Genomic DNA, 230,686 nt, shown 5'->3' on the forward strand with positions numbered 1-230,686 from the left:
CCGCCAGGTTACCAAATACATAAATAAAGCAGAGTAGAATAAAAGATAAGAACCCCAGTTGAAAAGCTGGGGTTTTTGTTTTCTCTATAGAATATTAATTCGAATATTTCGTATTTTAAGGTATTATATCTATCATCTAATTTTCTATTTTGTATGAATATTTTTAATGAAACCAACCTTTCTAGAATTTAGACATCTTAAAACTTTGTTAGCTTTAAAAGAGACTGGTAGTGTTTCTTTAGCAGCAAAGCGAGTATATCTAACTCAATCAGCCCTTTCTCACCAAATTAAATTAATAGAAGAACAGTTTGGTTTACCTTTGTTTGAGCGTAAAAGTAATCCACTTCGTTTTACTTCGGCAGGAGAGCGTTTAATTCGTCTTGCTAATGAGGTAATGCCAAAAGTTGTTGATGCTGAACGTGATCTTGCACGGGTTAAACATGGTGATGCGGGTCAGCTGAGAATAGCTGTGGAATGTCATACTTGTTTTGATTGGTTAATGCCAGCTATGGATGAATTTCGTCGGCATTGGGGGCTAGTTGAGTTGGATATTGTATCTGGTTTTCATACGGATCCTGTTGGTTTATTGCTGTCTCACCGAGCCGATTGGGCGATAGTATCAGAAGTAGAGCATAATGATGATGTCATTTTTAAACCGCTCTTTTCTTATGAGATGGTTGGGATTTGCTCAAAAGATCACCCTTTAGCAGAAAAAGACATTTGGGATGCGGAAGATTTTGCAGATGAAACCTGGGTTACTTATCCAGTTCCTGATGATATGTTAGATCTATTGCGTAAAGTGCTTAAACCAAAAGGCATTAATCCTACTCGCCGCACAACTGAATTGACTATTGCTATGATTCAATTAGTGGCGAGTCGTCGTGGCATTGCGACTATCCCTTATTGGGCTGCGTTGCCTTATTTGGAAAAGGGTTATGTCGTGGCAAGAAAAGTCACAAAAGAAGGTTTATATAGCAATCTATATGCGGCGATTCGCAAAGAAGATGAATCCCTTTCTTATTTAGAAGATTTTTATCAAACCGTAAAAGCCCAAAGTTTTTCAACTTTACCTGGGCTATCTGTTTTAGATTTATAGAAGTAATAAATGAATTTTTCTCAACAAAATCAGCGGTCTCACCCTATTAGTGCGGCGGCTAAAGCAGCTTTTCCTTATAGTGCGCCAATGATTGCAGGATTTTTATTTCTTGGTGTGGCGTATGGTATTTATATGAAGGCACTAGGTTTCGGATTTTTATATCCTACTTTAATGGCTTTATTTATTTATGCCGGTTCTGTTGAGTTTATTGCTGCTGGAGCACTTATCGCGCCTTTTTCTCCCATCAGTGTGTTATTAATTACCTTGATGATCAGTACTCGTCAGATTTTCTATGGCGTATCAATGTTAGAAAAATATGGCGTACACATTGGTCATAAACGTTGGTATTTAATTACCACCCTTGTAGATGAATCTTTTTCTTTAAATTATATGGCTAAAATTCCACCGCACTTAGATAAAGGTTGGTATATGTTTTTTGTAAGCTTATATTTGCATATTTATTGGGTGGTTGGCGCTGCAATTGGTAACTTATTTGGCTCTGTCTTACCTTTTGATTTAAAAGGTGTGGAATTCTCGATGACAGCTCTTTTCTTAGTCATTTTTGCAGAAAATTGGATAAAGGAAAAATCTCATGAAAGCTCTCTCTTAGGTTTAGGGATTGCATTAGCTTTTTTACTGATTGTAGGCAAAGAATATTTCTTAATTCCAACATTAATTGGTATCTGGTTAATTCTAACTATGCGTGGACCTAAATTAGACACAAAATTGGAGTCGCTAAAATGACACTTACAGAACAGATTATGACGATTGGAATTTGTGTGCTTACGGTGCAATTTACACGCTTATTGCCATTTTTTGTTTTTCCAGCTAATCGTCCTATTCCACAATATATTCGCTATCTTGGGAAAGTTTTACCTCCAGCTATGTTTGGTATGCTTGTAGTTTATTGCTATAAGAATATTGATGTTTTAACTGGTTATCATGGTATTCCTGATTTTCTTGCAGGCATAGTGGTGCTAGGGTTGCATTTTTGGAAGAAAAATATGTTTCTATCTATTGCTGTTGGTACGCTTTTCTATATGCTTTTAGTTCAACTTGTCTTTATTTAAAATAAAATCATAACTTTCATTTATCTATAATCCTCTTGAATCTAAAGTTACTTCATAGTTTATAATCAATCCAATTTCTAGAATGATAGAAATTGGAATTGTAGTCATTACAAAAGATAGACCCTTGTTTTATTAAATTTCTTTATTGTTCATTGTTCGATCATCTAGATTACTAAAAGAATTTAGCCGGTGACAAAGTGCGGGTTGAGCGAGCTAATGTTATCTAATTCCCCCAAATTGGATAAGCTTCCCAAGATTTTAGATGTGCGCACTCGTCCCGGCTTTTTATGCGCTAATGATGATAAAAATACCTTTATTCTTTGTAAGATAAAATAATTTCCTCTTGCAATCGGTTGCTTTTTTTTCTGATCTTTTCCTTGTTTTAAAAATCTTTTATTATGACGCCCGTTTTTATTTTTAATCGAAGATAATAGAATTATGGAATTGAATTTAGTTGAATTATTGGGCTATATCGCAACCTTTTTTGTTGCTGTATCATTTTTGTTTAAATCTATCGTACATCTACGCATAGTGAACAGCATTGGCGCAATTTTATTTGTTATCTATAGCGTAATTATCGCCGCCTATCCTGTGGCATTATTAAATGCATTTTTAGCCGTTGTGAATGTTTATCAACTTTGGAGATTAAGACAAGAAAAAGTCTCTAAATAAAAGAAAAGCGTTGAATTAAATTTCAACGCTTTTTTTCTGGAAAAGTGCGGTGAAATTTCACCGCATTTTGTCATTTTAATGTTCACGAGTTTTGTAAAAAACGACATCAGGATAACGTTCTTGAGCTAAATTCAGATTTACCATTGTTGGCGCAATATAGGTTAAGTTATCTCCACCATCTAAAGCTAAATTTTGCTCATTTTTGCGCTTAAATTCTTCGAATTTTTTCGCATCGGCACATTCCACCCAGCGTGCGGTTGCAACGTTCACATTTTCATAAATCGCTTCTACGTTATATTCAGTTTTTAGACGAGAAACTACCACATCAAACTGCAAGACACCCACGGCACCAACGATTAAATCGTTATTCATTAATGGGCGAAATACCTGAACAGCACCTTCTTCTGAAAGTTGTACTAAACCTTTAAGTAATTGTTTTTGTTTGAGTGGATCTCTCAAGCGAATACGGCGGAATAGTTCTGGAGCAAAGTTTGGAATCCCCGTAAATTTCAAGGTTTCACCTTGCGTAAAGGTATCGCCAATTTGGATCGTACCGTGATTATGTAAACCAATAATATCGCCAGCGTAAGCTTCTTCGGCGTGAGCTCGGTCGCCAGCCATAAAGGTGAGTGCGTCAGAAATCACTACATCTTTACCAATTCGAACATGTTTTAGTTTCATGCCTTTTTCATATTTGCCTGAAACGACGCGCATAAAGGCAACACGGTCGCGGTGTTTTGGATCCATATTAGCTTGAATTTTAAATACGAAACCACTGAATTTTTCTTCTGAACTTTCGACTGTTCTTGTATCAGCTTGACGAGATTGTGGTTTTGGCGCCCATTGTGTTAAACCATCAAGGAAATGATCCACACCGAAGTTACCTAATGCTGTTCCGAAAAATACAGGCGTAAGTTCACCTTTAATGAAGGCATCATGTTCAAATTCGTTACTTGCGCCTTGCACTAATTCCAATTCATCACGAAGTTGTTGTGCTAAATCATCGCCAACAGCAGCATCTAATTCTGGGCTATTTAAACCTTTCACAATACGAACTTCTTGAATGGTTGAGCCTTGACCAGATTGATAAAGATAGGTTTCATCTTTAGCGATATGATAAACGCCTTTAAATAATTTTCCGCAACCAATCGGCCATGTAATTGGCGCACAACGAATTTTCAGAATATTTTCTACTTCATCTAATAATTCCATCGGATCGCGAATATCGCGGTCGAGTTTGTTCATGAAGGTGATGATTGGCGTATCACGTAAGCGAGTTACTTCCATTAGTTTAATTGTACGTTCTTCAACCCCTTTTGCTGAGTCGATAACCATTAAACAGCTATCCACAGCGGTTAAAGTGCGGTAAGTATCTTCAGAGAAATCTTCGTGCCCCGGAGTATCAAGTAAGTTCACCAAGCAATCATTATAAGGAAATTGCATCACGGAAGTGGTAATCGAAATCCCACGTTGTTTTTCCATTTCCATCCAGTCGGATTTGGCATGCGCAGTCGAGCCTTTGCCTTTTACAGAACCAGCTGTTTGAATTGCATTTCCGTATAAAAGTACTTTTTCGGTGATGGTTGTTTTACCTGCATCGGGGTGGGAAATAATCGCAAAAGTGCGACGTTTATTAACTTCTTCTAATGGATAACTCATTGTTTCTTCTTCGTTCAATTAAAAATGTGGGCTATTTTCGCTGATTTTAGGTTTTTGCTCAAACGAATTTGTAAATAAAGTGCGGTTGGTTTTCTTAGAAAAATTGGTCTGCTTTGTATAAAGACAAATTTTCGCTTATACTACTCAAGTTTTTTACGCTAACAATATAGGAAAAATTATGGGTTTCTTAACAGGTAAACGCATTTTAGTAACCGGTCTTGCAAGCAATCGTTCTATCGCTTACGGGATCGCAAAATCAATGAAAGAACAAGGTGCAGAACTTGCTTTCACTTATTTAAACGATAAATTACAACCGCGCGTAGAAGAATTTGCCAAAGAATTTGGTTCTGATATCGTGCTTCCTTTAGATGTGGCAACCGATGAAAGCATCCAAAACTGCTTTGCAGAATTAAGCAAACGTTGGGACAAATTTGATGGTTTCGTACACGCTATCGCATTCGCACCAGGCGATCAATTAGATGGCGATTATGTCAATGCGGCAACACGTGAAGGTTACCGTATTGCTCACGATATTAGCGCATACAGCTTCGTTGCAATGGCACAAGCAGCTCGCCCTTACTTAAATCCAAATGCTGCATTATTAACGTTATCTTACTTAGGTGCAGAACGTGCAATTCCTAACTACAATGTTATGTGTTTAGCGAAAGCGTCTCTTGAAGCAGCAACTCGCGTGATGGCTGCTGATTTAGGTAAAGAAGGTATTCGTGTGAATGCGATCTCTGCTGGTCCAATCCGCACTTTAGCAGCATCAGGTATTAAAAACTTCAAGAAAATGCTTTCTACCTTTGAGAAAACCGCTGCATTACGTCGTACAGTTACTATCGAAGATGTGGGTAACTCAGCGGCATTTTTATGCTCTGATTTAGCATCGGGTATTACTGGTGAAATCGTTCATGTTGATGCAGGTTTCAGCATCACCGCAATGGGCGAATTAGGCGAAGAATAATTTTTCTTACATTCTTTTTTAGGCAGGCTTTTCAGTCTGCCTTTTCTCTTTTTTAAAATATAACTATGTTTCAAGATAATCCTTTACTCGCACAGCTTAAACAACAAATCCACGACAGCAAAGAGTATGTAGAAGGCGTGGTAAAAAGCACAGATAAAGCCTATGGTTTTTTAGAGTGCGATAAGAAAACCTATTTCATCGCGCCGCCTTCAATGAAAAAGGTGATGCACGGTGACAAAATCAAAGCCACTATTGAAAAGCAAGGTGATAAAGAACAAGCTGAGCCGGAATCCTTAATTGAGCCAATGTTGACACGTTTCATTGCAAAAGTGCGGTTTAATAAAGACAAGAAATTGCAAGTTTTGGTTGATCATCCAAGTATTAACCAACCCATTGGCGCACAACAAGCTAAATCCATAAAAGAAGAATTACAAGAAGGCGATTGGGTGGTTGCTAATTTAAAAACTCACCCATTACGTGATGATCGCTTTTTCTATGCCACTATTAATCAGTTTATTTGCCGAGCTGATGATGAATTTGCCCCTTGGTGGGTAACATTGGCACGTCATGAGCAATCTCGTTATCCTGTGCAAGGCGCTGAAAGTTATGAAATGTTAGATCAACAAACCCGTGAAGATCTGACCGCACTTCATTTTGTGACGATTGACTCTGAAAGCACAATGGATATGGACGATGCCTTATATATTGAGCCTATCGAACAAAATGGTGAACAAACAGGTTGGAAATTAGTTGTCGCGATTGCGGATCCAACCGCTTATATTGCATTAGATTCTCAAATTGAAAAAGATGCGAAACAGCGTTGTTTCACCAATTATTTGCCAGGCTTTAACATCCCAATGTTGCCACGCGAATTATCTGATGAATTATGTTCGTTAATCGCAAATGAAATGCGTCCAGCCCTTGTTTGTTATATCGAAACGGATCTTGAAGGCAATATCACGGCTAAACCGTATTTTGTTTCGGCTTATGTTCAATCTAAAGCGAAATTAGTCTATAACAAGATCTCAGATTATTTAGAACAAGTGCCTGATGCATGGCAGCCGGAAACACCAAAAATCGCACAGCAAATTGATTGGTTACATCAATTTACCAAAGCGCGTATTCAATGGCGTAAAACGCATTCTCTTTTATTTAAAGAGAAACCGGATTACTCCTTTATTCTCGCTGAAAATGGCAAAGTGAAAGAAATTAAAGCGGAATATCGTCGTATTGCAAATCAAATCGTGGAAGAATCCATGATTATCGCCAATATCTGTGCTGCACAATTCTTAGCTGAGCAAGCGCAAACTGGTATTTTTAATACACACTCTGGGTTTGATAAGAAATTCTTAGAAAACGCGCATAATTTCTTAATGGCAAATTTAGCTAATGAAGAAAATCAAGCCGAGCTTGCTGAGCGTTATTCGGTAGAAAATTTGGCAACCTTAAAAGGCTATTGCCAAATGCGTCATGATATTGAACCAATTGAAGGTGACTATTTAGAATTCCGTTTACGTCGTTATTTAACCTTTGCGGAATTTAAATCGGAACTTGCTCCACATTTTGGTCTTGGATTAGAAGGTTATGCAACTTGGACATCGCCTATCCGTAAATATTCCGATATGGTGAACCATCGCTTAATTAAAGCTGTGCTCACACAACAAGCTTGTGAAAAACCACAAGATGAAGTCCTTGCTCGCTTACAAGAAGCGCGTCGTCAAAATCGCTTGGTTGAGCGTGATATCGCAGACTGGTTATATTGTCGCTATCTTGCTGATAAAGTCGCAGAAAATGCTGAATTTGATGCAGAAGTGCAAGATGTGATGCGTGGTGGTTTACGGGTTCAATTATTAGAAAATGGGGCATCCATGTTCGTACCAGCTTCTACATTACATCCGAATAAAGATGAAATGCAAGTGAATGCTGATGAATTGGCACTGTATATTCAAGGGGAACGCCGTTACAAAATCGGGGATTTAGTGAAAGTAAAACTCACCGAAGTTCTAGAGGAAACTCGTAGTATTATCGGTCAGTTAATCATTTAATGACCACTTCCCTTCTAATACTACAAATACCGCTCGTTACACAACGGGCGGTATTTTTTTATAGTACAGAAATTATGGAAATGTTTTCTACGTTGATAGTATTTGTGGATAGATTAAAGATGAGCAATATCGATATAAGGTATTAATATGATATCCCCGCCTTAAAAAGCGGGGATAAAATGAATGTTTAGGCTAAATTACATTTTAGGAATTTCTACGCCCGATGAAAGCACGTCTTGAATATCAGATTTTAAGACATCTGCTTTTGGTCCATAAATCGCTTGGATACCAGAGCCTTTCACAATAAAGCCCATTGCACCTGCTTGTTTCCAACTTGCTTCATCACCCACTAACTCTGGATTATGTACGGTGATACGTAAACGTGTCATACAAGCATCAACATCTGCAATATTATTACGTCCACCAAGTAAGTTGATGATTTGAATAACTTGCGTGCTAGCATTCGCCACTTTTGGCTCATCGCTAGAAGCTTCATCTGAACCTTTTGCATCATAGTTACCGTTACGGCCTGCTGTTGCAAGATTAAATTTCTTAATCATAAAGTTCGCGATAAAGAACATAGCCACTGCAAAGAGGATAGATACCCAAATAAAGTTGATCACATCCATACCGATACCGGCTTTAATCGCCATTGGTGTACGTGTTAAGAACTCAATGTTACCGAATGAATGCACACGTAAGTCAACAATATCTGCCATGGCGAAAGCACAACCTTGTACTAACGCATAAACAATATAAAGCGGTAAGGCGACAAACATAAACATGTATTCAATTGGTTCAGTCACACCAGTTAAGAACACCGCAAGTGCAGAAGAAAGGAAAATACCTTTATAGAGTTTTTTCTTGTCTTCATCCACATTGATATACATTGCGAGAGTCAAACCCATTAAGATACCAGTTGAACCAATCATTTGTCCTACTTTGAAGCGAGCAGGTGTCACAGTTGAAAGAAGTTCGTTATATTGCGTTAAATTACCTGCATCTTTAAGGTTAATTAAGTCAGAAATCCATGCAAGCCATAGTGGGTCTTGACCAAATACTTGTTTACCTTGTTGTACACCTGTTAAGAATTCATAAGTACCACCTAATGAAGTGTAGTTCATTGGGATAGTTAACATATGGTGTAAACCAAATGGAAGTAATAGACGCTCTAAGGTACCATAAATAAATGGTGCTAAAATTGGCGCTGAGTTTTGTGAGTTAGCAATCCATTGACCGAAATGATTAATTCCTGTCTGAACTAAAGGCCAGAATAATGATAGGAAGATCGCCACTAATACAGAACGATAAATAACAACGAAAGGAACGAAGCGTTTACCATTAAAGAACGTCAGTACTTCAGGTAATTTACGGAAATTGTAGTAACGGTTAAAAGTTGTTGCACCCACAAAACCAGCGATAATACCAACGAACACCCCCATATTTAACGCAGGTTGCCCAAGCACATTCACAAAGTAATTCGCCACAGGAATTTCACCGGCCAATACTGTACTTACATGTGCATTTGGATCCGCTAGCATTTCAAGTTTCACACCGAAAAAGTTACCGGTAATTAAGTTAATTAAAATGAAAGCCAGGCCTGCTGCAAATGCCCCACCCGCACGCTCATTTGCCCAGCTACCACCAATCGCTAAAGCAAATAATAAATGAAGGTTACCAATAATCCCCCAACCAATTTGAGCGATAATGTTTCCGACAAGCACTAGCCATTTCGCATCGCTAATCAAAGGCAGTGAGTTACCAATACTCACCATTAAACCCGCGGCTGGCATCACAGCAATCACAACCATTAGGCACTTACCGAATTTTTGCCAAAATTCAAAACTGAGCATTTTTTTCATATTGATTCTCCTACAAGATGAGAGCTACTTCTACGCCAAAATGGTCGGAAACAATCGGTTTATTTTTACCATTAAAAATAACCTGACTGGATAAAACCCTTTTTGCTTGGTTTAAAAAAATATAATCTAATCGCTTTTCTTCACTATGGCTTTTCCAACCGTCAATCGCTTTCTCCACAGTGATACCACTATCCTTTTGCTCTGCCATTTCAAATGTATCGAATAAGCCTAAGGATTTAATCTGCTGGTAAGCTTGCTGATCGCTTATTGCATCAGTATTGAAATCCCCCATCAGGATTTTAAGATTCACACTTTGAGTTCGCTCTACAATATAACGAATATTATCAAGTTGGTTTTCACCATCACAATGTGGCAAATTGATATGGCAAGAATAACATTCAATTAACTGGCCTTGATATTCTACCGTCAAGCCAATGATTTTACGCGAGAGAATCGAGTCAAGACGTTGATGTTGGCTACAATAAAACGCATCAACATCATAAACGGGCAAGCGCGTTAAAAACGCAATGCCCTCATCATATTTATCGTAACCAATATGCGAATTGCTCCAAAAAAGTGAGTATTTCTGTGCAACGCGTTGATTGATTTTATTTAACAGAATGACACCATAGTTATCTTGCTTTAACGTTGGCGAAATAGCAGGAGACGACATCAATTGATTAACCTCTTGTAAGGCGATAATGTCATAGCCCTTTTCCACAATAGTCTCAGCAAGAATCTCTATTTTTTCCGCTTGGTTAGCTTCTAACCAAGCGTGTACATTCAGGGTAAGTAGTTTCATTGCTTCCCCTTAGTCCTCACAATGCCAGATGTCTGCATTATATTGAGCAATAGTGCGATCTGATGAGAAGAAGCCCGCTTTTGCGATATTGTGAACGACTTTCTCATTCCATCTATCTTGATCTTCATAATCGGCTAAGATTTGTTCTTTCGCTTCAACATAAGCATTAAAATCAATTAACGTCATAAACCAGTCTTTATTCAATAATTCGTTATAAAGACGTTCTAAACGTGTTTTATTGCCTAATTTCACCACGGCTGGATTCAGAATAAAATCGACCGCTCTTTTAATCTCTTTGTCGTTTTCATAATATTCTTTTGAAACATAACCTGCTGTTTCATAAAGTTTAATAATGCTTTCTGAATCTTTACCGAATGTATAGATATTTTCAGCACCGGCTAATTCTGCAATTTCAACATTAGCGCCGTCCATTGTGCCTAAGGTTAATGCTCCATTCAGCATAAATTTCATATTACCAGTACCGGAAGCTTCTTTAGAGGCAAGTGAAATTTGTTCTGAAATATCGGTTGCTGGAATCAGTTTTTCCGCCACGCTCACATTATAGTTTTCCACTAAATGCACGTTTAAATACTTATTCACTTTAGGATCATTATTGATTAACTCAGATAAACAAAGAATTAAATGAATAATATCCTGTGCAATCACATAAGCGGGTGCCGCTTTTCCGCCGAAAATCACCGTAATTTTACGTTTTGGTAATTTACCTGCTTTAATTTCCAAGTATTTATGAATCACATAAAGCGCATTCATTTGTTGGCGTTTATATTCATGGAAACGCTTAATTTGCGTATCAATGATTGAATTTTCATCTAAATCAATACCTTTATTTTCTTTAAGGTACGCTTTTAATGCTAATTTGTTTTCAAACTTAATTTTCGCTAATTGTTGATGAACCTTTTTATCACCTTTAAAGGCTAACAATTTCTCTAATTTCGTTGCATCATACAAATATTCATCACCAATCAATTCTTTAATGTAAGCGGCTAATGCTTGGTTAGAAAACTCTAACCAACGGCGGAAGGTAATGCCGTTTGTCTTATTATTGAATTTTTCAGGATATAACGCATAGAACGCTTTAAGCTCTGAATTTTTCAAAATCTCCGTATGTAACGCGGCCACACCATTCACAGAATTCGAAAAGTGAATATCCATATGCGCCATATGCACACGTTTTTGTTTATCGATAATTTGTACGGCAGGATCTTTATACTCGGCACGCACTAATTTATCTAATTTTTTAATGATCACCACTAAATGCGGCACCACTTCATCTAGATAATCTAACGGCCATTTTTCTAGCGCTTCAGCCAAAATCGTATGGTTAGTATAGCCCACCATATTACGTACAATTTCAACCACTTCTGCAAATTTAATCTGATGTTTTTCCGTTAATAAGCGAATTAATTCAGGAATCACCATTGAAGGGTGAGTATCATTGATTTGAACATACGCATAATCGGCTAAATCATGTAAATTACTGCCACGAGCAATCGCTTCATCAATTAATAACTGTGCCGCATTTGATACCATAAAGTATTGTTGATAAATACGCAGTAATTCCCCATTTTTATCTGAATCATCTGGATAAAGGAATAATGTTAGATTTTCTTCAATCGCAGTTTTATCAAACTCAATACCTTTTTTAATCAGTTTAGGATTCACTGATTTAATATCAAATAAATTGAGATAGTTTTTCGTGTCTTTCTTATAACCTAGAATATCAATACGATCTAGTTTAGAGGTTAACGTAAATTTCTTAAATGGCACCTCATAGCTAATATCCGTTGGAATTAACCAAGAGTTCTCTTCAATCCAATCATTAGGATCCGCATGTTGTTCATTCTTTTTGAAGACCTGTTTGAACAATCCATAATGATAGTTTAAACCTACCCCCTCAGCATTTAAGCCAAGTGTAGACATGGAATCAATAAAACAAGAAGCCAAACGACCTAAACCACCATTTCCTAAAGACGGTTCTGGCTCAATATCTTCAATATGGCTTAATGATTTACCCGCACTTTCTAATTCCGTTTTGATGTCCTGATACACACCAAGGTTAATCAAGTTATTAGAAAGTAATTTACCGATTAAAAACTCTGCTGAGATATAGTAAACCTTACGTTTACCCGTGTTTTTAGGTTTATCTGCAGAAAGTGCTTTTACGTAATTTAATAATTGAATATAAGTTTCTTTATCACTTAATTGCTCAAGCGATTTATTAGTTTCGTTTTTTACAAATGTACTAAATTTAATCATTGGGTTTTCCTGATTAGCACGTTGATATAACGTGGTCATTTTTGCTAAAAAGTCTTTTTTATCTTGTGTTAAATCTGATTGCTGCATTCTCCATTGCCAGTTTCCACCAATTGTTGAAGGAACATTCATTCTTGAACTCGCAGGCAAATCTAAAACATCTTGCATTGTGGCAATCGCTGTATTGCTGACCGTTGCAAAGAGCTGACGAATCATTGCTTGGCAAATCGACTCATCATTATGACGGTTCGTATAATCATTAATATATTGTTGCTGTTGATCGGTAAGACCGTTATACCAACCATTAGTCACATCGTTATCATGTGTACCGGTATAAACAATAGAATGCGGGATGCAATAATGCGGACTGTCTAAGCTTTTTCCACTGACATCTTCAAAGCCAAATTGCAAAATCTTCATACCTGGATAATTACAATCTGCAAGCAGTTTTCTGGCTTTATCATCAATATTACCTAAGTCTTCGGCAATAATCGGTAAATCGCCCAATTGCTCTTTAACAGCTTTGAATAAATCATAGCCTGGACCTGGCTGCCAACTACCATATTTGGCAATATCGGCTTTTCCATCCACTTGCCAATAATCGGAAAAACCTTTGAAATGGTCGATGCGAAGTACATCATAAATTTTGAAGCTTTCTTCAATACGGTGAATCCACCAAGTATAGCCTTGTTTTTTATGCTCTTCCCAATCGTAAAGCGGGTTGCCCCAAAGTTGCCCCGTTGCACTGAATTGATCGGCAGGAACCCCCGCCACAAAAAGAGGATTACGTTCTTTATCTAATTGGAAGAGTTCTGGTTTTGTCCAAACTTCTACGCTATCTGCCGCTACATAAATCGGCATATCACCGATAATCTTAATGCCCCTTTGATTCGCGTAATCTTTTAATTCGCTCCATTGTTTGAAGAAGAAATATTGCGTTACTTTAAAGTACTGAATTTGATCTGCTAACATAGTGCGATATTTTTCTAATGTTTTTGGAGCACGCGCTACCGCTTTTTTATCATCCCATTTCTGCAATGCTTGATTGCCGAAATGCTCTTTAATTGCCATAAACTCAGCAAAATCGTCTAGCCACAAGCGGTTGTTTTTCTCAAAATTCTTGAAATCTGCTTGGAATGCTTGATTCGCTAAAAAATTTTTCACGGCTGTTTCTAAAATCGGGCGGCGCGCATAGAAGACGCGTTCATAATCCACGTTAGTTGGATCTTCACCAAAATTGACCGATGCATAATCCGCTTCTTTCAACAAGCCCATTTGGGTTAATAAGTCAAAATCAATAAGGTGAGTATTGCCTGCAATCGCAGAGAAAGATTGATAAGGAGAATCACCATAACTGGTAGTGGTAAGTGGAAGAATTTGCCAATAAGTTTGTTTGGTTTCAACTAAAAAATCAACAAACTCATAAGCTGATTGCCCAAAACTACCAATACCGAATGCATTTGGTAGCGAGGTAATGTGCATGAGAACACCACTTGAACGAGTAAGCATAATATTTCCTCTAGGAAGTCATGATTTTGGCTCATTCTAACCTAAACATATTTTAACGCAATAACTTTTACGTAAAAGCTTAAAACATTTTCGTAAAAGAGTGATACTCATCACACTTTATACGTATAACATTTTGGATTTTATGATATGCTATAGCTATACCTATGGAACGAATGGTAGATAAAAGGATTAAAAATGAGTAAGTACAAGAAGGTTTATAACGATATAAAAACCCAAATTAACAGTGGTAATTTTGCGCCATTGCAAGAACTTCCTAGTGAAAATGAACTCATGCAAAGCTACGGTTTTTCCAAAGATACTATTCGAAAAGCGCTTTCTCTACTTGAAATTGATGGCTATATTCAAAAGCAACAAGGTCGAAATTCGATTGTTTTAGAACATGACTTATCTAAACCACAAATGCTTTCTGAAATTAAAACCGTCAGCGAATTAAACAGTGCCTCAACACATCAAGTGAAAACCACATTAACCAGCTTGTATATTGTGCAAGGCGAAGAAGAATTGATGGATATCTTTAATGTCAATGATCAGATCGATTTCTACCGCATTGCTCGTCTCCGTGAAATTGATGGTGAAGCGGTTGAGCATGAAGTGTCTTATTTTGATCGCCGCATCGTGCCTTTTATTAGCCGAGAAATCGCTGAACACTCTATTTATCACTATTTAGAAAACGAATTAAAATTAAGAATTAGCCACTCACAACGAAAAATTGTCTTTCGTTATGCAAATGAAGAAGAAAAAAATGCGATCGATCTTGGTGAATATGACATGGTTGTGAATGTGACGAGTACCACTTATTTGGCTGATGGTCGACCGTTTCAATATGGGAGTATTAGTTATCGACCAGATAAGATTGCGTTTACATCAACAGCAAAACGACATGTCTAGTTTTTTTGTAAATGATAAGTTGTGATTAAAAAATTCATAAAAAAGTGCGGTCATTTTGATCTGCACTCCAAAAGTTGGACTCAACAAACCAACAATTGAGGTGCAGATTTTTTTATGGGTAAACACTACACAATTGAATTTAAATTACAGGTTCTTTAACCGATTTTCAGTGATTGAAAATCGGTTTTTCTTTTTTAAAAACTTTCTTAGTTTATACCGCACTTTTTATCCAAAAATTCTGAAGTGTAATTAAGCCTAATGCACGCCAAATTATTCCGTTTACAATACCTTTTTGTGTTCTAAAAAATTGATGTATGTCAATTTTAATGGTACAAGCACTTATAATTATCTTGAGTTACGCAACCGTTTACTCTATGCTTTTGACGATTTATTTCAACCTTAGGAGTATCCAATGATTCAAGTAATCGTTGCAGCTCACGGCAAGCTTGCTGCTGAGTTGGTCAATTCTTCTGAAATGGTATTCGGTGAGGTGGAAGGACTTCACGGTGTAACATTCGTTCCAGGAGAAGGGCAAGACACCTTGGTGGAAAAGTATGAGGCTATTATTGCTGAATGCTCGCCATCAGATAGCGTGTTATTTTTGGTAGATTTATTTGGTGGTAGCCCCTATAACGCGGCGGCCCGAGTAGCGGCAAAACGTCCTCAAGATGATATTGTCACTGGTGTAAGTTTACCAATGTTATTAGAAGTATTAGATGCCAAGGATGATGCAAAATCAGCGGAAGCACTTGCTGATGTCGCCAAGGAAGTTGGGGTAATGGCAGTGAAAAGTTATCGGAAACCAGATGACGTTGCCTCTTTCGCTCAACCTGAAACTCCAAAAGAGGAAGCAAAAGAAGAACAAGAAAGCGAAGAAGATAATACTCAATACGATCCTAATGGACGTATGAGTGTCAATTTACTGCGTATTGATGATCGTTTAATTCATGGCCAAGTTGCTACTTCTTGGGCAAAAGCAGTGAAATGCGAAGCCATTTTTGCTATTAGTGATGAAGTGGCAAATGATGAATTACGTAAGGAATTGCTTCTTCAAATTGCGCCGCCACATTTGAAAGCCTATGTAATTCCTGTGGATAAAGCGATTAAGGTTTACAACAATCCAAAATATGCGAGCCGTAATATTTTAATGCTTGTGACCAAGCCTGAAGATGCAGTGCGTTTAATCGAAGGTGGTTTGCGTATTGATACCATTAACGTGGGCGGAATGACGCATAAAGAAGGAAATAAACAGCTTTCTGATGCAGTCACAGTGAATCCATCTAATGTCGCTGCATTCAAAAAATTACTTGATATGGGCGTGAAACTTTCCCTTCAAAAAGTGGCAGCGAATAAGCCTGTTGAACTTACTCGCGAAAAACTTGATTCAATTAAATTCTAGGAGCGCATTTTATGTCAACAATGGAACTCATTTTAGTCGTGCTTGTCGCGGCAATTTGCGGTATGGGGAGCGTATTAGATGAACGTCAAACCCACCGTCCACTTTTTGCTTGTACTATGATTGGCTTGGTATTAGGCGATCTTGAAACCGGTATTATCCTTGGCGGTACATTAGAAATGATCGCACTAGGTTGGATGAACGTTGGGGCAGCAATGGCGCCAGATGCGGCACTTGCTAGTGTGATCTCTGCGATTCTTGTTATTAAGGGTGGTCAATCAGTGGGGACGGCGATTGCTATCGCGGTGCCAGTTGCTGCTGCAGGTCAAGTGCTTACTATTTTCGTACGTACACTAACAATCTTCTTACAACATAAAGCGGATAAATTTGCTGAACAAGCTAATTTCCGTGGGATTGAACTTTGCCATTTTGCAGGGCTTTCTTTACAAGCATTGCGTGTTGCAATTCCTGCATTAGCGGTTGGTTTAGTCGCAGGTACTGATGCCGTAACTAGCGCATTAGATGCAATTCCTGAAGTGATTACTCGTGGCTTACAAATTGCCGGTGGATTTATCGTCGTAGTGGGTTATGCAATGGTGATTAATATGATGCGCGCGGGTGCATTAATGCCATTTTTCTTCCTTGGTTTTGTTATTGCTTCCTTTACTAATTATAACTTAGTTGGATTGGGTATTCTTGGTACTTGTTTAGCCATGCTTTATATCCAATTAAACCCGCGTTTTAACCAAGTCGCAATGCCAGTGGCAAGCAAAAGAAAACTTGCTGATAACGAATTAGAAGGTCTATAAGGAGCGTATTATGTCAGAACAAAAAGTAACTCTTACAAAGGGTGATATTTTAAGTACTTATTTCCGTTCAACGTTCCTTTTAGGATCATTTAACTTTGAACGTATGCAATCAATGGGATTCTGTGTTTCGATGATCCCAACAATCAAACGCTTATATAGCAAAAAAGAAGATCAAGCTGAGGCACTCAAACGCCATCTTGAATTTTTTAATACTCAACCTTGGGTGGGATCTGCAATTATGGGCGTGACTGCCGCAATGGAACAAGAGCGCGCGAATGGTGCAAAAGATGTGGATGATGCGGCAATTAGTGGTGTAAAAGTCGGACTTATGGGGCCATTAGCTGGTGTGGGCGATCCTATTTTCTGGGGAACTTTGCGCCCAGTTTTAGCCGCACTTGGTGCTGGAATTGCCTTAACAGGAAGCATTTTAGGTCCATTATTGTTTTTTATCTTAATCAATGTGATCCGTGCTGTTACTCGCTGGTATGGTTTCAAATATGGTTATGAAAAAGGCACAGAAATCGTTTCTGATATGGGTGGTGGACGTTTGCAAAAAATCACTCAAGGAGCTTCTATTCTTGGTCTCTTTGTCATGGGCTCGTTGGTTTCTAAATGGACAAGTATTAATGTCCCATTAGAACTTACTCGTTATAAAAACCAATTAGGTGAAGAAGTTGTTGTAACATTGCAAGGCGTATTAAATGATCTACTTCCAGGTTTATTAGCCTTATTACTGACTTTCTTATGTATGTATTTATTACGTAAAAAAGTGAATGCAATGGTGATTATCTTCGGTTTATTTGGCGTGGGGATTTTAGGTTACTGGGCTGGTATTCTTGCATAATCCTTGCGAAAGTTAATAATAAGGGCGATGATAACGCCCTTATTTTTTATGGTGAATTTGAATGAAATTATCTGAACTTATCCAAGCGCCACCCAGTGAAACTTATATTAAAAACAGCTCTCGACTGGTTTCAGGCTTATTTGTTATAGGTGGGTTGCTTTATTATCTGACAAACGGTTATGGCACTGTCATTGCATTGGCATTAGCACTAATTGTTTTAGTTGGGCAAAAAATGTTGCTTACCCAAGCAAATAAGGATTTTACTGATATGTATCAAGCACAAGCTTTATTTGAAAAAACACAAAACTATGATTATTTACGTTTTATTATGGCGCGTTCAGAGCAGATGCTAAAGGATAATAAAGTGCTTTCTGACAAAGCAAAAAATGAAATCCATAAGCTGCAGGAATTTTCTCAAGGTGAATTAGAAAAGATGGAGGAATAAAAAATGGCTACATGAAGTAGCCATTTTTATAAGCGGAAAAGTGCGGTCAGTTTTCACCGCTCTTTTATCTTATTTCTTGCCTAATTGTGGCAATACTGAATCTTTAATTGCGCTTAATAAACCTGTTTGTGCATAGATACCAAGTTTACCTCGGGTGTCAGATACATCTAAATTACGCATTGTTAATTGACCGATACGATCAATTGGATCAAATGGCGCATCTTCGACTTTTTCCATACTTAAACGCTCTGCTTCGTAGGTTAAGTTTGGTGATTCGGTATTTAAGATAGTGAAGTCGTTACCACGACGAAGCTCAAGTGTTACCGTACCCGTAATTGCTTTTGCCACCCAACGTTGTGCTGTTTCACGCAGCATTAAGGCTTGTGGATCAAACCAACGACCTTGATATAACAAACGGCCTAAACGGATACCATTAATACGATATTGTTCGATGGTATCTTCATTGTGAATACCAGTTACTAAACGTTCGTAAGCGATATGCAATAATGCCATCCCTGGCGCTTCATAAATACCACGAGATTTTGCTTCAATAATACGATTTTCGATTTGGTCAGACATCCCTAAACCATGACGGCCACCGATACGATTGGCTTCTAGAATAATATCAACTGCATTATCAAAACGTTTACCATTTAATGCGACAGGGACGCCTTCTTCAAAAGTGACGGTTACTGTTTCTGGTTTAATTTCTACATTCTCGTCCCAAAATGCTACACCCATAATTGGTTTAACAATTTTCATGCCAGTGCTTAATTGCTCTAAGTCTTTTGCTTCATGGGTTGCACCTAGCATATTGGAATCGGTCGAGTAGGCTTTTTCAACGGACATTTTGTAGTCAAAACCATGTTCGATAAGAAATTGAGACATTTCAAAGCGGCCACCAAGTTCTTCAATAAATTGCGCATCTAGCCAAGGTTTATAGATTTTTAAATTTGGGTTTGTTAATAAACCATAACGATAGAAGCGTTCGATGTCATTCCCTTTGAATGTAGAGCCATCCCCCCAAATATTTACATCGTCTTCTTTCATTGCCGCAACGAGCATAGTTCCGGTTACGGCACGACCAAGTGGAGTCGTATTGAAGTAAGGAATTCCGCCTGTAGAAATATGGAATGCACCGCATTGAATTGCAGCAATGCCTTCATGAGCAAGCTGAGCACGACAATCAATTAAGCGAGCATTTTCTGCACCATACGCCATCGCTTTTTTCGGGATTACGCTGTAATCATCTTCATCAGGTTGACCTAAATTGGCGGTGTATGCATAAGGCACCGCGCCTTTTTGACGCATCCAGAGTAATGCTGCGCTGGTGTCTAAGCCTCCAGAGAACGCGATACCGACTTTTTGCCCTTCAGGTAAATGTTGTAGAATTGTATTTGACATATCTTTTCCTTGTTTATAATTCAGATTGAATAATTAATCATTTTAATTGAATAAAAAGTCATTTAAATATAACCTCACTTTTTATGTTTGTCTAGCCTTTTATGTATTAAGACTAAAAATCTTTAGTTGTCATCATGCATAAAAATCCCCGCTGTAAATAGCAGGGATTTTGATCTCTATTTTGTTAATAAATCCAGCGCTTCCTGATATTTATCAACAGTTTTCTGAATAATATTTTCTGGTACTTTCGGTGCGGGAGCTTGTTTATTCCAGCCGCTATTTTCTAACCAATCGCGTACAAATTGTTTATCGAATGATGGAGGATTAATCCCTTCTTGATAAGTATCGACAGACCAAAAACGACTAGAATCTGGTGTTAATACTTCATCCATTAAGGTGAGCGTGCCATTTTCATCTAAACCAAATTCAAATTTTGTGTCGCAAATAATAATGCCTTTAGTCAGTGCATATTCTGCAGCAGCAGTATAAAGTGCGATAGCTTTTTCTTTTACTTGTGCGGCTAAATCAGTCCCGATGAGTTTTTCACATTCTGCATAGCTGATATTTATATCGTGATTGCCGACGGCTTCTTTACTTGATGGGGTGAAAATAGGTTCTGGTAATTTACTGGCTTCAACTAAGCCTTCAGGTAATTTTAATCCGCAGATTGTACCAGTTTGTTTGTAATCTTTTAAACCACTGCCAGTTAAATAGCCACGTACGATAGATTCAATTTTAATGGGATTCAAACGTTTACACACTACAGCGCGATCTTTGATTAAATCAGCTTCTTCTTTTGGCAACACATCATAAACACTCTCACCAGTGAAATGATTAGGCATAATGTGAGCAAGTTTGTTAAACCAAAAGTTGGAAATTTGAGTCAGGATTTCGCCTTTTCGTGGAATGGGATCATCTAAAATAACATCAAACGCAGACAAGCGGTCAGAAGCAACCATTAGCATGCGTTTATCATCGATTTCATAGAGATCACGTACTTTACCTGAATAGATTTTTTTTAGACTTAAAGTGGGGAGTTGTTGTGTCATCGTTTTGCACCTGTATGAAAGTAAAAACTGGCGCGTATTGTACCGCACTTTTAAAGCAAACGTTTGCTATTTTTTAAAGAAATAAAAAAATCCCCTGAAATTTCAGGGGAAGTGTAGTTTTTTCGCTTCAAAATATTTGCTTATTATAAGAAATATACCGCGATGAATTATTGAGCGGGTGGATTTGGGTTATCTAATACATCCCAGACGCTTTCTTGTCGAGGAGCAATTTCTGTTTCAGCTGGTGGAGTAGCTGGTGATGGAGAAGCATTTGGTGTGCCTCCACAGAAATTTTGCCCATTATTCACCCAAACTGGGATCACTCGATTGCTGTCACAATCCCAGCTACCATGTTGGGTAATACCAACCCATTTCATATTCGCTGGTTTATTTAGCTTCAATTTTTCAATATAAGTGTGGCTTAAATAATCTTTATAAATTTGTAATGCACCCGATGCACCGGTAAGTTTTGTTTCGCCATTATCATCGCGACCAAGCCAAACTGTGCTGATATTTTTTCCATCGATCCCCACAAACCAAGTATCACGCGCATCATTTGTTGTCCCTGTTTTACCAGCTAAACGTAAATCCGCATAATCATTTTGCAAGCTACGAGCTGTACCACGTTCAACAGTTTGTTGCATCGCAAATAACGTTTGGAATGCTGCTTCTTGTGGGACCACTTGTTTTGCGGTTTTATCATGTTGGTAAATGATATTTCCTTGACGATCCGCAATGGTATCGACGGTTGTGAGGTCAATCCGTCCACCTTGATTCGCAATAGTTTGATAAAGTTTAGTTACATCATAAGGTGAGATGGTATAAGCGCCGAGTAACATAGCGGGCACTTTTGGAATTTCTACATTATCCCATCCCATCGCTTTTTGTGTATCAATGACTTTACTCAAGCCGACTTTCATCCCAATATTCACAGTCGGAATATTTAAAGAACGTGCTAAGGCATCCATTAACATCACTGAACCACTATATTTTTTGTCATAGTTGCGCGGCTGCCACGGCGGACTACCTTTGACATTAATTGTAATTGGCTGATTATTAATTGGGGTATTTAAACGGAACTGTTCTGGATTCGAAAGTGCGGTCAAATAAATTGATGGTTTTACTAAAGAACCAATCTGACGTTTTGCCATTAATGCACGATTAAAGCCTGCATATTGCGTTTGCAAACCACCCACTACCGCACGAATTTCACCCACGCGGTAATCCGCAACAATCATGGCGCCTTCTAAATATGGATTTTTAGTTTTCAGTTGTAGTTGTGAAACTGTATTCACCACTGCATTTTCTGCTTGGGCTTGTTGTTTTAAATCCATTGTGGTGAAAATCCGTGCGCCAAGTAAACTGGAGATTTTATGTTCGCCTAGTTCACGACGTAAATCCGCCTGTAAAGTCTGAATAAATGACGGATATTTACGGGATATTTGTCCTTTTTGTTGAACACCTAAAGGTCGTTGGCTTAATAATTGGTAAAGTTCATCACCGATCATTTTATGTTCAAGCATGAGCTTTAAAACAACATTACGACGTTCTAAGGCATTTTGAGGATTACGCCAAGGATTATAAAGTGAAGGACCTTTGACCATCCCGACTAAAAGTGCAATTTGATCTAAGCTAATTTCACGAATCGAACGACCAAAATAGAATTGGCTGGCTAATTCAAAACCGTGAATTTGCGTATCACCATTTTGTCCGAGATAAATTTCATTAAGATAGGTTTCGAGAATACGATTTTTATCATAACGCCAATCTAACACCAATGACATCAAGGCTTCATTCGCTTTACGGGTAATCGTACGCTCGCTTGATAAAAATAAATTTTTCACAAGTTGTTGAGTGAGCGTACTCCCACCTTGTACCGTTTGCCCCGCACGGATATTGGTAATTAATGCTCGTATAATCCCCACTGGGTTTATACCATGATGATCATAAAAACGGCGATCTTCCGTTAAAATTAAGGCGTCAATCAATAAGCGCGGGTAATTTTGTAAAGGAATTGCAAGGCGATCTTCATTATCAGATTCCAACATTGCAATTAATTTTGGCGCAAGGCGAAACTCATCTATTGCTTTTACGGCAACGAGATCTTCAATTCGATTAAGTTTGTTATCGACAAAGCGTAAACGTAAAACTCGTTGTGGTTCTGGTTTATCAGGGAAAGGGAAAGCGCGGCGAAGAACCACAATGGTATCATCTTCCAATTTGAAATCACCTGGTGCGGCAACCATGGTCGTTTGGCGATATTCGTTATCTAATAAAATTTGAATTACTTCATCAAAAGCGAGATTATCTGAAATTTTCACACTTTCAATGCGGCTATACACTTCAGCAGGCAGACGCCAAATTTGCCCGTCCATTTTCGAACGGATTTGCCAATCTAAATATCCGCCATAAAATACAGTTAATACCGCACCAGTAAACGCGACTTTTAATAGAAAGCTTTTGAAAGAACTGCGTTTTTTAGGTGTTTTTTCTTCGGGATTTTTTTGAACGTTTTCGGTGGTCATAGTCGGTTAAGAGATAAAATCAACATAAGCTTCGAGGAAATGGATAAAATCTTGCGTGCCACAAAAAGCAATGCTTTCTTCATCATAATAATGAAAATCGTCTTCCAAAATTTCATCTGTCTCAATGGCGAGATTATTCGCTCGCACCATTACTTCATCAGCATCTAAAAACAAAGTATATTCTGCGCCGATTAAGATCTCTTCTTGATTTTCAGAGAGTGATTGTGCAGTAGAAAGTGCGGTCAAAATCGCCTTTGGATTTGACCGCACTTCTGTATTGAACCAGTTAGCAAGGGCAATGTGTTCCATCGAACACTTTACGGATACATTGCCTTGATAATGTGTAAATTGAAAATCCATTTTAGATACTAAAGGACGAACCGCAGCCACAAGTGCTGGTAGCATTTGGATTATTTACAGTAAAGCGTGAACCTTCTAAACCTTCTGTGTAATCGACGGTACCACCGATTAAATACTGTAAACTCATTGGGTCAATCACAAGTTGAACCCCTGATTTTTCAATCGTTAAATCGCCTTCATTCACTTTTTCATCAAAAGTAAAACCATATTGGAAACCGCTACAGCCACCACCCGTGATATACACGCGTAATTTTAAATTAGTATTTTCTTCTTCGCTGATTAAACTTTTTACTTTATTCGCTGCTGCATCAGTAAATGTCAATGGTACTGCAATGTTATCTGTCATAATTATTTCCTGCTTCCCGAAAATTTGAATTCCGTTATTATCTAATAACCATTTACTCCATTCAAGTGTAATCCAGTTTTTTCCTAGAAATCGTGCTATAATCTGGCAAAATTTTTTTCAAAAAAGGTGAAATAAAATGGCTATTCCAATTAGAACAGAAAAAGAAATTGTAAAACTACGTGAGGCCTGCAAATTGGCTTCGGATGTTCTGGTGATGATTGAACCTTACGTAAAAGCAGGTGTAACTACAGGTGAACTTGATCGAATTTGCCATGAATATATGGTGAATGAACAAAAGGTTATCCCTGCGTGTTTGAATTATCATGGTTTCCCAAAGGCTACCTGTATTTCCATTAACGAAGTTGTATGTCACGGTATTCCAAGTGACGATAAAGTGCTTAAAAATGGCGATATTGTGAATATTGATGTCACGGTGATTAAAGACGGTTATTTTGGTGATAACTCAAAAATGTATATCGTGGGGGGCGAAACGAATATTCGTAGTAAAAAATTAGTGGAAGCGGCACAAGAAGCCTTATACGTGGGATTGCGCACAGTAAAACCAGGTATTCGTTTAAATGAAATAGGTAAAGCTGTGCAAAAATATACAGAAAGCCAAACTTTCAGCGTTGTGCGTGAATATTGCGGACATGGTGTTGGTACAGAATTTCACTGCGAACCTCAAGTATTGCATTATTACGCAGATGATGGAGGGGTGATTTTAAAACCAGGCATGGTATTCACGATTGAGCCAATGATTAATGCGGGCAAAAAAGAAGTGCGCGTTATGGGTGATGGTTGGACAGTAAAAACCAAAGATCGTAGCCATTCAGCACAATACGAACATCAACTTGTTGTCACAGAAACTGGTTGTGAAGTGATGACTATCCGCGATGAAGAAATTGCAGAAGGTCGAATTTCGCGGATTATGGTGAATGTGTAATTGACATTAAATTATAGGATAAGGGCGTAGATATACGCCCTTTTTGTTTTTCTTTATAATAAAGCGACTTCGATTTAACAAAAGGCAATTAATATGCTGTTTTTTCCGACACTATCTTTTCCTTTAACGCCAAGTGCGGTCAAAATTGAGCGAGAAAATCTTAAGCAATTTGAGCTTGAGAATTTTTCTCATTATTCCATTTTTGAGCTTATTGAAAATCGCAGTGATTTTTATGATGCCTTATTGATTCAACTTTGGCAGGAAATGGGATTAAGTGAACTACAGGGGATTGCTTTAATTGCGGTGGGCGGTTATGGACGGCGTGAGATGTTTCCTTTGTCGGATCTCGATTTTTTAATTTTGGTAAAGCAAACACCTAGCCTAGAAATTGAAGAAAAGATCACCCAATTTATCCAATTTTTATGGGATTGTGGCTTTGAGGTAGGAAATAGTGTTAGAACTTTAGAACAATGCGAATCGGAAGGAAAACAAGATATTACGATTGCCACCAATTTATTAGAAGCAAGATTTCTTGCTGGAAATCGACCGCACTTTGATGCGCTAAATGAATTGGTAATACATGCTAATTTTTGGTCGAAAGAAGATTTTTTTAATGCTAAAGTGCAAGAGCAAATAGAACGTTATCAGCGTTATCACAATACAGCTTATAACCTTGAGCCAGATATTAAGTACAGCCCTGGTGGTTTGCGTGATTTGCATTTGTTGTATTGGGTGGCGTTGCGCCATTCGGGAGCGCTGACCCTTGAGGCCATTTTACAAAGTGGTTTTATTTATCCTCAAGAATATCAGCAACTACAAGAAAGTCGTGCATTTTTATTTAAAGTGCGGTTCGCTTTGCATTTGATTTTAAAACGTTACGATAATCGTCTGTTGTTTGATCGTCAAATTAAAGTCAGTGAATTGTTGGGGTTTCGAGGGGAAGGCAATCAAGCTGTGGAAAAAATGATGAAATGTTTTTTCCAAGCATTACACCGAATTTCGCTTATTAGTAATTTGCTGATTCAGCATTATCGAGAAAATGTGCTTTCATCAAATCAGGATAGCGTGATTCATCAGTTAGACGATGATTTCCAACTGATTAATCAATGCTTATGTTTGCGTAATAGCCGTGTTTTTCAAGAAAAACCAGCGCGAATTTTAGATCTATTCTTTTATTTAACGCAGTACGAACAGGCCAATATTCATTCTGATACTTTGCGCCAATTACAAATTTCCTTAGATCAATTATCACAAAAATTATGCGAAATTCCTGCAGCTCGAGAAAAATTTCTACGTTTGTTTAATCAACCTAATGCGATTAAGCGTGCGTTTATTCCGATGCACCAATATGGCGTATTAACGGCGTATCTTCCGCAATGGCAAGCCATTGAGGGCTTAATGCAATTTGATTTATTTCATATTTATACGGTGGATGAGCATACATTGCGAGTGATGTTGAAATTAGAAAGTTTTCTATCACAGGAAAGTGCGCAAGAACATCCCATTGCTCATCGAATTTTTAGCCAACTTTCTGACCGCACTTTACTTTATATTGCGGTGTTATTCCACGATATTGCAAAAGGGCGGGGCGGTGATCACGCAGAGCTTGGCGCAGAAGATGTGGCAGACTTTGCGCAATTACATGGTTTAGATCGTCGAGAAATTGATACCCTTGCTTGGCTCGTAAAATCCCATTTGCTGATGTCAATTACGGCGCAACGCCGTGATATTCATGATCCTGAAGTCGTCATGAATTTTGCGGAAGCCGTGCAAAATCAAGTTCGATTAGATTATCTGACCTGTTTAACGGTGGCGGATATTTGCGCAACTAACAGCAATTTATGGAATAGCTGGAAACGTTCGCTTTTTGCCTCTTTATATGAATTTACTGAACAGCAATTTGCACAAGGCATGAAAGAATTGCTTAATTATTCAGAAAAATCGGCAGAAAACCGAAAACTTGCACAACAAATTTTAACGCATGATTATTCAGATATTGCACCAATCTTTATTGAGCAATTATGGGCTCGTTGTCCTGAAGATTATTTTGTGCGTAATACGCCAAAACAAATCGCGTGGCATACAAGTTTGTTGGTGGATTTCGCTGAGGCATTATTAGTGAAAATTAGTAATCGCTTTTCACTTGGCGGCACGGAAGTGTTTATTTATTGCCAAGATCAACCGCACTTATTTAATAAAGTGGTGAGTACCATTGGAGCAAAAAAATTCAGTATCCATGATGCACAGATTATTACAGCACAAGATGGTTATGTTTTTGATAGCTTTATCATCACGGAACTTAACGGTGAATTAGTGGAATTTGATCGTCGCCGAGAACTAGAGCAAGCTCTAACATTAGCCCTTCAAAGTGAAAAATTACCCGCACTTTCTATTACGCCTAATCGCCAGCTTCAACATTTTACTGTACAAACCGACGTGCGTTTTTTACACGAAAACAAAAAAGAGCATACTGAAATGGAACTGGTTGCGTTAGATAAACCAGGTTTATTAGCACAAGTGAGCCAGATTTTTAGTGAGCTAAATCTCAATTTATTGAATGCGAAAATTACCACAGTGGGCGAGAAAGCAGAAGACTTTTTTATTTTGACGAACCAATTTGGACAAGCTCTGGATTCTCAACAAAGAGAAATATTACGTAACGTGCTGTATCGAAATATTGGATAGTCCTTTTTATAAAAATATATTTCTAGGTAAATTTGCCTTATGTTATCCTTTACAAAAAAATTTTAGGGTCACACTATGCTGAGTATTTTTGTTACTTTTCTTGGCGCATTTTTAACATTGATTGTGATGCGACCAGTTGCCAATTGGATTGGATTAGTTGATAAGCCAAACTATCGGAAACGTCATCAAGGCGCAATTCCGCTAATCGGTGGCGTATCGCTTTTTGTTGGAAATCTTTGCTATTACCTGATGGAATGGGATCAACTTCGATTGCCGTATCTCTATTTGTTCAGTATTTTTGTTTTATTGGCGATTGGGATTTTAGATGATCGATTTGATATCAGTCCTTTCTTAAGAGCAGGGATTCAAGCAATACTGGCGATTTTAATGATCGATCTTGGGAATGTTTATCTTGATCATCTAGGTCAAATTTTAGGGCCTTTCCAGTTAACGCTTGGTTCAATTGGTTTGATTATTACCGTCTTTGCCACTATTGCGATTATTAATGCCTTTAATATGATTGATGGTATTGATGGATTGCTCGGTGGGCTTTCTTGCGTTTCTTTTGCCGCGATTGGTTTCTTGATGTATCGAGATGGGCAAATGGATATGGCGCATTGGAGTTTTGCTTTAATCGTATCAATTTTACCTTATTTGATGCTAAATCTAGGGATTCCATTTGGACCGAAATATAAGGTGTTTATGGGGGATGCGGGGAGTACATTAATTGGTTTTACCATTATTTGGATTTTGTTATTGAGTACGCAAGGAAAAGGGCATCCGATGAATCCAGTAACCGCACTTTGGATTATTGCGATTCCTTTGATTGATATGGTTGCGATTATTTATCGCCGTGTACGTAAAGGTAAAAGCCCATTCCGCCCAGATCGTTTACATGTTCATCATTTAATGGTGAGAGCGGGTTTGACATCAAGACAAGCCTTTTTATTGATTACGTTTGTTTCTGCAGTTTGTGCAACTATCGGTATTTTAGGGGAAGTTTATTATGTGAATGAGTGGGCGATGTTTGTCGGCTTTTTCATTTTATTTTTCCTTTATGTATATTCAATTACGCGTGCATGGCGAATTACTCGTTGGGTAAGAAGAATGAAACGTCGCGCAAAACGGTTGAAGAAAGCATAAAAATAAAGGCTTGTGTTATTAAATCACAAGCCTTTATTTTTTGAGAAAATTCACCGCACTTTTAACATTTTGGTAATCTATTTTTGTAGATAGAAAAAATCCCCAACCTTTTGGTTAGGGATTGAAATTTGGAGCGGGAAACGAGGCTCGAACTCGCGACCCCGACCTTGGCAAGGTCGTGCTCTACCAACTGAGCTATTCCCGCAATAATACTTTTATAATGTGAAATTGGAGCGGGAAACGAGGCTCGAACTCGCGACCCCAACCTTGGCAAGGTTGTGCTCTACCAACTGAGCTATTCCCGCAGTTCACATCAGTGAATGAGCCCGCATTATACAAATATTTTTAGGGCTTGCAAGGGCAATTTCATAAAAAGAAATTTTTTGTTGAAGTTTTCGTCAATCTAATTTCATGAAATGTTCGCGATAATAAGCCAGCTCTTTAATCGATTCTCGAATGTCATCTAGCGCCAAATGTGTATTCTCTTTTTTAAAGCCTTCTAAAATTTCAGGTTTCCAACGTGCTGCAAGTTCTTTTAATGTGCTCACGTCTAAATGACGATAATGAAAATAATCGGCTAAATCAGGCATATATTTCACTAAGAAGCGCTTATCTTGGGCAATGCTGTTACCGCAAATTGGCGACGCACCTTTTGGAACCCATTTTTTTAAAAAGTCTAAGGTTTGTAATTCTGCTGCACGTTCGGTGAGTTTGCTGGTTTTTACGCGTTCAATTAAACCATTTTCACTATGTGTTTTTTGGCACCAATAATTCATTTTATTGAGTAATTCATCAGATTGATGAACAGCTAATACCGGGCCCTCTGCCAAAATATTCAAATTTTTATCTGTCACAATAGTCGCAATTTCAATAATACGTTCTTTTTCCGGATCTAAACCGGTCATTTCTAAATCAATCCAAATAAGATTTTGTTTATCGAATGGCATAATATCAGGTATCCTATGCAAAAATTTTTTTCATTTTACCAAAAACAAGGGAAAAAACGACCGCACTTTTATGGCTAAACGTAAATTAACTCAAAACCAAACCAGAAGAATTCAATCGAATAATGCGAAAACATTACATCGTCATAAGAAAAAAGAGATTGAATGGTCAGATGAAATGCTTGGCGAATCACAAGAAGGTGTTGTGGTCACGCGTTATTCGATTCATGCTGATGTCGAAAATGAACAAGGCGAAATTTATCGTTGTAATTTGCGTCGTGCCTTGTCGAGTTTGGTGGTAGGAGATAAAGTTGTTTGGCGTAAAGGCAATGAACAATTACAAGGTGTGAGCGGCGTGATTGAGGCTATCCATCCCCGAGAAAATGAAATTTCCCGTCCAGATTATTATGATGGTTTGAAACCCATTGCGGCGAATGTTGATCGTATTATTATTGTATCAGCAGTATTGCCAACGCTTTCCTTAAATATTATCGATCGTTATCTTGTTGTGTGTGAGATTGCGGGAATCACGCCTCTCATCGTTTTGAATAAAGTGGATTTATTGGCGCAAGAACAGCGTCAAGAAATTGAAGAACAACTTAAAATTTACCAAGATATTGGGTATGAAATTTTAATGATTTCAGCAAAGAGCGGTGAAAATATGGAAAAATTAACCGCACTTTTGGCACAAGGCACGGCGATTTTTGTTGGGCAATCTGGTGTCGGTAAATCGAGTTTAATTAATCATATTTTGCCTAGCGTAAACGCTCAAGTAGGGGATGTGAGCGAAACATCAGGGCTAGGGCAACATACGACGACATCATCGCGTCTTTATCATTTGCCACAAGGCGGTAATTTAATTGATTCGCCAGGAATTAGAGAATTTGGGCTTTGGCATTTAGATGCCGAGCAAATCACAAAAGGGTATCGAGAATTTCAATATGTTTTGGGAACCTGTAAATTCCGTGATTGTAAACATTTGAGCGATCCTGGGTGTGCGTTGCGTGAAGCCGTCGAGCAAGGAAAAATTTCGCCTGTTCGTTATGATAATTATCATCGATTAATTGAAAGTTTAAGTGAAACAAAATCACAGCGTCATTTTTCAGCAGTTTAACGATTGCGCACTATGTGTAATAAATAAACTATTTATCTTTTTTTTATGATTTAATTCAAGCTTTTTAGTGTTTATTCTTGATTATTTTGCTTTGAAAAAGGATACTAGGGCAACTTCCTAGTTTTTTATTTTTTAACCATTAATTAGTAGAGGTAGCATTATGTACTCAAAAGATGTTGAAATCACCGCGCCAAACGGTTTACACACTCGTCCAGCAGCACAATTTGTGAAAGAAGCGAAAGCATTTTCTTCTGATATCACAGTAACGTCTGCTGGTAAGAGCGCAAGTGCAAAAAGTTTGTTTAAGCTACAAACATTAGGGTTAACACAGGGAACAGTGATTACCATTTCTGCAGAAGGTGAAGATGAGCAACAGGCTGTAGACCATTTAGTTGCTTTAATTCCAACCTTAGAATAATACTGACTTAGCCATAAAATTGAGAAATTTTATGGCTATTGTTTATCTATCCTTTTTTAATTATTTCGGAAGGTATCTATGATTTCTGGCATTCTCGCATCCCCAGGTATTGCCTTTGGTAAGGCACTTGTTCTTAAAGAAGAAAAGATTGTTCTTGATACGCAAAAAATTACTGATGATCAAATTGACGAAGAAATTGCTCGATTTTATGAAGGTCGTGCATTGGCGGTGGAACAACTTAATTCAATCAGAGAGCGTGCATTAATTTCTTTAGGCGAAGAAAAAGCCGCAATCTTTGAAGGCCACTTGATGATTCTTGAGGATGAAGAATTAGAAGAAGAAATTCTTGATTATCTTCGTTCAAATAAAGTCAATGCCGCAGTTGCAGCGAGCAAAATTATTGATCAACAAGTCACAATGTTGTCGGAGATCGATGATGAATATTTGAAAGAGCGTGCGGGTGATATTCGTGATATTGGTAACCGTTTAATTAAAAATATTTTGGGCATGTACATAGTCGATCTTGGCGATATTCAAGAAGAATCAATTCTTGTCGCTTATGATCTGACTCCATCAGAAACTGCTCAACTTAATCTTGAAAAAGTATTAGGGGTTGTCACTGATATTGGTGGTAGAACCTCTCATACTTCTATTATGGCGCGTTCTTTAGAATTACCGGCGATTGTAGGCACAAATAATGTGACTGAATTAGTTAATACAGGTGATTACTTAATTTTAGATGCGATAAATAATCAAGTTTATATTAATCCAGCACAATCTCAGATTGATGAATTAAAAACACTTGAAGCTAAAATTTCTCAGGAAAAAGCAGAGTTAGCTAAATTAAAAGATCTTCCCGCAATCACATTGGATGGGCATAAGGTTGATGTTGTTGCGAATATCGGGACAATCCGTGATTGTGAAGGGGCAGATCGCAATGGCGCAGAAGGTATTGGTTTATACCGAACTGAATTCTTATTTATGGATCGTGAACAGCTTCCGACAGAAGAAGAGCAATTCATCGCCTACAAAGAAGTCGTAGAATCAATGAACGGGCGTTTAACCGTGCTTCGTACTATGGATATTGGTGGTGATAAAGAGCTTCCATATTTAGATTTACCAAAAGAAATGAATCCATTCTTGGGATGGCGTGCGATTCGCATTGCGTTAGATCGTCGTGAAATTCTAAATGCACAATTACGCGCAGTGTTGCGTGCTTCAGCATTTGGTAAATTGGCGGTGATGTTCCCGATGATTATTTCCGTAGAAGAAGTTCGAGAATTAAAAGCGGTTATTGAAACATTAAAAGCGGAGTTACGTGCAGAAGGCAAAGCTTTTGATGAGCATATCCAAGTGGGGGTAATGGTTGAAACGCCATCCGCCGCTGTAAATGCAAAATTCTTAGCAAAAGAAGTAGATTTCTTCAGTATCGGTACTAACGATTTAACTCAATATACTTTGGCTGTGGATCGAGGCAATGAGTTAATTTCACATCTTTATAATCCGATGCAGCCATCTGTGCTTGGTTTAATCAAACAAGTAATTGACGCTTCTCATGCAGAGGGCAAATGGACGGGAATGTGCGGTGAATTAGCCGGTGATGAACGTGCAACCTTATTGTTACTTGGTATGGGATTAGATGAATTTAGTATGAGTGCTATTTCCGTACCTCGAATTAAAAAATTAATCCGTAATGTGAATTTTCAAGATGCAAAAGCCCTTGCTAATGCCGCATTACAAAAACCGACCGCTTCGGAAATTGAGCAGTTAATCGAAGAATTTTTGGCGGAAAATGCATTAAATTAAACAAAATTGTTTGATTTTACGTTAAAATAACAGCCATCTATGAATTGATAGGAGATTAAAATGGGCTTATTTGACAAGTTATTCGGTTCAAAAGAAAACAAATCTGTGGAAGTTGAAATTTATGCACCTATCTCTGGTGAGATTGTAAATATTGAAGATGTTCCTGATGTAGTTTTCTCTGAAAAAATCGTGGGTGATGGTGTTGCTATTCGTCCTACCGGTAACAAAATCGTTGCGCCAGTGGATGGTGTGATTGGTAAAATTTTTGAAACCAATCATGCTTTCTCAATGGAATCAAAAGAAGGTGTAGAATTATTTGTACACTTTGGTATTGATACCGTTGAGCTAAAAGGTGAAGGCTTTACTCGTATTGCGCAAGAAGGTCAATCTGTTAAACGCGGTGACACCGTGATTGAATTTGATCTTCCTTTATTAGAATCAAAAGCAAAATCTGTGTTAACGCCAGTTGTTATTTCTAATATGGATGAAATTTCTTGCATCGTGAAAAAATCAGGTGAAGTCGTTGCTGGAGAGTCAGTGGTATTAAGCTTAACTAAATAATTTCTTTACGATAAAAAAGTCCGCCTTTGTGCGGATTTTTTATTTATGTAAATAAAACTGTGGTGTAGATAGGATTCAACGGAAAAATTAAAAATGATCTATAAACTTACAGGCTCACTCCAAAATTACGTATGGGGAGGGCATCAATATATTCCTCAATTACTGAATATTCCTGCAGAAGAAAATCAATATTATGCTGAATGGTGGTTAGGCGCACATCATTCTGCGCCTTCAAGCATTGAAGTCGATGGTAAAAATGTATTACTTACTGAATTTTTACAGAAAAATCCTACCGCACTTGGCGCACAAAGCCGAGCAAGTTTTGGTGATGAATTACCCTATTTATTAAAAATTCTTGATGTCGCCCAACCTCTTTCCATTCAACTTCATCCAACAAAAACGCAAGCTGAAATAGGCTTTGCGGAAGAAAATGCGAAAGGCATTGATTTAAAAGCATCAACACGAACTTATAAAGATAACAATCATAAACCTGAAATGATGATTGCTTTATCTGATTTCTGGTTGTTGCATGGTTTTAAAAATAAATCGGACATTATCGAAACTTTAGAGGCACGATCATCTTTAGTCCCGCTTGCAAAAAAATTGCATGAACAAGATTTACATGCTTTCTATGCCGATATTATGCAAGCAGAACAAGCTCAGCTACACCAATGGCTTTCCCCAATTCTGTTGGAAAATCAAACTGCTTATGAGGCTAATAATCTGGATTTAACTAATCCAGATTATTGGGTGCTTTATACCATTGATGCAATGAATATTTCTTTAGATAAATTAGATGCAGGTTTAATTTGTTTCTATTTGTTTAATATTGTGCACCTCAAAAAAGGCGAGGGAATTTACCAATATGCTGGCATTCCGCACGCTTATTTACGCGGGCAAAATATTGAACTGATGGCTTGTTCAGATAATGTGATTCGCGGTGGTTTAACGCCTAAATATGTGAATATTCCAGAATTGCTTAAAATTGTCGATTGTCGTGAAGTGGAGCCTAAAATTATCCCGTCAGCACCTCAAGACGCACGCATATTTACTTATGCTACGCCTGCACAAGATTTCGCTTTGCAAAATATTCAATATGAATGTGGTGAAACGCATCATTTAAAAGCACAAAGTGCGAGTATTTTATTGGTGATGAAGGGCCAGTTAAATTTACGTTCAGAAACGACCGCACTTTCTTTGAAACAAGGTGAGTCAGCTTTCATTACCGCAGGTGCTTCTTATGAAGTGGAAGGCTTAATTGAAGGCTATGCAGTAGTGGCAAAATTGCCTTAATATTATATAAAATAGGCTATAAAAGTATGGGTGGATTTGATAGACTTTTTTCATTAAATCTACCCTAATAAAGGAGAAAAATATGCTTGATGGATTCGCTATTTCTACATTAATTTTTGTGATATTAGTCGCATTAATTTTGTTTTCTACAGTGAAAACCGTACCACAAGGCTATAACTGGACAATCGAACGTTTCGGTCGTTACACAAGAACGTTAATGCCTGGGCTAAATTTAGTGGTGCCTTTTGTTGATCGTATTGGCCGTAAAATTAATATGATGGAACAAGTTTTAGACATTCCTTCCCAAGAAGTGATTTCTAAAGATAACGCCAATGTTTCTATTGACGCGGTTTGTTTTGTCCAAGTGATTGATGCCCGAAGTGCGGCTTATGAAGTAAACCATTTGGAACAAGCTATCATCAATTTAACCATGACAAATATTCGAACCGTGCTTGGCTCGATGGAGCTTGATGAAATGCTTTCCCAACGTGATTCTATTAATAGTCGATTATTGGCTATTGTGGATGAAGCGACAAATCCATGGGGGATTAAAGTAACGCGTATTGAAATTCGTGATGTTCGTCCGCCTCGTGAATTGATTGATTCTATGAATGCTCAAATGAAAGCGGAACGAAATAAACGTGCTGAAGTATTAGAGGCTGAGGGGATTCGTCAAGCTCAGATTCTTCGTGCTGAAGGTGAAAAACAAGCTAGAATTCTAAAAGCAGAAGGGGAGCGACAAGAAGCCTTTTTACAAGCTGAAGCTCGAGAACGTGCCGCGGAAGCTGAAGCAAAAGCAACGCAGATGGTATCAGAAGCAATTACCAGCGGTGATACCAAAGCGATTAACTACTTTATTGCACAAAAATACACAGAAGCATTGAAAGAAATCGGTAGTTCAGGAAACAGTAAAGTCGTGCTTATGCCATTAGAAGCTGGCAATTTAATTGGTTCTGTTGCAGGTATTGCGGAGTTATTAAAGGGCGATAAAAAATCTTAATTTAGATAAAGTGCGGTGATTTTTTTAATCGTTTATCGCCGTACTTTTGTAATAAAAAGCCCTTACAATGAATAGGAGAATCTATGGCGGATTGGTTAATAAATTGGACGCTTTGGCATTGGCTGATTTTAGGCTTTATTTTGCTTATTGGTGAAGTGCTTACACCTGGGATATTTTTGCTATGGTGGGGATTAGCGGCTTTAGTGACGGCATTTGTACAATTTCTTTTTCCAAACCTTTCCCTTGCCTCACTTGCTATTTTTTACGCGCTATTAGCTTGTATACTTTCTGTGATTTGGTGGAAATATCAACATGGTAAAGATCGTCATGATCAATCTCATTCAACATTAAATCAACGCGATCATGCTTTACTTGGTAAACAAGGCATTGTTCAGGAAGTTGGAGCGAATGGAATTGGTCGAGGCGCTTTTGGAGATACAACTTGGCGTATTCAGGGCGATAATCTCACGGTTGGTGCATTGATTGAAGTTGAACGTGTGGATGGCATTACGCTGATTGTAAAAAATCTTTCTAATTAGTTTTGGGTTTTATTTGATAAGAAAAAACAGGCATCAAGCCTGTTTTTTTATGAGATTAAAATGTTCTTCCAATATTTACCGCACTTTGGGATTAACCTAGCGTTGCTAAAATAATTTGCTCTTGATCAATGTGAATCCAAACCTGTTGCCCGATTTGCCATTGATTCGGCTGGTGGACTGTGGCACAAAATTCAATATCGTTTTCAGCAAATTGAAGGATAGCTTCTTCTTCATTTAGTGATTTGATATTTACAGGGAACTGATTAGATTGATTATCCAGTGGTTTTTCACTAATTTTTACCCACGGCGCTTTGAACATCAGCATCACTTCTTTTTCCGTAATGAGTTTCAAACGAGCCGAGCTTTTTGTGGTAATAGAAACTTGCAACGGCGTTGGTAATCCTTGCACATTCACATCCACAACACAACGAGAGTCAATGATTCTTTGTTGTGCCACTCGTCCAAAAAATTGATTGCGTGCGCTACTTTGTAAAGAAAAACGTGCGGTTGCCGTTAGCAAACTATCTAACGGAACGGATTCATCTTGTAGGATATGAAAAGCGTGTTCTTGCGTACGTTCTAATAAATCATAAAGCTGTAATAAGCGCTCGGCATAAGTGGTCAGCGCCGTACCTCCGCCATTTTTTCCACCTGTATTTCGTTCAAGCAATGGGCGAGGACTGATTTTATTCATGGCTTCTAAATGATCCCACGCACTTTTATAGCTCACTTTTGCATTTTTCGCTGCTTGATTAATCGAACCGCATTGTTGAATTTCTTTGAGTAAACGCACTCGTTTTGGATCGATAAAAAGTGCTTGTTGAAGTTTAATGGTGAGTAAAATTTCGGTGTTTTTCATTTTGGTTCTCCCCAGTGATGATTCGAGTATTCTACTGGAAAAATAGAATGAGATAAAATTTCTTCTGGAACTAATCTTAAGATTTGTTATAACGATCTTTTAAAAGCAAAATCATCCTATTGTTTAATAGGTTTTTTACTAAAAATGGGTAGTTCTTTTTTGTGTTTCACACTTTCTTTATATACTTTCATTGATATATAATAAAGTAAATAACGTTCTACCATAGGAGATGATTCATGAAAAAATTAACTAAAATTTCAACCGCACTTTTAATCGCAGGATTAGGCTTTTCTTTTGCAGCATCCGCTAAAGTGACTGTATTTGCAGCTGCTTCAATGACAGATGCTTTACAACAAGTTGCAAAAGATTACGCAAAACAAAATCCGAAAAATGAAGTGGTATTTTCTTTCGCTTCTTCTTCAACTTTAGCAAAACAAGTTGAAGAAGGCGCGCCAGCAGATATTTTTGTTTCTGCAAGCAATAAATGGATGAAATATCTTTCTGAAAAAGATTTAACCGTAAAAGAAACCGAAAAAGTTTTAGTGGGCAATGATTTAGTATTAATCGCACCAGCAAAAAGTGCGGTAAATTCTGTGGATATTGCTAAAGGTGAATGGATCAATGCATTAAAAGATAGCTATTTATCTGTTGGCGATCCTGCGCACGTACCAGCAGGTCAATATGCAGAAGAAGCATTAACCAAATTAAATTTATGGGATAAAGTGCAAGATCGTTTAGCGCGTGCTAAAGATGTTCGTGGCGCATTAGCTTTAGTTGAACGTGCAGAAGCACCTTACGGTATTGTGTACAGCACTGATGCAAAAGTTAGCCAACAAGTTAAAACTGTTGCAGTGTTCCCTGCGGATAGCCATAAACCAGTTGTTTATCCTGTTTCTATTGTAAAAGGTCATGATAATGCGGATTCTCGCGATTTCTTGAAATATTTAGAATCAGATGCTGCGAAGAAAGTGCTTGTAGGGTATGGTTTCTCTGCAAAATAAGATAGAATCTTAATAGTCATGAAGGGCGGATATTTCTGCCCTTTTGTTATTATAGAGCATCTTACCTCTCATCAATGTGGGATATTCCCATAAACAAGGGATTTAAAGAGAGGCTATTTAGATAAGGATTCATTTTGCTTACCCAATTTTTTTCATTTTTCAATCTGACTCCAATGGAAATCTCAGCGATTAATTTAAGCCTGAGTGTTGCAGTCAGTTCTATGCTTTGGAGTTTGCCGTTAGCCATTTTTGTGGCGTGGCTCTTAGCGCGTAAAAACTTCTATGGAAAATCCCTGATTACTGGCGTAATTCATTTGCCTTTAGTGTTGCCACCTGTGGTTATCGGTTATCTATTGCTTGTGGCAATGGGACGTAATGGTTTCATTGGTAAGTATTTATATCAGTGGTTTGGCTTATCTTTTGGTTTTAGTTGGAAAGGGGCGGTGCTTTCCTCTGCCGTGGTTGCTTTTCCATTGGTTGTTCGGGCGATTCGACTTTCTTTAGAAAATATTGATATTAAATTGGAGCAAGCGGCGCAAACACTCGGTGCTTCCGCTTGGCGTGTATTTTTTACAATAACCTTGCCGCTTTCTTTACCGGGGGTTTTAGCTGGGCTTGTTCTTGGTTTTGCGCGATCATTAGGGGAATTTGGCGCGACCATTACGTTTGTATCGAACATTGCAGGCGAAACTCAAACGATTCCACTTGCGATGTATTCTTTTATTCAAACACCGGGAGCAGAAGAACAAACCGCTCGCTTATGTTTATTTGCTATCATTCTTTCATTGATTTCTTTGCTATTGTCAGAGTGGTTGAGCAAGCGAATGCAGAAAAAATTAGGACAAGGACATGTTGCAGATTAATGTGAAAAAACAGCTCGGGCAACTTGCCTTGCAAGCGAATATACAAGTGCCAGATCAAGGTGTGACAGCTATTTTCGGTTTGTCTGGCTCAGGCAAAACATCGCTGATTAATCTTGTCAGTGGCTTGATACAACCAGACGAAGGATTCATCCGTTTAAATGACCGCACTTTAGTGGATATGGAAACGCAGGAATCATTGCCGACCCACTTGCGTAAAATTGGCTATGTATTCCAAGATGCGCGTTTATTTCCTCACTATACCGTGAAAGGTAATTTGCGCTATGGCATGAAAAATGTCTCGCAAGATGATTTTAACTATATTGTGGATCTTCTCGGTATTACTCATTTATTAAAGCGTTATCCGCTCACGCTTTCTGGTGGTGAGAAGCAGCGTGTCGCAATCGGTCGAGCATTGTTGGCTGAGCCTGACATTTTACTGATGGACGAACCACTTTCAGCCCTTGATGTTCCCCGCAAACGCGAGCTAATGCAATATTTGGAACGTCTTTCTAAAGAAATTAATATCCCGATTTTATATGTTACACATAGCTTGGACGAATTGTTACGTTTAGCTGATCGCGTTGTGCTGATGGAAAACGGCATTGTGAAAGCCTATGACAGCGTAGAAAAAATTTGGAATAGTGCTATTTTTGTCCCTTGGAAAGGAGAAAGCGAACAGAGTAGTGTGCTTGCCTTGCCCGTTCATTTGCATAATCCACCTTATAAAATGACCGCACTTTCGTTAGGCGAACAAGCGCTTTGGATTCATCAAGTGCCCGCGAATGTAGGCGAGCGAGTGCGAGTTTGTATTTATAGTTCAGATGTTTCTATCACATTGCAAAAGCCAGAACAAACAAGCATTCGTAATATTTTACGTGGCCAAGTTGCACAAATTGAGATACAAGATTCTCGAGTGGATCTTGCTGTATTAGTGGAAGGGCATAAGATTTGGGCAAGCATCAGTAAATGGGCCCAAAATGAACTGCGTTTTGCTGTTGGGCAAGATGTCTATGTTCAAATTAAAGCGGTGTCGGTGATGTGAATATCACGTCCTATTGACTGTTAAATGTTATTGATAACGGTGAATAATCTATATATCCACCGTTTTTCAAACTAATACGCTCCTCGGTATTCCCGAATATCCACAGTGGTATCATAAAGGCCGATTTGTTCTGGATGATGTTTCACAATACCAGTATATTCAAGACTGCTATCTTCATAGCGTTTGAATTTAAACACCGCATCGTTCATCAAACCTTTGTTAAACAAATTAAGGCTGACTAACAAATCAAAATCGGCTTGCGTTAAGCCCGTCACCTTTTTAAATAATTCGCTATCTAGTTGGCGGATCACATCTTCTAACATATATTCGCGGTAATCGGTCAAATACATAAAAATCGGAATACGGGTGGCGAACTTCATCAATTTTTCTTGAATCTGTTTACGCAAATTTTTCTCCGCTTTTTCTTCCTCCGAAATATCTTTTTTCTGTTGTGATGTTGGATTATCTCCAGCCTCTTTTTTCGCTTTTTTAACTGCTTCTGATTTATTGATGATGGTTTCTAAATCTAAATTTAACTGACGGAAGCCTTCAATATTCATCAATGCTTTCATTGCCTGATCGTTATTTTTCAGTTTTCTAAGTGTGTCATTGTCCACGTTCACCAACAACGCACTTTCCCAACGACGTGCCAAAAGTGTTGCCGTTGTGCCACTCATCGCCATATCTAAAATGCCCGATGCATCAATTGGTCGCATTGAACTTCCATCATATGCCAACACAGGCAAGAACTGAATAAACTCTGCCACTTTACGCTCAGGGTTAATGCTCTCCGTATTCAGTTGGCAGCTGTAATAGGCAAGCTGTCGCAATGCTCGGTCTGGTGCGAAATCAAACACATAGCAATTCTCTTTTAGAATACATTGTGCATTGGGATTATTCGGATCTTGTCCACGTAATACCCAAGGAGTTTGCACACGGAAAGCTGCTTGGAAATAGGTTTCAGGGCTGGTAAGGTTTCGCAACATAAAAATCCCTGCCCAAGGTGCAACGGATACACCTGTCGTTAATTTGCCACAGCTAAGCGTAATACTTTTGGTTTTAAGCGGATCTTGCATCGCCTTTTTCACGGGAATTAATGCATCAGCCCCCATGCCTGCTTCATTACCTGCCGCCACAATAATTTGATAATTGTGATAAAACGTATTTTGCGGTTGAGTTAATAAATTCCGCATTGCATAACAGCTTGCCACATTTGGTAAGAACCAAAGTGTGTGTAACAAACTGCCTAATAAATTGGCATCACTAAATGGCATTGGTGGGCGTTCTGCGCCCATTTTGAGATTATCTACCGTAGTAGAAAGTAGCTGCCCACGAATGAGATCTAACCATTTTTGCACTTCATTTTGGTATTTAAATTTCGCTTTTTCTCCTTCATCTGTAGCAGAGAAAAATACGTTTAAATCAAACTCAGCAAACTCTCCTTTTAAGGCAACTTCACGAATTTCATCGGGTAATTGGTAAGTCAGCATCACCATTTTCGGCAAGGCTAAATAAGGGTTATTTTCACCCTCCCACGCATTTTTGGCTTTTTGTTCATCGGAATACGTCCAGTTGAAAATTTGCTCTTCAATAAACTCGCCCGAATTGATGGCACGGAATGGCGTACCCGATAAATAAAGGTAATGATCTGTGGTAATTGGCAACAATTCCTCATCAAAGTAGTTGAGCGAATCAAGCTCCATTTCGAGCGCTTCGGCTTGCTGTTGCTTGGATTGCTCTTTTTCCCAATCGTTATCGGCAAAGAGATCTTTCGCCTTGTCTCGCCACGCCCCATAGTGATATTCATCAAAAATCACACAGTCCCAATTGATAGCGTGTACCCATTCATTTTTGAGCTTAATCCCACCCGCTTTGCTTTTGCCCAAATAATCTTGGAACGAACCAAAACAAACCTGCGGAAAATTCGCATTCATTTGCCAATCTTTTTCTACCGTCACGAACGCCCAATCTTGGAAATCAAGGTGATTTTGTAAATCTTCTTGCCACGCGTTTTGTACTGCAGGTTTAAACGTTAGTACTAACACTTTCTTCCACCCCATTCTTTTTGCTAATTGGTACGCTGCAAAGGTTTTCCCAAAACGCATTTTGGCATTCCAAAGAAAATGGGGAATTTTATCTTGATTAAGTGGGTCGTTTGCAAAATTTTGGAAATAATCAACCGCTTTTTCTACCGCACTTTGCTGTTCAGGTCGCATGCCGAAGTTAAAAATCGTTTGGCGTTTCTGCACTACGCCCGTTTTTACTTCCAATAATGCCGCTTGTACTGCTTTTAAATCACATTTAAACCATTCTCCATCAAGACGTTCTACGCCATGTTTCAGCAAAACCTGATGCACTTCGTGATCAGTAAAAAATGAGCCATCTTCGCGAATTGCCTCTTCGTCTAGTTCAACTCGGTAGCTTTGAGAAGGTAACGCAACAGGATATTGTTCTTTTAAGCGTTCCGTTACGGTTCTTGTGGTGTAACCAACTTTTAGGCAATCGGGATAACGGGTGTCAGCGTAGGCATAAATTCTCGGGCGACGTAGCGGTGAAAGATAGCTCATTGTTTTTCCTTTGTGATATTATAGGCATATAAAATATAAATTTTGCTCAAAAACTTCCCTCTTTAGCAAAGAGGGGCAGGGGGAGATTTGGCAGGAGTGAAAACGAAGCTCATGAGAAATTAAGATCGCAATCAAATCTCCCCTAACCCCTCTTTTCTAAAGAGGGGGATCTTGAGTGTTATTCATTTGTCATCGGGCGAACCATTGATTCAATATATTCAATTTCTGCTTGCGTTAATTGATATTTTTCATAGAGTTCTTTGTCTGTCCATGGTTTAGAGAAGTCTTGCATTGGAACAAGTTCATAGACTTTTTTAGTGGTATGTTGGGTATTTTTCTTGAGCGTAAGCATAAAATGGAAAAAACGCGTATTAATGTAACTCATTACATTTTCACAAGTTTGCTTATCTTCAAATGGTCCCATAACAAGATAAGTTTCCGTGCAAGCGGTATTGGGTTCGGCATAAATCGGTTTTACCCAATCAGTTTTACTATCTCCAGAGCCCACGGCATAAGGTGCTATAACTTTATGAGCATGAATCCATTGCTTATTAACAGGGATATCTTCTTGTTTTACATAACCAGTACCTTTATTTTGATAAAGTTTTACATTATGAGCTGATGATTTATAAGGTACAGAATTTCCTTTAAAATTTGTTGCTAACCCAAATGGTTTTCTTCCGCTAATTAAATCACTAAAACTTTTTTCTTCTTTTTCTTTTACTTTCCTTAAAATGTGAACCGCACTGTTATAACGAATTAAAAAATCTAATCCCTCTTCTTTAAGCGGTCGTTTCATTTCAGAAATTTGCGAATTTTTTTCGTGGGTCGCAATTAAGCAATCATCGTTGTGTTGTTCTTCCCAAAGGAAATAACAAACCCCTCCTTTAATTTCTACACCAGTGAAGCAATCACTTGAATTTGGAAAATCATGAATTTCTGAAATTCGTCGGTCGTTGAGCATTTGATCACGAAAATCATCTAAACCTTTCCCACCGGTAAACCATCTTGCCGGAATAATCATCGAAAGGTATTTCGGCTGTAATTTAATGGCTTGTTGCACAAATTGATCATAAATCGGTTTGGCACTGGCTTGTGCACCACCATCACTCAACTGATACGGCGGATTGCCGATAATGACATCAAATTTCACGGGTAATTTCTCATTGATATTGGCTAAATCTTGATGAATAAAGGAATAGGCGTGGTTTTCTAATTCATCACTACGGTCATAAACTTTTTCGCTTGCACCGCACTTCACGCAACGTCCATTTTCCCATTGGTGTTTTAGCGGAGAATAAAAAATATTGCCTTGCGGGTCGTTAAATCCCTCACAAACAGAAAATTTTCCATTGGCCTCACGGCTGCAATAAAGCGTGCGACGGGCAAGTAAAGCAGTGAGTTCGGTGATACCCAAGCCAAAAATTTGTTTGGTTAGAATATGGTTGATTCGGTTTTGTAAATCGGGAATTTCGTCTTTCAGTCCTTCCAATAATCGTTTGGCAATTTCTCGTAAAAACACGCCTGATTTAGTGGAAGGATCGAGAAATGTTGTTTTTGATGAACGGAATAATTCTTGCGGCAATAAATCCAACATTTGATTGGCAAGTGCAGGCGAAGTGAACACTTCATCATTTGATAAATTCGCCAAGCAAGAAAGCACGTCAGGGTTATAGTTTATCGATGAGTTTTGCATTTTGAATGTCCAGAAAATAGCAGCTTTTAAATTCTTGTTTTGAAAGTGATTGATAGGGTTGAACACGCTGATCTACTAAATTTTTGAAAGTAAAATCATGGCGTTTAATTTTCCACTTCAAGTAGCCAGAGCCCATTTCTTGTGCAGTCCAATGAGGAAACGTTAGCATTTCATATTCACCATCCTCATTAGGTTTGACATAAGTCATTGAAAGTGCATCACCGTGAACAATATTAAGTTCTAAAATATGCTTTAACACGACATAGTATTTTTCGTTTATTTCTGAATAAAGTAGTTCATATTGCTGTTGCATATAGTGAAATAAACGCATTCGACAAGCATCTACGTTATCTTCTAGGCATTCAATGCCATAAAGACAATACAGGGCACGAATAGCATAAAATTCATATTTACGTTGATGCTTTTTGTATAATTTTTCTACCTTTGCCAACTTTCTTTTCAAAATGGCAATTAAGAAATTCCCATCACCACAAGCCGGTTCTAGATAAGTTGCTTCATCTTGCAACGGTCTTTGTTCAATAAGATCTAACATCGCATTGACTTCTTGCTCACGAGTAAACACTTCCCCGTGATCCGAAACACGCTGTTTTGATTTAATTTGTTTGGTCATAACGTAATTAACGTAACTTTAAACGTAATTTAATGCGTAATTATAATAATTGTTACGTAATTTTTGATCAAGATTTTCGTAAATCAAAAAGATCTGTTTAAAGTTGCAGATATGAATGAAAAAGAAAAATTTGCAACAAATTTACGTCGGATCTTGATTGAGAAGGGCTATGAACCAAAAGCCTCGGTAATTGAGCGTGAATTTAACTTACGTCATTATGGTAAGCCGATTGGTTTGCACGCTGTCGCACGCTGGTTAAGAGGAGAGGGATTGCCTTCGCTTGCTCGCTTACAAACCTTAGCGAAATGGTTAGAAATTGATATTCAAGAATTAGTATCAGATGAAAAGGCCTATCAAGTTGCAAAATTAGAAAAGAAAAAAGAACCGAATAAGCATATTTGGGAAAGTGCGGCAAGTTATCAGGATCAGACGCTTTTTCAAATGTTCTTGAATTTGCCACAAGAGCAGAAAAAAGTGGTACGAGAGGTGATTATGGCGATGGATAAGGCGTATCGTTCGGGGAAATAATATGAATAATAACCGCACTTTTCAAAAGTGCGGTTATTTTCATGTCTATTTTATTTAACCTGATTAATCAAAAATTGTGTTAATAAAGAAACAGGGCGGCCAGTTGCGCCTTTATTTGCGCCTTGTAGCCAAGCCGTACCTGCAATGTCTAAATGTGCCCAGCGATATTTTTTCGTGAAATTAGACAAAAATGCACCAGCAGTAATTGCGCCACCCCAGCGCCCGCCAATGTTGGCAAGATCGGCGAAAGGTGATTTCAGTTGCTCTTGATATTCTTCGCTTAATGGTAAACGCCACGCTTTGTCTGTGGTTTCTGTTGCCGCTTGGAGCAGTGCATTGGCAAGCTCGTTATCTGTAGAAACTAAGCCGCTATTGTGTTGACCAAGGGCAACCACACAAGCACCTGTCAAGGTGGCAACATCAATAACGAGTTCTGGTTCAAAACGTTCAACATAAGTGAGGGCATCACAAAGGACTAAGCGACCTTCCGCATCGGTGTTGAGCACTTCTACGGTTAAACCGTTCATGGTAGTGAGAATATCGCCTGGGCGATAAGCATTGCCATCAGGCAGATTTTCACAACCTGCTAAAACACCAATAACGTTTAATGGCAAGTTCAACTGTGCAATGGCTTTCATTGTGCCGAAGACAGAAGCTGCACCACACATGTCATATTTCATTTCATCCATGTCAGCAGCAGGTTTAAGTGAAATACCGCCTGCATCAAAGGTTAATCCTTTGCCGACAAGTACAATGGGTTTGGCATTTTTATCTGGTGCATTATTGAATGTCAAAATAGACATATAAGCACGGTTTTCAGAGCCTTTTGAGACGGCAAGATAAGCATTCATTCCAAGTTTTGACATTTCTTCTTCATCCACAACTTTCAACGAAAGTGCGGTAGAATTTTCTGCTAAATTTTTTGCTTGTTCAGCAAGATAAGCAGGATTACAAATATTTGGTGGCATATTTGCGATGTCGCGTGCTGCTTTTATGCCTGAGCTAATCGCATTGGCGTGAGAAATAGCTTGTTGGGCTTGATCACAATCCGTATTGAAGATGAAAGATTCTAAAACAGAGGTTTCTGGTTTTTGAGATTTGAAATGATCAAATTGATAATTGGTGTGTTCAATCGTTTCAATGGCAAAGCGAATATTCCAATAAAGATCGCGATCTTTTAATTCAATTTCAGTTAAATAAGAAACGACTTCACGTGTGTTGGTTTCTTTTAGCGTTTTTAATACAGCTTGGATGATTTGTTTATATTGACGTTCCGTGAGTTCTCCTTTTTTGCCACAGCCAACGATTAATACGCGTTTAGCAGATAAACCTTGAAGATCTCGAAGTAAAACGGTTTGGGATAATTTGCCTGTTAGCTCACCTGATTTCACTAAGTCGTTTAAATAGCCTTGGGTTAATTGATCGATTTCATGGAAACTTTTTGAAAATTCATTGTTCTCATATACGCCTAAAACAATGCAATCACCAGCTTGAGAAAGTGCGGTGTTTTTTGCTTGATATTTCATTTGATGTCCTTAAATTTCTGTTTAATTCAGCGAAAATAAGGTATCATACGCGACCGATTTTATCCAGTTTTCCCCCGTTTTAGATTTAGAAAAATAAACGAAATAAGATGATTTTAATTCGATATTTAACGAAAGAAGTATTTAAGAGCCAAGTCGCCATTTTGTTCATTTTATTGCTGATATTTTTCTCTCAGCAGTTAGTGCGCGTACTGGGATCTGCGGCTAATGGTAAAGTGCCGGCTGACTTGGTATTTTCCTTGCTAGGGCTAGGCATGCCTGCTATGGCGCAATTAATGTTGCCATTATGTTTGTTTATTGCGATTTTACTCACTTTTGGGCGTCTTTATGCGGAAAGTGAAATAACGGTGATGCGTGCTTGTGGTGTCGGACAGCGTGTTTTAGTGCGTGTGGCGTTAATGCTTTCATTGATTACTGCGGGACTTGCTGCTTATAACGTCTTGTGGCTTTCGCCTTGGTCAATTCAAAAACAAGCGGCAATCGTAGAAGATGCCAAAGCGAATCCAACAATGGGGGCACTTTCTTCTGGTCAGTTTATGTCAACAAATAACAACAATTTTGTTTTATTTATTGATAGTATCAAAGGAAATCAAATTAATGACGTGTATTTGTTCCAAACTGCGCCAAAAGGACAAACGAAACCATCCGTCGTAACTGCTGAAAAAGGCGAATTAAAAGCGCTGCCAAATGGCGATCAAATTCTGAATTTACAAAATACGCAACGAGTTGAAGGCACGTCTCTTTTTCCTGATTTCCGCATTACGCATTTTGATGAATATCAAGCCTATTTAGGGCATCAGGAAACAGAAAATACGAATGATGAAGTCGCGGAATTAACATTGTCTCAACTTATCGGTTTAGATTCTCCTTCTGCGAAATCTGAATTGCATTGGCGTATTACATTAATCCTTGCGGTTCCACTCATGGCGTTAATTGCTGTGCCGTTAAGTCGTGTAAATCCTCGACAAGGTAGATTTGCCAAAATTTTACCCGCACTTTTACTCTATTTAATTTATTTTTTATTACAAAGTTCCTTTAAATCTGCGGGGGCAGCAGGAAAATTAGATGCTGCTATTTTTATGCCTCTTGTTAATATTGGCTTTTTGTTGCTTGGTATCGTGTTAAACGGTTGGGATAGCGCTGCGATGTATAAATTCCGTCATTTATTCAGTAGAAAAGGATAAGCAAATGATGAATACCCTCGATCGTTATATTGGAAAAAGTATTCTCGGCTCAATTTTTGCCACTTTGCTTACATTGGTTGGACTCTCTGCCATTATCAAATTTGTAGAACAATTTCGTAGCGTAGGTAAAGGCACTTATGATATTTGGCAAGCGGTGGCTTTTACTGGCTTAACCATTCCAAAAGACATTGAAACTTTCTTTCCTATGGCTGCATTGCTTGGTGCGCTAATGGCTTTGGGCAACCTTGCGAGTCGAAGCGAACTCGTTGTTATGCAAGCTGCTGGATTTTCTCGTTTTAAAATTGGTATGGCAGTGATGAAAACTGCATTACCGTTAGTTTTATTAACCATGGTGATTGGTGAGTGGGGAATTCCGCAAACAGAACAGTTCGCACGTGATATGCGTGCTCGAGCGCTTTCTGGTGGTTCAATGCTTTCCATGAAAAATGGCGTTTGGGCAAAAGATGGTAATAATTTTGTGTTTGTTAGACGTGTTACCGATGACGCAAAATTAAACGATATTTATATTTATACTTTTGATCAGCATCGTAATTTGACGGAGTTGAAACATGCTAACCAAGCAAGTTATTCGGAAGATGAAAGTAAATGGACTTTACGTCAAGTAAACCATTCTATGATTACCAAAGATGAAATCACGACAAGTAATCGCTTATCGGAAAAATGGGAAACAAATTTAACGCCAGATAAATTAGGCGCTGTTTCTTTACGTCCTACATCACTGTCTATTTCAGGTTTGTATAATTACATTTCATTTTTACGTGAAACAGGTCAAGATGTGAGTCGTTTTGAACTCACATTCTGGCGAAAAATTTTCCAACCTGTATCTGTTGGCGTAATGATGTTATTGGCATTATCTTTTATTTTTGGATCACTACGCAGTGTGACGGCGGGGGCAAGAATTGTAACGGGCATCTGTTTTGGCTTTTTGTTCTATGTAGTAAATGAAATTTTCGGGCAAATGAGCGTTGTTTATAACATGCCTGCTGTTTTCGGTGCGCTAATGCCAAGTTTGCTATTTATCGTGATGATTTGGTGGTTGCTGAGTCGGAAACGGGATTAATCCAGATTGTTCAAATAATTGCGTGTTCAGAAATGGCACGCAATATTTTTATGTGTTGTTTTCAAATGGAAGAAGTTAAAAAATCAATGAAAATTGGCTTAGTGTTAGAGGGTGGAGCGATGCGAGGCATGTACACCGCGGGAGTACTAGATACCTTCTTAGATAAAGATTTTTGGGTTGATGGTATCATTTCTGTTTCTGCAGGTGCATTGTTTGGTGTTAATTATCCTTCTAGGCAAAAAGGGCGGGCAATTCGTTATAACAAGAAATTTATATCAGATAAGCGTTATATCAGTTTTAAAAGTTTGGTGAGCACTGGAAATATCGTGAATAAAGACTTTGCTTTTTATGAAGTACCTTTCAAATATGATGTGTTTGATAATAAAACGTTTAAAGAATCAGATATCGATTTTTATGTAGCTGTGACTAATTTACAAACCGCTCAAGCGGAATATGTCAAATTAACAGATCCTTTGGCGCAAATGGAAGTGTTGCGTGCCACTTCCGCTATGCCTTATGTTTCTAGGCCAGTTGAGATAGACGGCATTCCTTATTTGGATGGTGCCATTGCGGATTCTATTCCTGTCGAACAAATACAGAAGCTAGGATACGATAAAATCATTGTTATTCTTACCCGCACTTTAGATTATCGAAAATCTAAGTCAATGACTTCTTGGATTGCTAAATGGTTTTATCGACGTTATCCACATTTTGCAGATGCCGTAAATCAGCGTTATGCCATGTATAATCGACAAGTTGAAAATGTGATTAAGCTAGCAGAAAAAGGCGATATTTTTGTTATTCGACCTTCTGTTGATTTGAAGATTAAGCGTATTGAAAAAGATCCCAATAAATTGCAGGCAATGTATGAACTTGGTGTGAAAGATATGCAATTACAGTGGAAAAATTTATTGGATTATTTAAATCGATAATAAAAATGGATTAAACCTTTTACCGTTTAATCCATTTTTATTTATTGTGGTAACGCGCCGCTTCCCCAAGTTTGTACTTCTTCTGGGCGTTTTATCTGGAGCAAGAAACGTTTGTTTGGCTGCGCCTGTGGTTGAATTTCTTTTTCTGATGGTGTAGAGAAAGAAATACCACCTTTTAGCAACTGTTGAACACTTCCCGTATTAAATACCGCACCTTTCCAGCCTAAGGTAAAGTCATAGCCTGATGCAATCCAAAATTCTGTATTTTGTCGAACAAGATGGCTATATTTCGTCATGATTGCGATATGCACTAAGACGCGATCACCAAGACTGTTAAGCTCAAATTTTTTCACTGTACCCACTTCTACGCCTCGATAAAGAATTGGTGATCCTTCACTTAAATTCATTGCATCGCGTGTTTCTAAAATAAATGGCGTACCATTACTAAATTTATTACGTTGTGGAGCTGTTTGAGATAAATTAAATTGCGTTTTTGGTTTACCATTCCCAATTTCAATATCGATATAAGGTTGTAATAAGCTATCAAGGTTATCTACTCCACCTGCTGAAATTTGTGGTGAGATAATCGTAAAGTTAGAACCTTCTTTTGCAATCATATTCATATAATTAGGGTTGATTAATGCTTTTGCAGTGATGCGTTTAGATTTTTCATCAAGCTGAATACTGTCAATTTGCCCCACATCTAGACCCAAATAGCGCAGACTCATCCCTTTGCTAAGATTGGTTGCATCATCTGCCGTTAAGGTGATGGCAAGCCCGATGGATTTTGCATAACTTTCATTTGCGTAAAGTGTTCGATTATTGCCCGAACCACTATTATCAAAGCTAATCGCACCTTTTAATGAACGCGCAAGTGGCGTAGCTTGAATGCTAATTCCTTTCGGTGTGATATCAATTTTCGCCGCACTTTCTACCCAAAATCGGCTTTTATCGGTCAACAAATGTTGATAGGCAGGATAAATATAAACCTCCACATCAAAGCTATTAGTTTTAGGTTTAATATTTAAAATCTTTCCCACCTCAAATTGACGATATAGTACGAGAGAACCTTTATCAATGCTTGGTAACGTTTGGGTGTGTAAGGTTATCGTTGGCGTAAGAATATTTCCTATGATGCCATGTTCAGCGTTGCTGATATTTTGATAAAGCGGATAGCTATCTTTAGCTTTTCCCTGACCTTGTTTCGTTAGTACTCGTACGCCACCTTGTAACCATTTTTCTGGTGTCGCGGATTCAAAACGCAATCCGTCTAATCCAACGCTGATATCAAAGTTGGTTGCTGCGACAAATTGTGTGTTTTCGTGAATTAAATTGCGATATTCAGATGCAATTGCTGCCTTAAATTGCACACCATTTATATCCACTTTTTGTGAAACAATTTGTCCGATTGGCATGTTGTTATAAAACACATTTTGACCTTCACTTACACCATAATTTTCTGGTGCGGTGAGTGTTAAAACTAATGTATTAGGTGCATTGAGTAATAACTCATTTTCTTTAATGACATCAAATTGATGCTTAGTTTCACCATCTCCAGCAATGACATCAAAATATTCGCCACGAAAGAATTTTTTTGGATCTGCTAAATTACCAAGATCCGTTTTTTTATTGCGAAGTACAATTTTGCTATTCGCTTTAAATAAAGAGGCTTGGTTTGGATCTATCAATAAACTGCCTTCTAAAATTTCATCGTTATTTTCAACCGCACTTATTTTAGAAAGAATCCCGATAGGATTATCTTGAGAATAAACCTCGGTCTGTCCTGCAACGAGACCAGCAGATGCAGGTATATTTACGTTGACTTCAATGCCACGTTTTGCGGCTTTTAAATTGGTATAGAGCGTGAAATGACTATTTTCATCTGCTTTTGGGCTATCAGCTGGAGAGTCAAAAGAAACAGCACCTTGTACAACCGCATTTAAACTTTCTACATTTAGATTTAAGCCTGATGGGCTAATGTTAGCGTTAATGCCACTGATGTTCCAAAAACGTGAATCTTTTTTCACAAACTGTGCATAGGCTTTATCAATCACCACATCTATTTGCACTTTATTGTCTTTATTAATGCGGTAATCGTAAATTTTTCCTACAGGTAGTTTTTTAAAATAGACGGATGCACCGATGGAAATTGAGCCTAAGTCATCAGAAATTAAGTGAATCAATAAATCTCCAGGCGAAACTTGGGCAATGGGGCCTTGTTCTTCCGCAATAAATTCGTCTTCGTGATCGCCATCACCCGGTTGAAGAGTGATGTAATTGCCTGATACGAGAGAATCTAAACCTGAAATTCCTGCAAGTGAAACATTTGGTTGAACAAGCCAGAATTTTGTATTTTCACGTAAAATACTTGACGCTTCAGGATTGATATTGGCAACAACTTCCACTTTTTGCATGTTATCTGTGAAATTTACTTTTTTCACCACACCAATTTGCAAACCTTGGTAGCGAACTTGTGTTTTATCCGCAACGATACCAGAGCCATTGGTAAAGGTAATCGTGATGCTTGTGCCACGTTCCTTAACAATTTGGAAGAATAAAATTGCCCCAATACATAATGCAATAAAGGGAAGTAACCAAAATGGAGAAATACGACGAGTTTTTCGTACTGCCGCTGTAATTTCTGTATGTTGATCTTTCATTGAAGAACTATTTTTCTCTGTCATAAATTTTCCAAATTAATCGACTATCAAATTGTGAGGTTGAAATCATGCTGCAAAATACGGCAGCGCCGAAGTAAAATGCGCCAGGACCAACGGTAAAATTAATAATTTCACCCCTAGTTACTAGTGACATCATTAAGGCTAATACAAATAAATCTAGCATCGACCAGCGCCCAACGAAATGCACAATATGCAATAAACGTATTTGCCATTTTATAGAATGTTGCCATTTAAAATGAACACAACTTAGTAAGTAAAGTAAGATTGCCGCTTTACTGATTGGGACAAAAATACTCGCAAAGAATACCACGAAAGCAACAAAATAACTGCCCATGTTAACAAAAGAAATTACACCAGATATTAATGTATCTTCAGAGAGTGCTCCTGTTAAATAAATGCCTGATATGGGTAATAAATTTGCTGGGAAAAGCATAATAATCCCTGCAATTAAACTTGCCCAAGTGCGTTGTAACTTAATATTATCTGAAATATGAACAGGCGATAAACAGCGCGGACATCGTGGGTTGTTCTTTTTATCGTAATGAATACCGTTTTTTGAAAATGTATAGTTACAAGCATTACATAATTCAATGTTGTTTGCATCATAAGCGGGTTCATTTTCGGGATAAAACTCTTTCCATAATGCTTTAAGGTTTAATTTGATAAAAAGTAAGGTTGTCAAAAGTGCGGTGAAAATAAAGGGAATTAAATAAACATTAATTTCCAGTGTTGCATATTCACGCACCTTGAACATCGTCACGCCTAGCGCAACTAAATAAACATCAAACATAACCCAAGGTTTTATATAACCTAAAAAAAGCAAAACACTACGTGGTTTAATATGCAAAATTTTTGCAATCCAGAGCATGATGACTAAAATTGCAAAGGTAATTGGCATCACAACGGCACAGATAAACACCATAAAGGCAGTGTATTCATAGCCTGCCACTGACATTTTCCAAATACCTTCCCAAATAGATGCATCAATTTTTACACCTAACAAATGAAGACTTAATAGGGGATAACCCAAGGCAAATGGCATCAAAATAAGGATCGATAAAGCAACCATAGCACAACGATGAACAGACCAACGCCCACCTGTCGCTAAATGGTGATGACAACGTGGACATTCAGCTTGTTCATCTTTATTTAATATTAAAGGTGTTTCTACGCTAACATCACATTCTTCGCATTTTATAATTTGAAATGATTTTTGTGTGAGGTTTGATTCTTGCACGAAAGATTATCTTTTATTCGGTTGTTAAAAACGGGTCATTTTAGCCTTGTTTAAGTATATATGGGAAGTGTTCTTGACTATTTTTGTGCAAAATTTATTCACAATGTTTTGATTCATTGTAAATTTTGTAAAAAGTGCGATAAACTAGGTCGGTTTATATTTACCCTAGGATAACTAACATGACTGATTCTCAATCTGGCGTTCAGACCACTGATGCGCAAGTAAATTCACAAAAACTAACCAATACAAAAGATATTATTGCGTATTTGGCTGAAAAATTCCCACTTTGCTTTATTTTAGAAGGCGAAGCAAAACCATTAAAAATTGGTCTGTTCCAAGATTTAGCGGAAGCATTACAAGATGATGAGCGTGTAAGCAAAACTCAGTTGCGTCAGGCTCTTCGTCAATACACATCAAATTGGCGTTATTTACATGGCTGTCGCGAAGGCGCAGTGCGCGTAGATTTACAAGGTAATCCAGCCGGCGTGTTAGAAGCTGAACATGTAGCCCATGCAGCTCAACAGCTTGCAGATGCTAAAGCGCGTGTTGCCGAAAAACGTAAAGCTGAGGCTGTAGCGAAAAAAGCACAACAAAAACAACGCCCACGTAAACCTGCAAATAAAAATGCTAAACATTTCAATAAGCCCTCATTAAGTGCGGTTGATTTTTCACAAATTTCTGTTGGTTCTGTGGTGAAAGTGAAAGCTGGTGATCATGCGAAAAAAGCAACAGTAGTGGAAGTGCTAAAAGACTCAGCACGTGTTGAACTTGAAAACGGTTTGGTTATGAGCGTAGCTGCAGATCGTTTATTTGCATAATGATTTAATTCTACTCGGGAAAGGTTATGAGATCTAATATTTCAAAAAATGTGATTACTAGCGCATTGTTATCGGTATTGTTAATCGGCTCTGTGCCTGCTTTGGCTGTGCAGCCTAAATTAAAACTGAGCGATATCACTATTCCAACAGCAAGCGAAGAGAATCAGTTGGCGACTAAGCGTGCAACGACTCGATTAACCCAATCGCATTATCGAAAGATCTCATTGGATGATGCTTTTTCTGAGAAGATTTTTGATCGTTATATCAAAAATATTGATTTTAGCCATAACACCTTTTTGCAATCTGATGTAGATGAACTTCGTCAAAAATATGGCGCTAAGTTGGATGACCAGTTAAATCAAGGTGATCTTTCTGCTGCTTTTGATATTTATGATGTAATGATGAAGCGTCGTTATGAACGTTATGCTTATGCGTTGTCTTTATTAGATAAAGAGCCTAATTTGAATGGCCAGGATCAAATTGAAATTGATCGTGAAAAAGCAGCATTTCCGAAAACCGAAGAGGAAGCTAACAAACTTTGGGAAGAGCGAGTAAAAAATGACGTTATTAATCTTAAATTAAAAGATAAAAAATGGTCAGAAATTAAAACAAAACTCACCAAACGTTATAATTTGGCAATTCGCCGTTTAACTCAAACGAAGGCTGATGATATTCTTCAAACTTATTTGAATGCATTTGCTCGTGAAATTGACCCTCATACCAGCTATCTTGCACCAAGAACCGCGAAAAGTTTTAACGAAAGTATGAATCTTTCTCTTGAGGGGATTGGGGCAACGTTACAATCAGAAGATGATGAAACAAGTATTAAATCACTTGTTCCTGGCGCACCTGCGGAGAAAAGTAAAAAATTACATCCTGGAGATAAAATTATTGGTGTGGGCCAATCAACAGGTGAAATTGAAGATATCGTTGGCTGGCGTTTAGAAGATATCGTTGAGAAAATCAAAGGTAAAAAAGGCACAAAAGTGCGGTTAGAAATTGAGCCGTCTAAAGGTGGAAAATCCCGTATTATTACTTTAGTGCGCGATAAAGTGCGCATTGAAGATCAAGCCGCAAAATTAACCATGGATAAAGCCGATGGTAAAAATATTGCGGTAATCAAGGTGCCAAGTTTCTATATTGGTTTAACTGATGATGTTAAAAAATTATTGGTTAAAGCAGAAAAACAAAAAGCCGATGCGTTAATTATTGATTTGCGTGAGAACGGTGGTGGTGCATTAACAGAAGCGGTTGCTTTAAGTGGTTTGTTTATTACGAATGGTCCTGTTGTGCAAGTACGTGATGCCTATCAACGAATTCGTGTACATGAAGACGATGATGCCGAGCAACAATATAAAGGCCCTTTGTTGGTCATGATTAACCGTTACAGTGCTTCTGCATCAGAAATTTTTGCAGCGGCAATGCAGGATTACAACCGCGGTATTGTTATTGGACAAAATACTTATGGTAAAGGTACCGTTCAGCAAAGTCGCCCTTTGAATTTTGTGTATGATTTGGATCAGACGCCGTTAGGTTTATTGCAATATACCATCCAAAAATTCTATCGAATTAATGGTGGATCAACTCAGTTAAAAGGTGTGGCGGCAGATATTAATTTCCCTGAAATTATCGATGCGAAAGAGTACGGCGAAGATAAAGAAGATAATGCATTGCCGTGGGATAAAATTCCATCTGCAACTTATAAAGAAGTTGGCAATGCGCGTAAAGATGTTGATGTATTAAATCAAAAACATCTTGATCGTATTGCTAAAGATCCTGAGTTTATCGCATTAAACGAAGATTTAAAAATTCGTAATGAGCGCCGTGATCGTAAATTCTTATCGTTGAATTATCAAACGCGTAAAGCTGAAAACGATAAAGATGATGCAAGACGTTTAAAAGATATTAATGATCGTTTTAAACGAGAAGGTAAAAAAGCATTAAATGATATTGATGATTTACCGAAAGATTATGAAGCGCCAGATTTCTTCTTAAAAGAAGCAGAAAAAATGGCTGCGGATTTTGTTATGTTGAATTCAAGTGAGCAAGATGTTGGCAAAGAAATTCAAAAATCAACAGAGACAATAGAAGAGAAAAAATAAAATTATTTTAACCGCACTTTATTTTAGAATTAAATAAAGTGCGGTTGTTTTAGGGAATATTTAAGGAATGGCTATGTTTAAAAGCTCTGCAAGGCTATCAGTATTTGCGTTGTCATTGTCAATGATGACATCAGGATGCGCTTTAGCAGATTTTGTAAAGAATGGACAATCGGCGCAACTTCATGGCGTTGATGTTTCGCATTTATCTCCAGAAGAAAAACAAAAGCTTGAAGAGGAAATTAAATTAGATCAAGCCCGCTTAGCACAGGAAAAGCAAGCGATTTTAGAAATGTCGCTAACCCATGAAATAGGCGAGCATGCTTTACAGTTTAAGCCTTTGTTAGCTCGTTTATATGCAGAACGTAAATATGCACCATTATGGAAAGATAATGTTGCGGCTCGTCAATTATTACAGGGGTATGCAGCCATGGTGGCTAGCGGTATTTCTAAACGTTCAGCAAAATCCTTAGAATCCTTTGAATTGATCGAGCAACAAGGCGGGTTAGCTTATGATGTTTTATTGAGCGATATATTGCTAGATTATTTGTATTATACTCAAAATGTAGGTGCGCAAGCTCAACGTTGGTTATATTCATCTAGCGCTTATCAAGTTCAACAACCTGCAGATGAACATATTCAACGTTGGTTAAGTGCGGTAGAAAATGGTCAACTTTTAGGTTTTGTACAAAGTTTATCGGGTGATAATCACTTATATCATCAAACTGTTAAAGAGCTGTCATCAATGGTATCTGCCTCAGGATTATCAGAAGTTGGCAAAAAACTTGCTATTAATGCGCAACGTTTACGGGTTATTCCTGATTTTCATAACGGTATTTTCGTGAATATTCCAAGTTATAAATTGCAGTATTATCGCGATGGTAATTTGACTTTGGAATCCCGTGTTATTGTTGGTAAGGATGAACGCCGTACGCCTGTGATGTATAGTAAATTAAGTAGTGTTGTTGTTAATCCACCTTGGAATGCGCCCACTCGCTTAATTAATGAAGATTTATTGCCAAAAATGAAAGCAGATCCAAGTTATATTGCAGCTCATAATTATTCTATTTTGGATAGTGCTGGCAATGTGATTGATCCTTACTCGATAAATTGGGCGTCTATTGGTAATAAATTCCCTTATCGAGTTCGACAAGCCGCTGGCGATAGTGCACTGGGGAATTATAAATTTAATATGCCAAGCTCAGATGCCATTTATTTGCATGATACGCCAAATCATGGGCTGTTTAGCCGTAAAGATCGCGCATTAAGTTCTGGTTGCGTACGTGTGGAAAAATCCGATCAACTTGCTAGTATCTTATTGAAAGAAGCAGGGTGGTCAGATGAACGTAAAAAGAATGTTTTAGAAAGTAAAAAAACGGTTTCTGCCCCAATTCGTTCAGAAAACCCCGTATTTATATACTATGTGACATCTTGGGTTGAGAATGGAAAGATTCAGGCATTGCCAGATATTTATAAATATGATGGATTGATGAATTTCAGTGGAATTAATTGGAATGTCGTCAAAAAATATCTCTAATAATCCATCAAAAAATAGAAAGGAGAGATGATGAACAAGGTTGATAAACAGAAACGTAAATGGCTGTCGCTCGGTGGCATTGTTTTAGGCGCATCAGTTTTACCAAATTCTGTATTAGCAATGGTTTCAACACCTAAGCCTCGAATTTTGACGTTCCGTAATATTAATACGGGAGAGCGATTAAGTGGAGAGTTTTATGCTCAAAAAGGTTTCGCAAGTACCACATTAAAAAAATTAGACCATTTTATGCGCGATAAACGAACAAACCAAGTTTGTAAAATGGATCCAAATCTGTTCCACAAGTTTTATAACATTCAAAGCAATTTGGGGTTAAGCAATGCTGAAATTGAAGTTATTTGTGGGTATCGTTCTGCCGCAACGAATGCAATGCGCCATCGTCAAAGTAGCGGAGTAGCAAGTAATAGTTATCATATTAAAGGTAAGGCTATTGATTTTCGTATTGCAGGTGTGCCTTTGGCTAAAGTAAAAGTTGCTGCAGAAAACCTGAGTAATGGTGGGGTAGGATATTATCCAACAAGTAATTTTATTCATGTGGATACTGGCCCTGTTAGGACCTGGAAAGGGGTATAAAATAAATTTAAAATTGACCGCACTTTTGTGCGGTTTTTTCATTAGAAAATATTATGCTATTTGACAGTCATCTTCATTTAGATCAACTCTCTGATGAGAATATCCAGAAAACACTTAGGGATTCAAAGATTACAGGTATGCTTGCGGTAAGTACGAATCTAAAAAGTGCTAAAAAGCTATTGAATTTAAAACAGGCTTATCCCGAGAAACTTTATATTGCAGCTGGTTTTCATCCTGAACAGTCTTTGCTCAATTTAGAAGAGCGAGAAGAATTATTTCAATGGATTGATGAACATCATTCATCGATTTCTGCGATTGGTGAGGTGGGGTTGCCACATTATTCTAAACGTGAAAATTCAAATTTGGATTACACACCTTATATTGAATTACTAGAACGATTTATTCTGATAGCGAAAAAATGGGATTTGCCGTTAAATTTACATATTGTGCATAATGATGTGGATATTGCCCTTGAATTATTACAGAAACATAATATCCAACGAGCTCATTTTCATTGGTTTAAGACAGATGAAAAATCTTTTCAGAAATTTTTATCTACACCATATTTTGCTAGCTTAACACCTGATATTTTATGGAATCCTAAAACACAGTATGTTGCTCAACATTTGTCGTTAAACCGTTTGATGATTGAAACGGATAGTCCTTGGCCACATGAAGGATTTGAAAGTGCGGTCATTTCTGAGCAATTATCTGCAGTAGTAAAGAAAGTGGCTGAATTAAAATCTTTGCCGTTAGATTATGTTCAAGAGCAAATGCTTTTGAACACTCAACAATTTTATCGATTATAAGGAGCAAACATGAATATCGAAATTATCCCAGTCACCGCATTTCAACAAAATTGTTCTTTGATTTGGGATGACGAGAAAAATGCAGCAATTATTGACCCAGGTGGCGAAGCCGAACGCCTAATTCAACGTATTGAAGAACTGGATTTAAATCTCAAAGTGATTTTACTTACCCATGGTCATTTAGATCATGTTGGCGCAGCCATGCAATTAAAACAACATTTTAGCGTTGAAATTTGGGGCTCTCATGAAGAAGATAAATTTTTATTTGAGAGTTTGCCAGAACAAGCCCAACGCTTTGGTTTACCAAATATTGAAGCCTTTTTACCTGATCGTTGGTTTAATCAAGAAGGTGAAATCTTAAAATTAGATGGCTTTAATTTCGAGATTTTACATTTACCAGGGCACACACCAGGGCATATTGGTTTTATTGAACATGAGAAAAAGGTGGCATTTACAGGCGATGTATTATTTCAAGGCGGAATTGGTCGTACCGATTTCCCTCGTGGCGATTATGAAACATTGATTTCTTCAATTCGAACAAAACTATTACCGTTGAATGATGATCTGATTATTATTGCTGGGCATGGGCCTTATACAACTATTGGCCGAGAAAAACAGACAAACCCATTTTTAAATCGTTAAAAGTGCGGTGAATTTTTTATGGTATTTTGAACTAATTGTCAGATGGCTAGTCTTAAGCATGCCTCTGGCAAATTTTATAATAGGAGTTTATATGAAATCTTTAAAATCTCTTTTAAGTGTTACCGCACTTACCCTTGCTATTTCAGGTTCTGCATTAGCAAATGAAAATCCATTGGCTACATTAAAAGATGTGGCGAAAGATAATGTTAAAACAACCGTGTCAGAAAATGTGAAATCAGTAAAAGATTCTGCGTCAGCTGCGAAAGGAAATGTTTTAGAAAAAGTTTCTTCAACAAAAGAAAAAGCGACTGAAGGCGTTTCTTCTGTGAAAGAAAAAATGGCTGCAGCGAAAGAAAAAGTTGATTCAGTAAAAGATAAAGCAAAATCATTAAAAGATTCTTCATCAGAAGATAGTCACAAAGCTTTAAAATACAAAGCTGCGGAGAAAGTGAAAGAAACGAAAGAAAAAGCAGCAGAAAAAATGAATAGTGAAAAAGATAAAGTTAAGTCTGTTGCTGATTCCGCGAAGATCGATATTAATAAAGCGGATGCTAAAACATTGCAACAACTTTCTGGTATCGGTGAGAAAAAAGCACAGGCAATCATCGACTATCGTAACAAGGTTGGCAAAATTAAAGACATTGCAGAATTGTCAAAAATTGATGGTTTAGGTTCAACCACTATTGAAAAAATAGCACCATTCTTAACTTTCTAAGTATTTAGTTAAAGTTTTGGCTAGTTAGCTAACAACAACCTTTTACATTATGAGGCGGGAATTACCCGCCTTTTTTCTATCTATCATAAGTATATTCTTCTTTATCCCCAAGTATCTTTTTTGTTATAGAGTTATTCGAATTATTGGTTTTTTAAGAATATTGAATAAGAAAATTTTGTTATATTCATTTAACTAAACCAAGTCATTAATTAAACATTTGAGCCAGATCACAAATCTGTAACAATTTCTGATAAGAGGCTTATTTCCTTTTCAATCCTATGTATAATGCATAAAAAATGGAGCGAAAACTATCGTTCCAAATAATCATAATAAAGAGGTAATTATGCAGCAAAACAAGGCATTTGATGATTGGTTAGCCAGCACAGCATTAGGCGGTGCAAATCAATCTTATATAGAAGAACTTTATGAAAGCTATTTGAGCGATCCGCAGTCGGTGGAGGAAAGTTGGCGAGCCACTTTTGATTCTTTACCAAAAATGACCGCACTTGAACAGCCCCATACACCAGTGCGAGATTATTTTCGTCGTTTGGCGCGAGAAAATCATAATGAAGCGGTGACAGTGATAGATCCTGCTGCTGGTGCAAAATTGGTGAAAGTTCTACAATTTATCAATGCCTATCGTTTTCGAGGCCATTTAGAGGCTAATCTAGATCCCCTCAATTATTATCGTTGGAAAGTATCTTCCGTCCCTGAATTAGATTATCGTCATCACGGTTTTACTGAACAAGATCTCAACGAAACCTTCAATATTAATCATTACGTTTACAAACGCGATACCATTAAGCTTGGTGAGTTAGCTCAAATGTTGAAAGAGACATATTGTGGCTCAATTGGCTTAGAGTTTATGCATGTGCAAGATATGGCGCAGAAAACTTGGCTCCAGAGCAAGATGGAAAGTGTGTTAGAGAAACCACTTTTTACATCTGAAGAACGTGTTAATTTTCTTCGTGAACTTACCGCTGCGGACGGTTTAGAACGTTATCTCGGTGCAAAATTCCCAGGGGCGAAACGCTTTTCCTTAGAAGGAAGTGATGCGTTTATTCCATTGATGAAAGAAATTATCCGTCATGCTAGTCGCCAAGGCGTAAATGATGTGGTAATGGGAATGGCACACCGTGGACGTTTGAATATGCTTGTGAATGTATTAGGTAAAAAGCCAGAGGATTTATTTGATGAATTTGCGGGTAAACATTCGAGTGAACGTACGGGAGATGTGAAATATCATCAAGGTTTTTCTTCTGATTTCGCAGTGGATGATAAGCGAGTTCACTTAACGTTGGCATTCAATCCATCTCATTTGGAAATTGTAAGCCCAGTAGTGGTGGGTTCTGTACGTTCAAGACAGACTCGCATTAATGATACAACGCGTAGTCAAGTTTTAGCGATTACAGTTCATGGTGATTCCGCTGTAGCAGGGCAAGGCGTTGTTCAAGAAACATTGAATATGTCAAATGCTCGTGGTTACAGTGTGGGGGGTACCATTCGTATCGTGATTAATAACCAAATTGGTTTTACGACATCTAACCCGAATGACACGCGTTCCACAGAGTATTGCACCGATATTGCGAAAATGATTCAAGCGCCGATTATTCACGTTAATGGTGATGATCCTGAAGCGGTTGCTTTTGCTGCCCGTATGGCGGTGGAATATCGTAATTTATTCAAACGAGATATTTTTATTGATTTGATTTCTTACCGTCGTCATGGTCATAACGAAGCTGATGAACCATTAGCTACTCAGCCAATGATGTATAGCATCATCAAAAAGCATCCTACACCTCGTAAAGTTTATGCAGATCGCTTAGTTGCAGAAGGCGTGATGACTGAAGAACAAGTCACCGAGATGGCAAATGATTATCGCGATGCGCTAGATAATGGTGATCGAGTCGTATCAGAATGGCGAGAAATGGATACGGCAAAAATGGATTGGTTGCAATATCTCAACTATGATTGGACTGCTCCGTATGAAAGCAAATTTTCACAGGAACGTTTTTTAACGCTTGCTAAACGTGTATGTGAATATCCAGAAAGTTTACGTGCTCATCCTCGTGTAGAAAAAATTTATAATGATCGTAAAGCAATGTATCAAGGCGAGAAATTGCTCGACTGGGGTATGGCTGAAACCATGGCTTATGCAACCTTACTTGATGAAGGTGTTAATGTCCGTTTATCAGGTGAAGATGCGGGGCGTGGAACATTTTTCCATCGCCATGCCGTTGTGCATAATCAAAATGATGGTACGGGGTATGTACCATTAACACATTTGCATGCTAACCAAGGTCGTTTTGAAGTATGGGATTCGGTACTATCTGAAGAATCTGTTCTTGCTTTTGAATATGGCTATGCAACAACAGATCCAAAAACGTTAACCATTTGGGAAGCGCAATTTGGTGATTTTGCTAATGGTGCACAAATTGTTATCGACCAATTTATTAGCTCCGGAGAACAAAAATGGGGCAGAATGTGTGGTTTAGTTATGCTATTGCCTCATGGCTATGAGGGACAAGGTCCAGAACATTCTTCTGCTCGTCTTGAACGTTATTTGCAACTTTGTGCTGAACAAAATATGCAAGTCTGCGTGCCATCAACGCCAGCACAGGTGTATCACATGTTGCGCCGTCAGTCGTTACGTAAAATGCGCCGTCCATTGATTGCCATTTCTCCAAAATCTTTGTTACGCCATCCATTGGCTGTATCCAATTTAGATGAGTTGATTAATGGTGCCTTCCAAACGGTAATTGGAGAAATTGACGAGCTTGATCCTAAAGATGTAAAACGTGTGGTCATGTGTTCAGGTAAAGTTTATTACGATTTACTTGAACAACGTCGTGCGAATAATCAGAAAGATGTGGCGATTATTCGTATTGAGCAGCTTTATCCATTCCCACATGAGGATGTGAAGAAAGCGCTTGAGCCTTATGCACATGTCACGGATTATATATGGTGCCAAGAAGAACCTCTTAATCAAGGGGCTTGGTATTGCAGCAAACATAATTTTGAATCAGCAATTCCAGAATCCGTTAAACTCAAATATGCAGGGCGTCCGGCTTCAGCTTCGCCTGCTGTGGGTTATATGTCGCTTCACACTAAACAACAAAAACAATTAGTGGAAGATGCGTTAACCCTATAAAGTGCGGTTGAAAATTAAGATATTTTTATAAATGTATAGATGCACTTATTGCATCATGGATAAAAAGTAAAAGAGTAATTCAGTGCAATAAGTTGCACTTTAAGTTAAGAGATAAGGAAAAATAAAATGACCATTGAAATTCTTGTTCCAGACCTACCTGAATCAGTTGCAGATGCAACCGTTGCTACTTGGCATAAAAAAGTAGGTGATACTGTTAAACGTGATGAAGTTATTGTAGAAATTGAAACGGATAAAGTCGTGCTAGAAGTGCCCGCACTTTCTGATGGAGTACTAGCAGAAGTTGTTCAAGCTGAGGGCGAAACTGTGGTGAGTAAACAGCTGCTAGGCAAAATTTCTACGGCTCAAGAAGGGGATGTCAGTGCAGCGACGTTAAAAGTAACGAATGAACCCACACCATCTGATCGCCAACATGCTGCGATTGAAAATAGTCATAATCACAATGCGGATCAGGGCCCTGCGATTCGACGTTTATTAGCAGAACATGATTTACAAGCAGATCAAATTCAAGGTTCGGGCGTGGGCGGTCGTTTAACACGTGAAGATATTGAACGTGAAATAGCAAAACGACAAGCATTGCAAGAGAAACAAGAAGCTGCCACTGAGCAAAATACAATTAGTACGGTAGCTTATAGTGCACGTTCTGAAAAACGTGTGCCAATGACCCGTTTGCGTAAACGTATTGCTGAACGTTTACTGGAGGCCAAAAACAGTACAGCAATGCTTACCACTTTCAATGAAGTGGATATGCAGCCGATAATGACTCTGCGTAAAACCTACGGCGAAAAATTTGAAAAACAGCATGGTGTGCGTTTAGGTTTTATGTCTTTTTATATTAAAGCGGTTGTGGAAGCATTAAAACGTTATCCTGAAGTTAATGCTTCTATTGATGGGGATGATGTTGTTTACCACAACTATTTTGATATTAGTATTGCGGTTTCGACCCCTCGTGGATTAGTCACACCAGTGCTTCGTGATTGCGATAAGCTCAGTATGGCAGAGATCGAAAAACAAATTAAAGCATTAGCCGAAAAAGGTCGTGATGGCAAATTGACTGTAGAAGATCTCACTGGCGGCAATTTTACCATTACAAATGGCGGCGTGTTTGGTTCTCTTATGTCCACTCCAATTATCAATCCACCACAAAGTGCGATTTTAGGGATGCACGCAATTAAAGAACGCCCGATTGCGCTTAATGGTCAAGTTGTGATTCGTCCAATGATGTATCTTGCCTTATCTTACGACCATCGTTTAGTTGATGGCCGTGAATCTGTTGGTTTCTTGGTAACGATTAAAGAATTATTGGAAGATCCAACAAGATTATTATTGGAAATTTAAGAAATAAAAGGCTTTCTGCGTTATAAAGCCTTTTAAAATGAACAAAAAATTAACCGCACTTTAAATATTTAAAAAGAATATTCCAAAGTGCGGTTATTTTCTTATGTGTTTTTAATTAGAGATCGAAATCCCCAAAATCATTCGTATCAACTTTTGAGTCAATTTGACCAACAAGGTAAGAACTTACTTCCACTTCTTGTGGCGCTACTTGTACGTTGTCAGAAACAAGCCATGCGTTAATCCATGGAATTGGGTTAGAACGCGCACCAAATGGTAATGGAAGACCAACAGCCTGCATACGGATATTGGTGATATATTCCACGTATTGCACTAAAATATCTTTGTTCAAACCGATCATAGAACCGTCTTTAAACAAATAATCCGCCCAGTCTTTTTCTTGTTCTGCAGCCGCTAAGAATAAATCGTAGGCTTCTTGTTTACATTCTTCTGCAATTTCTGCCATTTCTGGGTCATCTTGACCTGCAGCCATAATATTTAAAATATGTTGCGTGCCAGTTAAGTGTAACGCTTCATCACGAGCGATAAATTTAATAATTTTCGCATTACCTTCCATTAATTGACGTTCAGCAAAAGCAAACGAGCATGCGAAAGACACATAGAAACGAATGGCTTCAAGCGCGTTTACGCTCATTAGGCAAAGGTAAAGTTGTTTTTTCAAATTACGCAATGTCACAACACATTCTTTACCATCTACCGTGTAAGTACCTTCGCCGTATAGGCTGTAAAGTTGGCTGTCGCGGATTAAATCGTCGTAATAAGAAGAAATATCACGTGCACGCTTGATGATTTCTTCGTTAGTTACGATGTCATCAAATACGATAGATGGATCATTCACAATGTTACGAATAATGTGCGTGTAAGAACGAGAGTGGATGGTTTCAGAGAATGTCCAGGTTTCAATCCAAGTTTCTAATTCCGGAATCGACACTAAAGGCAACAATGCCACGTTCGGGCTACGGCCTTGAATAGAATCTAATAAGGTTTGATATTTTAAGTTACTGATGAAAATGTGTTTTTCATGTTCAGGTAACGCGGCATAGTCGATACGGTCTTGTGACACATCCACTTCTTCTGGACGCCAGAAGAAAGAAAGTTGTTTTTCAATGAGCTTTTCAAAAGTCTCATATTTTTGTTGATCGTAACGCGCAACGTTAACGTTTTGACCAAAGAACATAGGTTCTTTTAATTGGTCGTTTTTGTTTTGTGAGAAAGTGGTGTATGCCATTTTATTGTCCTATATCTTTGATATTTCGAGATCCTGTAGTTTCTTTGCCGATTGAATCATATCTAAAATAATGTTTTTGGGGGCCATATGTGAAAGTTGGTCTAAAATTATTTCTGTTGGCATATCTTGTTTAACAAGATCAGAAACAATTAATCTAACCGATCTAGGATGTAAATAATTTCTTTCATTATCAATGTTTCTATTAACTAAGCTTTTTTCTAGTTGTAATTCAAGTTCTCTAATTTTTCGAATTGTTAATCTACTATGTTCTAATATTTCATCTAACACATCTTCATTTGGTCTGTTAGGTTCAATAGTACTTGGTTTTTCCTTAATTATAGCGTTACATTTTTCCTGAAATTGCTCCCAATATGTTTCAAATGCTCTATTAAGTATAGATATATCTAAAGTATGTTCTCCTAATGTATTATTAATTGTTTTAAATAGTTCTAGCATACTACTTTTATCTTTAATAATAGTGTGATTGAATTGCGCTAATGGATCCTTAATATCTTTAGCTTCAAGATCAATTAATAACGTACATACTCGAGCATTTGATAACCCTTTAGTCAATGCTCCAGCCTCAAATAAAATCCATGGATTTGATACATTTTCTGGAGTTAAGCAAACAATTCCAACGGTTGTATCTTTTAGTTGATTTGATATTTCATTAAACCAAAAGGAGCCTTTTTCAACATCCTTAGTTGAAATCCAAGGTTTAGCAGCTTGTATTACGCAACATAACCATTCATTAAAAAGTTCAGCAATTGCTTTACTTCTTTTCCCAGACCAACTTAAAAAAACCTTCATTATTTTCTCCTTTAATTAAATCTTACACGCACCACCAACACAGCCATCATCTAAATCTTCTTGGCTGTCTTCAGCACCATCGCGGGTATTTTGGTAGTAAAGGGTTTTTAAGCCGTATTTGTAAGCCGTTAATAAGTCTTTTAACAACACTTTCATTGGTACTTTACCATCTTCAAAACGTTTTGGATCGTAGTTGGTATTGGCGGAGATCGCTTGGTCTACGAATTTTTGCATAATACCGACTAAGTGTAAGTAACCATCATTGCTTGGGATATCCCAAAGTAATTCGTAGTTGTCGCTTAAGTTTTCGTACTCAGGTACAACTTGTTTTAGGATGCCATCTTTTGAGGCTTTAATACTTACATGACCACGTGGCGGCTCAATACCATTGGTCGCATTTGAAATTTGCGATGAGGTTTCTGACGGCATTAAGGCGGTTAAGGTTGAGTTACGTAAACCAAATTCTTGAATATCTTTACGTAAACTTTCCCAATCATAATGTAATGGCTCTTGTGTTAAGGCATCTAAATCTTTCTTATAGGTATCAATAGGTAAAATGCCTTTTGCATAAGTGGTTTCATTGAAGTATTCGCAAGCACCTTGCTCTTTTGCTAAGTTCATAGAGGCTTTCAATAAATAATATTGAATGGCTTCAAAAGTGCGGTGAGTTAAATCGTTAGCTGAACCATCAGAATAACGAACACCATTTTTAGCAAGGTAATAAGCATAGTTAATGACACCGATACCTAATGCACGACGAGCAAGTGAACTACGTTTTGCCGCCACAACAGGGTAATCTTGATAATCTAATAATGCATCAAGTGAACGCACAGCAAGGTCAGCAAGTTCTTCCAATTCATCTAAGTTTTCAATTTTACCTAAGTTAAATGCAGAAAGCGTACAAAGTGCGATTTCTCCATTTTCATCATTAATGTGCTCAAGCGGCTTCGTAGGTAACGCGATTTCTAAACATAGGTTAGATTGGCGAACCGGTGCCACTTGTGGATCAAATGGAGAATGAGTATTACAGTGGTCTACGTTTTGAATGTAGATACGGCCTGTTGATGCACGTTCTTGCATTAATAAAGAGAAAATCTCAACGGCTTTGACGGTGCGTTTACGGATAGTTGGATCTTGTTCGTATTTTACGTACAGTTCTTCAAATTTGTCTTGATCTGCAAAGAATGCTTCATAAAGACCAGGTACATCTGATGGACTAAATAAAGTAATCTCACCACCTTTAATTAGGCGTTGATACATTAATTTGTTTAATTGGACGCCATAATCCATATGACGAACGCGGTTGTCTTCTACACCACGGTTATTTTTTAACACAAGCAAGCTTTCTGCTTCTAAGTGCCAAATAGGGTAATAAAGTGTTGCTGCACCGCCACGAACGCCACCCTGTGAGCAAGATTTCACTGCAGTTTGGAAATATTTATAGAATGGAATACAACCTGTATGGAATGCTTCACCGCCACGAATCTCACTACCTAATGCACGAATTGCACCTGCATTAATACCAATCCCTGCGCGTTGTGAAACATATTTCACAATAGCTGATGCGGTTGCATTGATTGAGTCTAAGCTATCATCACATTCAATTAATACGCAAGAGCTGAACTGACGAGTAGGTGTGCGCACACCCGCCATAATTGGCGTTGGTAAGGAAATTTTGAAGGTAGATGTTGCATCGTAGAAACGTTTTACATAATCCAAACGCGTTTCTTTTGGATATTTAGAGAATAAACTAGCGGCAACCAGTAAATAGAGGAATTGTGCTGATTCGTAGATTTCTCCCGTCACACGGTTTTGAACTAAATACTTACCTTCAAGTTGTTTCACGGCAGCATAAGAGAACGTCATATCACGCCAATGGTCGATGAATCCGTCCATTGTGTCCCATTCTTCACGAGTATAATCATCCAATAACGCATGATCGTATTTACCCATGCGTACTAATTTTTTGACATGATCGTATAAACGAGGGGGATCAAAATGACCGTAGGCTTTTTTACGTAAATGGAAAATCGCTAAGCGAGCAGCTAAAAATTGATAATCAGGCGTATCTTTGCTGATTAAATCTGCGGCTGCTTTAATAATGGTTTCGTGAATGTCTGAAGTACGAATGCCTTCGTAAAATTGAATGTGTGAGCGAAGCTCAACTTGGGAAACAGACACATTGTCTAGACCTTCTGCTGCCCATGTAATAACACGGTGGATTTTATCAAGATTGATTTGTTCCTGCGTGCCATCACGCTTGGTTACCATTAAGCTTTTATTCATTGTACGACCCTTGTTATTATGCAATGTTAAACACAAGATATAGTGTTTGTAATAAAATCACGCACAAGGTAATGTGTTTTTTGCTTGAGATCAAGCAATAAATTTTTTACTTGAATTATTGACAATAGGTAACTTATTTAAAAATAAACGGTTTTTTCGAAGAGCAAAAAAATCAAATTTTTTACTTGTAAAAATGAGAAAAGTGCGGTTGAAATTCGTTGAATTTTTACCGCACTTTGAAGATTAGTTGAGATACTTGAAAACTTTAATTACTTTTTTCACGCCACTGATTTTGCTCGCAATGTCTGCGGCCGCATCAGCTTGGGCATGAGTCACTGTACCGAGTAGGAAAACTTCTCCATTTTCACTAATAACTTTAACATCGGTTGCTTTAACTCGACCATCGACTAACATTTTTGATTTGACTTGAGTAGTAATCCAACTGTCTTTGCTGATTTGTGCAAAAGAGATTTTCGGGCCAACAGTCAGCTCGTTATAAATGTCATTGACACCTTCAACACCTTTTGCAAGATCTGCGGCAGTGTCTTTTACACCACTATTAGGCACTTGACCGATTAAAAGTACTCGACCATTGTAAGACACGGCATTTACACGACCTTCAGTTTTAATTTGAGCATCTTTTTCAACGGTATTTTCTACTTTGAATTCGAGTGTTTCGTCATCTACTTGTGTACCAGCAGTTCGAGGATCGGTACCTACTTTAGCTGCTGCAGCGCCACCACCAAGAGCAGCAACAATACAGCCTTGTAAAAAGAATGTTGTGCTAAGCACGATAGCCAGTTTTTTTAACGGGGATAATGTCATAATTAACTCCTTTTGAGATTAAATTACTGCTAGTTTGAAATTGATTTATTTTGCTGTCAAGCACTTGGGAACAATGTATGGTCAACTAATTCACAAAGGGCATTGATAACAAAAAGATGGTTTTCTAGGACGCGACTTTCTTTTGTCGCTGGAATTGATATTTCTAAATCGCTATCTGCTAAAATTCCTTGAATTGCATCGTTATTAGAGCCAGTGAGTGCAATGACATTAACTTCTTTATTTACTGCATGAGAAATAATGTTTAGCACGATTTTCTCTGTTCCTAAAGGCGAAAAAGCGATAAGTAAGTCGCCTGGTTTGGCAACGGCATTAAATTGGTGACAATACAATTCTTCAGGCGAGTGTTCAAAAACCAGAGAAGAACCCACCGCACTTTCTAAACTTAAGAGCACAGAGGGAAAACTCGGTCTTGCTAAATCATATCGATTAAGCAAGTTAGATACGAGAAACTGTGCATTGGCATAAGAACGCGAGACACCACAGGCGATCACTTTATTGCCACCTAGCAAACATTGCATCACCATTTGGGTGGCGTTAGCAATATTTTCTGAAAGCATGCTAGACGCAGCAATTTGAATTTGAATACTTTCGCTATAAATATCTTTTACTTTTTGTAACATCATAAAAAGCCATTAATCGAGAAAATTAGGAATCCATTGAATATCTTGGGGCGTTTTGCCAAAGGCGATTAAATCAAAACGACAATCGGCGTCTTCTAAACTCATATTTTGTTTCATTAGCCATAAATTTGCAGCATCCAACCATTTTTGTTGTTTTTGCCAATCTACGCTTTCTATTGCCGAGCCAAAGGCATGATTAGAACGTTGGCGAACTTCAACAAAAACGATGGTTTCTTTGTCACTCATAATAAGATCAAGTTCACCACATTTGAAATTTTGATTAGCAGAAATAAATTTTAAGCCTTTTGATTCTAAAAAAAGGCGAGCTTGATGCTCAAAGCTCGCCCCTTGTTGACGTTTTAAAGAAAACATTAGTTTGCGACCGGTACAACTGCACCATTTTGATATTGATACCAAGTCATATCGCGTTCAACATTACAATTTGTACCCGCACTTAAAATACCGGTTAAACCACTCAAGCGATAGCCTGGAACTTGGCGCAATTCATTAAATTGATTGATGAGTAACCAAGCATCCGCACCCATTGCGTATAAACGCATTAATTGATATTCACCGCCAGTTGTTTTGGCTAGTTTTTGATATTGTGGTGAATTGGTTTCTTTAAAAAATGGAATATCACTAAATTGAACACCATTCATTTGAGCGACAAATTCAGGATTGCTGCTTGCTGTATTGGAGCTTGAGCGTGAGCTTGCATAAATACGTACATTTGGTGCACTATTCGTTAAATAGCCTTTCATTTCAACTAATTCATCTGGATTAGCGACCACATAAAGTGCGGTTGAATTTGAACCATTTTCTTGAAGGAAATAAGTAACATCCGCAGGTAAATTATAGTAACGAATATTCGCATCGGTGCCCGCTAATTGTTGCCAACGTACATTAAAGGCATTACCAACTCGTTGTCCTAAATCATTTTGCGGCATTGCAACCAGTGGACTACGAATTCCATCATTCCACATTTTATTTGCAGCGGATTCTGCTTCATCTTCTGGTGAAAGTCCATAATAGCAAAGTTGCCCAATTGCACGAGAATTTGGTGTCGCATTTAACGCAAGCACATCCATACCTTGAATTTGTGCTGGATCCGCTAAAATCACATCAAGATTTTGTTTTAGTAATGGACCCACTAACGTTTTAATACCTGCTTGTTTTGCTTGAGCAATGATATCTTGTACAGAATTCATTGAGGTATCAAATACTTGCACTGGAATGGTTGAGTTACCTTTCGCGTCGTTGAAACCCGATTGAATGGTTGTACCAAGAATTTGTCCATCTCCACTTAATGGCAATAGTAAACCAATTTGTGACACATTCGTTTGTTGGAAATTAAGCAATGTAAGCAATTCTTTTGGGAACAAGGTTGCGGCTGCATGATTTGGGTAAGCATTTTTCCAACTTTGCAATGCTTGGCTTAATTGAACTGGTTGACGAATATAATCATTGTAGGTTTTGATTAACGTTAACCAACCGCCTAAAGCTGCGTTGCCTTCATCTGAAGCATTATTGATTACACCAGTATTTGCTGAACGTAACAATGCCCAAGTTTTATCAACGTTATCTTGACGACGTTGTACATCTGTTAAATTCTCATCAATTTTTACCCGCGCTTTTACGGCCTCAATGATATCTTTACGGTTTTCAGCAATAATAGCCAAGGTTTCGTAATAACGAGATTTTTGTGAAGGGCTCAATTTATTTAAATCCAATGCACGTAATTGATTTTGCGCGACGTCATTAGCATTTTTTGCAGCAGAAATTCTCGCTTCAATTAATGCACGATCTAATTTTTGCGCATCATTTAATTCACCTAATTCACTTAATAAAGCTTCTGATTGTTCAACTTTATTTTCACTGATTAACACGCGAGCCGCGAGCAATTTATAGGTTTGTTGATCTTCAAGTTCTTGTGCTTGTCCTAATTTATTCATATAAAATTCAGAACTTGCATTCGCATCTTGTTGTAAAGTTTGCGTAAAACTGCTGCTAAGTAGATTTGAACAGCCAGCTAAGGCCATTGACAATAAAATTGGCATTAAACGTTTTTTAAAACGTCCGCCTTGTAATAGAATAGACATTCTTGCTCCATCATGAACAGACAATAGTTGTGGCAGATCTTACTTATCTCATAACTTAAAAGCAAACAAAAATGACTGATTTAACCGGAATTTTATACATTGTTGCCACGCCGATTGGCAATTTACAGGATATCACCCAGCGTGCTTTAGATACTTTTACACAAGTGGATTTAATTGCAGCAGAAGATACCCGTCATAGTGGCCTTTTATTAAGCCATTATGGTATCAAAAAGCCCTTTTTTGCTTTGCATGATCACAATGAACAAGAAAAAGCCCATATTTTGGTGGGAAAACTCAAGCAAGGTAGCAATATTGCTTTGATTTCTGATGCGGGGACGCCATTAATTAGTGATCCTGGTTTTCATTTAGTACGCCAATGCCGTGAAGCTGGCATTCGCGTTGTTCCTTTGCCTGGAGCATGTGCGGCAATTACCGCACTTTGCGCATCGGGGATTGCTTCTGATAGATTTTGTTTTGAAGGCTTTTTACCTGCGAAAAGTAAAGCTCGCAAAGATAAATTAGAAAATATCGCAGAAGAAGACCGCACTTTAATTTTTTATGAATCCACTCACCGTATTTTAGATACATTAGAAGATATGCAATCGGTGTTAGGGGAAGAACGATATATTGTGTTAGCCCGTGAAATTACTAAAACTTGGGAAACGATTACGGGTAATACGATTAAAAATTTACGAGAATGGCTTTTAGAAGACCCCAATCGTACAAAAGGCGAGATGGTTTTGATTGTGGAAGGCAAACCAAAGTCTGACAATAACGATGAAATCTCCCCACAAGCGGTGAAGGCGCTTGAATTAATTGCAGAGGAATTACCGCTAAAAAAATCGGCGGCTATTGTTGCTGAGTTGTATGGTTATAAGAAGAATGCTTTGTATCAATTTGGATTAGCGCATTTGGAAAAGTAACCTCAAAATCAACCGCGCTTTATTCATCCGATTTTAATCTGTGCTGTTGCACTAAACGGACACAAGCTCTTACAAGATATTTACTTTTAGACTGGAAAAAATATGTTAAACCAAGTTTCAAATACATTACTGACACCAAGTAATCTTTCAACTAAAGCATTGCTCAATATTTTCGACATGATGTCGCACCGTAATATTGACTATGCTGATTTGTATTTTCAACTTAGCCAAGATGAAAGTTGGGTATTGGAAGATGGCATTATAAAAGAAGGCGGTTTTCATATTGATCGTGGTGTTGGCGTGCGGGCAGTTTCTGGTGAGAAAACAGGCTTTGCTTATTCTGATCAAATTAATCTTGCTTCTTTGCAGCAATGTGCGGGGGCGGTAAAGGGAATTGCGCAGGTCAAACAGGGGAATTTGATTTCGCCATCCGCTTTTAATGTTGTAAATCCTATTGCTCGTTATGCAGCGATTAATCCTTTGGAAAGTTTGACTAAAGAGAAAAAAATTGAGCTATTACATTTAGTTGATCGTACAGCACGCGCGGAAGACCATCGCGTAACCCGCGTATCAGCAAGTCTTAGTTCCGTTTATGAGGAAATATTAGTCATGGCGACGGATGGTACGTTAGCTGCAGATATTCGTCCTTTAGTTCGCTTATCTATTTCTGTGTTAGTAGAGGAAAATGGCAAACGTGAACGAGGCAGCTGTGGTTCTGGTGGGCGTTTCGGTTTAGATTGGTTCTTTGAAGTGATTGATGGCGATATTAGAGCGGTACGATTTGCTAAAGAAGCGGTTCGTCAAGCTTTAGTAAACCTTAGTGCAGTTGCAGCACCTGCAGGATTAATGCCAGTTGTATTAGGTGCTGGTTGGCCAGGTGTGTTGTTACATGAGGCTGTTGGGCATGGTTTAGAAGGTGATTTTAACCGTAAAGAAAGTTCACTTTTTACAGGCAAGATTGGTGAACAAGTGACTTCGCCGTTATGTACGATTGTGGATGATGGCACGATTGAAAATCGTCGAGGTTCATTAACTATTGATGATGAAGGTGTACCAAGTCAATGCAATGTACTCATCAAAGATGGGATCTTGCAAGGTTATATGCAAGATAAAATGAATGCCCGTTTGATGGGCGTGGCGCCAACGGGGAATGGACGACGTGAGTCTTATGCTCATTTACCAATGCCTAGAATGACCAACACCTATATGCTTGCCGGCCAAAGTCAGTTTGATGATTTGATTGCTTCTGTAGAACAGGGCATTTATGCACCGCACTTTGGTGGCGGGCAAGTGGATATTACGTCTGGTAAATTTGTATTTTCTACTTCAGAAGCTTATTTAATTGAAAAAGGAAAAATCACGAAACCTGTGAAGGGCGCAACTTTAATTGGCAGCGGTATTGAGGTGATGCAAAAAATTTCTATGGTTGCGGATAAATCCGAACTTGATTTAGGTATCGGAGTTTGTGGTAAAGAAGGGCAAAGTGTGCCGGTTGGTGTTGGACAGCCCGCACTAAAAATTGATGAAATTACCGTGGGTGGTACAAATTAAACCAAAATTGCGCAAAAGATCACAAAAATCTCATTAAAATTGGATTTTTACTGGCAATTTTATTCAAATTTTGATAGTCTCGGGCAGAATTGTATTTTTATATCTTTTAATTATTTTAAATTATGTTGAAAAGAATTTTAGTTATTATCGGTTTAGCAACGCTTGCAACCGCTTGTTCTAATGGCCCTCGAACGGCAAATCACCAAGTTATTTCAGAAAGTGATGATGCTCAATTAACCGGTTTGATTAGTAATTTAGAAAAAGGTAATCGTTCAGGGATTTTCCACAAAGTGAGAACAAACCGTTCATCTGCATTGATGGGAGATAAGGCTTTAGCAGGTGTTTATAATGAATGGGTAGGCACTCGTTATCGTATGGGCGGTACAACTAAACGTGGTATTGATTGTTCTGCATTTATGCAAACAACTTTTTCTGAAGCATTTGGTATTGAATTGCCGCGTTCTACGGCTGAGCAGCGTTATTTAGGTAAACAAATTAGTAAATCAGAGTTGAAAAAAGGCGATTTAGTTTTCTTCCGTAAAAATAACCATGTTGGTGTTTATATTGGTAACAACCAATTTATGCACGCAAGTACAGGGCAAGGTGTGATGATCAGCTCCCTTGATGAAGAATACTGGGCTAGAACTTACACTCAATCGCGTCGTATCATGTAATGAAAAAGAAAACCGAACATTAAGTTCGGTTTTTTGATCAGTTTATTGATAAAAATCCCCTCTTTTAGTTGAGGGGATTTTTATTATTCTTTAAATTCTTCCATCATTTCTTGCGCTTTTTTCACCATATCTTGTGAACCAACAAATAATGGAACTCGTTCATGAAGTGCGGTTGGTTCGATATCTAAAATTCGGCGATAACCATCTGTTGCGATACCACCAGCTTGCTCCGCTAAAAATGCAATTGGATTGCCTTCATATAATAAACGGAGTTTTCCATTTGGATAGTTGGTTGCACTTGGGTAAATATAAATGCCACCTTTTAATAAGTTGCGGTGGAAGTCTGCTACAAGTGAACCAATATAGCGAGAGGCGTAAGGACGATGAGTCGCTTTATCTTCTTCTTGGCAATATTTAATATATTTTTTCACACCTTGTGGGAATTTGAGGTATTGCCCTTCATTGATGGAATAAATACGGCCAGTTTTTGGCATTTGCATATTTTCGTGTGACAGACAGAATGTTCCGATTGATGGATCATAAGTAAAACCGTTAACCCCATTACCAGTGGTATATACCAACATAGTTGATGAACCGTAAACAATATAACCCGCGGCAACTTGTTTATTCCCTGGTTGTAAGAAATCTTCTAAGGTGACAGGTGTACCAATTGGAGATACGCGACGGTAAATAGAGAAAATTGTACCGACGGATACGTTTACATCAATATTTGAAGAACCATCAAGGGGATCGGTTAAAATAATGTATTTTGCATTGCGTCCACGTTCCGTATCAAATGCGATAAAACTTTCTTCTTCTTCAGATGCAAAACCAGCCACTTCTTCACGTGCCATTAATGCTGCTTTCATCGTGTTATGGGCGAATAAATCAAGCTTCATTTGACTTTCGCCTTGTACGTTTTCAACACCAGATTGGCCGAGAATATTTGTTAAGCCTGCTTTATTAATATCTCGGTGAATAATTTTCGCTAAAAGACGAATTGACGACAAAATACCACTCAATTCCCCTTTTGCATTTGGGTATTCTGCTTGGCGTTCAACGATAAATTCACTCAATGTTTTCATAATTTTCCTTTTAGTTTTTCATAATACGTTGATTAATTATAGGGAATTTGGAGTGTGAACTCTAATGATAGATTACCAGAATGAGATCTTTATCACAAAAATTTCATATTAATTGTTGTAATTTTTAGAAGCTATCACTTATTTGTTAATTAATTCTGGAGCGATTTTGTGAATTTGCGCTCCAAATAAACTTGAGCTACCATAACCGCACTTTATTAAGCCAAAAGGTAAAAAATGAAAATCGCATTAGGCATTGAGTATAACGGGCAAAATTATTATGGTTGGCAGAGACAAGAAAAAGTCCGCAGTGTACAAGAAGAATTAGAAAAGGCGCTTTCTTGTATTGCGAATGAAAAAATTGACATATTTTGTGCTGGCAGAACGGATTCTGGTGTGAGTGGAACGGGGCAGGTTGTTCATTTTGAAACCAATGCGGTTCGCCCAGAGAAGGCTTGGGCTTTTGGTACTAATGCTCATCTACCTGATGACATTGCAGTGAGTTGGGCAAAACAAGTCGATGATGAATTCCATGCAAGATTTTCTGCAACAGCACGCCGTTACCGCTATATTCTTTATTGTAATAAATTACGCTCTGCGATTTTAGCGGGAGGAATGACTCATTGTCATTTAGATTTAGATGCCGAAAAAATGCATCAGGCAGGGCAATGTTTATTAGGGGAGCATGATTTTTCCTCTTTCCGCGCTGCACAATGCCAGTCTCATACGCCTTGGCGTAATGTGCATCATTTGAATGTGTCTCGTATCGGAAAATATATTATTGTTGATATTCAAGCGAATGCTTTTGTGCATCATATGGTGCGTAATATTGTGGGAAGTTTGATTGAGGTCGGTGCTGGAAATCAGCCGATTGAATGGATGCAATGGCTACTTGAGCAGAAAAATCGTCAGCTTGCCGCACCAACAGCAAAACCTGATGGATTGTATTTGGTGGATGTGATTTATCCGCAAAAGTTTGATATTCCTAAGCGCCCAATTGGTCCTTTATTTTTAGAGGATGGTTTATTAAATCGCACTTTGAAATAAAGCGTAATTTCATGTTTTAAATCACCATATCTGAAAATATTCTTCATAAAAAAAGACCGCACTTTAAAAGTGCGGTCGATCTTAAGTGAATTTTATATTAATTTTGATATTCCATAGTTCACTAAAAATCCACCAATCACTAGCCATAAATAAATCAGTATCCCTAAAATCAGAGGTTTTAGTCCTGCTTTCTTTATTGCGCTTGATTGCGTAGTTAAGCCGAGCGCAGCCATCGCTGAAATTAATAAGAAAGAATCGATTTCAACTAATAATTTCACGAGTTCTTTTGGTAATAAATCAAAAGAATTAAAAATGGCAACGCCAATAAAAAGTACAGCAAACCAAGGAATTGTAATTTTTTGCGATGTATTTTCTGATACCCTATTATTACGTGTTAATAACCAAGAAAGCATTAATAAAAATGGTGCGAGCATCATCACTCGGATCATTTTGGTAATGACAGCGGTATTCGCCACGATAGGATCAATATTTCCCCCAATCGCATAAACTTGAGCCACTTCATGCACGCTAGAGCCAACATAAATGCCGAATTGATGAGCGTTAATTAAATCTTGTGACCAGGTGTAGAAAAATGGATAAGTAAAAATAGAAATCGTCCCGAAAATGACTACTACGGCAATCGCCACTGAAACTTTATGAGATTCTGCTTTGGTAACAGGCTCTGTCGCCATAACCGCTGCCGCACCACAAATACTACATCCAGCCCCAGTCAGATAAATCAATTGTTTATCCATTTTTAGATAACGAATGCCCAAAAGTGCGGTAAAAAAGAACGTTGAAATTAGCATGATTGCATCCGTGACGACAGCATTTAAGCCAACATCGGCGATATCGCCAAAGGTGAGTCGAAAACCATACAGAACAATGCCAGTGCGAAGAAGAGGTCCTTTCGCAAATAATACACCTTTTTCCACTTGTGCAGAAAATTGAGGATAAATGGTATTGCCGATTGCCATTCCCAGCAAGATGGCAATAATTAAGGAACTGATATGATAGTGATGAGAAAAGTCGGTACTTCCTAAGTATCTGGCAAGTACAGCGATAATCGCGATAAATATAAGTCCGAAATAAAAGGGACGAGTGTTCATTTTTTCTTTCCTTAGTTAGTATGAGTTTCCTTCACCCAGGCACTTTCATCCAAAATTTTTCCAAAATAACTTTCCACTAAACGGCCAGTTACATCTGTTTGAGGATCGGTAAATAGCGTTTTAGGCGTACCGCTCTTTATCATTTTCCCTTTATCCATCACGATGACCGTGTCTGCAATATGTTTAATCACGCCGAGGTCTTGCCCTACATAAATGTAAGAGATGCCCAAACGTTGCTGCAGATCAAGGGTTAAATTTAGTAATTGAATGCGCACCGAGGCATCTAAATTACCAAGTGCATCATCTATAATAATTATTTCAGGTTCTAAAATCAGCGCGCGAGCCAAAGCAACACGCTGTTTTTGGCTGATAGAAAGATTTTTGATTTTTAGATTTGTGTAATCGGGGTAAAGTCCTACAAGTAACAGTGTTTCAAAGATTTTTTGATTGCGACGTTCTTCATCCCAATCTGTTGCTAAACGTAGCGGCGCATCTAATGCCTCACCGATATTTAAGCGAGGATTAAACGCTGAATTCGCATCTTGGAACACCATTCGAATATGTTGCGCGCGGTATTGAAAATCCTCGAATTGCAATTCATGATCGTTAAATAAAATTCTGCCAGAAGTGGGCTGTGTAATGCCCGCGATCATTTTTACTAACGTTGATTTCCCAGAACCATTTTTGCCGATAATCGCCAAAGTTTGTTGACGTTCAAGAAAAAAACTCACATTTTCTACAGCATTAAAGTCACTTGTGCCAAATAAATGCTTGCGGCCTTTAAAGGTTTTCGTTAAATCTTCTACTTGTAATAACGGCATTATTCATTTCCTTTGCTTGCAAGGGTTAATGGTGTACTCGTTGCTTTTTCTTTGAAGGTTTTCTCGCGTAAATTAATTGGGTAATGGCAAGAAAATTCATGTTGTTTTATTTTGAATCGAGTTGGTTTTTCAATACATTTTTTCTGTGCAAAAGGACAACGAGGACCAAGACGGCAACCAATAGGCATTTGTTCTAAAATTGGCACGGTACCTTCTAAGGTGCTTAGTTTGGTTTTAAATCCCAAAGGCTGCGTAAAATCAGGCACGGCATTAATCAATGCTTGTGTGTAAGGATGATGAGGACTTTCAAGCAACATTTGCGTTGGCCCTGATTCCGTATTTTGCCCGCAATAGAGTACAGAAATCTGATCGCACCATTCACTAATACTTCTGATGTCATTGCTAGTCAATAAAACGGTTGTGCCTTGGTTTTGGTTCATACTAGAAAGTAGTCGAAATACCTGTAATGCTGTTGTTGCTTCTAATGCATTAGTCGGTTCATCGGCAATGAGCAAGCGAGGCTGATTTGCCACTGCGATAGCAATCATGACTTTTTGTCCTTCGCCTTCCGTTAATTCATTAGGATAGCTTGCCATGATGTCTTTGTGCTCTTTTATCCCTACACGATGTAATAATTCAATGGCACGGCGTTTTTTCCAACCAAACCATTGCCACCATTTTCCTTTAAATGTCCAATTCGGGATATTTTGGATTAATTGTTTACCAATTTTCCGACTTGGATCAAGACAAGAAAGGGGATCTTGGAAAATCATGGATATTTCTTTGCCGACTAGTTTTCGACGTTTATTGGGACTGAGTTTTAGTAACTCTACATCATGAAAGCGAAAGCGATCAGCGGTAATAATCCAGTTTTCTTTGATGGCATTACAAATTACTTTAGCGATTAAACTTTTACCAGAACCCGATTCGCCAACAAGCCCACAGATTTCTCCTTCATTGACCGATAAGTTTACGCCGTCCACAATCTTAACGAGGCCGTTTGAGGTTTGTATTTCGATATTTAGGTTACGGATGTCTAGTAGTGCCATAAATTATTCGTAATATTGGTTGATAGCTTTAGTTAAGCCATTGCTAAAAATAATGCTTAATAAAATGGTAAAAATAATTGCAAAGCCTGGGAGTAATACCGTCCAAGGTGCAAGATAGAGGAGTTCTAAAGAATCTCGAATCATTGCGCCCCATTCTGGGGTTGGTCGTTGTGCGCCAAGAGAAATAAAACTCAAGGCGCTAATATCCAATATAGCGACAATAAATGCGCGTGCAATTTCTTGAACATAGATTACGGTGATATTAGGTAAAATGGTACTTTTTAATAATTCCCAGTTAGAAATGCCCTCAAGTTTTAACATGAGGACGTAATCTTTTTTCAATTCTTGTTGAATGGCTCGATAAATTGCATGGATGAAATACGGCAATATCGCTAAGAGTGTTGCGAACATTGCATTCAATAAACTCGGTTCCATCAGAGTGGAAATCACGATGGCAATGAGCAAAATAGGGAGCGATAAAAAGGCATCGAAAATATGACCAACAAAACGCGCTTTTAAGCCCTTCAACATACCCGCAACAATGCCAAGCGTTCCACCAATTAAGGCAACAGCAAGTACGACTAGCAACGATGATCCAATCGTGTAACTTGTGCCCATAATTAATCGGCTTAGCACATCACGGCCTAAATCATCAGTACCAAAGAAAAAGGCGATTTGGCCTTTTTCTACCCAAGATGGCGGCATTAATTCTTGCCCGACAAACTGCATATTATGAGCATAAGGCGCGATCCAACCGCTGAAAAGTGCGGTTAGAATTAACAACGTTAATAAATAAAAGCTGAACAACGCAACGGTATTTTTGCGAAATAGCAGCCAGATTTGGAATATTGAAGTATTTTCTCGAAATTCTTCAGGTTCTTTATCTTGCATACCAACCTTTCTTTTTAAATGGATCGAGCACGAAAGTAAGTGCTTTAATGAATGTGTCGATCAAAATAATGCAAACGCCAATGACAACTACACCCGCAGAAATACTATTGTAATCTTGTTGCGTTACGGCATCGATCAGCCATCGACCAATTCCAGGCCAACCTAAAGCGGTTTCTACCAACATACATTGAGTTAATACTAGGGTGAACACGCGCGGTACTTGTGGAACAAGCAGAGGAAACGTATTACGGAATACATATTGATGGAGAATTTTCCATTTTGACCAACCCCGTGTTGTGGCAACTTTGGCAAAATTTTGGTTCAAAACATATTCTGCTCGTTGTTGAATAATTCGGATAATTTCCATTGTTGGCAAAATGCAAAGCACCAGTGTCGGTAAGGCTAAATGTTGCAAAACATTTTGTACAATTTTGGTGCGATAAGGCACATCCATAAACCAAACATCAATGACTGGGAAACCAGTAATCGGTTTTATTTCATAGAGTAAATTGTATTGCCCAATAGAAGCGATTTCCCAATGATTCACCGCTGCCATATAAAGTAAAATCGGCGCGAGCCAAAATATCGGGATCGACAAACCAACATAAGATAAGCTTTTTAAACTTTTTGCAAAAATATGCTGAGAATTTACCGCACTTATAATGCCAAGCGGTACGCCGAGAATGAACGCTAATAAAAGTGCGGTAAAACAGAGCTCTAATGTGGGTGGAAGCACCGTTAAAATTAAATCTATGAGCGATTTTCCACCGTTATAAGTAATGCCAAAATCACCATGTAATAAGGTGCTTAAATAATTAAAATAACTGGTGTAAATATTGTGAGTGACGAGATCTGCATTAAGCGGATCTCGCAATAAAATCACGAAACTTAGCAAAGATAACACGAGTAAGAGCAAGGTTACCCAAAGGGTATGGCGAATAATAGACCACAACATTAGGGGTTCTCCTTGTGTAAGCGTAAGTCAGAAAAGTTAAGACTACCAAAAGGTGTCATTTCCACGCCTTTTACTATGCTATTTGCCACCAAAATGCGTTTTACATTCGCGATAGGGACAATTGGCAATTCATGTAGAATCAGTTCTTGAGCATCATTATAAGCACGCGCCCGTTCAGATAAATTAGAGGTGGCAATCGCGAGATCCATTAAATTATTAAATTCTTCGTTACACCAGTTAGATAAATTTGTGATTTCATTTTGCGTATTACAGCTCAAAATAGGGCGCATAAATCCATCAGGATCAAGATTTCCTGCTAACCATCCCGTTAAAATTAAATCGTAATTTTCTGATTTATTACGAAGTTGCTCACTCAAAAATGTGCGTGTTACTGTCCGCACTTTCACTTTCACGCCGACTTGATCCAAATCAGATTTAATCATTTCCGCCATTTTAAAAGGTGCGGGATTATACATTTGTTCTTCATTAATCACCCATAAATTGAGCGAAAGATGTTTATTTTCTAATTTTTTCTTCGCGACTTTTGGACTGTAATCAAAGTCAAATTCTGGCGTGTTTACGCTAGAAGCCCAAGATATTTCAGGAATAATGTTATTTGCCACTGTCGCAGTATTGTGATAGATGTTGTGAATAATACGTGCGCGGTTCAAACTTTGTGAGATAGCTTCTCGAATGGTGCGATCCTGCATCAATGGTTTTTCAAAATTGAAAGCAAGATATGCCAAATTCATTCCGTCAGTGGATTGCATATAGTAGTGCTTATCGTTGCTCTTTAATAAGCCAATTTGGCTTACTTCAGGATAAGAGGCTATTTGACATTCATTATTGAAAAATTTGACGAGTCGCCCGTTTCTATCAGTAGATAAATCTACGATAATATTTTCAATTTTTGCTTCTTTTTTCCAATAGTTTTCGTTACGTACTAAGCGAACATATTGGTTATACACATAATCCTTTACTTGATAAGGCCCTGTGCCTACTGGGTGAGTATCTAATTGAGTGAGATTATCGTCAGCGCTTAATTGATAGGCATATTCTTGTGAAAAAATAATGGCATATTGGCTGGCAAGATGCGACAAGATGGAGGAGTCAGGCTCAAACAATTCAATTTTCACTTGGTAAGGTGAAAGTGCGGTCACTGATTTAATTTTTTCATTAAGCTTAATGCTATCAAAATAAGGAAAGCGAACTTTTCTTGCTTGCTCATGAAACACTTTATATTGTGGATTTTTATAGGTAATTGCCGTTTCTGCTAAGGTTGGCAAGTAAGTATCATGACCCAATACACGATTGATTGAAAATACCACATCTTCCGCATTAAAATCACGAGTGGGGGTAAACCAAGGCGTATGATGAAATTTCACCCCACGGCGTAAATTAATTAAAATTTCTTTGTTATCTGGTGAAATTGAATAGGATTGAGCAAGCACAGGCGTAACGTTCGCACTATGATTTTTTATTTCAAAAAGTTTGTTATAAATTTGCTCTGTGACGACATTCATACTGGTGCCTGCATCCGCAGTTTGTGGATTAAAAGAAAATCCAGAGGCATTAGTACAATAAGTTAATCCGTTTTCTGTTAGGTGTTCTGGTACGCGCGGAGCCGCTTGAAGTTGGGAATTCAAGCCAATACCAAATAGAAAACAGAAAAACGTAAGATTTTTGCGTAACATAACAAATGCATTGTGATAAATTATGTGCCAAATTGTAAGGCATATTAGTAAAAATGGCTAGGATATTGAATGTTTAATAAGGTTCAAAACGAAATCAATCAAATTATTAATCGTGGTTTTGACCGCACTTTGCGTTTAGCGGTAACAGGGTTAAGTCGGAGTGGTAAAACAGCGTTTATTACAAGTTTAATCAATCAACTTCTCTCCATTAATCAAAATTCATCACAGCATTTGCCACTATTTGAAGCAGCTAGAAATGGTGCGATCTTGGCGGTAAAACGAGTATCTCAACAAGATCTCAGCGTGCCACGTTTTGATTATGAAAGTAATTTAAATGATTTGTCACAAAATCCGCCTCAATGGTTTCAGTCTACTCGTGGCGTGAGTGAAACGCGTTTAGCAATTCGTTTTCAACGTCAATCTGGCTTGCTACGCCATTTGAAAGAACGTGGCACGCTTTATCTGGATATTTTTGATTATCCTGGTGAATGGCTGCTCGATTTGCCGTTGTTAAATCTAGATTTTCAACAATGGTCGCAAGAGCAAATCAAGGTCACAACTGGCGTTCGTGAAGAATTGGCGCAGAATTGGTTTTCCATGTTGCAGGATTTGGATTTAAGTGCGGTCGCAAATGAAGATGTTTTAGCCAAGATAGCGAAAAGTTATACGGATTATTTACACCAATGTAAGTCGCAAGGCATGCAATTTATTCAGCCTGGGCGATTTGTATTACCGAGTGATTTAGAGGGGGCGCCAGCATTGCAATTTTTCCCATTGATTCATCTTTCGGAAGAACAGTGGAAAACCTTGAAAAAAACAGCTAAATCGAATAGTTATTTTGCCGTGCTGACAACACGTTATAATTATTATCGCAATAAAATTGTGAAAGGTTTTTACGAAAATTATTTTTCTACCTTTGATCGTCAAGTTATTTTGGCGGATTGTTTAACGCCTTTAAATCACAGTCAGCAAGCCTTTTTAGATATGCAAATGGGCTTAAATCAGTTATTTAATAATTTCCATTATGGCAGCAGAAATTTTCTTCATCGTTTATTTTCTCCACGAATTGATCGATTAATGTTTGTTGCGACGAAGGCGGATCATATTACTCGTGATCAAATTCCTAATTTAGTGAGTTTAATGCGCCAAATTGTGCAAGAGGGCGGTCGCCATGTGGAATTTGAAGGAATCGATACGGAATATACCGCCATTGCTGCTGTTCGTACCACAAAGCAAGTGATTGTGAATCAGCAAGGAAAAGAAATTAAAGCAATTCAAGGGATTCGTTCTATTGATAAACAACCGATTACGCTTTATCCGGGAACGGTGCCAAGTAAATTACCAAGATCAGAATTCTGGCAAAAACAACCGCACTTTGATTTTGATAGTTTTGAACCTCAGCCTTTGGAACAAGGCGAAACGATTCCTCATTTGAGAATGGATGCGGTTTTACAATTTTTATTAAGTGACCGATTTGAATAAAAAAGTGCGGAAAATTTTCCGCACTTTTTTCATCTTTCTAGCCCGTATTGCGCATCCCAGCCGCGATACCTGTGATAGTAATCATCAATGCTTGTTCCACATCGGGATTGACTTGCTCTGGATTTTCACGGAAACGGTGAAGCAATTCCACTTGCAGTAGATTGAGTGGATCCGTGTAGATATTACGTAATGCGATTGAATCTGCAATCCAAGGTAAATCAGACATCAATTCACTTTGGTGAGAAAGTGAAAGCACAGTTTGAATATCATCTTCAAGTTGCTTACGTAAATTTTCGCCTAAATACCAAAGTTCTTTTTTCACTAATCGTTGATCATATTGTTGGGAAAGCCAGGTATCTGATTTACTAAAGACCATTTCCAACATACCGATTCGCGTTGAAAAGAACGGCCAGTTTTCGCACATTTCATGAATAATATCGCCTTTGCCTTGTTCAATAATCTGACGGATAGAGGCTCCGGCGCCCAACCAGGCGGGTAGCATTAAGCGATTTTGCATCCAGGCAAAAATCCAAGGAATCGCGCGTAAACTTTCCACGCCGCCATTTGGATTGCGTTTTGCAGGGCGAGAGCCTAGCGGCAATTTTGATAATTCCTGTTCTGGCGTCGCACTGCGGAAATAAGGCACGAAATCTTTATCACCACGAACTACACCGCGATAAATATCGCAAGAAATAGAGGAAAGCTCGTCCATTATAGTGCGCCATTCTGGTTTCGGTTCTGGTGGTGGTAAAAGATTTGCTTCTAAAATGGCGCTGGCGTAGAGATCAAAGGTTTCTACTGCTACAGCTGGTAAACCCAGTTTGAAGCGAATCATTTCGCCTTGCTCTGTTACACGTAAACCATTTTTTAGTGAACGAGGCGGTTGAGAAAGTAATGCCGCATGTGCTGGCGCACCGCCACGACCAATGGTGCCACCACGTCCGTGGAATAAGGTGAGTTCAATGCCAAGTTTTTCTGTTAAATTCACTAAGGCTTCTTGTGCACGATATTGCGCCCAAGAAGCAGCCATCATTCCAGCATCTTTTGCTGAATCCGAATAGCCAATCATTACCATTTGACGATTATTGATCACGCCACGATACCAACCCACATTGAAAAGTTGAGTCATGACTTTTTCGGCTGCATCTAAATCGTCTAAGGTTTCAAATAGTGGCACAACAGGAATGTGATATGGCACCCCCGCTTCTTTTAAGAGTAAATGAACGGCTAAAACATCAGAGGCACTGCGTGCCATCGAAATAACATAACACGCAATGACACCTTGTTTTTGTTGAGCAATGACTTTACAAGTATCTAAAATTTCTTTGGTTTCAGGTGATGGCGTCCAGTTTTGCGGAATTAATGGACGGCGAGAGCTTAATTCGCGAATTAAGAAAGCCTGTTTATCGTCTTCTGTCCATTGAGAGTAATCACCTAAACCAATATAGCGCGTGATTTCAGCAATGGCATCGGTATGACGTGTGCTTTCTTGGCGAATATCCATTTGAGAAAGTGTCATGCCAAAACAGCTAATACGGTGCAAAATATTCAACAATGAACCATTTGCAATAATGCGCATACCGCATTGAATTAAAGATTGATAACAATCGTAAAGCGGTTCCCAAAGTTGATTATCTTCTAAAATAATCTCACTTTCGGATACGCGCGGTGTGCGATCTGATAGGTGATCATCAAAATAAGCTAATGTTGCCGTAAGCTGATTGCGTAAATTTTTCACCACGAAACGATAGGGTTCTAAATGTTTACCGTATTTAGCACGAAATTCATCACTACATTTCACCATTGAAAGTTCATCGGCTAATTTGCTGATGTCTTGTAAGAATAAATCCGCTGCTTTCCAACGGGCAAAATAAAGTACTTTTTTGGTGATTTGTGCGGTGACAAATGGGTTTCCATCACGGTCGCCGCCCATCCAAGAGGAAATTCGTACGGGTTTTAATCCTACTGGCAAATCGTAACCTAAAAATTCACGGGCGGTTTCGTTTAGTTGACGTAAAAATTCTGGAACAGCTTGCCACAAACTGTTTTCCAACATCGCAAAGCCCCATTTGGCTTCATCAAATGGCGTTGGGCGAACAGTACGAATTTCGTTGGTATGCCATGCTTCAGCGATTAAGCGAAGTAATAGACGCTCAATAATATTGCGTTCTTTTTCCGTTAAATCATGATGTTCTAGCTTGCTTAAACATTTATTGATTTCAATGTGTTTATGAATGAGTGAACGACGTGTTGTTTCTGTTGGATGTGCCGTAAGAACAAGCTCAATTAATAATTTTTCGACTGTTTTATGCACGTCTTCCACTGAGGCATTTTGTTCTTTTAATCGTTTGAAAAGTTCGCTTAAGGATTGAGAAGAACTTTGTGCTAGAGAATGTTCACGAGAAATCGTTTGATATTGTTCAGCTATGTTAGTGAGGTTTAAAAATTGGCTGAAAGCACGTGCGACAGGAATAATATTTTCATTAGAAATACTACCGAGCGTGTCGAGCAATTCTTGTCTTGCTTTATCATCACCCGCACGAGAATTACGAGACAGTTTACGAATATTTTCGATTAATTCGAGAATATCGGCACCTTGGGCATCGTTGATGGTTTCTCCGAGAAAACGCCCTAACATACTAATGTTATTGCGCAGAGTGGTGTACTCTTGTGTCATAGGAACTCCTAAAAGTAAAAAATAAAATTCGCAAGTTGACGATAGATATAGCTAAAAACGGAAGATAGGGCAAATGCTATTCATAGAAACCTTGAAGATAATCAAGAAAAGCTAAAAAATAGATAAAAAAGAACCGCACTTTTTATAGATTGTTTAAAAAGTGCGGTTTGTTTTTAATAAATTTTATAAAATTGATTTAACGGATTTTCGAATAATAAGCTCAGGGCCAATGTCAATACGGCTATATTGCTGAACGCCTTGATCTTTTTGGCTAATACGCTCTAACAAGATATTCACTGCCTGTCTGCCTAATCGTAGCTTCGATTGGTGAATGGTGGTTAATGGTGGCGCATAGAAACGTGAAGCATGAATATCATCATAGCCGATAATGGACATATCATCTGGCACGCGTAACCCTTTTTCTGTCAGTGCAGAAATTGCACCAAGCGCCATCACATCGTTACAACAGAATAGGGCGGTCGGTAATTCCTCTTGAGCCAGTAAGCGATTCATACATTCATAACCGTCTTCAGGTTCAAATGCACCTTCGAAAATCCAAGGTTTATGCACTTCAAGATTCGCATCAGCCATAGCTTTTAAAAAGCCTTCATAACGAGTTTTTGCAGTGGTTTTATTGAGTTCACCGCAGATAATCCCGATTTTTTTATGACCGCACTCAATGAGGTGTTTGGTTGCTAAATATCCACCATCAAAACTATGATCATCAATTACATCGGTATTAGCATTTGGGCCCCAATCCATCACAACCATTGGAATACTGGAAAAGGACGAAAGCAAATCCAATGAATCTTGCGTATATTCAGAACACATCACAAGCAAACCATCTACCCGTTTTTTCGCCAACATTTCCAAATGGTTTTTGACTTTTTCAGGTTCATTTTGTGTATTACATAAGAACAACGAATAACCTTGTCGATAGCAATGTTCTTCAACAGAATGAATAATCTCCGCAAAATACGGTGCTTCACTGGTCGTCACAATCATCCCAATGGATTTCGTGGTATTGACTTTTAAACTGCGCGCCACGGCACTGGGTGAATAATTAAGTTGCTTAATTGCTGATAACACCGCTTCTTCCGTATCTTTTGCAACGAAGCGGGTTTTATTAATAACATGAGATACGGTTGTGGTGGACACGCCAGCCATTTTTGCGACATCTTTAATTGTTGCCATATTTCGATCCCCAAAAAATTTTGCCTATTATAAAGGTTTGTAAAAAATTTCGTTACTTTTATTGAAATTTTTTTGTAAAAGAGATGATTTTCTTAAAACAATCTTGTTACAATGTGGCATCATTTTTAGTGAGGAGAAAAACATGAGTGATTTTGGTTATGCAATGATTGCAGTTGTATTGAGTATGTCAGTCGTTTGTGGTTTAGCGCTTTCAATTTTTTAATCAATTATGTTTTAGGATCACCGCAGTTTGTTTTAATACAAAGTGCGGTGATTTTTTTAGGTGTTTTGCGCCGCAAGCGAAAATATGATAAAACAGATTCCATCTTATTCACATAAAACATAGGAAATACAATGTCAAACTTACAAGCAATTATTGAAGCTGCATTTGAGAAACGTGCAGAAATTACACCAAAAACCGTTGATGCAGAAACGCGCGCGGCAATTGAAGAAGTGATCGAAGGATTAGATTCTGGTAAATACCGTGTTGCAGAAAAAATTGATGGCGAATGGGTAACACATCAATGGTTAAAAAAAGCGGTTTTACTTTCATTCCGTATTAATGACAACCAAATCATTGACGGCGCAGAAACAAAATATTACGACAAAGTAGCATTAAAATTTGCAGATTACACCGAAGAACGTTTTGCTCAAGAAGGTTTCCGTGTTGTGCCTTCTGCAACGGTGCGTAAAGGTGCATACATTTCTAAAAACTGTGTATTAATGCCATCTTATGTAAACATTGGTGCTTACGTTGGCGAAGGCTCCATGGTAGATACTTGGGCAACGGTAGGTTCATGTGCACAAATCGGTAAAAATGTTCACTTATCTGGTGGTGTAGGCATTGGCGGCGTATTAGAACCATTACAAGCTAACCCAACCATTATCGGCGATAACTGCTTTATTGGTGCACGTTCAGAAGTGGTCGAAGGCGTTATCGTAGAAGATGGCTGTGTTATTTCAATGGGCGTGTTTATCGGTCAATCAACTAAAATTTATGATCGTGAAACCGGCGAAATTCACTACGGCCGTGTACCAGCTGGTTCTGTAGTGGTATCAGGTAGCCTTCCATCAAAATGTGGAAAATATAGCTTATACTGCGCAGTTATCGTAAAAAAAGTGGATGCAAAAACTTTAGGTAAAGTTGGTATCAACGAATTATTACGTTCTATCGAAGAATAATAAAAAACTTTATAAAAAAAGACCGCACTTTAATCATCTGCCCTGAAAAGTTAGCTTAAATACTAACTGATTAAGGGCAGATTTTTTATTTTCCTAGGTAATTATTTTTCACAATATATTAGGATATAGCATGCAAACGTTTACATATGTAAATATATGTAAATTTGGGGCTAAATTGCTTGACTTATATTTTGTCGCTGTTAGTATGCGCGGCGTATTTTTCAGGTAATAGGGCGGTTTATGATAAATAGATCGCTCTTAATTTTATCACCTTTTAACTTTTTAATAGGAGAGATATTTATGAATCAAATTTTCCGTGTAATCTGGAACCACGCAACACAATCTTGGGTTGCCGTTTCTGAATTAACTAAAGCACATAAAAAACAAAGTCGTAACTCACTGAAAGCGGTATTAGGTGGGGCATTAGTATTGTGTAGCATTAATACTGCAGAAGCAGGTGTTGCTATTGGGAGTACTTCTAATAATACAATAGATCAAGGTACTGCTTTGGCTAGTGGCAGTGGTGTTGCGATTGGTAAGAATGCTAATGCAAGTAAAGAAAATAACAATATTGCTATTGGTGATGATACTAATGCTAATGGAGCATATAACATTGTCATCGGTAAAAATGCCGTAGCAGGTTCTGATGGTAGAGGTAATGAGAGAAGGGTTGGTCAATCTGTAGCGATTGGTGGCGGAAATAAGCCATGGGAAGGAGCTAAAGCCTTTGGAGACCAATCTGTTGCGTTAGGTTCTAATACAATGGCATATGGTAACTCTTCTATTGCTATTGGTAATGATGATGTAGATAGAGCGGTAGCAGCATCTACAACATATACAAATGCTGATGGAAATACAGTAACAGGTACTGTTGGTGAAGCCTATACAAACCTTACAGGTAAAAACTTACGTAATGATGGGGGACCTTATAAAGATACTAAAGCTGGTGAAGCAGCTGTGGCTATCGGTGTAAAAGCGCAAGCTGGAAATATTTCTGTGGCACTTGGTACAGGTGCGAGTGCGGAGAAAGTGAATGCGGTTGCAGTGGGTTCTGGCGCGACAGCGACATTTGATAACTCTGTAGCACTGGGTGGCGGTTCTACAACAGATAAACCTGGTACTAAACAAACCTCTACAACGGTTAATGGGCATACATACAATTGGAGCGGTGGTTCTACAACGGGTAAAGGTGACGTAGTATCTATTGGTAAAGCAGGTTATGAACGTCAGTTAAAGAACGTAGCTGCTGGTGAAGTGTCTGAAACTTCCACTGATGGTATCAACGGTTCTCAGTTATACGGCATTTTGAATAACATGACGATAGATCCAACATTCTTATATGCCGGTGACGATGCTGATAAAGGCGAAGTAACAGGTGCAAATGCGGATGCAAAAAAAGCGGATGCAACAACGAAAAAAATCGTTGTTAGAAGCATGAAAGATGGTCGTTTGAACTTGTTAGGTGGTGCAGATAAAACTAAATTATCTGACGATAACATCGGTGTGAATTATGAAAATGGCAACACCTTAAAAGTTAAACTAGCGAAAGACTTAAAAGGATTAGATAGCACTAACGTAGGCGGTATTGTCACTAATGCTGATGGCATTAACATGAATAACAAACCGATTACGAATTTAGCTGAGGGAACGAAACCAACTGATGCAGTTAATAAATCACAGTTAGATAAAGTCGCAACAAATAATATTAAACTTGGCGGTGATTCAGGAACTACTGATGCTCAGCAGCTAGATAAAACTGGTGGTTTACAGTTTAATGTGAAAGGTACAAATGGCTTGACTACAACAGCCAGCGGTACGGATGTAACCGTTAAATTGGATGATACCACTAAAGCTAAAATTGATAATGCGGCGGATAAAGATTTAAGCAATATCACTCCTGCTGGTGAAACCAAAATAAAAAATCTAGTGACTTGGAAGGCGAAAGGCACTTCAACGGAAGAAGACGTAAGTGATAGTGAAAAAGCGAATGATACCGATGGTACAACAGTAGGGGCGGACGGTACATTAACCTTAAATGCAGGTAAAAACTTGCGCTTAAAACACAATACTACAACCAATACCTTCACTTATGCGTTAAGTAAAACGTTAACGGATATTACCAGCATTGGTGGTAACGGAACCACTATGACTTTTAATCCTGAGGGTGTAGATTTTGGTGGTAAAAAAATCACCAATATTGCCCCAGGCACAGATGATAAAGATGCCGTGAATAAATCACAATTAGATGCGGCTGTAAATGGTATGGCGGCGAAACCATTGTCATTTTCCGGTGATAATAAAGAAGCTGGAAAATTTGACCGCACTTTGGGTACTGAGGTTAAAGTTGTTGGTGGTGAAACAGAGGCATCTAAATTATCCGATAACAACATTGGTGTGATTGGGGATAAAACTGATACTTTAACGGTTAAATTGGCGAAGTCGTTAAAAGGCTTGAGTAGTGTTGAAGTAAAAGATGATGCTGGCAACACCACGAATATTACTCCAAATGGGATCACTATTTCACAACCAGAGAAAGATGGTAAGAAACCTGACAATGTATCTTTGACAAAAGACGGTTTAAATAACGGTGGTCAAAATATCACTAATGTAGCGGGCAACTTGCCAGGTGCGAAAAAAGATACAACTGCACCAACTACAGCTTCTGAAGGTCCGTCTGCAACAGATTTGCCAAATATCACAAATAATGCAGCCACTGTCGGTGATGTGTTGAATGCCGGTTGGAATTTACAAAATAATGGTGACGCGAAGGATTTTGTAAAACCATATGACACTGTAAACTTTATTGATGGTGAAGGTACAACAGCTGAAGTAGAAACTACAGATGGAAAAGTGTCCAATGTTACATACCATGTAAACGTTGGTGCTGGATTAAAAGTAGATGATGACAATAATGTTACGGTAGATACAGGAGACATTACAAACAACAATGGGGCTCCAACTGTAGCAGATGCTGATAAAGGTAAAGTGGCAACTGTAGATACAGTGGCGAAAGCTATTAATAATTCCTACTGGATTGCATCCGCGACAAAAGGCAATGACAAAATTGGCACAGACGATAACGTTAAGCCTGGCACTACTGTAACTTTCGATGCTGGTAAAAACATTGAAATTGATCACAGCACTGCAAATAAATTTACTTTCAAAACAGTAGATAATCCAGAATTTAAAACTCTTGATTTAAATGATGGCGCTGGAAATAAAGTTAACTTAGCTCCAACAGCGGATGGCCTAAAATTAGGTAAAGGTGATAAGAATGAGCCTGTTAATATTACGAATGTGACCTCCGGTTTGCAAAAATATGGAAATGCGAAACCAGATACTAAAGATTTGGTTAATTTAGACACTCCAAATGTATCTGATAACACAGCTGCTACAGTAGGTGATTTACGTAACATGGGTTGGGTTGTTGGCACACCAGAAAACAAATATGTTGATACTGTGAAAAATGCTAATAAAGTAGATTTCAAGGCTGGAGCTGGAGTTTCTGTAACGGGTAAAACTAATGATAAAGGTATTCGTGAAATTACGATAGCAGTTAAAGAGGGTGAAGTTGTAAAAGACGGTGATCTTACTGCAATCGTCAATGGTGAAAGTACCCCAGTAACTAAAGTGGGAGACAAGTACTATAAAACCTCTGATATCAATCCTAAAACAGGTAAACCTGTCGATGATAAGGTATCAGCAGTAACACCAGATAAAGGCACGACACCAATTGCTAATGCAGGTGACGGCTATGTAACAGGTAATAAAGTTGCAACAGCGATTCAAAAATCTGGTTTTGTTGTTGGTAAGCAAACAGAAACATTATCGGATGCAGACTTTAAAAATGAAGATGAAAAAGTGAATCCTAATGATGAACTTCGTTTTGCAGACGGTAAAAATACAAAAGTTAAGTTGGCAACGAAAGTCGCTGTTGATAAGGAAGGCAATAATGTTACGACTACAACAGTGAAATTTGATGTTGATACAGGCACGGTTACAAGTAATAAAGATGGTTCTGTTTCAGGTCCAGTTACGCCTGAAATGCAGAAAGCCTTAGATGATGCTAAAAAAGCATTAGCGGATGCAACCACGCCTGAAGCGAAGAAGGCTGCTCAAGATAAGGTTGATGCTGCACAGGCTAATATTGATAATGTTGGCAACCCAATTGCAACAGTTCAAAATATTGCGGATGCAATCAATAAATCAGGCTTTACTTTAAAAACTTCAGAAAATGGTGGTAAGAAACTTTCTGGCGATGATGAAATTATCAATCCAGGTAAGAAAGTTGATCTTGCAGCAGGCAAAAATATGACTGTGAAACAAGACGCTGAAGGTAAAGTCACTTATGCAACAGCAGATGAAGTAAACTTTAGTAGCGTTCAATTTGGTGATAATGGTCCAAAGATTAATGCTGCAGGTGATAACATCAATATTGGTGATAAAGACGGTAATCCAACAAAAATTACGGGTGTTAAAGCAGGTGATATTTCGCCAACAAGTACAGATGCGGTAAATGGTGCTCAAATTTATGCATTAAGTCGTGGTAATGTACCAAATGTGGAAAACATCACAGTAACAAACCCTGATGGTTCGAAAACAACTTATAAAGATATTGTTGTTGATGAGAATGGTACACCAATCTTAAAAACCTATAATGTACAAGGTCAGAAAGAAATTATCACTAACTCAGTGGTTGAGGCTGTTCATAATATGAATGAACAAGGTATCAAGTTCTTCCACTCTAATGATGGTGTAAATCGTCCTAAAGTGGAAACTGCAAATAGTTTTGACTCAAGTGCAAGCGGTAAATTTGCGACAGCAATTGGTAAAAGCTCTGTTGCCCATGGTGATAATGCTGTTGCAATGGGGAATGGCTCTAAAGTATTAGGTAATGACTCTATTGCAATCGGTACAGGCAATATTGTTGAGGCTAATAACTCAGGTGCCTTTGGTGACCCTAACGTAATTAAAGCTGATGCAACGGGAAGCTATGCATTTGGTAACAATAACGTGATTACGACAAAAAATACATTTGTATTAGGTAATGATGTTAATAATGCGGGCAACTCCACTTCGAGAGAAGGCACCGTTGAAAACTCTGTATATTTAGGTAATAAATCAACAGCAACAGCTGGAGATGGAAGCCGTACAGCAAGTTTATATAACATTAAACAAGATGGTACGAAAGGAACAAGTACTACTGCTGGCTCTGTAGGTACGGTAACCACAGCAACTGTAGGTAATATGACTTACGGTGGTTTCCAAGGAGCGAAAGCAAATGGTGTTGTTTCAGTTGGTGCAGCAGGAGATGAACGTCGTATCCAAAACGTAGCGGCGGGTGAAATTTCATCAACTTCTACCGATGCAATCAACGGCAGCCAGTTGTATGCCGTGGCTAAAGGTGTAGGTAATCGTATTAATAACTTACAAGGTCAGGTTAACAAATTAGGCGACCGTATGAATGCGGGCATGGCGACTTCTGCAGCGATGGCAAACTTGTTACAACCGCATAAACCGGGTCAATCTGTGGCAACAGCAGGTGTTGGTCAACACAAAAACCAATCTGCCGTAGCAGTAGGTTACTCTCGTATTTCTGATAACGGTAAATACGGCGTTCGCTTCTCAATGGGTGCTAACACTCAAGGTGAAGTGACAGGTGGTGCAGCAGTAGGATACTTCTGGTAATCTAGTCGCACTTTATAGTGAATAAATTAAAGGGCTAAGTTCTGTAAATAGGACTTAGCCCTTTTAGTTTAATATGAAAACAAGATAAAAAAAGACCGCACTTTTAAAGTGCGGTCGAAAACCTAAAAGAAATTAAGCTGCGAATGGATCACGTAAAATCATGGTTTCTACACGATCAGGACCTGTTGAAAGAATATCAATTGGTACCCCAGTTACTTCTTCAATACGTTTAATATAGTTAATGCAGTTTTGTGGTAATTTATTTACATCTGTGATACGGAAGGTATTTTCTTTCCAACCTGGTAATGTTTCATAAATTGGTTCTACGCCTTCCCAATCTTTTGCGGCTAATGGTGCATATTCAACGATTTCACCATTTGGCATTTTGTATGCAACACAGATTTTAACTTCATCAAAACCATCTAATACGTCCAGTTTAGTCATGCAGAAGCCAGAAATAGAGTTGAGTTGGATTGCACGGCGAATGGCGACGGCATCGAACCAACCACAACGACGTGGACGGCCTGTTACTGCACCAAATTCGTTACCTTTACGCGCAATTTCAGCTCCTACATCATCAAATAATTCTGTTGTGAATGGGCCACCACCTACACGAGTACAGTAAGCTTTGATGATACCAAGTACATAGTCTAAGTTACGCGGGCCAAAACCAGAACCAGTTGCAACACCCCCAGCCGTTGTGTTTGAGCTGGTTACATACGGATAAGTACCGTGGTCGATATCCAACATGGTACCTTGCGCACCTTCAAATAAAATGTGCTCACCATTTTTGCGTGCTGTATCAAGAATTGTAGTGATGTCTGCCACCATACCAGTGATTACATCGGCAATTGCCATTACATCATCTAAGGTTTTTTGATAATCGACAGGTTCAACTTTGTAGTAGTTCACCAATTGGAAATTATAGTATTCAAGGATGTTTTTGAGTTTTTCGGCAAAGGCTTCCTTATCAAATAAATCGCCTACGCGTAAACCACGACGAGCCACTTTATCTTCATAAGCTGGGCCAATACCACGACCAGTTGTACCGATAGCTTTTTTGCCGAGTGCTGCTTCACGGGCGTGATCCATAGCCACATGATAAGGCAAGATTAAAGGACAAGCTTCAGAAATTAACAAACGTTCACGAACTTTAATACCACGGCTTTCAAGTTCGCCCATTTCTTTCATTAATGCTTCAGGTGAAACCACAACGCCATTACCAATTAAGCAAGTTACGTTTGGATGTAACATACCAGATGGAATTAAACGTAATACGGTTTTTTCTCCATTGATGATAAGTGTATGGCCTGCGTTGTGACCGCCTTGGTAACGAACTACGTATTTTACGCGATCCGTTAGAAGATCGACGATTTTCCCTTTACCTTCATCGCCCCATTGAGCGCCTAAGATAACAACACTTTTTCCCATAATTTCCGCCTTTTATTCGGTTAAATTAGTCAAATGAACAGCCGTTTACTTTACTCTTTTTCGGCTTTAATCTCAATGATATAAAAGAAAAAGTGCGGTGATTTTTCACCGCACTTTAGGCTTTTTACTTTATTCAAATAAAGATTTGTGTAATGAACGAACGACTTCGTCAGCATGTTCACTTTGCACGAGCATACAAATATTGTTGGTGCTTGCGCCATAACTAATCATGCGAATGTTGTAAGATTGAAGAGTATCAAAAATACGTTTTGCTACACCAGAAGCAATATGTAAGTCATTGCCGATTAATGCGACTAATGACACGCCAGTATCTACTTTTACTGAACAATATTGACGAAGTTCATCTAATAATTCGGTTGAAAGTAATTCCGCTCCTGAAGATGCTGAACCAGTTTTATCTAATGTTAATGCAACGCTCACTTCTGATGTGGTGATTGTATCCACCGAAATTTTGTGTTTAGCCAAAATGTTAAATACATTCGCTAAGAAACCTTGTGCATGCAGCATACTTAAGCTCGAAAGAGTGAGTAAAGTTTGATCTCTGCGTAGTGCGATAGCACGGAAAGTTGGACGAGGTTGAGGATCGCGAGTAACCCAAGTTCCGCCCGCTTCTGGGGCTTTACTTGAACCCACATAAACCGGGATATTGCTGCGTACTGCAGGGAGTAATGTGGCTGGATGTAGCACTTTTGCGCCAAAGGTTGCCATTTCAGCGGCTTCTGCAAAACTCATGGTATCAATTCGTTGTGCAGTAGGAACAATGCGTGGATCGGTTGTGTAAATACCCGCAACATCAGTCCAAATTAAAACGTCTTTTGCATTTAATACTTCGGCTAACAAGGCGGCAGAGTAGTCACTACCGCCACGGCCTAATGTGGTTGTTTTACCACTTGGTTCACGCCCGATAAAACCTTGAGTAATGACTAATTCACCTCGGTCGATTAATGGTTTTAAAATGCTATCGCTGTTTGATTGAGTTTGTTCATCATTCGGTGCAGCTTTACCAAAATGGTTATTGGTTGCAACAATTGTACGTACATCAACCCAAGTGCCCGATGTGTTTTGTTCACGTAAAATCTCAATAAAGATTTGAGTTGACATCATTTCACCGTGGCTGATGAGTTCATCGGTTAATGCGGGAGAGGTTGCAAGACTAGCTGCTTCAGAAAGTGCGGTAATATTTTCAAGATATTTTTCAATAATTGGACGAACACGGCTGTCGTCTTTTAATTCATTCAAAATATTCTCTTGAATTTGACGGATTTCACCGATTAATTTTTCACGTTCCGTAGCCTCTACACCATTTGCTAACGCGACTAATAAATTCGTCACACCAGCTGATGCAGAAAGCACAACTACGCGTGTATTTGGATCAGCGATGACAATTTTTGCACAAGCTGTCATTGCCGCATGGTTGGCTACAGATGTTCCGCCAAATTTGGCGACTGAGAGATGGGACATAAGATACTCCATTGATGTTGTGTGTTTTTTTATATAATTAGCTATACAAATAACGAGTTAGCTTTTTATTGTCAAATAGATTTTGGTTTAAAATTTAGAGAGTGTTTGTTTTTTGAACATAACTATATTTAGATATGATCTTTGTCATAAATCTGATTATGACAAGAGAGAAAAATTAAAGCGTCAAACTAAATAATCTCGTTGGTAATTCAGACTATAAATGCGTAAAAAATAATTGATGTGTTTTATTAATAATCAAATGAAAGGGAAAATCCAAATATTTTAAAAAAAGTATTTGACGAGTATCACCAAAATCAGCATAATACGCCCCGCAAAGCCGATATGGTTAGGCAAATTAAGGTAATGGCTACATAGCTCAGTTGGTTAGAGCACAACACTCATAATGTTGGGGTCGCAAGTTCGAATCTCGCTGTAGCCACCAAATTTGCGGGACTGGCGAAATTGGTAGACGCACCAGATTTAGGTTCTGGCGCCGAGAGGTGTGTGGGTTCAAGTCCCTCGTCCCGCACCATTTATCGCTTTGTAAGTCAAATAGTAGTTGGGGTATCGCCAAGCGGTAAGGCACCGGGTTTTGATCTCGGCATCCCTAGGTTCGAATCCTAGTACCCCAGCCATACTATCAAATAAATCTTCTTTATATCTAATCAAAGATTTATCTGTTGGGGTATCGCCAAGCGGTAAGGCACCGGGTTTTGATCTCGGCATCCCTAGGTTCGAATCCTAGTACCCCAGCCATATTTTTTAAATTCTCATAGTTCTAACAAAAGCTAGTTTTTTGTCTTATCTAAGGTTGTTTTGCGATCCAGATCTCAAATACATTTATTTGTAATATAAAGTAATATTCTATTAATGCTATCTTGTTTTCCTGTTCATTTAGGAGAACAATATGGAATTTTCTTTGCAATACATCATTATTTTCATTTTTGTTATTTTATTTGTAATTGGCTTATTTTCATCTAAATCAAGATCAACTCGTCGTAATGCAAAGAATAGTCGTCTTTATCTTTCGACAGAAAACAAAATTAATATTGTGAATAAAAATGATCATCTTGATGTCGTTATATTGAGTAAGTATAAAAGAAAAACCTTGATGAATGAGAGTGAATATCAACTTTTTCTTCGTTTAGAAAAGTTGTTATCTAAAGGTTATCAAGAGTTCGGTTTATTTACTCAGGTTTCAATGGGAGAGTTTTTAGAATCAATAGATAAAGAGCCCCATTTTGCGATAAATAGTAAACGAGTAGATTTTTTGATTGTGGATAAGAAAGGCTATGCCGTAATAGTAATTGAATATCAAGGGCAGGGACATTATCAGGATAATGCGGCGAAGCGTGATGCAGTGAAACGGGAGGCTTGTCGAAAGGCTGGAGTGATTTTTTTAGAATTTCAGCCAAACTATGGAAAAGCAGAATTAGAATTTGTTGTTGAAAATTTAAAACGTTATTTGATAAAAAATTAAAGTTTAGGTATTTATTGAAAAATAATTAAAATATTCAGAATAAAAAAGCTAAGATTGATATCTTAGCTTTTTTACTTTGTTCAAATTTATGAATTACGCACGTTTGAAGTCAATGTGAACCAATTTTGGTTTGAATGGGTGACGTTGCATCGCTTGTACTTTAACTGCAACTTCTTTACCACCGATCACTAAAGTGATCACTTCAGAATAGAAAGATTCATGTGCTTGCGCGTTGTTTAATTCATCATGGTTTAAGATGATTGAAACTGGCTCTTCGCTGCCACCATAAACGATTGCAGGGATTTGACCATTGTGACGCAGGCGGCGGCTCGCACCCTTACCTTGCGCTGTACGAACTTCAGCGTTAAATTTAAATGCCATTTTAATGTTCTCTTTAAATTAATGTTAAAAGAAAGAAAATTGCAGGCGACCCAGCAATTTTCCAAATATTATTCTCAAAGACAAGCACTGGCCACGCTTTGAGACGGCAAATTATAGAATATCCCTCTCTTCAAAGCAAACTTTTTCTAGGTTTTTTACCCTGAAAAGATTAGAATGCTTAGCAGTTTTTTACGATATTTATAAAAAAATAAAGTAGGAAGATTATGGAATTTCTGATTGGATTTTTTACTGATTACGGCTATTGGGCTGTTCTTTTTGTTTTAATTATTTGTGGATTTGGTGTGCCGATTCCTGAAGATATTACCTTGGTTTCTGGTGGCGTCATTGCGGGGCTTTATCCAGAAAGCGTTAATTCACATTTGATGTTGCTAGTCAGTATGATTGGTGTACTTGCGGGTGATTCTAGTATGTATTGGCTTGGTCGTATTTATGGCACAAAAATTTTACGTTTTCGTCCAATGCGTAAAATCGTGACGTTACAACGTTTAAGAATGGTGCGTGAAAAATTCAGCCAATATGGCAACCGTGTGTTATTTGTCGCACGTTTTTTACCCGGTTTGCGTGCCCCAATTTATATGGTCTCAGGCATTACTCGCCGTGTAAGTTACGCACGTTTTGTCTTAATTGATTTCTGTGCTGCCATTATTTCTGTGCCAATTTGGGTTTATTTAGGCGAACTTGGTGCAAAAAATTTAGACTGGTTACATGCTCAAATCCAAAAAGGTCAAATAGTGATTTATGTGCTTATCGCTTTACTTGCCCTATTCCTTTTCTGGAAATGGAAAAAATCGAAAAAATAAACGAAGTCATCAACCAAAAGAGCGGTTAAAAAATTCTGTGTTTTTTTAACCGCTCTTCTTATTTCAATAGGCTATAAATTTCTTGCTTTCAGATAATTTTCCACTGTATCCACAATGGCTTGTGTTTGAGGATCGATTTCGATATTCACAATATCGCCCACTTTACGTTGCCCCATTAAGGTTCGTTGCAAAGTTTCAGGGATTAAATTCACACAGAATTGCGTGCCTTTTACTTCGCCAATAGTCAGACTGATGCCATCTACCGCAACAAATCCTTTCGTTAAAATATATTTCATTAGATCTGCGCTTGGCAGCTCAAACCAAATTTGTCGGTTATTTTCACTAGCGATAATATCTGAAATTTTTGCGGTGCAATAAATATGACCAGATAATAAATGTCCGCCAATTTCCGTTCCCATTTGCATAGCACGTTCGATATTCACATGATCGCCTACTTTCAATAAGCCTAGATTCGTAATTCTTAAGGTTTCTTGCATGAGATCAAAGCTAACTAGATCACCGTTGACTTCAGTCACGGTTAAACATACACCATTATTTGCCACCGATGCGCCAATTTCTAGGTCTTTACGCATTTCAGGTGGTAATTTTACCACTTGTGTTCTAAAATTAGCCTTTTCTGTAATTGAATGAATAGGCGCAGTGCCTTGTACAATTCCGGTAAACATATTTTCTCCTTTTCTAAAAATTTTTCTTAGTATATCAAATTTATGAATTTTCGTCTTTTATCCCAATATCACGCTGATATTAAAAAATTAATTAAAATCTCTTTACCCATTTTGTTAGCGCAAATCGCACAAAACTCAATGGGATTAGCGGATACCATTATGGCTGGTCGAGTGAGTTCCACTGATATGGCTGCCATTTCTGTTGGCGCATCTATTTGGATGCCATTAGTGCTTTTCGGTCAAGGCTTATTATTAGCGCTGCCTCCGACCATTTCTTATTTAAACGGTTCAGGCCAACGCCATCGCATTGCCCATCAAGTTCGCCAAGGCATTTGGCTTGTGTTAGGCGTGAGTATTCCTTTAGGTTTGCTGATTTATTTCTGTGAAATTCCGCTGCAATATATGCAAATGGAAAGCAAAATGTCAGATTTAGCACGCGATTATTTACACGCCATGTTGTGGGGATTACCTGCTTATTTAATGCTGATTAATTTTCGTTGTTTAAATGATGGGATTGCCAAAACCAAGCCTGCAATGGTCATTACCTTCTTAGGTTTACTGCTGAATATTCCGCTTAATTACATTTTTATTTATGGAAAATTTGGTATGCCTGCTTTTGGTGCGGTGGGCTGTGGTATTGCGACAGCCATTGTGAACTGGGCAATGTGCTTAATGATGATGTTCTATTCCTACACGAATGCTCAAGAACGTTCGCTAAAAGTATTTAGCCAATTAATTGAAATGCCGAATCCCAAAACGCTTAAAAAACTACTTCGTTTAGGCTTACCCATTGCTATTGCACTTTGTTGTGAAGTGGCATTATTTGCCCTCACTTCGTTAATGCTTTCTCCGCTGGGTGCAACTATTGTTGCGAGCCATCAAATTACATTGAATACTAGCTCTTTCATTTTTATGTTCCCCCTGTCAATTGGTATGGCAACAACGATTTTAGTCGGACAAGCATTAGGCACTGGCTCACCACAAAATGCGAAAAAAATGGGCTATGCCGCATTATTATTAGGGCTAACGGTGACAATCATTACCGCATTAATTACGATTTTCTTCCGTTATGAAATTGCCTCTATTTTCGTAACCGATGAAATTGTCATCGACATGGCGGCAAATTTATTATTATTTGCCGCACTTTATCAATTCTCAGATACTATTCAAATGGTGGTTGGCGGCATTTTACGGGGCTATAAAGATACCAAAGTCATTTTATATATTACCCTTTTCTCTTATTGGGTAATTGGGGTGCCACTTGGTTATACGCTCGGTCGTACAGATTGGCTTGTGCCGCACATTGATGCGAAAGGTTTCTGGATTGCCTTTGTGGTCTCACTCACTTTCGCGGCAATCTTACTTTCTTTGAGAATGAAAAAAATGCAAGCCATGAGCGATAACGCCATTTTACAACGTTTAGAAAAACTCAAATAAGGAACTTTATGCAACTTCCAGCTTTACAATCGGCAAAATTAATTCGTCGTTACAAACGCTTTCTTGCGGATATTGAACTGCCAACTGGTGATATTATGACAATCCATTGCGCAAATACAGGTGCGATGACTGGCTGCGGTGAAAAAGGTGACACAATTTGGTATTCACATTCTGATAGCCAAACCCGCAAATATCCCCATTCTTGGGAACTCACACAACTTGCAAATGGACAACTTTGCTGTATCAATACGCATCGTTCTAATCAGCTTGTCTTTGAAGCACTGCAAAATAAGCACATCAAAGAATTGGCAATGTATGATGAAATTTATCCTGAAGTGAAATACGGCGAAGAAAATAGCCGAATTGACTTCTTACTAAAAGGTGAAGGCTTACCCGATTGTTATGTGGAAGTGAAATCCATCACCTTAGTGAAAGGAAATTTAGGAATGTTCCCCGATGCAGTGACTACGCGTGGGCAAAAACATGTCCGTGAATTACTCGCAATGAAAAAACAAGGTCATCGCGCAGTGGTACTATTTGCTGGGTTACATAATGGTTTTGATCGTTGCAAAATCGCAGAATATATCGATCCTGAATATGATCGCTTATTAAAAGAAGCAATAGAACAAGGCGTTGAAGCCTATGCTTATGCGGGACAATTTGAAATTTCTAATGGAATTCCTACCGCACTTTCCTTAACAGAATCGGTGCCTTATATAAAATAATATTTTTTGAGAATTATTTTCATTTAGTTGTTGACAAAGTTATTGATAACAATTATCATCTAACCATTCCAACAACAATATTAGATAATCACTCCAACATTCCCGCCTATTTCCCCACAAATAGGCGTTTTTTTTATTCACAAATCTCCAAGAATCCCTATAATAAAACCTTTCAAAAAACATAATTAGGAAATAATAATGACTGACATTAATACCGTTCTCGCGGAACTAAAGCGCGGTACTGATGAAATCCTTTCAGAAGCGGATTTAATCGAAAAACTGAAAGAAAATCGCCCATTAAAAGTAAAGCTAGGCGCCGATCCAACCGCACCAGATATTCATTTAGGGCATACCGTTGTATTAAACAAACTGCGTCAATTTCAACAACTCGGTCATGAAGTCTATTTCTTAATTGGTGATTTCACTGGAATGGTGGGCGATCCATCGGGTAAAAATGCCACGCGACCTCCACTCAGCCGAGAAGATGTATTGCGCAATGCTGAAACCTATAAAGAGCAAATTTATAAAATTCTCGATCCACAAAAAACCAAAATCGTCTTCAACTCTGAATGGTTAAGTAAACTTGGTACAGAAGGTATGATTCGTCTTGCAAGCAACTACACCGTTGCGCGTATGCTTGAACGTGACGACTTCAAAAAACGCTTTGGAAATAACCAACCTATCGCAATCCACGAATTTATTTACCCATTATTACAAGGCTATGATTCCGTTGCATTAGATGCAGATGTAGAACTAGGTGGTACAGACCAAAAATTCAACTTACTTGTTGGTCGTGAATTACAAAAATCAGCAGGCAAAAAACCACAGGTTGCGATTACCCTCCCATTACTCGTTGGCTTAGACGGCGAGAAAAAAATGTCCAAATCACTTGGTAACTATATCGGTGTAACGGAAGCACCAAGCGATATGTTCGGTAAAGTGATGTCAATTTCTGATGAACTCATGTGGGATTGGTATAACCTTCTTTCATTCCGTCCATTAAGCGAAATTGCACAATTAAAATCGGAAGTAGAAAACGGCAAAAATCCACGTGATGTAAAAATCTTACTGGCAAAAGAATTAATTACACGTTTCCACAATGAAGAGGCTGCAAATGCAGCAGAACAGGAATTTATTAATCGTTTCCAAAAAGGCGCAATACCTGATGAAATGCCTGAATTTACGTTTTCTGGTGAAATTGGTTTAGCCACCTTATTAAAAGAAGCGGGTCTTGTGCCTTCGACTTCAGAAGCAATTCGCTCTGCTCAACAAGGCGGTGTAAAAATCAATGGTGAAAAAGTCGATAACGTAAAAGACAATGCACCGAAAGGTACAAATGTTTACCAAGTGGGTAAACGAAAATTTGCGCGTGTAACGGTTGAATAAAGTAGATACAGCTAAATAAAGTAAATAAAAAAATACCGCACTTAGATAAACAATCAAAGTGCGGTATTTTTTATTGAAATTTTAATTTAGTTAAACATCGCAGAAATAGACTCTTCGTTGCTAATGCGACGAATGGCTTCTGCTAGCATAGAAGAAAGCGTAAGCACGCGAACTTTACCGATAGCTTTCATTTCTTCTGATAATGGAATGGTGTCAGTAACAACAATCTCATCGATGGCATCGCTGGCTAAGTTTTTGGCTGCAGCGCCAGAGAAAACTGCGTGAGTTGCATAAGCAAAAACACGTTTTGCACCACGTTCTTTTAATGCTTCTGCCGCTTTACAAAGCGTACCGCCAGTATCAATCATATCATCTACTAAAATACAATCACGATCTGCAACATCACCGATAATATGCATCACTTGTGCTACGTTTGCACGAGGGCGACGTTTGTCAATAATGGCCATATCTGTATCATTTAATAATTTCGCTACAGCACGAGCACGTACAACGCCGCCAATATCTGGAGAAACAACAATAGGGTTGTCAAGATCAGATTTTTTCAAAATATCGTGAATTAAAACCGGAGAACCAAACACGTTGTCCACTGGAACATCAAAGAAACCTTGAATTTGTTCTGCGTGTAGGTCGCAAGTTAATACGCGGTCAATACCAACAGTTGAAAGTAAATCTGCCACAACTTTAGCGGTAATTGGCACACGAGCAGAACGAACACGACGATCTTGGCGAGCATAGCCGAAATAAGGAATCACGGCAGTAATACGACCAGCAGATGCTCGACGTAATGCATCTACCATCACAATCAATTCCATCAAGTTATCATTGGTTGGTGCACAAGTTGATTGGATGATAAATACATCCGCACCACGCACATTTTCATTGATTTGAACTTGGATTTCACCATCGCTGAAACGTGCGACCGTCGCATCGCCTAGTGAAATATATAAACGTTCAGAAATACGTTTTGCAAGTTCAGGTGTTGCATTACCCGCGAAGAGTTTAATGTCAGGCATTTTATAAAACCTCAGGTTTAGATTGTCGATGAGTGTAAGTTGATGATAGCTGCTTCAACATTGCGTGCAAGGGAGAAACATTGAGTCCTTTCGCAACAAAGCCAAAAAATGTTTCTGGTTTTTGTCTAAATACCGCTTGTGCTTCTGCTTCATTATCAAATTCAGCAAAAACACATGCTCCCGTTCCTGTTAATCTTGCCGGCGCATATTGTAGCAACCAGTTTAGCGCTTTTTCAACGTTTGAATAATGATTTATCACAACTTTTTCGCAATCGTTTACATAAGATTCACTCAAAAGTTGTTCTAGGGATTTTTTCGGTGTATTACGTGGTAAATTTGGATCTTGAAATATCACAGCCGTCGATATTGAATCATCGGGTTTTAATACAACAAACCATTTTTCGGCAGGCTCACAATAAGTGATTTTTTCCCCGACACCTTCAGCAAAAGCAGCGTGCCCATGTACAAATATTGGTACATCAGCGCCTAGTGTTAATCCTAATTTTGCCAGTTCATCAATGGATAAATTGGCTTGCCATAAATAATTTAACGCGACTAATGCGGTTGCTGCATTGGATGAACCACCACCGACACCGCCTCCCATTGGAAGAATTTTATCTAAATGAATATTTGCACCCAATTGAATATTGGCTTTTTCTTGTAAAAGTTTTGCAGCCCGATAAATTAGATTATCTTCCGTTTTTAGATTTGGAATTTCTGGGGTTAAAACAATTTGATTATCTTCTTCACGGATACTAATTTCTAACCAATCGCCAAAATCTAAAAATTGGAAAAGTGTTTGTAATTCATGATAGCTGTTCGGCAATTTTCCGTTGATATAAAGAAATAAATTCAGTTTGGCTGGGCTAGGGAAACGCAATGGCTTCCCATTTGATTGTGTTGTATTTTGAGAAAGTGCGGTAGAAAATTGATGTGATTTCATTAATGTATTCATTAGTAAATCCACTCATCCACGCGAATTTTTAGAGTTTGTTTCGTGCTGTCATTTTTTAGCAGAATATTTTCAGGCATCGAATTATTTGAGTGATAAGTGAGATAATCTGCCGTCCATTGAGAACCATCCACATGATAAGTAAATGCGCCAAGTAAATGGTTGGTACCGACTTGATAATCCGCATTCATTGCCGGTTGGCCTTTCAACCAATAAGCTAAATGTTCTAATGGCACATCCATTCCAATGATCTCTTGTAATAGTAGTTTCGCATTGGCTGCAGATTGTTGATTACCGTTGTTATCGGAAATTGTCATCCCACTTTGATGCATTTGAATCAACAGGGTAGATTTACTGATCAAAGAATAGAGTTTAAGCGTATAAGATTTCGGATTTTGGTATTGCCATTCAAAGCGGCTAGAAAAACGTTCTGTAGGACTGATATAACCAATTTGTCCTTTAGCTTGATAGGATTGAATTTTTTGAATCTTTTGTAAATGCTGTTGCCATGTGGCGTCGGTTTTATCGATATATTGCACGTTAACTGGACGTTCAGCATCCATCGTACAGGCTGTAAGTATGCTGGTTACAAAAAGTGCGGTGAGAAATTTAAACGTTTTCATATTATTCATCAAGTTAATAAGCTCGCGTATTTTAAGGATTTAGTTTAATTGAGTAAAGTTACTTTTATTTGTTAATTTTTTGGGTAATTAACTTTTGTTTGTTTAACCGCTAAGATTCTTCGTTTCGTCAATTCATTTCTGATTTCTTGTTTCTCAAATCCATCTGCAATAACTTGCTGTACATCTACTTCATTTGCCGCATGTAATAATTGATTGATGTAATCTATTTGTGGATAGTCTTTATTTTCAAAGCCTGTTCTACCTCGAGTATCAGCAAGACATATTTGTAGAAATTCTTGAAAGCGTTGTGGTTTTCTCCACACATCAAAACGATTAAACAGCGTTATGACGGTTTCAGCTCGAAGCTCAAAGGATTTGTGAATATGCGTGTGAAATTCACAAGTCAGTTCTGCAAGTTCTTGAAAATAACTAGGGACCTTCAAGCGTTTGCACAATGATCTAGTCGGTTTTATGCCAGCTTGTTCATGCCCATAATGATGAGGAAGAATATTTTGAGGTGTAAGAGCCTTGCCAAGATCATGACAAATTGCGGCAAAACGGACCGCACTTTTATTTAGGATAGGGTTATTTTCAGTCAAATTAACCGCTTGTTTTAATACCAGCATGGTATGAATAAAACTATCCACTTCTGGATGATGTTTTACTGGATTTGGTACGCCATAAAGGGCATCGATTTCAGGAAATAAAACTCTTAATGCACCTGTTTTATGTAAGGTTTCAAAATAAATTTCAGGATTTTTTTCGTTTAAGGCTTTTTCTGTTTCTAGCCAAACGCGTTCCGCTGTGAGATGTTGTAATTCTCCCGATTGGGCAAGTTCCGCCATTAGGGATAGCGTTTCCGAGGCAATTTTAAAACCGAGTGAATGATAACGGGCTGCAAAGCGTGCTACGCGTAATACTCGTAAAGGGTCTTCTGAAAAAGCAGGAGAAATATGGCGTAAAATTCGATTTTCTAAATCTTGTTTTCCGCCATAAGGATCAATAATTTCACCGTCTTCACTTTGAGCCATCGCGTTAATAGTGAGATCTCGTCGAATTAAATCTTGTTCTAATGTAATTGTTGGGGAGAAATCACAAATAAAGCCAGTGTAACCTACGCTAGATTTACGTTCTGTTCGGGCAAGCGCATATTCTTCTTTTGTTTTAGGATTGAGAAAAACCGGAAAATCTTTGCCTACTTGTTGATAACCGAGGGAGAGTAGCGTAGCAGGGTCTGCGCCTACCACAATCCAATCACGATCTTTTACCGGTAAACCTAATAATTGATCGCGAACAGCTCCACCAACCAAATAAACTTTCATTCGTGATTATGCCCAGCCATCACGACGGCGACGTTTTGGTAATACATAAGGAATAAGCAAGCCGAAGAGTAAGCCTACGCCCAATACTGAACCGCCATAAATAAACCATTGAATCGCAATTTCTCGTTTACCTGCATCAAGCATCGCTTCTAAATCACGATTTTTATTTTTGGTCATTTCAAGTTCACGTTTCAATTGTGAATTTTGTTCTAAAAGATCCGCACTTTGTTGCTCGGCTTGTTTGGTTCGACGTTGCATTTCTACGGTACGTTGTTGCCAATCGCCATCTAAACGACTAAGTTTTAAGGTTAATTCTTGAACTTGAGCTTTTAATTTTGGATTTTCTTCTTTACTACTTGGCGTGCTGCTTAAGTCTGAATTTAAAATCCAAGCTTCACGATTTTTATTGTCTCGAATTAGCGTGTATTTTCCTTGTCGATCTAATATATTCACCGCTTCACCCGCTTGAATTGAACCTGCAATTTTAAATTGTTCACCGGCACCGCGGCGTAAAAACGTACTGAGATTTTCAGTAACATATTGCGTTTCTGCATGAGCAGTTGCAATACCTGTACCAAGTAAAGCGCAAGATAAAAGTGTATTGTAGATTTTTTTCATGCTTTCTCCTTAAAAATAAAAACAACAAAAGTGCGGCTGAATAAACCGCACTTTTTGTTGCAATAAATTAATTAAACACCGCACGCAGTAAATAGAAGATAATAATTGCGAAGAATGCGCCGGCTGGTAAAGTGATTATCCAAGAACTAATGATGTTTCGGATAACCGTTAAATTAAGTGCCGCAATACCGCGAGCAAAACCGATACCTAAAATTGCTCCAACAAGTGTTTGTGTTGTTGAGATCGGCAAGCCTGTACCTGATGCAACTACAACGGTCATCGCAGTAGCAAATTGAGCGGCAAAGCCACGGCTTGGGGTTAAATCTGTGATCCCAGATCCAACAGTCGCCATTACTTTTTGCCCCATAGTAATTAAGCCCACAGCAATACCTAATGCACCTAATGGTAAAATCCACCAAGTTAAGGCTCCGCCTGAAACAATTTTACCGCCTTGTTCAACGATAGACACAACTGCTGAAAGTGGACCAATTGCATTGGCTACATCATTTGAACCATGAGCAAAAGCCATCGCACAGGCTGTTAATAACATTAAAATGCTAAATACTTTTTCTACCGCACCAAAAGTCCCTTTGCTTGCAGATTGGGTGAATGTTTTGCTTTTAAAATAGAAGTGGAAAAACAGCATGCCTACAAGGCTAATGATAAGAGAAATGACCAAAGTTTCTTTATTGGAAAGATTTAAACCAACATGTTTTAAACCTTTTGTCATGGTTACGATACACAGAACAAATACGGTTATCCCCATGTAGTAAGGACCATATTTTTGTGCATTTTTTAGTGGATGTTCGGTATCAAAAATAAGTTTTTGCGTACTTGCAAAGATTGCATAGGCGAGAATACCTGCAATGACAGGCGTGATGAACCAGCTACCAACGATGCTACCAATATTTGACCAATCTACTGCGCCAGGGCCAATTGTAATGCACGCAAACCCAATAATTGCACCTATGATAGTGTGAGTACCTGAAACCGGCCAGCCCATTTTCGTTGCGATAAATAACCAAGCGCCAGATGCAAATAAAGCAGAAAGCATACCCAGTGCCAAAATATCGGGCGTATCCACAAATTGCATTGGATCGATTACGCCACTTTTAATGGTTTCTGTTACTTCACCACCGGCTAGATATGCGCCAGCAGATTCAAAAATTAACGCGATAATAATTGCTTGTTTGGCTGTTACAGTACCAGATCCTACAGATGTACCCATTGAGTTTGAAACATCATTGGCTCCGATACCGAAAGCCATAAAAAAGCCGAAGGCTGCTGTAATCCACACCAACCACGAACCATATTGACTAATAACTTCCATAGTTAATTTCCTATGTTTTGTTGATTATGAACGCGCCAGCATTAATTCAATGCGTGAGCCAACACGTTGTGCTTGGTCAGCTAGCACGCCAACCCATTCAATAATTTTATATAAGAACATCACATCAATTGGGTTATAACGGCTTTCGATGGTGTAAAGCATTTTACGCAATTTGATCTGCATTTGGTCAGTGTCGTCTTCAATGGCATCGAGTTCTTGAATCATATCGTTAACTAATTTTAGTTCACGGCCTTTAAAACCGGTTTCTAAAAGTTGATCCATTTCTTCGATTACTCGATGTGCTTGGTGAATCGCATCTAAACTACGTTTTATGTAATGTAAGAATTCTTCCTGCATTTCTTCAGGAATACCAAATTGACGACCAATCATACGGCCTGCAATATCTTTAGCAAAATTTGCTAACTTATCTTGTTGCGTGACTAATTCTAAGAGATCAGTACGATCGATAGGTAAGAATAAACCACGTGGCAATTTCAAACGAATCTCACGTTTCAAGCTATCGGCTTCACGTTCACGCTGAGAGATTTCTAAGCGTTTTTCTTCCGCTTTTTCCCAATCCTTTGAGAAGGTGGTTTCAAAAAAAGGAATTAAAAGATCGCTACATTCAGTGACTTTTTCCGAATGCTTTTGTAATGGTTTTAAAGGCGAATGGGCAAATAATCCGAGAATATTATTCATTGCCATAAGTGATTTACTCCATAAGGGGTTAAAAATTCGTGCGCATATTACCCGATTTTTATTAATAATTAAATGTATTTTAGGAGGGCATCCCTTTCCTGAAAAGGAAAAGACGAATTTTTCATCTTTTCAATGTATCATTAATATTTCTTACAACGCGATGAGCCGTATTTACTACCACCAGGCAAACATTCACAGGCTTCACCATCTCGATCTCTATCTAAATGATAAGCATGGTGGTTTTCATAATAGCGTTGTGCTTCTTCTTGTGTATTAAAATCTGAACAACGAACACCCGCATTTATAGGCAATGTGATGCTTAGAAGCATAGAAAATAGAAATAATTTTCTCATAGAGATCCTTCATTAATTAGTTATTTAAAATTAAGTCAAATTATAGCCCTCTATGTTTATTTTACGATGTTTAATTTAAAGGAATATAAATCTATAAAACGCTTGATTTATCTATTTTTATCTGTATATTTGAACAGTTTTAAGTTAAAGGGAGTATAATTTTATGAGTAATGAAATTGAAATTAAATTAGCGGTATCAGACCAAGCGTTTAATGAATTAGAAGAACATTTAAAAAACTTTACTTGTTTAGCGCATAAAAAACAGTTTCTGAGCAATACTTATTATGATTATCCTGATCATTTCCTTGCTAAACAAAAGATGGGATTACGTATTCGTCAAGAAGATCAGGAACTTACATTAACGCTAAAAACCAACGGCGAAGTTGTTGGTGGATTGCATAGTCGCCCAGAATATAATTTACTATTAATCGAAAAAGAAACGCCAACCAATGCCCAATTAAGAGAACTTTATCCTTTTGAACAATTACCTAGTTCTACACTACAACCTATTTTCTCGACAGATTTTAACCGCACTTTTTGGTTAGTTGAATTTCAACAATCCAAAATTGAAGTGGCGTTCGATCAAGGTAAAATTATTGCAGGCGAATTTGAGCAACCTATTTGTGAAATTGAGTTTGAATTGAAATCTGGCAATGTGCAGGATCTTTTTGATTTTGTGGAAACTTTGCCGTTCGAAAGAGATATTTATTTTAGTAGTGCAAGTAAAGCAAAGCGTGGTTATTTGCTGGGTTCAAAACAATTTTTAACAGATTGGTTAAATAAATGGCGTAATTTCTTAAAAGAAGAACGAGAAGAAAGTGCGGTAGATTTTTGTGTAAAATTTAATTCCGTGTTGAAAATGGAACAGAAACTTTTGGAAGAAACCTTATCCTTTTCTCCCGCACTTTTTAGTCAAGATTTTATGAAAACAGTGGAGCGAGTTGGGGCATTTTTTAATCTTTATCATTATTATGATGAAAATGGAAAAATCCTAGAAGCAGTGGCAACAGAAAAACAAAAAGAAACGCTCTTATCAGCTTTGTTAGAAAGCAATCAGAAAATTTTTGCTGAAATCCGTGATTTGATTCGTTTTCATAGTGAAACGAAAGACAATGAAAAAACTATTGAAAAATTGACCGCACTTTTGAAAAGTCGAGTTTATTTTGAGCGAATGATCAAATTAATGAGATTTTCAGCGTAATGCGAATCAATCGTGCAAATGGGGAAGCTATATTTCTAGGCATTATGTCAGCTTGCCCTGAATCATATAACGATATTTAGCCGTAGGTATATGAATACTCGGTTAAAGAATGAGAAGGATGAAAAATGGCTAAAGCCCCGAAAACAGCTTATGTATGTAACGATTGTGGTGCAGAGTTTTCTCGTTGGCAAGGGCAATGCTCGGCTTGTAAAGCGTGGAATACAATCACCGAAGTACGGTTAATTTCCACAGCAAAATCAAAAAACGATCGTTTTAGTGGCTACGCGGGTGAAACTCAGGCAAAAATTCAAACGCTCTCTGAAATTAGTTTGCAAGAAACACCACGTTTTTCTAGTGGCTTTAATGAGTTAGATCGCGTACTGGGCGGCGGGATCGTACCGGGAAGTGCGATTTTAATTGGTGGGCATCCTGGTGCAGGGAAAAGTACCTTGTTATTACAAGTCATGTGTGGTTTAGCGAAAAACATGACCGCACTTTATGTGACGGGAGAGGAATCATTACAACAGGTTGCGATGCGCGCAAGTCGATTAGGATTGCCAAACGATCAATTAAAAATGTTGTCAGAAACCTCTGTGGAACAGATTTGTAATTTGGCGGATCAGTTAAAACCGCAAATTATAGTGGTGGATTCTATTCAAGTAATGCATTTAGCGGATATTCAATCATCGCCAGGAAGTGTAGCTCAAGTGCGTGAATGTGCTTCTTTCCTAACTCGTTATGCGAAAACCCGCCAAGTCGCCATTATTATGGTTGGGCATGTAACGAAAGACGGAACCCTTGCAGGGCCGAAAGTGTTAGAGCACGCCATTGACTGTTCATTACTATTAGAAGGCGAAGCCGATTCTCGCTATCGTACTTTGCGTAGTCATAAAAACCGTTTTGGTGCGGTGAATGAATTAGGCGTATTTGGTATGACCGAGCAAGGCTTGCGAGAAGTAAAAAATCCATCGGCGATCTTTTTAAGTCGCGGGGATGAGATTACATCGGGCAGTTCCGTTATGGTACTTTGGGAAGGCACTCGTCCTCTTTTAGTTGAAATTCAAGCCTTAGTGGATCATTCAATGCTAGCGAATCCTCGCCGTGTTGCGGTGGGATTAGAGCAAAACCGCTTAGCGCTATTATTAGCGGTGTTACATCGACATGGTGGCTTACAAATGGCTGATCAAGATGTCTTTGTCAATGTCGTTGGTGGTGTAAAAGTGAGTGAAACAAGTGCGGATTTGGCTTTGTTGCTTGCATTAATTTCTAGTTTCCGTAATCGCCCCTTGCCACAAGATTTAGTGATCTTTGGTGAAGTTGGATTAGCGGGAGAAATTCGTCCTGTGCCCAGTGGGCAAGAGCGTATTAGTGAAGCGGCAAAGCATGGCTTTAAACGCGCGATTGTTCCTTTTGGCAACAAACCGAAAAGTGCGGTCGAAAATATGCAAGTTTTTACGGTGAAGAAACTTTCCGATGCGTTAGCCGTGTTGGATAATTTCTAAATACTTCCATTAGAGATAATTAATAGTCTCAATGGAAATGAATTATCTAATTCCGTTGTACTGAAAACGTTAGCAAAATTTGTTAAAATAAACATACTTTTTATTCAAAGAAAAATAAGAAAATGGAAAAAAAACTGAATAAAGCGCTGGATGCGATTGATATAAAAATTCTTAATGAATTACAACGCAACGGTAAAATTTCTAATATTGATTTGTCGAAAAAAGTAGGGCTTTCACCCACGCCTTGTTTAGAACGTGTTAAACGTCTAGAAAAACAAGGTGTAATTATGGGATATCGTGCGTTGTTGAATCCTGAATTATTGGAAGCACCTTTGCTTGTGATCGTGGAAATTACGTTAGTTCGTGGAAAACCTGATGTATTTGAGGAATTTAATGCTGCGATTCAAGAGTTGGAAGAAATTCAAGAATGCCATTTAGTATCGGGCGATTTTGACTATTTATTAAAAACTCGTGTTGCAGACATGGCTGAATACCGAAAATTTCTGGGGACGACATTATTGCGTTTACCTGGTGTAAATGACACTCGCACTTATGTTGTGATGGAAGAAGTAAAACAAACCAATTTCCTTGTATTGAAATAATATGATTAAACAAATAACAGAACGATTTACACCAAGACAGTATTTAGCTGAACTTTTGCTTGGATTAACCGCACTTTTCGGGCTTTATTTAATTATTGCTTGGTCAAGTTATACTCCGCTTGATAATTCTTGGGCAACGGCTGGTGCGCATGGTGAAATAATTAATAAAGTCGGGGCATTTGGTGCGTGGATTATCGATCTTTCTTTTGTTTTCTTAGGTTATGTTGCCCACGTAATTCCTTTTACGGCTTTTTTTGTACCTGTCTATTTATTGAAAACAAAAGCAGTTAAAAATCTTTCCTGTACTCGAATTATTTTACGTAGTTTTGGCTTTACTATGTTGATTATTGGGCTTTGTGTGATGAGTATGTTGCTTTTATCAAGCAATGCCTTTTATTTAAGTGGTGGAGTAGTAGGCGGTTCACTTGTTGTAAATTGGCTTTATCCAGCATTAGGTAAATTCGGAGCTATTTTAATTGGTTTTACATTTGCTTTAATCGGTTTTATTTTTTGCTCTGGAGCCTCATTAATTCGATTGATTGTAGCCTTTTATCATTGGTTGACAATGAAAAATGAGCAGGAAGGAAGTGTTGAGCAAGAAATATCAACGGAAGAATTAGAGCAAATCGTGATTGTAAAATCAGATAGTTCAGAAACAGAAAATCTAGATCAAAATAATCTTAATGTAGAACCAAATAGTGAGATTGAAACTCAAAAATCGTCTTTAGAGGAAGAAGGCAACAACTCAGTTAATCATCCTTCGCATTTAATTAATATTCATGGTTTAAATCCAGAGGTTTCTATTAAATCAGAATATGAAGTTTCTCCTGAAGAGAGTGTAAAACCTCAGTTTTCTCTTGAGTTTGAATCTGAAGCATTACCTAGCGTGAATTTATCGAGTGATTCACATAGACAAACAGTAAGTAAAAACGATTTTGTGCCAGTGTGGAATAAACCGATAAAGCCTGCTGTTCAGGATGATGTATCAATGAATCAAAGTGCGGATGATTTTACTAAGGTTTCCTTGCTTACAAATGATGAAATGCCAACAGTTTCATTAAAACCGACTCATGAATCTTTGAATACGGAAATGGCGGATAATAATTTTGATGTTCAAGCTGATGAAAAAGTCCGTTTGGGTGATGATGAACTAAAATTTAACGTATCCTTACAGGATGATATGAAGAATATTCAATTAGATAAAAATCAAGAAGAATCGCCTAACTATAAAGGTTATAGCGGTAGCTTGATTCATCCTGCATTCCAACAGCAAACAACTAAACGTGAAAAGCCTAGTACACCGTTACCTAGTTTAGAGTTATTATCAAAACATCCAGCAGTGGAACAAAATATTACGCAAGAAGAAGTTTTTGAAACGTCTCAACGTATTGAGCAACAATTACGTAATTTTAATGTGAAAGCGACTGTAAAAGATGTGCTTGTTGGCCCTGTTGTTACTCGCTATGAATTAGAATTACAACCTGGGGTGAAAGCGTCAAAAGTAACGAGTATTGATACTGATTTGGCGCGTGCATTAATGTTCCGCTCGATTCGTGTAGCTGAGGCTATTCCTGGCAAGCCTTATATTGGTATTGAAACACCCAATCTTCATCGTCAAATGGTGCCATTACGTGATGTGTTAGATAGCAGCGAATTCCGTGATACTCATGCCACTTTGCCAATGGCTTTAGGTAAAGATATTAGCGGAAAGGCAGTGATTGTTGATTTAGCGAAAATGCCACATTTGTTGGTAGCAGGATCAACGGGATCGGGTAAGTCAGTTGGCGTGAATACGATGATCTTAAGTTTACTTTATCGTGTTCAACCAGAAGATGTGAAATTCATAATGATCGATCCTAAAGTCGTTGAACTTTCAGTTTATAATGATATTCCGCACTTGCTAACGCCTGTTGTAACAGATATGAAAAAAGCCTCTAATGCGTTGCGTTGGTGTGTAGATGAAATGGAACGCCGTTATCAGTTGCTTTCTGCGCTACGTGTACGAAATATTGAAGGCTTTAACGAAAAAATCGATGAATACGAAGCAATGGGAATGCCTATTCCAAATCCAATTTGGCGACCTGGTGATACAATGGATGCAATGCCACCAGCCTTGAAAAAATTGAGTTATATTGTGGTTATTGTCGATGAATTTGCTGATTTAATGATGGTAGCAGGTAAGCAAATTGAAGAACTTATTGCTCGCTTGGCACAAAAAGCGCGAGCTATCGGTATCCATTTAATTCTAGCCACACAACGTCCTTCTGTAGATGTGATTACCGGTTTAATTAAAGCGAATATCCCAAGTCGGATTGCCTTTACGGTTGCAAGTAAAATTGACTCACGCACTATTCTTGATCAAGGTGGGGCAGAGGCGCTTTTAGGTCGTGGTGATATGCTTTATTCGGGGCAAGGTTCATCGGATTTGGTGCGTGTTCATGGTGCCTTTATGAGTGATGATGAAGTTATTCGTATTGCGGATGATTGGCGAGCACGTGGTAAACCTGATTATATTGATGGTATTTTAGAAAGCGCAGACGATGAGGAAAGTTCAGAAAAAGGAATATCAAGCGGTGGGGAATTAGATCCACTTTTTGATGAAGTAATGGATTTTGTTATTAATACAGGTACAACCTCAGTATCTTCTATTCAACGTAAATTCAGCGTGGGTTTTAACCGAGCTGCTCGTATTATGGATCAAATGGAAGAACAAGGAATTGTTAGCCCAATGCAAAATGGTAAGCGTGAGATTTTATCGCGTCGTCCGGACTACTAATTTAAAAGGAAAGTAAAATGAAAAAAACAACGTTAAAATTTGCCACACTTGCCTTACTTGGTTTGAGTAATTTGGCATTGGCTGATGCGGCAAGTGAATTGCAAATGCGTTTAGCTAAAGTCGATGTGTTAAGCGCTGAATTTGTGCAAACAGTGACATCTGGAAGTGGCAAAAATGTTCAACAGGGAAGTGGCAAACTTCAAATTAAACGTCCAAATTTATTCCGTATGGATACTAAAACCCCTCAAGAAACCCAGATTATTTCTGATGGTAAAACCTTATGGTTCTACGATCCATTTGTGCAACAAGTGACCGCGCAATGGGTGAAAGATGCGGTGAATAATACACCTTTCGTCTTGCTTACAAGTAATGATAAAAGCCATTGGGATCAATATTCGGTCATGCAACAAGTGGATACTTTCGTATTGAAACCCAAATCTTCAAAAAGTAATATCAAACAATTTGATATTCGTGTCGATGCCAATGGCGTATTAAGAAATTTCAGTACGACAGAGAAAGATGGGCAAACCAATCTTTATGTTTTACGTAATATTACGAATCAAACATTGTCTGACAGTTTGTTTCAATTCAAGCCAGAAAAAGGCGTTGAAGTGGATGATCAACGCAAAAAATAATGAATGATTATTTGAAATAAGGGCGTAGAAATACGCCCTTCAATTTTGTGAGAAATAAACATGTCGAACCTCAATTTTGATTTTGCCGAGAATGATTTTCGTCCACTGGCAGCCAAGATGCGTCCAACGAGTCTAGAGCAGTATTTTGGGCAAACTCATCTTATTGGTGAAGATAAGCCGCTACGTAAAGCTATTCAAGCTGGACATATTCATTCCATGATTTTCTGGGGGCCACCAGGTACAGGAAAAACAACGCTCGCAGAAATTATTGCGCAGCGTATTAATGCAGAAGTTGAGCGAATTTCTGCGGTGACGAGTGGTATAAAAGAAATTCGTGAAGCCATTGAGCATGCAAAACAAAATCGTCTTGCAGATCGTAAAACCATCTTGTTTGTGGATGAAGTCCATCGTTTTAATAAAAGCCAGCAAGATGCATTTTTACCGCACATTGAAGATGGAACGGTTATTTTCATTGGGGCGACAACAGAAAATCCCTCTTTTGAGCTAAATAATGCGTTGCTTTCTCGTGCCCGAGTGTATGTGCTGAAATCACTCACAACGGCTGAAATTGAACAAGTTTTGCAGCAAGCTGTAGAAGATCCTGAACGTGGATTGGGTAAAGAGCGGTTAATTTTAGAAGAGAATTTACTGCAAGTGCTTGCCGAATATGTCAATGGAGACGCGCGATTAGCTTTGAATTGCCTCGAATTAATGGTGGATATGGCAGATGAAACCGAAAATGGAAAGAAAATTGACCGCACTTTATTAAAAGAAGTCTTAGGCGAACGTCAAGCGAGATTTGATAAACAAGGTGATCGTTTCTACGATTTCATTTCTGCGCTACATAAATCTGTTCGCGGTTCTGCACCAGATGCGGCATTGTATTGGTATGCGAGAATTTTAACAGCAGGTGGAGACCCTTTATATGTCGCGCGACGATTACTTGCCATTGCTTCAGAAGATGTGGGAAATGCAGATCCTCGCGCTATGCAAGTCGCATTGGCTGCTTGGGATTGCTTTACTCGCGTGGGCGCTTATGAGGGGGAACGAGCCATTGCTCAAGCTATTATCTATCTTGCGGTAGCGCCAAAAAGTAATGCAGTTTATACCGCATTTAACACCGCGAAACAGCAAGCGAAAGATTTGCCAGATTATGATGTTCCACCACATTTACGCAATGCGCCGACTAATTTAATGAAAGAGCTTGGCTATGGGGCTGAATATCGTTATGCTCATGATGAACCTAACGCTTATGCGGCAGGTGAAAATTATTTCCCGCCTGAATTAAAAGACACTCAATATTATTTTCCGACAAATAGAGGTATGGAAATTCAGATTAAGGAAAAACTAGAACGATTACGTGAGCAAGATAAAAGTGCGGTGAAAAAACGGTATAAATAATCTTTATTTAGGATTTTTTTAAGAATGGAATGAAAGTGCGGTTAATTTTGAAAACTTTTTTGAAATTTACCGCACTTTTTTAATTTAATCTCTTAAGCAAATTTTCTCAAATTCACTAAAGAATGTTGGAAAGGTTTTGGCAGTACATTTGGGATCTAAAATCGTCACAGGTGTATTGGACAGAGCGATTAGAGAAAAACACATTGCCATGCGGTGATCGTTATAAGTTTCAATATCAGCATGTTTAAACTGATTGAGTTCAAGTGGTTGAATTCGAATAAAATCTTCACCTTCTTCGACTTCTGCACCGACTTTACGTAATTCGGTTGCCATTGCTGTTAAACGATCTGTTTCTTTCACGCGCCAGTTATAAATATTTCGAATGACGCTTTCCCCTTTAGCAAAAAGAGCAGTGGTCGCAATCGTCATTGCGGCATCTGGAATGTGGTTCATATCCATATCAATGCCATGCAATTCATCACGTTCGGCTTGAATAAAATCCTCTCCCCAAGTGATTTTTGCCCCCATTCTTTCTAATACATCAGCAAATAAACGATCGCCCTGAATAGAGTTTTTGCCAATTCCCGTTACTTTCACTTTTCCTTTAATGGCACCAGCTGCGAGAAAGTAAGATGCCGATGAGGCATCGCCTTCTACCAAATATTTTCCAGGTGAAATGTAGGATTGATTTCCCTTAACTTGAAATTTTTGGTAGTGATGGTTTTCGATGTGAACACCAAAATCTCGCATCATCGCAAGGGTGATGTCAATATAGGGTTTAGAGACTAGTTCACCGATAATTTCGATTTCTGTGTCATTTTCTGCAAGTGGCGCAGACATTAAAAGTGCGGTCAAAAATTGGGATGAAATAGAGCCATCAATTTTGACATTTCCACCTTTTATCCCTTTGTTGCGAATTGCGACTGGAGGATAACCTTCATTTTCTAAATAGCGAATATCTGCACCCGCTTGGCGTAAAGCATCGACTAAATGGAGAATTGGCCGCTCTTTCATACGAGGTTCACCCGTTAAGGTGATTTCGACTTCGTGGTTTCCTTTTAAGCAAAGTGCTGCGGTTAATGGACGCATTGCCGTCCCCGCATTGCCAAGAAAGAGCGAAAGATTATCCTGTATATTGAATGCTCCGCCTAATCCTTCTATTTCACAAATAGTTTTGTCGTCAGAAAGCTGATAGCGTACGCCTAATTCTTTGAGTGCGTTAAGCATATGTCGAATATCATCGCTATCTAATAAATTGGTTACTTTTGTTGTGCCTTTAGCTAAGGCAGCTAAAAGTAATGCTCGATTAGATAAACTTTTAGAACCTGGTAAATTAATTGTTCCTTCAACCGCACTTATTGGCGCAAGGGTGATTTTTTCCACTACAACACCACCGTTTTATTTTTATAAACAAAAATTCTATCGTGTAAAGCAAGATCAAGGGCGCGACTTAGCACGGTTTTTTCTACATCACGGCCAGCACGCATCATAGCTTCAGCGCTATAAGTATGATCTACATTAATGACATTTTGCATAATGATTGGGCCTTGATCCAATTCGTTATTAATGAAATGAGCTGTTGCGCCGATAATTTTTACACCTCGTTCATAGGCTTGTTGATAAGGCTTGGCGCCAATGAAAGCAGGTAAGAATGAATGATGGATATTAATCACTCGATTTGGATAACGAGCGACAAATTCAGGATTTAACACACGCATATATTTAGCGAGGACAATATAATCTGGCGTGTATTCATCAATTTTTTCAGCTAATAATTTATCGTGCTCAATACGAGTTAAGCCTTCATGACTAACCAAATGAAACGGAATATTAAAACGCTCAACGAGTTCGCGTAAATTATCATGGTTGCCGATCACTGCGGCAATTTCTACATCAAGCGCACCATAATAATTTTTCATTAAAATATCGCCGAGGCAGTGAGCTTCTTTGGTGACTAAAATAACAATTCGTTTACGTTGTGTACTAATTAATCGACAATGCGTTCCTTCGGGTAAGCTATATTTTAGATCTTCTAATAAAGTAGCTTCGTTAAAAATACCTTCCAATTCTGTGCGCATAAAGAAATGTTTGGTTTCAAAATCTACAAATTCATTATTATGCAGAATGTTTAGTTGATGTTTGTAACAGATATTGGTGATTTTAGCTATTAGGCCTTTATCATCGGGACAATCGGTGAGTAATATTTTTTTTTCGATCATAATGTTGTGTGCTACGTTTAGATAAAAAAATAGAACCCATAAAAATGGGTTCTAGTTTCAAATAGAAAAATTAAATTTCGAAATCAGATAATGATTTACCAGAATTCAATGCATTTTGAATTGGGCGCGGTGTGCGGCCTTGGCCAGTCCATGTTTTGCGCTCACCATTTTCATCAATAAATGCATATTTTGCCGGGCGAGGTGGACGTTTTGCTCTAGCAGATGTTGCTGCTGTACCAAAGATCTCTTGTAATTCTTCAGGTGTAATACCTTCTTTTTCCATTAATTCTTTATATTTAGCTAAACGCTCTTTTCGCTCTGTTTCTGCTTTAATTAATTCTGCTTCATTAGCACGTTTCTCTTCAACAGCAGTTTGTAATTTTTCAAGAGCACTTTCCGCTTGTTCTAAAGTTAATTCGCGTACAGCCGCACGTAAACTACGAAGATTTGTCAAACCTTTTGCTAATTCGCTCATAATAAACCTCGATAAAATAATCTTGTATGTGGAAAAACTTATTTAATAATAGGGAAAATAATATTTATTGTAAATATCTATTTTAAATAAATGGTCGGAGCAGGTATATATCTTTAAATTTCTTTTTGTTTATTTTTTATATTTTTAATTCAATCTAATAAAAAATTTTATAAAACCTGTTGGCATTTGGATTTTTTTACGGTAATCTCTTGAATCACTACAAAAGTAGAGGTGCAATCATTATAAGTATTTTTTCAGAGTGGATAACGATGAAGAAAAAAGAAAGGAATGATTGCCGAAATCAAACAAAAGTCGTTTTGTTTGGTTGGTGGCGTACTTGAAAGGGGCGACACTGTCATAGTTTTTTTGATTAACTATGGAGCGCTACGGTTGTTCTGGTCTTATTCTGTCCTTTGCTTTCCGTTCTCTCCATTAATTGTAGGTATCTCTTAATGGAACTTATCGATTTTTCATCCTCAGTTTGGTCAATCATTCCCGCTTTATTGGCGATTGTCTTGGCCATTGCAACTCGTCGTGTATTGGTGTCTCTCAGTGCAGGGATTATTGTTGGTGCGTTAATGTTAGGTGGCTGGAATATTGGCTCATCTTTCAGTTATCTATCAAGCAACGTGATTTCACTTGTTTATGCTGATGGCGCAATTAACTCTAATATGAACATTGTCTTGTTCTTATTATTGCTTGGTGTTTTAACCGCACTTTTAACTGTATCAGGTAGTAATCGTGCCTTTGCTGAATGGGCACAAAGCCGTATTAAAGGCCGTCGTGGTGCTAAATTATTAGCTGCATCATTAGTTTTTGTTACTTTTATTGACGATTATTTCCACAGTCTTGCTGTAGGCGCAATTGCTCGTCCAGTGACAGATCGTTTTAAAGTTTCTCGTGCGAAACTTGCTTATATTTTGGATTCAACGGCTGCGCCGATGTGTGTAATGATGCCAGTTTCAAGTTGGGGCGCATACATTATTACCTTAGTAGGCGGTTTATTAGCGACTTATTCGATCACTGAATACACACCAATTGGTGCATTCGTGGCAATGAGCTCAATGAACTTCTATGCAATTTTCTCAATTATCATGGTGTTCTTTGTGGCATATTTTTCTTTCGATATTGCTTCAATGGCACGCCATGAAAAATTAGCTTTGGAAAATTCTGAAGATGAATTAGAAGAAGAAACGGGTGTAAAAGGTCACGTACGTAATCTCGTATTACCTATCTTAGTTTTAATTTTTTCAACGGTTACAATGATGATTTACACTGGTGCATCAGCATTAGCAGCGGATGGTAAAGAATTTAGCATTTTAGGTGCGTTTGAAAATACTGTTGTTGGAACATCTTTAGTTGTAGGTGGTACTTGCTCAATTCTAGTTTCTACTTTATTAATTATTATTGATCGTCAAGTAAGTGTTCCAGAATATGTACGCTCTTGGATTGCAGGTATTAAATCAATGGCTGGTGCCATTGCGATTTTATTCTTTGCGTGGACAATTAATAAAGTTGTTGGGGATATGCAAACTGGTAAATATTTATCTTCTCTTGTTTCCGGTAATATCCCAATGCAATTCTTACCAGTAATTTTATTTATTCTTGGTTCTGCAATGGCATTCTCAACCGGTACTAGCTGGGGGACATTCGGTATTATGTTACCAATTGCAGCGGCTATGGCTGCAAATGCGGCGCCAGAATTATTACTCCCTTGTTTATCAGCAGTAATGGCGGGGGCTGTATGTGGTGACCATTGTTCGCCAGTATCGGATACAACGATTTTATCTTCAACTGGTGCAAAATGTAACCATATGGATCATGTGACAACTCAACTTCCTTATGCAGCGACAGTTGCAGCCGCAACGGCTATCGGTTACATCGTGGTAGGTTTCACTTATTCAGGTTTAGCTGGTTTTGCTGCGACAGCGGTTTCATTATTTTTAATCGTATTTGCAGTGAAAAAACGTTAAAAATGTGATCTTGCTCAAGAATCTAAATAAAATATAAAATTTTGATAAATTTATAAAATGCGACATAAGGTCGCATTTTTTTACTTTTTAGTTTTATTTTTTTTATAAAAATCTAATTTTGTTTAATTGTTTGATTTTTTATTCTGTTTTGTTGGTGTTTTTATCCGTTGTATAGACTAGACAAAAACTTTTTGCTTAGTATGATGTAAATCATTGATACAAAGCATGGGCACTTTTGAAAGTGCGGTTCGTTTTAGGAGTAAAAAATGAAGAAGTTATCTGGCGCAGAGATGGTGGTTCAATCTTTACGCGATGAAGGCGTAGAGTATTTATTTGGTTATCCAGGTGGGGCAGTATTAGATATTTATGATGCGATCCATACATTAGGTGGTATTGAACATATTTTAGTTCGTCATGAACAAGCGGCTGTACACATGGCGGATGGCTATGCACGTTCTACAGGTAAAGTTGGATGTGTGTTAGTGACTTCAGGACCGGGAGCAACAAATGCAATTACTGGGATTTTAACTGCTTATACAGATTCCGTTCCTATGGTCATTATTTCTGGTCAGGTCATGAGTAATTTAATTGGCCGAGATGCATTCCAAGAATGTGATATGGTGGGGATTTCTCGTCCTGTTGTGAAGCATAGCTTTATTGTCAAAAAAGCGGAAGATATTCCATCTATTTTGAAGAAAGCTTTTTATATTGCCTCAACTGGTCGTCCAGGGCCTGTTGTGGTGGATATTCCCAAAGATACTGTAAATCCGAATTTTAAATATCCTTATGAATACCCTGAATCTGTAGAGTTACGCTCTTATAATCCAACAGTAAATGGGCACAAAGGCCAAATTAAAAAAGCATTAAAAGCACTTTTAGTAGCGAAGAAACCAATACTTTTCGTCGGTGGCGGCGCGATTGCTGCTGAATGTAGCACGCAGTTAATTCAGTTTGCACAACGGTTAAATTTACCGGTTACCTCATCATTAATGGGATTAGGCGCTTATCCAAGTACGGATAAACAATTCCTAGGTATGTTAGGGATGCACGGTACTTTCGAAGCCAATACGGCAATGCACGAAAGTGATCTTATTTTGGGGATTGGCGTTCGTTTTGATGATCGCACAACAAATAATTTAGAAAAATATTGCCCAAATGCCAAAGTGATTCATATTGATATTGATCCAACCTCGATTTCTAAAAATGTCCCAGCAGCAATTCCAATTGTCGGAAATGCGAAAAATGTATTGGAAGAATTTTTGAGTTTATTGAATGAAGAGGGATTGAAATCTCAAACAGATCTTGAAAGTTGGTGGCAAGAAATCAACCAATGGAAAGCAAAAAAATGTTTGGAATTTGACCGCACTTCTAGCGTGATTAAACCACAACAAGTTATGGAAGCGGTATATCGTCTTACTAAAGGACAGGCGTATGTGGCTTCTGATGTAGGGCAACATCAAATGTTTGCTGCGTTACATTATCCATTCGATGAGCCTCGTCATTGGATTAACTCTGGTGGCGCGGGCACCATGGGATTTGGTTTACCCGCTGCATTAGGCGTGAAATTGGCTCACCCGGAAGGAACTGTTGTTTGTGTTACTGGTGATGGAAGTATTCAAATGAATATTCAAGAACTTTCTACCGCAACGCAGTATGGCATTCCAGTTGTCATTATTTGTTTGAACAATCATTTCTTGGGAATGGTAAAACAATGGCAAGATTTGATTTATTCTGGCCGCCATTCGCAAACCTATATGAATTCCTTGCCTGATTTTGTGAAATTGGCTGAATCTTACGGTCATGTCGGTATAAAAATTGCTACGCCCGATGAACTTGAAAGTAAATTGCAAGAAGCATTCAGCATTAAAAATAAATTAGTATTTGTGGATATTAATGTAGATGAATCTGAGCATGTGTATCCAATGCAAATTCGTAGCGGCGCAATGAATGAAATGATTTTAAGTAAACACCAAGAGGAGACAAACTAATGCGTAGAATTTTATCTGTTTTACTCGAAAATGAGTCTGGCGCTTTATCGCGTGTTGTTGGTTTATTCTCCCAACGTGCTTTTAATATTGAAAGTTTGACGGTGGCGCCAACGGATGATCCAACACTTTCTCGAATGACTATTGAAGCGGTGGGCGATGCTCAAGTATTGGAACAAATTGAGAAACAACTCCATAAATTAGTGGATGTGTTTAAAGTGATTAACTTGAGTGAGCAAGAGCATATAGTTCGAGAAATTGTTTTAGCGAAGGTAAGGGCAGTGGGTTCATCTCGCGATGAGATTAAACGTTTAGCCGATATTTTCCGTGGACAAATTGTAGATCTCACACCAAAATCTTACACAATTCAATTAAGTGGCACGAAAGATAAAATTGATGCATTTATTTCTGCATTGAAAGAAGAAACCACATTGTTGGAAATTGTTCGTTCTGGATTGATTAGTGTGTCTCGTGGAGAAAAGAATATTCTCTAAAGTAGGGGCGTAAAGTGCGGAAATATTTTAATAGAATTTTACCGCACTTTATTAGAAATATATTTGTTTTTAGTTTTTTTATAAAAAAATCGTGACCAAGTTCACAAATCTAAAAATATGTATTTGCATAACTGATCGGATTTCTTTATTCTGAAACCACTAAAAACAAGTGCTATCTTAAATAGCCGACATCTATTTTGCTTTCCGAGTAGTGCCCCATTGGGGCACTTTTTTTATTCTGTAAATAAGCATAAAAAATCCCTTTCGTAAGAAAGGGATTTAATTATCTAAATTACATTTTTTCTACGGTTCTAATACCGAGTAACTCTAAACCTTGTTTTAAGGTTTTTTCCGTTAATAATGCCAATTTCAAACGGCTTAATTTTACGGACTCATCTTCAGCATTTAAAATTGGGCAATGTTCATAGAATGATGAGAAGATGCCAGCAAGTTCGTATAAATAAGCACAAAGCACGTGTGGTGTGCCTTCTTTTCCAACTGTTTGCACCGCTTCTTCAAATTGTAGAAGTTTAATTGCAAGCGCTCTTTCTTTATCATCTTCAAGCGTTAAAGGTGCAGCCAAAAGTGCGGTCGAATTTATATCTGTTTTATTAAAGATCGAACGGATTCGGGTATAAGCATATTGCATATAAGGCGCAGTGTTACCTTCAAAGCTTAACATGTTATCCCAATCAAAAACGTAATCAGTAGTACGGTTTTTGGAGAGATCCGCATATTTCACCGCACCAATACCGACAGCCTCAATCACGGCTTCTTTTTCATCATTAGATAAATTTGTATTTTTTTCATTAATTAATACAGTAGCGCGCTCAATCGCTTCATCTAATAGATCGGCTAATTTCACCGTGCCACCGGTACGAGTTTTAAATGGTTTGCCATCTTTACCAAGCATCATCCCAAAGTTTTTATGCTCTAAAGAGAAACTGTCTGGTACATAACCTGCTTTACGAGTAATTAACCAAGCTTGTTGCATATGTTGGCTTTGGCGAGTATCTGAAAAAACAAGTGCGCGATCAGCTTTTAATGTTTCATAACGATATTTTGCTGCAGCAATATCGGTTGTAGTGTAAAGGAAACCTCCATCTTTTTTCTGAACGATCACGCCCATTGGATCGCCTTCTTTATTTTTGAATTCATCCAAATAAACAACCAATGCACCATCATCTTCTACAGCTAAACCTTGTTTTTTAAGATCTTCTACGATGCTTGGTAACATAGGATTATAAAGACTTTCACCCATCACATCTTTTTCGGTTAAAGTCACATTCAAGCGATCATAGTTGTGCTGATTTTGTTGCATGGTGATGTCGACTAAACGTTTCCACATCGCTCGACAATATTCATCACCACCTTGTAATTTCACAACATAATTACGCGCTTTTTCTGCGAATATTTCATCTTCATCGTAGTGTTTTTTGGCTTCGCGATAAAAGGCCTCAAGATCTTGTAATTCCATTTCACTCGCATGCTCGTTTTGCATTTTTTCAAGATAAGCAATAAGCATTCCGAATTGCGTTCCCCAGTCACCGACATGGTTTGCACGAATCACATTGTGACCTAAAAATTCCAGGGTTCTCACAACTGCATCACCAATGATAGTAGAGCGTAAATGGCCAACATGCATTTCTTTTGCCACGTTTGGAGATGAATAATCAATCACAACAGTTTGCTTATCCGTAGCTTGAATGCCTAAATTATTTTCGGAAAGCGCAGTTGAAACTTCAGTTGTTAGCCAAGTTGGATTTAAGAAAATATTAATAAAGCCTGGTCCTGCGATTTCTAATTTTTCTGCAATATCAGATAGTTGAGCATTATCTAAAACTTTTTGAGCAAATTCTCGTGGATTTAAACCTAATTTTTTCGCCGCAGCCATAATGCCATTGGCTTGATAATCGCCAAATTGTGGTTTTCCTGATTGACGAACAAGCGCATCGCAAGATTGATCTGCCCCAGCAAGAATCATAGCTTGTTTGATTTTGTCGGATAAAATAGATTGAATATTCACGTTTTTTCCTATGTTCAAATTGAATAATGAAAATAATCGGCTATGATACCGTTCTTTATGAGTTTCTCAAAGGGACAAAATGACAAATTTACAGGAAAAATCATCCGCACTTTTTTCTGATTTGGCGGAATTTGAAAAAAAAATTCAACAATTAGCTCAAATGATGTCAATCGATTTTTCAAATTATGAAATCGATCACCTTGCCGTGCGTGTAAATAATGAACAAAATGCAAAAAACTGGCTGACACTTTTATTGAAATACGGTAGAATTTTATCCGATAACATTGTCAACGGACGTAAGATTTATCTAATTCAGTTAGAAAAAGCAGTGAAGTTCGCTAATCAGTTCGTTGATGTTATTGAACTGCCGTTCCCTAAAAATAAGCAGTATCCTGTAGAAGGTTGGGAGCATATTGAGGTTGTAATACCATTTTTACCGAATGAATCGATAAATGAATGGGTACAGCGTATTAATATGCGTTTTTTATGGAGCGAATTAACTCAATTAACCATTAAAGTGAGCGAGCCTAAAGTGGATGGCGAGAGATTGCCTAATCCATCTATTGCAGTAAGTTTTGTTGATAAGACATCAAATCATACTTGTATTAAGGTTCATCCTTATTCTATAAAGAAAATACTCGAGGTTTAGCAAAATGAAAAAATTATCTCTTGCATTAGCGGTTTTAGCAGCTGTAGGTTTAAGTGCTTGTTCTTCTTTCCAAAAAGATGAAAATGCTTATAAAGGTCAAATCGTTTTTAGCCAAATGGAAGGTGAAAATCTTAAATTAACTATCCGTAAAAATGATTGTTCAGGTAATCAACAAGAAGGTGAGCAAGTTGTGCTTACTCACAAGTATGATTCAACCTTAGTTGTTGGTGCTTGTGTTTTAGTATCTGACAATGGTAATACTAAAAACATTTCAACTTTTTCTCCGAGAAATCCACTTTAATTCCTTTTCAGAGGGAGCATAGCATATGAAAAAAACAAGTATGGCATTAGCACTGTTAGTTGCTTTTAGTGTAACTGGTTGTGCAAATACTGATGTTTTCAGCGGTGATGTTTATAGTGCATCTCAAGCTAAAGAAGCTCGTTCAATTACTTATGGTACGATTGTTTCTGTGCGTCCTGTTAAAATTCAAGCTGATAATCAAGGTGTAGTTGGTACGCTTGGTGGCGGTGCTTTAGGTGGTATTGCAGGTAGTGCAATTGGCGGTGGTCGTGGTCAGGCTATTGCAGCAGTAGTTGGCGCGATTGGCGGTGCAGTAGCTGGAAGCAAAATCGAAGAAAAAATGAGTCAAGTAAATGGTGCTGAACTTGTAATTAAGAAAGATGATGGTCAAGAGATCGTTGTCGTTCAAAAGGCTGACAGCAGTTTTGTAGCTGGTCGCCGAGTTCGTATTGTTGGTGGTGGCTCAAGCTTAAATGTTTCTGTGCTATAACTAATAGCGTTAACGCCTAATATATTATTAATCAGCGTCTTAATCAGTTAAGGCGCTGATTTTTTTATTATTAAAAATACAAAAAACAATCAATTAAAAATTTTTACGTCTATTCATAACATCTTAAAGATAAATTTAAAGGACTAAATCCTATAATAAATATGAAATTTAGTCCTTGATATAAAATTATAATTGTTTAACTCTTTTATATTAAATAAACAATTAACGCCATGCTTTAAATTGATTAATTAATCCATTGGTTGAACTGTCATGAGTTGCTACTTTTTCAGAATCTGTTAATTCAGGAAGAATTCTATTTGCAAGTTGTTTGCCTAGTTCTACACCCCATTGATCGAAACTAAAGATATTAAAAATCACACCTTGTACGAAGATTTTATGCTCATACATAGCAATTAATGCCCCCAAGGTAAATGGCGTGATTTTTTGAACGAGAATAGAATTAGTTGGCTTATTACCAGTGAACACTTTAAATGGAACAATATTTTTTACATCATCCAGAGATTTACCCGCTTTTACAAATTCAGCCTCGACTTCCTCTTTTGTTTTTCCGAACGCTAATGCTTCTGTTTGAGCGAAGAAATTAGAAAGCAATTTATTGTGATGATCTGCCAATGGGTTATGGCTTTGAGCTGGCGCAATAAAATCACAAGGAATTAAAGTAGTGCCTTGGTGAATTAATTGATAGAACGCATGTTGTCCGTTTGTACCTGGTTCTCCCCAAATGATAGGGCCCGTTTGGTAATTGTTAATGACATTGCCATCACGATCCACATATTTACCATTTGATTCCATATTACCTTGTTGGAAATAAGCCGCAAAGCGATGTAAATATTGATCATAAGGTAAGATCGCTTCTGTTTGTGCTCCAAGGAAATTAGTATTCCATAGGCCAACTAATGCTAAGGTGGTTGGAATATTTTTTTCAATTGGAGTAGAGCGGAAATGTTTATCCATTTCATGCGCGCCATTCAACAACTCTTCAAAGTTTTCAAAGCCAATTGATAGTGCAATTGAAAGACCAATAGCTGACCATAAAGAGTAACGACCACCAACCCAATCCCAAAATTCAAACATGTTATTGGTATCAATACCAAATTTTTCTACATCTTTAGCATTGGTTGATAATGCTGCAAAATGTTTTGCAACCGCACTTTCATCTTTCGCTGCTTTTAGTAACCAATCACGTGCACTTTGCGCATTTGTCATGGTTTCTTGAGTGGTAAAAGTTTTAGATGCCACTAAGAAAAGAGTGGTTTCTGGATTGACTTTTTTTAAGGTTTCCGCAATATGTGTACCATCGACATTTGAAACAAAGTGCATATTTAGGTGATTTTTATATGGGCGAAGCGCTTCTGTTACCATATAAGGGCCTAAATCAGAGCCACCAATACCAATATTCACGACATCCGTAATTGCTTTGCCTGTATAGCCTTTCCATTCACCAGAAATAATACGCTGACAGAAATCTTTCATTTTAGTTAGCACAGCATTCACTTCAGGCATAACATCTTTACCATCAACAAGCACTGGAGTATTAGCGCGATTGCGTAGTGCGGTATGTAATACAGCCCGATTTTCGGTACGATTGATTTTTTCACCGGTAAACATTGCTTCTTTTGCGCTATCAATAGAACATTCTTGAGCAAGTTGGCGAAGAAGTGAAAGGGTTGTTTGATTGATGTTGTTTTTAGAAAAATCTACAAGAATTTGGTTATTGAATGTTAAAGAATAATCGTCAAAACGATTTTTTTCTTGTTTAAATAAATCTTGGATGGTGATGTTTGACAATTCAGCTTTATGTGCTTCGAGAGATTTCCACGCATGGGTGTGAGTCGGGTTAATGTTTTTCATGGTATTTCCTTTCATTAAAAATAATCAAAATTTTAACCGCACTTTCTTGGATTTCTATTAGAGAGGGAGTGAATCCCTCTCTTCAGAAAATGCTGTGATTAACAGATTAATCAACATATTCAGTTATAACACGCGGTGTTAATTTTGTAATTAGCTCGTAGCTTAAAATTCCTGTGAATTTAGCTACGGTTTCAATAGGTAATTCCTTACCCCATAGAATCACTTCATCACCTACTTGATCTTGGCTATCAGGTCCTAAATCAACGGTTAACATATCCATTGAAACCCTTCCAACTATTGGCACGATACGACCATTCAAATAAACAGGCGTGCCTTCAGGAACATCGCGAGGATATCCATCGCCATAACCAATAGCCACAACACCGATTTTTGTATCATGCGAACTTGTCCAAATGCCACCATATCCAACTGGTTCACCTTGTTTATGGTTGCGAACAGCAATCAATGATGAAGTTAAGTTCATCACTGGCGTTAAACCAAATTCAGCGCCGACGGTATCAGTTGGTGAAATGCCATACATAATAATACCTGGGCGGATACATTCCAGATGAGATTCAGGCCAGAAAAGAATGCCGCCTGATGCCGCAATAGTACGTTCACCTTGTTTATCTTTTGTGGCGGATAAAAAACGGTTGATTTGAAGTTGGGTATAATTGGAGTCTAATTCATCAGCGCGGCTAAAATGGCTCACAAAGCCTAAGTGCGGTTGAATATATGGAAGTTTTTTAAGTTCATTATAGAAAAAATCCACTTCATCTAATGCAACACCTAAACGATGCATGCCTGTGTCTATTTTTAACCAAACTTTAATTGGGCTTGGTAAATTCGCACGTTTTAGTGCATCCAATTGTTCGCGATTATGTACGATAGTTTCGATATTATTGACCGCTAAAACAGGTAAATCTTGTTCATTAAAAAAACCTTCAAGCAATAAAATTGGTTTAGTAATACCATTGGAACGTAATGCCAATGCCTCTTCTAAACGAGCCACGCCAAAGCAATCAACATTTTGTTCTAAAGTTGATGCGACAAACACAACGCCGTGACCATAGGCGTTTGCTTTAACCACGGCGATGATTTTACTATTTGGTGCTTTTTGTTTAATTATTTCTAAATTCTGTTTTAAGGCGTGCGAGCTAATTTTCGCTGTCGCCGGTTTTACATTCATTGTTATTCCTTAATAATCATCATGATATTCACGTTGTTCGGCAAGGTTGTCAAAGCGTGAGAATTGTCCATTAAATTTTAACCGCACTCGGCCAATCGGGCCATTACGCTGTTTACCGATAATAATTTCTGCAACCCCTTTATCTTCCGAGTTATCGTTATAGACTTCATCTCGGTAAATAAACATAATCAAGTCTGCATCTTGTTCAATGGAGCCCGATTCACGTAAATCTGAGTTTACAGGGCGTTTGTCTCCACGTTGCTCTAAAGTACGATTTAATTGAGAAAGCGCTACCACTGGCACTTGTAATTCTTTGGCTAGTGCTTTGAGGGAACGGGATATTTCTGCGATTTCTAGTGTTCGGTTATCTGAAAATGCGGGTGCACGCATTAATTGCAAATAATCCACCATAATCATACTTAATCCACCATTTTCACGATAAACTCGGCGTGCGCGGGAACGAACATCGGTAGGCGTTAGGCCTGAAGAGTCATCGATATAAAGATTATTTTTTTGCTTGAACATCCCAACTACGCTAGCAATTTTATTCCACTCGATCTCATCTAAATTTTGACCTGTTCGGATTTTAGTTTGATCAACGCGAGCAAGAGATGCGATCATACGCATCATAATTTGTTCTGCGGGCATTTCTAAACTAAATACTAAAACTGGTTTTTCACTTGCCATTGCCGCATTTTCGCAAAGGTTCATAGCGAAAGTTGTTTTACCCATTGACGGACGTGCTGCAACGATAATTAAGTCAGAAGGCTGTAAACCTGCTGTTTTTTTATCAAGATCAGTGAAACCAGTCGTAATGCCCGTTACGCCTGAATGATTTTCAAGTTTGCTCAAGATATCGATTTTTTCAATAGTACTTTCCAGCACATTGATCACATTTTGTGGGCCTTCGCTAGAAGTCGTACGTTTTTCTGCAATCGCAAACACTTCACGCTCAGCCTCATCAAGAATTAACTTAATGTCTTGCCCTTTAGGAGAATAGCTATTTTCAGCAATGCGATTTCCTACCGAAATAAGTTCTCGTAATATGGCTTTCTCGCGCACAATATCTGCATAAGCCAAGATATTAATGGCGTTCGGAGTATTATTGGAAAGCTCTGCTAGATAGGCAAATCCACCTACTTCATCGCTTACACCACGGCTTCTTAAGGCTTGATCTAGCGTAATTAAATCAATAGGCGATTGATTACGCATTAGATGTTCCATTTCTGTAAAAATTAGACGATGCTGAAAAGTATAAAAATCGTCAGCAATCACACGTTCAGCAATGCCATCCCAATGTTGATTGCTCAGCATGATGCCACCCAATACGGCTTGTTCAGCCTCAAGTGAGTGTGGTGGAATACTTATTTGTGCCGTTTTTTTGTCAGAAGATTTGATTTGAGGTTGTGATGCCATAGGACTTATTTCGATACTAGAATGTCGTCTATGATACCGCAAATATCTATTGGATTTAAGTGAAAAGTGCGGTGAAAAAAGGAAATAAAAAACGGTGGAAAAATCCACCGCTCTTTCATTTTAAAGTATTCAGATTGTTGATTATTCAACAATTAATGTACGACATACGTTGGTTTGTGTCGCACCTTGACCACCGTGAGTAACAAGTACTAAATCACCAGTAGATAAGTAACCTTTTTCTTTTAATGATTGAAGTGCTACTTTTGCACTGGTTTCTGTGCGGCTATCTTCACCATGATAAACTGGAGTTACACCACGGTATAGTGCACAAAGGTTTAAGGTTTCTTGATTACGAGATAAAGCAAAGATTGGTAAACCTGAGCTGATACGTGACATTAATAATGGAGTACGGCCTGTACTAGTTAAAGTGACGATTGCTGCAACACCTTTCATGTGGTTTGCTGCATACATTGCAGACATAGCAACAGACTCTTCAATGGTTTCAAATTTTTTATCCATACGGTGACGAGAAACGTTAATGCTTGGCATTTTTTCTGCACCTAAACATACGCCAGCCATTGCTGCTACTGTTTCAGAAGGATATTGACCAGCTGCTGTTTCTGCAGAAAGCATAACTGCATCAGTACCATCTAATACTGCGTTTGCAACGTCCATCACTTCAGCACGAGTTGGCATTGGGTTGCTAATCATTGATTCCATCATTTGAGTCGCTGTAATTACAGCACGATTTAATTGACGTGAACGACGGATTAATTTTTTCTGTACACCGACTAATTCAGGATCGCCGATTTCTACACCTAAGTCACCACGTGCAACCATGATGACATCAGATGCTAAAATGATATCGTCCATTGCTTCATCATTAGCTACTGTTTCAGCACGCTCAACTTTAGCAACGATTTTTGCATTTAAACCAGCTTGTTGTGCAAGTTCGCGCGCATAATTTAGGTCAGCGCTTGAACGAGGGAAAGAAACAGCTAAGAAATCAACACCAATGCGTGCAGCGGTAATAATGTCTGCTTTATCTTTTTCTGTTAATGCTTCTGCAGATAAACCGCCGCCTAGTTTGTTGATACCTTTATTATTTGATAATGGACCGCCAACAGTAACTTCAGTGAAAACTTTTGCACCATCAGTTGATAATACTTTTAATTGAACACGACCATCGTCTAATAAAAGAATGTCACCAGGAACAACATCTTGTGGAAGGGTTTTATAGTCTAAACCAACAGATTCTTGTGTACCTTCGCCTTTTGGTAATTCTGCATCAAGAATGAATTTATCACCAACGCTTAAGAAAATTTTACCGTCTTTAAAGGTAGAAACACGAATTTTAGGACCTTGTAAATCACCTAAGATTGCCACGGTTTTACCTAATTTTTTTGCGATAGAACGTACACGTTCAGCACGTCCAATATGGTCATCAGGTGTACCGTGAGAGAAGTTCATACGAACTACGTTTGCGCCCGCTGCGATAATTTTTTCAAGATTGTTATCACGGTCAGTTGATGGGCCCATAGTACATACAATCTTCGTTCTTCTTAGTCTTCTAGACATTATTTACTCCGTCAATAATTACAAAATTTTAAAGATACTATTTTTACTTGGCTATATATTAGCCAGATGAAAAATCGGTGCGCATTATACGCTTAAAAATTTGGGAAATCAAAAACGGCTCGGTTATTTAAGGCAATACTGTTTACTTTTTTGCCAGTTATCTCGAGTTTTAAGAAAAATACTTGTTTTCAGATTAAAAATATCTATAATTCCAGACAATTTATACAGTGCGACTATAGCTCAGTTGGTTAGAGCACCACCTTGACATGGTGGGGGTCACTGGTTCGAGTCCAGCTAGTCGCACCAATTAGCCCTTTTATAACCCCGCGAAACTAATCGCGGGGTTTTGTTTTATCTAGGTTTTATGAGTGATATAAGAGAACAATAAATTGTTCCTATATAAAAACGGCTAAAAACATTTCTATTTTAGCCGCACTTTTTAATTTTCTTCTTTATTTTCTTTAAATAAACCTGATGCGCCCTCAGAATAATCTCTTGGTTGTTCATTTTGAGATTTATCTGTTGCAGTAATTAACTGTTGAGTGAATAAACCTTTGTGATCTTTTTCGCCCAGTAAGTTATTGGAGGAGGTTGCGTAGTGGCGATAAAGTTTTTGATAATCGTTAATTAAGGTTTTGAATAATTCAGCACTTTCTGCGAAATGTTTTTCGATTTGTGCTTTTTGTGTATCAAGTTGGGTTTTAACTGTTTTTAATTCAGCTTCTGTTTTAGCTTGATGTTTTACGGAGCCTTTGGTTAAACGCACAATAATGTAACCAATAAATAATCCAAGAATAAAAGCGATACCAATCGCTACCCAAATTTCATTTGTCCAATTTTCCATAATATTCTCCTGTTTATTCGGCTTAAAAAACTAACAAGTTGCAATAATAACAATTTCAACTTTCCAACGAGGATCCGCTAATTTAGCTTCGACTGTCGCTCGACTTGGTGGGCTAACATGATCGACCCATTCATCCCAAGCTTGATTGAATTGAGCATAATCTTGCATGTCTGCCAAGAAAATTTGTGCGGTTAAAATATTGTTTTTATTGGAGCCAATTTTTGCTAACAATTTATCAATTAAACCTAATACTTCTTTGGTTTGTTCGTAGGCATTTTGCTCGATGGTTAATTCTGGAACTTGTCCTGCAAAATAGGCGAGGTTGTTATGAATTGAAACTTCACTTAAACGTGCGCTGGGTAAAATGCGTTGAATTGTCATAGGGTTCTCCTTTGGGGTATTTTCTTCTATTCTAAATAGCGTTTACCACTTTGTAAAATCCTCTTTACTAGGCTAGAATACCCGATAATTATTCTCAATTATTTAATCATTATGAAACTGCTTATCTCTAATCAGCATGGCGCTATTGTTATGGCATTGGTGCCTTTTATTTACGGCATGTTACTTGCTAATCCTGTATGGGCGCACTTATTCTTATTATTGGGATGGTTTTCGCTTTATTTGATGACGTATCCTTTTTTGAATTTGTTTAAAGGTAAAAATCTTGAGTTATACAAAAAATGGTCTGTGATTTATTTTTCTGCCGCTGTGATTTTTGCGATTCCCGCGTTAATTTATAATTGGCAAGTACTGTATTTTATGTTTGCCATGCTGCCGTTTGTTGCGGTAAACATTTATTTCACCAAGAAAAAAGATGAGCGTAACTTATGGAATGACTTGGCAGGGATCTTAATTTTTGCCCTAGCAGGAATGGGATCTTATTATTTTTCTGACTGCACTTTTGATGAAAAAATACTTTGGGTGGCGATTTATCCAACATTATTTTTTATTGGAACAACACTTTATGTGAAATCCATGATGCGTGAGCGAAAAAATCCGCGTTATTTTTGGGCATCAGTGATTTTCCATCTATTATGTGTATTGATTTTTGTAGTTTCGCAACAATTTATCTTAGCATTAGCTTTTGTCCCTGGATTAGTGCGAGCGGTTTATCTGCCCACTAAAAAGCTCTCTGTTATGCAAGTTGGACTAACAGAATTTTCGATTACTGCCGTATTTTTTATTCTACTTTTAATAGCAACCCTATAAATGAAACTGAAGTTATTTTTTCATACAGTATTATTTTGTTGTAGTTTGCCTATTTGGGCGATGAAAACCGTTGATATTACAGCGAATTCAAAAATGGATGATCAAGCAAGAATGAATTTGGCACAAGACTTTGCCAATAAACAGCAATGGATCTCTGTTTTCGATATTATGTATCCGATGGCGTTAGAAGGAAATATAACGGCTCAAAGCAATCTAGGCATGTTATATAATCTTGGCCGTGGCACGGTGAGAGACTACGAAAAGGCTTATTGGTGGTTTAGCGAAGCGGCAGAGAAGGGCAGCGTGAAAGGGCTAAATAACCTTGGCGTTATGTATCTGCGTGGCGATTACGTCAAACAAAATACAGAGCAAGCCATTAAGCTTTTTGAACGTACAGCTCGAGCTAAAGATACGGATGCGATGATGATGTTAAGTAATATTTATCGCTCACAAAACCAACCTGAAAAATCATTGGAATGGCTGAAGAAAGCGGCTGAATTAGGCAATAAGGAAGCAAAACAGCGTTTATCTAGTCAGCCATAATCTTAAAAGTGCGGTTATTTTAATCGCACAAATTTCACGCCACTATGTTGCAATAGCAATTTCATTGGATCTTCATCATTCGAGACTGTTTTCTCACGTAATTCAATTAATTTCATTCGCAAATGGGCGAGTTCATGAATTCGTGTGGCCACTTCTTTAATATGTTTGTCTAACACGCGATTTATTTCTTCTGCTTGTTGTTTGGAGGCATTTTCTAAATTCAGTAGGCTTTTTATTTCACTTAATGAAATATCTAAATTTCGGCAGTTACAAATAAATGATAAACGTTGCAAGTGTTCTTCATTATATTGCCGAAAATTGCCTGAAGTGCGTTTTGGGGGCGGGATTAAACCCTGTTGTTCATAATAACGAATGGTTTCTACGGTACAGCCTAGGGCTTTAGCAAGTGCTCCAATTTTCATCAATTTCCTTAAAAAATGACTTGACTCTAAAGTTACTTCATATTTTATCATGCATTCAGATTTTCTTAAACAAAAACAAACAAGGAGCATCCAAAATGGAATTAAAAAAAATCGCAGTGGGATTAACCGCACTTTTAGGTATGTCTGTTGCTAACGCGCACAATGTTTGGCTTGAACCAGCTTCAGTCCAAGGTGAATACGTGGTGAAATTTGGACATGAACAAACTGAAACCTATCCACAATCTAAACTTAAATCTATCCAAGCCTTAAATGCGCAAGGAAAATTAACTGCCGTTGATTACCAATTCAGAAATGGCGAAGCCTATCTTATGCCTAAATCAGATTTAGTATTTGTTCATTTCGATAATGGTGTATGGTCAAAATTACCAAGCGGTAAATACGTTGAAAAAACAAAACGTGAAGAACCAACGGCAGAATTTAGTACCAATCCTGTTAAATTTGGTAAAGCGATTTTGAAATGGGATGCTGAATCTTTCAAATCTCATCAACAAGCATACGAATTGATTCCTCAAGAAAAAGCACAAGCGAACAAACCACTTTCTATCCTTGTGTTACATAATGGTAAACCTGTTCAAGGCATTAAAGTGGGCGTGAGTGAAGATGCACCGTTCAATTTAACCAATGAAAAAGGTATCGCTCAATTTACGCCAACTAAAGGTTTCAACAAAGTATGGGCAGAGTTTGAGGAAAAAGTAACAAATAATGCGGATTACGATCGTCGCTCTGTAGAATATATGTTAACTTTTGATGCGCAATAATATGGACTTGGGATGAAGAAAATTGTTTTTTTAACCGCACTTTTTGCGGCTTGCTATCTCCCGAATGCTTATGCCCACGCGCTTTATGTGTTTGCCCAATATGATGGGCAAACACTCTCTGGCAAATCCTATTATTCTGATATGACACCAGCAGCTGAAACTTATTTAGAAGTTTTCCGCTCAGGTGTTTCTGATCCTGTTTTAACTGGAAAAACAGACCGCCAAGGCGCATTTAAGCTTTCTATTGCGGATGTGCCACATACAACTTTAAAAGTTGTGGTGGAAGGGGATGAAGGACATCGTGCGTCAGTTGTTGCTGCTCATACCTCTGCCGAAAATCAAAGCGGTGCAGATTTAATGCTGCTTCGTGAAGATATTGCGCATTTAAAAGATAAAATTTATTTGCATGATATTTTAGGCGGAATCGGTTATATCGTTGGTATTGCTGGACTTATTGCTTTACGTAATGCGCGTAAAATTAAACAAGGACGTATTTAATGCATTTATCTGAAGGCGTGTTACATACGCCTATTTTATTAGCTGGCGCAGTGCTTGCTGTTGCGGGCATTGCTGTGGGGTTACGTCGTTTAGAATCAGAACGTTTACCGCTTACCGCACTTTTTGCTGCTGCATTTTTTGTGGCAGGAACCATTCATGTGCCCGTAGGAATTGGTAGCGTGCATTTAATTTTAAATGGCATGGCTGGTTTATTTCTTGGGTGGGCTGTTTTTCCTGCATTTCTCATCGCACTTTTATTGCAAGTCATCTTCTTTTCTTTTGGCGGATTTGCAGTGTTAGGCGTCAATCTTTGTGTGATGGCAACGCCAGCGGTGATCGCTCATTATCTTTTCCGTTCTCGTTTACAACCACACATGGCTTTAAAAGATCGCTTATTAGTCGGTATTGGTGCTGGCGTAATTGGCGTTGGCGGGGCTGGCGCGCTTGCTTCTTTTGTGCTGATGTTAGATGGTGGTAAAAGTTATCTGAATCTTGTTTGGCTCTTGCTAGTCTCTCATATTCCGGTATTTATTTTGGATAGTATTATCAGCGTAGGAGTGATTACCCTGCTTGGTAAAATGTATCCTGAAGTCATGAATCGTACCGAGAATGTCTCTTAATGAAAATTCATCGCTTATTTCAACCGCACTTTAGGCTGATTTATCTGTTTATCTGGGGGCTAATCATTAGTGGATTGAGCGATCTCATTTGGCTTATCCCCCTTAATGCGCTTGCAGTTCTTCTCTTTTTTATTTCACTGCAGTTCAGTCAAAAATCTTTTTTGCCCTATCTTAAACGTTGGTTTGCTTTAATCATTTTTATTGCTTTAATGTGGGCAACATTAAGCTGGAAAATTGGAGAAAATGGTATTGAACTCAATTTTCAAGGTATAGAATTAGCAGAAAAATTGAGTTTGCGGACTCATTTATTGTTGATTTCGCTTTGGCTTTTTTTGTGGAATATTAATGATGCGGTACTTGTTCAAGCCATTGGTAAATTGCCTTTGCCGGAAAAATTAATTCAACTGTTTGTGCTGACCGTACGTTACATTGCACTGCTTGGCGAATTGCGTCAAAAAATGGATATTGCTATGCGAGCTCGTGGATTTCGTCCTGGGCTTAATCGTCGAACCCTTTATGTGATCGCTCAAAGTATCGCTTTATTATTGATTCATGCCCTGCTGAAAGCCGAAACGGCGCAAATGACGTTAAAATGTCGTGGTTTTCTGTTCGGCAAAAAGAGAGAAAAATAATATGTTAGCTGTAAATAATCTTTATATAGAACGCAATGGTAGAGCGATTATTCAAGATTTGAGTTTTACCTTGGAAGGTCAAAAACGTCTTTTTGTACAAGGAGAAATTGGCTCAGGAAAAACGACGTTACTTCTTGCTTTGTTGGGATTTGTTCCCGTAACCAAAGGTGAAATTAAACTATTTGGCAAAGTGTGTCGTGAAGAAAAAGATTTTGCGCTATTTCGTGGCACGATTGGTATTTGTTTTCAAAATGCCGATGATCAACTTTTTGGCCCAACAGTATTGGATGATATTGCCTTTGGACCATTAAACCAAAATGTGCCCAGAGAGCAGGCGTATCATATTGCAGAACAGCAATTAGAACGTCTTGGCATCACACGTTTAAAAGATCGTATGGTGCATACTTTATCTGGTGGTGAGAAAAATTTCACCGCACTTGCGGGTGTCTTAGCGATGCAACCAAAAATCTTATTATTAGATGAACCCACCAATGGATTAGATCGAAAAAATACTGAAAAATTGACCGCACTTTTGCGTGAACTTTCCTTACCCATTTTGATTTCATCCCATCATCATGGATTTATTAACGAATTAGCCACAGAAATTATCAGTTTATGATCTTCATCAAAAAGCCGAATTTTGATTGTGCTATGCTTATTGCAAATTTGTTGACAAATCTAAGGGTTTTGAGTGTTTTAAACATTATTTCTGTTGAAAGTCAGTTTGAAACCTCAGCCCAAATAAGCACATTAAAACGGAGGATTTATGTGTACAACCTGTGGCTGCGGACATCCAGAGCAAGTCCGTATTGGTGAATTGCCTCATACTCATGATGATCAAGGAAGTCATCAATCAGGTACGCCAAACTTTTCACATTCAACATTTCATTTCAATAAACCAGTCGATGCAGACGATACTCAAAAACGTTTGTTAAAAATCGAACAAGATGTTCTTGGAAAAAATAATCAACTCGCGGATCACAACCGAGCATTCTTTGCTAAACAACATATTTTAGCTTTAAATCTTGTATCAAGTCCGGGTTCAGGCAAAACCACACTTTTAACGACGACGCTAAATGCCCTCAAAAATGACCGCACTTGTTATGTCATTGAAGGCGATCAACAAACTGAAAATGATGCAGATCGTATTCGTGCTACTGGCGTGCCGGCTATTCAAGTGAATACAGGCAAAGGTTGTCATTTAGATGCACAGATGATTAGCGAAGCAATGGTGAAATTAAGACCGCAAGCTGACAGCATTATGTTTATCGAAAATGTGGGAAATTTAGTTTGTCCATCTGAATTTGATCTTGGTGAAAAAGCGAAAGTGGTGATTTTATCTGTGACAGAAGGCGAAGATAAACCACTAAAATATCCTCACATGTTTGCCGCATCAAGTTTGATGATTTTAAATAAAGTGGATTTATTACCTTATTTGAAATTTGATGTAGAACAATGCATTGCCAATGCAAAACGTGTGAATCCCAATATTGAAGTGATTCAACTTTCCGCTACCACTGAACAAGGTCTCAGTGAGTGGTTAAATTGGCTAGAACAACAACGTAAACAAGGATAATCGATGCGATTTGTTGATGAATTTCGCGATCCTGAACTTGCCCGTAGTTTAGTGGCGCAACTTGAAAAATTGATGGAAAAAATGCCGCACTTTACGGCGCAGAATCCATTGTATTTAATGGAAGTATGTGGCGGGCATACCCATACGATTTTTAAATTTGGATTGGATCGTCTATTGCCAAAAAGTATCGAATTTATTCATGGTCCTGGTTGCCCTGTCTGTGTGCTTCCTATGGGGCGTATTGATGTTTGTATTGAAATTGCGCTCAAACCTGATGTCATTTTCTGTACTTTTGGAGATGCAATGCGGGTGAAAGGTCGCAAAGGTTCGCTTTTAGAAGCAAAAGCGAAAGGCGCAGATGTTCGCATTGTGTATTCACCTTTGGATGCATTGAATATTGCACAAAATAATCCGAATAAAAAAGTCGTCTTTTTTTCCTTAGGATTTGAAACGACGATGCCGAGCACAGCAGTGACGCTTCAACAAGCCAAAAAACTAGGAACAAAAAATTTCTGGATTGTTTGCCAAAACATCACAATTATTCCAACGTTACATAGCTTGCTGGCTCAAGATCAAGTCAAAATTGATGGTTTTCTTGCGCCAGGGCATGTGAGTATGGTGATTGGTTCATCGCCTTATCAAGGAATTGTCGATAAATATCACAAACCTTTTGTGATTACAGGTTTTGAACCTTTAGATATTTTGCAGGCAATTGTAATGTTAGTGCAACAATTTGTTGATGGCCGTTGTGAAATTGAAAATCAATATAAACGCATTGTTGATGACCACGGGAATGCTTTAGCCCAACGCTCAATGCAAGAAGTATTCCAGCTTAAAGCAAGCAGTGAATGGCGTGGTTTGGGGGAAATTGAACAATCTGGCGTGGAATTGACGGAGGCTTATCGTGAATTTGATGCCGAAATTTATTTCCAAAGCCAAGCGCAACAGGTGGCGGATGATCCTAATTCTCGTTGTGGCGATGTCTTGACTGGGCGTTGTAAACCATCTGATTGCCCATTGTTTGGCACAGGTTGTAATCCTGATAATGCTTATGGCGCATTAATGGTTTCTTCCGAAGGCGCATGTGCAGCCTATTATCAATATCGGAGAGAATAAAATGAGTGAATTTATCACTATGGCGCACGGTAATGGCGGTGCAGCCATGCAGAAATTGATCCAAGATTATTTTGTTGAAGCCTTTGCAAATCCTATTTTGGCGCAAGGGGAAGATCAGGCAAGAATTCCATTAACAGAATTAGCAAAGCAAGGCGAAACACTGTCATTTAGCACGGATAGTTTTGTGATTGATCCCATTTTTTTTCCTGGTGGCAATATCGGGAAATTAGCGGTGTGCGGCACGGCAAATGATGTGTCTGTATGCGGTGCGATACCAAAATATTTATCCTGTGGCTTTATTTTGGAAGAAGGATTGCCACTTGCGGATCTTAAAGCAATTATTCAATCAATGGCAGAAACCGCAAAAGCTGCGGGCATTCAGGTTGTTACTGGCGATACAAAAGTGGTACAAAAAGGCGCAGTGGATAAGATTTTTATCAATACCAGTGGAATTGGTGTTATTCCTCAAAATTTGGATTGGGGTGTTCATCGAATTCAAGCAGGCGATAAAATTATTGTTAGTGGCACCATTGGGGATCATGGCGCAACAATCTTAAATTTACGTGAAAAACTGGGTATCCAAACGGATCTTCACAGTGATTGCGCAGTGCTTTATCCATTGATTGAAAATTTACGCAAAGTAGATGGTGTGAAAGCAGTTCGAGATGCGACCCGTGGTGGTGTCAATGCTGTTTTGCATGAATTTGCACAGGCCCAACAGTTGGGCATTAATGTTGATGAACAAGCCTTGCCAATTCGCCAAGAAGTGCGCGGAATTTGTGAATTACTTGGTCTTGAGGCATTAAACTTCGCTAATGAAGGGAAATTGGTTATCGTTGCTTCATCTGAAAAAACATCAGAAATTTTGACCGCACTTCGTCGTCATCCATTAGGTGAAAATGCGGCTGTGATTGGTGAAGTGACAACCGATAAAAAAGTGCGTTTAGTGGGCATTTTTGGACAAAGTCGATTGTTAGATTTACCAACAAATGAACCATTGCCGAGAATTTGTTAATGATTAGATAAAATCAATACTTTAGAAAAATTAAATAGGTGAAGTGATTGCTCAACTTAGCAAAAATAGCCTAAAATAGCTAGAGTAGTTTATCCATCATTGGCAATTTCTCCCAAATGATACAGAAGGCTACCGCACTATAGAGACTACAATGGTCGGTGTGGGCGCTGATTATATTTCATCCAAAATAATGGGGGGCTACAGCCCTTTCTTGGCTTTATTTTCTTGCGGTAAATCGTGCCTTTACAGGCATACGCAATGCAATTCGCTCACGGTTTAATGCTAAAGCATTTTCTGTGGGCAAATAATTTTGCCAAAGATTAGGATCATCAGGTAGCTCCTCTGCCCAAAAATATTGTACATTGAAACCACGAGCAAGACACTCTTCATGCAATAAGTCGTAACGTTGCTTTAAAAACGCAAGTTTATTAAAGAAAAATCGTACGTGTCCTTCGCCTAATTTATAATCTTCAGGCTGCCCTTTTAAACTAAATTTTCCTTTTGCAACCGCATTTGGAATCCGTGTTAGCTCGCGATGTTCCGCTAATAGATGTTGATCGCAAAGTTCCGCTGGGGGAACAAGGTTAATTCTGGTCATAAAATCTCTCTTTATTATTTCATATCTCATCGAGTAACGAATATGACTAATTCCGCCAATAATGTGCTAGGTAATAACAAGGTAACGGTTACTAAAATTAAGGTGAGTAGAAAAATAATAAAAACTAAATTATTGCTTTTATTGAAAACTTAGAAGAGGAAAAATAAAAGGGTGGTGGAGCTGGCGGGAGTTGAACCCGCGTCCGAAATTACTCTACCTTCAGTACTACACGTTTAGTCTCGTCTTTAATTTCACTTAAGCATGCGGACAGACACGCTAAACTTAAGCTAGTTTGATTCAATTTAGTGCTTCGATCCTCAAACGGCGGCTCCCACACGATCTCGTTTTGGTTTGACTCCGCTTTATCCCCGTCTTACGAGCGGAAGCTGGGGAGCGAAGGCTATGAACAGGTTATTAAGCTGCTAAAGCGTATTGTTCGTCGTTTGCGACTATTTTTTTGCGGTTTATTTACGAGGCCTACCGCACCTCGACGTGCACCTTGGGCTTCGCTAATCCCGTCGAATCCAGAATCAGCCCCAAAATTATGCGCTAGTCTAACAAAAAACAAGCAGAAGAAAAAGAGCGGTATTTATTAAATGCGTGAGTTAGGATAAAATTTCGGCGTTTTTTATAGGAGAAAAAATAATGTCATTTTTTAAATATTTAGTGCTAGCTTTGTTTGCAGCTAGTTGTTCAATTTCTTCTGCTTTTGCAAAAGAAAATGTTTCAAAGGAAAAAACGAAAAGTGTAGAAAAAACTGCAACAGCAGAAAAAAGCTACCCTAAGTATGTTAACTATACGATTTCTATTGATGTTGGCGATAGAGATATTGTGGTAGGTGAGGATGGTCAGGCGCTTTCTCGCTTTAAATATACCATTACGAATAAAAGTGAATTCCCAATTCAAAATATTCAATGGCTGAGCGTGTATGTACATAATCGTCAAGTTGTACATAGCCAAGATATGCAAATAGAATTAGAAAATACCTTATTGCCAGGTAAGACACTGACAATTAATTTACAAATTCCATTTGCTCAAATTGATGAAAAATACCGTTCAATTTTTATGAATACGCAAGAACCAATTCATGTTTATAAAATTGAACGTTCAGTCATGTTTAAAGATAAGAAAGTGGTTTCTGATAATTAAGTATGTATGCTTGAACAGTGATTAAAGTGCGGTTATACTAAATAAAATTTAACCGCACTTTTTTTATGCTACAAGATAAAAAAATTATTCACATTGATATGGATTGTTTTTACGCATCAATTGAGATTCGTGAAAATCCTAATTTGCTGGGAAAGCCTGTTGCTGTAGGTGGTTCTTCTCGTCAACGTGGTGTATTAACAACTTGTAATTATGAGGCGAGAAAATTTGGTTTGCATAGTGCAATGCCAACGGCTCAAGCCATAAAAAAGTGTCCTAATCTCATTCTTGTGCCTGTGAATATGGCTTTGTATAAACAGGTTTCGGCACAAATTCATCAAATCTTCCAGCGTTACACTGATATTATTGAACCACTTTCTTTAGATGAAGCTTATTTAGATGTCACGCACTGTCAAAAATGTTCAGGCTCAGCGACTTGGATCGCACAAGAAATCCGCCAAGCAATTTTTGATGAGTTGAATTTAACTGCCTCGGCAGGTGTGGCGCCTTTAAAATTCCTTGCCAAAATCGCCTCGGATATGAATAAACCTAATGGGCAATTTGTGATTAAGCCGAACGAAGTCAGTGAATTTATTAAAACCTTATCTTTAAATAAAATTCCTGGTGTGGGTAAAGTAACATCACAACGATTACTCGATATGGGATTAGAAACTTGTGCTGACATTCAAAACTTTGATCAAATCGTCTTATTAAACCAATTTGGTAAAGCGGGTAAACGTATTTGGGATTTTAGCCACGGCATTGATGATCGTGAAGTACAAGCCCATCGTGAACGTAAATCAGTTGGCGTAGAACAAACTTTGGTTGAAAACATTCACACAATTGAGCAAGCTTCAGCCTTATTGAATAATCTTTATGACGAGTTAATTCGTCGCCTTGAACGTGTTAGCCGTAATATACCGTTATCTTCATTCCGTAAAATTGGCGTAAAGCTTAAATTTGAAGATTTTCAAGTAACTACTTTGGAGAAAACAGGGTTGCCACTTTCTTTGGAGAGTTTTCAACAATTACTTCCTCAAATTTTTATGCGAGCAAAAGGGCGAGCGATTCGTTTGATTGGGTTACATGTCAATTTACCTGAAGAAAATAAACAAGAACAAATGAGCCTCTGGTGATATAATCTCGCGGTTTTTTAGGAGTCGATACCATGGAACATAAATTAGAAGATATTATAGCGATTTTTAATCAATGTTTTGAAGAAGAATACAACACTCGCTTAGTCAAAGGCGGTGATGAACCGATTTATTTACCCGCAAATGATGAAGTGCCTTATAACGCGATTTATTTTGCGCGAGGCTTTTACAGCAGTGCATTGCACGAAATTGCCCATTGGTTAGTGGCAGGCAAAGAACGTCGTAAACTAGAAGATTTTGGTTATTGGTATGAGCCGGATGGCCGTTCTGAAGAACGCCAGCGTGATTTTGAAAAGGTGGAAGTGAAACCTCAAGCATTAGAGTGGATTTTGGCAACGGCGGCAGGTTTTCGTTATTTTGCCAGTGCGGATAATTTGAATGGTAATCCGGGCGATACACAGCCTTTTAAACAAGCCGTGTATGAACAAGTGAAAATCTATGCGGAAAAAGGTTTACCAAAACGAGCTGAAATGTTACGCCATGCCCTTGCTATTTTTTATGGCACAGAAGATCGTATTGATTTAAGTAAATTTGATGTGACGCGTATTTAAAGAGCGGCGATTTTTAACCGCACTTTTGACACTGTCAATTTTCCCTAAAATCGGCTAGAATACGACGATTTTATTTTCGGTGACTTACAAATGATGAAAGATTCCATTATTGCAAAATTAGAAAGTTTAAAAGAACGTTATGAAGAGCTAGAAGCCTTATTGGGCGATGTTTCTGTAATTAGTGATCAGGATAAATTCCGTGCGTATTCTAAAGAATATTCTCAACTTGAAGAAGTGGTGAAATGTTTTAATCGTTGGACGCAATTAAATCAAAATATTGAAGAAGCTGAAATATTGCTCGACGATCCTGAAATGAAAGAAATGGCGCAAATGGAAATCGAAGAATCCAAAGCGGAAATTGAAGAAGTGGAACAACAACTTCAAATTCTTTTACTGCCGAAAGATCCTAACGATGAATATAACTGCTATTTAGAAATCCGTGCGGGAACAGGCGGTGATGAAGCGGGTATTTTTGCCGGTGATTTATTCCGTATGTACAGCCGTTATGCTGAAAGTAAACGCTGGCGTGTTGAAATGCTCAGTGCTAACGAAAGTGAGCAAGGTGGTTATAAAGAGGTGATTGTTAAAGTCACTGGCGAAAGTGTGTATGGTCAGTTAAAGTTTGAGTCTGGCGGTCATCGTGTGCAACGTGTACCAAAAACTGAATCGCAAGGGCGTATCCACACTTCTGCTTGTACCGTCGCGGTAATGCCAGAATTGCCAGAATCTGAAATGCCAGAAATTAATCCAGCAGATTTACGAATTGATACCTATCGTTCATCTGGTGCGGGTGGTCAGCACGTAAATACAACGGATTCTGCGGTGCGTATTACACATATTCCAACAGGTATTGTGGTGGAATGTCAGGATGAGCGTTCACAGCACAAAAATAAAGCGAAAGCAATGTCGGTATTAGCGTCACGTATTGTTCAAGCAGAGCAAGAACGCCAAGCTGCAGAACAAACAGATATGCGCCGTAACTTATTAGGTTCTGGCGATCGTTCTGATAAAATTCGTACATATAATTATCCGCAAGGTCGAGTAACCGATCACCGTATCAATCTCACTATTTACCGTTTGGATGAAGTGATGAATGGTAAAATTGATGAACTGATTCAGCCGATTATTACCGAATATCAAGCGGATCAGTTGGCTGCATTGTCTGAACAGAATTAATGATAGGGACATCTGATTTCAGATGTCCTTTTTAACTTTACAGGGAAATAAAATGATCATTGAAAATCAAAAAGATGCTGAATTTTCTTCTGCTTTCAAGCCTTCTCAACCCGCTCAAGCAAGCCGTTTTAAACGTTGGCTTGCGAGTATGATTAATGGGCTTGTGCTTTGGGTGATGGTTGGTCTCGGTTTTGCATTGGGGGATTTTGCCGGTGTAGTGGGGACGATTGTATATGCTGGTTTTCAGTTATATTTCATGAAAACTTATGGCCAAACAATGGCAAAACGCTGGTTAGGCTTGCGCGTATTTAATTATCATACCAATCAGCCCGTTGAATTTGGTAAATACATTGGCCGTGAGATTATAGATATTTTATTGGCGTGGACGAGTTTCTTATTGATTATTAGCGGTATTGTTGCACTTGTGCGTGATGATCGTCGTTCTTTAACGGATTTAGTGGCTGGCACGATTGTGTTAAAAGACGAAAAATAATGAATTATAAAGAATGGCTGGCACAAGCAATGGCGGATTTAGCACAAAAAAATCCTACTGAAAATAGTAAAATTGATGCGCTTGTGCTTCTTCAACATGCTACTGGCAAATCGCGTACGCAAATCCTTGCTTTTGATGATACCGAGATTGATGAAAAAGTGCGGTTAAAATTGACCGCACTTTTAGATCGTCGTCTAAAAGGCGAACCTATCGCTTATATTCTTGGCGAAAAAGAATTTTGGTCGTTGCCATTAAATGTCTCAAAAGGCACCTTGATTCCAAGACCAGATACCGAAATTTTAGTGGAAAAGGCATTACAAATTGCGTTAGAAAAACTGGAAGAAAATCCACCGCACTTTCGTATTCTTGATCTTGGCACAGGTACAGGCGCTATCGCGTTAGCATTAGCATCGGAGTTTTCCTCTATTTGTCAAAAACGACTAATTTCATTAGAAATCACTGGTGTTGATCTTATGCCTGATGTTGTGGCGTTAGCCCAATCTAATGCGGAAAGAAATAAGCTAAATGTAAAATTTTTACAGAGCCGTTGGTTTGAAAATATAACAGAGAAGTTTGATCTTATTGTCAGCAATCCGCCTTATATTGATGCGCAAGATGAACATTTACGTCAAGGCGATGTGCGTTTTGAACCGCTTTCTGCATTAGTTGCCAATGATGCCGGTTATGCTGATTTACGTCATATTATTGAATTAGCACCGAATTATTTGAATTCTAATGGGGCATTATTGCTTGAACACGGATGGCAACAAGGCGAAAAAGTGCGGTCAATTTTCCTAGAAAATCATTGGAAAATGGTTGAAACCGTGCGTGATTATGGCGACAATGAGCGCGTCACTTTAGGTTTTTGGAAGAAGTAATGAAATATTATCGACGTGCGTTATACGATCAATTTGTGCATTTTTATAATACCATCTCAGATGATGGCACATCAGAAGCGCAACTTCGGGGAAAAATTGGCGGGCTTGTACGTCGAGCGCGTAAAGAAATTTCGCCAGATTGGCCGAAAGAAGAGCAGATTCATCAGTTACTACAGCTATTTTATGGTGATTGGGGCTTTCATTGCGATCCAGAAGATTATTTTTATGCTCGCAATTTATATTTGCCTTATGTGTTTCAACATCGTCAAGGTATGCCAGTGACTCTTGGGGCGATAGTGCTTTATTTAGCTGACGTATTAGATTTACCAATTTACCCTGTCAATTTCTCAACACAGCTTATTTTACGTGCCGAAGTAAGAGATGAAGTGGCTTTTATTGATCCTTGGGATGGTACTTATATATCGCAAGAAAAATTACAGCAACTTTATGAAGGGGCATTTGGCTTTGGTGTGCAAATTCAACCTGAAGAACTTGATAGAGCCGATCTTTCTTTACTTTATTCTCGTTTTGAGCAATTGGCGAAGAATGCGCTCATCCGCGAAGAGCATAACGACATGGCATACCGTTATATTGAGAATTTATTGATTGGCAATGATGAAGATCCTTATCACATCCGTGATCGCGGTTTAGTTTTAGCTCAGATGGGCGCTTACCCTTCAGCATTGAAAGATTTAGAATTTTTTGTGGAACGTTGTCCGGAAGACCCAACTGCGGCTTTAATCCGAACTCAACTTTTAGAACTTAAGGGCGAGATTGATAAAGACTCTTTTGCCCTCCATTGATTTAAGGAAAATTTATGCAAAATAAAATTGTAAAAATCGGCAATATTAATGTTGCAAACGACAAACCTTTCGTGCTTTTTGGCGGAATGAATGTACTTGAAAGTCGTGATATGGCAATGCAAGTCTGTGAAGCTTATGTGAAAGTGACAGAAAAACTAGATGTGCCTTATGTGTTTAAGGCTTCTTTTGACAAAGCAAATCGTTCGTCTATTCATTCTTACCGTGGACCAGGCATGGAAGAAGGCTTAAAAATTTTCCAAGAATTGAAAGAGACTTTTGGGGTAAAAATTATTACTGATGTACACGAAATCTATCAATGTCAGCCTGTTGCAGATGTTGTCGATATTATTCAACTTCCAGCCTTTTTGGCGCGCCAAACAGATCTCGTTGAAGCGATGGCAAGAACAGGCACTGTGATTAATGTGAAAAAACCACAATTTTTAAGCCCGGGTCAAATGGGTAATATTGTGGAAAAAATCGAAGAATGCGGTAATGATAAAATCATTCTTTGTGATCGTGGAACAAACTTTGGCTATGATAACTTAATCGTGGATATGCTTGGCTTTAGCGTAATGAAAAAAGCATCTAAAGGTAGCCCTGTTATTTTTGATGTAACCCATTCACTTCAATGCCGTGATCCGTTTGGTGCTGCATCAGGTGGCCGTCGCGCACAAGTCACTGAATTAGCGCGTTCAGGTTTAGCTGTAGGCATTGCAGGTTTATTCTTAGAAGCGCATCCAAATCCAAATCAAGCGAAATGTGATGGCCCATCAGCTTTACCACTTTCAGCTCTTGAAGGCTTTGTTTCTCAAATGAAGGCGATTGATGATTTAGTAAAATCTTTCCCAGAATTGGATACTTCTATCTAAGAAAATATTTAAACAAAAGTGCGGTTAATTTTGACCGCACTTTGTATATAAAAGGAGAAACAATGAATATCGTCTTTTTAGATAGTACAGCTATCCCGAAACATATCCCTATTCCTCGTCCAAGTTTTGCGCATACTTGGATTGAATATGAGCATACATCTTCTGCAGAAACGATTGAACGAGCGAAAGATGCTGATATTGTTATTACGAGCAAAGTTATTTTTGATCGAGAAACATTAAAACAATTACCTAAGTTAAAGTTGATTGCGATTACCGCAACTGGTACAAATAATGTTGATCTTGTGGCTGCAGAAGAAATGGGCATTACTGTGCGTAATGTGACAGGTTATTCTAGTACGACAGTACCAGAACATGTCATGGGATTAATTTTCGCTTTAAAACATAGTTTAGCTGGTTGGTTACGCGATCAAACGGAAGCAAAATGGGCGGAAAGTAAACAATTTTGTTATTTTGATTACTCTATTACAGATGTGCTCGGTTCGACATTGGGCGTATTTGGTAAAGGTTGCTTAGGGACAGAAGTGGGGCGTTTGGCTAATGCAGTGGGTATGGAAGTGCTTTATGCGGAACATAAAGATGCCACTGTTTGCCGCGAAGGTTATACACCCTTTGATGAAGTATTAAAACAAGCGGATATTGTGACGTTGCATTGTCCATTAACCGAAACAACCAAGAATTTAATTAATGCAGACACCTTATCCAAAATGAAAAAAGGTGCATTTTTGATTAATACAGGGCGTGGGCCTTTGATTGATGAACTTGCATTAGTTGATGCGTTAAAAACGGGGCATTTAGGTGGAGCAGCTTTGGATGTAATGGTAAAAGAGCCGCCAGAAAAAGATAATCTGTTAATTTTAGCTGCAAAAACTATGCCTAATTTAATTATCACCCCGCATATTGCTTGGGCGAGTGATAGTGCAGTGACAACATTAGTTGGCAAAGTAATGCAAAACATCGAAGAATTTGTACAACAATTAAATCAAAAATAATGAATTTTCCTATTTCTCTTTATATTGCGCTACGTTATTGGCGTGCGAAAAGTGCGGATCGTTTTGGCCGATTAGTGACTAATCTTGCAAGCCTAGGGATTGTGCTAGGTGTGATGGCATTGATTATCGTGCTTTCTGTGATGAATGGATTAGAAGGTTACCAAAAACAACAGGTGCTATCTTCCATTCCTCATGCGATTGTGAGTGAAGAACAGCCCATTTCTACAGAAAAAACATTAGAAAATTTACCGCACTTTGTCCAAAAAGCCGTGCCGATCAATACAACAAATGTGATTTATCAAACGACAAAAGGCGTGAGTGCAGGACAAATCATTGGTATTCAATCATTTTCTGATGATCCTTTGGTTGAATCTTTTGATCAGACTAAATTTAATGAAATTTTGCCTAGTGGGGAATTTAAACTGGTCATTGGTGATCAACTGGCGCAAAAATTGGGCGTGAATGTTGGGGATAAAATCCGTTTGATGATTACGGAAAATAGCCAATATACACCATTCGGTCGCGTGCCAATGCAGCGTTTATTTACGGTTAGTGATATTTATTATGATTATGGCGAAGCATCGGGTTATGAAGCCTTTGCTAATATTACAGATATTGGTCGCTTAATGCGTATTCAACCGCAGCAAGCTCAGGGCTATCGTTTATTTTTGAATGATCCGTTCCAAATTACAGAACTCCCACAACATTTCCCAACACAAAAAATCACGGATTGGCGTGTCCAAAAAGGTGAATTTTTCCAAGCAGTGAGAATGGAAAAAAATATGATGGGATTGCTGATTAGTTTGATCATTGTCGTGGCGATTTCCAATATCGTGACTTCATTAAGTTTAATGGTGGTGGATAAACAAGGGGAAATTGCGATCTTGCAAACTCAGGGCTTAACAAAATCCCAAGTGCGTTCAGTGTTCATTTATCAAGGACTACTGGTGGGATTTGTTGGCACATTGCTCGGTGCTATTTTAGGTGTTTTAGTCACCTTGAACTTAACAGACATTGTAAGTGCGGTAAATCCACAAGGTGTTTTTTTACCGACAGAATTGTCATTTATTCAAATAATTTTGGTTATTGGATTTTCCTTGTTACTTTCTTTACTTTCTACCCTTTACCCCGCTTATCGAGCAGCAAAAGTAGAACCTGCCGCTGCCTTGCGATACGAATAAGTTTTTAATGGTAAATGAATGATGGATGAACAATCACTTTTAACTTTTGATACACAACATATTTGGCATCCTTATTCTTCAGTTTCTTCTGATATGCCGCTTTATGCGGTAGAACGTGCTGATGGCGTGATGATAACCTTAAAAGATGGTCGTCGTTTAATTGATGGCATGTCTTCTTGGTGGGCAGCGTTGCATGGTTATAATCACCCTCGTTTAAATGTAGCTGCACAGAATCAGTTGGCAAAAATGAGCCATATTATGTTTGGCGGTTTTACCCATGAACCCGCGGTGGAATTAGCTAAATTATTGGTACAAATTTTGCCAAATGGATTAGACAAGATCTTTTTTGCTGATAGTGGTTCTGTTGCTGTGGAAGTAGCGATGAAAATGGCTATTCAATATCAGCACGCTAAAGGGGAAGTGCAACGACAAAAATTCGCCACCATCCGTTCGGGTTATCATGGTGATACTTGGAATGCGATGTCAGTGTGTGATCCAACCACAGGGATGCATCATTTATTTCATCATAGCCTGCCTGTACAATATTTTCTTCCTCAACCCAACATTCCATTTAATGAATCTTGGAATGATTGTGTGATGGAACCTTTAGCTGATTTACTTAAGAAAAAAGGTAGCGAAATCGCCGCACTTATTTTAGAGCCTGTTGTGCAAGGTGCGGGCGGTATGTATTTTTATTCGCCAACTTATTTAGTGAAAGCGCAAGCGCTTTGTAAACAATATGGTGTATTGCTAATTTTTGATGAAATTGCTACAGGTTTTGGCCGCACAGGAAAATTATTTGCTGCCGAGCATGCTGGGATTTCGCCAGATATTATGTGTATCGGTAAAGCCTTAACAGGTGGTTATTTAACTTTATCTGCAACCATTACGACCACTGAAATTGCGCAAACTATTTGTAACGGTGAGGCTAAATGCTTTATGCACGGGCCCACTTTTATGGCAAATCCGTTGGCCTGTGCAATTGCGGCAGAATCTATCCGTTTATTATTGGAAAGTCCTTGGCAGCAAAATATTCAGCGAATTGAGCATTCCTTAAAACAACAGCTTTCGCCTTTAGCTGAAAAAGATTATGTCAAAGAAGTTCGTGTATTAGGGGCGATTGGGGTGGTTGAAATGAAAAATGCGGTAAATATGAAAACTTTAGTCCCACGTTTTGTGGAACAAGGTGTTTGGATTCGACCTTTCGGAAAATTGGTTTATGTTATGCCACCATTTGTGATTAAAGATGATGAACTTCAGAAATTAACGGAAGGCATGATTCTGGCTTTAACGCAGGAATATGAACATTAGGATAAAAAATGGATGCTTTCAAACAGCAACTGGAACAGCTTAGGGCACAAAATCAATATCGTTTAATTCCAGACTTAGTTCATCAAGGACGATATATTACGCGAGAAAATCGCAAAATGTTGAATATGTCATCTAATGATTATTTAGGTTTGGCATCAAATGAAAATTTGCGCCAGTCTTTTTTACAGCAATATGGTGATAATTTTCCTTCTTTTACCAGTTCATCGTCTCGTTTATTAACGGGAAATTTTCCTATTTATACCGATCTCGAACAGCTTATTGCTCAACGTTTCCAACGAGAAAGTGCTTTATTATTTAATAGTGGCTATCACGCCAATCTTGGTATTTTACCGGCGTTGACGACAACAAAAAGTTTAATTTTGGCAGATAAATTAGTGCATGCCAGTATGATTGATGGTATTCGTTTAAGTCAATGTGAGTTCTTTCGTTATCGTCATAATGATTATGAACATCTAAAAAATCTGCTCGAAAAAAATGCTGGAAAATTTGACCGCACTTTTATTGTTACGGAATCAGTTTTCAGTATGGATGGCGATGTAGCTGATTTAAAACATCTTGTGCAACTGAAAAAACAGTTTCCCAATACTTATCTTTATGTGGATGAAGCCCATGCAATAGGCGTTTACGGTAAAAACGGATTAGGTATTGCCGAACGAGCTAATGTGATAGCTGATATAGATTTATTGGTTGGCACTTTTGGCAAAGCCTTAGCTTCAATGGGGGCTTATGTCGTCTGTGATCAAATATTAAAAGAGTGTTTGATTAATCAAATGCGCCCATTGATTTTTTCAACCGCACTTCCGCCGTTTAATGTGGCCTGGAGTCATTTTATTTTTGAACGATTACCACAATTCTCAAAAGAAAGAACGCATCTTGAGCAGTTAAGTGCATTTTTACGCCAAGAAGTGGATCATAGAACGCAAATAATGCCAAGCCAAACTTGCATCGTTCCCTATATTTTAGGTGAGAACGAAAAAACTCTTGCCAAGGCGAAAGATCTGCAAGAGCAAGGTTATTATTGCTTGCCGATTAGACCACCGACAGTACCAAAAGGTACATCCAGAATACGATTGTCTTTAACGGCAGATATGACAATGGATGAAGTAAAACAGTTTGTGGCATGCTTATAAGGAAATAATGTGAAAACAAAATTTTATGATCATCAAGGTGAGCATTTAATAGTTTATTTTGCTGGCTGGGGGACACCTCTTGATGCTGTGGCTCATTTGATTTTGCCAACAAATCACAATTTATTAATTTGCTACAATTATCAAGATTTGACGTTAGATTTTGATTTTTCTGCCTATCAGCAAATTCGTGTAGTGGCATGGTCGATGGGTGTTTGGGTAGCAGAACGAGTATTACAAGGAATCACCTTACAATCTGCAACAGCAGTGAATGGCACAGGTTTACCTTGCGATGATAGCTTTGGTATTCCTTACGCTGTTTTTAAAGGTACGCTAGATAATCTTACAGAAAATACTCGTTCAAAGTTTGAACGTAGAATCTGTGGTGACAAAGTATCTTTTGAACGTTATCAACAATTTTCTGCACGGTCATTTAACGAAATTCATCGAGAACTCATCGCACTTTTTGCGATGATTCAGCAGGATAAACGCACAGATCTTATTCACTGGACAAATGCATGGGTTAGTTCTCGCGATAAAATTTTTATGCCAGCTAATCAACACCAATATTGGGCATCGCGTTGTGCCGTTCAGGAAATAGAGGGTGAGCATTATGTGTTTTCAAGATTTACCCACTGGTCGGAATTATGGAATCATTAACTTCCGTAGATAAATCGCGGATTCAACACGCCTTCCAAAAAGCCTTAAATAGCTATGATGAACATGCATTAATTCAACAAAAAATGAATATTAAGTTAATGATGCATTTGCAAGACTATTTACCAAATGGGTCATTAGATAGCGTTTTGGAACTAGGTTGCGGTTCTGGTATGTTGAGTACGTTGTTGCAGAAACAGATTTCAGCCAACTATTGGTTATTTAATGATTTGTGCGATGTGCACTCTCTACTCGCTGAAAAGCTGATTCAACCCTTTTATTTTTCTTGTGGCGATGCGGAAAACTTTCCTTTTTCACGACAATTTGACTTGATTGCAAGTGCGTCATCGGTGCAGTGGTTCCATCATCCTGACAATTTTATTTCCCATTGTAAAACAGGATTGAAACCTAATGGTTTATTGGCGATGACGACCTTTGGTGAAGATAATTTAAAGGAGATTCGCCAAGTGACGAATGTGGGGTTAAGTTATCCGAATTTATCTCAATGGCAAAATTGGTTAGCCAATGATTTTGAGCTTTTATGGTGTGACGATTTTAATGTAATACTAGACTTTGATACGCCATTGGATGTACTCAAACATCTGAAATATACCGGTGTAACAGCGACTAACCAGAAAAATTGGACAAGAAAAAATCTCAATAAATTTATTGATGATTACTTACAGGCTTTTAGGTTGCCATCGGGTAAAGTGCGGTTAACTTATCATCCATTGTTTTTTATCGCACGTTATTCTGGTGCTGGAAATTAGTAAGGCGTATTTATGGGCAAGGTTATTTTTGTATCGGGCATTGATACCGATGTAGGTAAAACAGTTGCAACAGGCATTTATGCTAAAAAGTTGATGGAACAAGGCTTTTCCGTTATTACACAAAAAATGATTCAAACAGGCTGTAAAAATATTGCTGATGATTTGCTTGTACATCGAAATATTCAAGGCATTGATTTGACAGAAGAAGATTTACAAGGCGAAACCTGCCCTTATCTTTTTGAATATCCTTGTTCTCCTCATTTAGCGGCAAAGCTCGAGGGGCGAGAAATTAATGAAAAAATTATTGAAAAATCTACCGCACTTTTGGCAGAAAAATATGATTATGTATTGTTGGAGGGAGCGGGTGGATTAATGGTGCCTTATTGCGAAGAGGAAACTACGTTAGATTATATCCACTCAAACAATTACCCTTTGATTTTAGTGACATCGGGAAAATTAGGCAGCATAAACCATACATTATTAAGTTTGGACGCTTGTCGTTCTCATGGTGTGTCAGTGTTAAGCGTGATGTATAACGGTTATCCAGAATACGATCCGATCATTAGTCAAGAGACACAAGGTTATTTAAAGGGTTATCTTAAAAAATATTTTCCTGAAACAGGATTTGAATACTTTGGGCGCATTGAAATTTAAGCTCAGGGAAAAGTGTGATAGACTCGCCAAGTTTTTAATGAGATGAGCTGCCGCTAAAGTGCGGTTAAAACGAGTAAAAAATGAATAACTATTTATTAAAATGCGAAAACATCAATAAATTTTATCAGGAAGGTGAAAATCAAACGCAAGTATTAAAAGGCGTTTCTTTTTCTATGGAACCCGCAGAGTTGGTTGCGATCGTGGGGAGTTCAGGTTCAGGGAAAAGTACGTTATTGCACACTTTAGGGGGACTTGACCAGCCAAGTAGCGGAGAAGTGTTTATTAATGGACAATCTTTGCAAAAAGCATCGGCTAATGAATTAGCTGCTTTGCGTAATCGTTATTTAGGATTTGTGTATCAATTCCATCATTTAATGGCGGACTTTACCGCACTTGAAAATGTGATGATGCCGATGTTGATTGGTCATCAAAATAAAACAGAAGCAAAAGATCGTGCCGAAAAAATGCTAAGTGCGGTGGGATTAAGCCATAGAATTACGCATCGCCCTTCTGCGCTTTCTGGTGGGGAACGTCAGCGTGTGGCGATTGCGCGTGCTTTAGTGAATAATCCATCGTTAGTTTTAGCGGATGAGCCAACAGGGAATCTCGATCACAAGACCACAGAAAGCATTTTTGAACTTATTCAACAACTTAACCAAGAGCAAAATATCGCTTTTTTATTAGTTACTCACGATATGGGACTTGCTGAAAAATTATCACGCCGTTTAGTTATGCAAGATGGTATTTTGAAGGAAGGTGAATAATGAATACGCCTTTTTTCATTAGTTGGCGTTATCAACGTGGCAAGCTGAAAAATCCTTTAGTTGCGTTAATTGCAAAATTTTCAGCTATCGGTATCGCGCTGGGTGTTGCAGTTTTAATTGTTGGCTTAAGCGCGATGAATGGTTTTGAGCGTGAGCTTAATCAACGAATTCTTGCTGTGGTTCCCCATGCTGAGATTTTATCTGCGCCCAATGCGACGGATCCAACCATTCACCATTGGCAAAATTTGGAAAAACGCTTACAACAAAATGCCCAAATTAAAGGTATTTCCCCTTTTGTTAGTTTTACTGCATTGGTAGAAAATGGCTCGAAATTGAAAGTAGTTCAGGTGAAGGGCATTGAAAAACAAGAAGAAGATCGAGTGAGCTCTCTTGGTAATTTCGTACAAGAGCAAGGCTGGGATAAATTTGGTAAAGAAGGTGGATTAGTCTTGGGATCGGGCATTGCTAGAGAACTCGATGTAAAAGCAGGTGATTGGGTTACTTTACTTATTTCTCAGCAAAACGGCGATGAACAACTTGCTCAACCAACTCGTGAACGCGTGCAAATCACTGCAATTTTACGTTTAGATGGGCAACTTGATTACAGTTATGCCTTATTGCCGCTTGCTCAAGCACAAGAATTTTTGACTTATAAACCTGATCAAATAACAGGTGTTGAATTGAAATTAGACGATCCTTTTTCTGTGAAAAATCTGGATTTGTCTATGCTTAATGACTATCCACAGATGCTTTATATTCAAAACTGGATTGGTAAATTTGGTTATATGTATCGCGATATTCAACTTATTAGAACAGTGATGTACATCGCGATGGTGCTCGTGATTGGGGTGGCATGTTTTAATATTGTTTCTACGCTGATTATGGCGGTAAAAGATAAGCAGGGCGATATAGCTATTATGCGTACGCTTGGGGCGAATAATGCGTTCATTAAACGTATTTTTATTTGGTATGGCTTACAGGCAGGAATGAAAGGTTGCTTAATTGGTATTGTGTTAGGCATTATACTTGCATTAAATCTTACAACCTTTATTCAAGGCATTGAGTGGGTTATCGGTAAGAAATTATTATCAGGCGATGTGTATTTTGTTGATTTCTTGCCCAGTGAGTTACATTGGTTGGATGTTTTGATGGTTTTAGTTGCAGCGCTTGCATTGAGTTTAATTGCTAGTCTTTATCCAGCAAGTAGGGCCGCTAAATTACAACCAGCCCAAGTATTAAGTAGCCATTAATTTTGTGAATACCGCATGAAAGTGCGGTATTTTTTGTCTTTTATTCACTTAATATTTCACTTTCTTCGGCTTGCAAGCATGCGCCAAAGATAGTTTAATAGAGAATATGTAGGTTTTATTCTAAAAAATATAATGAACTAGTTTACTAGTGCAAAAAATAGATGTAGATTACCTACATAATTAAAACACAACATTTGAAAGTTTGAGAGTGATATATGGCTAAAGAGAAAATTGAGATTGTCGTGGCAAACGACGATACGCGAATTGAAAAAGTTGATCAGGTGTTACTACCCATTGCCTTATTAGAAAAATACCCAGCTAGTGAACATGCTGCGGCATTAGTGAAGCAAACTCGTCATGAGGCACATAATATTATTCATGGTAAAGATGATCGTTTATTAGTGATTATCGGTCCTTGCTCTATTCATGATCCTAAAGCAGCGATTGAGTATGCAAACCGTTTAAAACCATTACGTGAAAAATATAAAGATAGCCTTGAAATTATTATGCGTGTGTATTTTGAGAAACCACGTACAACTGTGGGCTGGAAAGGTTTAATTAACGATCCGTATTTAAATGATACTTATCGTTTAAATGATGGTTTACGCATTGCACGAAAATTACTTTCTGATATTAATGATTTAGGTGTGCCATCTGCTGGCGAATTTTTAGATATGATCACACCACAATATGTTGCAGATTTTATGAGCTGGGGCGCAATTGGTGCTCGCACGACTGAATCACAAGTTCACCGTGAGTTAGCTTCAGGTTTATCTTGTGCTGTTGGATTTAAAAATGCAACCAATGGGGGAGTGAAAGTCGCTTTAGATGCAATTGGCGCAGCAGAAGCACCTCATTATTTCTTATCTGTCACTAAATTTGGTCATTCAGCAATTGTTTCTACAAAAGGGAATGAAGATTGCCATATTATTTTACGCGGCGGAGATAAAGGGCCAAACTTCAATGCTGAAGATGTGGCAAAAGTTTGTGCTGATATTGAGAAATCTGGTCGAATCCCTCATGTAATGATTGATTTCAGCCATGCAAATAGCTGTAAACAATTTAAAAAACAAATGGATGTTTGCCAAGACGTATGTAATCAGATTGCATCTGGTTCTAAACAAATCTTTGGCGTAATGGTGGAAAGTCATTTAGTGGAAGGCCGTCAAGATTTAGTTGATGGCAAAGCGCAGACTTACGGACAAAGTATTACAGATGCTTGCATTGGATGGGAAGATTCTGAAATTCTTCTTAAACAACTTTCTGATGCAGTTATTGCTAGACGTAAAGTGACGAGTAATTAATTGAAATATAATCTAGATACTAGATAGAAGTGCGGTTGATTTTCACCGCACTTTTTTATTTGCTTTTAACTATGCTGCCCATTTCATTTTATCGCGACGTTTCATTTGATGAATCGTATTGGTCACGGTGCCGACAATAGGTAAATTCGACCAATCTTTTGTATTTATATTTGGTGTAGTGGAATCCAATGCCATGAAAAGGTAATTGCCGCTATGCGCCATAAATTCATAGACATGAAATTCGTTATTTTCTTCTAGTACAACAAGATCACCTGAATAAAGAACGTCATTTTTTTCAACGACTAGCATATCTCCACTTTCAATTCCCCAAGCTAGCATGTTTGGGTTGGTTACATGAATAAAACAGGTTTGCTTTGGACGTTTGATACAATAAAGATTTAAGTCTAGTTTTTTATTGAATTTAAGGCTGTCATCCATATCACTGAAAAAAGGGAGTGGATTATAAGAAAAATCCATTTCATATTGTGCAGTCAAAGTTTGGTTGTTCATTCGCTTATCTCCTGTTAAATAATATGGATAAATAACCTTTTACCTTGTTTTTTTGTACAGTTAAATTTTACTGGTGTTTCATACAGTGTGTCAATGGGTTAAATAAAAAATTTTTTTATAAGTATGTTTTTAGAAAATATCTAACAAATTTAGAAAAAAGTTCACTTGTTGGATAAAAAATAACAAAAAATATTTTCTTTCGATAAGAATTTACGCTATCTTTAATTCCCTTGTAGGTGGATTGGTAACAATCTGAAGTTAAATTTATTAAAAAGAAAGATAAAAGTATGAACACATCTCGTTTATTTCGTCTGTTATTCCAGGGCAATTTAGTAAAAAGAATTGCAACTGGTTTAGTTCTAGGGATCATTATTGCGCTTGTTGGACCGGTACTTGAAGGTGCTTTAGGTTTTAATATTGCGGAAAAAGTAGGCGTTTTAGGTACCATCTTTGTTAAAGCATTGCGTGCTGTTGCCCCAATTTTGATTTTCTTCCTTGTTATGGCTGCGCTTGCAAACCGTAAGATTGGTACGAAAAGCAATATGAAAGAAATCATCGTGCTTTACCTTTTAGGCACCTTCTTAGCGGCGATTATCGCAGTTATTGTAGGGTTCGTATTCCCAACGGAAGTGGTTCTTGCAACCAAAGAAGATGCAAGTTCAGCGCCACAAGCTGTTGGACAAGTTTTATTTACACTCATCTTAAATGTGGTAGATAACCCATTAAATGCAATTTTTAAAGCAAACTTTATTGGTGTATTAGCATGGTCTATCGGTTTAGGTTTAGCGTTACGTCATGCATCTGATGCAACTAAGAACGTATTATCTGATTTCGCAGAAGGTGTATCAAAAATTGTTCACGTCATTATTTCCTTTGCGCCATTTGGCGTATTCGGTTTAGTGGCTGAAACCTTATCTGATAAAGGATTAGCCGCATTAGGCGGTTATGTGCAATTACTTGCTGTATTAATCGGTACAATGTTATTCACTGCTTTTGTTATTAACCCAGCATTAGTTTATTGGAAAATTCGTCGTAATCCGTATCCATTAGTATGGACTTGTGTACGCGAAAGTGGTGTAACTGCATTCTTCACACGTAGTTCTGCGGCAAATATCCCAGTAAATATTGAATTAGCAAAACGTTTAAACCTTGATGAAGAAACTTATTCTGTTTCTATTCCATTGGGTGCGAACATCAATATGGCGGGTGCTGCAATCACGATCACAATTTTAACGTTAGCTGCAGTACACACATTAGGTGTGGAAGTGTCTTTTGTTAGTGCGATTTTATTAAGTATCGTGGCTTCTCTTTGTGCTTGCGGTGCATCTGGTGTAGCAGGTGGTTCATTATTATTAATCCCATTAGCATGTAGCTTGTTTGGTATTTCTGATGATGTGGCAGCACAAATGATCGGTGTTGGTTTCATTATCGGTATTTTACAAGACTCAACTGAAACGGCATTAAACTCATCAACTGACGTATTATTTACTGCGGCAGTATGTATGGAAGAAGAACGTAAAAACGCAGCATAATGATGATGCAAATAAGAGAGCGGGCTATGCCCGCTTTTTTTATGTGATTCTATATGCAAAGTGCGGTCTATTTTGATAGACTTTTGCCACGTTTTATTTCCCTATAAATAGGTAAGAAAAATGAATCACTTAATTATTTTTGCTCACCCTAATTCAGCGCGTAGTTTTGGGCGAGCTATTGCCAATCGTATTGAGCAAATTAGTCAAGAAAATGGTGTAAATGTATTTTTTCGTGATCTTTATGACATAAATTTTAATCCAATTTTATCTCATGAAGAATTGCAGAATGCTAACAAAGGTATTATTCCAGAAGATATCCAGCAAGAGCATGATTTTATTCTTCAAGCGGATTTAATTACATTGGTTTATCCCCTTTGGTGGATGGGGTTTCCATCAATTTTGAAAGGCTATTTAGATCGCGTATTAAGCCATGGCTTTGCCTATAAAACGGAAAACGGCGAATCAGTGGGATTGCTAAAAAATAAGCAAATGCAGCAATTTATTACTATTGGCAGTAATGTTGATAAATATAAAGAATTTGATGTGGATAAATCACTTAATCATTGTTTAATTAATGGACTGTTTAATTACTGTGGCATTGAAAATGTCGAGTTTGAATTATTCGGTGATATTCATTTAATTGATGATGAGGCGCGTAAGGCAATGATTGAACTTGCCGCTCAAAAAACAAAAGAAAAATTGACCGCACTTTTAAAGGAAAAAGCGTAATGTCTGAAAAACAAATTAATAATTTTTCATTAATTAGTCGATTATTCGGTAATCTTTTTTATCGTTCTCCTACCGATGAAGTACTTGCAGGCGCGTTTGCTTGGTTACAGCAAAAAGGTTTGAGTCAAGTTTGGGCGTTAGATACTGATAAAGAAAGTGAATTAGCGCTGAATAGCTTACAAGTTAAAATTGATCTCAATTTATTGAATCAAGAGTATCAAAAATTATTTGGTACCAATGGTAAAGTTATGACTGCTATTTCAGCTTATGACATTGATGTTGAAGAATTTATGAATTTTCGCCTTGTACGCAATATGCCAGAGGTGGAAAGTGCGGATCATTTTGCCTTATTATTGCTTACAGCCTCTTGGCTTGAAGATAATTCGGATTCTTTAGTGGCTCAACAAGAATTCTTTGAAACTTTTTTATTGCCTTGTGCAGCGAAGTTTTTAACTCAAGTAGAAAATCAAGCAACTTTGCCTTTTTATCGCGCATTGGCCCTTCTTACACGAGAAATATTGGCGGCGATGGCGGATGAATTGGAAGAAGAGTAGGAAATATTTTGCTTTCCTCTAAGTTTTGAGGAAAGCAAGCAATATTTTATAGATAGGTTACAAAATCTTTTGTATCGATAACACGGCATTCACGTTCGGCTTTTTCCATGCCTGTGCCAATCATGACTAAGGCAATCACACGATCTTGTTCACGGCATCCGAAAGCTTCTCGTAATGAAGTGCCATTAACCCATTTCCCTGAAATCCACACATTATCAAATCCTTGTGCTTGTGCAGCCAGTTGTAATCCATAAGTTGCACAACCTGCACTTAACATTTGTTCCCATCCAGGTACTTTAGCGATAGCTGGATCGATCTTTGCTACGACACCAATGACCATTGGTGCTCGATGTGCTAAATTTTCAGCTTTCTTTAATTTTTCTTCACCCAAATCAAATTCCATAACGGCTGCTTTGAGTAGCGTTTCCAATTTATTTAATCCATCATTTTCCATTACAACAAAATGATAAGGATGTAATTTTCCATGATCTGGTGCGTGCATTGCTGCTTGGAGAATAAATTCAAGCTGTTCAGCATTAGGCGCAGGTGCAGTCAATTTTTTGTTTGATTTTCTTGTTGTTAAAAGAGTTAACGCATCCATTTTATTATCCCTTATAAGTAAAAGTGCGGGGGATTATAGCATAGTTTTTGACAAGGCTTTGTGATACGCTAGCGCAAATTTTTTAAAGGTAATTTATATGTTTCGAGTATTAAAATTATGTTGGAAATCGCTATGTTTCATTCGTGATCTTGTGATGAATGTTGTGTTTTTAGGCTTTGTACTATTGCTAGTGGCGATTATTAGCTTTTCAAGCGGTGGAAAAAAATCTACAACATTAACAGGGGAAGGCGCGTTATTACTGAATTTAGATGGCTATCTAGCGGACAACCGAGATGAAACACTTCGTTGGCAAGATGCGTTAAGCGAATTGAATGGAGAACACGTCCCTCGAAAAATTTCGACTTTTGATGTGGTATTTGCCATTCAACAAGCGGAAGATGATCCTAAAATTAAAGGATTAGTACTCGATCTTAATTATTTTGAAGGAGCAGATTTACCCGCATTAGATTTTATTGGTAGCGCTATCAGCCAGTTTAAAAATGCAGGAAAACCGGTGATTGCTTATGCTGATAATTATTCTCAAGGACAATATTATTTAGCGAGCTTTGCTGATGAAATTTATTTAAATTCAATTGGAAGCGTGGATATTCACGGTTTATCGCAAGAGAATTTATATTTCAAAGAAATGCTCGACAAATTAGCCGTTACACCACATATTTTCCGCGTAGGAACGTATAAATCCGCGGTAGAACCATTTTTACGCAACGATATGTCGACTGAGGCAAAAGTAAATATGCAGCGTTGGTTAGGTGAAATGTGGAACAACTATGTTTTATCAGTCAGTGAAAATCGCAAGATTAAGAAAGATAACGTTTTGCCGAATACGAAACAATATTTATCGGATCTTAAAGCATTAAAAGGCAATAGTACCGCTTATGCCCAACAACGTGGATTAGTAACTGATGTTGTAACTCGTTTAGATTTAGATAAAAAACTTACCGCACTTTTTGGTAAAGGGAGTGACGGGAAAGCGAATCTGATTGAACTTGATGATTATTTGACTCAACTGCCTGATCGTTTAGAACATTACAATGTACCGAATAAAATTGCAGTCGTGAATGTTGAGGGAACGATCATAGATGGTGAAAGTGATGAAGAAAATGCTGGTGGTGATACTATTGCACGAATTCTTCGTAAAGCTTACGATGACAACTCAGTAAAAGCCGTTGTTTTACGAGTCAACTCACCGGGCGGTAGTGCTTTTGCTTCTGAAATTATCCGACAAGAGACTGAAAATTTACAGAAAATCGGTAAGCCTGTGATTGTTTCTATGGGAGCCATGGCAGCATCTGGTGGTTATTGGATCTCATCCACTTCAGATTATATTATTGCCGATGCAAACACCATTACGGGCTCTATCGGTATTTTCGCGATGTTCCCGACTTTTGAAAATAGCATTAAGAAAATCGGGGTGAATGCTGATGGTGTTTCAATCACTGAATTAGCTAATACATCTGCGTTTTCTCCATTAGCAAAATCTGTGCAAGATATTTATCAAACAGAAATTGAGCATGGTTATGATAGATTTTTAGAAATTGTCAGCAAAGGTCGCCAGCTTTCTAAAACACAAGTAGATAAACTGGCTCAAGGTCAGGTTTGGTTAGGTAGTGATGCATTCCAAAATGGTTTGGTGGATGAGATTGGTTCTTTTAATGAAGCGGTTAATAAAGCAGAGCAATTAGTGAATCAACGCCAAGATACTGCTGTACAAGATTTTAGCGTGGAATGGTTCACTGATGATAACGTGAGTTTAATTAGCACCTTATTGCGAGATACTAAAAAAGGGGCGCAAGAGCAGTTAGTTAAATGGCTTGGTTTGCCAGCTCCAATTCAAAAATTACACAAAGAATTGAATGTATTAACTAAATTTAATGATCCTAAAGGTCAATATTTGTATTGTTTGAATTGTGGAAGAATAAAGTAAAATTTACGTTTATTATGTTAACAGCACAAGTTTAATACCTGTGCTGTTATTTTTCTGAAGTAAAATTATTCCACTACGCTTCCTTTCAACCACTTTCTCACCCAAGCTCGATTAGCTGAAAGATTATGTAATATAGCTTCGCTTATAGGCAATGGCTCGCCATAAATGATTGAAGCTAAGGTTTCACCTAAGAGTGGGGCGGAGGTCAGCCCGCGAGAACCTAAGGCTGCCGTTAAAAAAAGATTCTGAAAATTGGCCGCACTTTGAATAGGTTGTTTACGGCGGCGGAGGTTAAATAGATTGTAATAATCCGCTTGTTGCTGTTCAAAATTAGGTACGTTTCCGACCATTGGGGCAAGATCTCTTACGGAGCATCGGATACCTACACGCGCTAAATTACCTGATGTATCCACATCTTGCGTCCAAGGTTGGGCGATATTTTGTTGGATTTTTTGTTGATTTTCTTGTTGTTCTTGTTCACTAAAGTGGCGATCAACATTATCACGAACATGGCTTGCGCCGATGCAATGTGAGGTTTTTAATTGATCGGCTGGGGTGAGATAGCCATCATAACAAAGCACAGATTTCAGTTTGAGTAAGTTTTCTGATGTTGGAATTTGGCTGACTTGCCCGCGGATAGGGTAGAGCGGTAGCTTTTCTGTTTGAACAAAATCAGCAATTTTATATCCGTTCGCAAGAATGATGACTTCATGGCTGTATTTTTGGCCTTGCGTATTTTGTAGTTCCCAACCGTTTTCTTGTTGAGAAAGTGCGGTAATTTTTTGTGAGGTTTTAATGATGACACCCTGCTTTTCAAGAAACGAAAAGGCATTTTGAACAAATTGTCTTGGTGCAAGCCAAGCCCCTTGTTCAATCCAACCGCCTTCGCAATTAAGCGGTAATCCCACTTTTTCACTGAGTTGTTCAGTATTCAGCATTTGGAAGATTTCGTTCGGTAAACCAAGTTGAGAAATCTTTGTTAATTTAACCGCACTTTTTTCGTTGTAAGCACATAGTGCCACGCCACAAAATTCGTGCTCAAACGCTATGTTTTGTGCGATTGCCCAATCAAGTAATTGGCGACCGTAACTGAAAGCGTGCAGGTAAAAATCAACGGTGAGCGCATTATCATCGCTAAGTTGCGGATAAAATGCGCCTTGTTTATTGCCTGAGGCATTGAGTGCGAGCGCTTCATCCTCACAATAAATAGAGACTTTTGCTTCGCGTTTTACTAAGGAAATGGCAGCACAAAGAGAAGCAATACCACCGCCAATAATGGCGACATCTTGTTTTTCCATTTTCGCAGGCTGAGCAAGATACCAAGGTGTAGAAAGCGCGGTATATTTTGATTGTATTTTTAGCCCACTTAAACATTCTCGTTTCTTGCCGAAGCCTTTATGTTTTGCCACCTTAAAGCCTGCGGATTCAAGTCCTTTTCTGACCGCACTTGCTGCGGTGAAGGTGGCAAAAGTTCCATTGGGTTTCGTGAAACGAAACATCAGATTATAGAGATCATCATTCCACATTTCAGGATTTTTGCTCGGCGCAAAGCCATCTAAAAACCAAGCATCAATACGTTCATTCATATAATCGCCAAGTTGTGGCAAGTTTTCTGATACATCACCAAACCATAAATCTAACGTGGTTTCTCCAAAATGAATACGATGACAACCTAGAATCAATGAAGGCCAATAACGTTGCAAATGAGTGCTTAAATCTTCAAACTGAGGATAGGCAAGATGCGCTTGCGAAAGTGCGGTGATTTTTAGCGGATATTTTTCAAAGGAAATAAAATTAAGGCGTTTTAAAGGATGATTCTCGTGTTGCTGGCGAAATTCACGGAACAATTGAGTTGCCGCAAAGAAATTTAATCCTGTACCAAATCCTGTTTCAGCGATGACAAAATTAGCTTCTTTGTGTGTTATCCAACGTTCCCAAAGTTGATTACCTTGTAGAAAAACATAATCTGTTTCTGCCAATCCATTTTCGTTAGAAAAATAGACATCATCGAATTGATCGGAGACGGGAATATGGTTTTGATTGAAGTGAATCTCAGCATGTTGGACGCTAAAGGTCATTTTTTTATTCCTTCCTTGCCTAATGAAATTTGCGTATAATAACGCGATTTTCTGAACTGGTCGAACAAATGAATTATTGCTTGAAATATTTTTATTTCGTAGTAATTTTGAGCCGTTATTTTTACATATAAAACAATAAGGAAGAAGCAATGAGAAGAGCTGTAATTACAGGCTTTGGGATTATTTCAAGTATCGGTAACAACAAAGAAGAAGTATTGGCTTCATTAAAAGCAGGGAAATCAGGTATTGAAGTTGTGCCTGAGTTTGTAGAAATGAATATGCGTAGCCATGTTGCCGGAACAATCAAATTAAACCCAAGCGAGCACATTGATCGTAAAGTGTTCCGTTTTATGGGTGATGCAGCGGCTTATGCTTATCTTTCTATGCGTGAAGCGATTGAGGATGCAGGTTTAACAGAAGATCAGGTTTCTAATGATCGCACTGGTTTAGTGATTGGTGCTGGTACGGGTTCTGCACATAATCAATTAGTGGCGTGTGATGCGGTACGTGGCCCTCGCGGTGTAAAAGCAATTGGCCCTTATGCTGTAACGAAAACTATGGCTTCAAGTGTTTCCGCTTGTTTAGCCACCCCTTATAAAATCCGTGGTGTGAACTACTCAATCAGCTCTGCTTGTGCAACCTCTGCACACTGTATCGGTCACGCAGTTGAATTAATCCAATTAGGTAAACAAGATGTCGTTTTTGCTGGTGGTGCAGAAGAATTATCTTGGGAATGTGCTACTGAGTTTGATGCAATGGGGGCAGTTTCAACTAAATACAATGACACGCCAGAAAAAGCATCTCGTGCTTATGACGCAAACCGCGATGGTTTCGTTATTGCAGGTGGTGGTGCAGTTGTAGTTGTGGAAGAATTAGAACACGCACTTGCTCGTGGTGCAAAAATCTACGCTGAAATTGTAGGTTATGGCGCAACTTCTGATGGTTACGATATGGTTGCACCAAGCGGTGAAGGTGCAGAGCGTTGTATGAAACAAGCAATGGCAACTGTAGATACCCCAATTGATTACATCAACGTACATGGCACATCTACACCAGTAGGTGACGTGAAAGAATTAGGTGCAATTAAAAATGTATTTGGTGATAAAATCCCAGCGATTTCTTCAACTAAATCAATGACTGGTCACTCTTTAGGGGCTGCTGGTGCACACGAAGCAATTTACACGTTATTAATGTTGGATAATGACTTTATTGCACCAAGTATTAATATCGAAACCTTAGATGAAGCGGCTGAAGGTTGCAACATCGTTACTGAGACGAAAGAAAATGCAGGATTACAAACTGTAATGTCAAATAGCTTTGGTTTTGGTGGTACGAATGCAACATTAATTTTTAAACGTTATAACGGTTAAGACTCTTTTATGAAAAAAGCCACTTTCAATTGAAAGTGGCTTTTTTGTAAATTAAAAAGAAAAATTAAGCAACGATACCAAATTGTTCTTTCATCAATGCTTCAAAGTCAGTGCAACCACCGATTGGTTTTTCATCAATAAAGATTTGTGGTACGGTTTCTACTGGTTTACCAACAGATTTTGATAAATCTTCTTTAGTAATGCCTTCTGCGTGAATATCCACATAACGATAGTCAAAATCAGCAACTTCACCTTTTAATTTTTCAGCAAGGTTTTTTGCACGCACACAGTAAGGGCAGCCAGGACGACCAAAAATAACAACGAACATAAGATTTCCTTTTTTGAGTTAAAAATTCCAAGCAATTCTACCTGATTTTTATCGTCTACATAAAGTGTTTTTATTTGTGTAATATACGGAACATCCTAGACAATGAGTTAAATATTATGAAATTACTAATGCTTTGCCGCGAACCTCGTCTTTATAGTTGCCAGCGCTTAAAAGAAGCTGCGAAACACCAAGGGTATGAGATGGATATTTTAGATCCGAATCGCTGTCTCTTAAAACTCTCACAAAATCCACCGCACTTTCAGATTTTTTATCAAGAAAATTCCGAGTTGAAACCTTATTTATTGCCTGATTATGATGCTATTTTGCCTCGATTTGGCACAACGAGTACGCAAATGGGATGTTCAGTCTTACAGCATTTTGAAGGAAAAGGGATTTTTTGTTTAAATTCATCTCAGGCATTTTTAAATGCGCGTGATAAATGGAAAAGTTTGCAACTTTTGCTGAAGGCTGGTGTTCCTGTTCCTAATTCACTTTTAAGTGGCGGTGAAGTGCAAGCTCAGGCGACGACACCTTATATCAGTTTGCCGACAATTTTAAAAACGCTAAATGGTTCACAAGGAATTGGAGTTATTTTGGCTGAAAAACCACAAAGTGCGGTGAGCATTATGGAAGCTTTTAAACAAACCAATATAGCTATGCTGCAGCAAGATTTTATTGAAGAAGCGGGCAATGCGGATATTCGTTGTTTTGTAATTGCTGATCAAGTTATAGCAACGATGCAGAGAATTGGGCAAGATGGTGAGTTTAGGGCGAATTGCCATCGTGGCGGAAAAACCGAAAAAATTACCCTAAGCGATGAAGAAAAGCAGATAGCCATTCAAGCAACAAAAGCCATCGGTTTAGATGTAGCTGGTGTGGATTTAATTCGTTCGAAAAATGGATTATTGGTTTTAGAAGTAAATGCAAGTCCAGGCTTGGAAATGATTGAAAAAACAAGCGGGGTTGATATTGCGTTACAGATGATAAATTATGTTGAAAAGCAATTTATTTGAATGAGGAATAGTATCAATAAAATATGATATTTATAGTTATTTTAGTCTTATTTAATAAATCCAATTTGGAATTAGTGTAAATAATTATTCTATTATGAAATATTAGGTTAAATATATTGAATAAATTTTATATACCTTTTAATATGATTTAGTAATTTTCTTTCCTGACATGTCCTTCCTATGAAATTAATTGATAACGTAACATCACTGTTTGGTGATGATTTAAAAGCGAATTTGACGAGAACGACTAAGCTAAAAATAATGGCGTCGTATTTTTCAATTTATGCTTATTCAGCCTTAAAGGCAGAGTTAGAGAAAATTGAAGAACTACAATTTATCTTTACTTCCCCAACCTTCGTACCAGAAAAAGTTACTGAGCGTTTAAAGAAAGAGAAACGAGAGTTTATTATTCCCAAAAGTGACCGAGAGAATAGCCTATATGGCACAGAATATGAAATTCACTTACGTAACAGATTAACTCAAAAAGCAATTGCGAGAGAATGTGCAGAATGGATTAAACACAAAGTAACATTTAAATCCAATATCAGCAATGGCGTGATGCAGGAATTTATAACGCTAAATGAAGTAGATAGTACGGTTACTTATATGCCAATTCAGGGTTTCACCACGACGGGATTAGGATATGAGAAAGGCAAAGCAGTTTCAAATATGGTCAATGCTTTTTCAGAGCCTCATTCTCTTTCTTATTTACAACTTTTTGATCAAATATGGCATGATTCAGAGAAAGTTGAAGATATCACTAGTGAAATTATTCAGCATATTGAATCGGTATACCAAGAAAATTCGCCAGAACACATTTATTTTTTAATGCTCTATAACATTTTCAAAGATTTCTTAACAGATATTGATGAAGATGTTATGCCGAATGAAAAGACAGGATATCAAGAAACAGTTATTTGGAATAAATTATTTAATTTCCAAAAAGACGCTGTGAAGGGATTGATTAATAAATTAGAAAAATATAATGGTTGCGTATTAGCTGACAGTGTGGGTTTAGGTAAAACTTTTACTGCTTTAGCTGTCATCAAATATTACGAACTCCGTAATAAAAGTGTTCTTGTGCTTTGCCCTAAAAAGTTAAATGATAACTGGACAACCTATAATACTAATGTGGTGACTAACATTTTAGCTAAAGACCGATTTAACTATGATGTGTTATTCCATACGGATTTATCTCGAGAGACGGGAACATCTAATGGTATTGATTTAGGCAAAGTAAACTGGGGAAATTATGATCTTGTAGTGATTGATGAATCGCACAACTTCCGCAATCGAGACACGTTCAAAGATCGAGAAACCCGTTATCAAAAGTTAATGGATAAAGTGATTCGCCAAGGCGTTAAAACTAAAGTATTAATGCTCTCTGCAACGCCAGTAAATAATCGTTTCAATGATTTAAAAAATCAGCTTGCTTTAGCTTATGAAGGAAATTCTTCACTATTGAATGAAAAGCTAGATACAGAAAGAGACATTGATACAATTTTTGCTAGGGCTCAAGCTAGTTTTAACCGCTGGGCTAAACTTCCTGCAGAACAACGCACAACACAAGAAATTCTAAACTTACTGGATTTTGATTTTTTCAAGTTATTAGATAGTGTGACAATTGCTCGTTCTCGTAAACATATTCAAACCTTTTATGACACAAAAGATATTGGGCAATTCCCAATCCGTCGAATGCCAATTTCCCATAGACGACCGATTTCAAAAGCTACACAAATTTCATTAGAAGATATTTTTAAACAGCTCACCTCATTAAATATGGCAGTGTATGCCCCGATGAGTTATATCTTCCCAAGTGCAATGGAGAAATACGAGGACTTATTTGATACGGTTGTTAACAACAATAGTCGTTTTAAACAAGTTGACCGTGAAAAAAGTTTACAATCATTAATGACGGTAAACTTACTCAAACGTTTAGAAAGTTCAGTACATTCATTTCGTTTAACGCTTAATGTGTTAAAAGATAAAATTGAAAATGCACTTAAGCAGATTGCATCGTTTGAGCAAAAACAGCTAAATGATGACTTTATTCTTGATGATTATACTGAAAATGAGTTTGACGATGATGAATACATCGGTAAGACTTTGAAAATTAATCTAAAAGATATGGATGTTATCAGTTGGCGAACATCACTCGTTTTAGATTTAGATATCGTGAATGAATTGCTGTCGGTCGTAAATCCAATAACACCTGAGTATGATGATAAATTGCAGCACTTAAAAGAGCAAATTATTGAGAAAATTCACCAGCCAATAAATAAAGATAATAAGAAAATCATTATTTTTACTGCATTTGCGGATACGGCAGATTACCTCTACCAACAACTTTCTGGTGATTTACTTACTCGCTTTGGCATTCATAGTGCAAAAATTACAGGCTCAAATAATCTTTCAACGATTAAAACGCAACCTAATAGTAAGCACACTTATGATATGCAAGGGCTATTGACCTTATTCTCGCCTATTTCAAAACAAAAAGCGGATGTATTCCCAAATGAGAGTCGAGAAATTGATATTTTAATTGCAACGGACTGTATTTCTGAAGGACAAAACTTACAAGATTGTGATTATTTAATTAACTTTGATATTCACTGGAATCCAGTTCGTATTATTCAGCGATTTGGGCGTATTGACCGTATTGGCTCGCCAAATAGTGAGATTCAATTGGTAAACTATTGGCCTGATATTAGTTTAGATGAATATATCAATTTGCGAGAACGGGTTGAAAATCGCATGATTATAGTTGATATGACTAGTACAGGTGATGATAACGTGCTCACAGCTAAGTCGAACGATATTGCTTACCGTAAAGAACAATTACAACGATTGCAAACCGAAGTATTAGATTTAGAAGAGACGAATGCAGGGGTATCTATCACTGATCTTGGGCTAAATGATTTTAGAATGGATTTGTTGAATTATATGGAACACAATCCTGATCTTGCTCGTTTGCCAAATGGCTTGCATACAGTTGTACCAGCCATGCCGCAACTTGGTTTGCATGCAGGTGTGATTTTTACCTTAAAATCACGCGCTTTTAGCGCTGAACAGATGAATCAAAATCGCTTGTATCCGTATTATTTAGTATACATTCAACAAGATGGTACTATTGTGTATGATTATACTAAAGCAAAACATCTATTGGATTTAGCCCGCCTTGCTTGTAGAGATAAATCTATACCCATCCCAACGGCTTATGAGCCGTTTAATCGTAAAACCAAAGATGGGCGCGAGATGAAGCGTTATTCTGAACTATTAGATACGGTAATTGAAAATATTCGCAATGTGAAAGCGGAAAAAGACATTGATAGCCTATTTAATGGTTTGAATACGACGGCCTTAATTGATGATATTCAAAGCTTAAGTGATTTTGAATTGATCAGCTTTATTGTAATTGAGGATGCAGTATGATTTATCAATATCCTGCTCGCACACTGGTAGATAAGTCTATTCCAAAATCAAAGTTTTACTCGGAAGGCAGCGCAAACACTCGAGTTGAACGCTTGTTCATCGAACAAATAGAAAGTATTTATTGGGCGAATAAACTTTCTTCTGACACAATGAATATTGAATCGCAAGAAGATCTACGTGAGGTACAGATTTTTTCTGTTAATGCCCGAGTAGAAATGCTTGATATAGAAATTTTCCGTTATATTGATAAACTGATTCCTAGTCCAATTATCTTTGAAGTCTATTTTCAAGATAAGGTTAAAGTGATAGCTGCTTATAAACGTTTAAATCAAGCTGATAAAAGTAAGGTTGTGATTGGTGATTATTTCCAAACTGAATGGTTGCCGATTGAACGCCAAGATTTACCTTTATTTCTCCGCTTAAGTGAGCTTTATGAGTTTTTAATTAGTCAGTTATTACCGAATCAAACCAATGCTTCCTCATTAGCAGATAAAATGAGGTTAAATCAAGAAATAACCCTGCTTGAAACGCGTATAAAACAGCTTGAACAACAACTTAAACGTGAAAAACAATTTAATCGTAAGGCAGAACTCAATATCAATTTACTGAAATTGCGAGATGAATACACCCAATTAACTTCCTCATCTAAGGACAACCTATGTCAGATTTAAAAATGCATACCGCCAATTTAGTGGCAAAAAATATCGAAAAATTGACCGCTCTTTTCCCAAATTGCATTACAGAAACTCGTAATGAGCAAGGAGAAATCATCAAAGGCGTGGATTTTGATTTATTACGACAAGAGCTTTCTGAGGCGTTAGTGGAAGGCGTGCAAGAGCGTTACACGCTAAATTGGGTGGGGAGGAAAGAATCAATTCTTACTGCCAACGCCCCAATTGCGAAAACACTACGCCCTTGTCGTGAAGAGAGCGTAAATTTTGATACTACAGAAAATCTCTTTATTGAAGGCGATAATTTAGATGCCTTAAAGCTGTTGCAGGAAAATTATCTTGGCAAAGTGAAGATGATTTATATCGATCCGCCATATAACACAGGTAATGACTTTATCTATAACGATGATTTTGCCGAAAATACAGAAGAATTTTTAATTCGTTCTAATCAAATAGATGAGGATGGGAATCGACTAATTGCTAATACGGAAAGTAATGGACGATTTCATTCTGACTGGTTGTCTATGATGTATAGCCGTTTAAGATTAGCTCGTAATTTATTAACCGATGATGGTGTTATTTTTATTTCTATTGATGATAATGAACTGGCTAATTTGAAACGTATATGTGATGAAATTTTTGGAGATAGAAATTTTGTAGATACCTTAATTTGGAAAAAATTATATGGAGGTAAAAATGATGCGAAATGGTTTACGCATTACCACGATTATATTTTAGTTTATACAAAGAATAAGTTGAGTTGGTATCCTAATTTATTACCTAGAAGTGACAAACAGAATGATAGATATAAAAATCCAGATAATGATCCTAGAGGGGTCTGGAAAAGTGCGGATTTTACACAGTTTGGCCCTACTCCGAATTGTGTTTATGAAATTGAAACTCCTAATGGTTCAAAATATTATCCTCCAGAGGGAAAACGATGGATTACAACTTATGATAAATATTTAAAATTAAGAGAGGATAATCGGTTATGGTTTGGAATGGATGGAGGAAATATTCCAAGCCAAAAACGGTATTTATCTGAAGTTAAGCAAGGTATCAGCCAATCTACATTTTTAGATTATAGTGAAGTTGGACATAGTGATGAGGCCAATAAAGAATTAAAAAATATTTTAGGTGGAAAGTATTTTGATTATCCTAAGCCTACACGCCTATTACATAGATTGCTTCATTTAGGCACTAAAGATAATGACCTAATTTTAGACTTTTTCGCAGGCTCCGGCACGACTGCTCACGCTGTTATGCAATTAAATGCCGAAGATAATGGCAACCGTAAATTTATCTGTGTACAGCTGCCTGAAAAAACTGATGAAAAATCGGAAGCTTTTAAAGCAGGTTATTCAACCATTGCAGAAATTACTAAAGAACGAATTCGCCTAGCAGGTTCACAAATTTTGCAAAATTTAGATGAAAATAAATCGCTTGATGTGGGTTTTCGCGTGCTAAAAATTGATTCAAGCAATATGAAAGACATCTATTATCAGCCTGAACAATACGATAAAACAATGCTTGATCACATGGTTTCGCATATTAAAGAAGACCGCACTGCAGAAGATTTATTATTTCAAGTAATGTTAGATTGGGGAGTAGAGCTTTCATTGCCAATTGAGCGTAAAACCATTGATGGTAGTGAAGTCTATTTTGTAGCAGGCAATACATTAGTAGCATGCTTTGATAAATTCACCATGAATGTTGTGGATGAAATTGCGAAGGTTAAACCGCTACGCGTGGTTTCAACCGAATTAGCCATCATGCACGATCAAGATAAAACCAATATTAAAGAACGCTTTAAGCAATTGTCATCTGATACTGAAGTCAGATTCCTATAAAGAAAGGAAAAAATGGATATTAAATTTAGAACTCTCAATTATCAATTAGCTGCCACACAAGCGGTGGTAAATTGTTTTATAGGTCAGTCGAAATCAGATGGCAATCGTTATATGTTGGATAAAGGGAAACGTAAGGCGAATAATTCTCTGCAGATTGATTTTATAAATGATCAACAAGGCGAAACCTATACTGATATAGCCTTTGGTAATGCGCCGATTCAAGATATGGATCGAGTATTAAGCAATGTACAAGAACAGCAGTTAGCAGCCGGCTTGGCTCGCTCTGAAACTTTAGTTGTTGATGATAATGGAAAAGGTAAAAACCTGACTTCTAGCCAGTTAAACTTAAACATCGAAATGGAAACGGGAACAGGAAAGACTTATTGCTACATTCGCACGATGTTTGAGTTGAATAAGCAATATGGTTGGTCTAAGTTTATTATCGTAGTACCGAGTATTGCAATCCGTGAAGGTGTTTATAAAAGCTTGGAAATGATGGCGGATCATTTTCATCATATTTATCAGAAAAAAGCGCGCTTCTTTATTTATGATTCAAAGGCATTACACCATTTAGAAAGTTTTAGTGCTGATGGTGGTATCAATGTTATGGTGATTAATGTGCAAGCTTTTAATGCTACAGGTAAAGATGCACGCCGTATTTATGAAGAATTGGACGAATTTCAGTCTCGTCGACCAATTGATGTGCTCAGTAAAAATAGACCTATTCTTATTTTAGATGAGCCGCAAAAAATGCAAGCGGATAAAACGTTGGAATCTTTAGCAAATTTTAAACCGCTCTTTATTTTGCGTTATTCTGCAACTCATAAACGTGATTACAATTTGATTTATCGTTTAGATGCTTTGGATGCTTATAATCAAAAATTAGTTAAAAAAATCACGGTAAAAGGCATTGAGGTACAAGGTTTAACTGGAACAAATGGTTACCTGTATTTGCAGAGTATTGAGCTTTCCAAGCAAGCTCCTGTTGCTTATTTAGAACTGGAGGTGAAAACGAAAAATGGCTTTTCTCGTAAAATTAGGAAAGTCAAAAAAGGCGATGATTTATATGTGTTATCAAATAATAGTACACAATATTTAGATCGTTATGTAATCACTGATATTAATGGTCTTAACAACACGGTGGAGTTTGCTAATGGTTTAACGTTAGGCGTGTTGGAAGCATACGGATGTGTTGATGAGAAATTAAAGCGTACGATTCAAATTCGGGAAACTATTCGTTCTCATTTACAAAAAGAGCAGGAATTGTTTGCTAAAGGGATTAAAGTATTAAGTTTATTTTTTATTGATGAGGTCGCTAAATATCGTCAATATGATGAAAATAATAATGTGATTGACGGTGAATATGTTGAGATTTTTAAACAACAATATGAGCAAGTGGTTGATGAATTCATTGAAAAGTATTTAGAGGATTCACCTTATATTCAACATTTGAAAAATATTGATGTAAATAAAACCCATAATGGCTATTTCTCGATTGATAAGAAATCAAAGCGTTTAGTTGATCCTGACATGAAAGATAAAAATTCAGAATCAGTACCAATTTCAAACGATAGTGATGCTTATGATTTGATTTTAAAAGATAAAGAGCGTTTGTTATCTTTTGATGAGCCAACTCGTTTTATTTTCTCGCACTCGGCTCTACGTGAAGGTTGGGATAATCCGAATGTATTTACCATTTGTACGTTAAAACACTCGGATAATACGATTTCTCGTCGTCAAGAAGTTGGACGTGGTTTACGTTTAGCGGTAAATAAAGATGGCGAACGTATGGATGCAATATGTTTTGGTGAAAATAGTCAGGTAATTCATCAAATTAATAATTTAACCGTTGTTACGGATGAAAGTTATAAAGATTTTGTAACGAGCTTACAGAAAGAAATGTTGGAGTCACTTTCTAGTCGTCCAACACAAGCCACTGAAGCGTTCTTTAAGGGCAAACAGATTGTTTTAGCTAGTGGTGAGAAGCGTATTATTACTGAGATAGAGGCAAGAATAATTTACAGTTATCTATTAGAAAATAAATATATAGATAAAAGAACAGCACATATTATTGAAAAATATCACCAAGATAAAGCCAATAATGAGTTAGCGGAGTTAGATCAAGAGTTACAAGAGATTGCACCTCAAGTCTTCAAATTGATTGATAGTGTGCTTGATCGTTCATTATTAAACGATATGGTAGATGATGGTAGTAAACGCGTAACCAATTCATTAAATGATAACTTTAATCGTGCAGAATTTAAGGCTTTATGGAAGAAAATCAATCAGAAAGCAAGCTATCAAATTCAATTAGACAGTAAGAAGTTAATTCAAGATAGCATTGCACAAATTCAACAAGTATCTAAGGAGCGTAATGATAAATTTGTCGAAACATTAAGTTATAAATTGGCTACAGGTTCGCAAAAAGATGAAATGCGACATCATGATCTAGAAGTTCGAGAAACATTCGGTACATATGAGACGAAGACAGAGCAAGCGAGTATTTCTGCGTATTCTCAAGTGAGATATGATCTCGTTGGTGATATTGCTGAAAATACACAATTAACTCGTAAAACAGTGGTGGAAATTTTAAAAGGGATTAGTTCTGTTATTTTCAATCAGTTTAAAAATAACCCTGAAGCTTTTATTCGTGAAGTGAGTCAAATAATTAATTCTCAACAAGCAAGTATGGCATTACAACATTTAAATTATCAACTATTGGGTTCTGGTTATCCTGATAGTGAGATATTTACAACTAATTTAGTTGCTAATGATGCCTATAAAACGAAAAATCATATTTGGGATTACGTCACTACAGATTCAAAAGTAGAAGAAATTTTTGCGAAAGAACTTGATGCAGCTAAAGAAGTGCTAGTTTACGCGAAGTTGCCAGATAATTTTAAAATTCCAACACCATTTGGTAGTTATAATCCTGATTGGGCAATTGCTTTTGATACAGCTTTAGTAAAAGAAATCTATTTTGTTGCTGAAACTAAAGGATCTATTTTGAGTGAAGATTTAAAACTTAAAGAACGCAGTAAAATCGAAAGTGCTAAGAGATTTTTTGAAACTTTAAATGCTCAGTCGTTAGGGAATGATAAAGTGCAATATAAGGTTGTTTCAAATATTGATGAATTAATGAAAGTAGCTTTGAGGAAATAGTAGAAAATAAAGGCGTTTTGTTATGTGTTGTTATTGAGTAGTTGCAATACTGACAAAAAGTATATCAATACTATTCCATTATATATAGAGACTTTTATTACCTTTTTCCAATGACCGTTCTATCAAAAGTGCGGTCATTTTTCTTTGAGTTTTCTCAGAATATTAAAAAATTATCTAAAACCTGTTTTATATCAAAAAATCCACAAAATTTATAAGCCTATGTTCTTTATTTAGGCGTATTATACTACCTGGAATGAGTAATTCATTCTGGTTATCTAAAATAAGGACATTACTATGACAATTAAAAAAGTGATTACTGTCTGTCCGTATTGCGCTTCAGGTTGTAAGATCAATCTATTAGTTGAGAACAACAAAATTGTGGGTGCTGAAGGTGCAAACGGTAAAACAAACGAACGGGAGCTTTGCCTGAAAGGATATTATGGCTGGGATTTCGTGCATGACACAAAAATCCTCACTCCTCGCCTAACTCAACCGATGATTCGCTACAAACGTGGCGAGCCGTTCACGCCAGTGAGCTGGGAAGAGGCTATTTCCTATTCTGCAAAACGTTTACAAGAAATTAGAGAAAAATATGGCAACGAGTCAATTATGGTAACGGGTTCTTCTCGTGGACCAGGTAACGAAGTGAATTTCGTTATGCAAAAATTTGCTCGTGCGGTATTAGGCAATAACAACATTGACTGTTGTGCACGTGTCTGACATGGCCCATCTGTAGCAGGTCTGCTCAAATCAGTGGGTAATGGCGCGATGTCCAACTCAATCGTTGAGATTGAAGACACTAAATGCGTGTTTATCTTTGGCTATAATGCCTCAACATCTCACCCTATTGTGGCGCGTCGTATTAACCACGCAAAAGCTAAAGGGGCGAAGGTTATTGTTTGTGACCCTCGTAAAATTGAAACCGCTCGTATTGCTGACATTTATGCGCCACTTGCCAATGGTAGTAACGTCGCATTTTTGAATGCAATGATGAACGTGATTCTTGAAGAAGGATTACAAGATCAAAAATTTATTGATGAACATACCGAAAATTTCGATGCGTTCTATGAAACTGTAAAAGCTTATACACCTGAATCAACTCAACATATCACTGGCGTTGAGCCTGAAATGTTGAGAGAAATTGCCCGCACTTATGCGAAAGCAGAAACAGCGACAATTCTCTGGGGTATGGGGGTATGTCAGTTCCGTCAAGGTGTAGAAACTGTACGTGCGTTGGCCAGTTTAGCAATGCTTACCGGTAACTTAGGTAAACCAAATGTTGGTGTAAACCCTGTGCGTGGTCAGAACAACGTACAAGGCGCATGTGACATGGGGGCTTTATATAATACTTTACCTGGTTATCAAAGCTATGCGGATCCAGAAATCAACGCTAAATTTGCGAAAGCATGGGGTGTACCATCTATTCCAACCAAACCTGGTGTACCATTGAGTGAAGTGCCACATGCAGTGGCAGAAGGTAAACTCAAAGCATTCTATATTATGGGTGAAGATACTTTACAAACTGAACCTGATTTGAATGCAATGAAACAAACCTTTAAAGATCTTGAGTTCATTATTGTTCAAGATATCTTTATGACTCAAACGGCAGCGGAAGCGGATGTGATTTTACCAGCAACATCTTGTGCAGAACACGAAGGTGTTTATAGTGCGGCTGACCGTGGTTTCCAACGTTTCTATAAAGCGGTGGATCCTGTTGGTGATGTGAAAGACGACTGGGAAATCATTAGTCTTATGGCACAAGCTTTGGGTTATCCAATGCATTACAACAATACCAAAGAAATTTGGGATGAGTTGCGTGAGCTTTGCCCAATTTATAAAGGTGCAACTTACGAAAAAATGGAAGGCTTGGGTTATATTCAATGGCCATGTACAGATGAAGGCCCTGAAGATCAAGGCACTACATACTTATATGAAGGTCAAATCTTCGACCGTCCAAATGGTAAAGCTGAATTCTTTGCTTGCGATTGGGAACCACCAATGGAAGAAGTCTCTGAAGAATATCCATTAGTGCTTTCTACCGTGCGTGAAGTCGGTCACTATTCTTGCCGTTCAATGACGGGTAACTGCCGTGCACTTGCTGCGTTGGCTGATGAACCAGGATTTGTTCAAATGAACGACCAAGATGCGAAAGCTTTAGGCATTAAGAATAATGAGCTTGTTTGGATTTCTTCATCTCGTGGTAAAGTTATATCTCGTGCTGATGTAAGTTCTCGTACTAACAAAGGTGCGTGTTATATGACTTACCAATGGTGGATCGGAAAATGTAACGAACTCACCGCTGAACATTTAAATCCAGGATCTCGTACTCCGGAATATAAATACAGCGCAGTGCGTATCGAGAAAATTGAAGATCAACGTTGGGCTGAGCACTATGTTGTAACTGAATATACTAAGCTCAAATCTCGTTTAAAAGAAACCGCACTTGTGGCTTAATTGTAATATTTATGATGATTAGGACAGGCTTTATGCCTGTCCTTTTTTATGTCTAATGAAATATGATATGGGTAAGAATATTTGAAATGTTAAAAAGAGCTGTTTATTCAAAGGCAATTTCTTTAATACGCAATTCATCACCACTTTGTCGTTGCAAGTGTATGCTGCCACAATTTGGACAAGAATCATGATGAGCTTGTATCTCAACTAATTTTTGACACTGCCAACACCAGGCTTGCGCTGCAATAGGAATGAGATGAAGTTTACAGCCTTCAGCAGCTGTACCTTGAAAGGTTATATCAAAACAAAATTCTAATGCGTCAGGTTCTACACAAGAGAGCGCGCCAATTTCCAACCAAAGATCCGTGACTTTTTTTATATCGTGACTTTTACATTGTTGTTCTACTATTTCCAGCATATTTTGACAAAGAGACAATTCGTGCATAGTTTTTCCTTTTGTTTTTCTTCCTTAAAATAAATGCCTTTATCAATTCAAGATAAAGGCATTTCTCTAAAACATTGTCAATTTCAACCGCACTTTACGCGAGCATATTTACAACTGCAAATGAGACTTTTAATAGCGCAGCGTTGATTAAGTCGATAAAGAATGCACCGACCATTGGAACGATTAAAAATGCTTTGTGTGATGGCCCAAAACGACTGGTAATGGCTTGCATATTTGCAACTGCTGTTGGTGTTGCACCTAAACCGAAACCACAGTGACCAGAGCTTAATACAACCGCATCATAATCTTTACCCATTGCGCGATAAGTAACATAGATTGCAAATACCGCCATAAATACAACTTGTACTGCAAGAATGATTAATACATCTACCGCTAAGCCTGCAAGTTCCCAAAGTTTTAATGACATTAAGGCGATAGCTAAGAAGATTGATAAACCCACGCTACCTAATACATCAATAGCCGAATCAGCTACTTGGAAACGGAAGATATTGGTTAAAATATTGCGGATAATTACACCAGTAAATAAACACCATACGAATGTTGGTAATTGGAATGCGGTGCCTTTTGTTTGTGCATCTAAATATTGACCGATAAGCAAACAGATAGACATCATTGCAATAGTTTCAATTAACGAACGTGAAGTAATTTTACGTTTGTAAGTTGGATGTTCAAAAGCCTCTTGAATATCATCTACTTCATCATTTTCAGGATTTTCACCTTGTTTTTGACGATTTAATAAGAAACGTGCAACAGGGCCCCCGATGATACCACCAAAGACTAAACCAAAGGTTGCACATGCCATCGCAATTTCAGTTGCACCTTGCAGATTAAATTGGTGAACGAATGTATCTGCCCATGCAGCACCAGTACCATGACCGCCAGTTAATGTGACAGAACCTGCTAATAAACCGTATGCTGGGTGGATACCTAATGCTAATGAACCTACGACACCAATAACATTTTGGCAAATAATTAGTAAACCAGCGACGAACAAAAATACGATAAGTGGTTTTCCGCCTTTAATTAAACGAGAAAAGTTTGCGCTTAAACCAATGGAAGTGAAGAACACTAACATCATGGTAGTTTGCAAATTCTTATCGAAGTTAAAAGATGTCCCGTCAACTTTATTCCAAATTAAAAGACCAATGGCAACAATAAAACCACCAACAACTGGCTCAGGAATGTTGAATGTTTTTAAGATGCTGATTCGTTTAACTAGAAAAAAGCCCAAAAGCAAGACTAAGCTTGCCAGTGCAAGGGTTTCATACGTGCTAAATGTATAGCTCATAAATTGGATCTCCCCATGTTGTGTTTAAGTTATGTGTTGTGTTGCGGTTCGATTACTACTATTTCAATATTGGTATGTAATCCACGTGGTAATGTCGAACCTTTTCTGCCTCGTTCAGCACGGAACTTCTGCAGATCTTCCGGTTTTAATACAATTTTTCGTTTTCCGGAATGAAATTCAAGACTTGCTTGATCTGAAATGAGCAATAATTTCACTAACAATTCACTGCGCTCTTTTGCATTTGCTGCAGGAATTGTCACTATCTTATTGCCTTTGCCTTTTGATAATGCCGGTAAATCTTTTGCTGGGAAAATCAACATTCTGCCAGCGGATGTCATAGCAACAACAAGTGCGGTGGCATTCGCCAGCGTCTTAGGCTCCATCACTTTGGCATTTTCCGGTAAAGAAATCAAGGCTTTTCCTGCTTTATTGCGTGCAATTAAATCTTCAAATTTACAAATAAAACCATAACCCGCATCAGAAGCCATCAATAATTCTTGCTGTTCACTCGCCATTACGACATATTCAATGGTCGCACCAGAGGGTAAAGTTAGTTTACCTGTGAGGGGTTCACCTTGCGAACGCGCGGAAGGTAATGAAAGCGGATCGAGTGCATAACTCCGCCCTGTACTGTCAATGAATACAACGGCTTGATTACTCTTGCCACAAGCATGAGCTCGATAATTATCACCTGCTTTGTAGCTTAATGATTTAGGATCAATATCGTGTCCTTTTGCACAACGTACCCAGCCCATTTCTGATAAGATGACAGTGACAGGCTCTGCTGGCGTCATGTCACTTTCAGAGATCATTTTAGCTTCTTCTCGTTCGACCAGTTGAGACATACGTGGACTGGCATATTTTTTCGCATCTTCTTGAATTTCTTTTTTGATAAGAGTATTCAAACGGCGTTCTGATCCTAAAATTGCTTCTAAATTTAACCGCTCTTTTTCAAGTTCATCTTGTTCAGCTTTGAGTTGGTTTTCTTCTAATTTCGCTAAATGACGTAAGCGTAAATTTAAAATTGCATCGGCTTGTTCATCGCTTAAATTAAAGCGTGTCATAAGTTCTGCTTTTGGATCATCTTCGTGACGTATAATTTCGATAACCTCATCAATATTTAAAAAGGCTATCATCAAACCTTCTAAAATATGCAAGCGAGAGAGTACTTTATCTAACCGATATTGAAGGCGACGAGTTACGGTTGTACGGCGGAAAGTAAGCCATTCATTTAAGATTTCTAATAAGCCTTTTACCGCAGGTTTATGATCAAGCCCGATCATATTCATATTTACACGGTAGCTTTTTTCAAGATCTGTGGTAGCAAATAAATGTGCCATTAACGCATCAGTATCGACGCGATTTGAGCGAGGAACTAGCACAATTCGAATTGGATTTTCGTGATCGGCTTCATCACGAATATCTTCTAGCATTGGCAGTTTTTTTGCCGTCATTTGTTCGGCTATTTGTGCAATAACTTTGGATGGCGAAGATTGATGTGGAAGCGCAGAGATAATAATCTCACCGTCTTCTTTTTTCCAAGTTGCACGCATTTTTATTGAGCCACGACCTTGCTCATAAATTTTACGAATTTCTGATTTTGGCGAAATAATTTCCGCTTCTGTTGGAAAATCTGGGCCTTGAACAATTTCAAGTACATCGTCTAATCCCGCTTTAGGATTATCTAGCAACATTACTGCCGCATCAGCAATTTCGTTAATATTGTGTGGTGGAATATCTGTGGCCATCCCCACCGCAATACCTGTTGTGCCGTTCAATAAAATATGAGGTAAACGAGCAGGTAAATATTGTGGTTCGGCTAAGGTTCCATCAAAGTTTGGTTGATAATCAACTGTTCCTTGTCCGAGTTCACTCAACAAGATTTCAGAGATTTTAGATAGACGTGATTCCGTATAACGCATAGCCGCGAAGGATTTTGGATCATCTGGCGCCCCCCAGTTACCTTGACCATCTACAAGTGGATAACGATAAGAGAAGGGTTGTGCCATTAACACCATCGCTTCATAACAAGCGCTGTCACCATGTGGATGGAATTTACCGAGTACATCACCGACGGTACGGGCAGATTTTTTGTATTTTGCCGTAGCATTCAAGCCAAGTTCAGACATCGCATATACAATACGGCGTTGAACGGGTTTTAAACCGTCACCGATAAAAGGCAACGCACGATCCATGATGACATACATGGAATAGTTGAGATAAGCCCTTTCGGTGAAGGTACGTAGAGGCATTTGCTCAATGCCTTCATAATTGATATTTGTCATTTTGGTTTCTGTTAATTGAATATATTCTTAATTTATTAAAATTCGGATTTGCTGAGATTAATTTAGTCTAAACAGACAAATCAACCTGATCGCCTTTTGCTTGCAACCAATTTTTACGATCTTCGGAACGTTTTTTCGCTAACAACATATCCATGAGTTCTAATGTATCCGCGCCTTGGTCTTCCTCTAAATCATAAGTTAATTGAACAAGGCGACGAGTATTAGGATCCATTGTTGTTTCACGCAATTGTGATGGGTTCATTTCACCTAAACCTTTAAAACGTTGAACATTCGGTTTGCCTTTTTTATTTTTCAATCGATCTAAAATCGCCTCTTTTTCACTTTCATCTAATGCGTAGAAGACTTCTTTATTTAAGTCAATCCGATAAAGTGGTGGCATTGCGACGTAAACGTGACCGTCTTGTACTAATTTCGGAAAATGGCGTAAGAACAGGGCGCAGAGTAGAGTGGCAATATGCAGACCATCAGAGTCAGCATCCGCGAGAATACATACTTTACCATAGCGAAGTTGTGATAAATCATTGCTGTCAGGATCGATTCCTAGGGCTACGGCGATATCGTGAATTTCTGTTGAACCTAATACTTGATCAGGTGAAACTTCCCATGTATTTAAGATTTTTCCACGTAAAGGCAAAATCGCTTGATATTCGCGATCACGCGCTTGTTTTGCTGAGCCGCCCGCAGAGTCGCCCTCCACTAAAAATAATTCCGTTTTTTCTAAATCCTGTGAGCCACAATCTGCTAATTTTCCTGGTAATGCAGGACCGCTAACGAGTTTTTTTCGTACGACTTTTTTGGCTGCTCGTAATCGGCGTTGTGCAGAACTGATCGCTATTTCTGCTAATTTTTCAGCGTCTTGTACGTTTTGGTTGAGCCATAGACTGAACGCATCTTTTAAAACACCGCTGACAAACACCGCACTTTGGCGTGATGATAAGCGTTCTTTAGTCTGCCCAGCGAATTGCGCATCCTGCATTTTAAGGGAAAGAATGTAAGAACAACGATCCCAAATATCATCAGCGGTAAGTTTTACGCCGCGTGGTAATAGATTTCTAAATTCGCAAAATTCTCGAATGGCATCTAACAAACCTTGGCGTAGGCCATTAACATGCGTTCCGCCTTGAATAGTCGGAATTAAGTTTACGTAGCTTTCGCCAATCAGTTCGCCACCTTCTGGCAACCAAAGTAATGCCCAGCTAACGGCTTCATTTGTTCCTTTAAATTCACCAACGAATGGTTTTTCCGGAAGGGTTTCAAAGCCATTTACCGCTTCGATAAGGTAATCGGAAAGCCCATCTTCATATAACCAAATGTCTTGAGTATTGTTTACTTTATCAATGAATTTGATTTCAAGCCCAGAGCAGAGTACCGCTTTCGCTCTTAATAAATGACGTAGGCGGCTAACGGAAAATTTTGCGCTGTCAAAATATTTTGGATTCGGTTTGAAGTGAACGGTTGTTCCCGTTGTGCGTCTGCCACAAGTCCCAATAACTTCCAATTCTTCTACTTTATTGCCGTTTTCAAAGGCAATTTTATAGACTTCACCATTGCGTTTGACTTGAATATCCACACGTTCAGAAAGCGCATTCACCACAGAAATCCCAACACCGTGTAAACCTCCCGCAAATTCATAATTTTTATTGGAGAATTTACCACCCGCATGCAGTTTAGTCAGGATCACCTCTACGCCGGAAACGCCTTCCGTGGGGTGAATATCCACAGGCATACCGCGACCATTATCTGTGACTTCAATAGATTGATCTGGGTGTAAAATTACTTCAATTTTTGTGGCAAAACCCGCGAGGGCTTCATCCACGCTGTTATCAATAACTTCTTGTGCGAGGTGATTCGGACGAGTGGTGTCTGTATACATACCGGGGCGAATTTGCACCGGCTCGAGATCTTTAAGAACGGTAATTTCTTGAGCTGAATAATTGGTTGTCATGGTTAGATGAGTCGTTAATTTTTTAAATTTGAGAAAATTCTATCAAAAAGTGCGGTGATATTCGACCGCACTTTTAATCGTATAAACTAGGCGTATTTTCATCTGGACGCGTTTTAAAACGGCGATGTAGCCACATGTATATTGTTATGTCCTTCATTATTTCCTTTTCAACGATTTGATTCATTCGCGCAGCAATCGCCGTTTCATCTTGTAAATCCGTAAAATCAACAGGCGCTGAAATGCTCACGGTATAGCCTGAACCATCTTTATTGCGTAATGGCGCAAATGGAATCACTTTACTGTTTTGTGAGGATTTCAATAAATAATAACTACCAGTAGTTGTGCAAGCATCGGGCACCGCAAAAAATGGTACAAAAACGGCATTTTTTCTGCCGTAATCGTGATCAGGCGCATACCAAATGGTTTCTTCGTGACGTAAAGCTTTGATCATTCCGCGCAAATCTTTACGATCAAGCATATCTTTATTGGAGCGTAAACGACCTTGTGTTTGGAGCCAATCAAATGCTGGATCGTCATTTGGGCGGTAAACCCCAATACCAGGATGATGTAAACCAATGATGCGTGCGCCAAGTTCTAGCGTTAAGAAATGAATCCCGACGAGAACAATTCCATCTTTTTGATTTTCTTTTAGATAATGTAAGCCTTCAACTTTTGACCATTTTTTGATACGTGAATCCGACCAAAACCAAGCCATGCCAGTTTCGATAATTGCCATTCCTACTGAACGAAGATTTTCTTGCAAAATCACCTCACGCTCATTTTCAGGCATATCAGGGAAACAAAGTTCAAGATTACGGCGTGCAATGGCAGCTCGACGTTTACCTACTTTTAAATGTGAAAACAGCCAACCGAGACCATTACCAATATGGCGCAAAATAGGATAGGGAAGACATAAAATACTTCGCCAAATTGCCACGCCTAACCAAAAAAGCCAGTATTTTGGGGCTAAAAAGTGCGGTTGAAATTGAGGGAGTTTTTCGTTTTTCATTGTTCTTTCCACCTAAGTTAGGGGCGTAGTTTATCGTAAATTTGAGTTGTGGTAAAATCGCTACAATTTTGGTTATTCAAATAGAGAGATTTTAAAATGGCTCAATATTCAGCAGAATTTAAGCAAGCAAAAGTACTTGTATTAGGCGATGTGATGCTTGATCGTTATTGGTTCGGCACAACGAACCGTATTTCACCAGAAGCACCTGTGCCAGTGGTTCGTGTACAAGAAAATGAAGAGCGCGCGGGTGGTGCTGCAAATGTGGCTATGAATATTGCTTCACTTAATGTACCCGTTCAGTTAATGGGATTGATTGGACAAGATGAGACAGGTTCTGCGCTTTCCCACTTATTAGAAAAACAAAAAATCGATTGTAATTTTGTTGCATTAGAGACCCATCCAACCATTACTAAATTACGTATTTTATCTCGTCATCAACAGCTGCTCCGCCTTGATTTTGAAGAAGATTTCAATAATGTAGATTGCAAGGATTTATTAGCGAAGTTAGAAAGTGCGGTGAAAAATTACGGTGCCTTGATTCTTTCTGATTACGGCAAAGGCACGCTAAAAGATGTTCAGAAAATGATTCAAATTGCACGCAAAGCGAATGTGCCTGTGTTAATCGATCCAAAGGGAACTGATTTTGAACGTTATCGTGGTGCGACATTATTGACACCAAATATGTCTGAATTTGAAGCTGTCGTGGGCAAATGTAATACAGAAGAAGAAATTATTGAGAAGGGTTTAAAATTAATTTCTGATATTGAATTAACCGCACTTTTGGTGACGCGTTCTGAAAAAGGCATGACATTATTACGCCCAAATCAAGAACCCTATCATTTGCCAACCGTTGCAAAAGAAGTGTTTGATGTGACGGGAGCCGGTGACACTGTCATTAGCGTATTAGCAACTGCATTAGCAGATGGACGTTCTTTCGAAGAATCTTGTTACCTAGCCAATGTGGCCGCTGGAATTGTGGTGGGTAAATTGGGGACTTCAACGGTTTCGACTGTGGAACTTGAAAATGCGATTCATGCTCGCCCTGAAACGGGATTTGGCATTATGAGTGAAGCTGAATTAAAAGATGCTGTCGCACAAGCGAAAGCGCGTGGTGAAAAAATTGTGATGACTAATGGCTGTTTCGATATTTTGCATCCAGGGCATGTATCTTATTTAGAAAATGCACGTAAATTGGGCGATCGTCTAATTGTTGCGGTAAACAGCGACGATTCAGTTAAACGATTAAAAGGTGACAGTCGTCCAATTAATAATCTTGAAAACCGTATGGCTGTACTGGCTGGTTTGGCATCAGTGGACTGGTTGGTGCCGTTCACCGAAGACACACCACAACGTTTAATCGGCGAAATTCTACCAGATCTTTTAGTTAAAGGCGGAGATTACAAACCCGAAGAGATTGCTGGAGCAAAAGAAGTTTGGGCAAATGGCGGTGATGTTAAAGTGCTAAACTTTGAAAATGGTTGTTCAACAACAAATGTGATTGAAAAAATTAAATTATTGAAAGATTAGCTGAAAGGTTGGGGAGTCCCAACCTTTTTTGTTGTTTCAAAATTAAGTCAATTAGTGCCATGTCATGAAATTAGAAAAAAAATCGATTAATTTATAAACTAAAGATTGAATAAATCTTTCGAATAATTCATTATACAATTATATATATATCGATTTTCGCTGAAACTCATTTTATAAGGAGAGAAAATGAAAAAATTAGTTGCAGTAACTTCAATGATTTTAACTACATTTTCTGTACAAGCTGCAGACTTGTATTTATATGCTGGGGCAGGACTGAAGGAGCCTGTGGAAAAAATTATTCACCAATATGAACAAGAAACAGGAAATAAAGTAACTGTTGAATATGGTGGTTCTGGGCAGATTCTAGCTCGTTATAACACGGTAAAAAGTGGTGATCTTTTTTTAGCGGGTTCAGAGGATTATGTCACAAAATTACAGAAAACTAATGATGTAAACAATATAGGGACAATAGTATTGCATGTTCCAGTTATGGCTATTCGTAAAGATAAAATTTCAGGGATTGATTCTTTTAAAGCATTAGCTGAAAGCTCATTACGTTTAGGTATTGGTGATAGTAAAGCAATGGCTCTTGGTAAAGGCGCTGAAAAAATGTTTGAGTTGTCAGGATATCAAAAGCAACTTAATGATAAAGTTGTTGTGAAAGCTGCAACGGTAAAACAATTAATGCTATATTTATTAAATGGTGATGTAGATGCGGCTGTAGTAGGTCGTTCAGGTGCTTGGAAAGTTCGAGACAAGGTTGAATTATTACCAAGTCCAAAAGGCACGCCAGAAGAAAAAGTTACTATTGGTCTACTTTCTTCTTCTAAATATCCAAAAGAAGCTCAACAGTTATTTGATTTCTTTAAATCTCCTCAAGGCGTGAAGTATTTTACTGATGAAGGTTTCTTACCGGCTAAATAATTGTCTAAGTTTAAAGTTAGCGCTGATCCCATTATTAATACTATTATTTGTTGTTATGGGATCGGTGCTTTCTTTAATCGCAACATTAGATTTTTATTTTTTTCAACAAATATTATTTAATTCCGAATTGCATTTTGCATTGCTAATGTCATTGGGAACGTCTCTTTTTTCTTTGATATTAGCATTATGTATTGCTATTCCATCTGCATGGCGAATGAGTCAAGTGCGGTTGCCTTTTCAATCATTTTTTGACACTTTGTTTGATTTACCAATGGTTTTGCCACCATTAGTCACAGGACTAAGTTTGCTTCTACTTTTTAGTTCACAAGGGATATTGGCTGAACTGCTTCCTTTTATAAGTAAATGGATTTTTTCCCCTGTAGGGATCATTATTGCTCAGACTTATATTGCGAGTTCGATTTTATTGCGTAGCACTCGCGGTATTTTTTCTTCCTTTGAATCAGGTTATCGATTTGCATCTTATACTCTTGGGTTATCACCGTTTAAGACTTTAATAAAAATAGAGATTCCTATGTGTTGGAAGCCTTTGGTTTGTGCTTCAGTTTTAGCTTGGTCACGCGCAATAGGTGAGTTCGGAGCCACATTAATGTTGGCAGGGGCAACGCGATTTAAAACCGAAACTTTACCTATGGCAGTCTATTTGAATATTTCAAGTGGTGATTTTGAAATCGCTATTGGCGCATCATTATGGCTTTTATTTATATCTACATGTTTGTTGCTAGTTTTACGGGTGATTAATAGGGCTGTTTAGTATGTTAATAGTTCAGAATCTTCAAACTAATATTTTAAAATCTATTTCTTTTTCAATTGAAAAAAGTGAATGCCTTTCTGTTGTTGGTGAATCAGGTAGCGGAAAAACGACTTTATTAAATGCGATTGCTGGTTATATTGATTATTCTGGCTCTATTTTATGGAATAACCAAGTTCTAGAAAATAATCCTCCGTGGAAGAGAAATTTTCGTTATTTGAATCAACGACTTTATTTGTTTCCTCATAAAACGGTACGAGGAAATTTAATACTTGCTAATCCATCAGCATCTGATGCTGAACAACAGATATTATTATCTGAATTAAAAATAGATCATCTTATTAATCGCTATCCTCATCAGTTGTCCGGTGGAGAACAACAGCGTGTAGCTTTAGCAAGAGCACTAATTTATCGTCCTGATTTATTACTTTTAGATGAGCCTTTTTCCTCTTTAGATTGGTCTTCGCGTAAAGATATTTGGAAAGTGTTAAAAAATTTAATTCAAACAAATGAAATTACAACAATTTTAGTAACGCATGAGCCAAAAGAAGCCGAGTATTTTTCAGGTAAGCAGATTCAGTTATATCAGGGTCAATTAATTTAAGGAGTTACGATGATTTATTTTTCCGATAAAGAATTGGATGATTTATTACTTGAGGATATTTATCGTGGTGATTTAACCACTCATGCCCTTGGTATTGAAAATATTCCGGCAAAAATTCTTTTTAAGCGTAAAAATGCAGGTATTGTGGCGGGCGTTTCTGTTGCTGAAAAATTATTAAAAAAACTGGATATTCAACCGCACTTATATGTAAAAGAAGGGGAGTGGGTTGAATCAGGTGCTTTGTTGATCAGTGCGGAAGGAATGTCTGAACAATTACATCAAGCTTGGAAAGTGGTGCAATTGGTGCTTGAATGGTCATGTGGGGTTGCTCAATATACGGCAGAAATGATTACGAATGCCAAAGCGGTTAATCCAAGTGCTATTGTGGCTTGCACGCGTAAAAGTATTCCTAATACGCGTAAACTTGCGACGAATGCTGTATTAGCAGCTGGTGGACATATTCATCGACAAGGCGTTAGCGAAACTCTTTTGGTTTTTACTAATCATCGAAACTTACTTTCTGATCCAAATGATTGGACGAAAATTGTGGATAGATTACGTCAAGAAGCGCCTGAAAATAAAATTACTTTAGAAGCAGATAATTTTGCTCAATTTGAGCAAATATATATGGCCGAACCAGATATTATCCAACTTGATAAATGGTCATTTGAGGATGTGAAAAAGGCTTTAGATCTACTTCAATCAAAACAGAAAGATATTCTGCTTTCTGTCGCTGGAGGAGTAAATAAAAATAATGTATCAGATTACGCCAAATTGGGTATTCGTTTATTTATCACTTCTGCACCTTATTATGCACCGCCAGAAAATATAAAGGTGGTGATTGAAAAGATATGAGTACAGAGTTTATCATTATATAAATATGTGTATAATGATATTTTCTTACTTAAAATAAGGATGTGCTATGAAACTTAAATCATTGTTAATTGCCGGCTTGCTCGGTTCCCTTTCTTTTTCAGCATTAGCTGATCGCATTATTACAGACCAACTCGATCGCAAAGTGACAATTCCCGATCACATTAACCGAGCCGTGGTGTTACAGCACCAAACCTTGAATATTGCCGTGCAGTTGGATGCCACAAAACAGATTGTGGGAGTGCTTTCCAACTGGAAGAAACAACTAGGCAAAAACTATGTTCGCCTTGCGCCGGAGCTGGAAAACATGGCGATGCCGGGCGATTTGAATTCCGTTAATATTGAAAGTCTGTTGGCGTTAAAACCAGATGTGGTGTTTGTGACTAACTATGCACCGCCCGAAATGATCAAGCAAATCAGTGACGTGAATATTCCAGTGGTGGCAATTTCCTTGCGTACCGGTGAAGCGGGTGAGAAAGGCAAACTTAATCCAACCTTAACTGACGAAGATAAAGCTTATAATGACGGCTTAAAACAGGGCATTGAACTGATTGCCGAGGTGTTTGAGAAAAAACAACAAGGCGATGAGTTAGTGAAAGCTGCCTTTTCCAATCGTAAGTTGTTGGCAGATCGCCTAGGCGATGTTCCTGCCGATAAACGCGTGCGCACTTATATGGCAAATCCGGATTTAGGCACTTACGGTTCCGGTAAATATACGGGGCTTATGATGGAACACGCGGGCGCTTATAACGTCGCGGCGGCAACCATTAAAGGTTTCAAACAGGTTTCTCTAGAAAATGTGTTGGAATGGAACCCGGCGGTGATTTTGGTGCAAGATCGTTATCCTGATGTGGTACCACAAATTTTGAATGATCAAGGTTGGGCAAATATTCAGGCGGTAAAAGATAAAAAAGTTTTGTTGATGCCGGAATATGCCAAAGCCTGGGGATACCCGATGCCGGAAGCCTTAGCGTTGGGCGAAGTATGGTTGGCGAAAGCGCTTTATCCACAACGTTTCCAAGATGTGGATTTGGATAAAATGGTGAACGATTATTACCAAAAATTCTACCGCACTTCTTACAAAGCCAACAATGCAGCTAAATAGTTACTCTAAAATTCTCTTTGGCTTAACGCTGTTGCTTGTCATTACCGCCGTGATTTCTTTGGGAATCGGGCGGTATTCTTTGTCTGTACCGCAAATTGGGCAAATTCTGTGGGCAAAAGCGAGCGCACTTGAGATCGATCCAGTGCAGCAACAGGTGATTTTTCAAGTGCGTTTACCTAGAATTTTAACCGCACTTTGCGTGGGTTCAGGTTTGGCATTGAGTGGTGTGGTATTACAAGGCATTTTTCGTAACCCGTTAGTGGATCCGCATATTATCGGCGTGACCTCCGGTTCAGCCTTCGGTGGCACCTTGGCAATTTTCTTTGGATTCAGTTTATACGGCTTATTTGCCAGCACTATTTTATTTGGCTTCGGCACGCTTGCCTTGGTTTTTCTATTTAGCTTCAAATTTAATCAACGCAGCTTGTTGATGCTTATTCTTATCGGCATGATTTTAAGCGGGCTTTTTTCAGCCCTCGTGAGTCTATTGCAATACATTTCCGATACAGAAGAAAAATTGCCAAGCATTGTGTTTTGGTTGATGGGGAGTTTTGCCACCTCTAACTGGGAAAAATTCGCTTTTTTCTTTGCCCCGTTTTTGGCGTGTAGCTCAATTTTACTCGGCTTAAGTTGGCGCTTGAATTTACTGTCTTTAGATGAGAAAGAAGCCAAGGCATTAGGCGTGAAAGTGGCGCCATTACGTTGGTTAGTGATCTTCTTAAGCGGTTCGTTAGTGGCGTGTCAGGTGGCAATTAGCGGCAGTATCGGCTGGGTCGGGCTGATCATTCCTCATCTTAGTCGTATGCTGGTAGGCGCCAATCATCAACGTTTATTGCCTTGCACCATGCTTGTCGGTGCGACTTATATGTTGCTCGTGGACAACGTTGCGCGTTCCCTGTCCGATGCCGAAATTCCAATCAGTATTTTGACCGCACTTATCGGAGCGCCGTTGTTTGGCGTATTGGTATATAAACTAAAGCACGGAGGCATGAATGAATAAAGCGCTCTCCGTGGAAAATCTAGGTTTTTATTACCAAGCGGAAAACTTCCTGTTTCAGCAACTGAATTTTGATTTGAATAAAGGGGATATTCTGGCGATTTTAGGGCAAAACGGTTGCGGAAAAAGCACCTTGTTGGATTTGTTGCTTGGCATTCATCACCCGATTCAGGGCAAGATTGAGGTGTATCAATCCATCAGTTTTGTGCCACAATTCTTTTCTTCGCCTTTTGCTTATTCCGTATTGGATATCGTGTTGATGGGGCGCTCAACCCATATTAATACTTTCGCCAAACCGAAACCGCATGATTATCAAGTCGCCATGCAGGCACTGGATTATTTGAACTTGACCCATTTGGCAAAGCGCGAATTTGCTTCGCTTTCGGGCGGGCAGCGACAACTAATTTTAATTGCGAGAGCCATTGCTTCAGAATGCAAATTGATATTGTTGGATGAGCCAACTTCAGCATTAGATCTTGCAAATCAAGATATCGTGTTGTCTTTACTGATGGATTTAGCACAATCACAGAAAATGACGGTCGCATTCACAACACATCAACCTAATCAAGCTGTAGCGATAGCCAATAAAGCTTTATTGTTAAACAAACAAAATTATCAATTTGGTAAAACAAAGGACATTTTAACTTCAGAAAATTTGACTGCACTTTTTCATTTGCCGATGCTTGAACAACAAGCTCAATATAAAACATCTTTTTTTACGCATTTTGTTCCCTTATATAAAACACTATTAAAGTAAGGAAAACTTATGGAATCAATTACTGTTTTTAGTGCTGGGAGTTTTCAGTATGCCTTGCAAGAATTGTCTGATATTTTTCGACAAATTCATCATGTAGAGATTAAAGCATTTTGTGGCCCTGCCGGAATCTTGCGTCAACAAATTGAGCAAGGGGCGAAATGTGATATTTTTATTAGTGCAAACTCTGAAAATGTATTTCAGTTAGGTGATTCTAAAACAATTTATCAAAAATTAACGATAGCGTTTAATCAATTAGCATTAACTACGTTAAATTTAGAACACTTCCGTCATAAATCCATTTTTGAATTGCTAGTTGATCGCTCTTTACGCCTCGCAACATCAACGCCATCTTGTGATCCTTGTGGAGATTATACTTGGCTGTTATTTGATAAAATTGAGCAATGTTTTCCTGGTGAAGGGGAGGCATTGAAACGACGAGCCTTGAAATTGGTGGGCGGTACATCCTCAAACATAATTCCAAAAGGAAAAATTGCATCTCACTATTTATTGTCAAATGGTTATGCAGATATGATGATTGGTTATTCGCACTATCAAGTAAGGTCAGAATTTGATTTAAGTAAGAGCTATTCATCTATGGATACTGACTTTAACATTGGTATAACGAATCAAGCATTCTTGACCCATATTTTCCCTGTTGAATTTGAGGTAAAAGCTGAATATGTCGTGGCTTTATTAAACAATGTTGAAAGTGCGGTTAAATTTTTTGAATTTTTATGCTCTAATAAAGCTAAAGACATCATTAAGAATCATGGCTTTTTACTAGAATAAACCTTGCATTTGAGCTTATTCATCGCTAGAATGCAGGCTCCTTGTCATCGCTGAGTTAGAGATCGGCGAATGATGTATTAACAACACTACCTTTTAGGAGTAAAAAATGTCTCTAAGTACTGAAAAAAAAGCAGCAATCGTTGCTGAATTTGGTCGTGATGCGAAAGATACTGGTTCTTCGGAAGTTCAAATCGCGTTATTAACTGCACAAATCAACCACTTACAAGCTCACTTTGCAGAGCATAAAAAAGACCACCATGGTCGTCGTGGTTTATTACGTATGGTTTCTCGTCGTCGTAAACTTTTAGACTACTTAAAACGTACTGATCTTGCTTTATACCAAAGCACTATCGCTCGTTTAGGTTTACGTCGCTAATTTTTATTACGATAGTAAAAATCAAGCCCTCGAATATCGGGGGCTTTTTTATAGTTTTATTTTAATTTTATAGGCGCTCTTTAGACTAGCATCAAAATAAACAAAATATTTGTTTTATATATTCTTAACTTGTCATCTTCTAATTTTCACATAATAAACATACATCTAATTTTAGTTGTTTGTTATGAAATTGCTGTAATGTACTACGATGACCTACGCTGAGAATGATCATTTCGGGCAAACGCTCTTTAATTGTTTGGTAGAGTAAATGCTCTGTTGTTTCATCTAATGCGGAAGTCGTTTCATCGAGAAATACGACATCTGGTTTAGTGAGTAAAATACGAATAAACGCCACTCTTTGAAGTTCACCAGGCGATAAAATTGCTTGCCAGTCATTTTTTACATTAAGCGCGTGTATATATTTTCCTAGCGCACAATCCTTCATGGTTTGTTCTAATTCTGCGTGACTTGGATTGATATTTGGATAACAAATTGCTTCTCGTAAAGTACCCTGCGGCATATAAGGTCGTTGTGGTAGGAATAAACTTCCCATACATGGATGCTCTGCAATGCCAATTGTTTCAAAAGGATATATCCCTGCAATTGCTTTTAGTAGCGATGTTTTTCCTGTTCCAGATGCACCTTGAATCAATAGGGCATCTCCATTTTCTAAATTAATATTTAAATTATTGAGTAGAACATTACCTTGTTCATCTTTAATACCAAAGTTTTTTAAGGCGACACGATGAGAACAATGAAAAGGATGATGAATGTTTTGCTTATCTAATCCATCCATTTTTGTTATAAAACCATAAAGGCGATTTAACCGTGCTTGATAGAGTGTGAATTGCTCATAGAACAAGCGGAAAAATGAAAGTGCGGTCATTAATCGGTTAAATGCTTGGACTGTTTGATGCATATCTCCTAGTTTTATCTGACCAGAAAAAAAACGTGGCGCTTGTAACATTAAAGGCAATAATTTAGCAACGCGAGTTACCCCAGAGTTGAAACTATTCAAGCCCAACATTTTTAATACAATGGACCAACGGTTATGAATAATTTGACGGAATTGATGTTGTAAGAATGTTTGTTCTTTTAGCTCGCCATTATAAAAAGCAATGCTTTCTGCATTGTCTCGCACTCGGATTAAGGAATAACGATAATCGCCATTGAGTTTCTCTTTTGTAAAATTTAGCTTAATGAGTGGGCGACCAATCCACACGGACATGAGTGTTGCGAAAATAATAAAGGCATAAATGAAGAAAACGACGCCTTTTTCGATATTAAATCCAAATAAAGTTAATACTCCAGAAAGTGACCATAAAATAATCGTAAATTCAATGGTCGTGAGCACTGAGTTAATCACGCCTCGCACAATTTGTACGGTACTGGTAATAAATTCTCTCGCATCTTGTTCAATACGTTGATCGATATTATCTGGTAAATCTCGTTCGTATTTTAGGCGATAGTATTTTTTCTTATTTAGCCAGCGCTTAACAAGCGTTGCATTAAGACTTTCCAACCAACGAATTTCAAAAACTTGTTGAAAGAAGTAATCTGCAATGGCATGTATAACTTGTGCTACCACAAGAAGAGCATTTAGTTTTGCAAAGAACCAAAACTTTTCAATGTTTAATTCTTGCATTGAGCTATACAATCCATTGTAAAAAAATGAATTAAGCACACTAAATCGTACTTCCAACAATATCATTATAAATAGCACTAACAACATTAAAATTAGTTTAATGCTGGTTTTTTTATTAATCGATGGTGACACGATACACCAGAATTTTTTGCCGAAAGTAGTTTGTTTTAAGGCTAACATTGTTGCGCTAAAGCATAATATCACCCAAAAAAGAGCGGTTAAAATCCAGTTTAAACTATTATTAAGTTCGGTTTGCCAGTTCATTGATTTCCTATAAAAAATGAAAATCCCCTATTCCTATATAGAGATAGGGGATATATTTTTATGAATTAAAAGCTGAATTTTGCACTTAATACAACTTCACGTGGTGAACCTATAGATAAGTGTTCCATTGTGGCTGTGGTATGAGAGACAAAATAACGTTTATTAGTAAGGTTTTTACCTGCTAAACGTAAATTAAGATCTTGCTTGCCAAGTTTGATGTCATAAGAAATAAAGGCATTATAAAGCGTAGCAGATGGTATTTTGAACCAAGTCGCTTGACCATTATTGATATAGTTAAATCCCCAACTTCCTTGATATTCAGCACCAGCACCTGTACGCCAATGGCCACCTAAGAAGTGACCCCAATCGTAGATTAATGTTAATCCTGCAAGATGTCTTGGTGTACTATCAAAATCAGTACCTATATTTTGTGGTTCAGCATCATCACGCAATACTTTTGTTTTAGTATAAGTATAATTGGCTGAAATTGTTAGTTTGTCAGTTAGCTTGCCATTAATATCAATTTCGATACCTTGAGAACGATCTCTTCCTGCTACTTTAATAATATTTTCATTTGTAGCAGGATCTTTATAGCGTTTTGCGGTGTTATCTTTAATTATATGGAATAAAGCTAGGTTAGCACTTAACCATTCATTATTGTATTTGGTTCCGATTTCAAATTGACGACTTGTTTCAAGTTTGATTTTCTCACCTTTGTAATCCCAGCTACGAGAGGGATTAGGTTTAGCTGACGTACCTACATTTCCATAAATAGACCAGTCTGGTGTAATTAAGTGAACTAAACCTAATTGTGGTAAAAGGGCAAAACCACTGTCATTATTACGGAATTTTTGATTTTCGCGTCCTTGTCCCGATTTTATTTGATGCCATTGTGCACGAACACCACCAGAAACAATCCATTTGTCACCAAGATAGATTGCATCCTGCACGACTAAACCAAGAGTTTTATATTGTTCTAACATATCGCTAGTGCGTGCATCTGCTTTTGACGAGGCCTGTCCATTTATCACCTGTGTTGAATTATATTCTGGAGAATCAATAGACATTGTATGTGTTCCGCTACGGCGTAAATCGCCAATCGTTAACTGATATTTTTGTAGCTCAATCGTCGTACGTAATTGGTGAGTAACGGAAGGGGATTGTTCTATAATCCCAATAGCAGATAAATTCAAACTATTATTCACTGCATCGGATGGATTTGTACTGTCAATTCGTCGTGTTACCTTTCTGGTTTTGGCATCATATTTTGTAATACGAGCTTGCCAATCAGAGTAATGATTTTTTGCATATCCATAATCTGCTTTCAGAGTCCAATTCGGGTTTAATTTATGTTCAGCATTAAATTGAATGGTATGAGAGTAACCAGTTGTTACATTGATTGGATCATCTAATCTTCTTTCTAATGGAATATCAAGTGGTTTGCCATAATTTGGGTTGTTGTTAAGCCCAATTTTTTTATTTGTGTCTATGAAAATACCACGATCAAAATCACCTTTATAATCTTGATATTCATAAGACAAGGTTAATTTTGTTGAATCATTTTTCCAAGATAAAGATGGTGCAATGATTGTTTCTTTATTTTCACCAAAATTACGCCAAGAATGTTTTTTCTTGTGATCAGCAACGATGCGATAAGCGAATCCAGTACCTGCAATGGGGCCTGTAACATCAATGCCAAAATTACGGCTATAATTTGAACCGTAACTTGTATCTAACGTTGTTTTATGTCCTTCATAGGAAGGTTTTTTAGTTACAACGTTAATTACACCGCCAGGATTTTGCATGCCATATAATACTGAAGCGGGGCCTTTTAGCACTTCAACTCGTTCTACGTTAGCATTAAAGTTACGTGCTAGTGGACTTGCAAGTCCGTTACGTATAATAGAACCATCACGATTTCCACCGTAGCCACGGCGTTTTACTGTATCGAGCGTCCCCGCTAAATTATTACCTTGGCTTAAACCACTAATTCCTTTTACTGCGTCTTCTAAAGTACTTGGTTGTTTATCCTGTAATTGTTCTTGTGTCACAATATCAATACTATAAGGTGTATCAATAATTGATGAATTTACGCCCGTAATTTCAGTGCGTTCAGCTTTATAGCCTTTTTCATTAACAAGTTTTGTAATGACTTCAATACCTTCTAATGTGTGTTCATTAGTTGAATGTTCTTCTGCATTTACATTCGCTACAAACGAAACAGAAACTCCAGCAAAAAGTGCGGTGTAAACTAAGCTTAATTTAAACTTCATAAATTGCTTCCCAAAAGTTAAATCTAAGTTAAAAAAGAGTGACGAGTATAAAAAAATACAACAGATTAAGCAATGAAAATCATTATCATTTAATAGTGTTATATTGATCAATAGTATTTTTTAAAAGGCTATAAAAAAACACCGCACTTTGGATGGTAAAGTACGGTGTTTTTTAGAAGGTTTTATCAATATTTATAGATTTCGTTGTATAAGCCACTCTCAAATTGAACTAATGGTGCTCGTTTGGTTTTGCTTTCCAAATCGCCTGTTGAGTAGCCATTAATAAATTGTACAAAGGCTACTTTTTCCCCTCGAGCATTTGTCATAAAGCCGGCTAGGTTATAAACCCCTTTCAAAGAACCGGTTTTAGCAATAACATTTTTTACTAATGGTGGGCTAATTAATCCACCTCGCCCACTGATCGTGCCATCTACACCTGCGATTGGAAAAGTTTCCATTAAATGTAATTTATCTTCATTTTTAGCGATGTATTCTAAAACGGATAGCATTGTTTTAGGTGCTACAAGATTATGGCGAGACAGACCTGAACCATCGGCTAAAATACTGTTGCCAAAACGAATTCCTTGTTTTTGCAATATGGATTTAATCGCTAATGTGCCTAATTGAAAGGATGCTGGGCGTTTATAGTAATTGAATGCCACTGCTCGGAACAATGAATCGGCAATTTGGTTATCCGATTTTTTCATCATTTTTTTCAATAAATCCGGTAATGGTTTGGATAAATGTTTCGCTAATAGCTGACCTTGTTGTGGTTTTGGGGGCAGCATGACTTTGCCATTAAACTCAATACCTACTTGTCTTAATTGACGTTGAATAATCGCGGCAGCATAGGCATCTGTATCTTGCACGGCAAAGCTTAAACCAAAAGGTTTAGATTGACGCGCTAAACATCCTTTTACTTGATAGCGATTATTATCGTGTACAACAACATCGAGCTGACAATAAGGCGCTTCATTGCTGTCCGCTACATAAACTTGTCCGAACACTTGAATTGGAAATTGTGCAGGCACATTGATTTTTACTGTTTCACCGGGATTTTGATTGGCATCTAGTTCCGCATAAAAACAGTTGTTATCAATATTCGCAGCGGATGGCGGAGAGTTGAAACACATGGTCAGATCGTTCCAAATCCAACCTAATCCTCGGTCATGACTAGAAAAAACTGATGTATCTAATACTAAATCGCCATTAATTTTTTTGATGCCTTGTTTTTTTAATTCTGCAAGTAAGCTATAAAGCTGACCGCTTGTAAGATCAGGATCGCCTGTGAAACGCACGATTAAGTGACCATCTAAATTCCCATTTTGAATTTTTCCATTACTTAAAAGAGCAGTCTCAAATTGGAATTGATCGCCTAATGCAAGTTTAGCGGCAACGGCAGTAAAAACTTTTTGTGTACTCGCAGGAAGCATAAAGGTTGAGCCATTATAATCCGCAATAATTTGGTTTTGATTTATATTTTTTGCGATAAAACCTACGCTAGAGCCTTCAGGTAATTGTTGTGTCAAGTCTGAAACGTTAATGTTTGCGAAGGTTGGAAAGCTAAAGCTTACGGAAAGTAAAAAGGATCCAAGTGCGGTGGAAATTAAAGATAATTTTTTCATATTAGGTTTGTTATGGTTGCTATTTTTTTTTAGACGAACAATAATAAGCCCCGAATGAAATTGAGTAAATCATTTTCTCATTTCAAGTTTATTTTTAATAATACTGCGGCAAGATTTTAGGATTTTGCCGTGGTTTTTGTTTTATTTAGTAAAAGGAAAAACAATGCAACAAATTCCAATGACTGTGCGTGGCGCAGAACAATTACGTGAAGAATTGGATTTCTTAAAAAATGTACGTCGTCCAGAAATTATTAAAGCGATAGCAGAAGCACGCGAGCACGGTGATTTAAAAGAAAATGCAGAATATCATGCAGCTCGTGAGCAACAAGGTTTTTGTGAAGGCCGTATTCAAGAGATTGAAGGTAAACTTGGTAATGCTCAAATTATTGATGTAACAAAAATGCCAAATAACGGTAAAGTTATTTTTGGTGCAACAGTTGTGCTTGTAAATACGGATACAGACGAAGAAGTTACTTATCGCATTGTGGGTGATGATGAGGCTGACATTAAATCTGGTTTGATTTCGGTTAATTCACCAATTGCGCGAGGTTTAATTGGTAAAGAATTAGATGATACCGTTAATATTACAACGCCTGGTGGTGTCGTTGAGTTTGATATTATTGAAGTGAATTATATTTAAATAAAAAAAGTGCGGTTGAAAATAACCGCACTTTTGTTGTTATTTGCGTGGAAGCTGAATTTTTGCTTCTTCGCTTGGGCGATAAAGCACCAAAATATGCCCGATAGTTTGTACTTGTGCTGCTTTAGTTTCACGCACAATCGCATCGATAATAAGTTGTTTTGTTTCGCGATCTGCACCAGCAACTTTTACTTTAATGAGTTCGTGATGATTGAGTGCATTTTCAATTTCAGCAAGTACGCCTTCGGTTAAGCCATTTCCACCAAGCATAACGACAGGGTTAAGATGGTGCGCAAGACCTTTTAAAAATTGTTTTTGTTTGGTTGATAAGGTTGTCATAAGGATTCCTAATTAAAAAGAGCGGTTGATTTTCTCAATGTTTTTCACTGATTTCAATCAGCCTCGGCTTGAATTCGGCAGATTGTAACCAAATATAAGCAAAACTACTACCAAAAATAGAAGATTATGGGAAAGAAAAAACGTTCAGCGAGTTCTTCTCGCTGGCTAAATGAACATTTTAGTGATCAATTTGTGCAAAAAGCGCATAAGCAAAAGTTACGTTCACGCGCGTATTTTAAGATTGATGAAATTCAGCAAACGGATAAATTATTTAAACAAGGAATGATCGTGGTTGATCTCGGCGCAGCACCAGGCGGTTGGTCGCAATATGTGGTGGGGCAAATTGGTGGCAAAGGTCGAGTGATTGCTTGTGATATTTTGGAAATGGATCCTATTGTAGGCGTTGATTTTCTGCAAGGCGATTTCCGTGATGAAAATGTTTTGAATGCTTTATTAGCGCGCGTAGGCGAAGATAAAGTTGATGTTGTGATGTCTGATATGGCACCCAATTTTAGTGGAATGCCATCAGTGGATATTCCACGCGCAATGTATTTGGTCGAGCTTGCTTTAGATATGTGTAAACAGGTCTTGGCAACCAAAGGAAGCTTTGTTGTTAAAGTTTTCCAAGGTGAAGGCTTTGATGAATATTTAAGAGAAATTCGTTCTTTATTTAATGTGGTGAAAGTGCGTAAGCCTGAAGCATCACGCGGACGCTCTCGTGAAGTATATATTGTGGCGACAGGCTATAAAGGCTAATTGCTTTGATAGCTTTTCATCGCTAATGATGTGTAGTATCTTGTAAAAAATTTTTTAACTTAGGAAAGGTAGGTTAGACTTTGAACGATATGGTCAAAAATCTGGTGCTTTGGGTGGTAGTAGCGGTCATTATGATGACAGCATACCAGAGTTTTAATTCCTCTTCGGTAGATAATTCTACTGATTATACAACCTTTGTTTACGATGTAAGCAACGGACAAGTGACAGAAGCACGTTTTGATGCCAATGAAATTACGGTAACGAAAACGGATGGTTCTAAATATTCAACCGTAATGCCACCGCTTGAAGACAAAAAATTGCTTGATGATTTGTTAAGCAAAAAAGTGAAAGTGGAAGGTACGCCATTTGAAAAACGTGGTTTCTTATCCCAAATTTTAATTTCTTGGTTCCCAATGTTATTCCTTGTTGGCGTATGGGTATTCTTTATGCGTCAAATGCAAGGTGGTGGCGGCAAGGCTATGAGCTTTGGTAAAAGCCGCGCCAAAATGCTGAACCAAGATCAGATTAAGGTTACTTTTGCGGATGTCGCTGGTTGCGATGAAGCAAAAGAAGAAGTGGGCGAAATCGTTGATTTCTTGCGTGATCCGAATAAATTCCAAAACTTGGGCGGTAAAATTCCAAAAGGTATTTTGATGGTAGGGCCTCCAGGTACTGGTAAAACTTTACTTGCTCGTGCTATCGCAGGGGAAGCAAAAGTTCCATTCTTCACTATTTCTGGTTCTGATTTCGTAGAAATGTTTGTGGGTGTTGGTGCATCTCGTGTACGTGATATGTTTGAACAGGCTAAGAAAAATGCACCTTGCTTAATCTTTATTGATGAAATCGATGCGGTTGGGCGTCAACGCGGTGCGGGTTTAGGTGGTGGACATGATGAACGTGAACAAACCTTAAACCAAATGCTGGTTGAAATGGATGGCTTTAGCGGTAATGACGGCGTAATTGTTATTGCAGCCACTAACCGTCCAGATGTACTTGATCCAGCCTTAACTCGTCCAGGCCGTTTTGACCGACAAGTTGTTGTTGGCCTGCCTGATGTAAAAGGTCGTGAGCAAATCTTAAAAGTGCATATGCGCAAAGTGCCTGTAGCACCAGATGTTGATGCAATGACATTAGCGCGTGGTACGCCGGGTTATTCTGGTGCAGATTTAGCAAACTTAGTGAATGAGGCTGCTTTGTTTGCTGCTCGAGTGAATAAACGCATGGTAACCATGCTTGAGTTTGAAAAAGCAAAAGACAAAATCAATATGGGGCCAGAGCGTCGTACCATGATTATGACAGATAAGCAAAAAGAGTCCACTGCTTATCATGAAGCTGGTCATGCGATTGTGGGTTATTTAGTACCTGAACATGATCCTGTACACAAAGTGACTATTATTCCTCGTGGTCGTGCGTTGGGGGTGACATTCTTCTTGCCTGAAGGTGATCAAATTAGTATTAGCCAAAAACAATTAGAAAGTAAGCTTTCTACCTTGTATGCGGGTCGTTTGGCAGAAGATTTGATTTACGGTGAAGAAAATATCTCAACGGGTGCATCAAATGATATTAAAGTAGCGACTAATATTGCGCGTAATATGGTGACGCAATGGGGATTCTCTGACAAATTAGGTCCGATTCTTTATACGGAAGATGAGGGCGAGGTTTTCTTAGGTCGTTCAATGGCGAAAGCAAAACATATGTCAGATGAAACGGCTCATGCAATTGATGAAGAAGTTCGTGCAATTGTAAATCGTAATTATGCGAGAGCAAGACAGATTTTGATCGACAATATGGATATTCTTCATGCGATGAAAGATGCATTAGTCAAATATGAAACCATTGAAGAAGAACAAATCAAACAATTGATGAATCGTGAACCAGTCACTCCGCCATCTGGATGGGAAGATCATACTGGGCAAGCTGCTTATGCAAATAGCAATAATGCTCAAAGTGCGGGTGAAAATTCGGTAGATTCTAATTCCTAATCAACTCTCTAATCAACAAGGCCTTTCTTCGGAAAGGCTTTATTTTTCCCTAATGATTTTTTTCTTCAGCGTATTCCGCTATAATCGCCCGACTAAAATTAATCTAAAAATCCACCGCACTTTATGAAACTTTACGCGAATAATAAATGTCTTGATTTAAGCGTTCCTAAGATTATGGGAATCCTTAATTTTACGCCTGATTCTTTTTCTGATAGCGGACAATTTTTTAGTTTGGATAAAGCGCTTTTTCAAGTTGAAAAAATGTTGGAAGAAGGAGCGACAATTATTGATATTGGTGGTGAATCTACCCGTCCTAATGCGGATGAAGTCTCTGAACAAGAAGAATTGCATCGTGTTGTGCCAGTAGTGGAGGCGGTGCGAAGCCGTTTTGATTGCTGGATTTCTGTCGATTCTTCAAAAGCAGTTGTGATGCGTGAAGCAGCAAGTGTTGGAATGGATTTGATTAATGATATTCGTGCTTTACAAGAGCCAAATGCGTTAGAAACGGCGGTAAAACTGGCTTTACCTGTTTGCATTATGCATATGCAAGGGCAACCTAGAACGATGCAGGCAAATCCTCATTATGAGAATGTCGTACAAGATGTATTAGCTTTTTTGCAGAAACGTACTAATGAATGTCTTTCTGCTGGTGTTAAAAAAGAAAACTTAATTTGGGATATGGGATTTGGTTTTGGTAAGTCTGTACAGCATAATTATCAATTATTACAAAATCTGAATGAATTTTGTCAGATAGGTTATCCAGTTTTAGCAGGATTATCTCGCAAATCAATGATTGGCGCTGTGCTTGATAAACCCGTCGATCAGCGAGTGATAGGTAGTGCGGCAGGTGCGCTTATTGCAGCGCAAAAAGGTGCAAAAATTTTACGCGTACATGATGTTGCTGCAACATCAGATATGCTCAAAGTTTGGCAGGCAACAGAAAATGCCTGATGGTTTTATAACGATAAAAAATTAAAGGAATTTTATTATGGCAAATCGTAAATATTTTGGAACAGATGGTGTACGTGGAAAAGTGGGTTCTTACCCAATCACACCAGATTTCGCATTAAAATTAGGCTGGGCTGCGGGAAAAGTATTAGCTTCTCAAGGTTCGAAAATGGTTTTAATCGGTAAAGATACCCGAATTTCTGGATACATGTTGGAATCAGCCCTTGAAGCAGGTTTAGCTGCTGCGGGTTTATCTGCTGCATTTACTGGCCCTATGCCTACACCAGCTATTGCTTATTTAACCAGAACTTTCCGTGCTGAAGCGGGTATTGTGATCTCAGCCTCTCATAATCCTTATTATGATAATGGCATTAAATTCTTTTCAGCAAAAGGGACTAAATTACCTGATGAAATTGAAGAAGCAATTGAAGCGATGTTAGAGCAACCGATGGATTGTGTGGAATCTGCTGAATTAGGTAAAGCAAGCCGTATTAATGATGCGGCTGGACGCTACATTGAGTTTTGTAAAGGCACATTCCCAGCTCACTTAGGCTTGGAAGGTTATAAGATCGTGGTAGATTGTGCAAATGGTGCAACCTACCATATTGCTCCTAATGTATTGAGAGAGCTTGGTGCGGAAGTCATTGAAATTGGTACAGATCCAAATGGTTTAAACATTAATGAAAAATGTGGCGCGACTGATGTGACTGCATTGCAAGCTAAAGTAGTTGACATGAAAGCTGATGTTGGTTTGGCTTATGATGGCGATGGTGACCGCATTATGATGGTCGATCATTTAGGAAATAAAGTCGATGGCGACCAAATTCTCTTTATTATTGCGCGTGAAGCATTGCGCTCAGGTCAATTAAAAGGCGGTGTCGTTGGCACATTAATGAGTAATATGAGCCTAGAGATAGCCTTAAAAATGCTTGGTGTTCCTTTCTTACGTGCAAATGTAGGTGATCGTTACGTATTAGAAAAAATGGTTGAAAACGATTGGACACTCGGTGGTGAGAATTCTGGACATATTATCATTGCGGATAAGAATACAACGGGTGATGGCATTGTTGCTTCATTAGCTGTATTGGCGGCGATGGCACAGCATAAATTATCATTAAATGAATTAGCGAGTGCGGTTAAATTATTCCCACAAGTGTTAATCAATGTACGTTTTGCGGGAGGGGATAATCCACTTGAAAGTGACGCAGTAAAATCTGTTGCCGCAGACGTTGAAAAACGTTTAGAAGGCAAAGGTCGTATTTTATTGCGTAAATCGGGTACAGAACCTCTTATTCGAGTTATGGTGGAATGTCAAGACGCTGAACTTGCACAACAATGTGCAGAAGAAATTGCAGAGGCAGTTAAATCTCATTAATTTTGTAACCGCACTTTATTTAGTGCGGTTTATTTTTATCAAATACTTAGGAAAGCAAATGAATATTTTTATTATGCGTCATGGCGAGGCTGAAGTAATGGCTAATAGTGATAAAGCTCGTCGCTTAACTGCTTATGGTATTAAACAAGCTTTTTCTCAAGGAGAATGGTTAAAACAGCATTTAAGCACGCTAGTAATTAATTCACTAGACCGTATTTTAGTGAGCCCTTATGTCAGAGCTCAAGAAACCTTTCATCAAGTTAATCAAGCGTTTGATTTGGAGTTAGAAAATAAACTTGAAACTTGGGAGGGTATAACCCCTTATGGCCATGCGCATTCAGTCATTGATTATTTAGAAGTGCTGAAACATGATGGGGTTAAGTCTGTATTGATTATTTCTCATTTACCTTTAGTTGGAGAGATCGTTGCTGAACTGTATGGAAAACGAAATCCAATACCATTTTATCCTGCAACGATTGCTCAATTATTATGGGATGGTAATAAATCAGAAATATTGATGCATCAAGCATCTAGAGAAATTCATAAGATTGATTAAATCTAAAACATATATTCATATACATTTCTTTACAAAAAATAAAATTTTTCTATGGAACTTTTTTAAAATATATTTAATATCAATGTGTTAGTGCTCTTTTTTACACTTATTTATTTATCAGAAATGTAAATTTCTGTATTAGCTATTTTCTTTTAATAAAATTTCCGTAAACTACGCCACATCAAAGCAATAGGGCTTTGCCGTAATCAAGATTTATTCTATGGAGAAAATTATGAAAAAATTAACACTAGCATTAGTTTTAGGTTCAGCTTTAGCGGTAACTGGTTGTTTCGATAAAGAAGAAGCTGCACAAAAAGTTGACGCAGCTAAACAAGCGGCAACATCAATGGTTTCTGAAGCAAAAGACGCAGCAACTAATGCTGTTGCTGATGTTAAAGATGCTGCTAAACAAGCTTCAACTGAAGTGAAAAACACTGCAGTAGAGAAAGCTGCTGAAGTTAAAAATGCAGCAATGGCACAAGTTGAACAAGTAAAAGATGCTGCAGCAGCTAAAGTAAGCGAAATGAAAGATGCTGCAACCTCTAAAATTGATGCAATGAAAGACGCTGCATCATCAAAAATGGATGCAATGAAAGATGCTGCTACTTCTAAAATGACTGAAGTTAAAGATGCGGTTTCTGAAAAAGCAAATCAAGCATCTGATGCAGTAAAAGAAGCTGCAAAATAATGCTTTAATCAATTTAAATGATAAAATCCCTGTTAAAGAAATTTAATAGGGATTTTTTATTTAGGAAAACAAAATATGTTATGTGCAATTTATAAAAGTAAAAAGAAACCGGGAAGTTATCTGTATATCGCGAAAAGAGAGGATTTTTCTAAAGTGCCAGAAGTGTTACTGAGCCACTTTGGAAAACCAGAATTAGTCATGATGTTTAATTTACTTGGAAGCAAGCCGCTACATAATGTAGATAGCAATGAGGTATTGGAAAAAATTAAACAACAAGGATTTTATTTGCAAATACCAAAACAAGATGATGGTTTATTTAATAGCTTGAGTGAGATCAAATAAATTGTTTATTTTTGATACGAAAAAGAGAAAATTTGCGTTATCTCAAATTTTTAAAAGAAAAATTCTTTTAAAATCCACCGCACTTTTTAAAGGAGATAAAAATGAGTAGCTTTTTTGTTGCGGGGACAGATACAAATGTGGGAAAAACCACAGCAACCCGCGCGATTATTCAAGCCTTGCAAAAGCAAGGTGTGCAAGTTGTTGGGTATAAACCCATTGCTTGTTGCGGTGAGGAAAGTATTTACCCAGCGATGCAAGAAGAAAATACATCAGATTATGATAATTTATCAAATTCAGATGTATTAACATTAATGGATTCAACTAAAGAAAATGTGTCCTACAAGGATATTAATAGTTATACATTTAGCCATAGTGCACCGATGCTGACACAAGATAGGACGCGTATTAAGTTAGATAAAATTAATCATGATTTAACTCGATTAAATCAAAATTATCAGTCTGTGGTGGTTGAGGGCTCGTTTGGTTTAATGACTCCAATGGCGGAAGGAAAAAGTTTTGCTGATTGGGTTGCACAACGAAAAATGCCTGTGGTTCTTGTGGTTGGTATTAAAGATGGTTGTGTGAATCACGCGTTGTTAACTGTGCAAGCGATTCAACAACTAGGCGTGCCGTTATTGGGCTGGATAGCTAACCGTGTTAATCCATTATTAAGCCATTATGCAGAAATTGTTGATTTGCTTGTTGAGCATATTGATGCGCCGCTTTTAGGGAAAATTCCTTATTTGCATAAACCAGAAGAACAAGAATTGGGACATTATTTAACGGATATTGAGCGATTAATGTATATGCAAACAGAGTTAGTCAAATAATAAAGTGCGGTTAAAGTTTTTTATATTTAGATAAGGGCGTAAATAACGCCCTTATTTTATGGAAGAAAGATTTCTTATCTTTGAGTTATTCTGGTCTTACACCTAACATATGACAAATTGCATAAGTTAGTTCACTACGATTTAGCGTATAGAAATGGAAGTCATTCACGCCTTCGCGAGATAAAATTTTCACCATATCCATCGCAACACTAGCTGCTACAAGATTACGAGTAGTTGGATCATCATCTAATCCTTCATAAGCATTAACAAGCCATGCAGGAATTTTCACATTAGTGAAAGAAGCCATTTTTTGTAACTGCTTAAAGTTAGTTACAGGTAAAATGCCCGGCACGATTTCAGTATCAATACCAATTGATGCACAACGATCACGGAAACGTAGGTAGTTTTCAATATCAAAGAAAAATTGAGTGATAACATGATTTGCACCGGCATCAATTTTACGTTTTAAATTAATCAAGTCTGCTTGTGCTGATTTTGCTTCTGGGTGAACTTCTGGATAAGCTGCTACAGAAATATCAAAATCAGCGACAGAACGGAGTAATTCCACAAGATCTGACGCATAAAATGGTTTTTTAGCATATCCTTTTGGTTCGTCACCGCGTAACGCAACGATGCGACGAATACCACTGTCCCAGTAATCTTTAGCAATTTGTTTTAATTCTTCAGGTGTGGCATCAATACCAGTTAAATGCGGAGCAGCCTCTAAGCCAGTTTCTTGTTTGATTGCTTTTACAATACCATGAGTACGGTCACGCTCGCCAGAGTTCGCGCCGTAAGTAACTGAAACGAATTTGGGTTTTAACACTTTTAAACGATGAATAGAATCCCATAAAAGCGTTTCCATTTTTTCATTTTTAGGTGGGAAAAATTCAAAAGAAACATTAATTTTTTTATTGATGTCAGCGATGTGCTGATTAAGCGTGTCAATTTCTTTAGCGTAGCTCATAAAAATTCCTATAGCTAGTATGATGATATTTGAGTTAACAATAAAATAACTTTATGTATGAGTCAATTTTAATAAATTCATTAAAAACATTAATTTAGTTAATGTAAATAGGTTTCAGCAAAAATACTAAAATATTGCATAAAAAATTAGCATTCATGAAATAAATATGTATAATACACCGACCCTGTAAATGTGCGAATTCCCATCGTACATTATTTTATCGAGATCTCACTCGAAGGGGTGGCGATTAAGATCAATGGTTGTGTTCATAAGAACACTGGGTATCAAACTAATTTTTGGTAATTAATTAATGAAAACTTTTGTAGCAAAACCAGAAACGGTTAAACGCGACTGGTACGTAGTAGATGCGACAGGTAAAACTTTAGGTCGTTTAGCGACTGAATTAGCACGTCGTCTTCGTGGTAAACACAAGGCTGAGTACACTCCACACGTAGATACAGGTGATTACATCATCGTTATCAACGCAGACAAAGTGGCAGTAACTGGTCGTAAAGAAACAGATAAACTTTACTACTGGCACACTGGCTATGTAGGTGGTATTAAACAAGCGACTTTCAAAGAAATGATCGCTCGCCGTCCTGAAGCAGTGATTGAAATTGCGGTTAAAGGTATGTTGCCAAAAGGTCCATTAGGCCGTGCAATGTTTCGTAAATTAAAAGTGTACGCGGGTGCTGAGCACCAACACGCTGCACAACAACCACAAGTATTAGATATTTAATCACGAGGTTTAGAAAATGGCAGAGAATCAAAACTACGGCACAGGTCGCCGCAAAAGCTCTTCAGCTCGTGTATTTATCAAACCGGGCAGTGGTAAAATCACTATCAACCAACGTGAATTAGACGTTTACTTCGGCCGTGAAACTGCGCGCATGGTAGTACGTCAGCCATTAGAATTGGTTGAGTTAACTGATAAATTAGACCTATACATCACTGTTAAAGGTGGTGGTATTTCTGGTCAAGCGGGTGCAATCCGTCACGGTATCACTCGTGCATTGATGGAATACGATGAAACATTACGCCCAGCACTTCGTGCAGCTGGTTTCGTTACTCGTGACGCACGTCGCGTTGAACGTAAAAAAGTGGGTTTACACAAAGCACGTCGTCGTCCACAATACTCAAAACGTTAATTTTTATTTTCGTTTCGAAAAAGAAAAGCAGAGAGAAATCTCTGCTTTTTTGTTATCTAACTTATTGATTATAAAACAATAAAAAAGAATTGTTTGGCAAATGACTTACGCTTTGTGGTAGAATACACACCCCTTATAAAATATAGAATATTTTTGGATCTTCGGAGGAATAAATGTCCAGCGCATCAAGTAAACGTTCAGTAATGACCCTTTTTTCAAATAAAGATGATATTTACTGTCATCAGGTAAAAATTGTTTTAGCTGAAAAAGGTGTACTTTATGAGAACGAAGAAGTTGATTTGCAAGCATTACCAGAAGATTTAATGGAATTAAATCCGTATGCTACGGTGCCTACGTTAGTTGATCGTGATCTTGTTTTGTTTAGTTCGCGAATTATTATGGAATATCTTGACGAGCGTTTTCCGCATCCACCATTAATGCAAGTGTATCCAGTTTCTCGAGCAAAAGATCGTCTTTTGATGTTACGAATTGAACAAGATTGGTATCCAACTCTCAAGAAAGCGGAAAATGGTACAGAAAGTGAAAAAGCTGAAGCGCTCAAACAATTAAAAGAAGAACTTTTAGCGATTATACCAGTTTTCCAGCAAACACCTTATTTCATGAATGAAGAGTTTGGTTTAGTAGATTGTTATGTTGCTCCATTGTTATGGAAATTAAAACATTTAGGCGTAGAATTTACAGGTCCAGGTAGTAAACCGATTAAGGGATATATGGATCGTGTATTTAGTCGAGATTCATTCTTGCAGTCTGTAGGTGAGGCTGCACCAAAAAATTTAATGGATGATAAATAATGGAATACAAAGCTTCTCCTAAGCGCCCTTATTTATTACGCGCCTATTATGATTGGCTAGTAGATAATAGTTTCACGCCTTATTTAGTTGTTGATGCGACTTATTTAGGTGTGAATGTTCCTGTCGAATATGTAAAAGATGGGCAGATTGTATTGAACTTGTCTGCTAATGCTACGGGCAATTTACAACTTACAAATGATTTCATCCAGTTTAATGCCCGATTTAAAGGTGTTTCTCGTGAACTCTATATTCCAATGGGCGCAGCGCTTGCGATCTATGCTCGTGAAAATGGTGATGGCGTGATGTTTGAACCAGAAGAGGTTTACGATGAACTTAATTCTGAGCCAGATACTGAACAACCAACTGGTTTTCATGAGGCTGTAGAGAGTCCTAAAAAACGAGAAGAAAAAAAGAAAACCAAATCAGTTTCCCATTTAAGAATTGTTGATTAAGAAAAACGCGATGAAGTTATCATCGCGTTTATTTTTATAAATTACCTTGTTTTTCAACAAAATTTAGAATTTTTTCTTCAATTCCTTTTGAATCTAATCCCAAATCTTTCAAGGCCTCTTGCTGTGTTGCTTGTGGAATAAAGTAATCTGGCAAACCAAGCTGTAAAAGTGCGGTTGATTTTCCAGATGAATTTAGCACTTCCGCAACAGCAGATCCTGCTCCTCCTTGAATTGCATTTTCTTCTAATGTGACCAGATAATCGTGAGTTTGTGCAAGCACATTAATCATTTCAATATCAATCGGTTTCACAAAACGCATATCGACAACAGTGGCATTAAGTTTTTCTGATGCCTCTAACGCGGAAGGTAGCAGAGTACCAAAGTTTAAAATCGCAATTTTTTGACCTTCTCGAATTAAACGTGATTTACCGATAGGAAGCATTTCTAAAGGTGTTAGTTCAACACCAATGGCATTTCCGCGAGGATAACGCACTGCCGCAGGTTTTCCACATTGATAACCTGTATAGAGCATTTGACGGCATTCATTTTCATCACTTGGTGTCATGATGATCATATTTGGAATGCAACGCATAAAGCTGAGATCAAATGCCCCTTGGTGTGTTGGGCCATCGGCGCCTACGATGCCCGCTCGATCAATCGCAAATAATACAGGCAGATTTTGAATGGCAACATCGTGAATTAATTGATCGTAAGCACGTTGTAGAAATGTCGAGTAAATCGCAACTACAGGTTTATATCCGCCAATAGCGAGTCCAGTGGCAAACGTGACGGCATGTTGCTCTGCAATTGCCACATCAAAATATTGTTCTGGGAAACGCTGAGAAAACTCCACCATGCCAGAGCCTTCACGCATTGCAGGTGTGATACCAATAATTTTGGAATCTTTTTCTGCCATTTCGCATAACCAATCACCAAAAATTTTCGAATAAGTTGGCTTGGTATTGTGTTTAGGCAATTCACCACTGATTGGGTCAAATTTGGGTACGCCGTGGAAACCAATTGGATCTTTTTCTGCGGGCGCGTATCCTTTACCTTTTTTCGTTTTTATATGTAAGAATTGTGGTCCTTTCAGATTACGCATATTCGTAAGTGTTGCCACTAATTCATCAATATTATGCCCATCCACCGGGCCAATATAATTAAAACCGAGTTCTTCAAATAATGTACTTTCTGGCGAGAACATCACTCCTTTCATGTGTTCTTCGGTTTTTTTCATAAAGTTTTTTACAGGTGGAACTTTATCGAGAATTTTTTTACTTCCATCTCGTAATGTGGAGTAGATAGAACCAGAGAAAATTCGAGCAAGGTGATTGTTCAGTGCACCGACATTCTCTGAAATTGACATTTCATTATCATTTAAAATGACCAACATATCAGTGTGAACAGAACCTGCGTGATTCAGCGCTTCAAAAGCCATTCCTGCAGTAATTGCGCCGTCTCCGATTACGCATACCGTTTTTCTACTAGCATTTTCTCGTTCTGCGGCAACTGCAATACCTAATCCAGCACTAATAGAAGTAGAGGAGTGGCCAACGCTTAATACGTCAAATTCACTTTCTTCACGCCAAGGGAAAGGATGAATACCGTCTTTTTGGCGAATTGTGGACATTTGATCTCGACGACCTGTTAAAATTTTGTGTGGATAGGCTTGATGTCCAACATCCCAAATTAACTGATCAAATGGTGTTTTATATACGTAATGTAGTGCAACGGTTAGCTCTACGGTGCCTAAACCTGATGCTAAATGCCCGCTAGTTTGACTAACAGATTCTAAAAGATAACCGCGTAATTCTTGGCAGAGTTGTGGTAGCTGATCTTTATTTAAAAGACGCAAATCTTCTGGTGAATTAATCAAAGATAATAAAGGGTAATTGTTCATATTGTTAGTCATTTTAAAAACGTTATAATTTTGACCGCACTTTGTGAGCATTGATGCAGTCGGTATTAACTTTTTCTAGTAATAATGAATTCAGCTAATGCACGAAGTGTGGTTGTATCAAAAGGAATTTTTTCTAATTCAGACAAAGCACTTTGATATAGATCTTGCGCTTTTTGTTTTGCGCCGCTTAATCCAAGTAATTTGGGATATGTACTTTTATCTAAATCAAGATCGGCGCCGACTTGTTTGCCAATTTCTGCGCTATCACCCTCAATATCTAAAATATCATCTTGAACTTGAAAGGCTAAGCCAATGGCTTCCGCATATTGTGTTAAGGATTGTTCTAACCTTTTGTCGGTAAAATGCGGAGAACAAATAAAACCTAATTTTAATGCAGCAATTAGCAATGCGCCCGTTTTATTACGATGGATTAATTCTAATTCGCTTAAACTAATTTGTTTATGTTCAGAGATAAGATCTAAACTTTGCCCTAAGCACATTCCTTGTACGCCAGCGCCTTGCGCTAAAATTTGAACTAAAGCCAGTTTTTGTTCAGAAGAAATATTTGGCGTTTTAGTTAACATTTCAAAAGCAAAACTTTGAAGGGCATCGCCTGCAAGAATAGCCGTAGCTTCATCAAATTGGATATGACAAGTAGGGTGCCCACGACGTAGACTGTCATTATCCATTGCGGGTAAATCATCGTGAATTAAGGAATAGGCATGAATGGCTTCAATAGCGGCAGCGGCGTAATCTAAGGTTTGTTTCTCTGCACCAAGCATTTGACCTGTTGCGTAAACTAAAAAAGGTCTAACCCGTTTACCACCAAGTAATAATGCGTATTTCATCGCCTCAAGCAAAGGCGCATTATGACTTTCAATGCCCTCAAATTGAGCTTCTAAAAAGCGATTGATACGAGTTTGAACCTGTTGTAATTCTTCAGAAAAGTTACCCATTAAGAATTTCCTTCATAATCATTCAGTGGGGCATCTTCTGTTTTTTGCAATAAGATCTGAATACGTTGTTCTGCTTGTTGTAAACGTTCTTGTCCTAACTTAGCGAGTTGCACACCTTGTTCAAATTCTTTTAACGCTTCTTCTAACGGTAGATCGCCATTTTCTAAATGTATAACAATATTTTCTAACTGCGCTAACGTTGTCTCAAAATCTTGTGAAGATGCGGGTTTACGCGCCATGGAATTATCCTTTTTCACGGTAAAAATTGCTTGCCATTGTACTGTATTTTACTTGAGTTGTTAAAAAATTATTTCAAGCTAGGACCAGTGGACTTTTCACTATCTTTGCGTAAAATACTCGCCACTTTAAATACCCAAGCTATTCATATGAAATTTATCGTTAAACTTTTTCCTGAAATCATGATTAAGAGCGAAACTGTGCGTAAACGTTTCGCAAAAATTTTAACCTCTAATATCCGCAATATTTTACAGAAATATGATGAAGAAACTGCAGTTGTACGTCACTGGGATTACATTGAAGTGCGGTCAAAAAATGAAGAAAATCGTGAAGAATTAATCGCCTTGTTACAACGTATTCCCGGTATTCATCATTTTTTAGAAGTTGAAGAAAAACCGTTTACCGATTTACATCATATTTTTGAATTGACGCTTGCGGATGTCGCGCAACAACTTCAAGGCAAAACCTTTTGCGTTCGAGTAAAACGTAAAGGAAAACATAAATTTAGTTCGATTGAAGCAGAACGTTATATCGGTGGTGGATTAAATCAACATATTGAAAGCGCAAAAGTGCGGTTGAAAAATCCAGATGTGACAGTTCGTATTGATATTGAAGATGACAAAATGATGTTAGTTAAAGCACGTCACGCTGGGATTGGCGGTTATCCGATTGGGACGCAAGAGGATGTGCTTTCTTTAATTTCTGGGGGATTTGATTCAGGCGTATCGAGTTACATGCTGATTCGTCGTGGTTCGCGAGTTCATTATTGTTTCTTTAATCTTGGCGGCGCAGCCCATGAAATTGGCGTAAAACAAATGGCTTATCATATTTGGCAACGCTATAGCTCTTCACATAAAGTACGCTTTATTGCGATTAACTTTGAGGGGGTTGTTGGTGAGATTTTAGAGAAAGTCGATAACGGCCAAATGGGCGTTGTATTAAAACGGATGATGGTGCGAGCCGCAAGTAAAGTCGCTCAACGTTTTAATATTGAAGCGATTGTGACAGGGGAGGCATTAGGACAAGTTTCTAGCCAAACTTTAACCAATTTACGCTTGATCGATGAAGCTGCTGATGCCTTAGTATTACGCCCTTTAATTACGCACGATAAAGAACAAATTATCGCGATGGCGAAAGAAATTGGCACTGACGATATTGCAAAATCTATGCCTGAATTTTGTGGCGTGATTTCAAAAAATCCTACGATCAAAGCTGTTCGTGAAAAGATTCTTGAAGAAGAAGGGCATTTTAATTTTGAGATTCTTGAAAGTGCGGTACAAAATGCGAAATATTTAGATATTCGCCAGATCGCAGAAGAAACAGAAAAAGAAGTCGTGGAAGTCGAGGCAATTTCTGTATTGGGTGAAAATGAAGTTATTTTGGATATTCGTAGCCCAGAGGAAACGGATGAAAATCCATTTGAATCAGATACACATGACGTCATTCAAATGCCGTTCTACAAACTTTCCTCTCAATTTGGTAGCCTTGATCAAAGTAAAAATTACGTGTTGTATTGTGAACGTGGTGTGATGAGCAAATTACAAGCCTTATATTTGAAAGAAAATGGTTTTTCAAATGTGCGTGTGTTTGCAAAAAACATTCATTAATTAGGACATAAAATATGCGTAATCAAACTAAACAGCATCTTGAACAGCTTCAAATTACCATGCAGCAGCTTAATCTATGGCAAACGATGCCCCCTGCTGCAGAGGCATTTTTAAGTGAAGAACCTTTTTCAATTGATACGATGTCTGCAGAAGAGTGGCTACAGTGGATATTTATTCCACGTATGCAGGCATTGTTAGAAAGTGGTTCAGCCTTGCCAAATAAAATTGCTATTTCTCCTTATATTGAAGAAGCAATGAAAGAATTTGATGAGTTACAAAAACTATTAACTCCTTTGGTTGCTTTAGAAGAACTTCTGAACAAGAACGAATGCTAGAAATTTTATATCAAGATGAGTTTCTCGTTGCGGTGAATAAGCCTGCTGGTATGTTGGTTCATCGTAGTTGGTTAGATCCTCACGAAACTCAATTTGTGATGCAAACCTTGCGAGATCAAATTGGCCAACATGTATTTCCTATTCATCGTTTAGATCGACCGACATCTGGCGTGTTGTTATTTGCATTAAGCAGTGAAATTGCGAATTTAATGGGTGAACAGTTTGAGCAAAAGTGCGTTCAGAAATCTTATTTGGCTGTAGTGCGTGGGTATCTACAAGGAAAAGAGCGGATAGATTATCCACTAAAAATCCAATTGGATAAAATCGCAGATAAATTTTCTCAAGAAGATAAAGAGCCTCAAGAAGCCATTACTGATTATGAAGGATTAAAAATAGTCGAAATGCCTTATCCTGCTGGGCGTTATCAAACGGCGCGTTATTCTTTAGTTAAATTAATCCCTCATACCGGTAGAAAACACCAATTACGTCGCCATATGAAACATATTTTTCACCCAATTTTAGGTGATACGCAATATGGTGATTTGCATCAAAATCGTGCCTTAATGTTGCATCTTGGCTATTCTCGGTTATTTTTACATTCTAATAGTTTGTCTTTTATTCATCCAATAACGAAAGAGCAAATAACAATTACAGCAGGTTTAGATGAACAATGGCATCAATTAATGAATCAATTTGGGTGGGAAAATGTTTGATATTAACTTAACACACGAACAGCAACAAAAAGCAGTTGAACAAATTCAAGAACTTATGGCAAAAGGGATTAGTAGCGGAGAAGCGATTCAAATAGTGGCGAAAGCACTACGAGAAATTCATAAAAATGATAAAAAAACTCCAGAAAATTAAATTTTTTGTGATCTACTTATCATTTTTGAATATTGCTGATTGCATAACCGATCAAAATATTTGAATATAACGTCCATACGAGGTGATAAGGCGATAGTCTTATTGATTTATTGTTTTAGTAGGCGAAGCCTAGAGAGGTCTTTTATGGAAATTGGTGTTGTGAAATGGTTCAATAATGCAAAAGGATTTGGTTTCATTTCCGCAGAAGGAGTGGATTCCGATATTTTTGCACATTATTCAGTGATTGAAATGGACGGTTACCGTTCATTAAAAGCAGGTCAAAAGGTGCAATTTGAAGTTATCCACGGAGACAAAGGATCTCATGCCACGAAAATAATTCCACTTGTGGATAATCAAGAGTAATGCGAATACTCTAAATTTTTTCTCTATTAGTCCTAACTCAAAAAGACAAGAATTGCAGCTTGTCTTTTTTATTTCAATAAATTCTTTAAACTGGTTTTCATTGCTGCCATTTGATTTTCAAATTGTGCTTTACTTTCTCTTTCGTCAATCATATAGGTAATTGTTTCCGAAAGTGTCATTTTCATTTTTCGAGAATATTTAGAAAGACGTAGCCAAACAGCATATTCCAAATCAATGGATTTTTTCTTGGTATGTTGTTTTTCACCATTAAAAAAGCGTTTGCGGCGTGCACGAATAGCTTGATCAAGCTTAATTGGTAAGGCCGGAGAAAGATGATTCTTAATCCATTCTTCAATTTTTTCTGGATAATTTTGGGATTCTAATAATTCTTGCGCTTTGGCTTCTTGCAAACTACGTTCTTCATAACGCGTGATATTTTCCCCTTCGCGATGTTTACGAATTAGGTAAATCCATTTCCAATTTGCTTCTTGATTTTCGAGTTTTTGGTATTTCATTTTTTATCATTGAGTGACGTGGTAACTGCATTAATATACGTGTTTTTATGCTGATTTTCTAGTGGATTTTCACAAGGCTATTAAATATGCGATAATGTGGCTAATTTTTCTAGAAAGAGACCAGCCGTGAGTTCATTATTTTCTCAACAACAAGCTATTGAGCAATCTTTAAATTGGCAGGCATTACAACCTGATTTGGCAATTCAAGATTTTCTTTTAGAACCAGTGGATTTCTGGGCATTACAACCGAATGCTACACAGGCTATTGATTTATTTTTACGCCATCCAACGCGTTCCTTATTGATGATGAAAGTAGGTGAGCCGGTTGAATATGCGGAGTTATTGCAAAATTTTATATCGCAAAACCATCATAAAGTGCGGTCAATTTTCGGTGTGAATTATGTGATAGAGCAGGGAGACTCTTTTTCTTTTCCTCATGTTTATACCGAGCCAGCAGAATCTTTAGATGATAATTTTGCCAGTCAAGGTGGGGCGTTAAGCGCATTGTATTGCGATCAATTCCAGCTTTTCGGCAGTTTTCGGATTCATCCAAGTTCACAAGATATTCAATTAGTGCCAGGATTAGTGCATAAAGCTAATGGCGGAGTTTTGATTTTAAGTGCGGCAACATTGTTATCTCAATTTGATTTATGGGGGCGATTAAAACAAATTCTGCAAACCCAAACTTTTGATTGGTATTCAGCCCATCCATTTAAAAATTTACCTTGTGATATACCAGGCTATGCGCTTGATTTAAAGGTAATTGTACTTGGTAATCGTACCGAATTAGCCACTTTGGTTGAGTTAGAAGAAAACCTTTATTCTTTCGCCGATTATGCTGAAATTGAAAGCTATGTTTCTGTGGCTGAAGTGGAGGAACAAAAAACGTGGGCGGGTTATGTACAACAAATGGCTCAAGAGCAAAATATTGAGCTAGATTTTTCGGCGTTAAATAAACTCTATCAATTATTAGTTCGTGAAAGTGAAGATCGCTTTTTAATTAACGCATCACCTCTTAAATTAAAAGAAATATTACAGGATGCTTCAACTTTTGCTGAAAAAACCGCATTAAGTGCGGAGGATTTTGAGGATATTTTTCAACAAAAATTGGCGCAGTATGGTTTTCTAAAAGAACAAACTTATGCCGATATTTTAAATGAGCAAGTTTATGTTGAAACTCAAGGGGAAATTGTTGGGCAAATTAATGGCCTTTCGGTGATTGAATATCCAGGTACCCCCGTATGTTTCGGCGAGCCTTCGCGTATTAGTTGTATTGTGCAATTCGGCGAAGGGGAAGTAATCGACGTTGAAAGAAAAAATGAATTAGCGGGAAATATTCATGGTAAAGGCATGATGATTGCGCAAGCTTGCCTTTCCAATATATTAGATTTGCCATCGCAATTGCCATTTTCTGCCTCATTAGTGTTTGAACAGTCTTATGGTGAAATTGATGGTGATAGTGCATCTTTGGCGATTTTCTGTGTGCTAGCAAGTGCTTTGGCCGATTTGCCTTTGCCTCAAAATATCGCAATTACAGGATCGATTGATCAATTTGGACTTGTTCATTCTGTTGGTGGTGTGAATGATAAGATTGAAGGTTTTTTTACTATTTGCCAACGTCGTGGTTTGACCGGAAAACAAGGCGTCATCATCCCAATGACGACCATTCAGCAACTGAGTTTGTCTGATGAAGTGAAAAGTGCGGTAAAAAATGGTGAATTTTTTATTTATCCTGTAGAAGATATTTATCAAGCTTGCGAATTATTATTTAATCGTGATTTGCTAGATGAAAATAAAGATTATACAGAA

At 37.9% G+C, this 230,686-nt stretch carries 204 protein-coding genes, 7 tRNA genes, 1 other RNA gene and 1 riboswitch (1 of these 213 cut by a window edge); of the genes, 134 read left to right on the plus strand and 78 right to left on the minus strand.

What is annotated here, in order from left to right; translation table 11 throughout:
* Nucleotides 1-166: 166 nt before the first annotated feature.
* From A8M50_RS03480 to A8M50_RS03495, 4 genes are all read left to right on the plus strand, one after another.
* Nucleotides 167-1,096, plus strand: a complete 930-nt coding sequence (locus tag A8M50_RS03480) for a LysR family transcriptional regulator (protein ID WP_005644704.1) — start codon at nucleotides 167-169, stop codon at nucleotides 1,094-1,096.
* 9 nt (nucleotides 1,097-1,105) lie between these two features.
* A complete protein-coding gene (gene azlC / locus A8M50_RS03485; protein WP_005644701.1) occupies nucleotides 1,106-1,840 on the plus strand; it encodes an azaleucine resistance protein AzlC in 735 nt (244 codons plus the stop codon).
* The gene (locus A8M50_RS03490) at nucleotides 1,837-2,166 is read left to right on the plus strand and encodes a branched-chain amino acid transporter permease (protein WP_005643719.1); all 330 of its coding nucleotides are present in this window, start codon (nucleotides 1,837-1,839) and stop codon (nucleotides 2,164-2,166) included. Before azlC ends, A8M50_RS03490 begins: the two co-directional genes overlap by 4 nt.
* A 438-nt stretch (nucleotides 2,167-2,604) precedes the next feature.
* Nucleotides 2,605-2,838, plus strand: coding sequence for a YgjV family protein (locus A8M50_RS03495; protein ID WP_005628380.1), 234 nt, complete (start codon nucleotides 2,605-2,607; stop codon nucleotides 2,836-2,838).
* A gap of 75 nt (nucleotides 2,839-2,913) precedes the next feature.
* On the opposite strand, the gene prfC is transcribed toward A8M50_RS03495, so the two are convergent.
* Nucleotides 2,914-4,497: a peptide chain release factor 3 gene (gene prfC, locus A8M50_RS03500; RefSeq protein WP_005644678.1), complete on the minus strand. Its 1,584-nt coding sequence runs from the start codon at nucleotides 4,495-4,497 to the stop codon at nucleotides 2,914-2,916.
* Nucleotides 4,498-4,675: 178 nt separating this feature from the next.
* Between prfC and A8M50_RS03505 the strand changes: the two genes are divergently transcribed.
* Together A8M50_RS03505 and rnb are read left to right on the plus strand one after the other, a co-directional pair.
* The gene (locus A8M50_RS03505) at nucleotides 4,676-5,464 is read left to right on the plus strand and encodes an enoyl-ACP reductase FabI (RefSeq protein WP_005644958.1); all 789 of its coding nucleotides are present in this window, start codon (nucleotides 4,676-4,678) and stop codon (nucleotides 5,462-5,464) included.
* A gap of 65 nt (nucleotides 5,465-5,529) precedes the next feature.
* Nucleotides 5,530-7,509 (plus strand): exoribonuclease II, encoded by a 1,980-nt coding sequence (rnb, locus tag A8M50_RS03510; RefSeq protein WP_005644866.1) that lies wholly within the window; start codon nucleotides 5,530-5,532, stop codon nucleotides 7,507-7,509.
* Nucleotides 7,510-7,706: 197 nt separating this feature from the next.
* Here rnb and A8M50_RS03515 read toward each other — a convergent pair whose 3' ends face one another.
* Genes A8M50_RS03515 through malQ form a run of 3 tightly spaced genes read right to left on the minus strand, consistent with a single transcriptional unit; the run spans nucleotide 7,707 to nucleotide 13,956 of the window.
* On the minus strand, nucleotides 7,707-9,371 hold the full coding sequence (locus A8M50_RS03515; RefSeq protein WP_005644714.1) for a PTS transporter subunit IIBC: 1,665 nt from the start codon (nucleotides 9,369-9,371) through the stop codon (nucleotides 7,707-7,709).
* Nucleotides 9,372-9,381: 10 nt separating this feature from the next.
* Nucleotides 9,382-10,173, minus strand: coding sequence for an endonuclease/exonuclease/phosphatase family protein (locus tag A8M50_RS03520; RefSeq protein WP_005644690.1), 792 nt, complete (start codon nucleotides 10,171-10,173; stop codon nucleotides 9,382-9,384).
* Nucleotides 10,174-10,182: 9 nt separating this feature from the next.
* A complete protein-coding gene (gene malQ, locus A8M50_RS03525; protein WP_005644807.1) occupies nucleotides 10,183-13,956 on the minus strand; it encodes a 4-alpha-glucanotransferase in 3,774 nt (1,257 codons plus the stop codon).
* Nucleotides 13,957-14,151: 195 nt separating this feature from the next.
* Between malQ and A8M50_RS03530 the strand changes: the two genes are divergently transcribed.
* From A8M50_RS03530 to A8M50_RS03550, 5 genes are all read left to right on the plus strand, one after another.
* Nucleotides 14,152-14,865 carry a UTRA domain-containing protein gene (locus A8M50_RS03530; RefSeq protein WP_005644886.1) on the plus strand — a complete coding sequence of 238 codons (714 nt, stop codon included), beginning with the start codon at nucleotides 14,152-14,154 and terminating at the stop codon, nucleotides 14,863-14,865.
* A 412-nt stretch (nucleotides 14,866-15,277) separates the two neighbouring features.
* A complete protein-coding gene (locus tag A8M50_RS03535) occupies nucleotides 15,278-16,264 on the plus strand; it encodes a mannose/fructose/sorbose PTS transporter subunit IIA (protein ID WP_005635874.1) in 987 nt (328 codons plus the stop codon).
* A gap of 11 nt (nucleotides 16,265-16,275) precedes the next feature.
* A complete protein-coding gene (locus tag A8M50_RS03540) occupies nucleotides 16,276-17,070 on the plus strand; it encodes a PTS mannose/fructose/sorbose transporter subunit IIC (RefSeq protein ID WP_005628385.1) in 795 nt (264 codons plus the stop codon).
* Between the two features lie 10 nt (nucleotides 17,071-17,080).
* On the plus strand, nucleotides 17,081-17,914 hold the full coding sequence (manZ, locus tag A8M50_RS03545) for a PTS mannose transporter subunit IID (protein WP_005644727.1): 834 nt from the start codon (nucleotides 17,081-17,083) through the stop codon (nucleotides 17,912-17,914).
* A 61-nt stretch (nucleotides 17,915-17,975) separates the two neighbouring features.
* Nucleotides 17,976-18,359: a hypothetical protein gene (locus A8M50_RS03550; protein WP_005644964.1), complete on the plus strand. Its 384-nt coding sequence runs from the start codon at nucleotides 17,976-17,978 to the stop codon at nucleotides 18,357-18,359.
* A gap of 69 nt (nucleotides 18,360-18,428) precedes the next feature.
* Here the strand turns inward: A8M50_RS03550 and argG are convergent, their stop codons facing one another.
* The 5 genes from argG to erpA all read right to left on the minus strand — a co-directional run bounded on the left by argG (nucleotide 18,429) and on the right by erpA (nucleotide 24,043).
* Nucleotides 18,429-19,763 carry an argininosuccinate synthase gene (gene argG / locus A8M50_RS03555; RefSeq protein ID WP_005645050.1) on the minus strand — a complete coding sequence of 445 codons (1,335 nt, stop codon included), beginning with the start codon at nucleotides 19,761-19,763 and terminating at the stop codon, nucleotides 18,429-18,431.
* A gap of 176 nt (nucleotides 19,764-19,939) precedes the next feature.
* Nucleotides 19,940-20,812: a phosphoribosylaminoimidazolesuccinocarboxamide synthase gene (locus A8M50_RS03560; RefSeq protein WP_005644910.1), complete on the minus strand. Its 873-nt coding sequence runs from the start codon at nucleotides 20,810-20,812 to the stop codon at nucleotides 19,940-19,942.
* Nucleotides 20,813-20,979: 167 nt separating this feature from the next.
* Entirely contained in the window at nucleotides 20,980-23,337 is a 2,358-nt protein-coding gene (gene mrcB / locus A8M50_RS03565; protein WP_005644828.1) for a penicillin-binding protein 1B, read from the minus strand.
* Nucleotides 23,338-23,343: 6 nt separating this feature from the next.
* Complete coding sequence (locus A8M50_RS03570; protein ID WP_032826506.1) at nucleotides 23,344-23,697, minus strand: YacL family protein; 354 nt, start codon at nucleotides 23,695-23,697, stop codon at nucleotides 23,344-23,346.
* A gap of 1 nt (nucleotide 23,698) precedes the next feature.
* On the minus strand, nucleotides 23,699-24,043 hold the full coding sequence (erpA, locus tag A8M50_RS03575) for an iron-sulfur cluster insertion protein ErpA (RefSeq protein ID WP_005632606.1): 345 nt from the start codon (nucleotides 24,041-24,043) through the stop codon (nucleotides 23,699-23,701).
* Between the two features lie 136 nt (nucleotides 24,044-24,179).
* Between erpA and map the strand changes: the two genes are divergently transcribed.
* From map to wecA, 3 genes are all read left to right on the plus strand, one after another.
* Nucleotides 24,180-24,986 (plus strand): type I methionyl aminopeptidase, encoded by an 807-nt coding sequence (map, locus tag A8M50_RS03580; protein WP_005638836.1) that lies wholly within the window; start codon nucleotides 24,180-24,182, stop codon nucleotides 24,984-24,986.
* A gap of 93 nt (nucleotides 24,987-25,079) precedes the next feature.
* The gene (glnD, locus tag A8M50_RS03585; protein WP_005644988.1) at nucleotides 25,080-27,671 is read left to right on the plus strand and encodes a bifunctional uridylyltransferase/uridylyl-removing protein GlnD; all 2,592 of its coding nucleotides are present in this window, start codon (nucleotides 25,080-25,082) and stop codon (nucleotides 27,669-27,671) included.
* A gap of 75 nt (nucleotides 27,672-27,746) precedes the next feature.
* Nucleotides 27,747-28,814, plus strand: coding sequence for a UDP-N-acetylglucosamine--undecaprenyl-phosphate N-acetylglucosaminephosphotransferase (wecA, locus tag A8M50_RS03590; protein WP_005644695.1), 1,068 nt, complete (start codon nucleotides 27,747-27,749; stop codon nucleotides 28,812-28,814).
* A 129-nt stretch (nucleotides 28,815-28,943) separates the two neighbouring features.
* Here wecA and A8M50_RS03595 read toward each other — a convergent pair.
* The 3 genes from A8M50_RS03595 to orn all read right to left on the minus strand — a co-directional run bounded on the left by A8M50_RS03595 (nucleotide 28,944) and on the right by orn (nucleotide 29,761).
* Nucleotides 28,944-29,019, minus strand: a tRNA-Gly gene (locus tag A8M50_RS03595).
* Between the two features lie 24 nt (nucleotides 29,020-29,043).
* Nucleotides 29,044-29,119: transfer RNA gene (locus tag A8M50_RS03600), tRNA-Gly, on the minus strand.
* 93 nt (nucleotides 29,120-29,212) lie between these two features.
* Nucleotides 29,213-29,761, minus strand: coding sequence for an oligoribonuclease (orn, locus tag A8M50_RS03605; RefSeq protein WP_005644920.1), 549 nt, complete (start codon nucleotides 29,759-29,761; stop codon nucleotides 29,213-29,215).
* 70 nt (nucleotides 29,762-29,831) lie between these two features.
* Between orn and rsgA the strand changes: the two genes are divergently transcribed.
* The 7 genes from rsgA to A8M50_RS03640 all read left to right on the plus strand — a co-directional run bounded on the left by rsgA (nucleotide 29,832) and on the right by A8M50_RS03640 (nucleotide 36,489).
* Nucleotides 29,832-30,872, plus strand: a complete 1,041-nt coding sequence (gene rsgA / locus A8M50_RS03610; protein WP_005644975.1) for a small ribosomal subunit biogenesis GTPase RsgA — start codon at nucleotides 29,832-29,834, stop codon at nucleotides 30,870-30,872.
* A gap of 160 nt (nucleotides 30,873-31,032) precedes the next feature.
* Complete coding sequence (gene ptsH / locus A8M50_RS03615) at nucleotides 31,033-31,290, plus strand: phosphocarrier protein Hpr (protein WP_005635899.1); 258 nt, start codon at nucleotides 31,033-31,035, stop codon at nucleotides 31,288-31,290.
* Nucleotides 31,291-31,368: 78 nt separating this feature from the next.
* Nucleotides 31,369-33,096 carry a phosphoenolpyruvate-protein phosphotransferase PtsI gene (gene ptsI / locus A8M50_RS03620; RefSeq protein ID WP_005645015.1) on the plus strand — a complete coding sequence of 576 codons (1,728 nt, stop codon included), beginning with the start codon at nucleotides 31,369-31,371 and terminating at the stop codon, nucleotides 33,094-33,096.
* Nucleotides 33,097-33,156: 60 nt separating this feature from the next.
* Nucleotides 33,157-33,657, plus strand: coding sequence for a PTS glucose transporter subunit IIA (gene crr / locus A8M50_RS03625; RefSeq protein WP_005635907.1), 501 nt, complete (start codon nucleotides 33,157-33,159; stop codon nucleotides 33,655-33,657).
* A 93-nt stretch (nucleotides 33,658-33,750) separates the two neighbouring features.
* Entirely contained in the window at nucleotides 33,751-34,950 is a 1,200-nt protein-coding gene (manA, locus tag A8M50_RS03630) for a mannose-6-phosphate isomerase, class I (RefSeq protein WP_005644780.1), read from the plus strand.
* A gap of 82 nt (nucleotides 34,951-35,032) precedes the next feature.
* Entirely contained in the window at nucleotides 35,033-35,950 is a 918-nt protein-coding gene (locus A8M50_RS03635; RefSeq protein WP_005628412.1) for an SPFH domain-containing protein, read from the plus strand.
* An 83-nt stretch (nucleotides 35,951-36,033) separates the two neighbouring features.
* Entirely contained in the window at nucleotides 36,034-36,489 is a 456-nt protein-coding gene (locus A8M50_RS03640; protein ID WP_005645000.1) for an NfeD family protein, read from the plus strand.
* Between the two features lie 91 nt (nucleotides 36,490-36,580).
* Here A8M50_RS03640 and A8M50_RS03645 read toward each other — a convergent pair whose 3' ends face one another.
* Nucleotides 36,581-37,348, minus strand: a complete 768-nt coding sequence (locus A8M50_RS03645) for a TOBE domain-containing protein (RefSeq protein WP_005644935.1) — start codon at nucleotides 37,346-37,348, stop codon at nucleotides 36,581-36,583.
* A 236-nt stretch (nucleotides 37,349-37,584) separates the two neighbouring features.
* Here A8M50_RS03645 and modA (A8M50_RS03650) point away from each other — a divergent pair, with 236 nt between their 5' ends.
* From modA (A8M50_RS03650) to modC, 3 genes are all read left to right on the plus strand, one after another.
* The gene (gene modA / locus A8M50_RS03650) at nucleotides 37,585-38,349 is read left to right on the plus strand and encodes a molybdate ABC transporter substrate-binding protein (RefSeq protein ID WP_005644814.1); all 765 of its coding nucleotides are present in this window, start codon (nucleotides 37,585-37,587) and stop codon (nucleotides 38,347-38,349) included.
* Between the two features lie 134 nt (nucleotides 38,350-38,483).
* Complete coding sequence (gene modB / locus A8M50_RS03655; RefSeq protein ID WP_005644756.1) at nucleotides 38,484-39,212, plus strand: molybdate ABC transporter permease subunit; 729 nt, start codon at nucleotides 38,484-38,486, stop codon at nucleotides 39,210-39,212.
* On the plus strand, nucleotides 39,199-40,254 hold the full coding sequence (modC, locus tag A8M50_RS03660) for a molybdenum ABC transporter ATP-binding protein ModC (protein WP_032826505.1): 1,056 nt from the start codon (nucleotides 39,199-39,201) through the stop codon (nucleotides 40,252-40,254). The genes modB and modC overlap by 14 nt, the downstream gene beginning before the upstream one ends.
* 71 nt (nucleotides 40,255-40,325) lie before the next feature.
* Here modC and A8M50_RS03665 read toward each other — a convergent pair whose 3' ends face one another.
* The 3 genes from A8M50_RS03665 to A8M50_RS03675 form a co-directional block, all read right to left on the minus strand.
* Nucleotides 40,326-42,821 (minus strand): DEAD/DEAH box helicase, encoded by a 2,496-nt coding sequence (locus A8M50_RS03665; protein ID WP_005645089.1) that lies wholly within the window; start codon nucleotides 42,819-42,821, stop codon nucleotides 40,326-40,328.
* Between the two features lie 178 nt (nucleotides 42,822-42,999).
* Nucleotides 43,000-44,517 (minus strand): Eco57I restriction-modification methylase domain-containing protein, encoded by a 1,518-nt coding sequence (locus A8M50_RS03670; RefSeq protein WP_005644710.1) that lies wholly within the window; start codon nucleotides 44,515-44,517, stop codon nucleotides 43,000-43,002.
* Complete coding sequence (locus A8M50_RS03675) at nucleotides 44,492-45,148, minus strand: DNA methyltransferase (protein WP_005644837.1); 657 nt, start codon at nucleotides 45,146-45,148, stop codon at nucleotides 44,492-44,494. The genes A8M50_RS03670 and A8M50_RS03675 overlap by 26 nt, the downstream gene beginning before the upstream one ends.
* 63 nt (nucleotides 45,149-45,211) lie before the next feature.
* Between A8M50_RS03675 and A8M50_RS03680 the strand changes: the two genes are divergently transcribed.
* Nucleotides 45,212-45,676 carry a hypothetical protein gene (locus A8M50_RS03680; protein ID WP_009500992.1) on the plus strand — a complete coding sequence of 155 codons (465 nt, stop codon included), beginning with the start codon at nucleotides 45,212-45,214 and terminating at the stop codon, nucleotides 45,674-45,676.
* A 50-nt stretch (nucleotides 45,677-45,726) separates the two neighbouring features.
* Here the strand turns inward: A8M50_RS03680 and A8M50_RS03685 are convergent, their stop codons facing one another.
* Nucleotides 45,727-47,202 carry a leucyl aminopeptidase gene (locus A8M50_RS03685; protein ID WP_005644888.1) on the minus strand — a complete coding sequence of 492 codons (1,476 nt, stop codon included), beginning with the start codon at nucleotides 47,200-47,202 and terminating at the stop codon, nucleotides 45,727-45,729.
* A 107-nt stretch (nucleotides 47,203-47,309) separates the two neighbouring features.
* On the opposite strand from A8M50_RS03685, the gene lptF reads away from it, so the two are divergent.
* The 3 genes from lptF (at nucleotide 47,310) to A8M50_RS03700 (ending at nucleotide 50,417) form a co-directional block, all read left to right on the plus strand.
* A complete protein-coding gene (gene lptF, locus A8M50_RS03690; RefSeq protein ID WP_005644696.1) occupies nucleotides 47,310-48,404 on the plus strand; it encodes an LPS export ABC transporter permease LptF in 1,095 nt (364 codons plus the stop codon).
* Nucleotides 48,405-48,408: 4 nt separating this feature from the next.
* Nucleotides 48,409-49,485: an LPS export ABC transporter permease LptG gene (lptG, locus tag A8M50_RS03695; RefSeq protein ID WP_005644998.1), complete on the plus strand. Its 1,077-nt coding sequence runs from the start codon at nucleotides 48,409-48,411 to the stop codon at nucleotides 49,483-49,485.
* A gap of 86 nt (nucleotides 49,486-49,571) precedes the next feature.
* Nucleotides 49,572-50,417 (plus strand): patatin-like phospholipase family protein, encoded by an 846-nt coding sequence (locus A8M50_RS03700; RefSeq protein WP_032826513.1) that lies wholly within the window; start codon nucleotides 49,572-49,574, stop codon nucleotides 50,415-50,417.
* A 41-nt stretch (nucleotides 50,418-50,458) separates the two neighbouring features.
* Here A8M50_RS03700 and A8M50_RS03705 read toward each other — a convergent pair whose 3' ends face one another.
* Together A8M50_RS03705 and A8M50_RS03710 are read right to left on the minus strand one after the other, a co-directional pair.
* Nucleotides 50,459-53,101, minus strand: a complete 2,643-nt coding sequence (locus A8M50_RS03705; protein WP_005644946.1) for a PqiB family protein — start codon at nucleotides 53,099-53,101, stop codon at nucleotides 50,459-50,461.
* Nucleotides 53,085-54,335, minus strand: coding sequence for a PqiA/YebS family transporter subunit (locus A8M50_RS03710; RefSeq protein ID WP_005637125.1), 1,251 nt, complete (start codon nucleotides 54,333-54,335; stop codon nucleotides 53,085-53,087). Before A8M50_RS03710 ends, A8M50_RS03705 begins: the two co-directional genes overlap by 17 nt.
* 179 nt (nucleotides 54,336-54,514) lie before the next feature.
* Here A8M50_RS03710 and proQ point away from each other — a divergent pair, with 179 nt between their 5' ends.
* The 9 genes from proQ to odhB all read left to right on the plus strand — a co-directional run bounded on the left by proQ (nucleotide 54,515) and on the right by odhB (nucleotide 66,053).
* Nucleotides 54,515-55,153: an RNA chaperone ProQ gene (gene proQ, locus A8M50_RS08955; protein WP_005644693.1), complete on the plus strand. Its 639-nt coding sequence runs from the start codon at nucleotides 54,515-54,517 to the stop codon at nucleotides 55,151-55,153.
* A 26-nt stretch (nucleotides 55,154-55,179) separates the two neighbouring features.
* Nucleotides 55,180-57,255, plus strand: coding sequence for a carboxy terminal-processing peptidase (gene prc, locus A8M50_RS03720; protein WP_005645081.1), 2,076 nt, complete (start codon nucleotides 55,180-55,182; stop codon nucleotides 57,253-57,255).
* Between the two features lie 67 nt (nucleotides 57,256-57,322).
* Nucleotides 57,323-58,789, plus strand: coding sequence for a L,D-transpeptidase family protein (locus A8M50_RS03725; protein WP_032826504.1), 1,467 nt, complete (start codon nucleotides 57,323-57,325; stop codon nucleotides 58,787-58,789).
* Nucleotides 58,790-58,819: 30 nt separating this feature from the next.
* Nucleotides 58,820-59,380: a peptidoglycan L,D-endopeptidase MepK gene (gene mepK / locus A8M50_RS03730; RefSeq protein WP_005644671.1), complete on the plus strand. Its 561-nt coding sequence runs from the start codon at nucleotides 58,820-58,822 to the stop codon at nucleotides 59,378-59,380.
* A gap of 53 nt (nucleotides 59,381-59,433) precedes the next feature.
* The gene (locus A8M50_RS03735; protein ID WP_005644731.1) at nucleotides 59,434-60,189 is read left to right on the plus strand and encodes a TatD family hydrolase; all 756 of its coding nucleotides are present in this window, start codon (nucleotides 59,434-59,436) and stop codon (nucleotides 60,187-60,189) included.
* Between the two features lie 9 nt (nucleotides 60,190-60,198).
* Complete coding sequence (locus tag A8M50_RS03740) at nucleotides 60,199-60,831, plus strand: MBL fold metallo-hydrolase (RefSeq protein ID WP_005644781.1); 633 nt, start codon at nucleotides 60,199-60,201, stop codon at nucleotides 60,829-60,831.
* A 91-nt stretch (nucleotides 60,832-60,922) separates the two neighbouring features.
* Nucleotides 60,923-61,546, plus strand: a complete 624-nt coding sequence (locus tag A8M50_RS03745) for a ComEA family DNA-binding protein (RefSeq protein WP_005635844.1) — start codon at nucleotides 60,923-60,925, stop codon at nucleotides 61,544-61,546.
* Between the two features lie 343 nt (nucleotides 61,547-61,889).
* The gene (gene sucA, locus A8M50_RS03750) at nucleotides 61,890-64,697 is read left to right on the plus strand and encodes a 2-oxoglutarate dehydrogenase E1 component (RefSeq protein WP_005644912.1); all 2,808 of its coding nucleotides are present in this window, start codon (nucleotides 61,890-61,892) and stop codon (nucleotides 64,695-64,697) included.
* Nucleotides 64,698-64,823: 126 nt separating this feature from the next.
* Complete coding sequence (gene odhB / locus A8M50_RS03755) at nucleotides 64,824-66,053, plus strand: 2-oxoglutarate dehydrogenase complex dihydrolipoyllysine-residue succinyltransferase (protein ID WP_005644803.1); 1,230 nt, start codon at nucleotides 64,824-64,826, stop codon at nucleotides 66,051-66,053.
* A gap of 115 nt (nucleotides 66,054-66,168) precedes the next feature.
* Here the strand turns inward: odhB and nrdB are convergent, their stop codons facing one another.
* From nrdB to A8M50_RS03790, 7 genes are all read right to left on the minus strand, one after another.
* Nucleotides 66,169-67,299 carry a class Ia ribonucleoside-diphosphate reductase subunit beta gene (nrdB, locus tag A8M50_RS03760; protein ID WP_005628461.1) on the minus strand — a complete coding sequence of 377 codons (1,131 nt, stop codon included), beginning with the start codon at nucleotides 67,297-67,299 and terminating at the stop codon, nucleotides 66,169-66,171.
* Between the two features lie 9 nt (nucleotides 67,300-67,308).
* A complete protein-coding gene (locus A8M50_RS03765; protein WP_005644981.1) occupies nucleotides 67,309-68,109 on the minus strand; it encodes a TIR domain-containing protein in 801 nt (266 codons plus the stop codon).
* Nucleotides 68,110-68,124: 15 nt separating this feature from the next.
* Entirely contained in the window at nucleotides 68,125-70,395 is a 2,271-nt protein-coding gene (gene nrdA / locus A8M50_RS03770; RefSeq protein ID WP_032826502.1) for a class 1a ribonucleoside-diphosphate reductase subunit alpha, read from the minus strand.
* 243 nt (nucleotides 70,396-70,638) lie between these two features.
* Nucleotides 70,639-71,220 carry a division/outer membrane stress-associated lipid-binding lipoprotein gene (gene dolP, locus A8M50_RS03775; RefSeq protein ID WP_005644729.1) on the minus strand — a complete coding sequence of 194 codons (582 nt, stop codon included), beginning with the start codon at nucleotides 71,218-71,220 and terminating at the stop codon, nucleotides 70,639-70,641.
* A gap of 56 nt (nucleotides 71,221-71,276) precedes the next feature.
* Entirely contained in the window at nucleotides 71,277-71,861 is a 585-nt protein-coding gene (locus A8M50_RS03780) for a D-sedoheptulose-7-phosphate isomerase (RefSeq protein WP_032826501.1), read from the minus strand.
* Between the two features lie 12 nt (nucleotides 71,862-71,873).
* On the minus strand, nucleotides 71,874-72,233 hold the full coding sequence (locus A8M50_RS03785) for a YraN family protein (protein WP_005644740.1): 360 nt from the start codon (nucleotides 72,231-72,233) through the stop codon (nucleotides 71,874-71,876).
* A complete protein-coding gene (locus A8M50_RS03790) occupies nucleotides 72,233-73,960 on the minus strand; it encodes a penicillin-binding protein activator (RefSeq protein WP_005645073.1) in 1,728 nt (575 codons plus the stop codon). Before A8M50_RS03790 ends, A8M50_RS03785 begins: the two co-directional genes overlap by 1 nt.
* Before the next feature lie 71 nt (nucleotides 73,961-74,031).
* On the opposite strand from A8M50_RS03790, the gene rsmI reads away from it, so the two are divergent.
* The 3 genes from rsmI to A8M50_RS03805 all read left to right on the plus strand — a co-directional run bounded on the left by rsmI (nucleotide 74,032) and on the right by A8M50_RS03805 (nucleotide 77,108).
* Nucleotides 74,032-74,883, plus strand: a complete 852-nt coding sequence (gene rsmI, locus A8M50_RS03795) for a 16S rRNA (cytidine(1402)-2'-O)-methyltransferase (RefSeq protein ID WP_005644742.1) — start codon at nucleotides 74,032-74,034, stop codon at nucleotides 74,881-74,883.
* Between the two features lie 102 nt (nucleotides 74,884-74,985).
* Nucleotides 74,986-76,434 carry a metalloprotease TldD gene (gene tldD / locus A8M50_RS03800; RefSeq protein WP_005644816.1) on the plus strand — a complete coding sequence of 483 codons (1,449 nt, stop codon included), beginning with the start codon at nucleotides 74,986-74,988 and terminating at the stop codon, nucleotides 76,432-76,434.
* Between the two features lie 122 nt (nucleotides 76,435-76,556).
* A complete protein-coding gene (locus A8M50_RS03805; RefSeq protein WP_005644897.1) occupies nucleotides 76,557-77,108 on the plus strand; it encodes an NlpC/P60 family protein in 552 nt (183 codons plus the stop codon).
* Nucleotides 77,109-77,191: 83 nt separating this feature from the next.
* Here the strand turns inward: A8M50_RS03805 and fbp are convergent, their stop codons facing one another.
* On the minus strand, nucleotides 77,192-78,193 hold the full coding sequence (gene fbp, locus A8M50_RS03810) for a class 1 fructose-bisphosphatase (RefSeq protein WP_005645035.1): 1,002 nt from the start codon (nucleotides 78,191-78,193) through the stop codon (nucleotides 77,192-77,194).
* Between the two features lie 234 nt (nucleotides 78,194-78,427).
* Between fbp and truA the strand changes: the two genes are divergently transcribed.
* A complete protein-coding gene (gene truA / locus A8M50_RS03815; RefSeq protein WP_005644789.1) occupies nucleotides 78,428-79,237 on the plus strand; it encodes a tRNA pseudouridine(38-40) synthase TruA in 810 nt (269 codons plus the stop codon).
* 92 nt (nucleotides 79,238-79,329) lie between these two features.
* On the opposite strand, the gene A8M50_RS03820 is transcribed toward truA, so the two are convergent.
* Genes A8M50_RS03820 through A8M50_RS03845 form a run of 6 tightly spaced genes read right to left on the minus strand, consistent with a single transcriptional unit; the run spans nucleotide 79,330 to nucleotide 85,756 of the window.
* Nucleotides 79,330-80,346 carry a YeiH family protein gene (locus A8M50_RS03820; RefSeq protein WP_005645032.1) on the minus strand — a complete coding sequence of 339 codons (1,017 nt, stop codon included), beginning with the start codon at nucleotides 80,344-80,346 and terminating at the stop codon, nucleotides 79,330-79,332.
* Nucleotides 80,347-80,357: 11 nt separating this feature from the next.
* The gene (locus tag A8M50_RS03825) at nucleotides 80,358-81,167 is read right to left on the minus strand and encodes a peptide ABC transporter ATP-binding protein (protein ID WP_005645069.1); all 810 of its coding nucleotides are present in this window, start codon (nucleotides 81,165-81,167) and stop codon (nucleotides 80,358-80,360) included.
* Complete coding sequence (locus A8M50_RS03830) at nucleotides 81,167-82,216, minus strand: peptide ABC transporter ATP-binding protein (protein ID WP_005644650.1); 1,050 nt, start codon at nucleotides 82,214-82,216, stop codon at nucleotides 81,167-81,169. The genes A8M50_RS03825 and A8M50_RS03830 overlap by 1 nt, the downstream gene beginning before the upstream one ends.
* Nucleotides 82,217-82,219: 3 nt before the next feature.
* Entirely contained in the window at nucleotides 82,220-83,107 is an 888-nt protein-coding gene (locus A8M50_RS03835) for an ABC transporter permease subunit (protein ID WP_005645052.1), read from the minus strand.
* Nucleotides 83,097-84,062 carry an ABC transporter permease gene (locus A8M50_RS03840; RefSeq protein ID WP_005644965.1) on the minus strand — a complete coding sequence of 322 codons (966 nt, stop codon included), beginning with the start codon at nucleotides 84,060-84,062 and terminating at the stop codon, nucleotides 83,097-83,099. Before A8M50_RS03840 ends, A8M50_RS03835 begins: the two co-directional genes overlap by 11 nt.
* Complete coding sequence (locus A8M50_RS03845) at nucleotides 84,062-85,756, minus strand: ABC transporter substrate-binding protein (protein WP_005644840.1); 1,695 nt, start codon at nucleotides 85,754-85,756, stop codon at nucleotides 84,062-84,064. Before A8M50_RS03845 ends, A8M50_RS03840 begins: the two co-directional genes overlap by 1 nt.
* Before the next feature lie 69 nt (nucleotides 85,757-85,825).
* Between A8M50_RS03845 and A8M50_RS03850 the strand changes: the two genes are divergently transcribed.
* Nucleotides 85,826-87,238, plus strand: a complete 1,413-nt coding sequence (locus tag A8M50_RS03850; RefSeq protein ID WP_005644667.1) for a YcjX family GTP-binding protein — start codon at nucleotides 85,826-85,828, stop codon at nucleotides 87,236-87,238.
* A 37-nt stretch (nucleotides 87,239-87,275) separates the two neighbouring features.
* On the opposite strand, the gene ppc is transcribed toward A8M50_RS03850, so the two are convergent.
* Nucleotides 87,276-89,915 (minus strand): phosphoenolpyruvate carboxylase, encoded by a 2,640-nt coding sequence (gene ppc, locus A8M50_RS03855; RefSeq protein WP_005644691.1) that lies wholly within the window; start codon nucleotides 89,913-89,915, stop codon nucleotides 87,276-87,278.
* Between the two features lie 183 nt (nucleotides 89,916-90,098).
* On the minus strand, nucleotides 90,099-91,109 hold the full coding sequence (gene purR, locus A8M50_RS03860; RefSeq protein ID WP_005637071.1) for an HTH-type transcriptional repressor PurR: 1,011 nt from the start codon (nucleotides 91,107-91,109) through the stop codon (nucleotides 90,099-90,101).
* Between the two features lie 354 nt (nucleotides 91,110-91,463).
* Here purR and dapD point away from each other — a divergent pair, with 354 nt between their 5' ends.
* The gene (gene dapD / locus A8M50_RS03865) at nucleotides 91,464-92,291 is read left to right on the plus strand and encodes a 2,3,4,5-tetrahydropyridine-2,6-dicarboxylate N-succinyltransferase (RefSeq protein ID WP_005644842.1); all 828 of its coding nucleotides are present in this window, start codon (nucleotides 91,464-91,466) and stop codon (nucleotides 92,289-92,291) included.
* 300 nt (nucleotides 92,292-92,591) lie between these two features.
* Nucleotides 92,592-97,979: an ESPR-type extended signal peptide-containing protein gene (locus A8M50_RS03870; RefSeq protein ID WP_005644901.1), complete on the plus strand. Its 5,388-nt coding sequence runs from the start codon at nucleotides 92,592-92,594 to the stop codon at nucleotides 97,977-97,979.
* Between the two features lie 132 nt (nucleotides 97,980-98,111).
* Here A8M50_RS03870 and purA read toward each other — a convergent pair whose 3' ends face one another.
* Both purA and lysC read right to left on the minus strand, forming a co-directional pair.
* Nucleotides 98,112-99,410: an adenylosuccinate synthase gene (gene purA / locus A8M50_RS03875; RefSeq protein WP_005644991.1), complete on the minus strand. Its 1,299-nt coding sequence runs from the start codon at nucleotides 99,408-99,410 to the stop codon at nucleotides 98,112-98,114.
* A 129-nt stretch (nucleotides 99,411-99,539) separates the two neighbouring features.
* Nucleotides 99,540-100,892, minus strand: a complete 1,353-nt coding sequence (gene lysC, locus A8M50_RS03880) for a lysine-sensitive aspartokinase 3 (RefSeq protein ID WP_005644773.1) — start codon at nucleotides 100,890-100,892, stop codon at nucleotides 99,540-99,542.
* A 365-nt stretch (nucleotides 100,893-101,257) separates the two neighbouring features.
* Between lysC and A8M50_RS03885 the strand changes: the two genes are divergently transcribed.
* The 5 genes from A8M50_RS03885 (at nucleotide 101,258) to A8M50_RS03905 (ending at nucleotide 102,372) form a co-directional block, all read left to right on the plus strand.
* Nucleotides 101,258-101,334 (plus strand) — tRNA-Met (locus A8M50_RS03885).
* A gap of 5 nt (nucleotides 101,335-101,339) precedes the next feature.
* Nucleotides 101,340-101,424, plus strand: a tRNA-Leu gene (locus tag A8M50_RS03890).
* Nucleotides 101,425-101,452: 28 nt separating this feature from the next.
* Nucleotides 101,453-101,527 (plus strand) — tRNA-Gln (locus A8M50_RS03895).
* Between the two features lie 46 nt (nucleotides 101,528-101,573).
* A tRNA-Gln gene (locus A8M50_RS03900) sits at nucleotides 101,574-101,648 on the plus strand.
* Nucleotides 101,649-101,799: 151 nt separating this feature from the next.
* Nucleotides 101,800-102,372, plus strand: coding sequence for a DUF2726 domain-containing protein (locus A8M50_RS03905; protein WP_005644654.1), 573 nt, complete (start codon nucleotides 101,800-101,802; stop codon nucleotides 102,370-102,372).
* A 93-nt stretch (nucleotides 102,373-102,465) separates the two neighbouring features.
* Here the strand turns inward: A8M50_RS03905 and rplY are convergent, their stop codons facing one another.
* Entirely contained in the window at nucleotides 102,466-102,753 is a 288-nt protein-coding gene (rplY, locus tag A8M50_RS03910) for a 50S ribosomal protein L25 (RefSeq protein ID WP_005633680.1), read from the minus strand.
* 224 nt (nucleotides 102,754-102,977) lie between these two features.
* On the opposite strand from rplY, the gene A8M50_RS03915 reads away from it, so the two are divergent.
* Entirely contained in the window at nucleotides 102,978-103,574 is a 597-nt protein-coding gene (locus tag A8M50_RS03915; protein ID WP_005644884.1) for a DedA family protein, read from the plus strand.
* A gap of 71 nt (nucleotides 103,575-103,645) precedes the next feature.
* Here A8M50_RS03915 and ribE read toward each other — a convergent pair whose 3' ends face one another.
* A complete protein-coding gene (gene ribE, locus A8M50_RS03920; protein ID WP_005644993.1) occupies nucleotides 103,646-104,260 on the minus strand; it encodes a riboflavin synthase in 615 nt (204 codons plus the stop codon).
* Nucleotides 104,261-104,302: 42 nt separating this feature from the next.
* Between ribE and hmrM the strand changes: the two genes are divergently transcribed.
* The 3 genes from hmrM to tyrS all read left to right on the plus strand — a co-directional run bounded on the left by hmrM (nucleotide 104,303) and on the right by tyrS (nucleotide 107,808).
* On the plus strand, nucleotides 104,303-105,697 hold the full coding sequence (hmrM, locus tag A8M50_RS03925) for a sodium-coupled multidrug efflux MATE transporter HmrM (protein ID WP_005644725.1): 1,395 nt from the start codon (nucleotides 104,303-104,305) through the stop codon (nucleotides 105,695-105,697).
* 8 nt (nucleotides 105,698-105,705) lie between these two features.
* Nucleotides 105,706-106,422, plus strand: coding sequence for a DNA/RNA nuclease SfsA (gene sfsA / locus A8M50_RS03930; protein WP_005644783.1), 717 nt, complete (start codon nucleotides 105,706-105,708; stop codon nucleotides 106,420-106,422).
* Between the two features lie 198 nt (nucleotides 106,423-106,620).
* Nucleotides 106,621-107,808, plus strand: coding sequence for a tyrosine--tRNA ligase (tyrS, locus tag A8M50_RS03935; protein WP_005644718.1), 1,188 nt, complete (start codon nucleotides 106,621-106,623; stop codon nucleotides 107,806-107,808).
* Between the two features lie 86 nt (nucleotides 107,809-107,894).
* Here tyrS and A8M50_RS03940 read toward each other — a convergent pair whose 3' ends face one another.
* The 8 genes from A8M50_RS03940 to A8M50_RS03975 form a co-directional block, all read right to left on the minus strand.
* Nucleotides 107,895-108,842, minus strand: a complete 948-nt coding sequence (locus A8M50_RS03940; RefSeq protein WP_005645071.1) for a ribose-phosphate pyrophosphokinase — start codon at nucleotides 108,840-108,842, stop codon at nucleotides 107,895-107,897.
* 1 nt (nucleotide 108,843) lies between these two features.
* A complete protein-coding gene (ispE, locus tag A8M50_RS03945; RefSeq protein ID WP_005644823.1) occupies nucleotides 108,844-109,785 on the minus strand; it encodes a 4-(cytidine 5'-diphospho)-2-C-methyl-D-erythritol kinase in 942 nt (313 codons plus the stop codon).
* Nucleotides 109,786-109,796: 11 nt separating this feature from the next.
* Nucleotides 109,797-110,417: a lipoprotein insertase outer membrane protein LolB gene (lolB, locus tag A8M50_RS03950; RefSeq protein WP_005644720.1), complete on the minus strand. Its 621-nt coding sequence runs from the start codon at nucleotides 110,415-110,417 to the stop codon at nucleotides 109,797-109,799.
* Nucleotides 110,418-110,488: 71 nt separating this feature from the next.
* Nucleotides 110,489-111,739 (minus strand): multifunctional CCA addition/repair protein, encoded by a 1,251-nt coding sequence (locus tag A8M50_RS03955; protein WP_005644822.1) that lies wholly within the window; start codon nucleotides 111,737-111,739, stop codon nucleotides 110,489-110,491.
* A 6-nt stretch (nucleotides 111,740-111,745) separates the two neighbouring features.
* Nucleotides 111,746-112,357, minus strand: coding sequence for a TIGR04211 family SH3 domain-containing protein (locus A8M50_RS03960; protein ID WP_005645022.1), 612 nt, complete (start codon nucleotides 112,355-112,357; stop codon nucleotides 111,746-111,748).
* Nucleotides 112,358-112,424: 67 nt separating this feature from the next.
* Nucleotides 112,425-113,687, minus strand: coding sequence for an inorganic phosphate transporter (locus A8M50_RS03965; RefSeq protein WP_005644675.1), 1,263 nt, complete (start codon nucleotides 113,685-113,687; stop codon nucleotides 112,425-112,427).
* Between the two features lie 24 nt (nucleotides 113,688-113,711).
* Nucleotides 113,712-114,392 carry a TIGR00153 family protein gene (locus A8M50_RS03970; RefSeq protein ID WP_005633711.1) on the minus strand — a complete coding sequence of 227 codons (681 nt, stop codon included), beginning with the start codon at nucleotides 114,390-114,392 and terminating at the stop codon, nucleotides 113,712-113,714.
* A 134-nt stretch (nucleotides 114,393-114,526) separates the two neighbouring features.
* Nucleotides 114,527-114,739, minus strand: coding sequence for an excalibur calcium-binding domain-containing protein (locus tag A8M50_RS03975; protein ID WP_005644891.1), 213 nt, complete (start codon nucleotides 114,737-114,739; stop codon nucleotides 114,527-114,529).
* Nucleotides 114,740-114,902: 163 nt separating this feature from the next.
* Here A8M50_RS03975 and A8M50_RS03980 point away from each other — a divergent pair, with 163 nt between their 5' ends.
* From A8M50_RS03980 to A8M50_RS04005, 6 genes are all read left to right on the plus strand, one after another.
* Nucleotides 114,903-115,940: a CYTH domain-containing protein gene (locus tag A8M50_RS03980; protein WP_005644914.1), complete on the plus strand. Its 1,038-nt coding sequence runs from the start codon at nucleotides 114,903-114,905 to the stop codon at nucleotides 115,938-115,940.
* A gap of 125 nt (nucleotides 115,941-116,065) precedes the next feature.
* A complete protein-coding gene (radA, locus tag A8M50_RS03985; RefSeq protein ID WP_005644699.1) occupies nucleotides 116,066-117,442 on the plus strand; it encodes a DNA repair protein RadA in 1,377 nt (458 codons plus the stop codon).
* Nucleotides 117,443-117,564: 122 nt separating this feature from the next.
* Nucleotides 117,565-118,044, plus strand: coding sequence for a leucine-responsive transcriptional regulator Lrp (lrp, locus tag A8M50_RS03990; RefSeq protein ID WP_005644818.1), 480 nt, complete (start codon nucleotides 117,565-117,567; stop codon nucleotides 118,042-118,044).
* Between the two features lies 1 nt (nucleotide 118,045).
* Nucleotides 118,046-120,820 (plus strand): DNA translocase FtsK, encoded by a 2,775-nt coding sequence (locus A8M50_RS03995; RefSeq protein ID WP_005644942.1) that lies wholly within the window; start codon nucleotides 118,046-118,048, stop codon nucleotides 120,818-120,820.
* Nucleotides 120,821-120,837: 17 nt separating this feature from the next.
* Nucleotides 120,838-121,455 (plus strand): outer membrane lipoprotein periplasmic chaperone LolA, encoded by a 618-nt coding sequence (gene lolA, locus A8M50_RS04000; protein WP_005644734.1) that lies wholly within the window; start codon nucleotides 120,838-120,840, stop codon nucleotides 121,453-121,455.
* A gap of 60 nt (nucleotides 121,456-121,515) precedes the next feature.
* Complete coding sequence (locus A8M50_RS04005; RefSeq protein ID WP_032826500.1) at nucleotides 121,516-122,856, plus strand: replication-associated recombination protein A; 1,341 nt, start codon at nucleotides 121,516-121,518, stop codon at nucleotides 122,854-122,856.
* 84 nt (nucleotides 122,857-122,940) lie between these two features.
* Here the strand turns inward: A8M50_RS04005 and aroA are convergent, their stop codons facing one another.
* The 3 genes from aroA to A8M50_RS04020 form a co-directional block, all read right to left on the minus strand.
* Nucleotides 122,941-124,239 carry a 3-phosphoshikimate 1-carboxyvinyltransferase gene (aroA, locus tag A8M50_RS04010; RefSeq protein ID WP_005644938.1) on the minus strand — a complete coding sequence of 433 codons (1,299 nt, stop codon included), beginning with the start codon at nucleotides 124,237-124,239 and terminating at the stop codon, nucleotides 122,941-122,943.
* On the minus strand, nucleotides 124,239-125,075 hold the full coding sequence (gene purU, locus A8M50_RS04015; RefSeq protein WP_032826499.1) for a formyltetrahydrofolate deformylase: 837 nt from the start codon (nucleotides 125,073-125,075) through the stop codon (nucleotides 124,239-124,241). The genes aroA and purU overlap by 1 nt, the downstream gene beginning before the upstream one ends.
* Before the next feature lie 70 nt (nucleotides 125,076-125,145).
* Complete coding sequence (locus tag A8M50_RS04020) at nucleotides 125,146-125,550, minus strand: H-NS histone family protein (protein ID WP_005632458.1); 405 nt, start codon at nucleotides 125,548-125,550, stop codon at nucleotides 125,146-125,148.
* Nucleotides 125,551-125,768: 218 nt separating this feature from the next.
* A riboswitch (Lysine riboswitch) is annotated at nucleotides 125,769-125,945 on the plus strand.
* A gap of 57 nt (nucleotides 125,946-126,002) precedes the next feature.
* Between A8M50_RS04020 and A8M50_RS04030 the strand changes: the two genes are divergently transcribed.
* The 3 genes from A8M50_RS04030 (at nucleotide 126,003) to ilvN (ending at nucleotide 130,002) form a co-directional block, all read left to right on the plus strand.
* Entirely contained in the window at nucleotides 126,003-127,523 is a 1,521-nt protein-coding gene (locus tag A8M50_RS04030; RefSeq protein WP_005644697.1) for a Na+/H+ antiporter NhaC family protein, read from the plus strand.
* 266 nt (nucleotides 127,524-127,789) lie between these two features.
* The gene (locus A8M50_RS04035; protein ID WP_005645065.1) at nucleotides 127,790-129,511 is read left to right on the plus strand and encodes an acetolactate synthase 3 large subunit; all 1,722 of its coding nucleotides are present in this window, start codon (nucleotides 127,790-127,792) and stop codon (nucleotides 129,509-129,511) included.
* Nucleotides 129,511-130,002, plus strand: a complete 492-nt coding sequence (gene ilvN / locus A8M50_RS04040) for an acetolactate synthase small subunit (RefSeq protein WP_005645007.1) — start codon at nucleotides 129,511-129,513, stop codon at nucleotides 130,000-130,002. The genes A8M50_RS04035 and ilvN overlap by 1 nt, the downstream gene beginning before the upstream one ends.
* A gap of 292 nt (nucleotides 130,003-130,294) precedes the next feature.
* On the opposite strand, the gene argS is transcribed toward ilvN, so the two are convergent.
* Complete coding sequence (argS, locus tag A8M50_RS04045; protein ID WP_005644861.1) at nucleotides 130,295-132,028, minus strand: arginine--tRNA ligase; 1,734 nt, start codon at nucleotides 132,026-132,028, stop codon at nucleotides 130,295-130,297.
* Between the two features lie 79 nt (nucleotides 132,029-132,107).
* On the opposite strand from argS, the gene A8M50_RS04050 reads away from it, so the two are divergent.
* From A8M50_RS04050 to A8M50_RS04060, 3 genes are read left to right on the plus strand one after another with little or no spacing between them, the layout of a single operon-like run.
* Nucleotides 132,108-132,677, plus strand: a complete 570-nt coding sequence (locus A8M50_RS04050; protein ID WP_005644797.1) for a VOC family protein — start codon at nucleotides 132,108-132,110, stop codon at nucleotides 132,675-132,677.
* Nucleotides 132,678-132,681: 4 nt separating this feature from the next.
* On the plus strand, nucleotides 132,682-132,978 hold the full coding sequence (locus tag A8M50_RS04055) for a hypothetical protein (RefSeq protein ID WP_005645092.1): 297 nt from the start codon (nucleotides 132,682-132,684) through the stop codon (nucleotides 132,976-132,978).
* A gap of 25 nt (nucleotides 132,979-133,003) precedes the next feature.
* Nucleotides 133,004-133,468, plus strand: a complete 465-nt coding sequence (locus A8M50_RS04060) for an outer membrane lipoprotein (protein ID WP_005644700.1) — start codon at nucleotides 133,004-133,006, stop codon at nucleotides 133,466-133,468.
* A 222-nt stretch (nucleotides 133,469-133,690) separates the two neighbouring features.
* On the opposite strand, the gene pgi is transcribed toward A8M50_RS04060, so the two are convergent.
* The 4 genes from pgi to pyk all read right to left on the minus strand — a co-directional run bounded on the left by pgi (nucleotide 133,691) and on the right by pyk (nucleotide 139,523).
* On the minus strand, nucleotides 133,691-135,340 hold the full coding sequence (gene pgi, locus A8M50_RS04065; protein ID WP_005644758.1) for a glucose-6-phosphate isomerase: 1,650 nt from the start codon (nucleotides 135,338-135,340) through the stop codon (nucleotides 133,691-133,693).
* Nucleotides 135,341-135,446: 106 nt separating this feature from the next.
* Complete coding sequence (alr, locus tag A8M50_RS04070; RefSeq protein ID WP_005644908.1) at nucleotides 135,447-136,529, minus strand: alanine racemase; 1,083 nt, start codon at nucleotides 136,527-136,529, stop codon at nucleotides 135,447-135,449.
* Between the two features lie 9 nt (nucleotides 136,530-136,538).
* Nucleotides 136,539-137,954 carry a replicative DNA helicase gene (locus A8M50_RS04075; protein ID WP_268988582.1) on the minus strand — a complete coding sequence of 472 codons (1,416 nt, stop codon included), beginning with the start codon at nucleotides 137,952-137,954 and terminating at the stop codon, nucleotides 136,539-136,541.
* A gap of 132 nt (nucleotides 137,955-138,086) precedes the next feature.
* Nucleotides 138,087-139,523 carry a pyruvate kinase gene (gene pyk, locus A8M50_RS04080; RefSeq protein WP_032826498.1) on the minus strand — a complete coding sequence of 479 codons (1,437 nt, stop codon included), beginning with the start codon at nucleotides 139,521-139,523 and terminating at the stop codon, nucleotides 138,087-138,089.
* A 229-nt stretch (nucleotides 139,524-139,752) separates the two neighbouring features.
* Here pyk and A8M50_RS04085 point away from each other — a divergent pair.
* Nucleotides 139,753-139,829: transfer RNA gene (locus A8M50_RS04085), tRNA-Val, on the plus strand.
* A 133-nt stretch (nucleotides 139,830-139,962) separates the two neighbouring features.
* On the opposite strand, the gene A8M50_RS04090 is transcribed toward A8M50_RS04085, so the two are convergent.
* Both A8M50_RS04090 and A8M50_RS04095 read right to left on the minus strand, forming a co-directional pair.
* Nucleotides 139,963-140,367 carry a Z-ring associated ZapG family protein gene (locus tag A8M50_RS04090; protein ID WP_005645028.1) on the minus strand — a complete coding sequence of 135 codons (405 nt, stop codon included), beginning with the start codon at nucleotides 140,365-140,367 and terminating at the stop codon, nucleotides 139,963-139,965.
* A 30-nt stretch (nucleotides 140,368-140,397) separates the two neighbouring features.
* Entirely contained in the window at nucleotides 140,398-140,748 is a 351-nt protein-coding gene (locus A8M50_RS04095; RefSeq protein ID WP_005644669.1) for a RidA family protein, read from the minus strand.
* Between the two features lie 111 nt (nucleotides 140,749-140,859).
* Between A8M50_RS04095 and A8M50_RS04100 the strand changes: the two genes are divergently transcribed.
* Nucleotides 140,860-141,576 (plus strand): YwiC-like family protein, encoded by a 717-nt coding sequence (locus A8M50_RS04100; protein WP_005644703.1) that lies wholly within the window; start codon nucleotides 140,860-140,862, stop codon nucleotides 141,574-141,576.
* Nucleotides 141,577-142,119, plus strand: coding sequence for a tetratricopeptide repeat protein (locus A8M50_RS04105; RefSeq protein WP_005644736.1), 543 nt, complete (start codon nucleotides 141,577-141,579; stop codon nucleotides 142,117-142,119).
* A 14-nt stretch (nucleotides 142,120-142,133) separates the two neighbouring features.
* Here A8M50_RS04105 and A8M50_RS04110 read toward each other — a convergent pair whose 3' ends face one another.
* Nucleotides 142,134-142,541 (minus strand): Cd(II)/Pb(II)-responsive transcriptional regulator, encoded by a 408-nt coding sequence (locus A8M50_RS04110; protein ID WP_005633867.1) that lies wholly within the window; start codon nucleotides 142,539-142,541, stop codon nucleotides 142,134-142,136.
* A gap of 95 nt (nucleotides 142,542-142,636) precedes the next feature.
* Here A8M50_RS04110 and A8M50_RS04115 point away from each other — a divergent pair, with 95 nt between their 5' ends.
* From A8M50_RS04115 to hypE, 8 genes are all read left to right on the plus strand, one after another.
* Nucleotides 142,637-143,320, plus strand: coding sequence for a DUF4198 domain-containing protein (locus tag A8M50_RS04115; RefSeq protein WP_005644955.1), 684 nt, complete (start codon nucleotides 142,637-142,639; stop codon nucleotides 143,318-143,320).
* Between the two features lie 12 nt (nucleotides 143,321-143,332).
* The gene (locus A8M50_RS04120; RefSeq protein ID WP_005632431.1) at nucleotides 143,333-143,818 is read left to right on the plus strand and encodes an HI_1622 family ECF transport-associated protein; all 486 of its coding nucleotides are present in this window, start codon (nucleotides 143,333-143,335) and stop codon (nucleotides 143,816-143,818) included.
* Entirely contained in the window at nucleotides 143,818-144,438 is a 621-nt protein-coding gene (cbiM, locus tag A8M50_RS04125; protein ID WP_005644665.1) for a cobalt transporter CbiM, read from the plus strand. Before A8M50_RS04120 ends, cbiM begins: the two co-directional genes overlap by 1 nt.
* The gene (locus A8M50_RS04130) at nucleotides 144,438-145,070 is read left to right on the plus strand and encodes an energy-coupling factor transporter transmembrane component T family protein (RefSeq protein WP_005644793.1); all 633 of its coding nucleotides are present in this window, start codon (nucleotides 144,438-144,440) and stop codon (nucleotides 145,068-145,070) included. The genes cbiM and A8M50_RS04130 overlap by 1 nt, the downstream gene beginning before the upstream one ends.
* A 1-nt stretch (nucleotide 145,071) precedes the next feature.
* Entirely contained in the window at nucleotides 145,072-145,689 is a 618-nt protein-coding gene (locus A8M50_RS04135) for an energy-coupling factor ABC transporter ATP-binding protein (RefSeq protein ID WP_005644874.1), read from the plus strand.
* Between the two features lie 147 nt (nucleotides 145,690-145,836).
* A complete protein-coding gene (gene hypB, locus A8M50_RS04140) occupies nucleotides 145,837-146,646 on the plus strand; it encodes a hydrogenase nickel incorporation protein HypB (RefSeq protein ID WP_005645020.1) in 810 nt (269 codons plus the stop codon).
* 3 nt (nucleotides 146,647-146,649) lie between these two features.
* On the plus strand, nucleotides 146,650-147,762 hold the full coding sequence (gene hypD / locus A8M50_RS04145) for a hydrogenase formation protein HypD (RefSeq protein WP_005644830.1): 1,113 nt from the start codon (nucleotides 146,650-146,652) through the stop codon (nucleotides 147,760-147,762).
* A 1-nt stretch (nucleotide 147,763) separates the two neighbouring features.
* The gene (hypE, locus tag A8M50_RS04150; protein WP_005644812.1) at nucleotides 147,764-148,777 is read left to right on the plus strand and encodes a hydrogenase expression/formation protein HypE; all 1,014 of its coding nucleotides are present in this window, start codon (nucleotides 147,764-147,766) and stop codon (nucleotides 148,775-148,777) included.
* Between the two features lie 217 nt (nucleotides 148,778-148,994).
* Here the strand turns inward: hypE and A8M50_RS04160 are convergent, their stop codons facing one another.
* Entirely contained in the window at nucleotides 148,995-149,375 is a 381-nt protein-coding gene (locus A8M50_RS04160; protein ID WP_005638006.1) for a pyrimidine dimer DNA glycosylase/endonuclease V, read from the minus strand.
* A 172-nt stretch (nucleotides 149,376-149,547) separates the two neighbouring features.
* Nucleotides 149,548-149,913, minus strand: a transfer-messenger RNA (tmRNA) gene (ssrA, locus tag A8M50_RS04165).
* A 107-nt stretch (nucleotides 149,914-150,020) separates the two neighbouring features.
* Here ssrA and A8M50_RS04170 point away from each other — a divergent pair.
* From A8M50_RS04170 to aroG, 18 genes are all read left to right on the plus strand, one after another.
* Nucleotides 150,021-150,524 (plus strand): hypothetical protein, encoded by a 504-nt coding sequence (locus tag A8M50_RS04170; RefSeq protein WP_005644687.1) that lies wholly within the window; start codon nucleotides 150,021-150,023, stop codon nucleotides 150,522-150,524.
* A gap of 65 nt (nucleotides 150,525-150,589) precedes the next feature.
* Complete coding sequence (gene dinB / locus A8M50_RS04175) at nucleotides 150,590-151,657, plus strand: DNA polymerase IV (protein WP_005644933.1); 1,068 nt, start codon at nucleotides 150,590-150,592, stop codon at nucleotides 151,655-151,657.
* A gap of 32 nt (nucleotides 151,658-151,689) precedes the next feature.
* Nucleotides 151,690-152,226: an elongation factor P hydroxylase gene (locus tag A8M50_RS04180; RefSeq protein ID WP_005645011.1), complete on the plus strand. Its 537-nt coding sequence runs from the start codon at nucleotides 151,690-151,692 to the stop codon at nucleotides 152,224-152,226.
* A gap of 93 nt (nucleotides 152,227-152,319) precedes the next feature.
* Complete coding sequence (prfA, locus tag A8M50_RS04185; protein WP_032826510.1) at nucleotides 152,320-153,402, plus strand: peptide chain release factor 1; 1,083 nt, start codon at nucleotides 152,320-152,322, stop codon at nucleotides 153,400-153,402.
* A 52-nt stretch (nucleotides 153,403-153,454) separates the two neighbouring features.
* Complete coding sequence (locus tag A8M50_RS04190; protein ID WP_005644900.1) at nucleotides 153,455-153,895, plus strand: RDD family protein; 441 nt, start codon at nucleotides 153,455-153,457, stop codon at nucleotides 153,893-153,895.
* A complete protein-coding gene (gene prmC, locus A8M50_RS04195; RefSeq protein WP_005645045.1) occupies nucleotides 153,895-154,773 on the plus strand; it encodes a peptide chain release factor N(5)-glutamine methyltransferase in 879 nt (292 codons plus the stop codon). The genes A8M50_RS04190 and prmC overlap by 1 nt, the downstream gene beginning before the upstream one ends.
* Nucleotides 154,773-155,576, plus strand: coding sequence for a SirB1 family protein (locus A8M50_RS04200; protein WP_005644708.1), 804 nt, complete (start codon nucleotides 154,773-154,775; stop codon nucleotides 155,574-155,576). The genes prmC and A8M50_RS04200 overlap by 1 nt, the downstream gene beginning before the upstream one ends.
* A 14-nt stretch (nucleotides 155,577-155,590) precedes the next feature.
* A complete protein-coding gene (kdsA, locus tag A8M50_RS04205; RefSeq protein ID WP_005644760.1) occupies nucleotides 155,591-156,445 on the plus strand; it encodes a 3-deoxy-8-phosphooctulonate synthase in 855 nt (284 codons plus the stop codon).
* Between the two features lie 62 nt (nucleotides 156,446-156,507).
* The gene (locus tag A8M50_RS04210) at nucleotides 156,508-157,455 is read left to right on the plus strand and encodes a 2-hydroxyacid dehydrogenase (protein ID WP_005644916.1); all 948 of its coding nucleotides are present in this window, start codon (nucleotides 156,508-156,510) and stop codon (nucleotides 157,453-157,455) included.
* Nucleotides 157,455-158,636 carry a lipoprotein-releasing ABC transporter permease subunit gene (locus tag A8M50_RS04215; RefSeq protein WP_005637974.1) on the plus strand — a complete coding sequence of 394 codons (1,182 nt, stop codon included), beginning with the start codon at nucleotides 157,455-157,457 and terminating at the stop codon, nucleotides 158,634-158,636. The genes A8M50_RS04210 and A8M50_RS04215 overlap by 1 nt, the downstream gene beginning before the upstream one ends.
* A gap of 21 nt (nucleotides 158,637-158,657) precedes the next feature.
* Nucleotides 158,658-159,947 (plus strand): adenosylmethionine--8-amino-7-oxononanoate transaminase, encoded by a 1,290-nt coding sequence (gene bioA, locus A8M50_RS04220; protein WP_005637972.1) that lies wholly within the window; start codon nucleotides 158,658-158,660, stop codon nucleotides 159,945-159,947.
* Nucleotides 159,948-159,955: 8 nt separating this feature from the next.
* Entirely contained in the window at nucleotides 159,956-161,098 is a 1,143-nt protein-coding gene (bioF, locus tag A8M50_RS04225) for an 8-amino-7-oxononanoate synthase (protein WP_005637971.1), read from the plus strand.
* A gap of 9 nt (nucleotides 161,099-161,107) precedes the next feature.
* Nucleotides 161,108-161,755, plus strand: coding sequence for a DUF452 family protein (locus tag A8M50_RS04230; RefSeq protein WP_005637968.1), 648 nt, complete (start codon nucleotides 161,108-161,110; stop codon nucleotides 161,753-161,755).
* Nucleotides 161,743-162,522, plus strand: a complete 780-nt coding sequence (gene bioC / locus A8M50_RS04235) for a malonyl-ACP O-methyltransferase BioC (RefSeq protein ID WP_005637966.1) — start codon at nucleotides 161,743-161,745, stop codon at nucleotides 162,520-162,522. Before A8M50_RS04230 ends, bioC begins: the two co-directional genes overlap by 13 nt.
* A 12-nt stretch (nucleotides 162,523-162,534) precedes the next feature.
* A complete protein-coding gene (gene bioD, locus A8M50_RS04240) occupies nucleotides 162,535-163,176 on the plus strand; it encodes a dethiobiotin synthase (protein ID WP_005637965.1) in 642 nt (213 codons plus the stop codon).
* An 80-nt stretch (nucleotides 163,177-163,256) separates the two neighbouring features.
* The gene (lolD, locus tag A8M50_RS04245; protein WP_005637962.1) at nucleotides 163,257-163,940 is read left to right on the plus strand and encodes a lipoprotein-releasing ABC transporter ATP-binding protein LolD; all 684 of its coding nucleotides are present in this window, start codon (nucleotides 163,257-163,259) and stop codon (nucleotides 163,938-163,940) included.
* Entirely contained in the window at nucleotides 163,940-165,190 is a 1,251-nt protein-coding gene (gene lolE, locus A8M50_RS04250) for a lipoprotein-releasing ABC transporter permease subunit LolE (RefSeq protein ID WP_005644722.1), read from the plus strand. Before lolD ends, lolE begins: the two co-directional genes overlap by 1 nt.
* A gap of 215 nt (nucleotides 165,191-165,405) precedes the next feature.
* Nucleotides 165,406-166,494 carry a 3-deoxy-7-phosphoheptulonate synthase AroG gene (aroG, locus tag A8M50_RS04255; RefSeq protein ID WP_005644801.1) on the plus strand — a complete coding sequence of 363 codons (1,089 nt, stop codon included), beginning with the start codon at nucleotides 165,406-165,408 and terminating at the stop codon, nucleotides 166,492-166,494.
* A 69-nt stretch (nucleotides 166,495-166,563) separates the two neighbouring features.
* On the opposite strand, the gene A8M50_RS04260 is transcribed toward aroG, so the two are convergent.
* Nucleotides 166,564-167,004: a LexA family protein gene (locus tag A8M50_RS04260; RefSeq protein ID WP_005637956.1), complete on the minus strand. Its 441-nt coding sequence runs from the start codon at nucleotides 167,002-167,004 to the stop codon at nucleotides 166,564-166,566.
* A 287-nt stretch (nucleotides 167,005-167,291) separates the two neighbouring features.
* On the opposite strand from A8M50_RS04260, the gene sstT reads away from it, so the two are divergent.
* The 3 genes from sstT to A8M50_RS04275 all read left to right on the plus strand — a co-directional run bounded on the left by sstT (nucleotide 167,292) and on the right by A8M50_RS04275 (nucleotide 169,819).
* Nucleotides 167,292-168,536 (plus strand): serine/threonine transporter SstT, encoded by a 1,245-nt coding sequence (gene sstT, locus A8M50_RS04265; protein ID WP_005637953.1) that lies wholly within the window; start codon nucleotides 167,292-167,294, stop codon nucleotides 168,534-168,536.
* A gap of 120 nt (nucleotides 168,537-168,656) precedes the next feature.
* On the plus strand, nucleotides 168,657-169,265 hold the full coding sequence (locus tag A8M50_RS04270) for an NAD(P)H-dependent oxidoreductase (protein WP_005637952.1): 609 nt from the start codon (nucleotides 168,657-168,659) through the stop codon (nucleotides 169,263-169,265).
* The gene (locus A8M50_RS04275) at nucleotides 169,265-169,819 is read left to right on the plus strand and encodes a TorD/DmsD family molecular chaperone (protein ID WP_005637950.1); all 555 of its coding nucleotides are present in this window, start codon (nucleotides 169,265-169,267) and stop codon (nucleotides 169,817-169,819) included. The genes A8M50_RS04270 and A8M50_RS04275 overlap by 1 nt, the downstream gene beginning before the upstream one ends.
* 46 nt (nucleotides 169,820-169,865) lie before the next feature.
* Here the strand turns inward: A8M50_RS04275 and A8M50_RS04280 are convergent, their stop codons facing one another.
* A complete protein-coding gene (locus A8M50_RS04280) occupies nucleotides 169,866-170,420 on the minus strand; it encodes an NAD(P)H nitroreductase (protein ID WP_005637948.1) in 555 nt (184 codons plus the stop codon).
* Between the two features lie 97 nt (nucleotides 170,421-170,517).
* Between A8M50_RS04280 and sppA the strand changes: the two genes are divergently transcribed.
* A complete protein-coding gene (gene sppA / locus A8M50_RS04285; protein WP_005644926.1) occupies nucleotides 170,518-172,365 on the plus strand; it encodes a signal peptide peptidase SppA in 1,848 nt (615 codons plus the stop codon).
* A 65-nt stretch (nucleotides 172,366-172,430) separates the two neighbouring features.
* On the opposite strand, the gene mnmC is transcribed toward sppA, so the two are convergent.
* Nucleotides 172,431-174,443, minus strand: a complete 2,013-nt coding sequence (gene mnmC / locus A8M50_RS04290; protein ID WP_005644968.1) for a bifunctional tRNA (5-methylaminomethyl-2-thiouridine)(34)-methyltransferase MnmC2/FAD-dependent 5-carboxymethylaminomethyl-2-thiouridine(34) oxidoreductase MnmC1 — start codon at nucleotides 174,441-174,443, stop codon at nucleotides 172,431-172,433.
* 149 nt (nucleotides 174,444-174,592) lie between these two features.
* On the opposite strand from mnmC, the gene fabB reads away from it, so the two are divergent.
* Nucleotides 174,593-175,813, plus strand: coding sequence for a beta-ketoacyl-ACP synthase I (gene fabB, locus A8M50_RS04295; protein WP_005644686.1), 1,221 nt, complete (start codon nucleotides 174,593-174,595; stop codon nucleotides 175,811-175,813).
* A 64-nt stretch (nucleotides 175,814-175,877) separates the two neighbouring features.
* Here the strand turns inward: fabB and A8M50_RS04300 are convergent, their stop codons facing one another.
* Entirely contained in the window at nucleotides 175,878-176,141 is a 264-nt protein-coding gene (locus tag A8M50_RS04300; protein ID WP_005628952.1) for a GrxA family glutaredoxin, read from the minus strand.
* A gap of 116 nt (nucleotides 176,142-176,257) precedes the next feature.
* Between A8M50_RS04300 and A8M50_RS04305 the strand changes: the two genes are divergently transcribed.
* The 6 genes from A8M50_RS04305 (at nucleotide 176,258) to fdhF (ending at nucleotide 188,723) form a co-directional block, all read left to right on the plus strand.
* Complete coding sequence (locus tag A8M50_RS04305; protein ID WP_005644750.1) at nucleotides 176,258-177,154, plus strand: RimK family alpha-L-glutamate ligase; 897 nt, start codon at nucleotides 176,258-176,260, stop codon at nucleotides 177,152-177,154.
* 180 nt (nucleotides 177,155-177,334) lie between these two features.
* Nucleotides 177,335-180,586 carry a helicase-related protein gene (locus A8M50_RS04310; RefSeq protein WP_005645037.1) on the plus strand — a complete coding sequence of 1,084 codons (3,252 nt, stop codon included), beginning with the start codon at nucleotides 177,335-177,337 and terminating at the stop codon, nucleotides 180,584-180,586.
* A complete protein-coding gene (locus A8M50_RS04315; protein ID WP_005644775.1) occupies nucleotides 180,583-181,257 on the plus strand; it encodes a DUF4391 domain-containing protein in 675 nt (224 codons plus the stop codon). Before A8M50_RS04310 ends, A8M50_RS04315 begins: the two co-directional genes overlap by 4 nt.
* Nucleotides 181,245-183,107, plus strand: a complete 1,863-nt coding sequence (locus tag A8M50_RS04320; protein WP_005644685.1) for a site-specific DNA-methyltransferase — start codon at nucleotides 181,245-181,247, stop codon at nucleotides 183,105-183,107. The genes A8M50_RS04315 and A8M50_RS04320 overlap by 13 nt, the downstream gene beginning before the upstream one ends.
* A 12-nt stretch (nucleotides 183,108-183,119) precedes the next feature.
* Nucleotides 183,120-186,269, plus strand: coding sequence for a type III restriction-modification system endonuclease (locus A8M50_RS04325; protein ID WP_005644785.1), 3,150 nt, complete (start codon nucleotides 183,120-183,122; stop codon nucleotides 186,267-186,269).
* Nucleotides 186,270-186,563: 294 nt separating this feature from the next.
* Nucleotides 186,564-188,723, plus strand: a complete 2,160-nt coding sequence (gene fdhF / locus A8M50_RS04335) for a formate dehydrogenase subunit alpha (RefSeq protein WP_232604891.1) — start codon at nucleotides 186,564-186,566, stop codon at nucleotides 188,721-188,723.
* 103 nt (nucleotides 188,724-188,826) lie between these two features.
* Here the strand turns inward: fdhF and hypA are convergent, their stop codons facing one another.
* From hypA to htrB, 5 genes are all read right to left on the minus strand, one after another.
* A complete protein-coding gene (hypA, locus tag A8M50_RS04340; protein WP_005633520.1) occupies nucleotides 188,827-189,168 on the minus strand; it encodes a hydrogenase maturation nickel metallochaperone HypA in 342 nt (113 codons plus the stop codon).
* A gap of 94 nt (nucleotides 189,169-189,262) precedes the next feature.
* Complete coding sequence (gene gltS / locus A8M50_RS04345; RefSeq protein ID WP_005644663.1) at nucleotides 189,263-190,477, minus strand: sodium/glutamate symporter; 1,215 nt, start codon at nucleotides 190,475-190,477, stop codon at nucleotides 189,263-189,265.
* A gap of 29 nt (nucleotides 190,478-190,506) precedes the next feature.
* Nucleotides 190,507-192,762, minus strand: a complete 2,256-nt coding sequence (parC, locus tag A8M50_RS04350; protein ID WP_005644683.1) for a DNA topoisomerase IV subunit A — start codon at nucleotides 192,760-192,762, stop codon at nucleotides 190,507-190,509.
* Nucleotides 192,763-192,829: 67 nt separating this feature from the next.
* Entirely contained in the window at nucleotides 192,830-194,728 is a 1,899-nt protein-coding gene (gene parE / locus A8M50_RS04355) for a DNA topoisomerase IV subunit B (protein WP_005644948.1), read from the minus strand.
* Between the two features lie 73 nt (nucleotides 194,729-194,801).
* On the minus strand, nucleotides 194,802-195,737 hold the full coding sequence (gene htrB / locus A8M50_RS04360) for a lipid A biosynthesis lauroyl acyltransferase HtrB (RefSeq protein WP_005644890.1): 936 nt from the start codon (nucleotides 195,735-195,737) through the stop codon (nucleotides 194,802-194,804).
* Nucleotides 195,738-195,833: 96 nt separating this feature from the next.
* Between htrB and hldE the strand changes: the two genes are divergently transcribed.
* The 10 genes from hldE (at nucleotide 195,834) to rpsO (ending at nucleotide 204,458) form a co-directional block, all read left to right on the plus strand.
* The gene (gene hldE, locus A8M50_RS04365) at nucleotides 195,834-197,264 is read left to right on the plus strand and encodes a bifunctional D-glycero-beta-D-manno-heptose-7-phosphate kinase/D-glycero-beta-D-manno-heptose 1-phosphate adenylyltransferase HldE (protein ID WP_005644985.1); all 1,431 of its coding nucleotides are present in this window, start codon (nucleotides 195,834-195,836) and stop codon (nucleotides 197,262-197,264) included.
* A 186-nt stretch (nucleotides 197,265-197,450) separates the two neighbouring features.
* Nucleotides 197,451-198,188 carry a molybdate ABC transporter substrate-binding protein gene (modA, locus tag A8M50_RS04370; protein ID WP_005644652.1) on the plus strand — a complete coding sequence of 246 codons (738 nt, stop codon included), beginning with the start codon at nucleotides 197,451-197,453 and terminating at the stop codon, nucleotides 198,186-198,188.
* Nucleotides 198,163-198,960: an ABC transporter permease gene (locus A8M50_RS04375; protein ID WP_005644799.1), complete on the plus strand. Its 798-nt coding sequence runs from the start codon at nucleotides 198,163-198,165 to the stop codon at nucleotides 198,958-198,960. The genes modA (A8M50_RS04370) and A8M50_RS04375 overlap by 26 nt, the downstream gene beginning before the upstream one ends.
* A 1-nt stretch (nucleotide 198,961) precedes the next feature.
* Nucleotides 198,962-199,561: an ABC transporter ATP-binding protein gene (locus A8M50_RS04380; RefSeq protein ID WP_005645090.1), complete on the plus strand. Its 600-nt coding sequence runs from the start codon at nucleotides 198,962-198,964 to the stop codon at nucleotides 199,559-199,561.
* A gap of 9 nt (nucleotides 199,562-199,570) precedes the next feature.
* Nucleotides 199,571-200,416, plus strand: coding sequence for a ModD protein (gene modD / locus A8M50_RS04385; protein WP_005644724.1), 846 nt, complete (start codon nucleotides 199,571-199,573; stop codon nucleotides 200,414-200,416).
* Between the two features lie 67 nt (nucleotides 200,417-200,483).
* A complete protein-coding gene (gene molA, locus A8M50_RS04390; RefSeq protein WP_005644850.1) occupies nucleotides 200,484-201,539 on the plus strand; it encodes a molybdate ABC transporter substrate-binding protein MolA in 1,056 nt (351 codons plus the stop codon).
* Nucleotides 201,526-202,539 (plus strand): molybdate ABC transporter permease MolB, encoded by a 1,014-nt coding sequence (molB, locus tag A8M50_RS04395; RefSeq protein WP_005644990.1) that lies wholly within the window; start codon nucleotides 201,526-201,528, stop codon nucleotides 202,537-202,539. The genes molA and molB overlap by 14 nt, the downstream gene beginning before the upstream one ends.
* Complete coding sequence (locus tag A8M50_RS04400) at nucleotides 202,532-203,293, plus strand: ABC transporter ATP-binding protein (protein WP_005644994.1); 762 nt, start codon at nucleotides 202,532-202,534, stop codon at nucleotides 203,291-203,293. Before molB ends, A8M50_RS04400 begins: the two co-directional genes overlap by 8 nt.
* Nucleotides 203,294-203,302: 9 nt before the next feature.
* Entirely contained in the window at nucleotides 203,303-204,082 is a 780-nt protein-coding gene (locus tag A8M50_RS04405; protein ID WP_005644770.1) for a substrate-binding domain-containing protein, read from the plus strand.
* Nucleotides 204,083-204,188: 106 nt separating this feature from the next.
* The gene (gene rpsO / locus A8M50_RS04410; RefSeq protein WP_005628925.1) at nucleotides 204,189-204,458 is read left to right on the plus strand and encodes a 30S ribosomal protein S15; all 270 of its coding nucleotides are present in this window, start codon (nucleotides 204,189-204,191) and stop codon (nucleotides 204,456-204,458) included.
* Nucleotides 204,459-204,597: 139 nt separating this feature from the next.
* On the opposite strand, the gene A8M50_RS04415 is transcribed toward rpsO, so the two are convergent.
* The 3 genes from A8M50_RS04415 to dacB all read right to left on the minus strand — a co-directional run bounded on the left by A8M50_RS04415 (nucleotide 204,598) and on the right by dacB (nucleotide 210,265).
* Nucleotides 204,598-206,367 carry an ABC transporter ATP-binding protein/permease gene (locus A8M50_RS04415; protein WP_005644918.1) on the minus strand — a complete coding sequence of 590 codons (1,770 nt, stop codon included), beginning with the start codon at nucleotides 206,365-206,367 and terminating at the stop codon, nucleotides 204,598-204,600.
* Between the two features lie 65 nt (nucleotides 206,368-206,432).
* The gene (locus A8M50_RS04420) at nucleotides 206,433-208,640 is read right to left on the minus strand and encodes a TonB-dependent siderophore receptor (RefSeq protein WP_005644753.1); all 2,208 of its coding nucleotides are present in this window, start codon (nucleotides 208,638-208,640) and stop codon (nucleotides 206,433-206,435) included.
* A 185-nt stretch (nucleotides 208,641-208,825) separates the two neighbouring features.
* Nucleotides 208,826-210,265, minus strand: a complete 1,440-nt coding sequence (dacB, locus tag A8M50_RS04425) for a serine-type D-Ala-D-Ala carboxypeptidase (protein WP_005644810.1) — start codon at nucleotides 210,263-210,265, stop codon at nucleotides 208,826-208,828.
* A 163-nt stretch (nucleotides 210,266-210,428) separates the two neighbouring features.
* Here dacB and greA point away from each other — a divergent pair, with 163 nt between their 5' ends.
* Nucleotides 210,429-210,905 carry a transcription elongation factor GreA gene (greA, locus tag A8M50_RS04430; protein ID WP_005637913.1) on the plus strand — a complete coding sequence of 159 codons (477 nt, stop codon included), beginning with the start codon at nucleotides 210,429-210,431 and terminating at the stop codon, nucleotides 210,903-210,905.
* A gap of 39 nt (nucleotides 210,906-210,944) precedes the next feature.
* Here greA and yhbY read toward each other — a convergent pair whose 3' ends face one another.
* Nucleotides 210,945-211,244 (minus strand): ribosome assembly RNA-binding protein YhbY, encoded by a 300-nt coding sequence (gene yhbY, locus A8M50_RS04435; RefSeq protein WP_005628915.1) that lies wholly within the window; start codon nucleotides 211,242-211,244, stop codon nucleotides 210,945-210,947.
* 126 nt (nucleotides 211,245-211,370) lie between these two features.
* Between yhbY and rlmE the strand changes: the two genes are divergently transcribed.
* The 8 genes from rlmE to bioD (A8M50_RS04475) all read left to right on the plus strand — a co-directional run bounded on the left by rlmE (nucleotide 211,371) and on the right by bioD (A8M50_RS04475) (nucleotide 218,721).
* Entirely contained in the window at nucleotides 211,371-212,000 is a 630-nt protein-coding gene (rlmE, locus tag A8M50_RS04440) for a 23S rRNA (uridine(2552)-2'-O)-methyltransferase RlmE (protein ID WP_005644681.1), read from the plus strand.
* A gap of 89 nt (nucleotides 212,001-212,089) precedes the next feature.
* Nucleotides 212,090-213,982, plus strand: coding sequence for an ATP-dependent zinc metalloprotease FtsH (ftsH, locus tag A8M50_RS04445; RefSeq protein WP_005644738.1), 1,893 nt, complete (start codon nucleotides 212,090-212,092; stop codon nucleotides 213,980-213,982).
* 123 nt (nucleotides 213,983-214,105) lie between these two features.
* Complete coding sequence (gene folP, locus A8M50_RS04450) at nucleotides 214,106-214,933, plus strand: dihydropteroate synthase (RefSeq protein WP_005644882.1); 828 nt, start codon at nucleotides 214,106-214,108, stop codon at nucleotides 214,931-214,933.
* 37 nt (nucleotides 214,934-214,970) lie between these two features.
* Nucleotides 214,971-216,305, plus strand: coding sequence for a phosphoglucosamine mutase (gene glmM, locus A8M50_RS04455; protein WP_005644688.1), 1,335 nt, complete (start codon nucleotides 214,971-214,973; stop codon nucleotides 216,303-216,305).
* Nucleotides 216,306-216,363: 58 nt separating this feature from the next.
* A complete protein-coding gene (gene sixA, locus A8M50_RS04460; protein ID WP_005644808.1) occupies nucleotides 216,364-216,861 on the plus strand; it encodes a phosphohistidine phosphatase SixA in 498 nt (165 codons plus the stop codon).
* 220 nt (nucleotides 216,862-217,081) lie between these two features.
* Nucleotides 217,082-217,549 (plus strand): hypothetical protein, encoded by a 468-nt coding sequence (locus A8M50_RS04465; protein WP_032826496.1) that lies wholly within the window; start codon nucleotides 217,082-217,084, stop codon nucleotides 217,547-217,549.
* 75 nt (nucleotides 217,550-217,624) lie between these two features.
* Complete coding sequence (locus A8M50_RS04470) at nucleotides 217,625-217,891, plus strand: YcgL domain-containing protein (protein WP_005644657.1); 267 nt, start codon at nucleotides 217,625-217,627, stop codon at nucleotides 217,889-217,891.
* A 101-nt stretch (nucleotides 217,892-217,992) separates the two neighbouring features.
* On the plus strand, nucleotides 217,993-218,721 hold the full coding sequence (gene bioD / locus A8M50_RS04475) for a dethiobiotin synthase (RefSeq protein WP_005644979.1): 729 nt from the start codon (nucleotides 217,993-217,995) through the stop codon (nucleotides 218,719-218,721).
* Between the two features lie 85 nt (nucleotides 218,722-218,806).
* Here the strand turns inward: bioD (A8M50_RS04475) and metF are convergent, their stop codons facing one another.
* Complete coding sequence (gene metF, locus A8M50_RS04480) at nucleotides 218,807-219,688, minus strand: methylenetetrahydrofolate reductase (protein WP_005645002.1); 882 nt, start codon at nucleotides 219,686-219,688, stop codon at nucleotides 218,807-218,809.
* Between the two features lie 310 nt (nucleotides 219,689-219,998).
* On the opposite strand from metF, the gene rplM reads away from it, so the two are divergent.
* From rplM to A8M50_RS04500, 4 genes are all read left to right on the plus strand, one after another.
* Nucleotides 219,999-220,427: a 50S ribosomal protein L13 gene (gene rplM / locus A8M50_RS04485; protein ID WP_005628896.1), complete on the plus strand. Its 429-nt coding sequence runs from the start codon at nucleotides 219,999-220,001 to the stop codon at nucleotides 220,425-220,427.
* Between the two features lie 16 nt (nucleotides 220,428-220,443).
* Nucleotides 220,444-220,836 (plus strand): 30S ribosomal protein S9, encoded by a 393-nt coding sequence (rpsI, locus tag A8M50_RS04490; protein WP_005631594.1) that lies wholly within the window; start codon nucleotides 220,444-220,446, stop codon nucleotides 220,834-220,836.
* A 173-nt stretch (nucleotides 220,837-221,009) separates the two neighbouring features.
* Nucleotides 221,010-221,648 (plus strand): stringent starvation protein SspA, encoded by a 639-nt coding sequence (gene sspA, locus A8M50_RS04495; protein ID WP_005645047.1) that lies wholly within the window; start codon nucleotides 221,010-221,012, stop codon nucleotides 221,646-221,648.
* The gene (locus A8M50_RS04500) at nucleotides 221,648-222,100 is read left to right on the plus strand and encodes a ClpXP protease specificity-enhancing factor (protein WP_005644698.1); all 453 of its coding nucleotides are present in this window, start codon (nucleotides 221,648-221,650) and stop codon (nucleotides 222,098-222,100) included. The genes sspA and A8M50_RS04500 overlap by 1 nt, the downstream gene beginning before the upstream one ends.
* A 34-nt stretch (nucleotides 222,101-222,134) precedes the next feature.
* Here the strand turns inward: A8M50_RS04500 and dxs are convergent, their stop codons facing one another.
* From dxs to xseB, 3 genes are read right to left on the minus strand one after another with little or no spacing between them, the layout of a single operon-like run.
* Nucleotides 222,135-224,012, minus strand: a complete 1,878-nt coding sequence (gene dxs, locus A8M50_RS04505; protein ID WP_032826495.1) for a 1-deoxy-D-xylulose-5-phosphate synthase — start codon at nucleotides 224,010-224,012, stop codon at nucleotides 222,135-222,137.
* A 53-nt stretch (nucleotides 224,013-224,065) separates the two neighbouring features.
* On the minus strand, nucleotides 224,066-224,956 hold the full coding sequence (gene ispA / locus A8M50_RS04510) for a (2E,6E)-farnesyl diphosphate synthase (RefSeq protein ID WP_005644953.1): 891 nt from the start codon (nucleotides 224,954-224,956) through the stop codon (nucleotides 224,066-224,068).
* Nucleotides 224,956-225,195, minus strand: coding sequence for an exodeoxyribonuclease VII small subunit (xseB, locus tag A8M50_RS04515; RefSeq protein WP_005644895.1), 240 nt, complete (start codon nucleotides 225,193-225,195; stop codon nucleotides 224,956-224,958). Before xseB ends, ispA begins: the two co-directional genes overlap by 1 nt.
* Before the next feature lie 147 nt (nucleotides 225,196-225,342).
* Here xseB and thiI point away from each other — a divergent pair, with 147 nt between their 5' ends.
* From thiI to cspD, 5 genes are all read left to right on the plus strand, one after another.
* Nucleotides 225,343-226,800 carry a tRNA uracil 4-sulfurtransferase ThiI gene (gene thiI / locus A8M50_RS04520; RefSeq protein ID WP_005645086.1) on the plus strand — a complete coding sequence of 486 codons (1,458 nt, stop codon included), beginning with the start codon at nucleotides 225,343-225,345 and terminating at the stop codon, nucleotides 226,798-226,800.
* Nucleotides 226,801-226,814: 14 nt separating this feature from the next.
* Nucleotides 226,815-227,135: a YqcC family protein gene (locus A8M50_RS04525; protein ID WP_005644996.1), complete on the plus strand. Its 321-nt coding sequence runs from the start codon at nucleotides 226,815-226,817 to the stop codon at nucleotides 227,133-227,135.
* A complete protein-coding gene (gene truC / locus A8M50_RS04530; RefSeq protein WP_005645062.1) occupies nucleotides 227,129-227,848 on the plus strand; it encodes a tRNA pseudouridine(65) synthase TruC in 720 nt (239 codons plus the stop codon). Before A8M50_RS04525 ends, truC begins: the two co-directional genes overlap by 7 nt.
* Complete coding sequence (locus A8M50_RS04535) at nucleotides 227,841-227,999, plus strand: YoaH family protein (protein WP_005628875.1); 159 nt, start codon at nucleotides 227,841-227,843, stop codon at nucleotides 227,997-227,999. The genes truC and A8M50_RS04535 overlap by 8 nt, the downstream gene beginning before the upstream one ends.
* A 144-nt stretch (nucleotides 228,000-228,143) precedes the next feature.
* Nucleotides 228,144-228,362: a cold shock domain-containing protein CspD gene (gene cspD, locus A8M50_RS04540; RefSeq protein WP_005637876.1), complete on the plus strand. Its 219-nt coding sequence runs from the start codon at nucleotides 228,144-228,146 to the stop codon at nucleotides 228,360-228,362.
* A 68-nt stretch (nucleotides 228,363-228,430) separates the two neighbouring features.
* On the opposite strand, the gene matP is transcribed toward cspD, so the two are convergent.
* Nucleotides 228,431-228,877, minus strand: coding sequence for a macrodomain Ter protein MatP (gene matP, locus A8M50_RS04545; protein ID WP_005628871.1), 447 nt, complete (start codon nucleotides 228,875-228,877; stop codon nucleotides 228,431-228,433).
* A gap of 126 nt (nucleotides 228,878-229,003) precedes the next feature.
* Here matP and A8M50_RS04550 point away from each other — a divergent pair, with 126 nt between their 5' ends.
* Nucleotides 229,004-230,686, plus strand: partial view of an AAA family ATPase gene (locus tag A8M50_RS04550; RefSeq protein WP_005644706.1) — the 5' portion only. It continues 93 nt past the right edge of the window; only the first 1,683 of its 1,776 coding nucleotides appear in the window; its start codon is at nucleotides 229,004-229,006; its stop codon lies beyond the right edge, outside the window.

Origin of the sequence: Haemophilus haemolyticus (assembly GCF_001679045.1) — a bacterium.
In the GTDB taxonomy this organism is placed as follows: domain Bacteria; phylum Pseudomonadota; class Gammaproteobacteria; order Enterobacterales; family Pasteurellaceae; genus Haemophilus; species Haemophilus haemolyticus.

Bases quoted from the DNA above. Each gene is read 5' to 3' on its own strand.
- ptsH (WP_005635899.1), top strand. From the start codon at position 31,033: ATGTACTCAAAAGATGTTGAAATCACCGCGCCAAACGGTTTACACACT.
- A8M50_RS04200 (WP_005644708.1), top strand. From the start codon at position 154,773: ATGAAATATTATCGACGTGCGTTATACGATCAATTTGTGCATTTTTAT.
- cspD (WP_005637876.1), top strand. From the start codon at position 228,144: ATGGAAATTGGTGTTGTGAAATGGTTCAATAATGCAAAAGGATTTGGT.
- truC (WP_005645062.1), top strand. From the start codon at position 227,129: ATGCTAGAAATTTTATATCAAGATGAGTTTCTCGTTGCGGTGAATAAG.
- xseB (WP_005644895.1), bottom strand. From the start codon at position 225,195: ATGGCGCGTAAACCCGCATCTTCACAAGATTTTGAGACAACGTTAGCG.
- A8M50_RS03975 (WP_005644891.1), bottom strand. From the start codon at position 114,739: ATGAGAAAATTATTTCTATTTTCTATGCTTCTAAGCATCACATTGCCT.
- A8M50_RS03670 (WP_005644710.1), bottom strand. From the start codon at position 44,517: ATGCAAAACTCATCGATAAACTATAACCCTGACGTGCTTTCTTGCTTG.
- molB (WP_005644990.1), top strand. From the start codon at position 201,526: ATGCAGCTAAATAGTTACTCTAAAATTCTCTTTGGCTTAACGCTGTTG.
- fbp (WP_005645035.1), bottom strand. From the start codon at position 78,193: ATGAAAACATTGAGTGAATTTATCGTTGAACGCCAAGCAGAATACCCA.
- sfsA (WP_005644783.1), top strand. From the start codon at position 105,706: ATGCAACTTCCAGCTTTACAATCGGCAAAATTAATTCGTCGTTACAAA.
- A8M50_RS03640 (WP_005645000.1), top strand. From the start codon at position 36,034: ATGGCGGATTGGTTAATAAATTGGACGCTTTGGCATTGGCTGATTTTA.
- metF (WP_005645002.1), bottom strand. From the start codon at position 219,688: ATGAGCTACGCTAAAGAAATTGACACGCTTAATCAGCACATCGCTGAC.
- A8M50_RS04005 (WP_032826500.1), top strand. From the start codon at position 121,516: ATGTCGAACCTCAATTTTGATTTTGCCGAGAATGATTTTCGTCCACTG.
- purU (WP_032826499.1), bottom strand. From the start codon at position 125,075: ATGATCGAAAAAAAAATATTACTCACCGATTGTCCCGATGATAAAGGC.
- A8M50_RS04280 (WP_005637948.1), bottom strand. From the start codon at position 170,420: ATGGATGCGTTAACTCTTTTAACAACAAGAAAATCAAACAAAAAATTG.
- A8M50_RS04380 (WP_005645090.1), top strand. From the start codon at position 198,962: ATGTTAATAGTTCAGAATCTTCAAACTAATATTTTAAAATCTATTTCT.
- truA (WP_005644789.1), top strand. From the start codon at position 78,428: ATGAAAATCGCATTAGGCATTGAGTATAACGGGCAAAATTATTATGGT.
- ftsH (WP_005644738.1), top strand. From the start codon at position 212,090: ATGGTCAAAAATCTGGTGCTTTGGGTGGTAGTAGCGGTCATTATGATG.
- A8M50_RS03980 (WP_005644914.1), top strand. From the start codon at position 114,903: ATGAGTAATGAAATTGAAATTAAATTAGCGGTATCAGACCAAGCGTTT.
- A8M50_RS04090 (WP_005645028.1), bottom strand. From the start codon at position 140,367: ATGGAAAATTGGACAAATGAAATTTGGGTAGCGATTGGTATCGCTTTT.
- A8M50_RS04315 (WP_005644775.1), top strand. From the start codon at position 180,583: ATGATTTATCAATATCCTGCTCGCACACTGGTAGATAAGTCTATTCCA.
- hypD (WP_005644830.1), top strand. From the start codon at position 146,650: ATGCGATTTGTTGATGAATTTCGCGATCCTGAACTTGCCCGTAGTTTA.
- hypB (WP_005645020.1), top strand. From the start codon at position 145,837: ATGTGTACAACCTGTGGCTGCGGACATCCAGAGCAAGTCCGTATTGGT.
- dolP (WP_005644729.1), bottom strand. From the start codon at position 71,220: ATGACATTATCCCCGTTAAAAAAACTGGCTATCGTGCTTAGCACAACA.
- A8M50_RS04310 (WP_005645037.1), top strand. From the start codon at position 177,335: ATGAAATTAATTGATAACGTAACATCACTGTTTGGTGATGATTTAAAA.
- A8M50_RS04320 (WP_005644685.1), top strand. From the start codon at position 181,245: ATGTCAGATTTAAAAATGCATACCGCCAATTTAGTGGCAAAAAATATC.
- A8M50_RS03915 (WP_005644884.1), top strand. From the start codon at position 102,978: ATGGAATTTCTGATTGGATTTTTTACTGATTACGGCTATTGGGCTGTT.
- mepK (WP_005644671.1), top strand. From the start codon at position 58,820: ATGAACAAGGTTGATAAACAGAAACGTAAATGGCTGTCGCTCGGTGGC.
- A8M50_RS04120 (WP_005632431.1), top strand. From the start codon at position 143,333: ATGAAGAAAATTGTTTTTTTAACCGCACTTTTTGCGGCTTGCTATCTC.
- ppc (WP_005644691.1), bottom strand. From the start codon at position 89,915: ATGACACAAGAGTACACCACTCTGCGCAATAACATTAGTATGTTAGGG.
- A8M50_RS03960 (WP_005645022.1), bottom strand. From the start codon at position 112,357: ATGAAAAAAATCTACAATACACTTTTATCTTGCGCTTTACTTGGTACA.
- A8M50_RS03830 (WP_005644650.1), bottom strand. From the start codon at position 82,216: ATGGCACTACTAGACATCCGTAACCTAAATATCGAAATACAAACCTCA.
- A8M50_RS03700 (WP_032826513.1), top strand. From the start codon at position 49,572: ATGAAAATTGGCTTAGTGTTAGAGGGTGGAGCGATGCGAGGCATGTAC.
- rplY (WP_005633680.1), bottom strand. From the start codon at position 102,753: ATGGCATTTAAATTTAACGCTGAAGTTCGTACAGCGCAAGGTAAGGGT.
- lysC (WP_005644773.1), bottom strand. From the start codon at position 100,892: ATGTCCCATCTCTCAGTCGCCAAATTTGGCGGAACATCTGTAGCCAAC.
- A8M50_RS03790 (WP_005645073.1), bottom strand. From the start codon at position 73,960: ATGTCTATTCTATTACAAGGCGGACGTTTTAAAAAACGTTTAATGCCA.
- dacB (WP_005644810.1), bottom strand. From the start codon at position 210,265: ATGAAAAAATTATCTTTAATTTCCACCGCACTTGGATCCTTTTTACTT.
- folP (WP_005644882.1), top strand. From the start codon at position 214,106: ATGAAACTTTACGCGAATAATAAATGTCTTGATTTAAGCGTTCCTAAG.
- malQ (WP_005644807.1), bottom strand. From the start codon at position 13,956: ATGCTTACTCGTTCAAGTGGTGTTCTCATGCACATTACCTCGCTACCA.
- rlmE (WP_005644681.1), top strand. From the start codon at position 211,371: ATGGGAAAGAAAAAACGTTCAGCGAGTTCTTCTCGCTGGCTAAATGAA.
- dapD (WP_005644842.1), top strand. From the start codon at position 91,464: ATGTCAAACTTACAAGCAATTATTGAAGCTGCATTTGAGAAACGTGCA.
- bioA (WP_005637972.1), top strand. From the start codon at position 158,658: ATGGATGAACAATCACTTTTAACTTTTGATACACAACATATTTGGCAT.
- alr (WP_005644908.1), bottom strand. From the start codon at position 136,529: ATGAATGTAAAACCGGCGACAGCGAAAATTAGCTCGCACGCCTTAAAA.
- A8M50_RS03970 (WP_005633711.1), bottom strand. From the start codon at position 114,392: ATGGCAATGAATAATATTCTCGGATTATTTGCCCATTCGCCTTTAAAA.
- sppA (WP_005644926.1), top strand. From the start codon at position 170,518: ATGTTTCGAGTATTAAAATTATGTTGGAAATCGCTATGTTTCATTCGT.
- dinB (WP_005644933.1), top strand. From the start codon at position 150,590: ATGCTACAAGATAAAAAAATTATTCACATTGATATGGATTGTTTTTAC.
- A8M50_RS03725 (WP_032826504.1), top strand. From the start codon at position 57,323: ATGGCTATGTTTAAAAGCTCTGCAAGGCTATCAGTATTTGCGTTGTCA.
- A8M50_RS04160 (WP_005638006.1), bottom strand. From the start codon at position 149,375: ATGACCAGAATTAACCTTGTTCCCCCAGCGGAACTTTGCGATCAACAT.
- A8M50_RS03635 (WP_005628412.1), top strand. From the start codon at position 35,033: ATGCTTGATGGATTCGCTATTTCTACATTAATTTTTGTGATATTAGTC.
- greA (WP_005637913.1), top strand. From the start codon at position 210,429: ATGCAACAAATTCCAATGACTGTGCGTGGCGCAGAACAATTACGTGAA.
- tldD (WP_005644816.1), top strand. From the start codon at position 74,986: ATGTTAAACCAAGTTTCAAATACATTACTGACACCAAGTAATCTTTCA.
- A8M50_RS04325 (WP_005644785.1), top strand. From the start codon at position 183,120: ATGGATATTAAATTTAGAACTCTCAATTATCAATTAGCTGCCACACAA.
- A8M50_RS04180 (WP_005645011.1), top strand. From the start codon at position 151,690: ATGGAACATAAATTAGAAGATATTATAGCGATTTTTAATCAATGTTTT.
- A8M50_RS03940 (WP_005645071.1), bottom strand. From the start codon at position 108,842: ATGCCTGACATTAAACTCTTCGCGGGTAATGCAACACCTGAACTTGCA.
- A8M50_RS03520 (WP_005644690.1), bottom strand. From the start codon at position 10,173: ATGAAACTACTTACCCTGAATGTACACGCTTGGTTAGAAGCTAACCAA.
- A8M50_RS04300 (WP_005628952.1), bottom strand. From the start codon at position 176,141: ATGTTCGTTGTTATTTTTGGTCGTCCTGGCTGCCCTTACTGTGTGCGT.
- cbiM (WP_005644665.1), top strand. From the start codon at position 143,818: ATGCATTTATCTGAAGGCGTGTTACATACGCCTATTTTATTAGCTGGC.
- A8M50_RS04115 (WP_005644955.1), top strand. From the start codon at position 142,637: ATGGAATTAAAAAAAATCGCAGTGGGATTAACCGCACTTTTAGGTATG.
- A8M50_RS03845 (WP_005644840.1), bottom strand. From the start codon at position 85,756: ATGTTACGCAAAAATCTTACGTTTTTCTGTTTTCTATTTGGTATTGGC.
- A8M50_RS03785 (WP_005644740.1), bottom strand. From the start codon at position 72,233: ATGTTTTCTTTAAAACGTCAACAAGGGGCGAGCTTTGAGCATCAAGCT.
- A8M50_RS04100 (WP_005644703.1), top strand. From the start codon at position 140,860: ATGAAACTGCTTATCTCTAATCAGCATGGCGCTATTGTTATGGCATTG.
- A8M50_RS04535 (WP_005628875.1), top strand. From the start codon at position 227,841: ATGTTTGATATTAACTTAACACACGAACAGCAACAAAAAGCAGTTGAA.
- ilvN (WP_005645007.1), top strand. From the start codon at position 129,511: ATGCGTAGAATTTTATCTGTTTTACTCGAAAATGAGTCTGGCGCTTTA.
- hypA (WP_005633520.1), bottom strand. From the start codon at position 189,168: ATGCACGAATTGTCTCTTTGTCAAAATATGCTGGAAATAGTAGAACAA.
- mrcB (WP_005644828.1), bottom strand. From the start codon at position 23,337: ATGACCACCGAAAACGTTCAAAAAAATCCCGAAGAAAAAACACCTAAA.
- A8M50_RS03675 (WP_005644837.1), bottom strand. From the start codon at position 45,148: ATGACCAAACAAATTAAATCAAAACAGCGTGTTTCGGATCACGGGGAA.
- A8M50_RS04400 (WP_005644994.1), top strand. From the start codon at position 202,532: ATGAATAAAGCGCTCTCCGTGGAAAATCTAGGTTTTTATTACCAAGCG.
- A8M50_RS04135 (WP_005644874.1), top strand. From the start codon at position 145,072: ATGTTAGCTGTAAATAATCTTTATATAGAACGCAATGGTAGAGCGATT.
- fabB (WP_005644686.1), top strand. From the start codon at position 174,593: ATGAGAAGAGCTGTAATTACAGGCTTTGGGATTATTTCAAGTATCGGT.
- A8M50_RS04210 (WP_005644916.1), top strand. From the start codon at position 156,508: ATGAATATCGTCTTTTTAGATAGTACAGCTATCCCGAAACATATCCCT.
- A8M50_RS03645 (WP_005644935.1), bottom strand. From the start codon at position 37,348: ATGAAAAACACCGAAATTTTACTCACCATTAAACTTCAACAAGCACTT.
- rsmI (WP_005644742.1), top strand. From the start codon at position 74,032: ATGACTGATTTAACCGGAATTTTATACATTGTTGCCACGCCGATTGGC.
- A8M50_RS03780 (WP_032826501.1), bottom strand. From the start codon at position 71,861: ATGTTACAAAAAGTAAAAGATATTTATAGCGAAAGTATTCAAATTCAA.
- A8M50_RS04470 (WP_005644657.1), top strand. From the start codon at position 217,625: ATGTTATGTGCAATTTATAAAAGTAAAAAGAAACCGGGAAGTTATCTG.
- molA (WP_005644850.1), top strand. From the start codon at position 200,484: ATGAAACTTAAATCATTGTTAATTGCCGGCTTGCTCGGTTCCCTTTCT.
- rpsI (WP_005631594.1), top strand. From the start codon at position 220,444: ATGGCAGAGAATCAAAACTACGGCACAGGTCGCCGCAAAAGCTCTTCA.
- A8M50_RS04050 (WP_005644797.1), top strand. From the start codon at position 132,108: ATGACAAATTTACAGGAAAAATCATCCGCACTTTTTTCTGATTTGGCG.
- lolD (WP_005637962.1), top strand. From the start codon at position 163,257: ATGAATAACTATTTATTAAAATGCGAAAACATCAATAAATTTTATCAG.
- A8M50_RS04190 (WP_005644900.1), top strand. From the start codon at position 153,455: ATGATCATTGAAAATCAAAAAGATGCTGAATTTTCTTCTGCTTTCAAG.
- bioC (WP_005637966.1), top strand. From the start codon at position 161,743: ATGGAATCATTAACTTCCGTAGATAAATCGCGGATTCAACACGCCTTC.
- lolE (WP_005644722.1), top strand. From the start codon at position 163,940: ATGAATACGCCTTTTTTCATTAGTTGGCGTTATCAACGTGGCAAGCTG.
- hypE (WP_005644812.1), top strand. From the start codon at position 147,764: ATGAGTGAATTTATCACTATGGCGCACGGTAATGGCGGTGCAGCCATG.
- ispE (WP_005644823.1), bottom strand. From the start codon at position 109,785: ATGAAATCACATCAATTTTCTACCGCACTTTCTCAAAATACAACACAA.
- kdsA (WP_005644760.1), top strand. From the start codon at position 155,591: ATGCAAAATAAAATTGTAAAAATCGGCAATATTAATGTTGCAAACGAC.
- A8M50_RS04215 (WP_005637974.1), top strand. From the start codon at position 157,455: ATGAATTTTCCTATTTCTCTTTATATTGCGCTACGTTATTGGCGTGCG.
- ribE (WP_005644993.1), bottom strand. From the start codon at position 104,260: ATGTTTACCGGAATTGTACAAGGCACTGCGCCTATTCATTCAATTACA.
- map (WP_005638836.1), top strand. From the start codon at position 24,180: ATGGCTATTCCAATTAGAACAGAAAAAGAAATTGTAAAACTACGTGAG.
- argG (WP_005645050.1), bottom strand. From the start codon at position 19,763: ATGTCAAATACAATTCTACAACATTTACCTGAAGGGCAAAAAGTCGGT.
- matP (WP_005628871.1), bottom strand. From the start codon at position 228,877: ATGAAATACCAAAAACTCGAAAATCAAGAAGCAAATTGGAAATGGATT.
- A8M50_RS03805 (WP_005644897.1), top strand. From the start codon at position 76,557: ATGTTGAAAAGAATTTTAGTTATTATCGGTTTAGCAACGCTTGCAACC.
- A8M50_RS03965 (WP_005644675.1), bottom strand. From the start codon at position 113,687: ATGGAAGTTATTAGTCAATATGGTTCGTGGTTGGTGTGGATTACAGCA.
- glnD (WP_005644988.1), top strand. From the start codon at position 25,080: ATGCTGTTTTTTCCGACACTATCTTTTCCTTTAACGCCAAGTGCGGTC.
- modA (WP_005644652.1), top strand. From the start codon at position 197,451: ATGAAAAAATTAGTTGCAGTAACTTCAATGATTTTAACTACATTTTCT.
- A8M50_RS03570 (WP_032826506.1), bottom strand. From the start codon at position 23,697: ATGGATTTTCAATTTACACATTATCAAGGCAATGTATCCGTAAAGTGT.
- parC (WP_005644683.1), bottom strand. From the start codon at position 192,762: ATGACAAATATCAATTATGAAGGCATTGAGCAAATGCCTCTACGTACC.
- nrdB (WP_005628461.1), bottom strand. From the start codon at position 67,299: ATGGCATACACCACTTTCTCACAAAACAAAAACGACCAATTAAAAGAA.
- mnmC (WP_005644968.1), bottom strand. From the start codon at position 174,443: ATGACCTTTAGCGTCCAACATGCTGAGATTCACTTCAATCAAAACCAT.
- A8M50_RS04270 (WP_005637952.1), top strand. From the start codon at position 168,657: ATGAATCACTTAATTATTTTTGCTCACCCTAATTCAGCGCGTAGTTTT.
- A8M50_RS04375 (WP_005644799.1), top strand. From the start codon at position 198,163: ATGAAGGTTTCTTACCGGCTAAATAATTGTCTAAGTTTAAAGTTAGCG.
- prfC (WP_005644678.1), bottom strand. From the start codon at position 4,497: ATGAGTTATCCATTAGAAGAAGTTAATAAACGTCGCACTTTTGCGATT.
- A8M50_RS04500 (WP_005644698.1), top strand. From the start codon at position 221,648: ATGGAATACAAAGCTTCTCCTAAGCGCCCTTATTTATTACGCGCCTAT.
- dxs (WP_032826495.1), bottom strand. From the start codon at position 224,012: ATGACTAACAATATGAACAATTACCCTTTATTATCTTTGATTAATTCA.
- A8M50_RS04170 (WP_005644687.1), top strand. From the start codon at position 150,021: ATGTCATTTTTTAAATATTTAGTGCTAGCTTTGTTTGCAGCTAGTTGT.
- manZ (WP_005644727.1), top strand. From the start codon at position 17,081: ATGTCAGAACAAAAAGTAACTCTTACAAAGGGTGATATTTTAAGTACT.
- manA (WP_005644780.1), top strand. From the start codon at position 33,751: ATGATCTATAAACTTACAGGCTCACTCCAAAATTACGTATGGGGAGGG.
- A8M50_RS04420 (WP_005644753.1), bottom strand. From the start codon at position 208,640: ATGAAGTTTAAATTAAGCTTAGTTTACACCGCACTTTTTGCTGGAGTT.
- hldE (WP_005644985.1), top strand. From the start codon at position 195,834: ATGGCTCAATATTCAGCAGAATTTAAGCAAGCAAAAGTACTTGTATTA.
- proQ (WP_005644693.1), top strand. From the start codon at position 54,515: ATGACTGATTCTCAATCTGGCGTTCAGACCACTGATGCGCAAGTAAAT.
- A8M50_RS03955 (WP_005644822.1), bottom strand. From the start codon at position 111,739: ATGAAAGTTTATTTGGTTGGTGGAGCTGTTCGCGATCAATTATTAGGT.
- parE (WP_005644948.1), bottom strand. From the start codon at position 194,728: ATGACAACCAATTATTCAGCTCAAGAAATTACCGTTCTTAAAGATCTC.
- A8M50_RS03840 (WP_005644965.1), bottom strand. From the start codon at position 84,062: ATGTTGTGGTCTATTATTCGCCATACCCTTTGGGTAACCTTGCTCTTA.
- azlC (WP_005644701.1), top strand. From the start codon at position 1,106: ATGAATTTTTCTCAACAAAATCAGCGGTCTCACCCTATTAGTGCGGCG.
- rplM (WP_005628896.1), top strand. From the start codon at position 219,999: ATGAAAACTTTTGTAGCAAAACCAGAAACGGTTAAACGCGACTGGTAC.
- radA (WP_005644699.1), top strand. From the start codon at position 116,066: ATGGCTAAAGCCCCGAAAACAGCTTATGTATGTAACGATTGTGGTGCA.
- A8M50_RS04525 (WP_005644996.1), top strand. From the start codon at position 226,815: ATGCGTAATCAAACTAAACAGCATCTTGAACAGCTTCAAATTACCATG.
- wecA (WP_005644695.1), top strand. From the start codon at position 27,747: ATGCTGAGTATTTTTGTTACTTTTCTTGGCGCATTTTTAACATTGATT.
- orn (WP_005644920.1), bottom strand. From the start codon at position 29,761: ATGCCATTCGATAAACAAAATCTTATTTGGATTGATTTAGAAATGACC.
- A8M50_RS03530 (WP_005644886.1), top strand. From the start codon at position 14,152: ATGAGTAAGTACAAGAAGGTTTATAACGATATAAAAACCCAAATTAAC.
- A8M50_RS04260 (WP_005637956.1), bottom strand. From the start codon at position 167,004: ATGAACAACCAAACTTTGACTGCACAATATGAAATGGATTTTTCTTAT.
- A8M50_RS04035 (WP_005645065.1), top strand. From the start codon at position 127,790: ATGAAGAAGTTATCTGGCGCAGAGATGGTGGTTCAATCTTTACGCGAT.
- A8M50_RS04060 (WP_005644700.1), top strand. From the start codon at position 133,004: ATGAAAAAAACAAGTATGGCATTAGCACTGTTAGTTGCTTTTAGTGTA.
- A8M50_RS04095 (WP_005644669.1), bottom strand. From the start codon at position 140,748: ATGACAATTCAACGCATTTTACCCAGCGCACGTTTAAGTGAAGTTTCA.
- rpsO (WP_005628925.1), top strand. From the start codon at position 204,189: ATGTCTCTAAGTACTGAAAAAAAAGCAGCAATCGTTGCTGAATTTGGT.
- A8M50_RS03535 (WP_005635874.1), top strand. From the start codon at position 15,278: ATGATTCAAGTAATCGTTGCAGCTCACGGCAAGCTTGCTGCTGAGTTG.
- A8M50_RS03995 (WP_005644942.1), top strand. From the start codon at position 118,046: ATGATTAAACAAATAACAGAACGATTTACACCAAGACAGTATTTAGCT.
- A8M50_RS03740 (WP_005644781.1), top strand. From the start codon at position 60,199: ATGAATATCGAAATTATCCCAGTCACCGCATTTCAACAAAATTGTTCT.
- A8M50_RS03480 (WP_005644704.1), top strand. From the start codon at position 167: ATGAAACCAACCTTTCTAGAATTTAGACATCTTAAAACTTTGTTAGCT.
- modA (WP_005644814.1), top strand. From the start codon at position 37,585: ATGAAAAAATTAACTAAAATTTCAACCGCACTTTTAATCGCAGGATTA.
- A8M50_RS03685 (WP_005644888.1), bottom strand. From the start codon at position 47,202: ATGAAATATCAAGCAAAAAACACCGCACTTTCTCAAGCTGGTGATTGC.
- bioD (WP_005644979.1), top strand. From the start codon at position 217,993: ATGAGTAGCTTTTTTGTTGCGGGGACAGATACAAATGTGGGAAAAACC.
- bioD (WP_005637965.1), top strand. From the start codon at position 162,535: ATGGGCAAGGTTATTTTTGTATCGGGCATTGATACCGATGTAGGTAAA.
- A8M50_RS03550 (WP_005644964.1), top strand. From the start codon at position 17,976: ATGAAATTATCTGAACTTATCCAAGCGCCACCCAGTGAAACTTATATT.
- A8M50_RS04130 (WP_005644793.1), top strand. From the start codon at position 144,438: ATGAAAATTCATCGCTTATTTCAACCGCACTTTAGGCTGATTTATCTG.
- tyrS (WP_005644718.1), top strand. From the start codon at position 106,621: ATGACTGACATTAATACCGTTCTCGCGGAACTAAAGCGCGGTACTGAT.
- A8M50_RS04405 (WP_005644770.1), top strand. From the start codon at position 203,303: ATGGAATCAATTACTGTTTTTAGTGCTGGGAGTTTTCAGTATGCCTTG.
- lrp (WP_005644818.1), top strand. From the start codon at position 117,565: ATGGAAAAAAAACTGAATAAAGCGCTGGATGCGATTGATATAAAAATT.
- thiI (WP_005645086.1), top strand. From the start codon at position 225,343: ATGAAATTTATCGTTAAACTTTTTCCTGAAATCATGATTAAGAGCGAA.
- A8M50_RS04305 (WP_005644750.1), top strand. From the start codon at position 176,258: ATGAAATTACTAATGCTTTGCCGCGAACCTCGTCTTTATAGTTGCCAG.
- lptG (WP_005644998.1), top strand. From the start codon at position 48,409: ATGATGAATACCCTCGATCGTTATATTGGAAAAAGTATTCTCGGCTCA.
- A8M50_RS04275 (WP_005637950.1), top strand. From the start codon at position 169,265: ATGTCTGAAAAACAAATTAATAATTTTTCATTAATTAGTCGATTATTC.
- A8M50_RS03515 (WP_005644714.1), bottom strand. From the start codon at position 9,371: ATGAAAAAAATGCTCAGTTTTGAATTTTGGCAAAAATTCGGTAAGTGC.
- A8M50_RS04030 (WP_005644697.1), top strand. From the start codon at position 126,003: ATGGAACTTATCGATTTTTCATCCTCAGTTTGGTCAATCATTCCCGCT.
- lolB (WP_005644720.1), bottom strand. From the start codon at position 110,417: ATGAAAACGTTTAAATTTCTCACCGCACTTTTTGTAACCAGCATACTT.
- A8M50_RS03765 (WP_005644981.1), bottom strand. From the start codon at position 68,109: ATGAAGGTTTTTTTAAGTTGGTCTGGGAAAAGAAGTAAAGCAATTGCT.
- hmrM (WP_005644725.1), top strand. From the start codon at position 104,303: ATGAATTTTCGTCTTTTATCCCAATATCACGCTGATATTAAAAAATTA.
- erpA (WP_005632606.1), bottom strand. From the start codon at position 24,043: ATGACAGATAACATTGCAGTACCATTGACATTTACTGATGCAGCAGCG.
- A8M50_RS04020 (WP_005632458.1), bottom strand. From the start codon at position 125,550: ATGAGCGAATTAGCAAAAGGTTTGACAAATCTTCGTAGTTTACGTGCG.
- A8M50_RS03835 (WP_005645052.1), bottom strand. From the start codon at position 83,107: ATGCAAGATAAAGAACCTGAAGAATTTCGAGAAAATACTTCAATATTC.
- glmM (WP_005644688.1), top strand. From the start codon at position 214,971: ATGGCAAATCGTAAATATTTTGGAACAGATGGTGTACGTGGAAAAGTG.
- A8M50_RS03505 (WP_005644958.1), top strand. From the start codon at position 4,676: ATGGGTTTCTTAACAGGTAAACGCATTTTAGTAACCGGTCTTGCAAGC.
- A8M50_RS03735 (WP_005644731.1), top strand. From the start codon at position 59,434: ATGCTATTTGACAGTCATCTTCATTTAGATCAACTCTCTGATGAGAAT.
- A8M50_RS03905 (WP_005644654.1), top strand. From the start codon at position 101,800: ATGGAATTTTCTTTGCAATACATCATTATTTTCATTTTTGTTATTTTA.
- rnb (WP_005644866.1), top strand. From the start codon at position 5,530: ATGTTTCAAGATAATCCTTTACTCGCACAGCTTAAACAACAAATCCAC.
- yhbY (WP_005628915.1), bottom strand. From the start codon at position 211,244: ATGACAACCTTATCAACCAAACAAAAACAATTTTTAAAAGGTCTTGCG.
- A8M50_RS03820 (WP_005645032.1), bottom strand. From the start codon at position 80,346: ATGAACACTCGTCCCTTTTATTTCGGACTTATATTTATCGCGATTATC.
- nrdA (WP_032826502.1), bottom strand. From the start codon at position 70,395: ATGAATAAAAGCTTAATGGTAACCAAGCGTGATGGCACGCAGGAACAA.
- A8M50_RS03825 (WP_005645069.1), bottom strand. From the start codon at position 81,167: ATGCCGTTATTACAAGTAGAAGATTTAACGAAAACCTTTAAAGGCCGC.
- A8M50_RS03870 (WP_005644901.1), top strand. From the start codon at position 92,592: ATGAATCAAATTTTCCGTGTAATCTGGAACCACGCAACACAATCTTGG.
- sstT (WP_005637953.1), top strand. From the start codon at position 167,292: ATGAACACATCTCGTTTATTTCGTCTGTTATTCCAGGGCAATTTAGTA.
- A8M50_RS04110 (WP_005633867.1), bottom strand. From the start codon at position 142,541: ATGAAAATTGGAGCACTTGCTAAAGCCCTAGGCTGTACCGTAGAAACC.
- A8M50_RS04415 (WP_005644918.1), bottom strand. From the start codon at position 206,367: ATGAACTGGCAAACCGAACTTAATAATAGTTTAAACTGGATTTTAACC.
- aroG (WP_005644801.1), top strand. From the start codon at position 165,406: ATGGCTAAAGAGAAAATTGAGATTGTCGTGGCAAACGACGATACGCGA.
- A8M50_RS03495 (WP_005628380.1), top strand. From the start codon at position 2,605: ATGGAATTGAATTTAGTTGAATTATTGGGCTATATCGCAACCTTTTTT.
- pgi (WP_005644758.1), bottom strand. From the start codon at position 135,340: ATGAAAAACATTAACCCGACTCACACCCATGCGTGGAAATCTCTCGAA.
- htrB (WP_005644890.1), bottom strand. From the start codon at position 195,737: ATGAAAAACGAAAAACTCCCTCAATTTCAACCGCACTTTTTAGCCCCA.
- prmC (WP_005645045.1), top strand. From the start codon at position 153,895: ATGAATTATAAAGAATGGCTGGCACAAGCAATGGCGGATTTAGCACAA.
- modD (WP_005644724.1), top strand. From the start codon at position 199,571: ATGATTTATTTTTCCGATAAAGAATTGGATGATTTATTACTTGAGGAT.
- purR (WP_005637071.1), bottom strand. From the start codon at position 91,109: ATGGCAACAATTAAAGATGTCGCAAAAATGGCTGGCGTGTCCACCACA.
- lptF (WP_005644696.1), top strand. From the start codon at position 47,310: ATGATTTTAATTCGATATTTAACGAAAGAAGTATTTAAGAGCCAAGTC.
- A8M50_RS04105 (WP_005644736.1), top strand. From the start codon at position 141,577: ATGAAACTGAAGTTATTTTTTCATACAGTATTATTTTGTTGTAGTTTG.
- pyk (WP_032826498.1), bottom strand. From the start codon at position 139,523: ATGTCTAGAAGACTAAGAAGAACGAAGATTGTATGTACTATGGGCCCA.
- odhB (WP_005644803.1), top strand. From the start codon at position 64,824: ATGACCATTGAAATTCTTGTTCCAGACCTACCTGAATCAGTTGCAGAT.
- A8M50_RS04055 (WP_005645092.1), top strand. From the start codon at position 132,682: ATGAAAAAATTATCTCTTGCATTAGCGGTTTTAGCAGCTGTAGGTTTA.
- A8M50_RS03745 (WP_005635844.1), top strand. From the start codon at position 60,923: ATGAAATCTTTAAAATCTCTTTTAAGTGTTACCGCACTTACCCTTGCT.
- rsgA (WP_005644975.1), top strand. From the start codon at position 29,832: ATGGCTAAACGTAAATTAACTCAAAACCAAACCAGAAGAATTCAATCG.
- lolA (WP_005644734.1), top strand. From the start codon at position 120,838: ATGAAAAAAACAACGTTAAAATTTGCCACACTTGCCTTACTTGGTTTG.
- ptsI (WP_005645015.1), top strand. From the start codon at position 31,369: ATGATTTCTGGCATTCTCGCATCCCCAGGTATTGCCTTTGGTAAGGCA.
- A8M50_RS03560 (WP_005644910.1), bottom strand. From the start codon at position 20,812: ATGACACAACAACTCCCCACTTTAAGTCTAAAAAAAATCTATTCAGGT.
- ispA (WP_005644953.1), bottom strand. From the start codon at position 224,956: ATGGGTAACTTTTCTGAAGAATTACAACAGGTTCAAACTCGTATCAAT.
- A8M50_RS03705 (WP_005644946.1), bottom strand. From the start codon at position 53,101: ATGACAGAGAAAAATAGTTCTTCAATGAAAGATCAACATACAGAAATT.
- A8M50_RS03665 (WP_005645089.1), bottom strand. From the start codon at position 42,821: ATGAGCTATCTTTCACCGCTACGTCGCCCGAGAATTTATGCCTACGCT.
- bioF (WP_005637971.1), top strand. From the start codon at position 159,956: ATGGATGCTTTCAAACAGCAACTGGAACAGCTTAGGGCACAAAATCAA.
- gltS (WP_005644663.1), bottom strand. From the start codon at position 190,477: ATGAGCTATACATTTAGCACGTATGAAACCCTTGCACTGGCAAGCTTA.
- A8M50_RS04465 (WP_032826496.1), top strand. From the start codon at position 217,082: ATGGAGAAAATTATGAAAAAATTAACACTAGCATTAGTTTTAGGTTCA.
- sspA (WP_005645047.1), top strand. From the start codon at position 221,010: ATGTCCAGCGCATCAAGTAAACGTTCAGTAATGACCCTTTTTTCAAAT.
- crr (WP_005635907.1), top strand. From the start codon at position 33,157: ATGGGCTTATTTGACAAGTTATTCGGTTCAAAAGAAAACAAATCTGTG.
- prfA (WP_032826510.1), top strand. From the start codon at position 152,320: ATGAAAGATTCCATTATTGCAAAATTAGAAAGTTTAAAAGAACGTTAT.
- A8M50_RS03540 (WP_005628385.1), top strand. From the start codon at position 16,276: ATGTCAACAATGGAACTCATTTTAGTCGTGCTTGTCGCGGCAATTTGC.
- A8M50_RS03490 (WP_005643719.1), top strand. From the start codon at position 1,837: ATGACACTTACAGAACAGATTATGACGATTGGAATTTGTGTGCTTACG.
- prc (WP_005645081.1), top strand. From the start codon at position 55,180: ATGAGATCTAATATTTCAAAAAATGTGATTACTAGCGCATTGTTATCG.
- A8M50_RS03850 (WP_005644667.1), top strand. From the start codon at position 85,826: ATGTTTAATAAGGTTCAAAACGAAATCAATCAAATTATTAATCGTGGT.
- sucA (WP_005644912.1), top strand. From the start codon at position 61,890: ATGCAGCAAAACAAGGCATTTGATGATTGGTTAGCCAGCACAGCATTA.
- modC (WP_032826505.1), top strand. From the start codon at position 39,199: ATGTTGCAGATTAATGTGAAAAAACAGCTCGGGCAACTTGCCTTGCAA.
- purA (WP_005644991.1), bottom strand. From the start codon at position 99,410: ATGGGAAAAAGTGTTGTTATCTTAGGCGCTCAATGGGGCGATGAAGGT.
- sixA (WP_005644808.1), top strand. From the start codon at position 216,364: ATGAATATTTTTATTATGCGTCATGGCGAGGCTGAAGTAATGGCTAAT.